Source organism: Micromonospora sp. BQ11, assembly GCF_052068135.1.
Taxonomy (GTDB): Bacteria; Actinomycetota; Actinomycetes; order Mycobacteriales; family Micromonosporaceae; genus Micromonospora.
In genome coordinates, this window is record NZ_JBQHDB010000005.1 from 1 (window position 1) to 226022 (window position 226022).

Consider the following 226022-nt stretch of genomic DNA (forward strand, 5'->3'; position numbering starts at 1 on the left):
GGCGACACAAGGGTGCGCGGCACCATCAGGCGCTCAGAAGACTTTCGGGGGATCGGCACACGCTGCACCGAGCAGGGAGTTGCTCCTCTGCGGTGCCAGGGGGATGTAACGACCGGCTACCCGCCGTCATTCCGGGACCCGGGGGCCCGCGTGTCGGCGGTCCTGTGTTCGTCGTGGGATTCAACGACCGGCCGGCCACCATCATTCCGGGGCCACGACCCGCGCCGGGGGCTGCGTGTCCTACTCGATCGTCCACCTGATGTAACGACCCCCGGCCAGCCACGATTCCGCCCCCAGGATGCCCCCGGTCACAGCCCCAACCCGGACATCCAAGCCTGAGAGGGACAGGTCCCCCAGACAGATGGGCATACGCGTGTTCGCCCTGATGTCAGGGAGACATATTTATGTCTGTGTGACATCAGGGCGCGCTGTCTGTCGCCTCCGTGGACGCACGGAGGGTGCGAGCGGCCGTGACCCCGGCGGCCCGGCAGAACCCCCATACCGGTCAAACGGAACCGGCCGTCAAGTGACGGCGGAACACGGTGCGGCCCGACTGTGGCGGCACCGGCGGCGGCCGGCGTTACCCTGACAGCATGCAGGCGCTCTCCCCCACCGCGCTCCCGACGCCCACACGGGCCACCGGGGGGGTCCGGGCGTGCGCCACTGGGCACACCCACCTGGCGCGTCCGGGCCGGCCCGCGGTGGTGACGCGGACCCTCGCCGAGCTCACCGGACCGACCCGCGGCGTGGTGGAGCTCCCGGTACGGCTCATGTGGGCCACCGAGCGCACGTTCGACCTCGCGGACCCGGACGACCTGCTGTGGATGTACGAGAACGTGCTGCGGGAATCCACCCGGACCGACGACCTCCGGCGGCTCGTCAACGGCCGGACGCTGCGCCGGGTGTGGCCGCTGCTGAACCTGCCCCGCGGCGTACGCCAGGCGTGGGAGAGCCGCCACCGCGGTCTGCGTACGGCGTGACCACGCCCCACCCGCACGAGTTCTACCGGGAGGTCGCCCGCGTCGCCCTGTCCGCCGCCGGACGGCACCGCTTCGTGCTCGGCGGCGGGGTGGCGTGGGCGGCCCACGGCATGGTGACCCGGCCGACCGAGGACGTCGACCTGTTCGCCGACGTCGAGGGCGCCGCCGCGGCGGCGGCCGACGAGGTGCGGGCCGTCCTCGAGGCGGCCGGCTACACGGTGCTCGACGCCGATCCGGACAGCGGGCTGGCCGGGCTGTTCGACGGCTTCGACCGGGACCTCAAGGACTTCGTGGTGAGCCGGGACGGCCGGCGGATCCGCCTCAGCCTCGCGCGCCTGGACCGGCGGCGCAGCCCCGTGGTGATGGACCTGGGGCCGGTGATGGACGTCCGGGACCTGGTGGCGAACAAGACCGCCGCCCTGGTCAACCGGCGGGAGGTCCGTGACTACGTCGACGTCGCCGCCGCCCGGGACCACTACGACGTACCGGAGTTGCTGGACCTCGCCCGCCAGCTCGACCCGGCGCTGGACCCGGAGGACGTCCGGGCCGCCGGCCGGTACCTGGACCGGTTGCCCGACCGGCGTTTCGCCCGCTACGGCCTGGACGCCGCCGCGGTGGCCGAGGTCCGCGCGCGCCTCGCCGACTGGCCGCGCTGACGCCCACCACGAGCGCCGCGCGGCCCGCCGGCGGTCACGTGGTCGGGCGGCCCCCGGTCACGCCGAGGACCTCGCCGGTGACGTAGCTGGACTCCTGGGAGGCGAAGAAGACGTACGCGGGCGCCAGCTCGGCCGGCGGCCCGGGCCGCCCCCTCCGGCGTGTCCTGGCCGAACTTCTCTTGGCGGTGGCGTAGTCCAGCAGCTGGGGGACGGGTCGAACGCCTGGATGAACGTGGTGTTGAGGATCGTCGAGTGCCCAGGTACGCGCGTACCTGATTACTCGGCGAAGTACTTCCAGACTCTCTCCCACCGACACCCCGGTCGCGGACGACGCGCGGTTCGTGGTGGCGGTGAACAACTACCGGCGCAGCGGCGGCGGCAACTTCCGGAAAAGGCGACCACCCAGGTCTACGACGAGGGGCAGGAGATCCGGCAGCTGCTCATCGACTGGGCGCAGGCCCGGGGCGTCATCGACCCGTCCGACTTCTTCCAGCCGAACTGGAAGCTGGTACGCGAAGGCACGCCCGTCCTCTGATCCGGCACCCTGCGACGGGCCGTGGGCGTGGACGCCCCCGGCCCGTCGGCGTCCTCAGTGCCGCAGGTCCCACTGCTCCGGTCCGTCGGCCGGCTCGGGCCGATCGCGGCGGGGGTCGGTCTCGGTCAGCTCCACCCGCTCCTCCGGGCGGGCCGCCGAGGGCAGCTCCCCGAAGCGGACGTGTCGGAGGAACGCGTACTCGTCGTCCGTGAACGGCTGTCCGACCTCGGCCATGGCCCTCCCCCTTCTCAGCCACCCCATTGTCGGCTCGTCCGGCTCCCCGAGCCAGTACCTGTGTCATCTGTCCGCCCCGCCACCACCTCTAAAGCGTCCTAGGATCCTGAATCGCTGATCCGGGGAGCGCCCGGTGTTAACAGGGGGCCCTTCCTCTACCGGAGGCGTTAAGCGGGGGCCCTTCCTTTCGCCGGGAGGCGGTCGAGGAGGGCGAGGGCGGCCCGGACCGGGGCGCGGGTCAGCGTCTCGTCGAAGCTCGCCGTTCCCTGGCAGAAACGCACGAACATGCGCCAGCCCGGCGGGGTGGCGAGCACCCCGTGGAACACCTCCGGGCGGCGGGCGAACACGTCCAGCAGCCGGTGCCCGGCGCGCATCGACGGCAGCAGCTCGGCGGTCACCGCCCGCTCGTAGCCGGCCAGGTCGCCGTCGGCGACTGCCCTCCCGGCGAGGGCACCCGAGCGCAGGGCGTAGCTGATGCCCTCCCGGCTCCACGGCTCCAGCAGGCCGGCGGCGTCCCCGGCGACCAGCACCCGGTCCCGGCGCAGGGGCGAGTCCGCCGTACGGCAGCGGGTCAGGTGCCCCGAGTCGTGCGCCGGCTCGATCCCGGCCAGGCCCAACCGGTCGACGAACGCCCGGAGGTAGGCGCGGGTCCGCTCCCCCGCCCCCCGCGCCGCGATCACGCCGACCGTCAGCAGGTCGGCCTTGGGAAACACCCAGGCGTACGACCCGGGCAGCGGCCCCCAGTCCAGCAGCACCCGGTGCCGCCAGCGGTCCCGCTCCCCCGGAGGCACCGGCAGTTCCAGCTCCAGGCCGAGGTCCACCTGCCGGTGCCGGACCCCCACGTGCCGGGCCGTCACACCCGACGAGCCGTCCGCGCCGATCACCGCCCGCGCGGACACCGCCGACCCGTCGGCCAGCCGCAGGCGTACGCCCTCGGGCTCCTGTTCCACCGCGCGCACCGCGACGCGCTCGCGGACCTCGACTCCGGCGGCGACGGCGGCGGCGCGGAGCCGGTCGTCGAACTCCTCGCGGCGCACCATCGTCACCAGCGGTCCCGGGTGGTGGCGGGTGAACCCGCGTCGCCCGTCCCGGGTGAACGTCACCCGGTCGACCCGGTCGTGCGCGGGCACCTCGATCCGGTCCCCCACCGCGGCGAGGGAGGTGCCGATCAGGCCCCCGCCGCACGTCTTGTAGCGCGGGTGGACGGCCCGTTCGAGGACCACGGTGCGCACCCCGGCGCGGGCGGCGGCGTACGCGGCGGAGAGCCCTGCGGGGCCGGCGCCCACCACGGCGAGATCCCAGACGACCACCGGTGCAGCCTAGGGCAGACCGGGGGCACGGGCCCGTCGGACACTATCGGGTCCCACCACCACGACCGCCCGATCGGGTGGGCATCTTCGGTCGGCCGCCGGGTAACCGACGCCCGGCAGGTCACCCGCGCCCTCCGCGCGGGTGCCCTCCGGCCCCGGTGCGGGTGGCCCGCGCCGGCGGCGGACTCCCGAGGAGGAAACCATGCAGCAGGTGCAACTGTCCGACGTCGAGGCCCAGGTGTACGACGCGGTCGCGGTCCTGGAGTCGCGCGGTCAGGTGCCGTACCCGGACCTCATCGCCGAGGAGACGGGACTGACCGAGGACCAGCTCCGCGAACCCCTGCACCAGCTCACCGAGAAGAACCTGCTGCACCGGGAGGACTCGCCGATGGCCGGCCTGGACTTCGGGCCCCGGTTCTGCGCGCGCCAGATGGCGTGACGGTTCGGCCCCCACAGTCGGGGTAGCGGTCAGCCATGCATGATCGACACCCACCGGGGGCCGACGCCACCGTCTCCCCGGACCGGCGACGCTGGTCGGCCCTCGCGGTCGGCCTGGTCGCCGCGTTCATGACGCTGCTCGACGTGAGCATCGTGAACGTCGCGGTGCCGTCGATGGAACGTGCCCTGGACGCCTCCCCCAGCGATCTGCAGTGGGTGCTCTCCGGGTACGCCCTCACGTTCGGCCTGGTGCTGGTGCCCGCCGGCCGGTACGGCGACGCCCGGGGCCGGCGTACCGCGTTCGTCGTCGGCATCGCCCTGTTCACGATCACCAGCGCGCTCGCCGGCCTGGCACCCTCCCCGCAGTGGCTGGTCGTCGCCCGGCTGCTCCAGGGAGCTGCCGCCGGCATCGTCAATCCGCAGGTCACCGGCCTGATCCAGGAGCTGTTCCGGGGGACGGAGCGGGCCCGCCCCTTCGGGCTGCTCGGCGCCACCATCGGCATCTCCACCGCCATCGGGCCGCTGCTCGGCGGCCTGCTCATCGCGCTCGGCGGCGCCGAGCACGGCTGGCGGTGGGTCTTCTTCGTCAACGTCCCGGTCGGCGTCCTCGCCGTGGTGCTCGGCTGGCGGCTGCTGCCCGCCGGCCCCGCCGGACGGCCCGACCACCGGCGGCTGGACCCGATGGGGGTGGTGCTGCTCGGGCTCGGGGTGGTGCTCGTGCTGCTTCCGCTGGTCCAGGAGCAGTGGCGGAACCCCGCGAAGTGGCTGCTCGTCCCGGCCGGGCTGGGCACGCTCGTGGCCTTCGGCCTCTGGGAGCGGTGGTACGGCCGACGTCAGGAGCCATTGTTCGACCTGCGGTTGTTCGGGCTGCGGTCGTACCTGCTGGGAGCCGTCATCGCGCTGGTCTACTTCGGCGGGTTCACCGCCATCTTTTTCATCTTCACGCTCTACCTGCAGAACGGGCTCGGTTACAGCGCTCTCGCCGCCGGCCTGGCGATCACCCCGTTCGCACTCGGGTCGGCCGCCGCGTCGGCGATCGGCGGCCGGATCGTCAACCGGTACGGGCGGCCCCTCGTCGCGGTCGGCCTGCTCACCGTCGTGGTCGGACTGGTCGCGGTGGTGCTGGTGCTGGCCGTGGTACCCGACGATGCGCCGGTGGGGTGGTGGACGGCCGCGCCGCTGCTGGTCGCCGGTCTGGGCAGCGGACTGGTCATCGCGCCCAACCAGACCCTCACGCTCGCCGACGTGCCGGTCCCGCAGGCCGGCAGCGGAGCGGGCATGCTCCAGACCGGTCAGCGCATCGGCTCGGCCGCCGGCATCGCCGCCGTCGGCTCGGTCTTCTTCTCCTCGCTGGCGGCCGAGGACGGCGACTGGTCGGCCGCCTTCCGGCACTCGCTGCTGCTCGCCGCCGGCATCATCGCCCTGGCGCTGGTGGCTGCGCTGGTCGATGTCCTGCACCACCGCCGCCGGTGACCGCGTGCGGAGACGCCGCTGGCCGGCACCCGGGGTTCGGGTGCCGGCCGGCGAAGGTCTGTGGTGTGCGCGGGTCAGCTGTTCCAGTGCTCGGCGACCAGATCGGCGGCCTGCTGCTCCCACTGCGCGTAGTGGAAGGGGTAGGCCGAGACCTGGACGGTCTGGGCGGCCTTGGTCAGCGGCATGTCCTGCCAGCCGTCGACCTGCTTGAGGCCCTTCAGGAACGCCATCGTGGAGTACTCCGGGTCGGTGATCTGCTCGACCGTGCCCCAACCCGAGCTGGGGCGCTGCTGGAACAGGCCCTGCGAGTCGTGGTCGTTGCGCTCACCGAGGTGACCCAGGTTCTCCAGCTTCGACTCCTGCAGTGCGGTGGCGATGGCGACCACGGCGGCGCGCTCGTCCATGTCGGCCTTCTTCGTCGCCGCGATGATGGCCTTCACGTTCTTGGTCTGCTCGTCGGACAGGTCGATGCGGGACTGCTCGCCCTGCACACCGTGCGGGACCAGCGTGCCCATGTCCGGCTTGTCGGCCCGCACCGCCACGGCGGTCGTCGTCGACTCCGCCGGACCGGCGGCCATCGTGCCGACCGGGCCGGCGAACATCCCACCGGCGACGATCAGACCAGCGACACCCAGAACGCTCTTACGCATGATCGTGTTCATCAGGAAGCTCCTCGGGGGTCAACGCCCCACCAGCCGAGAAAGGGGGAAGGCCACGGCAGGGCGCAAGCACCGTCCGGCGCTCGAAGGGAAGTCCAGGAAGGCACGCTCACCGAGCACGGGGTTGCTCGTCCGCGGTGCCAGGGGGATGTAACGACCGGCCACCCCCCGCCATTCCGGGCCGGGGGATCCGACCGTCAGCCTCGTCGGGCGGGGGGTCCTGCTCGATCGTCCACCTGTGTAACGACCCCCGACCGGCCCCGATTCCGCCGCAGGGATGACCGCCGTCACGCCACCAAACGGACAAAACACCTAGCCGCGTGCCGACAGTGCCCGCTCGCGCAGCGTTAAGAAGGGGCCCTTCCTCTACGCGAGGCGTTAACAGGGGGCCCTTCCTTGCGAAGCGACCGGCCGGCCCCTGTTGTGGGGACCGGCCGGTCGGGACGTGCTGGTGTCACCAGAGCTGGGAGACGATGTCCGCCGCCTGCTCCTCCCACTGCGCGTACGCGTACGGGTAGGCCGAGACCTGCACCGTCTGCGCGGCCGCGGTCAGCGGCAGGTCCTCCCAGCCGTCGACGTTCTTCAGGGCGGTGAAGAACGCCGTCGCCGAGTACTCCGGGTCGGTGATCTGCTCGACGGTGCCCCAACCCGACGACGGGCGCTGCTGGAACAGGCCCTGCGAGTCGTGGTCGTTGTACGCGCCGAGGTGGCCCAGGTTGTAGAGCTTCGACTCCTGCAGTGACGTGGCGATGCCGATCACCGCGCCCCGCTCGCCGACGCCGGTCTTCTTGGCCACCTCGATGATGGCCTTGGCGTTGTCGCGCTGCGCGTCGTCCAGCGGGATCCGGGACTGGGCGCCTTCGACCCCGTGGGGGATCAGTTCGTCCCGGGTGGGCTTGCCCGCTTCCGGCTTGTCGGTGGTGCCGCCGGTGGTGAGGCCCGACTCGACGGTCGTCGCCTCGTCGCCGTCGCGGCCGGTGGCCTTGTCGATCGCGGCCACGGCACCCTCGTGGGGGCCGCTGATCACCGGGGCGGCCACGGCGGTCGGCCCGAAAGCCAGTGCGCCGAGGGCGGCCACGCCGGCCACGCTGAACGTGAGCTTGCGGTTCGAGTCCTTCGCGATGGCCGCGAGCCATCGAGTGAAGTCGTCCTTCACGATGTGCCCTTTCGGTCAGGCGAAGCGCTCCGGTATGAGCACTCCTCGGGGGAACTGCAGCGCCGGAGGGGGTTTGGATTCCGGCGGTACGGGGGACACAACCAGCTTGCACCCGGGGAACATTCCGGAGTGCGGGACGGTCGCGTGGAGTGCGGTCCAGGTCACGCCGGAGATGCGGACGCACCACCCCAGCCCGAGACACGCTGATCGGAAACAGACTCGGGGGACGTTCGACGCGGCTGCGGGCTGCCGAGGTCAGCGGACGCGCGGCGTCCCGTACCGGACGAGGACGTGCCAGAGCTGCTTGAGGTGCTGGAGGGTGACGGCGACCGGGCCCCGGTCGGCCCACCGCTCCGGATGGGTGACAAGCGAGGCGGCGGCACGGCCGACCAGCGCCGCGTCCACCGGGTCGCCGGGGCGGGCGAACTCGGCGTGCACCCGGGCGGCGAAGGGCGGGATGTCCGGTCCCCGGAACTGCGGGTCGATCCCGTCCACCGGCAGCTCGAAGCCGGCGTGCCGGCGCAGCGCGACACCGTGGTGGCGGGCGATCCGCTCCAGGACCGCGCCGACGTCGGTGCCCTCGAAGGACGGGTCCACCACCAGCGCCTCGACGTCCCGGGCGAGGTTCACCTCACCGTGGACCTGCGCCTCGACGTAGTCGTCGAGGGCGCGACCGGCGGGCCGTACCTCGGCGGGCCGCTCCGCCGCCGCGCGGGCCGCGACCTCGGCGGCGTCCTCGTGACGCCGCAGCACCGCACGGACCAGGCTGACCAGGTCGGTGGGTACGCCGAGGGCCGTGCCGGTGCCGGCCGTCGTGGTGAGCAGTGCGGCGAGCACCGCCTCGAACACGTCGACCGTGCCGAGGTCCCGGGGCCCCAGGTGACTGTCGCCGAAGCAGAACGTGGTGCGGGCCAGCACCTCGGGGCGCAGCAGCAGGTGGCAGGACCCGAACCGGGGGCAGGCACCGTCGGGGTGGTCCAGCAGGTTCAGGCCGCCGTACACCGGCCGGTCGGCGGGCAGTACGCCGGAGGACTGGTACGCGCCGCCGAACAGGGTCTCCTCCCAGCGGTCGCGGTCGCCGCCCGGGTACGCGGTGAGCCCGCCACCGGAGATGCCGGTGACGAACTGGCTGCGGTAGACGCCCTCGGCGAGCAGCGCGTCGGCGACCGTCCGACCGTCGGCGAGCAGCCGGTCGGGGTGGAAGTTCACGGTGAGGCGGCCGTGCCGGCCGATCGCCGCGATCAAATCCTCGGGTCGGTGCGGGACGCCCGAACCGGCGAGCGCCGGCGCGATCGCGGCGAGGGCGGCCGGCCGGTCCCGCAGGGCGGTGGCGCGGACGTGGTCCAGAGCGGCCCGCTGGGCGGCGGTCAGCACGGCGTCGACGGCGGGGTGCACGCGCACCACCCTGGCGCGACGACACACGCCGCGCATCCTCTTTTCGGCGGCGCCTCAGGCCGGCCGGTCGCCCTCGGTGCCGAATCCGTCCGGGGTGGACCGCTCGTCGACGGTCATGGCGACGGATCGTAGCGCTGTCGCGGGCGCGTTCCGTCGGGAGCCGGCGGGACGGTCAGTGGCCCCGGGTGATCCACTCGTCGAGGTGCGGCGCCTCGGCGCCGACGGTCGTGCTGTCACCGTGCCCGGTATGGACCACGGTCTGCGGCGGCAGCGTCAGCAGGCGCTCGCGGATCGAGGTGACGATGGTGCCGAAGTCGCTGTACGACCGGCCGGTGGCACCCGGACCACCGGCGAACAGCGTGTCCCCGGTGAACACGACGCCCAGGTCCGGGGCGTGGAAGCTGCACGCCCCGGGGCTGTGGCCGGGGGTGTGCAGGACCGTCAGCGTGGTACCGGCCACCTCGACGGACTGCCCGTCGCGCAGCTCGCCGCCCGGCGCCTCGTCCGGGTGCACCAGGTCCCACAGCACCCGGTCGGCGGGGTGCAGCAGCACCGGCGCGCCGGTCACCCGGGCCAGTGCCGGGGCGAGGAGTACGTGGTCGTCGTGCGCGTGGGTGGCGAGGATCGCCCGGACCCGGCGACCGGCGACGGCGGCGAGGATCGCCTCGACGTCGTGCGGGGCGTCGACCACCACGCACTCGGTGTCGTCGCCGACGACCCACACGTTGTTGTCGACGTCGAAGGTCTGCCCGTCGAGCGAGAACGTGCCGGAGGTGACCGCGTGGTCGACCCGGGCGGTCATCAGAAGACCACCACCGAGCGGAGCACGTCGCCGTGGTGCATGCGGGCGAACGCCTCCTCCACCTGGTCCAGCGCGATCTCCTCGGTGACGAAGGCGTCCAGGTCGAGGCGGCCCTGCCGGTACAGCTCGGTGAGCATCGGGAAGTCCCGGCTGGGCAGGCAGTCGCCGTACCAGCTGGACTTCAGCGCCCCGCCCCGGCCGAACACGTCCAGCAGCGGCAGGTCGACGGTCATGTCCGGGGTGGGTACGCCCACCAGCACGACGGTGCCGGCCAGGTCGCGGGCGTAGAAGGCCTGCTTCCAGGTCTCCGGGCGGCCGACCGCGTCGATGACCACGTCGGCGCCGAAGCCGCCGGTGGCCGCGCGGATCGCCTCGACCGGGTCCTCGGCGGAGGCGTCCACCGTGTGAGTGGCGCCGAACCTCCGCGCCCAGTCGAGCTTGCGGGCGTCGGTGTCCACCGCCACGATCGTCGTCGCCCCGGCGAGGGCGGCACCGGCCACGGCCGCGTCGCCCACCCCGCCGCAGCCGATCACGGCGACCGAGTCGCCCCGGGTGACGCCGCCGGTGTTCATCGCCGCGCCCAGGCCGGCCATCACGCCGCAGCCGAGCAGGCCGACGGCGGCGGGCCGCGCGGACGGGTCGACCTTCGTGCACTGGCCGGCGTGGACCAGGGTCTTCTCCGCGAAGGCGCCGATGCCCAGGGCGGGGCTCAGCTCGGTGCCGTCGGTGAGGGTCATCTTCTGCGCCGCGTTGTGGGTGTCGAAGCAGTACCAGGGGCGGCCCCGCCGGCAGGCCCGGCACACGCCGCACACGGCCCGCCAGTTCAGCACCACGAAGTCGCCGGGCGCGACGGAGTCCACCCCCGCGCCGACCTGCTCCACGACGCCGGCCGCCTCGTGACCGAGCAGGAACGGGTACTCGTCGTTGATCCCACCCTCGCGGTAGTGCAGGTCGGTGTGGCAGACCCCGCAGGAGAGCACGCGGACGACCGCCTCACCGGGGCCGGGGTCGGGCACCACGATCGTGGTGACCTCGACCGGCGCGCCCTTGCTGCGGGAGATGACTCCCCGGACCTGCTGGCTCACGATCTCCTCCTGCTCCCGCCGACACCCCCGCCGTCGACAGCGGTGGCAGCGTCGATCCCGCCTTCCGGGCGAACCTACCGCCCGTCGGCGCATCCGGCACAGTGCGCCGTCGAAGGGTTATTCCGCTCGGTGTGGGGTAGGCGGCGCGCACGGTTCGGCTGTCGGACGGGAGTGTCGTCATGAAACTCACGCATCTGCCGCTGCGGGTCAGCATCGGCGCGTTCTTCCTCAACTCGGGCCTGAGCAAACGGACCCTCGAGGGTGAGGCGGCGCAGGGTCTGCACGGAATGGCCGTGGGGGCGGTGCCGCAGCTCAGCGCACTGGACCCGGACCGATTCGCCAAGCTGCTCTCCCGGAGCGAGATCGCCGTGGGCGTCGCGCTGATCGTGCCGTTCGTCCCGGCGGCGGTGGCCGGGCTGGGGCTGGCCGGGTTCGGCGCCGGCCTGGTGCAGCTCTACCTCAAGACGCCGGGGATGCGCGAGCCGGGCAGCCTCCGGCCGACCCAACAGGGCATCGGCCTGGCCAAGGACGTCTGGCTGCTGGGCGCCGGCCTGACGCTGCTCCTGGACGGCCTCACCCACCGCCGCCGGAGCGCGCTCGTTCTCTGACCGGCGCCGGGGTGGATCGGCTACGGCGTCGCCGGTAGGGGTACCGGCGCGGGGAGCGCCTGCTCGGCGGCGTGGCGGCGGCGGGCGGCGTTGCGCCAGCGCAGCACCTGGACCGCACCGAGGGCCCAGAGCACGTACTGCACCGCGAAGGCCCACCGGAACGCGGCCAGGTCCGGCGCGCCGCGCCCGGCCGGCGTGGTCAGGTCGAGCACGATCCCGACGGCGAGGATCAGCACAATCGAGGCGACGAAGCCTCCCACGTTGACGATGCCGGTGGCGCTGCCCATGCGGGTGACCGGGTTGAAGGTGCGGGCGTAGTCGAAGCCGATGACCGAGCCGGGGCCGTTGACCGCGAGGACCAGGACCAACGTGAGCAGCAGCCAGCCCGGGGACCGGCCGGGCCAGGCCAGCACGGCCGCCCACACCGCCGCGGTGGCGGCGGTGATGGTGAAGACCAGGACCGAGCGGCGGTACGGGTGCCGCGCGCACAGGTGCGCGATCATCGGCCCGGACAGCAGGGTGGCGACGGTCATCACGGTGAGCAGGGACGCCGCGGCGGTCGGGCTCAGCCCCTGGCCCTGCACGAGGAACGGGTAGCCCCAGAGCAGGGCGAACACCGCGCCGGAGAACTGGGTCACGAAGTGGGTCCAGAGGCCCAGCCGGGTGCCGGGCGTGGTCCAGGCGACGGCGAGCTCCCGACGGACCGAGGCGAGGGTGGGTGTCGGGCCGGTCGCGGTGTCCCGGTACGGGGTGTCCCGGACGGCGGCGACCACCACGAGCAGCACGGTCGCGCCGACGGCGGCGGCCACCGTGAACGCGGTGGTCCAGCCCGCCGCGTGCAGCAACGCCACCAGCGGTACGGCGCCGAGGATCGCCCCGAGCTGGCCGAGCGTGCCGGTCAGCTGGGTCAGCAGCGGGTTGCGCCGGCCCGGGAACCAGAACGCCACGATCCGCAGGACGCTGATGAACGTCATGGCGTCGCCCAGCCCGACCAGCACCCGGGCGGCCACGGCCAGGGGCACGTCGGTGGCGACGGCGAAGCAGAGCTGCCCGGCGACCATCAGCGCCCCGCCGGCGATCAGCATCCGGCGGGAACCGAACCGGTCCAGCAGGACACCGACCGGTACCTGCATCGCCGCGTACACGGCGAGCTGTGCGATCGAGAAGGTCGCCAACGCGGCGGCGTTGACGTCGAAGCGGTCGGCGGCGTCGACCCCGGTGACGCCGAGCGAGCTGCGGTGGAAGACCGCGGCGACGTACGCGCTGAGGGCCACGCCCCAGACCAGCGCGGCGGCGCGACGCGGCACGACCGGCGCGGCGCCGTCGCTCACCGCAGCGTCCGCAGCACGGTCGCGGCGTTGTCGATGTGCGCGGCGACCGCGGTGAGCCACGGCTGCGGATCGTCGGCGTCGAGGGCGGCGAGCTGCGCGGCGTGCTCGGTGAGCGCGACCTCGGCCCAGCCGGGCGAGAGCCGGAAGGTCGCCTCCCCCATCCGCACCTGCCGGTCGCGCAGGCGGTGGTACAGCTCGGCCAGGATCTCGTTGCCGGCCGTCTCCACGACGGTGGCGTGGAAGGCGCGGTCGGCGGCCATCAGGGCGGTGACGTCACCGGCGGCATGGGCGGCCCGCATCTCGGCGAGCCGGGCGGCCAGGGCGGTCCGCAGGGCGGCGCGGTGCGGCCAGACCCGCTCGGCGGCGTGCAGCTCGACCAGCCGGCGCGCCTCGATCACGTCGGTGATCTCGCGCGCGGAGACGGGCCGGATCAGGGCGCCGCGCTTGGGATACAGCGTGACGAGTCCCTCCGCCTCCAGCCGCAGCAGCGCCTCCCGCACCGGGGTCCGGGACACCCCGGTCGCCTCGGCGATCTCCCCCTCGCTCACCAGCGACCCGCCGGGATGGACCTGTTCCAGGATGGTCCGCTTGAGGTGCCGGTACGCGCGCTCGGCCGCGGAGGGTGCGGTCGTGCGGGAGGCCGCAGACGGGCGCCCGGGCGCCGAGGGATGCGTCATGTATCTATGATGCGGCCGACCGCTCTGCCGAAGTGGACCGCGCCCCCGGACAGTGGTGCCGCCCACTCACCGCCAGCGCAGCAGGCCGTCGGCGCTCGGGCGGAAGCCGGTGGCGAAGGGCGGACCGAAGCCGTCGAGCAGCCCCGCGAGCCAGTCCGACCCGTCCGGGGCCGCCCGCTCCAGGCGCATGCGGCGGATCCGCAGCGGGGCGGCCCGCAGGGCGCGCAGGCAACCGGTCGCCGCGTCCAGGGTGGGCAGCCAGAGCAGCCGCAGCTCCGGCCGGTACGCCTCGTAGCCGCCGATCCCCTCGTAGTCGTCGAGCACGTCGCCGCAGCCGTAGAGGATCAGCCGCTCCCGGTACACCTCCACCGGCCGGGGGTGGTGCGACGAGTGCCCGTGCACCACGTCCACCCCACCGTCGACGAGGCGCCGCGCGAACGCCACATGCTCGTCCGGCACCTCGTACCCCCAGTTGGAGCCCCAGTGCACCGAGACCACGACACGGTCACCCGGCCGGACCTCGGCGGCGATGCGGTCCCGCACGAGGTCCGCCGACGCGGCCGACACCTCCGGCAGGTACGCGACCCCGGGCCCCGCCGGGGTGGCCGCCCAGTGCGGCGGCACCCCGCTGGACGGAGCGGCCACCGACCAGACCAGCAGACGGCGCCCGGGGGCCAGCGGCACCTCGGCGGGCCGCCAGGCGGCGTCGGCGTCCGGGCCCGCGCCGGCGGTGGCGATGCCCGCGCCGGCCAGCGCGTCGAGGGTGTCGGCCAGGCCGACCGGCCCGAAGTCGAGGCTGTGGTTGTTGCCCAGCGCGCAGACGTCCAACCGGGCCGCGCCGAGACAGGGCAGGTTCCCCGGGTGCATCCGGTAGTGGATCGCCTTGGCCGGCTCGTGCGTGCCCCGCCCGGTCACCGCCGTCTCCAGGTTGACGATCCGCACGTCGGGGGCGACGGCGTCGAGCAGCGCCAGGGCGTCGCCCCACGGCCAGGTCGGCGGCACCGGACGCGGCAGCGGCCCGCTGGCCGCCTCCACCAGTCGGACGTACTCCCGGGCGTCGCGGACCGCCTCCTCGCGCAGGTCCGGCGGGCCCGGCCGGGGGAGGACCGCGTCCACTCCCCGGCCGGTCATCACGTCACCACCGAGGAGGAGGGTCAGGTCGGCCATCACGGTGCGCTTTCCCCGCCTGCCGCGCTGTTAACAGGGGGCCCTTCCTCTACCTGAGGCGTTAAGAAGGGGCCCTTCCTTTCAGGCGTGAGTGGGGCGGGTGCGGGTAGCAGGGCCGCCATGACCGACGTGACCGTCGTGGTGGCCACCCGGAACCGCCGCCGCCAACTGCTCGAGACCCTCGGCCGGCACACCGCCGACGTGATCGTCGTGGACAACGGCTCCGACGACGGCTCCCCGGAGGCGGTACGGCGGGCCTTCCCGCACGTGCGTGTGGTGCGGCTGGGCTGCAACGCCGGCGCGGGGGCGGCCCGCAACGTCGGTGTCGCGCTGGCCGCGACCCCGTTCGTGGCGTTCGCCGACGACGACTCGTACTGGGCGCCCGGCGCGTTGGAGCGGGCGGTGCGGCTGCTGCGCGCGTACCCGCGTACGGGCCTGCTGACCGGGCGCGTGCTCGTCGGCCCGCAGGCACGGCTCGACCCCGTGTCGGCCGACATGGCGCGGGCGCCCCTGGGCACCCCGCCGGACGCGCCGGGCCCGTCGGTGCTGGGCTTCCTCGCCTGCGCGGTGGTGCTGCGCCGCGCCGCGTTCCGGCAGGTCGGTGGCTTCACCGAGAAGCTGGGCACGTACGGCGAGGAGGCGCTGCTGGCGATGGACCTGGCCGCCGCGGGCTGGCGCCTGTCGTACGTCGACGAGGTCGTCGCCCACCACCTGCCGCTGCCCTCGGGGCGGGACCGGGGCGCCCGGCACCGGGTCGAGGCACGCAACCGGCTGATCACCGCGGCGCTGCGCCGCCCGGCGCGGGTGGTCCTGCGCACCGCCGCCGACGCGCTGCGGGACGCGGCCGGACGGCGGGGCCTGCTCGACGCCGGCCGGCAGGCGGGGTGGGCGCTGCGGCACCGGCGTCCGCTGCCGGCGCCGGTGGAGGCGGGTCTGCGCGTGCTGGAGCGGGGCGACTCCTTCGTGGCGGTGCCTGGGTCCGCCGACCCGGCGGTACCCGCGGCGTACTGACCCCGCCAACGTGACCGGGGACACACCGACGGTCAGCGCGGATACGCGCGCCCGGCGGGCGGATCATGCCGACGGGCGGCAGAATCGATCCATGTCGCGCCGCCGATGGTTGCTCGCCGACCAGCTCGGCCCGCACTTCCTCGACGACCCGGACCAACCGGTGCTGCTCGTGGAGGCCCACGAGCTGTTCCGGCGCCGGCCGCTGCACCGGCAGAAGGCCCACCTCATCCTGTCCGCGTTACGGCACCGGGCCGCCGAGCTGGGCGACCGGGCACTGCTGCTGCGCACCGGCACCTTCCGCGAGGCGCTGGAGAAGCTCGGCGAACCGGTCGAGCTGATCCACCCGCCGTCCCGGTCGGCGCTCGCCTTCGCGCGTACCGTCGACGGGCTGACGATCCTGCCACCGCGCGGTTTCCTGACCGACCGCGCCGACTTCGCCACCTGGGCCGACCGCGTCCGACGTGGGCCCCTGCGGATGACCGACTTCTACCGGTGGGCACTGCGCCACCACCGGGTGCTGGCCGACCCGCCGCCCGCGGAGACCGCGTCGCGCCGCCGCTCCCCCGCAGCCGACACCCCGGACGTGCCCCCGCCGCCGGCGATCGTCGAGGACGACATCGACGCCGAGGTCCGCCGCGACCTCGACCGGTGGGCGGCCGAGGGGGTGCGGTTCGTCGGCCGGGACGGTCCCCGGCGGTACCCGGCGACGCACGCCGAGGCCGACGCCCGGCTGCGGCACTTCGTCCGGCACCGGCTGCCCGAGTACGGCCGCTACGCCGACGCGATGAGCATCGAGGACCCGGTGCTCGCGCACAGCGTGCTGTCGTCCTCGTTCAACCTCGGGCTGCTGCACCCCGAGCCGGCGATCCGCGCGGCCGAGCGGGCGTGGCGGGACGGGTCGGCATCCCGGGCGGCGGTGGAGCCGTTCATCCGGCAGCTGCTCGGCTGGCGGGAGTTCCTGTGGCAGCTCTACTGGTACTTCGAGCCCCGGTTTCGCGGCGTCGGCTGGCTGGCCGCCACCGAGCCGCTGCCGGAGTGGTTCGACCAGCTCGACGCGGACGCGGTAGAGGCGCGGTGCCTCGCCGACGTGCTCTCCGGTGTGCGCGACCGGGCCTGGGCCCACCACACGCAGCGGCTGCTCGTGCTCGGCAACTACGGGTTGCAGCGCGGCTGGCGCCCGGCCGAGCTGGTGGACTGGTTCCAGCGGTCGTTCGTCGACGGTACCGACTGGGTGATGAACGCGACCGTCATCGGCATGAGCCAGTACGCCGACCTCGCCCGGGTGGACACGCGGGCGTACGCGGTGGACGGCCGGCACATCGACGAGATCAGTGACTACTGCGCCGGCTGCCGGTACGACCCGACCCGGGTCCTCGGCGACCTGGCCTGCCCGTACACCGGCGGGTTCGAGGCACTGCTGCACCGCAACGGTGAGCGGCTCATCGGTGATCCCCGGCTCGCCGCCGAGCTGGCCGACCGGGACGACCCGGAGCGCCGGGAGGCGGTGCTGGCCCAGGAGGAGAAGCGGGGCAGCACCGCACCCTGACGTCTCAGCCGGCCTCCGCCATCCGCTCCCGCCCGTCGGCGCCGCCGGCCGGGCCGTCGCCGGCGGCCCCCGGACTGTCGTCGGCGGACCCTGAACCGTCGTCGGCGGCCGTGCCGTCGCAGTCGGTGGTCCAGAAGTCCCGCAGCAGGTCGTGGAACTCCTCGGCGCACTCGATCTGCGGCATGTGCCCACACCTGGTGAACAGGTGCGTACGGGCCCGGGGCAGTCTCGCGCGGGCGGCCTCGAGGTGGGTCGCCGGCAGGATCAGGTCCCGGTCGCCCCACACCACCAGCGTGGGCACGTCGAGCTGCTCCACCCGGGCCAGCAGCTCCTCCCGCCAGTGCGGGCTGACCCCGCGGAAGGTGCCGAGGCTGCGGGCGGTCTCCAGCATCACCCGGGCGGCGTGCGGCTGGCGGGCTACCTCCAGGGCGTACGCGATCCGCTCGGCGGTGGCGTGGGCCGGGTCGTGGAACAGCGACTGCTCGGCGCGGCGGGCCGCGTACCGGGTGGGCCGCAGCAGCAGCCGGCCCAGCGGGCGCAGGGCGAGCAGCCGGAGCGCGATCGTCACCTCCCGGCCGAAGCCGGCGGGGTTGACCAGCGCGAGGCTGGCCACCCGGTCGGGCTCGGTGGCCGCGAACCGCATGGCGATCGCCCCACCGAGGGAGTTGCCGACCAGACGTACGGGCTGATCGACGCCGACCGCGTCCAGGTAGTGCCCGACGAAGCTCGCCAGGTTCGGCAGGGTGTACGGGGCCGTCATCGGCAGTGAGTTGCCGTACCCGGGCAGGTCGACGCTGTGCACGCGGAAGCTGCCCGCGAGCCGTTCGTGCAGGTCGTCGAAGTCGCGCAGCGTACGGCCGATGCCGTGCAGCAGGAGCACCGGGGGGCCGTCGCCGTCGACGCGGTGGCAGACCCGCCGGCCCTCGACGGTCACGTGCCGGGGGCGCCGGCCGGTCGGGGCGGTCACGCCGGGCCTCCCGTCGGGTCGGTCACCGGCGTCGGCTCGGGCTGTCGGGCCGCCGGTACGGCGGTGGCGCGGCGGGCCGGGTCACCGGCCGCACGGTTGAGGCCGGTGACCAGCAGCTTCCCGTAGGAGGCGGGAGCGATGCGGGCCAGCAGGTCGGGCAGCTTCGCCGACCAGCCGATCAGGACGCGTCCGCGTCGTCGCCGGACACCGCGCAGGATCACCTCGGCGGCCTTCTCCGGCGGGATGGACAGCAGCTTCTCGAACTGGCGCAGACCCGTCTCGTACTCCTCCGGGGCGACGCCGCTGCCGATCCGCGCGTTCTGCGCGATCCGGGTGTTGATGCCCCCGGGGTGCACCGAGGTCACGCCGATGCCGTCGTCCACCAGCTCGTGGCGCAGCGCCTCGGTGAAGCCGCGGACGGCGAACTTGCTCGCCGAGTAGGCGGCCTGGCCGGGCGGGGCGATCAGTCCGAAGAGGCTGGAGATGTTGACCAGGTGGGCGCCGGGCTCCGCCTTCAGCGCGGGCAGCAACGCGTGGGTCAACTGCACCACGGCCCGGAAGTTGATGTCGATCACCCAGCTGAACTCGTCCAGCGTGACCTGGTCGAACCGGCCGCCGAGGGCGACGCCGGCGTTGTTGACCAGCAGCCGGATGCGGGGATGCCGCTGCCGGACCTCCTCCGCCACGAGGGCGGTGGCGGCGGCGTCCGCGAGGTCGACGACGTACGTGGACAGCTGCCGCTCGGGATGCGCGGCGCGGATCGCGGCGACCACGGTGTCGAGGCGGTCGGCGTCGCGGTCGAGCAGGACCAGGTCGGCACCGCGCCGGGCCAGGCCCCGGGCGAGGGCCTCCCCGATCCCGCTGGCCGCCCCGGTGACGACGGCCGTGCCGCCGGGGAAGACGAAGTCACGCACGGACGGTGCTCCTCTCCGGAGCGCCGGCCCGGGAGAACCGGACGCCCTCGTCGGTCAGTCGGCCGTGCCGCATCAGCAGCACGTCGCGGGTGTAGTTCTGGTGGAGTCGCCACGGCGCGCGGGCGCCCTGCTTGGGCAGGGCGTCGAGGCTGCGCAGCACGTACCCGGCGCTCAGGTCGATGATGGGGTGCAGCTCGCCGCCCGGCGGGGGCAGCGGCGTGACGATCTGCTGGCCGGCCCGGTCGAGGTGGCGCAGCAGCCGGCAGACGTACGTGGCGACGAGGTCGGCCTTCAGCGTCCAGGACGCGTTGGTGTAGCCGATGGTCATCGCGAAGTTCGGCACGCCGGACAGCATCATGCCCTTGTAGGCGACCGTGTCGGCGAGGTCGACCTCGGTACCGTCGACGTGCAGCGTCATGCCGCCGAACGCCAGCAGGTTGAGGCCGGTGGCGGTCACGACGACGTCGGCCTCCAGCTCGGCCCCGGAGCGCAGCCGGATGCCGGTCTCGGTGAACGTGTCGATGGTGTCGGTGACGATCGACGCCCGGCCCCGCGTGATCGCGGTGAACAGGTCGCCGTCGGGCACCACGCAGAGCCGCTGGTCCCACGGGTCGTAGCGGGGTGAGAAGTGCCGGTCCACGTCGTACCCGACCGGCAGCCGCCCCCGGGCGGCCCGGCGCAGCAGCCTCTTCACCACTGCGGGGGCGCGGCGACTGAGCTGGAAGTTGGCGGTGGCGAGCAGGACGTTCTTCCACCGCACGACCGGATACACGGCCTTCTCCGGCAGCACGCGCCGCAGGGCGTCGGCGACCACGTCGCGCGAGGGCAGCGCCATCACGTACGTGGGTGAGCGCTGGAGCATCGTGACGTGGTCGGCCTGCTCGGCCATCGCCGGCACCAGCGTCACGGCGGTGGCGCCGCTGCCGATGACCACGACCCGCGCTCCGCTGTGGTCGAGGTCCTCCGGCCAGTGCTGCGGGTGCACGATCCGCCCGGCGAAACGCTCGACGCCGGGCAGCGGCGGCGTGTATCCCTCGTCGTAGCGGTAGTAGCCCGAGCAGGTGAAGAGGAAGTCGCAGGTGAGCGTGACGTCCTCGCCGCTGTCGGCGCGGTGCGCGGTCACCGTCCAGCGGGCGGTGGCGCTGTCCCAGTCGGCGCGGACCACCCGGTGGTGGAAGCGGATGTGGTCGGTGACGCCGTACTCGCGGGCGGTCTCGCGCACGTAGGACCGGATGGCGTCGCCGTCGGCGATGGCCTTCGGGTTGGTCCAGGGCTTGAACGAGTAGCCGAGGGTGAACATGTCCGAGTCGGACCGGACGCCGGGGTAGCGGAACAGGTCCCAGGTGCCGCCGATCGTGCCCCGCGCCTCCAGCACCGCGTACGTCTTCTCCGGACAGTTGCGGATCAGGTGGCAGGCGGCGCCGACGCCGGAGAGGCCGGCACCGACGATGAGCACGTCGACGTGGTCGGTGGTGGCCATGGCGTCTCCCGAGTCGAGGCAGTGATGTCGGACACTATCCACGCCACTCGACATGCGTCAACACCCTGTCGAACAACTTCGACACCCTGTCGACCGCGTGTAGAGTCAGCGGGCATGACACCCGCCCGTACGGCCGCCGGGACACGGGTGCCGCGCGGGCGCCGCGCGGCCCGGTCCTCGGGCGACGAGCGCGAGCAGGACATCCTGGCCACCGCCGAGCGGCTGCTGGAGCAGCGGGCCTTCGCCGACATCTCCATCGACGACCTGGCCCGGGGCGCCGGCATCTCCCGGCCCACGTTCTACTTCTACTTCCCGTCCAAGGACGCGGTGCTGCTGACCCTGCTCGACCGGGTCATCGAGGAGGCCGGCGCCTCCGCCGGGGACGTGCTGGACCGACTGGCCGAGGATCCCCGGGCCCGGTGGCGCGAGCTGATCGACCGGTTCCACCGCACGTTCGGCGCGCACCGGGCGGTCGTGCTCGCCTGCGCACAGGTGCGGGGCACCAACGCCGAGGTGCGGCAGCTCTGGGCGACGGTCATGGAGCGATGGGTGCAGGCCATCGAGACGGCGATCACGGCCGAGCGGCGGCGCGGTGCGGCACCGGCCGGGCTGCCCGCGCGGGACCTCGCCATCGCGCTGAACTCGATGAACGAGCGCGTCTGGTACGCGACCTTCGCCGGCGACGGCCCGTCGGTGGCCGAGTCGGACGTGGTCGACGTGCTGCTCGACGTCTGGCTCGCCGCCATCTACCGGTAAGGAAGGGCCCCCTCTTAACGCCTCCGGTAGAGGAAGGGCCCCTTCTTAACGCCTCCCCTGGAGGGAGGCCCCGGTCGATGCCGGCCCGGTGACGCCTGGCACCACCTGCCGACACGTCCATCGTGGACACCCCTCGCGCATCGACTGTCGCCGTCGTGTGCCACCCTGGGTGCGACGACACCGGTCACCGGAGGTGATGGCCACGTTACGCCTGTGCGCACTCGTCGCCCTCCCGGACACGGCGGCGATCACCCTGGAGGTCCCCGCCGGCGTGACGGCCGCCCTGCGGGCACCCGCGCCGCTGGGCACCACCCTCGCCCGGGTCGTGGTCGGGCTGGCCCCGTCCGTCGACGGGAAGATCCTGGTCTCCGACCGCGACGTCACCTCCCTGCCGCCGAGCCGACGCCGCATCGGGTACGTCCCGGCCGGCGGCGCGCTGCTGCCCCACCTGACGGTGCGCCGCAACATCGCGTACGGCTGGCGGCGGCGGGAGCGGGTGCGGGACGTCGTCGACCACTGGACCGCGACCGTGGTGGACCGGCTGGAGCTGGCGCCCACCCTGGACCTGCGGCCGCACCTGCTCTCCGAGGCGCAGCGTTTCCGGGTGGCCCTGGCCCGGGCCGCCGCCTGCCTGCCCGAGGTGCTCGTGGTCGACCTGCCCTCGGCCGTCACCGGCGGGGGCCGGCTCGCCGACCTGATTGACCGGTTGAACCCACCGGACACGCCCGGTGCGGCGGTACTGGTCTGCACGGCCGACGCTGCCGTCGCGGCGGACGCGTCGACGGCCGTGGAGGTGGCGGCGTGAGGCACGACGGGCGGGTGAGCCGCCGTACGCTGCTGCGGGCCGGGGCGGCGGGGGCCGTGACCGCCGCCGCCGGCTGCGGAGGCCGGGAGCGGGCCGTCCAGGTCGCGGTGGTGTGGAGCACCGGGGAACTGGCCCAGTTCCGGAGGGTGGTCGCCGGGTACGGCGACGTGCGGGTAGTGAGTGCGGGCAACGACATCGACGCGTTCCTGCGCGCCCGCCAGCTCGCCGGCACCAGCCCGGACGTGGCGATCCTGCCCCGCCCGGGCCTGGTCGTCGAGTACGCGCGGCGCGGCTGGCTGCGGGAGGTGACGCCGTCGGGCGGCTACGCCGTGCCGGTCGGGATGGCGGACCTGCTCACCACCGGCGGACGGCGTTACGGGGTGTGGGTGAAGGCGGCCCACAAGTCGCTGTTCTGGCACCTGCCCTCCCTGCTCCCCGATCCGCCGCGTAGCTGGGACGACCTGGTCCGGGTCACCCGGCGGCTGGGCGGGCCGGCCCGCCGGGGCACGGGTCCCGCCCCGCTGGCGGTCGGCGCGGCCGACGGTTGGGTGCTCACCGACTGGTTCGAGAACGTCCTGGCCGACGTGACGACACCCGGGTTCTACTCGGCACTGGCCCGGGGCGAGGCCGACTGGGGAAGCCGGGCGGTGCGCGCCGCCCTGGACCGGCTCGCGGAGCTGTGGAGCGTCGAGGGCGCGTTCCCCGGCGGCGGCCGGCGTGCGCTGCTCACCCAGTACGAGGACTCGGTCATCGACGTCGTGCACCGCCGCCGGGCCGTCATGGTGTTCGAGGGTGACTTCGTCGACGACCTGGTCCCGGCCTTCTCCTCCGGCGAGACGCCGCGGACGTTCCGGTTCCCCGGCGCCCGCATGGCCGACCGCCCGCTGATCGTGGGGGGCGACGCGGCGGTCGTCTTCGCCGGTTCGGACCGCGGCGCGGACCTGGTGCGCTGGCTCAGCGACTCCTCGGCCTTCGGCCCGTGGCTCGACGCCGGCGGCTACCTGTCCCCCAACGTCTCCGTGCCGCTGGCCAGCTACCGCGACCCGGTCCGGCGGGATCTCGCCGCGGACCTGCGGGCCGCCGGCACGGTCCGCTTCGACCTGTCTGACCAGCTTCCCGGGCCGTTCACCGGCTCCGACGGGGTGGGCATCTGGCGGATCATGCAGGACTTCTTCGCCGACGTGACCGGCGGGGTGTCGGCGGGTGAGGCGGTCCGGCGGGCCACCGGCCAGCTGACGGCGGCGGCCCGGTCGGCGGGTGGGGGCCGATGACACGGGTGCTCGGCGAGACGGCCGTCCTCGACGACGTGGGCCCGGCCCGGCGGGGGCGCGCGTACCCGGCGGCCGGGGCAACCTCGGCGCTGCTGGTGCCCGCGGTGCTGCTGCTCGGCGGGCTGCTGGCCTGGCCGGTGCTGCGGACCGTGCACGCCAGCGTCACCACCGACGGCCGCTGGGTGGGCGCGGAGCACTTCCGCGCCGCGCTCGCCGCGCCCGGCACCGGCGCGGTGGTCGCCCGCACCGTGCTCTGGGCGCTGGTGGTCCCGGCGGTGGTGACCGTGCTGGGCTACCTGCTCGCCGCCGCGTCGCGCCGCTCGCAGGAGGGCGGCCTCGTCCGGCTCATCCTGGTCGTTCCGATCGCGGTGCCGCTGGTGGTCACCGGGATCACCTTCCGGCTGCTGTACGACCCCGACCCGGAGCGGGGGCTGGCCACCCTGCTGGCGGCGCGACTCACCGGCCGGTCCCTCGCCGACGCACCGCAGATGCTCGGCCCCGGCCTGGTGACGGTGGCCCTCATGTCGGCGTTCGTGTGGGCCTGGGTCGGGCTGGCCGTGCTGGTGTTCCGGGCCGCCCTGGACGCGGTGCCGCCCAGCCTCGCCGACGCCGTGCGCGCCTTCGGCGGCAACCGCCGCGACGTGCTGTGGGACGCCCAGTGGCGACCGCTGCTGCTGCGTACCGCCGCCGTGGTCTTCGCCCTGGTGGCGGTGGGCACGAGCCGGACCTTCGACCTGATCCTCGTGATGGCGCCCGGCTCGGTGCGCGACGAGGCGGCGGTGCTGGCGGTACGGGTGTGGCAGACGTCCAACGGCGTCACCACCGGCGAGGGCGCCGCACTCGGGGTGGTGTGGTTGGTGGCCGTGGTGGCCGGGGTGCTGCTCGCGGCGCTGTTCGTCCGGCAGGCGTGGCCCCCGCCGCCCGGGCCGGCACCGGCGTCCCCGAGTCCGGCACCCCCGCCGCCGCGCCGCGTGGTCCGGCTGCTCGCGGCGGCCGCCGCCGTCGCCTGGCTGGTGCCGCTCGGGGTGCTGGTCGCCACGTCGTTGCACGCCCCGGTGGCCGCCGCGACGCGGGGGTGGTGGTCGGCCCCGCCCGGCCTGGCGTCCTACCGTGAGCTGATCGCCGGCACCGAGCTGTGGCGCACCCTCGGTGTCACGACGGTCCTGACCGTGGTGGTCACGGCGGCGGTCCTGGCGGTGGCGCTGCTCGCCGCGTACCCGCTGGCGTGGCTGACCGGGCCGGCGGCGCAGGCGACCGGGTTGTTCCTGATGGCCGCCTGCGTCGTACCGGTGCAGGTGATCGCCGGCCCGGTCAACGAGGTGCTGGGCGTGGTGCTGTCGTCGGGCACCACGCGGGGCCTGGCGCTGGTGCACATGGCGCTGGGGGTGCCGTTCGCCGTCCTCGTGCTGCGCAACGCCTTCGCCGACCTGCCCGCCGAGCAGGTGCGGGCCGCGCGGGTCGGCGGACGGCACTGGTGGGGAACGCTGCGGCTGCTGGCGCGGCACAACCGCCCGGCGGTGATCGCGGTCGCGGTGCTGGAGTTCGTGCAGGTCTGGAACGACCTCGCGGTGGGCCTGCTGTTCAGCGGGCCGGGCGCGGCTCCGCTGGGGCTCTTCCTGGCCGGCCAGACCCGCGGATTCGTGGCCAACAGCGGCGGGCTCGCGGCCGCCTCGGTCATCGCCTCGGTCCTGCCGGTGCTGCTGGTGGTTCTGGCACGCCGACACCTGGTCGCCGGCCTGGTCGCCGGGGGTGTCCGATGACCGAGCCCCAGCCGCCGGCCCGCCGGCCGCGCCGGCCGGGACGGCTGAGCCTGCTGCTCGCCGCCGGTGGTGTGCTGGGCGGTACGGCCAGCGCGGTCCTCGGCAACGTCACCGGGAACCTGCTCACCGACCTGTCCAAGACGCAGCTCGGCTCCGCCAGCGCCGCGGTGATCGTGCTCGGCCTCGCGGCGGGCATGTTCGTCGAGTGGCGGCGGCAGCGGCAGGGCCCCGCGGAGGGGGACGACACGGCGGCCACGTCCACCGTGGCGGTGCCGACTCTGCCCTGGCCGGCCGGGTTCACCGGGCGGTCCGCGGATGTCGCGGCCGTCGTCGACGCGTTGGGACCGAAACACGCCGTGGCGGTGGTGGGCCGCCGTGCCGTCGGCACCTCCTCGTGCGCGATCCAGGCCGCCAACCTGTGCCGGGACGACTTCCCCGACGGGCAGTACTACCTGGACCTGCGGCGGGACGGCCGGGCGCGGTCGGCGCGCCAGGTGCTGACCGCCCTCGCCCGCATCCTCGGCACGCGGCCACCGGCCTCCGGGCGCACCGACGACCTGACCGAGGCCGCCCACGAGATCCGCGGGCAGATCGACGGTCGCGCCATCCTGCTCGTGCTGGACAACGTGGACGATCCGGACCAGGTCCGGCCGCTGCTGCCGCCGACGGCCCGGACCTGCCGGCTGCTGCTGGCCGGCACCGCAGCGCTGGCCGCCCTCGACCGGGCGGTGACCGCGTACGGGCTGGAGGAACCGGACACCGACGACGCGGTGGAGCTCTTCGCCGACGCCGGTGCCGCCGCGCCGGCCGCCCGCCGGCACCGGCCGGACCCGCGGACCGATCCGGCCGTACGCGCCATCGTGGAGCTGTGCGGACGGCAGCCCCGGACGATCGCGGAGCTGGGGCGGCGTACGGCGCAGCACGGCTGGCGCCACGGCGACGTGCTCGACGCGCTCCGCCGGGCGGTCGACACTCCTCCCCACCAGCAGATCGCCGTCTCCCCCGCGACGCTGCTGGTGACCGCGCGGGACACCGCGTACCAGGCGTTGGGCGCGGAGGCCCGCCGGCTGTGGCGGCTGATGTCACTGAGTCCGGTGCCGCTGGACCGCCCGACGATCGCCGCCCTGTCCGACCGGTCCGTGCACCGGGTCGGCAGGTTGCTGCACGAGCTGGCCGCCGGCGGGTTCGTCGACGGGGCGGCCGGGGACCGCTACGAGGTGCGCGGCCTGCTGGCCCCGTACGCGCGGATGCACCTGCGCGACGCGGAGCCGGTGCGGCGGCGCGTCGCCGCGCAGGCCCGCCTCACCCGGCACCTGGCCCGCCGCGCGGAACGGCACGCCGCGGCGCTGGCCGTGGCCGGCACACCGCCGGACCGGGAACCGGCGCTGGCCCTGGACGACGACCCGTACAGCTGGTTCGACCTGCACCAGGAGCTGCTGCTCGCGGTGGTGCGGGTGCCGGCGGGCGCGGTGGAGACGCTGCCCCGGCGGGTACGCCGGTGGTGGTTCCGGCTGGCGGTGGCGCTGTGCGGGTGGCTCGCCCACGCCGAACGCCTCGACGAGTGGGAGAACGTGTGCCGGACGGTGCTCGCCACCCCCACCGCCGACGACCGCCCGGAGATCGCCGGTTGGGCCCACAACGAGCTGGGCGTGCTCCGCCGCCGCCGGGGCGACCCGCAGGGGGCGGCGACCGCGTTGAGCCTCGCGGTGGCGGAGCGGGGGCGGCGGGGCACCGCGCAGGCCCGGATGAACCTCGGGCTGGTGCTGCTGGACCTGGGCCAGCTCGACGACGCGGTGGAGCATCTGGAGCTGTCCCGGCGACACCGGTCCGGCGCGGACCGCGCCGGACTCGCGCTGACCGACCTGGGGCTCGGGGCCGCCCGCCTGCGTCGGGGCGAACTGGAGACCGCCCACCACCACCTGGTACGGGCGGCGAACACGTTCCGGGCCTCCGGCGACGCGCGCGGGTACGCGGCGGCACTGGCCAACCTGGTCCTGGTGCACAGCGCGATGGGTGAGCACCTCGACGCGGCGCAGGCGTGGCGGGCGGCGCTGCGCGAGTACGAGTCGGTGGCCGATCCGACCAACCACGCCGTCGCCCTGCTCAACGCGGGCGCGACACTGCTGGCCTCGGCGCCGGGTCAGGCACGTCAGGCGTACCTGATGCTGGCCGAGAGCCAGCGGCTGCGCGGCGACCGGCCCACCGCCGGGCTGGGCCGCACGCTGCTCTATCTGGGGGACGCCGCGGCGGCACTCGGGGACGACGCCGAGGCCCGCCAGCGCTGGGTGGACGCGGCGACGGTGTGCGAGGAGGCGAACGACGCCGAGGGCCAGGCGGCGGCCGACAGCCGCCTGGTGGGACGGACGTCCGACGTCTCCTAGGGTCCGTGCCGAGTCGATCATGCGCCGGAAGGTCGACTCGATCACCCGGGGGCTTCGGCCGCCAAAAATTCGGCAGGACATTCCGCAGAACCTGTCGAGGACCGGTGCCGGCCGTTCGTCACACGCACGAGGCATCCCTTCCCACCACGAGGAGCAACGATGAAGTACGCGATGCTGATCTTCGGCGACGACCGCGAGTGGACCGCGCTGTCCCCGGCCGACGAGCAGGACGTGATGAAGCAGGTCTACGAGTGGTTCGAGCGGTGGCAGCCGACCGGCAAGATCGCCGACGGCGGCGCCGAGCTGCAACCCCGGGACACGGCAAGGGCAGTGCGCGCCGACGTGAACGGCCAGCCGGTGATCACCGACGGGCCGTACCTGGAGTTGAAGGAGGTCATCGGCGGGATCGTCATGCTGGAGTGCGACGACATCGACGAGGCCGCGCGGATCGCGGCCACCTGGCCACTCGCCGCCGGGATGAGCGCGCTGGAGGTTCGTCCGGTGATGAGCCGCGAATAGCGGTGACGCTTGGGGCGCCGGTCTCACGACCGGCGCCTCAACTCACCCACCCGACGCGACATCAGCTCCCGTTCCGCCGGGTTCGTGGCCAGCTCCAGCGCCCGCTCCGCCGCCGTCAGCGCCTCGGCCGAACGGTCGAGCGCGGCCAGAAGGTCGGCCCGGGCGGCGTGCCACAGGTGGTAACCAGCAAGCCGGTCCCCGAGCGCGTCGACCTCATCCAGCGCCGGAGCCCAACCCAGCGCGAACCGCGTGGCCACTGCCCGGTTCAGCAGCACCACCGGCGACGGGTCCAACGCGTACAGCCGGTCGTACAGCGCCCGCACCTCGGCCCAACCGGTAGCCTCGTACGAGGGGGCCAGGGCGTGTAGCGCGGCGATGCCGGCCTGCAGTTGGTACGGCCCGGGCCGGCCTTGGCGCACCGCCGCCCGGAGCCGCAGTGCTGCCCGTTCGATCGCCGCCTCGTCCCACAGCCGCCGGTCCTGCTTCTCGAGCAGCACGATGCGGCCCCACGAGTCGAACCGCGCGGCGGCGCGGGCGTGGTGCAGCTCCAGCAACGCGGCCAGGCCGGCGACATCCGGCTCACGGGGCAGCAGCGCGGCGAGTTGGCACGCCAGGTCGACCCCCTCGCGGGCCAGCTCGCGCCGCTGGGCGGAACGGCCACTGGACAGATACCCCTCGTTGAACACCAGGTAGATCACCGTGAGCACGGCCGGGAGCCGGTCGGCGTACTCATGAGGCTGTGGCACCTCGAACCGGATGCCGCGCTCCCGTAACTGGCGCTTGGCTCGGGAAAGCCGCTGCGCCATCGTCGGCACCGGTACCAGGAACGCGGCGGCGATCTCGGCCGTGCTGAGGCCGCTGGCGGCGTACAGCGTCAGCGCGACCCGGGCCGGCACGGCGAGGTCGGGGTGGCAGCACGCGAAAACCAGGGCCAGCCGATCGTCCGCAGCCGGTTCCGGCGGCGGTTCCGCAGCCACCCGTGCCACCTTCTCTCGGCCGACGGCGTCGCGGCGCAACCGGTCCAGCGCCTTGCGCCAGCCCGTGGTGACCAACCAACCCGTCGGGCTCTCCGGCACACCCTCGTCGGGCCAGCGCTTGAGCGCCTCGGCCAGCGCGTCCGACAGCGCCTCCTCGGCCCGGTCGAGGTCGCCGAGTCGCCGGCTGAGCGCACCGAGCATGCCGGCGGCATCCGTCCGCCAGATCCGGTCCACCAGTTCTGCAACGTCGTCCACCGCACCAGATTGCAACACGGCACGGCGGTGATTCTCGCCCGGGCGGTGGTCACGGGCAGCGGCGGGCCTCCGTTGTCATGCCCCGCCCGGTTGCCGGTGGTGGCCACCGGCAGACGTGCGCACGTCGCGGAGCGCGTCGGCGATGGTCGCGACGCCCTCGGCGATGACCGACGCGGCGGTGGCCGCGTACCCGAGGACCAGGCCCGGCGCGTACGGCCGCTGGCAGTGCCAGGACAGCGGCTGCACCTTCACCCCGCGCGCCAGGGCGGCCGTCGCCAGGTCGGTGTCGGCCACGTCGGCGTCGAGGGTGACCATCAGGTGCAGGCCGGCCGCCGCACCGTGCACCCTCGCGCCCGGCAGGTGCCGCGCCACCGCCGCGACCATCGCGTCGCGCCGGAGGACGTGCCGGCGGCGCAGCAGCCGCAGCTGCCGCTCCAGGGCACCGGAGGTCATCAGCTCGGCGAGGACGAGTTGCGGCAGGACCGCGTTGCCGAGGTCGGCGTTGCGCTTGGCCGCCACGACCGCGTCCCGATGCCGGGCCGGTACGAGCAGCCAGCCGACGCGCAGCGCCGGGGCGAGCAGCTTCGACACGCTGCCGGCGTAGCAGACCTGCTCGGGCGCCTGGGCGCGCAGCGCGGGCACCGGCGGCCGGTCGTAGCGGTGCTCGGCGTCGTAGTCGTCCTCGATCACCAGGCCGCCGGTGCGGGCCCAGGCGACGAGCTGGCGGCGGCGCTCACCGTCGAGCACCACGCCGGTCGGGAACTGGTGCGCGGGAGTGAGCATCACCGCGGGCAGCCCGCTGGCGATCAGTTCGTCGACCCGTAGACCGGCCGCGTCCACGGCGACCGGCGGGGTGTCGACGTGCCAGTTGTTGAGGTGCTGGCGTACGCCGAGCGAGCCCGGGTCCTCCACCGCGACCCGGGTGATCCCGGCGGGTCGCAGCGCCTGGGCGAGCAGCCCGAGGGCCTGCGAGACGCCGGTCGTGACGATCACCTCGGCGGGGTCCACGGCGATGCCCCGGCTGCGCGCGAGCCACGCGGCCACGGCCCGGCGCAGCGCGGGCGCCCCGCACGGGTCGCCGTAGCCGAAGTCGGACGCGGCCAGGTGCCGCAGCACGGTCCGTTCGGCGCGCAGCCAGTCCGCGCGGGGGAAGGCGGCCAGGTCGGGTACGCCGGGTGTCAGGTCGATCCGCGCGGGCGCCGTGCGTACCGCGTCGAAGACGTCGGTGCCCGGTGCCGGCGGGAACGTCGTGGCCGGCGGGGGCGGGGCGGCCGGGGTGGCCGGCGGCGCGGGTGGCGCGGCGACCACGACGGTGCCGGCACGCCCGCGCCCGGCGATGTGGCCCTCCTCCGTCATCCGCTGGTACGCCTCGACGACCACGCCCCGGGAGACGCCGAGGTCGGCGGCGAGCACCCGGGTGGCGGGGAGCCGGCTGCCGACGGGGATCCGGCCGTCGGCGACGGCGGCCCGCAGCTGGCCGGCGAGCCAGTCGGCCCGCCCACCGACCGGGGCGTACGCGATGTCCAGGTGCAGGAAGTCGGATCCGGTGGCTATGGACCGGTCGGGAGACGCCGGTTTGGCCCTGCTCATCGGACCATCCTGCCAGGAGGGTGGGAGGTGACACATCCCCCGTGAAGGAGAACTTTCGTGACCGTCGCCTTCCTGGTGACCACGCTCGTCGTGGTCCTCACCCCGGGTGCCGGGGTGCTCTTCACCCTCTCCGCCGGGCTGACCGGCGGACCGCGGGCCGCCCTGGTCGCCGCGTTCGGCTGCACCGTCGGCATCGTTCCGCACCTGGCCGCGGCGGTGACCGGGCTGGCCGCCCTGCTGCATTCCAGCGCGCTGGCCTTCGGCCTGCTGAAGTACCTCGGCGTCGCGTACCTGCTCTGGCTGGCGGTGGCGACGCTGCGCGACCGGGGGTCCCTCACGGTGACCGACGGCCCGCCGTCGGCGTCGGCGGCCCGGGTGATCGGCTCGGCGGTGCTGATGAACCTGCTCAACCCGAAGCTGACCATCTTCTTCTTCGCGTTCCTGCCGCAGTTCGTCGGCTCGGGCGAACCCGGAGCGGTTCCCGCCATGATCGGGCTCGGCGCGGTGTTCATGCTGGTCAGTCTGGTGGTCTTCGCGGTGTACGGGCTCTGCGCGGCGGCCGTACGCCGGCACGTGCTGGACCGGCCGCGGGTCACCGACTGGCTGCGCCGGGGCTTCGCCGGCTCCTTCGTCGCCCTCGGCCTGCTGCTCGCCCGGGCCGAGGCGTGACCACCGGAAGGACGCCGACCGTGCACCTCGAGCACTCCGCCGGCGTCCGCGCCGCGCACCCGACCCTCGTGGCCGGCGTCCTGTACGCCGAGGGCGTCGCGGGCGCGCCCCGCGCCGACCTGCCCTTGGCCGACCTGCACGGGCTCGCCCGAAAACGGCTGGCCGTCGGCACCGAGGCGGGTCTTCCGCAGATCCAGGCGTGGCGGCGCGCCTTCACCCGGATGGGCCTCGCACCGACCCGCTACCGCTGCGCCGCCGAGTCCCTGCTGCGCCGGCTGCGCACCACCGGTGACCTGCCGGAGGTGCATCCCCTGGTAGACCTCGGCAACGCCCTGTCCGTGGCGTACGCGATCCCGGTCGCGGTCCTCGACGCCGCGCGGATCGATGACGGCCTGGAGGTGCGGCAGGCCCGGGGCGACGAGCGGTACCTCACCTTCGGCGGCGAGCAGGAGCATCCCGACCCGGACGAGGTGATCTTCGCCGACGAGCGTGGGCGGGCGCACGCGCGCCGTTGGACGAACCGGCAGAGCGGCTGGTCGGCGGTCCGCGACGACACCGCACGGATCCTGGTCGTCGTGGAGGCGCTGCACGCCGGTGCCGACCGGGACGTGCCGGCCCTGCTCGACGACCTGGCCACGGAACTGAGGCGCGGCTGGGGTGCCGCGTCCCGGACGGCGGTGCTGACCGCCTCCCGCCCACGGTTCGAGGTCTGAGCGTCAGGCCGTCTCGTCCACGGCGAGGAACCGGTAGCCGGGCACGGTCTCACCGAACCAGCCGTTGACGCTGGCCATGCCCCGCTCGTTGAGCTGCGCGTCGTGGATGGGGAACGTCCGGCGCGCGCCGACGGCCGTGGCGAAGTCGATCGCCTCGGTGAGCTTGAGCCAGGACGCCTGCGCGGGCACCAGCAGGGTGTCCACCGGGTGGGCGGGCCGGTACAGCGAGTCGCCCGGGTGGTAGACGGCGTCCGCCACGAGGTAGCCGAGGTTCGCGCAGTCGGGCAGGCCCCCGTGGATGGTGGCGTGCCGGCCCCCGACGGCCGTCACCGTCATCCCGGCGGCGGTGAACGTCTGCCCGGCCCGCACCTCGGTCACCGGCAGCGGCACCGGGCCGGGCAGCGTCGCGCCCTCCGGCACGAACACCGGGACGCCCAGGCCGGCCAGCCGCAGCACGTCCACGTGGTCGGTGTGCTCGTGGGTGACCAGCACGGCGTCCGCGCCGGTCAGGGCCCGTGGCTCGCTCCAGGTGCCGGGGTCGATGACGAGCACGCCGCCGTCGTGCTCCAGGCGGACGCAGGAGTGGGTGAACTTGGTGATCAACACCCGCCGACCGTACGCCCCGGCCGTCCGTTCCCGCTGCCCCGCGCCGTCAGTCGTGGCCCGCGTGCCCGGTGGGCGGACGGCCCGGCGCCTGGCCCGGCTCCACCACCACGAACTGGCCCATCATCCCGTTGTCCTCGTGCCACAGCAGATGGCAGTGGTACATGTACGGCACGTTCGGGTCACTGTGGTCGGTGAACCGCAGGGCGATCCGCACCGGCCGCTGCGGCGCCAGGTACACGGTGTCCTTCCAGCCGGCCAGTTCCGGCGGCGGGGCCGCGCCGTCGACCGACAGCACCTGGAACTGCACGTCGTGGACGTGGAAGTTGTGCGGGGTGCCGTCGGTGTTCTCCACCTCCCACACCTCGGTGGTGTCCCGGGTGGCGGCGAAGTCGATCCGGTCCATCCGCATCGAGCGGCCGTTGACGCCGCGACCCTGGAACTCCAGCCGGCGGGTCACCGCGGCGGTGGCCGGGGCGAGCCGATCGGAGGGCACCAGGTCCGCGGGCACCTCCGGTGCCGGTGCGAGGGTGCCGGCGGCGCGCAGTTGCAGCACGTCGAAGCGGTCCCGCCCGCCGGCGAAGCGGTCGGCCAGCGCGCCCGCCTCCAGGTCGGGGTCGATGCTGCGCAGGGTGACCCGCTCTCCCGGCCGGACGGTCACCACGATCTCGGCGCGCTCGCCGGGCGAGAGCCGCACCGTGTCCAGCCGGGCGGTACGCGGCAGCAGCCCGCCGTCGCTGGCGATCATGTCGAAGGGCCGGCCATCGGAGAGCCCGAAGTCGTAGATGCGGGCCGTTGAGGCGTTGAGCAACCGCAGCCGGATCCGCTCCGTACGCACGTCCAGGTACGGCCCGACGGTGCCGTTGACCAGCAGCGTGTCGCCCAGCACCCCGATGCTGGAGATCGAGTTGCGGGTCTTGGTGAACTGGCCGCTGCGGGAGAACGACCGGTCCTGCACGATCACCGGCACGTCGTCGACGCCGTAGTCGCGGGGCAGCGGCAGGGCCGCCTCCCGCTCGTCGTCGAGGAGGAACATGCCGGCCAGGCCGCGGTAGACGTGCTCCTCGGTCTTCCCGTGCACGTGCGGGTGGTACCAGAGCGTCGCCGCCGGCTGATTCACCGTCCAGGTCGGCGACCACGTCGCGCCGGGTCGGACCATCTGGTGCGGGCCGCCGTCCATCCGGGCCGGCAGGTGCATGCCGTGCCAGTGCACGCTGGTCTCCTCGCCCACGCGGTTCACCACGTTCACCGCCACCTGCTCGCCGCGCTTGGCCCGCAGCGTCGGCCCGAGGTAGTCACCGTCGAACCCGGCGGTCCGGGTCGTCCGGCCGTCGCCGCGGAAGTCGCGGCGTCCGTCCCGGGCCAGCAGGTCGAACACCCGCCGGCCCTGCTTGTCGATCCGGGACGGCGCCAACGGGGGTACGGCCAGCGGGCGGACGAAGTCCACCTGGCCGACGGTGTCGGTGCCCGAGCGCGTGAACGCCCAGGCCCCGGCGGCGACCCCGCCGCAGCAGAGCACGAGGGCGACGGCGAGTACGCCGAGGAGCAGGCGGACGAGGGGGCGGCGTCGGGTCGCCACGGTGGCACCTCCGGTGGGTCGGTACCTGTAGCCTCTCTTCCTATCCATCCCGTCTGCCAGGCCGACGGGCCGGTTTCCGGGGACGCTCCGGGATCACCCCGAGCCGCTCCCCCGGGACGCTCTCCGACCGTCTCGGGGGCACACCGCCCCGCCGGACGACCTCGTGCCGGATGATCGGGACATGGCAGGACGAACCGAGCGCGGCCACCGCTGCGTCCCCCACACCGCCGACGTCCGGATCGAGGCGTGGGCGCCCAGCCGGGAGGAGTGCGTGGCCGAGGCGGTCACCGCCCTGGTCGACACCTTCGCCGACACCTCCGGCGCACGCACGCTGGCCGACCGGGAGTACCGCCCGCCGGCCGGCGAGGACGACGAGGACCTGCTGGTCGGCGTCCTCGACGAGGTGATCTTTCGGATGGACACGGCGGGCGAACTGCCCGTACGCACCGAGGTGGCCGACGAGGGCGGGCCGGTGGTGCGCTGGCGGACGGCGACCACCGACGACGTGGAGCTGGTCGGGGCGGTGCCGAAGGCGGTCGCGCTGCACGAGCTGCGCTTCGGCCCCGACGGACCGGGCTGGTCGTGCGCGGTGACCTTCGACGTGTGAGCCGTGATGTAAGGAAGGCTCAGCCCTTGACGACGCCGAGCGGCACCAGCCGGGCGACCTTCCGGCACAGGCCGGCGCCCTCGGCCGCCTCGACCACCGCCGACACGTCCTTGTACGCCGCCGGCATCTCCTCGGCCAGGCCACGCCGGGACGCACCCCGTACCGCGATGTCCTGCGCCTCCAGCTGGCCGCGCGGGTCCTGGCCGCGCTCGGCCTTCACCGCCTGCTTGCGGCTCTGCACCCGGCCCGCCCCGTGGCAGGTGGACGCGAAGGCGGGTGAGTCGGGAACGCCGGTGAGGACGTACGAGGAGGTGCCCATCGAGCCGGGGATCAGGACCGGCTGCCCGGCGCCGCGCAGGTCCTCGGGCAGCTCCGGGTGGCCGGGCGGCAGCGCCCGGGTGGCACCCTTGCGGTGCACGCACAGGTCGCGCCGGTCCCCATCCGTGCCGTGGGTCTCGATCTTCGCCAGGTTGTGCGAGATGTCGTAGACCAGGTCGAGGTGGCTGCCGGTCTCCCGCGTGAAGGCGGTCCGGGCGGCGTGCGCGAGCAGTTGCCGATTGGCGCGGGCGTAGTTGGCGGCGGCGGCCATCGCGCCGAGGTACGCGCGGCCCTCGTGGGAGTCGACCGGCGCGCAGGCGAGCTGGCGGTCCGGCACCTCGATGCCGTACCGGCGCATCACCTTCTCCATCGTCCGCACGTGGTCGGTGCAGATCTGGTGACCCAGCCCCCGGGAACCGGAGTGGACCATCACGCAGACCTGGCCGGCGCGCAGCCCGAACGCGGCGGCCACGGGCTCGTCGTACACCTCCGCGACGGCCTGAACCTCCAGGAAGTGGTTGCCGGAGCCGAGGCTGCCGACCTGACCCGCCCCGCGTTCGATCGCCCGCGCGCTGACCTCGGCCGGGTTGGCGTCGTCGACCGCGCCGTAGTCCTCGCAGCGGTGCAGGTCCCGCTCCACCCCGAAGCCGCGCTCGACGGCGTAGCGCGAGCCGCCGCGCAGCACCCGGTCCAGCTCGGTGGATCCCTTGAGGTGCCACACCGCGCCGCGACCCATGCCCCGCGGGATCGCCGCGCCGAGCGCGTCCATCAGAGCGTCCAGCCGGGTCCCGAGGTCGGCGCGGTCGAGGTCGGCGGCGAGCAACCGCACGCCGCAGGAGATGTCGAAGCCCACCCCGCCCGGGGACACCACACCGCCGTGCGCCACGTCGGTGGCGGCCACGCCGCCGATCGGGAAGCCGTAACCCCAGTGCACGTCCGGCATGGCGTACGACGCGTCGACGATGCCGGGCAGGGTCGCGACGTTCGCGACCTGTTCCAGCGACTTGTCGGCCCCGGCGTCGGGCAGCAGCGACTCCGACGCGAAGACCACCCCCGGTACGCGCATCGGGTCGTGCCGATCGATCCGGAACCGGTACGGCGACTCCTCGACCAGCTCCATCCGCCCGGCCTACCCGGCCAGGTACGCGTTACACCAGCCCCGATGCCCGTCAGGCCGGTTCGACGCGGGCAACGGCGACGGTCTGGGCCAGGTCCCGGTCGGCGCAGGCGGGCGGCATCGGCGCCACGGCACCCCGCACGGTGACCCGGCTGCCGGGGCGCAGGCTGGTCGCCGCGTCACCGGTCAGCGCCCACCGCCGCTCCCCGACCAGCAGCATCGTGCAGTCCCCGGCCCGCTCCACGATGCCGGTGAGGGTGCGCTCCCCGAACGGCAGCGGCCCCGGCACCTCGCCCCCTCCGGGCGGGGACGGGACCGCCGAGCCGGCCGGCGGCGAGGCCGGGACGGACGCCGGACCCGTAGCGGCCGGCGGCGACGGCACGGCGGACCCGGGAACGGCGGTCGGCGACGGCACGGCCGACCCGGTTCCGGCGGGCGGTGGCGAGCCGCCGGGCTGCGCCCGCTGGTCGTCACCCCCGGTGGTGCAGGCGGTCAGCCAGCAGAGCAGGCCGAGGGCGGTCAGCAGGACTGGTATGCGACGCATGGAACGACACCTCCGTCATCCTCCGACGGGCCGACGGCACGGCCGGTTCCCTCAGAGGCGGTAGAACGAACGGTAGCGGCGGAACAGCCGCCACTGCACGACCACGGCCGCCGCGGTCAACAGGATCATCACGAGTGTCGCCGCCGCCGCGTAGCCGTAGCGCAGGTACTCGAACCCGGTCTGGTAGACGAACAGCGACAGGTAGGTGGTGGAGTACGGCGGCGGCCCACCGTCGGTCACCACGAACGCCGGCACGAACGTGAAGTGCAGGCTCGCCACGACGTCGCGGACGGCGAGCAGGGCCAGCACCGGCGCCATCAGGGGCAGGGTGACCCGCCGGAACACGTCCCAGCCGGTGGCGTCCTCCAGGGCGGCCATCTCGTACACGTCGCGGGGCAGCGACCGCCGGGCCGCGAGCAGCACCACGAAGGTCTCCCCCATGGTGAACAGGCTCATCGCGATGATGGCGGCGCGCGCGTCGGTCGGGTCGGTGAGCCACTGCGGCGGAGTGCGCCCCAGCGCGGTGAGGCCGTTCTCGCCGCCGGTGCGCAGCACCTGGTTGATCGGCCCGTACAGGGGGTTGAACAGCCAGAGCCACAGCAGGCCGTACGCGATCTCCGGGACCGCCGTGGGCAGCAGCGCCGCGCTGCGCGCGCTGCCGACCCCGACGGCGCGGCGGTGCAGCAGCAGGGCCAGACCGAGCGCGAGGAGCACCCGCAACGGTACGGCGATCAGCGCGAAGACCAGCGAGTTGAGCAGGGCGACCCGGAAGATCGGGTCGTCGGCGAGCGCGATGAGGTTGTCCAGTCCCACCCAGGTCGGCGGGCGCAGCAGGTCGTACTCGGTGAACGCCAGCGCGAGCGTGACCAGCGCGGGCAGCAGCACCAACCCGACCAGACCCAGCAGGTACGGCGCCAGCATCAGCGCCAACTGCCGGCGCGAACGCGTGTCCGGCCGTGCCCTCACGGGTCGTACCGGAGGCCGGAGTCGGCGTGGAAGACGTGCGTGTCCGCCCAGCGCACGGTCACCCGTACCGCCGTCGCCCGGTCCGGGCGCCGGGCGGCCGGCACCCGGGCGACCACCGGGTGCCCACCGGCGAGGGTGAGGTACGCGTAGGCGTCCTCGCCGACCACCTCCACCCGGTCGACGGTGGCCGCCGCTCCCTCGGCGGCGTCCAGGGTGACGGCCTCCGGCCGGAACCCGATCTCCCACCGGCCGGAGTCGGTGGCGAGCGCGCCGGGCGGCCCGTCGCCGGTGGGGCGCACCGGGCCGTCGGCGGGCAGCAGGTTCATCGCCGGGGACCCGACGAAGCGGGCGACGAAGCGGGTCGCCGGGGTACGCCAGATCTCGTCCGGGGTGCCGACCTGCTCGACGCGCCCGTCGCGGAGCACCGCGATCCGGTCGGCGAGCACCAGCGCCTCGGTCTGGTCGTGGGTGACGTGCACCATCGTGGCGTCCAGCCGGTCGTGCAGGGCGCGCAGTTCGGCGCGCATCTCCACCCGGAGCGCGAGGTCCAGGTTGGACAGCGGCTCGTCGAGGAGGAAGACGTCCGGCTCGCGGACCAGCGCCCGGGCCAGCGCCACCCGCTGCCGCTCGCCGCCGGAGAGTTGCCCCGGCCGGCGGTCGAGCAGGGCGGCACACCCGACGGACTCGGCGGCCGTCCGCGCCCGCTCCCGGGCGACCGCGCGCCGAACGTCGCGCACCTCCAGGCCGAAGGCGATGTTCTCCGCCACGGTCAGGTGCGGGAACAGGGCGTACGACTGGAAGACCATCGACACGTTGCGCAGGCCGGGTCTCCGGTCGGTCACGTCCCGGCCGGCGATGTGGACGCGACCGGCGGTGACCGGCTCCAGACCGGCCACCACCCGCAGCACCGTCGACTTGCCCGCGCCGGAGGGGCCGAGCACGACCAGCAGCTCCCCCCGGCCGACGGTCAGGTCCACCTCGTGCAGCACCGTGGTGCCGCGGTACGCGGCGGAGACACCGTCGAGGATCAGGCCGGCTCCGCTCACCCGTGCTCGCCGCGGGCGAACAGTGGCCGGGTCTGCTGGTCGAGGTCCCGGATGACGTCGTCGAGCTTGTCGCCGCGGTGCATCGCGTTCTCCAGGATGCCGTAGGCGACGTCCTCGATCTCCGGCCAGGTGGAGACGGTCGGCAGCGCCCGCACGGTGGGGATCGCGTCGAGGAACACCTTCGCGCTGCGCGGCGGCTGCGACGGACCGAGGAACGCCGACGACTGCGAGACGGCGATGTGCGACGGCACCGTACGACCCGTCGCCGCGATGATCTTCTGCCCCTCCTCGCCGATGGCGTACTCCAGGAAGCGCCACGCGGCGTCCTTGTTCTTCGAACCGCGCGTCATGCAGTACGCGTCGGAGTGCAGCACGCCCACCGACTTCTGGTACACCGGCAGCGGCGCGACGTCCCACTCGAAGGAGGTGATGGTGCGGAAGTTGGTGGTGGCCCGCCGCGAGGTCATCAGCATGGCGAGACGACCGTTGGCGAACCGGGACTCGTCGTCCTCCGCCTCCACCTCCTCGTCGGTCGGCACCACCCCGTACGCCTGCCGCAGGTCCACCAGGTTCTTCAGCGCCTCGCGGGCCGCCGGGGTGTCCAGGGTCAGCCGGGTCGGCTTGTCGGGGTCGTCCACGATGTCGGCGCCGCTGGACCAGACGAACGGGGCGAGCCGGATGATCGACGGCTCGACGCCGAGACCGTGCACGGCCGGGCGCTGGGCGGCGCCCTCGCTCTCGGTGCCCCGGACGACCAGACCGCGGGAGTCGCGGGTCATCGCGGTGGCCGTTCCGACCAGGTCGTTCCAGGTCCAGCCGGCCTTCGGCTCCGGCACGCCGTGCTGCTGGAAGAGGCTGCGGTTGTAGTAGACGGCGAGGCTGGACACGTTCTGCGGCAGGCAGAGCTGCTTGTCGCCCCACCGGAAGGCCTCCATCGCCACCGGGTAGTACGCGGCCGGCTCGACCACGTCCGAGGCGGCGATCCGCTCGTCCAGCGGCTCGACGACGCCCTTCGCCGCGAACTGGCCGTAGAACCGGTAGTTCATCAGGAACAGGTCCGGCGGGGCGCCACCGGCGACCGAGGTGGCCAGCCGGGCCAGCAGGTCCTTGCGGTCGCTCGCCTCGATGAGCTGCACGTCGGACCCGGGGCGCGCCTTGGCGTACGCGTCGAGCAGCGTGCGGTACGCGGCCAGTTCCTCCGGCGCGCCGAAGACCAGCAGCTTGACCGGACCGCCCCGGTCGGAGGAGGCGTCACCGGAGCCGCAGCCAGTCAGGACCAGCAGGGCAGACAGCAGCAGGGCGAGCAGCGCCTTGGGTTTCACGGTCGTCCCCTCGGATCGTCGTCGTGGTGCAGGAAGCGCCGCTGGGCGAGCACGAACACGAGCAGCGCCGGCACCGTCGCGACGACCGCGCCGGCCAGGAAGACCGGGAAGTTCGTCGGGTCCAGCACCGACAGCGAGCGCAGCGCCAGCGGAAGGGTGAACAGGTCGCGGTCGTAGACGTAGATCAGCGGGTCGAGGAAGTTCGACCAGGTCAGCACGAAGGTGAGCGCCGTGAGGGCGGCGGTGACCGGACGGACCAGCGGGAGCGCGACCCGCCACCACGTACGCATCGGCGACAGGTCCTCCACCAGGCAGGCGTCGTAGAGATCCGCCGGTAACGCCCGGAAGGCCAGGTAGTAGACCAGGACGTAGAGCGGCGAGGTGCCCAGCAACGCCGGGGCGATCAAGGGCACCAGCGTATCGGTCAGCCCGAGCGCGCGGAAGATCGCGAAACGGGGCACCAGCAGCGCGGTGGCCGGCACCATCAGGGCGACCAGGGTCGCGGCGACCACGGCCACGGTGGTGCGCGGGGCGACCCGGGCCAGCGCGAAGCCGGCGAGCGAGGCCACCAGCACGCTCAGCGGCACCGCGACGACCGCCACCAGCACCGAGTTGAGCGAGGCGCGCAGCAGCCCACCCAGCTCCACGGCCTCCGTGTAGCCGGTGGTCGACACCGGGTCGGGCACGAGTTGCGGCGTCGGCGACGGCGGCAGGCCGGGCTCGGTGAACGAGCCGGACACCAGCAGCAGCAGCGGTGGGACGAAGACGAGGAGGACGAAGGCCGCGCCGAGCGTACGCCAGATCCGGCCGGCCGCCCCGGGCAGCGGTGAGGGGCCGCTCGCGCGGCCCCTCACCTGGTTGGTGCCGATCGTGTTCCGCCTAGCTCAGCTTCAGCTGCCAGGCGCCGAGACCGTGCGAGGCGGCGTACAGGACCCGCTTGCCCGGCACGATGGTCAGCCCGGCGACCTCGACGTTCGGCATGCCGCCGGCCGCCTTGGCCCAGTTCGTCGAGCCCTTGGCCAACCGCAGCACACCGAAGTCGGTGGACGCGTACAGGTCACCGGTGACGTCGTCGCGGACCAGGTCCGTGATCGGCTGGTCGCCGAAGTCGTACGACCGGTCGGTCCACGTCGCCGCCGCGCCGTCCACCTTCACCTCGAACGCGTGGCCCAGGGTGGCCGGGGTGTTCGAGTTGAAGCCGCTGTACGACACCCACGCCCGGCTCGGGTCGGCCGGGTCGACGTGGATGCTGGTGACGAAGCGGTTCGGGGTGGCGGCGTTGTCGATCCGCGTCCAGGTCACGTCCGCGGCCGACGGGGCGTCGACGTTGCGGGTGACGAAGACCCGGCCGGTGCTGGTGGCCGCGTACGCGGTGGACGAGTCGCTCTCGACCCGCTGGACCACCGAGACCGCGCCGCCGGCCCGGTCACCCCACACCGCGTCGGTGAGCCGCTTGGTGCCCAGCTCCGCCCAGTCACCGCACTGCGCCTCGAAGGTGCCGGTCCAGCTGTTGCAGATCTTGTTGGCCTCCTCCAGGCTGCGGTCGCCCAGGCCGAAGGTCTTCGTGCGGTAGACCGTCCGCGCGGTGCCGGCGAACATCGTGCCGCTGACCTTCGGGTCGCTGATCACCGGGGCGTAGAACAGGGTGCCCGGCTGACCGAAGATGCCGTCGTAGACCGAGATCCAGCTGCCGATGTCACCGTTGTTGAAGTTGACCTCGGGGGTGGCGTCGAAGAACGTGTGGAACCGGAACTCCGGCTTGGCCACGTCGAACCCGGAGGCACCGCCGTCACCGATCATCGTGTTGACCCAGCGCTTGCGCTGGCCCTTGTTCTCCCAGGTGCCGTTGTCCTGCGTGCCGCCCTGGAGCAGGTTCACGTCGTGCGGGCTGACCGACAGGCTGATGAACTGCAGCGTCGTCATGCCCTTGTTGACGCCCTCCAGCTTGGAGGGGATCTTCGAGAGCATCTGCTGGCAGCGCTCCTTCTGCGCCGCGGCGGTCGGCCCGGTGAAGTTGCGGTCCGGGTTGTCGCACCAGGCGGAGCGGTTCACGAACTCGCCGCTGGAGCGCATGATGCCGCCGTCGTTGGCCTCGAAGAACTGGAACGGGTTGCGCGGGTTGGTGACCAGGGCGTGCTGGTCGGGGTGCAGACCGTTCGGGTGCAGCTCGTCGGTGCCGTCGTAGGTCATGTCGGTGCCGCTGACGCCCGCGTCGGTGGAGAGGACGACCGCCCGCTTGTGGGCCACGGTCTCGCCGTACACGTACGAGCCACCGGTGTAGACGACGTCCGGGTGCCCGGGCGGGGTGTGGACGAACACGTCGTACCAGCACTGGCCGGTGCACTGGTTGTAGGTCGCGAAGCCGGTGTCGGCCGGGTTGGAGCTGGTCAGGTCGGCGAACGCCGGGGTGCCGGCAGCCACGTCGTCGCTGCGGAACAGCCGCGAGTACGGGTTGCCGATGTTGCCCTCGTAGACGTACATCCGGGTCTTGCCGTTCGGCAGCGCGGTCACGTCGATCGCGGCCCGGGTCTGGAACACGGCCGGGTTGAGCGACGGCTTGATCTGCGTCCAGGTGGCGCCGGCGTCCGCCGAGCGCCAGACGCCCCGGGCGTACGAGGAGGCGTAGACGATGTTCGAGTCCTTCGGGTCGAGCTTCACGTAGCGCACGCCCCGCGGGGAGCAGGCGGCGGTGTTGGTGTTGGCGTACTCGGCGGCGCTGCCGGTGCAGTCCGCGGCGTTGGCCGAACCGTTGTGGATGAACGTCCAGTTCTTTCCACCGTCGGTGGTCTTGTACAGACCCCACTTCGCCGCGTCCGGGACGGGCCGGGTGACGCCGGTGCAGCAGGAGCTGGACATGCCGCGCAGGGCGGTGGTGGTGGCGACGTAGATCGTCTTCGGGTCGCCCGGCTTGATGGTGATCTCGCCGAGGCCCTTGCCCGACAGGACGTCCTTGCCCAGCGGGGCGGACCAGGTCAGGCCACCGTTGGTGGACTTGTAGAGGCCCACACCGGCGACGCAGCCGGAGGCGCAGGTGTTGGCCTCACCGGTGCCGACGTAGATGGTCAGGCCGGTCTTGTCGTTGCGGTCGATCTTCACCGAGCCGGCGGCGTTGATGCCGAGCGGGCCGCCGAGGTAGAACCACCGGGGCTCGGGAGCCAGGATGTTCAGGGTGCCCCAGACGCCACCGCCGGCCGGCGTGGCGTACGCCCGGCACAGCAGCTTGGAGCAGTCGGGGCTGATGTCCAGCGAGGTGACCCGGCCGCCCGCGACGTACTCGTTGGGCACGTAGTTGAAGGCGTTGCGGTACTCGGTGAACGGGTAGAGCGCCTCGCTCGGACCGATGTTGGTCCAGCGGTTGGCGCCCCGGAACCGCTTCTCGGCGGACGCGTACGCCGCCTTCGACCGGTCGACCTGGGCGACGCTGATCGTGTCGGCGGGGTAGGCCCGCTCCAGGAACTCCTGCTGGGCGGCACTGCCGGGACCGTCCGGCGCCATGCCGTCGCTGCCCGGTACCGCCTGGCGCAACCGTTCGAGGTGCGCTGCGGTGGCATTGGGCAGCTCGCCGTCACCGACGGCGGCGGCGGCCGGCACCTCGGTGCCGGTGAAGTGGATGCCGGCGGCACCCGTGGTCGCCACGAGGGCGGCGACCGCTAGTCCTGCGAGTAGATGGCGACTTCTGCGCTTCACGAGGGTCCTCCCGGGAACGCGTCACCACAGCGCGGTGTCCCGGATTGGCGACCGTCGCTGGCTGCGTCCACGCTGGAGGATGTCAGAGGGCAATCAACTAGCACAATCCTCTGCGTCGATTTCTGTCGTCACATGGTTGCAATCGCATATGACGGGTAGTGGCTGGCCATGCCAGCGCATTTCGAGGACTACCTGCGTATCGCGATCGTCACCGGCGCGGACTCCGGCATCGGCAAGGCCTGTGCCGTGGCCCTCGCCGAAGCCGGCTTCGACATCGGCATCACCTGGTACGGCGACCCGGACGGTGCGCAACGGACCGCCGCCGAGGTCCGCAGGACCGGCCGGCGGTGCGAGGTCGCCGAACTGGACCTGACCCGGCTGCCGGAGGCCGCCGCCGTGGTCGACGAGCTCGCCGACCGCCTCGGCGGCGTCGGGGTGCTGGTCAACAACGCCGGCACCGGCGCCTCGGCGCCGTTCGTCGACACCTCCTGGGAGCAGTGGCGGGAGGTACTCGCCGTCGACCTGGACGGGCCGTTCCTCTGCGCGCAGCGGATCGCCCGCCGGATGCGGACGGCCGGTCGGGGCGGGCGGATCGTCAACATCACCAGCGTGCACGAGCACGCCCCACGGGTGGGCTCGGCCGCGTACTGCGCCGCCAAGGGCGGCCTGGGACTGCTGACGAAGGTGATGGCGCAGGAGCTGGCCGCCGACGGGATCACCGTCAACGCGGTCGCCCCCGGGGAGATCTCCACCCCGATGACGGGGCAGGAGGACGTCGACCCGTTCACGCAGGCACGGCCGGGCGTACCGGTCGGTCGTCCCGGCGACGCGCGGGAGGTCGCCGCGGTGGTCGCCCTGCTCGCCTCCCCCGCCGCGGCCTACGTCACCGGCGCCTCCTGGCCGGTCGACGGCGGCATGCTGCTGATGGGCCCCCAGGCCGCGGCGCTGCCCGACGACTCGTGGCGGCAGGTCGAGTCGACGTAACAGTCGGTCACGAAATGGGTTCACAGTGTCCACCTAGGGTGGTCGTCGGCCCGGCCGCACGAACGGCCGCGCCGACGATCGGCCCCCACCCGGGGCCCCGACGGAAGGACACACCATGCCCTTCGCCCAGCGGATCGCCGCGCTCTCGACGGCTTCCCTCCTCGCCACCGGCGTGCTGACCGGCGCGGTCGCTCCCCCGGCCGCACACGCCGCCTCCACCGCCGCCACCACCGTTCTGGTGCTCACCGTCGAACCGCACGTCGACGGCGCCACCCGCATCGCCACGCTGCGCTGTGAGCCGGCCGGCGGCCGGCACCCGGACGCCGCCACGGCGTGCCGGAACGTGGCTGCCGTCGACGGGGACCTCACGGCGCTGGAGGTCGACCAGGGGCCGTGCACCCTGGAGTACGCCCCGGTCACCGTCCGGGCCCTGGGCTGGTGGCGGGACCGCCCGGTGTCGTACGTCGAAACCTTCGGCAACCGCTGCCACCTGCTCCGCGAAACCGGCACGCTGTTCGCCTTCTGATCCGCGTCGCGCGGCGCCCGCTCACCCGGGCGCCGCGCGACGAGCAGGCCCGGACCGTCAACCGCGGTACGGCCACGCGCCGTGGTGAACCGCACGAATGCCGCCCCCGACGACCACACCCGCCGGACACGGGCCGGAGAATGGGACGGTCGACGACCCGCGACGACGGGTCCGGAGGTCAGGAGAAACGGTCAACGTGTCGGAAAGCGCCGCGCCCTCGCCCGGTGAGCTGCGAGCCGACTGCTCCCGGTGCTTCGGGCTCTGCTGCGTCGCGCCGGCCTTCTCCGCCTCGGCGGACTTCGCCCTCGACAAGCCCGCCGGGCAGCCCTGCCCGAACCTGCGACCGGACTCCCGCTGCGGCATCCACCCACAGCTGCGTGAGCGGGGCTTTGCCGGCTGCACCGTCTTCGACTGCTTCGGCGCCGGACAGCGGGTCGCCCAGGTGACCTTCGGCGGACGGGACTGGCGCGGCGCGCCGGAGACCGCTCGCCAGATGTTCGACACGTTCGCCGTGGTCCGGCCCCTGCACGAACTGCTCTGGTACCTCACCGAGGCGCTGTCCCTGCGCCCGCCGCCCGAGCTGCGCGCCGCGTTGACCGCCGCGCTCGCCGAGACCGAGCGGCTGGCCGGCGGCAGCCCGGAGGCGCTGCTCACCCTCGACGTCGACGCCTACCGGGGGCGGGTGAACCCGCTGCTGGCGCGGGCCGGCGACCTCGCGCGGGAACGCGGCGGCCGACCGGGGGTGGACCGACGCGGCGCCGCGCTCCTCGGTGCCGATCTGCGACGGGTGGACCTGCGCGGGGCGAACCTGCGGGGCGCGCTGCTGATCGGGGCGGACCTGCGCGGTGTCGACCTGGGCCGGGCCGACCTCACCGGCACCGACCTGCGGGGCGCGGACCTGCGCGGGGCGAACCTGTCGGCCGCGCTGTTCCTGCACCAGTCGCAGCTCGACGCGGCCCGGGGCGACCGGCACACCGTGCTGCCGCGCACGCTCACCCGCCCGGCGCACTGGACGGCCCTGCCGCTGACGCCGGCCCGGCGCACCTCCGCCGCCCGTGGCAGTGGCGGCGGCAGTGGCGGCGGCCGTGGCGGCGGCGGCCGTGGCGGTGGCCCGCGGCGCCGACCGGGCCCGTGATCCACTCACCTTCCATGATGCCGGTGTTTCCGAGCCGCGGCACACCGCGACTTCACTGATGTCGTGTGGATCTCGATCGACCTGACCGGGTGGGCGGCCGGCGGCGCACTGGTCACGTTTCGTCAGCGGGACGTCGGGTAGGCGGCGCGGAGCAAGGGGCACTGTCGCCGACGGGAGGCACGGGCGTGGGATACCGAGCACGCGACGGTGAGCTACCGGTCGATCCGGAGCACGCCGAGGACGAGGCCGGCCAGGCCCGACTGGTCCAGGTCGAGGCGGACACCGAGGTACCCGCGCCGGAGGGCGCCCCCGGTCGACCCGACGTGGTCACCGAGGACGACGGATCCGGGGTCGCCGGCGGGTCGTCGGGCGGCAGCGGTGGTGGTTCCACCATGCCGGGGCACCCGGACGCGACCCGCTGACCTCGTTTGCGATCACCCGAGCGGGGCAGGAGTGCGTCATGACCGATGAGAAGCGTTTCGACCTGGCCGACACCGACGAACCGGACGGCGCGACCGCCATGGAGGCGTCGCTGCGACCACCGGGCGAGTCGATGCACACCACCGACGACACCGGCGACGACTTCGCCGACGAGCCCGCCGAGGACCGGCGGTCCGCCCGTGAGGTCAGCCGCGCCGGGTACGACGTGGACGAGGTGTCCGGCACGGTCGACCCCAACCGCTGACGAGCCGGGCAGGTGGGCCTCCGACGCCGTCGGACGGCCCCCGCGCAGGGCGGCAATGCGGTTGTCATCCGTCCGGCCGTTTCCCCATCGATACCCGCCGTGGCGGCGGGCGCGACCGGCTCAGCGGCCGGCGGGCAGCGCCGCCGCGGCGCGGGCCTCGGTCATCCCGCGGTTCGCGAGCGCGTCGGCGCGCTCGTTCTCCGGGTGGCCGTTGTGCCCCTTGACCCACAGCCAGGTCACCTCGTGACGGGCGCACGCCGCCTCGAGCCGCTGCCACAGGTCGGCGTTCTTGACCGGCTGCTTCGCCGCCGTCCGCCAGCCGTTGCGCTTCCACGAGGTGAGCCAACCGGTGATGCCGTTGCGCACGTAGGTGCTGTCGGTGTGCAGCTCCACGGTCACCGGGCGGGTCAGGCTCTCCAGCGCGCGGATGGCGGCCATCAGCTCCATCCGGTTGTTGGTGGTGGGCGTCGCCTCTCCCCCGCACAGCTCGCGCTCGTGGCCGCCGTAGCGCAGCACCACGCCCCATCCGCCGGGCCCGGGGTTGCCGCTGCACGCGCCGTCGGTCCAGATCTGCACGACCCGTCCGGCCGCCGCGTCCACCATGTCGGCAACCTACCGAATGTCCGCGCGCACCCCGGAGCCGGCACCTCCGTCGGCCGTCGGCGGGGTCCGGTCGCCGACCACCGCCGGTGGGACGGTCCACGTCGCCCCGCGCCGGGTCGGGTCGACCCGGTCCCGCAGCCGTCCGGTGGCGTCGCCCACGGTGGCCGCGAGCATCGGCACCAGCCGGGTCGTGCTCATCAGCGCCACCTCCTCGGCCGGGGTGGTCGTGCCGTCGAGGAAGCGCAGCACCCGGGACGCGGGATTGCGGTCGAAGAGCCGGTCGAAGAACGCCGGGCCGCCGACGCCGCCGCGGTCCAGCGCCCGCAGCGCGACCGCGTCCATCCAGCGGTGCCGCCGGGGGTACGCGGGCGCGGGCACCGGGGGCCGACCGGCGGCCAGCGCGCGGGCCACCTGATCGGCCTGGCGGTGCATCGCGGAGAAGGTGAAGCCGGTGGAGGGCCGGGTGGCACCGCCCGCCGTGCCGAGGCGAATCACCCGGGGCGAGGGCCGAGGGTCGAAGGGCGCGTCGGTCATCGGGATGACGCCGTTCTCCACCTCCCGCACCCGCAGCCGGGACGGGTCCAGCCCCAGCAGGTCGCGATAGCCGGCGAGCGCCGCGTCGTACCCGGCGTCGGTGAGCAGGGACGGGGTGAACTCGGTGTACTCGACCAGGGCGTACCGGTCGCTCACCGGCAGCACGTAGCCGAACGACACGCCCCGGGCCGGCTGCGGCGTGCGGAAGTCCATGAGGATCGCCCGGCTCGGGTCGAACAGCGGGCCGTCCGCCTCCAGCCACCAGCCCCGGAAGTGCTGCAGCCAGTTGGTCCGGCCGGCCCGCCGGGGTGGCCGGGGGCGGGAGTCCAGCACCCAGGAGGCCCGCACCACCGGCCCGCCGTCGGAGGTCCGCACGGTCACCCGGTCGCCGTCGTCGTCGAGCACGTCGGCCGGGGCGCCGACGCGGATCACGCCGAGGCGGCGTTCGGCCTCGGCAGCCCGGTCGTAGACCGGGCCGGAGCGCAGCATCGCGTACCGCAGCGGGGTGAGGTCGAGGACGCGGCGCCGCTCGGGCGTCGCCACCTCGACCCGCTGCCAGCTCGCCGCCAGCACCGGGTCGAGGTCGTTGCCCGGGTGGTCCCAGAACGCCCACGTGCGGTCCTGGCCGCGCCGGTGGACCGGGTCGACCACGGCGATCCGCAGCCCCGGGACGCCGTGCCGGTCGAGGGCCGCCAGGACCAGGGACGCGGCGCCGCCGCCACCGACCAGGGCGAGGTCCACGTCGACCGGAGCGGAGCTGTTCACGCCACCACGCTGTCACACCGGCCGGCTCAGGTGACGGCCGGCTCCTCGGCGCGCTCCGGCGCCGGGTCGGCGTAGGCGCGGGCGACGGTGGCCCGGTCGAACACGGGCCAGGTGGCGGCGGCGACAACGACCGCCACGACGAACCCCACCCAGTACGGCGCGGTGAGCCCGTAGGCGTTCGCGACGACCCCGCCGAGCAGCGCTCCGACGCAGTTCCCGCCGGCGGCGAGGAACAGGGTGGTGCTGCCCACCCTGCCGAGCAGGGCCGGCGGGGTGAGCCGCTGGCGCAGCGAGTTGAACACGATCACCCACAGGGCGGCGTGCACGCCGAAGATGAACAGCGCCGCCCCGATGACGACCGCGCTGGTGGACGCGGCCAGCGCCAGGTGCAGGACGCCCTCGGTCAGCAGGCCGATCCGGATGGTCCAGGTGGCGGTGACGGCGGCGATCATGCGGTCGCCGAGCAGGGAGCCGAGCAGGCCGCCGACGGCCATGCAGGTGAACAGCAGGCCGTACCCGACGGAGCCGAGCCCGAGCCGCTCCTGGGCGAGCAGCACCAGTATCGCCATGGCGGCGGTCAGGGTGACGTTGAGCAGCCCGATCAGGACGGTCATGGTGCGCAGCAGTCGCTGCCCGGCCAGCCAGCGGAACCCCTCGGCGATGTCGGCCCGCACCGACCGACGGGGGCGCGGCCCGGCCGCGTCGGGCGGGGTCGCGCGGTAGGTGCCGGCGACGAGGGCGACGAGGACCGCGCTGAGGGCGTACGTCCCGGCGTTGACCGCGAACGGGGCGCTTCCCGCGAGCACGAACAGGAACCCGCCGAGCGGCCCGGCGAGCATGCCGTGCGTCAGGGTGTGCCCGCCGCCGAGCCAGCCGTTCGCCCGTTCCAGCAGCTCGCGGGGCACCACGGCGGGGAGCACGGCCTGGCTCGCCGCGCGGAAGACCACCTCACCGGCGTTGGCGAGGAACAGCACCGCGTAGAGCAGGACGATGCCGGCTCGCCCGGTCATGATCTCCACGGCGAGGACGGTCAACGCGACCACCCGGACGACGTCGATGACGATCATCAGGCGTCGGCGGTCGACCCGGTCGACGAGGACACCACCCGGGAGGGCGAACAGCAGCCACGGCAGCCAGGCCACCGCGGCGGCGGCCGACACGACCAGCGGGTCGTCGGTGCGGGTGGCCACGAACAGTGGCGCGGCGACGGTGGCCATGCCGCTGCCGAGCGCCGAGAGGGTGCTCGCCGCCCAGAGCCGGCCGAACCGTCCGCCGAGCCGTTCCCCCGTTCTCCGTGTCTCCCCCGTCACGGCAGGTCAACCTACCAGCGGGGCCGGCCGGCGGCTGCCCATTTATCGCTTGGCAGAAGCCGGCCGGTGTGCGAGCGTCGCGCCGTGGAGAAGCACCTGGATGTCAACCGGGCGAACTGGGACGACCGGGCCGCCGCCCACGCGGCGTCGCCCGGGTACGCGGTGGAGCGGTTCGTCGCCGACCCGGCGTACCTCAGCGAGGTGGTCCGGTTCGACCTGCCCCGGCTCGGGGACGTCGCCGGCCTGCGCGGGGTGCACCTGCAGTGCCACATCGGCACGGACACGATCTCCCTGCACCGCCTCGGTGCGCGGATGACCGGTCTGGACTTCTCCCCCGCCTCCCTGGCCCAGGCCCGTCGCCTGGCCGAACGTACGGACTCGGCCGTCGACTTCGTACAGTCCGACGTGTACGACGCGCCGGCCGCGCTGGGCCGAGCGGAGTTCGACCTGGTCTACACGGGTGTCGGGGCGCTGTGCTGGCTGCCGGACATCCGTCGCTGGGCACAGGTGGTGGCCGCCCTGCTGCGGCCGGGCGGCCGGCTGTTCCTGCGCGAGGGGCACCCGATGCTGTGGGCGTTGGACGACGCCAACGCAGACGGTGTGCTCGCGGTCGAGCACCCCTACTTCGAGCGACCCGAGCCGACCGAGTGGGACGAGCCGGGCACCTACGTCGAGACCGACGCGACCTTCACCCACAACCGCACGTACGAGTGGAACCACGGGCTGGGCGAGGTGGTCACCGCCCTGCTCGACGTGGGCTTCACGCTGACCATGCTGGTCGAGCACGACAGCGCGCCGTGGGACGCCCTGCCCGGCCGGACCATCGCGGACGAGCACGGGGAGCACAGGTTGCGGGAGCGACCGTGGCGGCTGCCTCAGACGTACACCCTCCAGGCGGTACGCACCGCCTGACACCGCCGCGCGTCAGGTCGCCGGCCGGTCGTCGGCGCGGAGGCGGTAGATCACGTGCCGGCGCAGCCGCTCGTCGGCGACCCTCGGGTGGTCGAAGTCCTCCGCCGGGTCGGTGGTCATGCCGAGCCGGTGCGCCAATGCGCGCGAGCGCAGATTCGGCACGGCGACGACGGCGAGGATCTCCGGAAGGCCGACGGAGTCGAACCCGTACGCCAGGGCGGCGCGAGCCGCCTCGGCGGCATACCCGTGGCCCCACGCGGAGCGGGCGAGTCGCCAGCCGACCTCGACGCCGCTGAACGGCATTCCCTCGTCCATCCGATCGAGGCCGGTGACGCCGACGAACTCGCCGGTGTCGCGGACCTCGACCGCCCAGAAGCCGTAGCCGCGCCGGTCGAGGACCTCCTGCCAGCGACGCGCGGCGGTGGTGGACCGCTCCGGGGCGAGCGGCGGGCCGAGGAACCTCAGCACCTCGGGGTCGGCGTTCAGGTCGGCCCAGGGGGCGAGGTCGGGCTCCCGCCAGTGCCGCAGCACCAGCCGCTCGGTGTGGATCTCGGTCACCGCACGACCCTAACCACTGTGGAGGGCTCGGTGGGACCCGGTCAGTCGCGCGGTATCGCCTCGATGGTCGACATGTGCCGCTCGCCCCACTCCCCGAGCGGGATCAGCGCCTCGTTGAGCGACTGACCGAAGGCGGTGAGCGAGTACTCCACCTTGGGCGGTACCTGCCGGTAGACCTCCCGGTGGACCAGACCGTACGTTTCCATCTCGCGTAGCTGCTGGATGAGCATCTTCTCGCTGACCCCGTCGATCGCCCGCCGCAGCTCGGCGAACCGCCGTGGGCCGTCGTGCAGCTCCCACAGGATGAGGGCCTTCCACTTGCCACCCACCACGTCGACGGCGGCGTCGAGCCCGCAGGAGTAGGTCCGCTTCTTCATCTCGACCGCCTTTGCACTCACCAAAAGGTCAGTACCTGAGGAAAATGTCGGTACTTGCCCGTTCGAAACGTACCGGCTCAGGATGAAGCTGTTCCGGCGGTGGCGCAACGGCCGTCCGAACCGCTCTCGACCAGCGTCCTGAAGGAGCAGTTTCATGTCCGACGACCGCCGTACACCCGTGTCGGTCCTCGGCCTCGGGCCGATGGGCCGGGCGCTCGCGCGTGCCCTCCTGGCCGCGGGCCATCCCGTCACCGTCTGGAACCGCACACCGGCCCGGGCCGACCCGCTCGTGGCCGAGGGCGCACGCCGCGGGGCCACCGTGGCCGAGACGGTACGGGCCAGCCCGCTGGCGATCGTCTGTGTCATCGACTACGCCGCGGCCCGACAGACGGTGGAACCGGCCGTCGAAGCCCTGCGCGGCCGCGCCCTCGTCAACCTGACGGCCGACACCCCGCAGCGGGCTCGCGCGATGGCGCGGTGGACCACGGACCACGGGATCGACTACCTCGACGGGGCGATCATGACGCCCGCGCCCACCATCGGCGGTCGGGACGCGCTGGTGCTCTACAGCGGACCGGAGCCCGTCTGGCAGGCTCAGCGCCGCACCCTCGCCACCCTCGGCGGCACCGCCACCTGGCTCGGTCCGGATCCGGGACGGGCCGCCGCCCACGACGTGGCCCTGCTCGACGTCTTCTGGACGGCGATGAGCGGGGTAGCCCATGCCTTCGCCCTCGCCCAAGCCATGGGGGTCGCTCCCGCGGACCTGGCCCCGTACGCGCGGGGGGTCGTCGGCCTCGTGCCCGACCTCGTCGACGACGTCGCCCGCCGGATCACCGCCGACGACCATGTCGCCGACGTGTCCACGGTGCGGTCCGCCGTCGCCGGCATGTCCCACGTCATCGAGACGACCGAGACACTCGGGCTCGACGCCGCCCTGCTGCGCGCCGCACACGCGAGGGCGCTGCGGGTCGTCCGGGCCGGGCACGGCGACGACGACTTCTCCCGCCTGACGCAGGCGTACGCGGCCGACGACTGACCCGGCCCTCAGCCTCGCGGCGGCGACCCAGCGGTCCCACCCGCACGCTGTCGCCCCTCCCGTGACCGACGAAGGCCGCCAGACGGCGCGTTGCGCGCGGACCTCGCGTCCCACGCGGCCGGCACCTGCGGCGCATCCGGTGCCGGTGGGTGGACACGTGACGGCAAAGAAGAATTCTCATTTTCACCGGATCGAGGGGCCAACCCTCCTAGGGTTGGTCACACCGGTGCTAGTCACGGAGTTGGCCACCCGAACGACGTCCCACGCAGTCAGCGGACGAAATGTGAGGGAAGACGCGTATGAAGGCACAGACAGTTCTCGCTACAGCGGTGCTCGGCGTGGGCCTCGGCACGCTGCTGCTCCCCGGTGCCGCGCTGGCCGACACCACGGTGTCACCGGCCACCACACCGGTCGGCGGCACGGTCGTGCTGACCGCCACCACGTGCGACCCGCAGTCCGGCGACGCGATCTTCCGCGTGACCGGACCGAACCGGGACCAGAACGTCCGCTCGACCACCGCCGCGGCGGGCGGTGGGCTGAGCGCCGAACTCTTCACCGCCGGATTCACCCTCGGCACGTACACAGTGACCGCCACGTGCGGCGACGGCAGCCCGGCGGGCAGCGCTACGTTCACCGTCACGCCGATCGGCGGGGCCCAGGCCGGCAGTGGCACCACCACCGACCCGACCGGGTCGGTCGCCGCCGGGGCCGCACTGCTCGGCTCCGCCACCGCGGGCGCCCTCATCCTGGCCCGCCGCCGACGGCACGCCGCCACGGCGGCCACCGCCTGACGCCACGAACCGCACGTCTCCATCCCTGAGACGGGTGCCCGCACCGGTGCAGACCGGGGCGGGCACCCGGGCGACCGCGTACGAGAGGTGGGCCGGTGCTCCGCAGCAGGATCGGATGGGTGCTCGTCTCGGTGCTCGGCGCCACCGGACTCGGGTTGGTCACCACCGGGCTGGCGGCCGGTCCACCCTCTCCGCCCCAACCACCCGCCGACGGGATACCGGCCGCCCCGCGGCCCGTCCCGGCGGTGCCGCCACTGCCCCGCGCCGATCCGGTGGGCGTGTCCATCCCCGCGATCGGCGTGGACGCGCCGCTGGTCGCGGTGGGCGCCGACGCGCAGGGCGCGCTGGAGGTGCCGCCGCTGGACCGCCCCACCGTCGCCGGGTGGTACCGGCACGGCGTCACCCCCGGTGAGACCGGCAACGCGGTCCTCGTCGGGCACGTCGACTCGGCCGCCGGACCGGCTGTCTTCTTCGACCTGGGCCGTCTGCGCCCCGGCGACACGGTGCGCGTCACCCGGGTCGACGGCCGCGTCGCCCGGTTCGCCGTCGACGCCGTCGGCTCCTACCCGAAGGACCGTTTCCCGACCGACGAGGTCTACGGCACCGGCGCCGTGGCGGGCCTGCGCCTCATCACCTGCGGCGGTCGGTTCGACCGGTTCAGCGGCAACTACGTCGACAACGTCGTGGTGTTCGCCACGCGGGTCCCCTGACGCGCCACGCGCGCCACCTGCGTACGGTGTCGGACGCGGGATGGTCGGCGCGGTGGAGGTGCACGGGTGGATCAGCGGGTGCGGGAACGGTTGCGGCTGCCGGCGATGGTGACCCGGTTGCTGGGCATGACGGTTCCGGAGCAGGCGGCCCGGGAGCCTCGACGGCCCAATCCCGACGCGGTGGTCGACTGCGCGGTCTACGTGGACGGTCGGCGCGAGCCGGGCCGACCGCACTACGCCGACGCCTACGCCCGGAGCCGGCGGGGTCGCAACGCCTTCGTCTGGCTCGGCCTGCACGATCCCGGCGCTGCCGTGATGGCCGCGGTCGGCCGGACCTTCGGCCTCGACGAACTCACCGTGGAGCACGCTCTCACCGACGGGCACCGCCCGACGATGCGGCGCGACGGCAACGTGACCCTGCTGGTGCTGCGCACGGCCGGGTACGTCGAGCACGCCGAACTGACCGACACCTCCGAGGTCGTCGACACCGGTGACGTGCTGGTGCTGCTCGGCGACCGGTTCGTCATCACCGTCCGGCACGGTGCCGCCGGGGCCCTCGCGGCGGTCCGGGACGAGATCCAGGGCCACCCGTCGGTGCTGGCCGAGGGGCCGTGGGCGGTCGCGTACGCGGTCTGCTCCCGCATGGTCGACCTCTACCTGGAGGTCGCCGGCCACGTCGAGCGGGACCTGGAACGGGCCGAGGAGTCGGTGTTCGCGCGGGACCGCTCGGCCGACATCCAACTCCTGTACCAGCTCAAACGGGAGGTCGTGGAGTTCAAGCGGGCGGTGCTGCCGTTGCAGGCGCCGCTGCGCACGGTGCTCGACGGCCGGGAGGACGGCCCACCGCCCGGCCTGCGCCGCCGGTTCGGCGACGTCGACGCCCGGCTGGCTCGCGCCGTGGACCGGGTCGCCGCCTACGACGATCTGCTCACCTCCATCCTCCAGTCGCGGCTGGCGCAGCTCGCCGTCGACCAGAACAACGACATGCGCAAGATCGCCGCGTGGGCGGCCATCGCCGCCACCCAGACCGCCATCGCCGGTGTGTACGGCATGAACTTCACCCACATGCCCGAGCTGGGTTGGCGGTACGGCTACTGGGGCGCCCTCGGCCTGATGGCCCTGGCCGCCCTCACCCTGCACCGCCTGTTCCGCCGCTCCGGCTGGCTCTGACCCCTCCTCCGCGCCCCCGTCCCCTCCCCCCCGCCGCACCCACACCCCGCCCGCGCACCTCGCCCCGCCGCGATCTTGCACCTTGTGTCGCCGATATGCCTGCTTGACGTCGTTATGTCGCGACAGAAACTGCAAGATCGCGGGCGGGGCTAGGGCGGGGGCGGAGCGGGCGGGGCCGAGGCGGGGGCAGGGTGGGTATTGCTGATTGTCTCTGTGCCTGGGGCGTCAAGGGGGCACCTCGGGGTACGAGGGCCGTCGAGGGTCGCACCGGACCCGAGGCGAGGAGGGACGCATGGCCGCCAAGGAGCCCGCCGAGATCGCCCAGGCCGCCGTGGCGACCGGCGTGAAGAAGGCCCAGCTGCGCTGGGACAAGACACTGGTCGGCTCGTTCCTGGCCGGCGCGTACATCGCCTTCGGGGCGCTGGTCGCCATCGTCGTGTCGGCCGGCCTGGACCCGGCGACGTGGGGCACCCTGCCGACGCTGTTCACCGGCGCGGCGTTCACCCTGGGGCTGGTGCTGGTCGTCATCGCCGGTTCGCACCTGGTCACCGGCAACATGCTGCTGGTGCCGATCGGGGCGATGAACGGCCGCCTGTCGATCGGCGACGTCGCCCGCAACCTCACCCTCACGCTGCTGGGCAACCTGCTGGGCGCGATGTTCGTGGCGTACTTCCTGGCCGTCTCCACGGGAGTGATCGGGGACACCGGCAGCGACGCCGGCGCGCCGGCCGGGATGGCGTACGAGCGGCTGGCCGGGATCGCCGAGAGCAAGGCGCTGCACGAGAGCGAGTGGCAGATCTTCCTGCGCGGGGTGGGGTGCAACTGGCTGGTCTGCCTCGGGGTGTGGCTGGCGCTCGCGGCCGACAACGTCTCCGGGAAGGTCCTCGGCATCTTCTTCCCGATCATGGCGTTCGTGGCGATGGGCTTCGACCACGTGGTGGCGAACATGTTCTTCCTGCCCGCCGCGATCTGGGCGGGCGTGCCCGGCATCGGCTGGCCCGACGTGCTGAACAACTGGCTGTTCGCGTTCCTCGGCAACCTGGTCGGCGCGGTGGTCTTCGTGGCGACCTCCTACTGGTACCTGTTCCTCAAGGACGAGGACGTGACCGGGGTCCCCCGGCAGCGGGCCCACGAGGAGGCGTGATCCCCGCGCCACTACCCTCGCGGGCATGTGGCAGCGATACGTGGCGATCGGTGACAGCACCAGCGAAGGGCTCGACGACCCGGACGGCGCCGGCGGGTATCGGGGCTGGGCGGACCGGTTCGCGTACGCGGTGGCGCGGTCGCAGGACGGCGGGCTGGAGTACGCGAACCTCGCCATCCGGGGTCGTACCACCGCCCGCATCCGCGCCGAGCAGCTGCAACCGGCGCTGGACCTGGCACCGGACCTGGCGACCGTGGTCGCCGGGATGAACGACGTGCTGCGCCCCTCCTTCGACGCGGCACGCATCGCCGAGGACGTCGGGGCGATGCAGGAGGCCCTGGTCGCGCAGGGTGCCACCGTCCTGACGTTCACGCTGCCCGACCCGGTGCCGGTGATGCCGCTGGCCCGCCCGCTGCGCGGCCGGATCGTGACGCTCAACGCGGCGCTGCGCGCGGTCACCGCGCAGACCGGCGCCACCCTGCTGGACTTCGCGGCGCACCCCGTCGCCTCCGACCCTCGCCTGTGGAGCGACGACCGGCTGCACGCCAACAGCGCCGGACACGAGCGGATCGCCGCCGCCCTCGCGTACACCGTCGGTCTTCCGGGCACCGACGACGCGTGGACCCGGCCGCTGGACACGCCGCCGCGCCGGCGCGGGCACGAGGTTCTCCGCGCCGAGGTGGGGTGGGCCCGGCGGCACCTGCTGCCGTGGGCGGCCCGGCACGCCCGCGGCCGGTCGTCCGGCGACGACCGCGCCTGCAAGCGCCCCGTCCCGCTCCCGGTCGACCTCGCCGGCCACGGCGTTTGACCGCCGGGGCCCGGGGAAGCCACTGCCCCCAGGGCCGATTCGCGAAGGAGCGACGATGGCGGACGCAGGGCGGGCCAGGAAGGCCACCGGGGCGCGCAAGGCCCCGATGAAGCGGACGGCGGCGGCCAAGAAGGTGGCGACGGCGACGAAGCGGGCCGCCGGGGCGACCGCGGCCAAGAGCCCGGGCGAGAAGCCCACGGAGACGACGGCCCGGGTCGCCCGGAAGAAGGCCACGTCCGCCACGGCGGCGCCGACCCGCGCCCGCAAGGCGCCGGCCACCAACCCACCGGCCAAGAAGGCACCCGCGACGAAGGCGGTGGAGAAGAAGGCGCCGGCTCGCCGCGCGACGACCATGGAGTCGTTCGGCAGCCGACGGACACCGCGCACCTCCCGCTGACGCTTCCACGTCCCGACCGCCCTACCGGGGGCCGTTCGGCGTCGCGATCGTCCGGTGCGACAGGATGAGCCGGTGGAGACGCGACCGGGAGCCTGTCCGTGTGGAAGCGGCCTGCCGTACGACGAGTGCTGCGGCCGGCTACACCGGGGCGAGGCGGACGCGCCGACCGCCGAGGCGTTGATGCGCTCCCGCTACAGCGCCTTCGCCGTCGGCGACGCCGCGTACCTGCTGCGCAGCTGGCACTCCTCGACCCGCCCGGCACGGTTGCGCCTGGACCCGGGTGACCGGTGGACCGGCCTGGAGGTCGTCGACACCGCACGCGGCGGCCTGTTCGACGCCACCGGCACCGTGGAGTTCCGCGCCCGGTACCGCGAGCGGGGCCGGGCCGCCACGATGACCGAGCGCAGCCGTTTCGTGCGCGAGGACGGGCGCTGGGTCTACCTGGACGCCGAACCGACCTGACCGGCGAGGGCGTGCACGCCGGGGAACCACGGGGTTACGATGGCTCCGGCGCCGTCCTGCGCCTCACCTCCCTCCCGGTGCTCACGCCGCCGGCCTCGCGGAGGCAAAGGGGGCCTGAGCCCTCGGGACGCGGTGCCACATGCCCCACTCCGGCGGGGTCGACGGGAGCGTGAGTCCTGCGACCGTGCCGTGGACAGGGAGCATGTGATGACCAGTCACCGCGCGTTCAAGGCCCGGGTACGGGCCCGGATGACCAAGACCGGCGAGAGCTACACCACCGCCCGCCGGCACCTGTCGGTCCGCACCACCGGCGGCACGTCCGACCGGTCCGGACCGGTGCCGGCCGAGCCGACCGCCGACCAGCCGACCACCGCGGAGCTGCCGCCGGCCGGGACGCGGCCGACCGAGCCGCCGGCGGGCTCGGGCGGCACCGCCGGGCAGCTGGCCCGCACACCGGACCCGCTGCTGCGGGAGCGCACCGGCCGCGGCTGGGACGAGTGGTTCGCCCTCCTCGACGGCTGGGGCGGCACGGAGCACACCCACACCGCGATCGCCGCCTGGCTGGTGACGACGCACGAGGTGCCCGGTTGGTGGGCGCAGACGATCACCGTCGGGTACGAGCAGGCCCGCGGCCTGCGCGCGCCCGGTCAGCGCCGCGGCGGCGGGTTCGAGGCCACCGGCAGCCGTACCGTGGCGGTGCCCGTCGGGCGGCTGTTCGACGCCTTCGCCGACGAGACGCTGCGCCGACGCTGGCTCCCCGACGTCGAGGTGCGGGTGCGTACCGCCACGGCGCCGAGGACGTTCCGGGCCGACTGGGCCGGCGGGCCCACCCGGCTGGTCGTGGGGTTCGCCCCGCTCGGCGACACGAAGTCCCGGGTCGCCGTACAGCACGAGAAGCTCACCGGGCCGGAGCAGGCGGCCGAGCTGAAGGCGTACTGGCGGGACCGGCTCACCGCGCTCAAGCAGCTCCTGGAGGGGGAAGCCTGAGCAACGGCCCGGCGGCGGTCGCGTCGACCGCCGCCGGGCCGTCCGTCACCCCACGTGCCCGGCCGTCTGCCGGGTCGTCCTCCGCGCGACCGTACCGGCACCGGTCAGCAGGAGCAGCGCGACCAGGAGGTACGGCGCGGCCGCCACCGCGAAGGCGATCCCGTTGCCGGCCCCGGTGGCGAGCAGACCGTACGCGGCGTACACGGCGATGACGGTGACGTCGGTGGCCATGCCGGCCAGCGAGGTGACCGTGGCCCGGCTGGCGCCGGTGATCCGGGCCTGCAGACGGGCGTCGGCGAGCACGGTGGCGAGTTGGAGGCCGCAGAACGCCACCCCGATCAGGGCGAAGCCGGCTGGGTGGTCGAGCAGCGCACCGGCGGCCAGGACCGCGGCGGAGAGCGCCAGCAGCAGGGCGTACCCGGGACGACCCCACCGCTCCCCCGCCGGTGCGAGCAGCCCGCCGACGCTGACCCCGACCCAGGTGAGCAGGAGCAGCAGCGGCACGGTCGCCTCGGTGACGCCGGTGTCGCGGGCGAGCAACGGCGTGTACTCGTCCAGGGCGCCCCAGATCCCGCTGACGGCGGCGACCAGCAGCACCGCCGCCCGGACGGCCCGGTCCGTGTGGGCCTCGGCGAGCCCGGCGCGCAGGCTCGCCCACCACCCGAGGTCGTCACCGTCGTCGGTGTCGCCGTCGCCGGCGCCCCGGGCAGGCGTCGTGCCGGGGTGGCGGTGTTCGGGAAAGCGGGTCGCGACGGCGGCGGCGGCCAGACAGGTGAGGACGCTGGCCGCCCCCACCGCGAGGTAGTCGCCGACGGCCAGCACGGGGCTGGCCAGCAGGATCGAGAGCAGCACACCGACGGTGCCGGCGGTCTTCGCCCGGCCGATGGTGCGCGCGTACCGACCGGCGGCACCCAGGCGGTCGAGTTCGTCGAACACCAGCGCCTCCAGGGCGCCGGAGGCCAACGCCCCACCGGCGCCCCAGAGGAGGAAGCCGAGGGCGAACGCCGGGTACGACGGGGCGAGCACCCAGAGGGCGAACCCGGCACCGGTGACCAGTGGCGCCAGGCAGAGCAGCAGCCGCCGCGACAGCGCGTCGGCGAGCGCGCCGGAGGGCACCTCCAGCAGGATGCTGCTGGTCGACCAGATCACGAACAGCGTGGAGATCTGCCACACCGTGAGGCCGGTGTCGCTGAACAGCAGGGCGTACACCGGGTAGAGCAGGACGAGTTCGCTGAGGAACGCGTACCCGTAGAGGGTCGCCGCCAGCCGGTGGACCGGGCGGTCGGGCGGGCGTACGGAGATGAGGGTCATGAGGCCTTCCCGTGGGATCGGAGCGGACGCCGGACGGACGGCGGCCGGGGCGGCCCACGGGAACGGCCCCTAGTTGTGGATCAACATCGCCAGGTCATGCCCGCGATCGTAGACGGCGGTCGACGTCCGGGCCACGGGTTTCGCTCCGGACACACGACGGGGTGGGACCCCTGCGGGTCCCACCCCGGTACGCGGTGACCGACCGGTCAGCGGCGGTACTTCTCCCCGTCCGGCGACGGGATGACCATCGTCGCCTCGGCGTCCTCGGCGGTCGGCTGCGCCGGGATGGTCCCGGCGCGTGAGGTGACCTGGGTGGTGTCGGCGTCGTACGCCCGCACCGCTGGAGTGGCGTCGGTGCCGCCCGGCACCGGCTGGGTGACGTCGGCGTCGCCGGTGGCCGGGACGACCTGCGTGGTGTCGGCGTCGGTGGTCGAGCCGGCGAGGTGGGCGGCGGTGTCCCGGCGACCGGCCTGGTAGGCGCGGGCGTGGGTGGCGATGAGCTGCGACTCCTGCTCGGCGCGGGCCAGCCAGGACTCCCAGCGGCTCTGCATCGGACGGACCAGGCCGCCGCCGACCCCGACGACGAGGATGCCGCCGATCGTGGCCAGCACGGCGATCAGCACCGGGGTGGTGACGGCGGTGGCGACGCCGATCTGGTTCAGCGCGGCGATCACGCCCAGGCCGAGGATGAAGACGTACGCGATGGTGGCGAGGATCCGGCCGTAGGAGAGGCCACCCAGCGCACCGCTGACGATGTCGCGCACCGCGTTGGCGATCGCGGCGGCGACCACGACGATGACGATCGCGACGAAGGCGCGCGGCAGCCAGGCGATGACGCCGGCGATCAGGTCGGAGATGGGGTTCGGGCCCCAGATGCCGAAGGCGAGCTGGAGGGTGACCAGCAGGACCGCGTAGTACGCGAGCTTGGCGACGATGTCGCTGGCGTCGTAGCGGGAACGGGCCAGCGCCCGACGGATCCCGCCGCGCTCCACGGCCCGGTCGAAGCCGATCCGCTCCAGCACCTTGTCCACGACCTTGAGCACGGCCTTGGCGATGAGCCAGCCGACCACCAGGATCAGCACGAAGGCGACGGCCTTCGGCAGGAAGAGCATCACCGCGCGGAGGGCGTCGCCCACCGCGTCACCGAATCTGTCCGACATCTCTATGCCTCCACCACGCGTGTCCGCTTCCGTCGGGTCGGCACCTACCCGGACGGGCCACGCGGGAAACAACCGAGCGTGGTGGGGGCGGGTCAGCGCCGGCAGTCGTACACGACCGGGGCCTGCGCCTGGAGCGGCGACGGGGAGACGATGTTGACCGTGGCGGTCTCCGTTGTGGAGCCGACACCGGTGAACGCCCAGCGCAGCGTCAGCGTCGCCGTCCGCTGGCCGCGGCCGACCCGCTCGGTGAGCAGGGTGCCGGGCGTGCTGCCGGAGCGCAGCCACTGGTAGCGGATCTCTCCCGCCCGCCCGTTGGTGGTCACCGTCGCCACCACGTCCACGGTCGCGTCGCACCCCGCCGGTGCCGGCGCCGCCACGGTCACCCCGCCGACGTCCAGGGGGCGCAGCCGCTGCCAGAGGTAGAGCCCGACGACGACCACCAGGGCGACCGTGAGCAGGCCGGACAGCACCGACGTCGCGGTCCGCCACAGCGGTCGGCGGCGGGCGGGCGGCGCCGGGGTCGGCCACGCGGGCGCCGCCGGCGGGGTGGTCGGCACGCCGGGCCCGAACCGCACCTCACCGCCCACGTTCCCGACCGCAGCCGATCCGGTACGCCCCGGCGCGATCGGCGCGGCCCCGGTGGTCCGGCCCGGATGGGCGGCGGTCGACTCCGCCGAGGTGGGGTACCGGGTCGGGTGCGTGCCGGTGCGGTAGGTCGCGCCGTCGGTCCGGTGGCGTGTCGTCGGTGCCTCCGTCCGCAGGCGCGCCGTCGGCTCGTCGGTGCCGGTGTCGACCGGCGGGACACCGCGACGCAGGTCCACGGTCTCGTCGCCGACGTGGACGGTCGCCGCGTCGGCCGCGAAGCGGGTGGTCGCCTGCTCGCCCGCCAGGTGGACGGTGGCCTCCTCCACCGGCGGGTGGACGGTCGGACCGCCCGCCGGTAGGTGGACGGTCGACTCACCGGCTGGCAGGTGGACCGTGACCTCGTCCGGTGGCGGGGCCGGACGGTGCGGACCCAGCCGCATCGTGGCGCCGTCGGCGGGGACGCGATCGGTGGGGACGCGGTCGGTGGGCAGCGCCTCGGTGGGGTCGTTCGGCTGGCTCATGGCGGCCCGCTCTCCGTCCTCGTGGTCGACGTGGTCGCCCCGGTCAGCCCGGGGTGCAGAAGGAGTAGAGGCTCACGTACGCCGGCGCGCTCGCCGCCGAGGTGTTGCCCGCCGCGTCGACGGCGACCACCCGGACCTCGATCCGGGCGGTGTTGCCCGGTCGGGGAAGGTCGCCGAGGACGCCGGTGAAGACCGAGCGCCCGGCGGACGTCATCGCCACCGTCGCCGTACGGCCCTCCAGCGTGTACCGGAAGCTGACCCGCAGCTTGCCGGCCGTGGTGCGGTCGTCGGTGACGGACGCGGTGACCGTGCTGGCCGTCGGGCCGTACGGGCAGCCGGCCGGGTCGAGCGTGCCGGGACTCGCGGCGACCTTTCCGACTATCGGCGCGACCCGGTCCGGCGGAGGCGGCGGACTGGTGGTGGGTGTCACGCGGGGCGGCGCGGTCGTCGGTGGGGCCGTCGTGGTCGGTACGTCCGGCGGGGCGGACGTGGTCGGCGCGGGATCACCGGTCGGTGTGGCGGGAGCGGTCGGCACGGCCGACGCCGACGCCGACGCCGTGACCGTCGGGGTGGCGGTCGGTGTCGCCGGGTCGGTCGCGGTGGCCGACGGCGGGCCGACGGTGGTGGCGGCGGCGGGCTCGGGACCGCCCCCGGCGGTGGTCAGTGGCTCGTCGCGGGAGGCGTAGCTCAGGCCGGCGCCGCCGAGCACCAGCGCGACCACCACGGCACCGGCGAGCACCGCCGTCCGCGCCCGGCCGGTACGCAGGCGGCTCCACCGGCCGGAGCCCTCCCCCAGCGTGGTGCTGGCAACGCTGGTGGCGCCGCCGGTGCCGTCGGGGAACGGGAACAGCGCGGCGAGCAGGGCCGCCCGTCGGGCCAGGCCGCCCAGCCCCCGCTCCTCCCACTCCGGTCCGTACGCGTCGGCCGCGACCTGCTCCAGCACCGCCAGGAACACCTGGGCGGGTTGCGGTCGCTCGTCGGGCCGTTTGGCCATGCCGAGCCGCAACAGGTCGTGCAGCGGCTCGGGCGCCGCTTCGGTGGGGATCGGCGCCTCGGCGTGCTGGCGGCGCAGCGTGAACAGGTCCCGGCCGTCGTAGGGTGGGCGGCCGGTCACACACTCGTAGAAGGTCGCGGTGGCGGCGTAAATGTCGCAGGCCGGGCTGGCCGGGGCTCCGGTCCACTGCTCGGGGGCCATGTAGCGGGGCGTGCCGGTGACGCTGACGCCGGAGCTCTCGCCCACCGGCATGGCGATGCCGAAGTCCGCGAGTTTGCTGGCGCCCCCGGAGGTGACCAGCACGTTCTCCGGCTTGTAGTCGCGGTGCACGACGCCACGCTCGTGGGCCGCGCCCAGCCCGGCCAGCGAACCCTTGAGTACGCACAGCGCCGACTCCGGTGTGGTGGCACCGTGCGCGCGCAGCATCTGCCGCAGTGAGACGCCGTTGACCAGTTCCATCACGATCGCCGCGCCGGCGGGCGACTCGACGTACTCGTAGAGCCGGGACACGTGGGGGTCGTCGATGTCGGCGAGCAGCCGCGCCTCGGTCCGGAACGCCTCGCGGAAGGAGGGGTCGTCGCCGATGTCGGCGGTCAGGTACTTGATGGCCACCGGCGTGCCGGTGACCTCGTGGACGGCGAGGTCCACCCGGCCGGACGCGCCGGCGCCGAGCTGGCGGACCGTGCGATAGCCCGAGAGCCGCCAACCGGTCACGTGGTCACCCCCTCCGTCCGGGGTGGACGGACCACCCCGGTGGTCATTCTGGTCGCGCCGCCACGGCCGGCCATCGGCGCAACGGGTGCTTCCGGCCCCCCGGTCGTCGCCAACGGGGCGGGCGTCGTGGCGGCATGGTCGATCACGGGCACACGGCCACTGGTAGCACCCCGGGGCAAGCCCTCCGTCGTACCCTGCGCCGGCACCGGCCGGCTGGTCTAAGGTGCAGGCCGTGAGTAGTGGCACCACTTCACCGGACGCGAGCGGCGGGCGCCTGACGACCCGCCGCTGGCTCAGTGTCATGTTGCTGACGATGACGGCTCTGGTGCTGGCCGGCGGGGGCTTCGGCGCGGTCGCGCTGCGCCACACCGCCGCCGTGTCGGACCGGCTCGCCGACCGGATCGCTCCGGCCCGGACCGGCGTCGGGCGGCTGGAGGTGCACCTGCTCCACCAGGTGGCGGCGGTACGGGGGTACGCCGTCACCGGCGACGAGGGCCTCCTCGACCCGTACCGGGAGGGCGTCGACGCCGAGCGGGAGACGGTGGCCCACCTGCGGAGGCTGCTGGCGGACGAGCCGGACGCGCTGGGCGACCTGGACCGGGTCGAGACCCGCGTCGCGGCCTGGCGGTCCGACTTCGCCGAGCGGCTCGTCGCCGCGCGACGGGGCGGCTCCACACCGCAGCAGCTGACTCCGGAGGTGGTCCGGGCGACGGCGGCCTCCGAGGAGGCTCGTGCGGAGCTGGACGGGCTGGCCGCACGGCTGGACGGCCTCCGCGCGGCCGGCCGGGACGACCTGGACCGGGCGCGCGGGCTCCGCGACCTCACCTTCGTGGCGATCCTCGCCGCGCTGCTGGCGACGAGCATCGTCGCCGCGGTGCTGGTCCGCACCGCCGTGCTGCGGCCCCTGGAGCGGCTGGGCGCCTCGGTGCGCCAGGTGGCCGGCGGCGACTTCCGGCACCGGCTGCGTCCGGAGGGGCCGGCGGACATCGCCCGACTCACCGCCGACGTGGAGTCGATGCGGCAGGTGGTGGTCGACGCGCTGGAGCGCAGCCAGCACGACCGGGACGCCCTGGAGCAGCAGGCGGCGGAGCTGCGCCGCTCCAACGAGGACCTGGAGCAGTTCGCGTACGTGGCCTCGCACGACCTCCAGGAGCCGCTGCGCAAGGTGGCGTCGTTCTGCCAGATGCTCCAGCGCCGGTACGACGACCAGCTCGACGACCGGGCCCGGCAGTACATCGGGTTCGCCGTCGACGGCGCGAGCCGGATGCAGGAGCTGATCAACGACCTGCTGACCTTCTCCCGGATCGGGCGGGTCTACGCCGAGCTGCGCGAGGTCGAGCTGGCTGCGGCGTTCGCGCAGGCCGAGGCGAACCTGTCCCGCGCGGTCGAGGAGGCGGGGGCGGGCATCACGTGCGACCCGCTGCCGGTCGTGCACGGCGACCCGACGCTGCTCACGATGCTGTGGCAGAACCTGCTCGGCAACGCGGTCAAGTTCCGCCACCCCGACCGGGCCCCGGCGGTCAGCGTGACGGTGGACGACGCCGACGGGTTCTGGTCGTTCGCGGTGGCGGACAACGGCATCGGCATCGACCCCCGGTACGCGGACAAGATCTTCGTCATCTTCCAGCGGCTGCACCCGCGCGGCACGTACCCGGGGACCGGCATCGGGCTGGCGGTCTGCAAGAAGATCGTCGAGTACCACGGCGGCACGCTCAGCCTGGACGAGACGTACACGGGTGGGGCGCGGTTCGTGTTCACCCTGCCGAAGGTGCCCGCGGTGGTCGTACCCGGACAGGCGGGGGAACCGGCGGCGGAGTCGGCGGCGGCGGTCTGAGACCGGCCGGCGCGGCCGCCCGCGCGGACCCCGCCGGGCGTACGGGGTGCCTGGACCACCGGACTACTCCGTGCCGTTCGCCGGCAGGCGCTCCGGCAGCCCGAGCCGCGGGAACCGGTCGCCGTGGAAGGTGACGATCTCGGTGATCGCTCCGCCGGTGACGCGCAGGACGTCGATCGTCAACGGCAGGTACGCGCCCTCCTGTTCCCGCCAGAGGTAGAAGGCGACGGCGGGCTGCCGGTTCACGGAGGTGGGCACCCCGCGCAGACCCTTCAGGCCCTCGAAGCCGTCCTCGACCCAGTTGTCGACGACCGTGTCGCGGCCGACATACAGGCCCGGCGTGGGCGGCATCGAGCAGCGGACGTCCTCCCGCAGCATCGAGGTGAGCGCCGGAATGTCCGTGGCCACGCTGGCGGCGGTGAAGCGGCGCACCAGCTCGCGGGTGCCGGCGTCCTCCTCGCCGCCGGTCCAGTCCTGCCGCTCGGCGGGCAGGTGCTCCCGCATGCCGGCGCGGGCCCGCTGCAGCGCGCTGTTCACCGAGTTGACGGAGTCCCCGAGGAGCTCCGCGACGTCCTTCGCCGGCCAGCCGAGCACGTCCCGCAGGATCAGCACGGCCCGCGGGCGCGGCGCGAGGTGCTGGACCGCGACCAGGTACGCCAGCTCGATCGTCTCCCGCGCGACGGCGACGGTCTCCGGCTCGTCGGCATGGCCCGCGGGCAACTCGTCGAGCAGCCGGTCCGGGTAGGGCTGCAGCCACCGCACCTCGCCGCCGGTCGCGGGCTCCGGGCGGCACTTGGCGAGCAGGTCCAGGCAGGCGTTGGTGGCGATCCGGTACAGCCAGGCCCGGAACGTCGACCGTCCCTCGAAGGTCTCCCGCCGCCGCCAGGCCCGGAGGAACGTCTCCTGCACGGTGTCCTCGGCGTCCTCGAACGACCCGAGCATCCGGTAGCAGTGCACGTGCAGCTCCCGCCGGTGCCGCTCCGCCAGCCCCGAGAACGCCCGCTCGTCCACCTCCCCCAGACCGCTCACGCCCGTGTCCTCCAGCCGTGTGTCCGCACTCATCACGCCATCCTCGCGTCTCGTCGTGTCCCGTCCTAGGTGTGACGGGTGCGGGCGCGAGAACTCATCACCACGGTCGGTGGGCATGGGCGGGCGCGGACGCACGGGCGCGCGAAGTTCCTGAGGACGTGTGCGGAGGCGACGCCGTCCGGGGGCGGTGGTCCGATGGGGGCGGGCGGCAGTCGGCCCCTACCGCTGGAGGCCGTCGCGCTGGTGCCCGTCACCGCTGACCGACGCCGGCGGCTGCGCCGTCTCGCCGGCCGTCTGCACCTGGCCGTCCGGGCCCGGCGCCGCGGCGGCCTCGGTGACGGACTGCGAGAACCGGTCGAAGAAGCGCAGCAGCTCGACCGGGAAGGGCATCACCAGGGTGCTGTTCTTCTCCGCCGCCACGTCCACCACGGTCTGCAGCAGCCGCAGCTGGTACGCGCCCGGAGTGGCCGCCATCGCCCGGGAGGCGTCGGCGAGCCGCCGGGACGCCTGGAACTCGCCGTCGGCCGCGATGACCCGCGCCCGGCGCTCCCGCTCCGCCTCGGCCTGGCGCGACATCGAGCGCTTCATGCCCTCCGGCAGCGCCACGTCCTTGACCTCGACCCGTTCGATGCTCAGGCCCCACGGGCCCTCCGTCGGGGCGTCGATGACGTTCTTGAGGTCCTCGTTGACCTTGTCCCGGTCGCCGAGGAGGGTGTCCAGGTCGACCTTGCCGATCACCGACCGCAGCGCGGTCTGCGAGATCTGGAGGACGGCCGCCGGGTACTCCCGCACGTTGACGAGGGCCTTGACCGGGTCGACCACCCGGTAGTAGACGACCGCGTCGACGGTCAGGGTGACGTTGTCGCGGGTGATGGCGCCCTGCGCCGGCACGGCGATCACCGTGGTCTGCATGCTGACCCGCACCATGCGGTCGACGACCGGAATGATCAGGCGCAGGCCGGGCTCCCGGACGGGCGACACGACGCGGCCGAAACGGAAGACGACGCCGCGCTGGTACTGCTGGACGATCCGGACACCGAGGGCGACCACCAGCGCCAGGAGCGCGACGACGATCACCACGCCGACGATCGTGGCTTCCATGGCACCTCCACATCCCCTCGACGGCGCCCGCCGCCCGGCGGCGGCTACCCGCTGTGCCGGGAAGTAGTCCTGCCGGCCTCCTTCGGAGGTGGCCGCCGATCGGGAACTGGATCTGGCCGCCGGAGGTCCCGCCGTGTTCGGTGGAACGAGGTGGCGAGCCGGCCACGCCGCACCTGTCGGGAGGAACCTCGTGATCGAACGCTTCGCCGACCTGTCCACGCCGACCGTCGCCGACGCCTGCGTACGCCTCGGGGTGCCGCTGCGGGCGGCGCCGGCCGGCGTCCGGGCCGTCGTGGCCGGCCACCGGCTCGCCGGCCGGGTGCTGCCGGTACGACACCACGGCAGCGTGGACGTGTTCCTGGAGGCGTACGCCCACGCGGCGCCGGGTGACGTCCTGGTGGTCGACAACGGCGGGCGGACCGACGAGGCCTGCGTGGGTGACCTGACCGCGCTGGAGGCGGGCACGGCCGGGGTCGCGGGGCTGGTCGTGTGGGGTCTGCACCGGGACACCCCGGAGCTGATCGAGATCGGTCTGCCGGTGTTCAGCTACGGCAGCCTGCCGCTCGGCCCGACGCGCCTGGACGAGCGGGAGCCGGCCACCCTGACCAGCGCCCGGTTCGGGGCGCACCTGGTGACCGCCGACGACCTCGTCGTCGCCGACGACGACGGCGTGCTGTTCCTGCCCGCCGCCCGCGCCGGTGAGGTACTGACCACCGCGGAGGGGATCCGGCGGACCGAACGGGTGCAGGCACACCGGATCCGGTCCGGGGAGACGCTGCGCGCCCAGACCGCCTTCGCCGACTACCTGGAGCGTCGCGCCGCCGATCCCGCGTACACGTTCCGCGCCCACCTGCGCCGGGTCGGCGGCGCGATCGAGGAGTGACGGGGCAGGACCGGACCTGGGTCAGGCTGAACCGGCCGTTCCGGCGGGAGCGAACATGGCCGTCTGTACGTGTTCGATGAGGGTGATGAGGACGCGCTTGCTGGATTCGCGGTCGCGGGCATCACACAGCAGCACGGGTGTGCCTTCGTCGAGGTCCAGGGCTTGCCGTACCTGTTCGACCGTGTATCGGCGGGCGTCGTCGAAGCAGTTGACCGCCACCAGGAAGGGGGTGCCGCGGCTCTCGAAGTAGTCCAGCGAGGGAAAGCAGTCGGCGAGGCGGCGGGTGTCGGCGAGAACGACGGCTCCGAGCGCACCGAGTGCGAGTTCGTCCCAGAGGAAGGCGAAGCGGTTCTGGCCGGGAGTGCCGAACAGGTACAGGGCGAGATCGTCGCTGATGGTGATGCGGCCGAAGTCCATGACGACGGTTGTCGTGGTCTTCTCACCGACGCCAGAGGTGTCATCGATGCCGATGCCGCGTTCGGTAAGGTCTTCCTCGGTGGTCAGTGCGCGGGTCTCGCTCACCGACCCCACGAAGGTCGTCTTGCCGACGCCGAAGCCGCCAGCGATGAGGATCTTGACGGCCGTGGGCGTGCGCCGGTCACGGTCGTCAGAGCGCTCGGAGCCCATTGAGGACATCCTCCAGGGTGCGGTGGTCGTGGGTGATCAGTCGGGGTGCAGGTTCCCATACCTCGACGAGCTCGCGGACGAGGAGGTCTCCCAGGAGCACTCGAACGGTTCCGAGAGGCAGGTCGAGGTAGGCGGAGACCTCGGCGACGGACATGGCCCCGCGGCACAGTGTGAGGATGCTGAGGTGCTCGGGCGCGAGGCCGTGTCGCTGATCGTCAGGTCGCTGGATGGTCCTGATGAGAGAGACGAGATCGAAGCGGCCCGTGACCGGCCGTGCGCGGCCACGGGTGACGGCGTAGGGACGAACGACGGGTCCGGGGTCGTCCTCGACCGGTGCGGGATCGGCGTTGTGCCCTGCGGCCATGCTCGCTTACGCCCCTGCGCCGGTGCCGTCGGAGCGCGCGGGTGCGGCGAGGTGACGTCCGGCCTGTTTCACGAGCTTCGCCATCTCGAAGGCGATGAGACCGAGGTCGGCGTTCTCGGTGGCGAGGACGCTCATCGAGGCGCCGGAGCCGGCAGCGGTCACGAACAGGTACGTCGACTCCATCTCGATGATGGTCTGCTGGACCGGTCCCCCACCGAAGCGGCTGCTGGCACCTCGGGCGAGACTTTGGACGCCGGAGGCGAGCGCGGCGAGGTGCTCGGCGTCATCGCGGCCCATGCTGGTGGAGAAGGCCAGGAGCAGCCCGTCGTTGGACAGCACGATCGCCATGTCGACTTCTCGGACCCGGGCGACCAGGTCGTTGAGCAGCCAGGCCAGATCGGTTCTCACCGCGTTCGTCATGTGCGTGTCTCTTTCGAGGGGTTGGGATCAGTTGCCGGAAGCGGTCAGCGTGCCGTCACCATGGTGATCGTCGTCCGCGCCGGCGGCCCGGCCTCTGCGGGTGCCGTCCTGGTAGGCGGTCATCTTCCGGCGTACCACCTCAGGGTCGCGCTCGGCGGCCGGCGCCGGGTGTGGTGCCTCGGCGGCGACGGCCTGAGCCGCGCGGCGGACCCGCCGCGGCAGGCCGGCGTCGGTGACGCCGCCGGCCGCTGCGGGAGGCCTGCCCGGGGTCCGCTCAGGGGTGACCGGCGCCGGGCGCCGCTGGGTAGGAACGACGGCGGTGGACGGCTGAGCCGGGCCCTGCCCGGTGCGGGTCTGCTGTGCGCCCACGACGGCAAGGGGCTGCGTGTCCACCTGCGAACCGCTCAGGGCTGCGTCGCCGGTAGCCGCGTGCGGATCGGTGATGAGGTCGCTGGGAATGAGGACCACCGCGGTGGTGCCGCCGTACGCCGATTCCCTGAGGTTCACGCGCACGCCGAGCCGCGCGGCGAGGCGCGCCACCACGAACAGCCCGAGTTGGGGGCTGTCGGACAGGCGGAAGCCGCCCGCCGAGCCCAGCCGGGCGTTCGCCGCGGCGAGATCGTCGGGGTCCATGCCGAGACCGCGGTCCTCGACCTCGATGGCGTAGCCGGTCGCCACGAGTTGGCCGGTGACGGTGACGGGTGTGGTCGGCGGGGAGAACGACAGCGCGTTCTCGATGAGTTCAGCGAGCAGGTGGGTGGCGTCGGCGACGGCGCGTCCGACCAGCCCCCCGTCGGCCATGGGAAGGACGGAGACGCGGGTGTAGTCCTCGACCTCGGCGACGGCTCCACGTACGACGTCGAGGATCGGGATGTCGTGTTTCCAGATTCGCGGCGAGATGGCACCGGTGAGAACGATGAGGTTCTCGGCGTTGCGGCGCATCCGGGTGGCCAGGTGGTCCAGGTCGAACAGACGCTCCAGCGTGGCGGCGTCGTCCTCCTTGCGCTGCATCTCGGTCAGCAGGGTGAGCTGCCGGTGCACGAGGCCCTGGGTCCGGCGGGAGATGTTGAGGAACGTCGCACTGACGTCGCGGCGCAACTCGGCCTGCTCCACAGCGGACCGGATGGCGGTGTGCTGCACTTCGTTGAACGCGCCGCCGACCTGACCGAGCTCGTCGCTGCCGTAGTCGAGGTCGGGGGTCTCGGCGTGTACGTCGACGCGTTCGCCTCGGCTGAGCCGCTCGACCACCGTGGGTAGCCTGCTCGTGGCCAGGTCACGTGCGTCACGGCGGAGGCGGTCCATCCGCCGGACGAGTTGCCCGGAGGCCAGCACCGACGCCCAGACCATCAGTGCGCCGAGACCGGTGGCGAACAGCAGGCGCAGCACGACGCCCGCGACCACGGGGATGGCGGCGGCGACCAGGGCGTCGCCCCGAGCGAGGATCAGATCGTTGACGGCGTCACGAGCCGACTGCGAGGTACTCTGCCAGTCCCCGAGGGTCAGACGGGCGGCGCTGGTCGGCCCGGCGGCGATGACCTGGTCCTCGAAGCGTTGCAGACGCCCGAAGGTGTCTCCGGTGGTGAGTTGCCGCAGGGCGACCTGGTCGTCGGCGGGCAGCCTCGGAGCGGTGTCCTGGATGACGAACCGGTAGATGCCCACCAGTCTGGTGAACTCGGCGTGCTCGGCGGCACTGAGCTGCCCGGCGCTGAGCGCGCCCGTCACCAGGGCGTCCTGCCGGGACATCACCTCCCACGCGCGCTTGAGGTCGATCAGGTTCGCGGTGGTGTTGCCGATCTGCTCGTCGTCGAGCTTGCCGAGGGAGCGCCACACCCGGAAGATGCTGTCGATCACGCTGGTGTAGCCCGCCATCGCGGTGGCGCGGTCCACGGTCACGCCGTCGATGGGCTTGCGGGTGTCGCCCAACTGCTCCAGCTGCGCCACGGTGTCCCGGATGAGCCTGTCGGTCTCTTCGCTGCCCGCCAGTCGCGCCTGCCACCGTTGCGACTGCGCGATGAAGGTGGCCACCGCGGCGTCGGTCGCCTCGCGCGTCTCCTCGAGGGCAGCCCGGTCACGTACGGCGCTGCCGAGGTAGACGACACTGGCCCGCCGCTCCTGTTGCAGGGTGGCGATCAGCGGTTCGCTGGGCTCGTAGACCTTGGCGTTGAGTTCGTTGACGCCGAGCATGTTCGCCCCGTCCCGCAGGGTCATCCACGCGGCGAACGCCCACAGCAACACCAGGGCGGTGACCAGGAAGGCGACCTGCCTGCGCAAGGTGATCGTGCGGGAGCTCATCACACCGTCCCCGTGGAGAGAGTTTGCGGGATCGCTCGCTTGGTCGGCCTCACGCTGCTGAGAGTGGCTGCCCGTAAGCGCGCAGAAACGGTAGCAGTGCCCGTTGCGTCCCTCAAGGTCGTCACATCGACGGCTGTCCCACCTGCGACTTGATGGGGCGTGGGCGGCAGGCGAACCGTCGAGGGCGCCGCCGCGGTCCGCTTTCCGGGTGCCGGCCGGGCCGGCATCCGTGGGAACGATCAGGGGCGTGGGGCGAGATGGACCAGGACATCGCCCTTCGGACGCAGCGACACCGATACCGTCGGTCGGATCGGTCGAGCGGTGGCCACCCGAACGGTGAACCGGCTCATGATCGCGGCGGCCGCCAGCGCCGCCTCGATGAAGAAGAAGGCTTGTCCCAGGCAGCGGTGCACGCCGCCGGCGAAGGGGAAGTACGCGTAGGGGTGGCGGCCACGGCGGGCGCCGGGCGCGAAGCGCTCCGGGTCGAAACGGGTCGGGTCCGGCCACAGGTCCGGCAGCCGGTGGGTCAGGTACGGGCTGAGCACCACGGTCGCGCCGGCCGGCAGGGCAACACCGCCGAGGGTGTCCGGGGACCGCAGGGTGCGCGGGATCATCCACGCGGGCGGGAACAGCCGTAGGGACTCCTCCAGCACCATCCGGGTGTAGCGGAGGCTGCCGACGTGCTCCGGGGCGACTGGTCCGTCGCCGAGGACGCCGTCGACTTCGGCGCCGATCCGCGCGGCGATGTCGGGGTGCGCGTCGAGCTGGACGAAGGTCCAGGTGAGAGCGAGGGCGGTGGTTTCGGTCCCGCCAGTGAACAGGCCGACGACGTCGTTGCGGACCTGTTGGATGTCCAACGGCCGCCCGTCCGGGCCGGTGGCGTGGGCGAGCATCGACACGACGCCGGGCTGCGGCTCGGTCCTGCGGGCCTGCGCGATGTGCGGCAGGAGGATCGAATCCACGGTACGGACGGCCCGACCGAAGCGGCGGTCTCCGGGAAGCGGGATGCGGTGTGAGACGAACGGCATGGCCAGGCGCGCCCGCATGGACCCGAACGCGGTGGCGATCTCGTGGCCCACGGTGTCAGCTTCGTGGCTGGGAATCTGCTCGCCGAGGAGCACCCGCCCGAGGACGCGGTGGGTGAGGCGCATCATCTCCCGCGCCAGTTCAACCGTCTGCCCGCCCGCGGTGCGCTCGGCGAGGTCGTCGACAGCACCGTTGACGGCCTCGACCATGCCGGGTACCAACGCGCCGACGGCCTTCGCGGTGAACAGCGGCTCGATGAGGCTGCGGCTGCGTTCCCAACCGGGCCCCTCGGCACCGATCCCGTCGCTGCCCTGCAGCCGCTGCATGGCCTCCCACATCATTCCCTCACGCAGGTACGTCTCCCGGGAGTTACGCCAGACGTGCTGCACCTGCTCGGGGTTGGTGACGAGGTAAGGCTTGAACAGGCCAAGGTGGAGCTGGACCATCTGGTCGCCGTAGGCGTCGCGGATGCCGTCGAGCTCGCCGAGAGGGTCCTTGCCAAGCGCACCGAGGCGGGTGTAGAGGCGGTGACGGGGTACGGAGTGGATGGGGATGTCGGTGCCAGCCGTCATGACAGCGCTCCTCGAGGTCAATCGGTGCGGAGGTGACGTCCACCTAGACCATCCGGTAGGTCACGCCGGTCAGTTCCTGCGAGCGGCTCCACAGCGTTCGCTGCAACTCCTCGTCGCGAGCACGCGGGCCCAGGTCCACGCGCACGGGGCGCCCGGTCAGACCCTGCCAGCCGGCCGGCCCGTACACGTCACCGCCGCGGACCTCCGGGTCGGTGGCGGCTCGCACCGCGGGCAGGGCCGCCGAGGGAATGTCGTGGGTGAGCCAGTTGGTGCACCACTGCGTCTCCGGGCGGGCGAGCAGCCTCATCCACCGGGGTCCATCGCGGGTGATGTCGGTGCGTGCTCCCCCGGGGTGCGCGGCGACGGACATCATCGGGGCGTGCGCGGCGTCCAACTGCCCCTGCATGTGGTACATCGTCAGCAGGTTCGCCAGCTTGCTGTCGCTGTACGCCTGGAAGGCGCGGTAGCGGCGCGTCCGCCAGTGCAGGTCATCGAAGTCGATCGAACCCTTGCGCTGGGACAGGCTGCTCACCCACACCACCCGGGCAGACGGCGCCGCCAGCAGCAGCGGCATCAGGTGGCCGGTCAGCGCGAAGTGTCCAAGGTGGTTGATGCCGATGTGCTGTTCGAAGTCGTCTGCGGTCCGGCGCGGCGGACCGACCAGGGTCATCACGCCGGCGTTGTTGATCAAAACGTCTAGGCGGTCATGGTGGCGTGCGACGGCGTCGGCGGCGGCGCTGACGGACGCGAGTGACGCCAGGTCGACGGTCAGGACGCTCACCGTTCCGGCCGGTGCCGCAGCGGTGATGGCGGCGACTGCTGCTTCGGCTCTGACCTGGTCCCGGCACGCCAGCACGACGGAGGCGCCTCGATGAGCGAGAGCGGTGGCCGTGGCATGGCCGATACCAGTGTTCGCGCCGGTGATCAGTACCGTCTTGCCGCTGAGGTCCGGGATCTGGTCGATACCCCAACTCAGCGTGGTGAGGTCGCTTCGCACCGGAACAGCCTATGGCGTTGGCGCGCTCTGCGGGACACCCCCGATCTCCGGTGGATCAGCCAGAGGCCGACCTACGGGTGACGCCGGCGGCTGGGGTGGTCTTCGTCGGCCATCATGTCTCGGCCGACCATGCGTCCAGTCGGCGAGCTCCTACGAGCGGTCCCACGGCCTACGTCGCGCTTCTCTCGCGGACCGACCGCGCGGACTGGCCGTAGGTTGCACGGAACAGGCGGCTGAAGTGCGCTTTGTCGGGGAATCCCCACCTCGCGGCGATGGCGTAGATCGGTTGAGATCTCAGCAGTGGATTCACCAGGTCCCGCCGGCATCGCTCCAGTCGCCGCCGACGGATCACCTGGGCGACAGAGGCCTCCTCCCCGGCGAACATCCGATGCAGCGTGCGCAGCGAGATGTGGTGCGCACTGGCAACGGCCTGCGGGTCCAGGCCGGGATCGCCCAGGTGACGGTCGATGAAGGCGTCGATCTGGAGCCGAAGCGCATGCTGACGCGTCTCTGTGGGGAGCTTGTCCTCGGCGTCGACCTGCTGAGCGAGCGTGGCAGAGATCAGGTCCAGGGCGATGGTGCTCAGCCGGCCACCGTCTGCCGCGGTGTACTGCTCCGGGTGCAGAGCGATCTGCCGGAGGAACTGCGCCAGCAGGGCGCCCATACCGGTTGACGCGGAGACGTTGCCGGCCAGCAGCCGAGTCACCTTGTCGTGCGGCAGCGGCAGCGCGGTGTGCGGGATGTTGACGGTGATGGTGTTCAGCAGCTCTCCCGGCGAGGCCGCCTCGTGGCGCGCCTCGAAGGGGCGCGAGTTGTCCAGCAGTGTGAACTCGGCGGGTCGGACGAGCGTTCCGCGTCGATCCTGGGTGAGCAGACCCTGGCCCGTCCGCGTCAACGCCAGCTGATACAGCTCCGGATCGGCCTGCCGGATCAGCCTGGGTGTCCGGTTCATCGTCAGCGACGGATACGTGAAGTCAGTGATTCGCAGGGCGTCGAGTTCGATGGAACGCGCGTGTGCGTCGAAGCAGGCCACGTGCGGGCTCGCGATGAGGGCCGGAGCGGTGCTCTCTACCACCTCCAACCACATCGGATACCGGTCGGCCGCCGCAACGTGACGCGTGTCGAAGACGTGATGCGGAAGCATGCAGGTCGCCCCGCGCGCCATGCCCACCCCCCAGCCTTGCTACGTACGCACGTGCAAGTGCGAAATTCTACCCCGGTCGCGCGGGCGGACGGCGCCGCGGTCGAGCCGGCCGCCGCCGTGTGCCGGTGCTCGCCGCCGAACGACGACCGGGTCGGCACGAACACCTCCGACCCGCTTACGTCGCAGGGAGTGTGGCCGCCGACGCCCACTGAGGACTGACCTTGAACTCAGCATCCCCTGATAGGAGGATGGAGTTGTGGATCTTTGTGCGGATACGATCGATGAGACCGGCGGGAGGCGCAGTGAATTGAGACAGCACGCATCTGCTGGTCGTCGCATCGCTGCCATGCCGGGCCCACGTTCGCACACTCCTCGGTCGGGGCCGTGAGTGGCCACGAGTGCCGGTCGGCACCGGCACTCGCGACGCTGCCGCAGCCGGTTCGGCCACCGGATCCGATCGTCCCCGCAGCCTGCAGCCCGACGGAGCCCGAATCGTCCGTCGAACCGCTGCCGCACCAGCGGTGAAGCCCGGACGCGCGCGACGGCGACCAGAACCTTCGTGGCCTGGCCGGACACCCCCGAAACACCCCAGGCCGGTAAACGACTCACGAGGAGATCCGCATGGAGAGCTACTTCACCACGAAACGTCACGAGCGACTACGGGAAGAAGTGCGAGCGTTCGCGGAGGCCGAGGTCCGCCCTCGGATTCCGGAGATGGAGGCGTCTCGCTCGGTACAGCACGAACTGTCGCGGCTGATCGCCCGTCAGGGCTGGATCGGTGTCACGATCAGTCCCGACTACGGGGGGATGGGCCTGGGACACCTCGCAAAGACGATCATCATCGAGGAACTCTCCCGGGTCAGCGGCGCCATGGGCGCCATGGTGCAGGCCAGCCAGCTGGGCGTGGCCAAGATCGTGCATTTCGGCAACGAGAGTCAGAAGAGGCAGTGGCTACCGGCCATCGCCGACGGAACGTGCCTGCCCACCATCGCGGTCACCGAGCCACAGTCCGGCGGTCATGTTCTCGGCATGGAGGCCACCGCCGTACGTGACGGCGACGACTACATCCTGAACGGCCGGAAGGTGTTCGTCGGCAACAGTCACGTCGGCGACCTGCACGGCGTGGTGGTCCGCACCGGCCCGGGTTCTCAGGGCCTGTCGGCCTTCCTGGTCGAGTCGGACCGTTCGGGCTTCTCGCTCGGCCCGCATCGTGCCGCGCTGGGCCTGCACGGGTTCAGTTTCGGCGAACTCGTGTTCGACGACTGTCGCATCCCCGCGACGAACCGGCTCGGCGTCGAAGGGGACGGCCTGGCCGTCGCCTACTCCTCCAGCATCCTGTACGGCCGGCCCAACCTGACTGCCGTCTCCCTGGGCATCCACCAGGCTCTCCTCGAGGAGACCTCGGGCTACGTCGCCGAGCAGCACCGCTACGGCAAGCCGCTGCACGACCTTCTCCCGATCAAACTGAAGGTCGGGCAGATGCAGTCCCGACTGATGACCGCCCGGCTGGCTGCCTATCACGCGGTGCACCTGCTGGATCAGGGTCTGCCGTGTGATGCGGAGCTGATGAACGCCAAGTTCGTCAACGTGGAGTACGCCCTCGACTCTGCGCGTAACGCAATGGAGGTGCACGCCGCCTGCGGGCTCTATCCCGACCGCCCGGTAGAGCGCTATGTCCGCGACGCCTACCACATCTTCGCGCCGGCCGGCACCTCCGACGTCCAACTGCTCCGTCTCGGCGAGGTGGCACTGGGCATGTCGAAGGGACAGTGGTCGGAGCGGCTCGCCGCCTCGTCGCGAGAAGCGGCGGCCACTGCCTGACCTCGACCTACCGCCCGGTGCGCTGGCTGATCCGGGTCGTCAGCTCGGCGGCCAGGGACTTGATCGTCTCCAGTCCCCTCCGCCCCCACGGGCGCGGCTCGGTGTCCACCACACAGATCGTGCCCAGTGCCATGTCCGTGTGGTCGATCAACGGCGCACCCAGGTAGGAGCGGATGCCGATCTCGTCGACCACGGGGTTGCCGGCGAACCGCGGGTAGTCGCACACGTCGTCGAGTACCAGCGCCTTGCGTCGGACCACGACATGCGGGCAGTAGCCGTGGTCCCGAGGCATCACCCGGCCCGGTTGCCCGGCGGCCGCGACCTCAGGGGTGCTGGTTCGCGCGGCCGGAGGGGTGTAGAGCCCGGCGAAGTACTGGCGGTCCTCGCTGATGAAGTTGACCATCGCGTACGGGGCGCCGGTGATCTGTGCGAGTTTCTGGGCGAACTCGTCGAACTCGGGGTCCGGGCTCTCGCCCAGACCGAGATCGCGCAGCCGCCGCATGCGGTGCGGCGCTTCTCGGTCAGCCGGCGTCAGCGACTGGTAGGCCGGGTATTCGTAGTTCATTGCTGGCTCCATATCTGGCAGGTCTGACGCGCCGCGCTGTTACGCCGCATAGGATCGGGAAGTGCCGAGCAGGTGCTGGAGCAGCGCGATCAGCACGGCCGTCGCGGAGCGGCTCTGGCGGGCGTCGCACATGACGATCGGCACATGCGGTTTGAGTTCGAGAGCAGCCCGTACTTCTTCAGGCTCGTAATGGAACGAGCCGTCGAATTCGTTCACCGCGACGAGGAAATTGACGCCACGGGCCTCGAAGTAGTCGACGGCCGCGAAGCAGTCCTGTAGGCGGCGGGTGTCGGCGAGGACGACAGCCCCGATGGCCCCGGTCGACAACTCGTCCCACATGAACCAGAAGCGTTCCTGCCCCGGCGTGCCGAACACGTACAGGACGTGGCGGGCGTCGACGGTGATGCGGCCGAAATCGAGCGCCACCGTGGTGGTGGACTTGTCCTCCACGCCGGTCAGGCTGTCGGTCTCGACCCCGGCGGCGGTCAGGATCTCCTCCGTACGCAACGGCCGGATCTCGCTCACGGCCCCGACGAAGGTGGTCTTACCGACGCCGAATCCGCCCGCGACGAGGATCTTGAGAGCGGTAGGGAACACCGGAGACAGTTCAAAGTCGTCTCTGTAGGCCATCGAGAACCGCCTCCAAAACGGATCGTTCAGTAGGGTCGGCCATGGGGCTGGGGGCTCGCGTGCTCACCGCTCCACAATCCACCAGATCGGAGAGCACGACCTTCGTGATGGCAGCCGGCAGTTTCATGTGTGCGGCGACCTCGGCAACCGTGATGGGACCGCCGCAGAGGCGAAGGGCTCGGGCATGGTCCGGCTCAAGGTGCCCGCGAGGCAGCCGACCGGTGGCCATCACCCAGGACAGCAACTCCATGTGGGTACTGGGTCGGGTCCGTCCGTTGCTGACCGTGTAGGGGCGCACCAGCCGCCCCGCGTCATCGTCGAGAAAGGGTTCGTCCTCGGAAGCCACCATGTCACCGGATCATGTCGCCAGAACCGACGATGGCTCCGCGTGTCGGCGTGGCCAGGAACGGGCGCACACTCTTGACCATCTGCGACATCTCGTACCCGAGCACGCCAACGTCCGCGTCACGGCCCGCGAGCACCGCGAGGACGGCATTGGCGCCCGCCGCCGTGACGAACAGCAGGGTGTCATCGAGCTCGGCCACCACCTGACGGACACCGTTGCTGCCACCGAAACTACCTCCGGCGCTGCGGGCGAGGGAGAACAGCCCGGAGGCGATTGCCGCCAGGTGGTCCGCGCCGTCCGCGTCCAGTCCGTGAGCGGCCTTCGGCAGGCCGTCCGAGGACAGCAGAAGCGCGCTACGGGTGTGGGGAACCCGCTCGGCCAGCCCGGACAACAGCCATACGAGATCCTGCGATTGCCCGACGGGCGGATTGCTCAGCATAATTGGTAACCCTCCTGAACGGTGACGCGTGATCAGCTGGTGCCGCCAAAGCGGGCTTCGGAGCCGTCATTCTCAGCTCCGGCGTTGCCTTGGGTAAAGGCCCGCGTGAACGTCGCCATCAAAGTGGGATCGGGTTCACCCACGCCCTGCTCTGTGACAGAGGCCCGGGGAGTGCCCTGCAGTTGAGGGGCCAGGTGTGTCTGTCGCTGCCGGTGCGGTAGTGGCGGACGGTCGTTGCCGCCCCCGGCGACCGGCGCCGCGGCCGGATCGCTGGCCGGGGCGGCTTGCGCCGATCCCGTCGGACCGTGTCCGTTGGTCTCAGGGACGGAGGGGTGCGCGGTAGCGTTCCATGCCGCCGGCCACGCCGTCTGCTCCGAGAAGGTCTGCTGGTGGGCCGTCGCGACCCGGTCGGTGGGCCGGGACGGGACAGCGGCCGCCGAGTACGTCGGCGGGGCGCTCGACGACGCAGCCACCGCCGGTGACGGCTCGCGGCGAGGCGGTTGGACGATGGGCTGCGGCTGCGTCTCATGCCAGGATTCACGCCTCTGTGGCGGTGCGCCGAGCAGCCCCGGGGGCAGGATGAGCACCGCCTGGATCCCGCCGTAGATATTGGTCTGCAACCGCACCGCGATGCCGTGTCGACGGGCGATCGCGCCGACGACGAACAGCCCGATGCGACCGTCGCGCAGCAATTTGTTGACATCAATCACAGTGGGGTCGACCAGGAGGCGGTTCACCCGCTCCTGATCGGCGACCGGCATACCCAGGCCTCGGTCCTCCACCTCCACGGCGATACCAGAGGTGACGGTCTGGGCACGTAACAGCACCTGTGTGTGCGGAGCGGAGAAGTTGGTGGCGTTCTCGACGAGCTCGGCGACCAGATGGATGACGTCGGCTACGGCGTGGCCGCCCAGAGTGCCCTCGATCGGGGGCACCAGCTTCACCCGCGAGTAGTGCTGGACCTCGGCGATGGCCGACCGCAGAACCTCGGTCAGAGCCACCGGCCTGCTCCACTGCCGCCGCGAGACAGCTCCGCCGAGCACCGCGAGGTTCTCCGCGTGGCGGCGGATGCGGGTGGCGAGGTGGTCCACCTGGAAGAGGCCCTTGAGGAGGTCCGGATCCTCTACCTGGTTCTCGAGGTCGTCGAGCAACTGGATCTCCCGATGCACCAGGGACTGCAGTCGCCGAGCCAGGTTGACGAAGACCTCCACCTGGTGACCGGTGTGGGGAACGGGCGCCGCGGACGCCACGGCCGATGCCTCTACGACGGCGACCTGCGCGACGTGCAGGACCTCGTCCAGTTCGCGTTGCAGGAGCGCGAATCCGTCACGTCCCGTGCCGGGCACGAGCTCCGCAGGGGCCTCGAGACGGTCGCCGCTGCGCAACCGCTCGGTGAGGTGCTGGACCTCGGCTCCGCGCTGAACGACCGAGGAGCGCAGGGCGGCGATCCTCGCGACGACCAGACGGTCGATCGCATTGGCGCGGTGAGCGGCTACGGCGACGACCGCCACGGACATGACCCACGCCGCGACCAGGGACCAGCCCACGGTAGCGGTGACCGTTTCCCCGGACGCGGCGAGCACGTAGACGACCGCGACGGCCCCGAGCAGCGTCACCACGCTCGCGGGGAGCACAGCCAGCCACATCAGGTGAGATTTCACGCCGCTGGCCGGGCGTCCGTCACGAGCAGGCGATTCACCGTGCGGATCGCGTGCCCGATGGGCGGCGCGCGTGTCAGAAGGGGAAAACTCAGGCATCAGCATCCTCGGACCTGGAGGGTGGCCGCTCACAAATGCGGGTCGTCTCCCTCGACGTGCATCCCGCGGGGACGGGTGCGTTCTCGGGTACGGGCAGTGTAGAGCGCCGGCCTCTCCCCGCCGCTAGCGGACAACTACGGTGATCCTATAAGGACTGGCTCTCGGCTCAGTTCGACGGCCGCACGACGGTAGGGCGTCGCGGCGATCGTCTGCGTTACATCGACGTGCGGGGCCTCGCCGGCATGCCGGCCGGGCCCCTGGAGGCTCGGCGAGGTGGCCGCGCCCCGCCTGCGCCGGTTGCTCTCCCGATCCTTCCGGCGCGTACGTGGCGATCGGCGGAGACCTCTAGCGCCACCCGCCCGCTTGGCAATATCCTCCACAGCACGCACGGCCACTGGAGCTGATTTTCACGGTGGCTCCACCCCCATCGCCGGACGCCGAGGAGATACGCCATGCCCGTCGACCGTTCCGAACTGGACCGCCGGACCCTGCTACGGGCCGGCCTCGGCGCCGCCACCGTCGCGGTCGTCGGCACCGAACTCGCCCTTCCGTCCGCCGCCCGGGCCGATGACGGCACCGACCTGGACTGGATCCTGAGCTGCGACGAGTGGGGCGCCCGTCCGCCCAAGGACCCGCTGTCGGTCAGCACGATCCCCACCAACAAGATCATCGTGCACCACATGGCGTTCCCGAACGTCACCGACTACTCCGAGGCGCAGGCGGTCAAGCTGGCCCGCGACTGCCAGAACCTGCACATCGACGGCAACGGCTGGTCCGACACCGGCCAGCACTTCACCATCAGCCGGGGCGGCTACGTCCTGGAGGGACGGCGCGGCAGCCTGGAACGGCTGGCCGCCGGCGACCGGCAGATGGTGTCCGCGCACTGCCCGGGCGAGAACACCCGGTCCATCGGCATCGAGAACGAGGGCACGTACGTCACCGAGACGCCCCCGGACGCGCTCCTGGACTCGCTGGTGAAGCTCTGCGTGACGATCTGCCAGCGGTACGGGCTGCACGCCCACGACATCTTCGGCCACTGGGACTTCCGCACCACCCAGTGCCCCGGTGCCGCCTTCTACCGCCAGTTCCCCGACCTCCGCCGCCGCGTGTTCGCCGCGCTCGGCACCGACCTGGCCGACGTGCCGGCCCGCCGCTGGCCGGACGTGTGGCGGTTCGTCAGCGCCCCGACCGTCCGCGCCGCGCAGTACCTCCTGCTTTACCGGGGCTACGCCGTGCCGACCACCGGCGTGTTCGACGCCGCGACCGTCGCCGCCGTGCAGGACTGGCAGGCGCGCAACGGCATCCCGGTCGACGTCGACGCCACCCTGACCGGGCCCACCTGGGAGACCCTGGCCCCGGTGCTGTACAAGGAGGCCGCCGGCCTGCCGGTGAGCGCCATCCAGTACCTGCTCAACTTCCGCGGCTACACCGACGTCGCGGTCACCGGCGAGTACGACTACGCCACCAAGAAGGCCGTCAAGGAGTTGCAGGTCCTGCACGGGCTCCCGCAGGACGGCTCCCTCACCACCGACACGTGGTGCGTGCTCGTCGGCGGCGTGATCCGCCGGTCCTTCCGCCGCTGACCGAACGGGTACGGCCGCCGCACACCTGGTCGGTGTGCGGCGGCACCGTCCGTACCGCATGGCGTGTATTCCCGCGGTGACGTCCGCACGGTGCGAGGATGACGGCGGCCGTCGACCTCGAGGGGGATGTCATGGCGTCGCAGCTCAACCCATACCTGAACTTCGCCGGCAACGCGCGGGAGGCGATGGAGTTCTACCACCGGGTGTTCGGTGGGGACCTCTCGCTGACCACGTTCCGGGAGTTCGGCACCGAGGATCCGGCGTACGCCGACCAGATCATGCACGGCCTGCTGCGGACCACCGCGGGCCACGTGCTGATGGCCTCGGACCTGCCACCCGGCATGGAGATCCGGCGCGGCAACGCCAACACCATCTCCCTGAGCGGCGACGACGCCGGCGAGCTTCGCGGCTGGTGGGAGCAGCTGTCCACGGGCGGGGCGGTCGGCGTGCCGCTGGAGAAGCAGATGTGGGGCGACGAGTTCGGGCAGTGCGAGGACCGCTTCGGCACGCCGTGGATGGTCAACATCACCACCGCGCCGATGTGAGTCCCGCCGCCCGTTTGACCGGCCCCGCGGGCGGAGAAACAACCCTGGCATGAAGTGGATCGGTCGAGCCGTACCCGTCGCCGCCGCCGCCCTCGCGGGCCTCGCCGCCCGCGACGTCCTCCAGCGCGACCACGCCCTGCTGCGCAACTTCCCGGTGATCGGGCGGGCCCGGTACCTGCTCGAGGCGATCGGGCCGGAGCTGCGGCAGTACATCGTGGCGGGCAACAACGAGGAGCGGCCGTTCACCCGTGACCAGCGGCGCTGGATCTACGCGTCGGCGAAGCAGCAGAACAACTACTTCGGCTTCGGCACGGACAACGACATCGAGTACACCCCGGGCTATCCGATCATCAAGCACCGGACCTTCGGCCGGGCGGTGCCGCCGTCGTCCCCGACGGCGGGTCACGACGTACGCCTGCCGGCGGCGAAGATCCTCGGCGGCGCGCGCGGCCGGGCCAAGGCGTTCCGGCCAGAGTCCGTCGTCAACATCTCCGGGATGAGCTTCGGCTCGCTGTCGGGCAATGCGATCACCGCGCTGAACAAGGGGGCGGCGCTGGCCGGCTGTCTGCAGAACACCGGCGAGGGCGGGCTGTCGCCGTACCACCGCCAGGGCGGTGACCTCGTGTTCCAGTTGGGCACGGCGTACTTCGGCTGCCGGGACTCCCGCGGGCGTTTCGACCTGGCCCGGCTCCGGGACCTGGTCGCCGGTGCTCCGGTACGCGCCCTGGAGGTCAAGCTGAGCCAGGGCGCGAAGCCCAGCCTGGGTGGTCTGCTGCCGGGGGCCAAGGTGTCGGCCGAGATCGCCGCCACCCGGGGCATCCCGGAGGGCAGGGACTGCGTCAGCCCGTCGCGGCACGCGGAGTTCTCCGACTGCGACAGCCTGCTCGACTGGGTGGAACTGCTCGCCGCCGAGACCGGCCTGCCGGTCGGCATCAAGTCCGCCGTCGGCGACCTCGGCTTCTGGGAGGAGCTGACCATGCTGATGCGGGACACCGGCCGGGGCGTGGACTTCGTGACCATCGACGGCGGCGAGGGTGGCACCGGCGCGGCGCCGCTGATCTTCACCGACTCGGTGTCGCTGCCGTTCCAGCAGGGCTTCGCCCGGGTCTACAAGATCTTCGCCGAGCAGGACCTCCACGAGCAGGTGGTCTTCGTCGGTGCCGGCAAGCTGGGCCTGCCGGACAACGCGGTGGTGGCGTTCGCGCTGGGCTGCGACATGGTCAACGTCGGCCGGGAGGCGATGCTCGCGATCGGCTGCATCCAGGCCCAGAAGTGCCACACCGACACCTGCCCGACCGGCGTCGCCACCCAGAACCCCTGGCTGGCCCGGGGCCTGGACCCGACGCTGAAGTCGGTGCGCGCCGCCAACTACGTGAAGACGCTGCGGCGGGACCTGGTCAAGGTCGCCGAGGCGTGCGGCGTGGAACACCCCGGCCTGATCGACACGGACGCCGTCGAGGTCCTCGACGGCCGCACCTCCTCCAGGCCCCTGCACGAGGTGTACGGCTACCGCCCCGAGTGGGGCCTGCCGTCGGCCACCGACCGCAGCGAGATCATCCGCCTGATGACCCCGGAGGCCCCCCGGGGCGACAGCGCCCCACCCTCCCCCACCGCAGTCGGCTGACCCCCGCCCGAGCGGCGTTCGGGCAGGTCGGTGGGCTGCGAGCCACCGGCGTGCGAACATGTGTTCGTGTCGACGGCCGCTTCCATCCTGCATGCCGACCTGGACGCGTTCTACGCGTCGGTCGAGCAGCGGGACGATCCGCGCCTGCGCGGCCGGCCGGTGATCGTGGGCGGCGGCGTGGTGCTGGCGTGCAGCTACGAGGCGAAGGCGCGGGGCGTGCGCAGCGCGATGAGCGGGCACCTGGCCCGCCGGCTGTGTCCGGACGCGGTGGTGGTGCCGCCGCGGATGTCGGCGTACACGGCGGCCAGCCGAGCGGTGTTCGACATCTTCCGGCACACCACGCCGCTGGTCGAGGGGCTCTCCGTCGACGAGGCGTTCCTCGACGTCGGCGGTCTGCGTCGGCTGGTCGGCCCACCGGCCGACGTGGCGGCGCGGCTCCGGCGGGAGGTCCGCGAGCGGGTCGGCCTGCCGATCACCGTCGGCGTGGCCCGCACGAAGTTCCTCGCGAAGGTGGCCAGCGGCGTGGCCAAACCGGACGGCCTGCTCGTCGTCGAGCCGGCCGATGAGCGGGCGTTCCTGCACCCGCTGCCGGTCGAGCGGCTGTGGGGTGTCGGTCCGGTGAGCGCCGCCAGGCTGCGCGAGCGGGGCGTGCGTACGGTCGGCCAGGTCGCACGCCTCGGCGAGGCGACCCTGGTGTCACTGCTCGGCGGCGGGGCGGGCCGGCACCTGCACGCGCTGGCGCACAACCGCGATCCGCGCGCGGTACAGGTGGGCCGCCGCCGCTCGTCGATGGGCGCCCAGCACGCCTTGGGGCGTACGCCGCACTCCCCCGCCGAGCTGGACGCGATCCTGGCAGGGCTGGTCGACCGGGTGACCCGCCGGATGCGGGCGGCCTCCCGCTCGGGCCGGACCGTGGTGCTGCGGCTGCGGTTCGCCGACTACACCCGGGCGACCCGGTCGCACACCGTGACCAAGGCGACGGCGGACACGACGCCGCTGCTGGGTGCCGCGCGGACGCTCCTGCGCGCGGCGCTGCCGGAGATCGACCGGCGCGGCATCACGCTCATCGGGGTGTCGGTGGGCAACCTGGACGACGCGCCGGTCCAGCCGCCGCTGCCCTTCGAGCGGGATCCGGGAGCGGACCTGGACGCGGCCGTGGACGCGGTCCGGGACCGGTTCGGGTCGGCGGCGCTGACCCGGGCGGTGCTGCTCGGCCGCGACCCCGGCGTCGAGATGCCACTCCTGCCGGACTGACGCCGTCCGTCGGAGGGTCCACCGCCCCGTTGCCGAACCGTGATGTTTCATGATCGTCGGGAGCGGGGAACAGGGACCGGCCGTATGCGAGAAGGGAACACCGTGTCCGAGGTCCTCACACACCCGTCCAGCCTGGAGTCCGACCGTCCCGCCGAGGTGACCGATCCACTGCTGTGGAACCTGGCCCTCGCCGTGGCGGACACTCACGAACCGGACGGGAACGGCGGGTGCCGGATCCTTCTCTGCGCCGACCAGCCCTGGCCGTGCGCCGCGTGGAACAGCGCCCAGCGGGCGTTGCAGGCCGCCCGCGCCACCGCACCGGCTGCGAGCCGGCGGCGGCCCACGACTCTCCGGCCGGTCCGGGCGGCCAGCGCGGCGGCCTGAGCCCCCGCAGCGACCTCCGGAAGCCTCCTCGACGACCCTCAGCCCCGCCCGCGGGGCACCGGCGTGCCCGGGCCCGGTGCGGGGCGGTCCGCGGTGATCATCATGTCGGACGGACCTGTTACCGTCTCGCCGCCGTTGCCGCAGTCGGACCGGAGGTTCGCGTGATCCAGTCGCACGTGTCGTCGTTCGCCGGGTTGCCGGTGGTGCCGTTCACACCGGGCATGACCCCGCCGGAGGATCCGTCGGCCGTGGCGTGGCGGCTGGAGGTCGAGGAGTTCGACGCCGACCCCGCGGAGTTCGTCGACCTGGTGCGGGCCATGGTGGACGAGATCCCACCGGCGGCCGTCCGGGCCGTCGTGGTCGGCGAGTGGGGCGCGGCGTACGAGCGGGCGCTGCCGGTCGAGGTACTGGTGGACGCCGTGCGGCGGTGGCCGGGGCTGCGGGCGGTCTTCCTGGCCGACCTGACCAGCGAGCAGTGCGAGATCTCTTGGTTGGCGCACGGGGACGTCACCCCGCTGCTGTCGGCGTGCCCGGGTCTGGAGACGCTGTGGATCCGCGGCGCCCAGGGCCTGTCGCTGGAGCCGCTGCGGCACACCGGCCTGCGCGAGCTGCGCATCGAGTCCGGCGGGCTCCCGGGCCCGGTCGTACGGGCCGTCGGGGCGAGCGACCTGCCGGCGTTGCGGCGGCTGGACCTGTGGCTCGGCCGCTCGGATTACGGCGGTGACGCCACCGTGGAGGACCTGGCACCCGTGCTGGCCGGCGACCACCTGCCGGCCCTGCGGCACCTGGCGCCCTGCAACGCGGAGATCGCCGACGCCGTCGCGTCCGCGGTCGCCACCGCCCCGGTCGTCGGCCGGTTGGAGGTCCTGGACCTGTCGATGGGTGTGCTCACCGACGACGGGGCGGCGGCGTTGCTGGCCGGTCAGCCCCTGACCCACCTGCGCCGGCTGGACCTGCACCACCACTACCTGTCCGACGAGACGCGGGACCGGCTCGTCGCGGCTCTGCCGGGCGTCGAGGTCGACCTGTCGGACCCGCAGTCCCCGGAGGTGTACGACGGCACCACCTACCGCTACACCCAGGTCGGGGAGTGAGGCGGCGATGACGTTCGGATGCCACGCGCGTGCCTTCGCCGGCCGCCCGGTCGTCACCGTCTGGGCCAACACGCCGGTGCCGGAGGTCGACGGACCGGTGTCGTGGCGCATGTCCTACTGGGACTTCGACGACTCGTCCGACTATCGCCTCTCCGCGGGGTTCGCGGCGGCGTTCGACGCGTTCCTGACCCGCATGGGGCCATCGATCGAGTCCCTGGTGATCGGCTCCTGGGGCTACGCGGCGTTCAACCCCGCCCCGATCGCGCAGCTCTGCGCGGCCGCCCCGCGCCTGCCCCGGCTGCGCGCCCTGTTCCTCGGCGACATGACCAGCGAGGAGTGTGAGGTCTCCTGGATGCGGGTCGGTGACGTCAGCCCGCTGCTGACGGCGTACCCGGCCCTGGAGGTGCTGCGGGTGCGCGGCGGCGAGGACTTCTCCTTCTCCCCCGTCCGGCACGACGCGCTGCGCGAGCTGGCGGTGGAGAGCGGTGGCCTGTCCAGGGAGTTCGTCGCGGCGGTGCTCGGGTCCGAGCTGCCCGCGCTGACCGACCTGGAGCTGTGGCTGGGTACTCCGGACTACGGCGGCGACACGACGGTGGCGGACCTGGCGCCGCTGCTGTCCGGGGTGCCGTTCCCCCGTCTGCGCCGGCTCGGGCTGCGCAACGCGCAGATCGCCGACGACGTCGCGGAGGCGCTGGCGTCCGCGCCGGTGGTACGCCGGCTGGAGCGTCTCGACCTGTCGCTGGGCACGCTCGGTGACCAGGGCGTGGCCGCGCTGCTCGCCGGTCAGCCGCTCGGCCACCTGTCCGAGCTGGACCTGCACCACCACTACCTGTCCGACGAGGTGGCCGCCTCGGTGACCGCCGCCCTGCCCGGCGTGCGGGTGGACGTGTCCGAGCCGGAGGAGCCCGACGAGTACGACGACGAGAGCCACCGCTACACGGCGGTGTCGGAGTGACATGCGCCTGACCGTGGTCGGCAATCCCGGCAACCGCCGGGTCGACCTGTTCGCCGCGGCGGTCCGGGCCGCCGGCCTGCCCCCGCCCGACGTGCTGCCCTGGGCCGACGTGCTCACCGGCGCGGCGCCGCCACCGGCCGACGCTCTGGTCCGGGTGGACTCGCCCGGGGAGGACCCGGAGGTGGACCGGCTGCTGCGCCGGTCCGCCGTCCCGGCCCGGCACGGCGAACTGGTCGGCCTCGCCGACGCGTACGCCGGCCTGGTGGACGGCATGGCCCGGGTGGCCGGCGGCGGCGCCACGTTGCTCAATCCCCCGGCGGACGTCGCGGTGCTCTGCGACAAGCGGCGCTGCCACGCGGCGCTGTCGGCGGCCGGCGTGCCGGTGCCGGCCGCGCTCGGCGCGGTCGACGGGTACGCGCGGCTGCGGGAGGCGATGGCGGCGGCCGGGTGGAGCCGGGTGTTCGTCAAGCCCGCGCACGGCTCGTCCGCCGCCGGGGTCATCGCCCTGGCGGTCGGCCCCGGACGGGTGCAGGCGGTCACCACCGTCGAGCGGACGCCCGACGGGCTGTTCAACTCGCTGCGGCTGCGTCGGTACGCCGACGAGGCCGACGTGGCCGCGCTCGTCGACCGGCTCGCGCCGGAGGGTCTGCACGTGGAGCGCTGGCTGCCCAAGGCCGGCCTCGGCGACCGGGTGGTCGACGTGCGGGTGGTGGTGGTCGCCGGGCGGCCCACCCACGCGGTGGTCCGCGCCGCCCGGGGGCCACTGACGAACCTGCACCTGGGCAACGCGCGCGGTGACCTGGCCGCGCTGCGGTCGGCGGCCGGCCCGGCGGCGTGGTCGGCGGCGATGGAGACGTGCGAGCGGGTCGCGGCGTGCTTTCCGGGGTCGTTGCAGGTCGGCGTGGACCTGATGTTCCTCGTCGGGTGGCGGCGCCACGCGGTGGCGGAGGTCAACGCGTTCGGTGACCTGCTGCCCGGTGTACTGGTCGCCGGCCGGGACACGTACGCCGAGCAGGTGCACGCCCTGACCGGCGGTCGCTGGGACGCGTGGCGGGCCGCGACCCGGGAGGTGGTCGCGTGCGGAGCCTGATCGGCACCCACGACGTCCTCCTGGTCACCCTGGACACGCTCCGGTACGACGTGGCCGCCGACCTGGCCGCCACGGGTCGCACCCCGCACCTGGCGCGGGCGCTGCCGGGCGGCCGGTGGGAACGGCGCCACTCCCCCGCCAGCTTCACCTACGCCGCCCACCACGCCTTCTTCGCGGGCTTCCTGCCCACGCCGGTCGAGCCGGGTCGGCACGAGCGGCTGTACGCGGCGGCGTTCCCCGGCAGCGAGACCTCCGGCGCGGACACCTGGGTCTTCGACGCCCCGGACCTGCCGACCGCCCTGGCCGACGCCGGCTACCACACCGTGTGCCTGGGCGGGGTCGGCTTCTTCAACCGGCGCAGCCCGCTCGGTGGGGTGCTGCCCGGCCTGTTCACCGAGGCGCACTGGGAGCCCGGGTTCGGCGTCACCGCGCCGGGCTGCGTCGACGCGCAGCTCGACCGGCTGGCCGCCGTCCTGCCGACGGTCCCCGCCGACCGGCCGCTGTTCACGTTCCTCAACGTGGCGGCGCTGCACCAGCCCAACCGGCACTACCTGCCCGGCGCCGAGGTCGACGACCTGGCCAGCCACGCCGCCGCCCTGGAGTACGTGGACTCCCGCATCGACCGGCTGTTCCGACTGGTCAGCGGGCGTGGCCGGCCGGTACTCACGATCATCTGCTCCGACCACGGCACCGCGTACGGCGAGGACGGCCACACCGGCCACCGGATCGGCCACGACGTGGTCTGGACCGTCCCGTACGCCCATCTCGTCCTGCACCCGGGAGACTGGTGACCAGCATCGACACGGCCCTCGACGGCTCCCCGTACCAGCAGTACCTGTACGCGTACCCGCACAAGACGTCGTACCGGGCGTTGCGGCCCCGGCCGCTGCTCGCCGACGTCTGGCGGGCCGAGCCGTCCGACGCGCTCTTCCTCTACCTGCACGTGCCGTTCTGCGAGATGCGCTGCGGCTTCTGCAACCTGTTCACCCGCGCGAACGCGCCGGAGGAGCAGGTCACCGCGTACCTGCGGCAGGTGCGCCGGCAGGCCGAGCGGGTCGCGGACGCGCTCGGCGACTCCGCCGGGTACGCCCGCGCGGCGTTCGGCGGCGGCACCCCCACCTACCTCACCGCCGGCGAGTTGACCGAGCTGTTCGACATCGCCACCGGCACCCTGGGCGCGCGGCTGCCCGGCGTACCGCTGTCGGTGGAGACGTCGCCGGCCACCGCGACGCCGGACCGGCTCGCGGTCCTCGCCGCGCACGGCGCCACCCGGGTGAGCATCGGCGTGCAGAGCTTCCTCGACGTCGAGGCCCGCGCCGCCGGGCGCCCGCAGCGCCGCACCGAGGTGGAGGCCGCGCTCGCCGCGATCCGCGACGCCCGGATCCCGATCCTCAACATCGACCTGATCTACGGCATCGACGGGCAGACGGCCGGGACCTGGCGGACGAGCCTCGACGCGGCGCTGGCCTGGCGGCCGGAGGAGCTGTACCTGTACCCGCTCTACGTCCGGCCGCTGACCGGCCTCGGCCGGCGGGCCCACGCCCGCGCGGACTGGGACGCCCAGCGACTCGCCCTCTACGAGCAGGCGGTCCAGACGCTCGGCGCGGCCGGCTACCGGCCGGAGTCGATGCGGCAGTTCCGCCGCGCCGACGCCCCGGTCCCGGACGGCCCGAACTACTGCTGCCAGGACGACGGCATGGTGGGCCTGGGGTGTGGCGCCCGCTCGTACACGACCACCCTGCACTACTCCTTCGACTACGCGGTGGGTGTCTCCCAGGTCCGTGCGGTGCTCGACGACTATCTGACCCGGCCGCCCGACGACTTCCGGTACGCCGAGTTCGGCTACCACCTCGACGACACCGAGCAACGCCGGCGCTGGCTGCTGAAGTCGCTGCTGCGCGCCGACGGGGTGGACCCGGCCGCCTACCGGGCCCGCTTCGGCACGTCACCCACCGAGGACTTCCCGCAGCTCGGTCACCTGGTCGACCGGGGCTGGGCCACCGCGGGCGGACTGCGGCTCACGCCGGCCGGCCTGGCCCGCTCCGACGCCGTTGGCCCCTGGTTGACCTCCGCCGAGGTCCACGCCGCGATGACCGGGTACGTGCCACGGTGAACCTGGCGATCCTCTACCGCGGGCCGCTGGCGAGCTGCAACTACGACTGCCCGTACTGCCCCTTCGCCAAGCGGCACGACCCACCGGAGCTGCTGCGCGAGGATCGGGCCGCGCTGGCGCGGTTCACCGACTGGGTCACCGCGACCACCGACGTACGGCTGTCGGTGCTGTTCACGCCGTGGGGCGAGGGTCTGACCCGCAGTTGGTACCGGGACGCCATGGTGTCGCTGTCGCACCTCCCGCACGTCGACCGGGTGGTCATCCAGACCAACCTCGCCACCCGCGTCGGCTGGCTGGCCGACGCGGACCGGGCGGCGGCGGCACTCTGGACGACGTACCACCCGGGTCAGGTCACCCGGGAGCGGTTCCTGGACCGCTGCGCCCGCCTGTCGGAGTTGGGCATCCGGTACTCGGTCGGGGTGGTCGGGCTGCCCGAGCACCTGGCCGAGGCGCGGCGCCTGCGCGCGGCCCTGCCCGACGACGTCTACCTGTGGGTGAACGCCGCCGAGGGCCGACGTTACGACGCCGTCGAGGAGGCGACCTGGACCGAACTGGACCCGCACTTCGGCTACAGCGTCCGCCCGCACCTGTCCCTCGGCGAGCCCTGCCACGCCGGGGAGACGGCGATCTCCGTCGTCGGGGACGGCACCGTCCGTCGCTGCCACTTCATCCCCGCGCCGATCGGCAACCTCTACGACGGGTCGTGGCGGGCCGCGCTGCGACCGCGGGCGTGCGGCAACGCGGTCTGCGACTGCCACATCGGGTACGTCCACCTCAAGCCGCTCGGCCTGCGCGACGTCTTCGCCGGCGGGGTGCTCGAACGCATCCCCGCCGCCTGGTCCCGTCCAGGCTGAGGCAGCGTGGTGCGGGTCAGGACAGTGGACGGCGATCGAGACCGGGACCGGATTCGATCCGGCGCACCAGGAAGCCCGGTCTGGATCAAGCAACCGAGTGGCCCTATCCTGCCGCAATGCGGCAGAGCTGGCGGGTTTCTATGGTGGGGCGGGCTTTCGGCATCCTCGGTCTGGTTCTGGCCGGCGTCGCTGCCTCGGCCATCGTCGTCAGCGGGTTCGATCTTGCCGCGAAGATCGTCATTCTGGTGCCGATCGGGGGCTACGCGGCTCTTGCATACCTGAGCGCATTGCGCCCATCGATCACGTTGACCGACTCAGAGCTGGTGATCCGGAACAAGCTCAGGACGCACCGGATCGGTCTCCACACGATCGTGCGCGTGGACGCCGGCTATCACGGCATAGGCGTCCAGACAAGGCACGGCCAGGTGGTCCACGGTTGGGCTGTCCAGAAGTCGAACCTCGCCCGATGGCTCGGCCGACAGACTCGCGCGGACCTTGTCGTCGAAACGATCGAGAATGAGGTCAAGGCAAAGGGGTGAGTGCGGCGAAAATGAGCCCAGGGCACGGCGGTCGGACCGACCGTCCTGCAAGGTCATCCGGCCTGCTGAGGCTCGTCTCAGCCGGTTCGGCTGGCATGGTTGCTGCCTCGCGCTGTACGGTCTCGGCGGCGCGGACGACGTCGCGGGCTGCGGTCCTCAGTGAGCATTCCGGCGTCCGACCGATCCGGCAACGGCCGTCGGGTCCGTGCTGGTGATCGCGCAGGACGGCTCGGGCGGTAAGGGTGAGCCGGTTGCGGATCTGGGCCAGGGACAGGAACGGCAGCCAGCGGCAATGGCACGGTCGCGTACTTCGCCAACGACCTGCCGCAGCAGCAGGCCGCCGGCGAGAAAGACATGTGCGCTTCCCATGCACCGGTGACCAGGACGTACGCGGATGTCCTCCCGGCAGCAACCATGGTCACTCCGCGGATGTTCCGGATCGCCCCATGTAGCTATCAGCGGTCCGGTGTCCCGAGTATGACGGTGAGGCCTTCTTCGGCCGCCAGCACAACGCCGTCGAACTCCACCTGCGCGGCAGCCACTGCAGCAGCCCGGTCATTACCTGGCCAGAAGTGGGTGAGCATCAGCCGGCGGGCGCCGGCCCGACGAGCCCATAGACCGGCCTCGGTGGAGGTCATGAGGTTCCGTGTGAGCCGGCCGGACTCGCCGTCACGGTCGGTGGCCTCGATGATGAACAGGTCGGCGTCGCGACCGAGTTCAGCCAGCACCGGGGTCGGGCCCGTGTCCCCGGAGTAGGCCAAGGCGAACCCGTCGGCCTGAACCCGGATGCCCGCGTTCGGCACGTAGTGCGGTAGCAACATCCCGGTTAGCTCGAACGGCCCCAGCCGGTAACTGCCGGGCAGCAGGCGCACGTCGAAGACTTCGCGCAAGTCGACGTCGGGCTCCAGGCCACCGATCCGGTCGAGCACGCCCGCGGGGCAGAACAACGGCAGCCGTGACCGACCAGCACCACCGTAGAACCGCATCCGGAACAGCCCATGCAGGTCGATGCAGTGATCGGGATGCTCGTGGGTGATGACGACTCCGTCCACTGCACCATCAGGCCAGTGCGCGAGCAGCCGCGGCAGCGTGGCGTAGCCGAGGTCAAGCACTAGGCGATAGCCGTCCCAGTCCAAGGCGAAACCGCTACAGGCACGCCCTGGCTCAGGGAAGGCCCCACAACTACCGAGCACGGTGACTTGTTGCATTCGTACAGGATCTCAACCCGCCAGCGATCCGCCCGGCTCACCCTTGGAGCGTGGAGGCGACAACGAAAATCGAACCCCGCACCGTCAGCTTGGGAAGCGCCTTGAACCTTCCCACCTCCCTGGCCTGAGCTGGGGTTTCGCGCCAGAGTGCATCCCGTGGACACCGATGTTGTCTTTCGGTGGCCGGTCGGTGGGGCATGCAACGGGCACGTGGACCGCTTCGCCCCCCCAACGGATGACCATCAAGGGTTGACTGGCGGCATAAGCACCTGCTCGTAGGCCTAGGCGTGGAGCCCGATACGGTCGGTAGCCGCTGTCGCACTCCGCTCGATGCGTTACACGGGTGACTCCGGTTGACGGGTTACGCGGGCCTTGAGCATGACGGATACGGACGGGTGACGCCCACGGACCGCGAACACTGGTGTGCCAGTCATCCGGCTTCTGCTGAGAACGGTTCACTCGGTCGTGTGATGGACCTCCGATGCTTGGGAAGCAGCCCGCGAACGCATGGGTCTCACATGCGGCGGAGGGGTGGGCGGGCGCTCGTCACGCAGGCCGCAGCGCCCAGATCAGGGTGGTGACCCTGGTTAGTGGCCGAGAGTGCGGTAACGAAGGTGAACGACGCCGTTTCGGAATCGGCGCTCGTCAAGGAGCGCGAAGTCGGTGCGCACGCCGGTCGGCAGCCCCGGCTTGCCGCCTCCGACGGCCGTGGGCCAGACGAACAACTGGCACTCGTCAACCAGTTCAGCCCGCATGGCTTGCGCCGCCAGGTTGGCACCTCCAATGGTGATATCACTGTCGGCCGTGGCCTTCAGCTCGTGTACGACGGCGGGGTCGAAACGGCGCTCCAAGCTGGTGAGGGCCGTTGACACCGCGGTGAGAGTCGTGGAGTAGACGACCTTGTTCGCCGCTTGCCAGGCGCTCGCGAAATCAGCCGTGAGGTCGGACTGCGCGGCTAGAGCAGCGTCGGTTTCCCAGACAGCCATCATCTCGTACAGGCGCCGCCCGTACAGGAAAGTACCCACCGACCGCAGGAGGTCGGTGGTGAACGTGAATACCTCGTCGTCGCGCGGGAACCAGTCGAAGGCTCCGCTTTCGTCCTCGATATAGCCGTCGATCGACACATTGGTCACGCAGATCAGCTTTGCCATGCCTCTACCTTCCGGTGCACGTAGGACCCGATTGAGCATCACGGGTCGGGCAGACGTCTGCCGCCTCTCGCCCGTACTACGAACGACTCGGCCCGGATCCGACACCATCCCGAGAGAAAGTTCCACAGGATCGTTAGCGGGGTCGGCGCACGCCAGCGGTGTCCGCTTCTGCCGCTGACCGGGCGTCTTGACCGGCATCGGGGATGACATGCCCAGCCACAGACGGCATGCAAGTCACGCACGGGAACAGCGTTGACGTGGTCACGCAGGTCTTGCGACGGCATGGCATCGAGCAGGGCTCTGTGACCGTTGTCGGAGTAGATCTGGGCGCGTTGTCCGGCGGGGTCCGTCCACGTCTGCACTCCAATAGCCTGTCCGGATGATCGATCCAATCGGGCTTGTCATCTTCGACTGCGACGGGGTGCTGGTCGACAGCGAGCGCATCGCGGTCCGCGTCAACGTTGCACTGGGTGCGGAACTGGGCTGGCCGCTGACCGAGGCAGAGGTCATCGAGCGCTTCATCGGCCGGTCCAGCGCGTCCATCGGTGAACAGATCGCGGCCCGCCTCGGACAGGGCGTGGCTGCCACCTGGGCCGACCGGTTCGACCTGGTACACCGTCAAGCGGTGGACGCCGGACTGACCGCCGTCGACGGGATCCACGACGCCCTCGACGCGATCACGCTGCTGACGTGCGTGGCTTCCAGCGGTACGCACGAGAAGATGCGCCACACCCTGGGGCACACCGGCCTGTACCCACGCTTCGAGGGCCGCATCTTCAGCGCCACCGAGGTCGCCCACGGCAAGCCCGCCCCCGACCTGTTCCTGCACGCGGCGGCGACGATGGGTGTGCCGCCTACGGCGTGTGTCGTGGTCGAGGACAGCCAGTACGGGGTTCAGGCGGCCCGCGCCGCGGGGATGCGCTGCTTCGGCTTTGCGGGCGGACTGACCCCCGCGCACCGGCTGGAGGGCTTGGACACGGTGGTCTTCGACGACATGCGCAAACTCCCGGCGCTGCTGGATCTGGCCTGACCACGGGCGCAAACCTCTGGGCTCCGAACACCAGCACCGTCTACGGCAGGGTCAGACACCAGATCGTGGCGCGCTTCCATCCGTGAGGCCATCGAGAGGTGTCGCCGTCCTCCAGCGAAACTGGTGATCGGGCTCGTCGCGGTACTCCAGAACGCCGGCCTCCACCAGAGCGTGCAGCATGTCCCACAGCGCCTGGCCGAGTGGATCGTTCGACCAGAACACCCACTTGACCTGCTGGAACGATCGATCCGAGAACAGACCCAGCGATCGGCCCAACACGTACTGAGCGCCGTCCACGTCCGTCCATTCAGCGAGATCATCGGCCAGAGCCATGACACACAGCCTCACATCCGAGACCGGGGCCGGAATCGAACCGGCGTACTCCGCTTTGCAGGCGGCTTCCTCACCACTCGGACACCCGGTCAGTCCGCCCCCACCCGGACGGGTGGGGACAGCGGAGCCCCCTCGGGACGAATCGAACGTCCGGCCTCTTGATTCGTAGTCAAGCGCTCTGTCCGCTGAGCTACGGGGGCATGTGGTGCACGTACGTACCCGACCGCGGATTCGAACCGCGAACCTTCCCGCCCTGAACGGGACGCCTCTGCCAGTTGGGCCAGTCGGGCCTGGTGGTGTACTGCTGGTGCCGGCACCCCTGTCGATGGGGAACGCCGCAACGAGAAAGCCGCCCGATCCCCGGAAAGGGTGGGCGGCTTCGCGCTTCGCGCGGACGCTATCCGCGTCGCCACCCCGGCTTCCCGCTGCGCCGGCCGGCACATCGGACGAGGACTCGCCCGGCCGAGGGCAGCACGACACCGCCGCGCGACAGGAGCCGCGGGGTTTCGGCGTACGCAGACTGCTTCACGGGGAACTCCTCGGTGGTGCGGAATGGCCTTGCCCGTTCACGGTAGGCGTATCCCCGCGCAACGGCCAGCAATATTCGCTCCTGACCCGACGACGGGGACCTTCCTCGGACGAAGGAAGGACCCCGTGGCGGTCACGAACGTGGAGGCAGTTCCGATCCTCTAGGCCGCCGTCCCCATCGGGAGGATCACGAATCAGGACCGGCGCTACGGTAGCTGTATGAAACGTGGGAGACACCACGGCGTTCATGTCATGTCAATGAACCCGCTTCGGTTCAGAGCCATGGCGAGTAACCGAGGTCAACTGGGCCGGCATCTCCTACCGCCTGCGCCGACTGGTAGCCAATGGTCCGTCCGAAACACACCCACCACGAGTTTGCCGCGATTCCCGCGGACGAGCATGTCCAGCTACCGTAGTAGTAGGTGTACTCCTTCAGGGCTACGAATGCGCTGGAACTGAAGGAGGCGGATCTGTTGTTGCGCACGATCACCGCCCCTTGCATGCCTGTTCCGCTTGCCGACTTGATCGCGCAGACCTGCGCGACCACATTGGTGGCGAGCGTTTTCGTGCTGCCGCAACGCCAGGTGCTCGAGCTGGACGTGACCGGGTTCGTGTTGCCGTAAGCGATCCAGGTGCCGTCGTCCGCGGCTGCAGCGGGGGCACCGGTCCCCAGGTTCAGCCCCATCGCGGCAGTGATGACGACTGTCAGCCCTGCGGCCAACCGTGCAACTCGCATGTCGATCCCTTCCAGACCTGGTCCGGACGAGCCTGGGTTCCAGCGAGGCTCGTCGATTCACGATAGCTGACCTCGATTGACTTTCTGTGCCATCCCGTTGTGGTGGCAAGGCTCTGCCTACCGGCAGTAGTCACTGGTGCGACGGCGCCGGTTCATTATGCGGACGCGCAACGTTGGCCGAGGGTTGGTCGTCTCGATTCGACACCGGGCCGCACCGAAGCCGGACGCTACTCCGCCACCGTCCCCTCGGCTCGCTCCTGTTCCCTCAGGTGCGGTACCAAACCGGACAGGTCGGTGAGCACGAACGCCGCGAGGGCTCCGTCGGTGGCCGGCCGCCCGAGGCGGTTGACCCATCCGGCGCGGATGCCCGCCGCGTGCGCACCGGCCACGTCGGACCGGAGGGAGTCGCCGACGTGGACCACCTCGTGCGGCGCCAGCCCGAGCAGGTCGAGGGCCGCGTCGAACATCGCCCGGTCGGGCTTGTACGCGCCGACGTCCTCGCTGCACACGACGGCGTCGAAGGCCAACCCGTGGTGGGCCATCGCCGCGGCCAGGTCGTCGCGGTCGGCGTCGGAGACCACGCAGACCGGAACCGGGACCGAGGCGAGGAACGCGCGGCTGCCCGGCCGCAGGGGCGGGGACCGCCAGTACGCGAACTGCGCCGCGCACAGCCTGGCCGGATCGTCGCCGCAGCCGACCTCGGTCATCACCGCCGACAGACTGGTCAGGGCACTGTTCCGCAGGGGCCGGAAGGGTGGCCCCTCGGCGACCAGGTCGAACTCGCGCTGCCACGCCTCGACCACGTCCGGGGCGCGGGTCGGGGTCGACGCTCCCCGGGCGACCTGCCGGGCGATGTCGGCGACGACAGCGTCGTCGTCCTCGACCACCGTGCCGTAGAAGTCGAGCAGCAGCCCCTTGACCACCGTGGGCAGTGTAGGGGTCAGGCGTCGGTGCGGGGCAGGTCGAGGTAGTCGGCGAGCCGGCCGGCGGCCACCAGCATGGCGCGGCCCCGGGCGGTCAACCGCTGCCGCCACGCGTCCAGCGACGCGGCCAGGGGTGCCGCGCCCTCGGCGGCGCGTACCTGCCGCAGGACGGTCGCGATGTGGTCCAGCCGGTAGCCGCCCCGGCGCAGGAGGTGGGCCAGGTCGGCGTCGCGGACGTCGTCGGGCCGGTACAGGCGTTGCCGGCTGACCGGATCGCGGGACGGCACCAGGACACCGGCCCGTTCCCACTTGCGCAGGGTCGCCGGTGTCACGCCGAGCCGGTGGGCGAGGGCACCGACGGGCAGCGATCGGTCGGGCCGGCCCGCGACCGGTGCCGTGGTCAGCGCCTCGACCGTCGCGGCGACGGCGTCGAGCACCTCCCGGTCGCGCAGCAACTGCGCGTGGCTGTGGTCGATGGCGCGCAGGGCGCCGTCCACCTCGCCCCGGACGGCGGCGCGCATGATCTCGGCACTCGCCGCGTACCCGTGCGCGGGGACGAGGGCGAGATAGGCGCGCAGCGCGACGGCGTGCGCCTCGGTGTAGACGCGGTAACCGCTGGGTGTGCGCCGGGCGGCGGGGAGGACGCCGTCGTGCTCGTAGTTGCGGATCGCCTGGGTGGAGAGGCCGTGCTCGCGAGCGAGGTCCACCGGCCGGTACGCCTGTCGCGCGGTTTGAGCCTTCAGGGGAACTCCCGGAGCTGGCAGGCGATCGAAGTATCAACTGCTCGTTCAACGATACGGTGAAGGCCATGGCTTCCTCACCCGTACCCCCGGCATGGTCTTCCGACGACATCGCCGCGCGCATCCTCGCCCTGCCGCAGGTGGAGGTGCTGCGAGCGGACGAGGCCTCGGGGGCGCCTCCGGCGGCCTGGGGCGACCGCTTCTTCTACGTCGGCCCGGACCGCCGCCGGCCGTTCGCCACCATCGTCGAGCACGACTACGCGGGCTCCGACGAGGAATCCCGGCTCGACCGGCCCGGCGTCTTCCGGCTCAGCATCGAGCTTGGGCGCGAGGAGTTCACCCGCCGCTTCGGCTACCCGCCGGCCGAGTTCGACGGCCACCGCGCGTCGGTCGACTTCACGGCCCTCGACCGGGTCGTCCCCCACCCGGTGTACGGCGGGTACGCGTGGGCGTGCGTGCTCAACCCGGCCGTCGGGAGCCGGGACGAGGTGGACCGCCTGCTCGGCCGCGCCCACGAGCGGGCGCTGCGGCGGCACCAGCGCTCGCAGGATCGGGATCGGCACCGCGCGGACTGACGGGCGCCCCTGGAGTCAGCCGCCGCTGCCCTCGGCCGCCCCGTCCGGGGCGGTGCCGAGGAAGACGTGCTGGTGGCCGTACCCCGCATCGATGTTGATCTGGTCGAGTTGCGTGGCCGCGACCGCCCAGACGGTCGCGGCGCCCTCGGCCTGGCGTTTCGCCAGGTCGGTCAGCGCCGCGCGCTGGGCTGCGGGGGCGCCGACGGCGACGGCGTAGGTGTCGACGGCGAGGGACGCCTGGTCCACGGCGCTGCGCAGCCCGCCCCGGGCGACGTTGGTCGCGGTGGTGCCCGACGGCGGGTTGGCGAACGGCTCGGTCGCGCGGCGCACGGCCTGCTGCCACTCGCGGACCCTCGCGGCGTCCGCCGCTCCGGTGGCGATAGCGGTGAGGATCGGGGCGATCTCGTCGCGGACACGGCGGGCCGTGGCGGTGAGCTCGGTGATCTGCTCGGCGTCCCGGCGGGCCTCGGCCGCGCGGAGGTCGGCGATCGCGGCCTCGGTACCGTCCGGTCGCGCGAGGCTCCAGCCGCTCACCCCGCCGAGCAGGGCCACCGCAAGACCGACCGCGACGGCGACGACGACCAAGCGCGACCGGCCGGGTCCGCGACCGGCCGGGGCGTTGAGCAGGTACGACGGCTTGCCGGTGCGACGCGACACCCGCATCACCTCCTGTCGATGAGCGACGAGGGGCAGCCTAGCCGCCTTTCGTGGGTCACGTCGATACTTCCGGTCGTACGCGCGGGTACTTCTGTCGATGAGCGACGGAAGTCGGCGCCCGTACCCGGGTGGGTGGTGTGCGGGCGTCCGCGCCCCGACGACGGCTCCTCGTGTCTACGTTGCGATCTGAGGGTCGTGGGTGAGCGGGGAGGCCGGCATGCGGGGGTACGCACCGATCGAGGACCACGGCCTCATCGGTGACCTCCAGACCGCCGCGCTGATCACCCGCAACGGCACCGTCGACTGGTTCTGCGTGCCGCGCTTCGACTCGCCCAGCGTCTTCGGCGCGCTGCTGGACTCCGAGCGCGGCGGTTACTTCGGGATCGCCCCGGACGGCGTGCGCTACGTCAGCAAACAGCTCTACCTGCCCGACACCCCCATCCTGATCACCCGCTTCATCAGCGCCGACGGCGTCGCGGAGATCACCGACTTCATGCCCGTCACCGGTGAACGGCCGACCGACCGGCACCGACTGGTGCGGATGGTGCGGATGATCCGGGGCAGCATGCGCTTCAAGGTCGAGTGCCGCCCCCGGTTCGACTACGGCCGCCAGCGCCACGACCTGGAGGTCCGGTACGAGGGGTACGTCTTCCGCAACCCCTCGTGGGAGTTGACGCTGAACCCGGTCGGCAAGGTCCGGCGGATGCTGCGGGAACGGGAGGGCGGCGACGCCGCCGGAGACCTCGTCGGCTTCGTCACGCTCCAGGAGGGGGACACCGGCGGCGCGGTGTTGGAGTCGGCCGCCGCGCGTGGACCGCGCGTCATCCCGGTCGACGAGGTCGAGGTGATGTTCGAGCAGACCCGCGACTACTGGCGGCACTGGCTCGACCGGTCGCGGTACACGGGCCGCTGGCGGGAGATGGTGGAGCGGTCCGCGATCACGCTGAAGCTGATGACGTACGCGCCCACCGGCGCCATGATCGCCGCGCCGACCGCCGCGCTGCCGGAGGAGATCGGGGGCACCCGCAACTGGGACTACCGCTACACGTGGATCCGGGACACGTCCTTCTCGGTGCGCGCGCTGCTGGGGCTCGGCTTCACCGACGAGGTGAGCCGGTACATGAACTGGCTCGACCAACGCATCCGGGAAGCCGGCGACAATGCCATACCCCTGAAGATCATGTACCGGGTGGACGGATCGTCGGACCTGGAGGAGGAGGTCCTCGACCACTTCGAGGGGTACCGCGGGTCGGGCCCGGTGCGGATCGGCAACGGCGCGGCCGATCAGCTCCAGCTCGACATCCACGGCGAGGCCCTGGACGCGATGCACCTCGCGGACGAACAGGGCATCCGCGCGTCGCACCAGGTGTGGCGCAGCACCGTACGGATGGTCGACTGGGTCTGCGAGAACTGGGACCAGCCGGACGCGGGCATCTGGGAGAGCCGCAGCCACCCGCGCGACTACACCTACGGGCGGCTGATGTCGTGGGTGGCGTTGGACCGGGCCATCCGCCTGTCCAACCGCCACGGGCGCCCCGGCGACCTCCCCCAGTGGCTGCGGCATCGCGACGCCATCTACAACCAGATCATGCAGCGGGGCTACCACCGGGGCCGCCGTACCTTCGTGCAGAGCTACGACAGCGACGTCCTGGACGCCTCGCTGCTCATCATGCCGTCGGTCGGCTTCGTGACCCCCACCGACCCGATGTGGCAGTCCACCCTGCGCGCCATCGACCAGGACCTGGTGTCGGACAGCCTGGTCCACCGGTACAAGCCCTCCGCCGCGCCCGACGGGCTCCCCGGCGACGAGGGCACCTTCAACATGTGCACCTTCTGGTACGTGGCCGCGCTCGCCTGCTCCGGACGGCTGGAGGACGCCCGCCTCACGTTCGAGAAGATGTTCACCTTCAGCAGCCACCTACGCCTGTACGCCGAGGAGATCGCCCTCACCGGTGAGCAGATCGGCAACTTCCCGCAGGCGTTCAGCCACCTGTCCCTCATCACCACCGCCGTGGCGCTCAACGAGCTTCTCGACGCCGAGGGGCGGCGCCGGTAGCGGAGGCGGGCCGGCGCAGCGTGACCGGTGGGCCGAACCGGACCGGCACCCCGGGCGAGAAGAGCACGCTGGCCGGTGGTCCGACCGGTGCCGGCAGGCCGGCCGCGGCGATCAGCTCGTCGTCCAGGTGCAGCAGCTCGGCCCGGTGCAGGGGCCAGCGGGGATGCCAGTTCGGCAGGTGCAGCGTGCGCCCGTACGCCCGGGTGTGCAGCCCCCAGCGGGCCGTGACGAAGTGCTCCAGCGGGGTCGGCTCGGCGATCGGCGCGCCCACCCGGACCACCATCCGGCTCGTCGCACCCACCGGCCCCGGCCAGCGACGCCGGCACCGGTAGGTGTACCGGTCACCGTCGCGGTCCAGACCCATCGCCGACCACATGTACGGCAGCCCCAGCGTCACCCGGGCGACCAGCACCGGAACCAGCCGGGACGCGTCCAGCGACCGGAACACCACCGCGCGGCGGCCCGTGCCGTCGACCGAGTAGAGCCGGACGTTGGTCTCCCAGAACGTGCCGAAGTACGGCACCCCCGGCCCACGTCCGAGGCCCAACCCGATCATCCGGAAGCCGATCAGGCCGACGTGGGTGACCCCGTCGAGGGTGTCCGGGCGGGTGCCGGCGGGCAGCAGCGGCGCGACTACCTCCGGCGCGACCGCCCAGTGCAGGAAGGTCAGCGCCTCCCAGCGCTGGCGCAGGACCGCCCACCCGAACGCCTGCTCGGGTGCCACGTCGACCGGCTCGCTGTCCACGTACCCATCCTGCATCGCCGACGGGCGGTGCCGCCGCCATCGGGCCGACGGTGACGGTCAGCGGGCGGCGCCCCGGTAGAGGCGGCTGACCGCCTCCGCCACACAGACCGGCTTGCCGCCCGCGTCGCTCTCCACGGTCACCGCGGTGACCACCTGGACACCGCCGTCCACCGGGGACACCTCGCCGATCGTGGCGCTGGCCCGCACGGCGCTGCCGACCCGGACGGGAGCCGGGAACCGTACCCGGTTGAGGCCGTAGTTGACGCCCATGCCGACTCCCTCGACCCGGTACAGCCCGCCGACCAGCGACGGCAGCAGGGAGAGGGTGAGGTAGCCGTGCGCGACGGTGCCGCCGAACGGGCCCATCGCGGCCCGCTCCGGGTCGACGTGGATCCACTGGTGGTCGTCGGTGGCGTCGGCGAACAGGTCGACCCGGGCCTGGTCGATCCGGAGCCAGGGGCCCGGACCGACGGTCTCGCCCACCGAGGCGGCCAGGTCGTCGATGGAGAGGAAGGTCTTCATGCCAGGTGTCCTCCGATCTTCGTGTAGCCACGCAGCAGGTCGCGCGAGATGATCAGCCGCTGCATCTCGTCGGTGCCCTCGAAGATCCGGTAGAGGCGGACCTGCCGGTACCAGCGTTCGATGGGCAACTCCCGGGTGTAGCCCATGCCGCCGTGGATCTGGAGCACCCGGTCCACCACCCGGTTGACCATCCCGGCGGCGTAGAGCTTGCACATCGAGGAGGCGTGCCGGGGATCCATGCCCTGGTCCACCGTCCACGCGGCCCGCAGCACCAGCCAGCGGGCCGCCTCCAGCTCGGTCTCCGAGTCGGCGATCATCCACTGGATCGCCTGGTTCTCGCCGATCGGCCGGCCGAACGTCTCGCGGGTGTTGGCCTGGTCGATCGCCATCCGCAGGGCCCGCTCGGCGATGCCGATCGCGTGCGAGGGAATGGTGTAGCGGCCCTTGCCGATCCACTCCATGCCGAGGGCGAAGCCCTGCCCGATCTCGCCGAGGATGTTGCGCTCGGGCACCCGCACGTCGTCGAAGACGAGCGCGGCCGGGCCGCCCTCCCCCATCGTCTGGATGAACTCCGACCGCCAGCCCATCGCCCGGTCCACCAGGAACGCGGTGGCGCCACCCCGGCGGGCACCCAACTCCTGGTCGGTCACCGCGATGACGATGGCGAAGTCGGCGTCGTGCCCGCCGGTGATGAAGGTCTTCTCCCCGTTGAGCACCCAGTCGCCGCCGTCGCGGCGGGCACTGAGCCTGATGTTGGCCGCGTCCGACCCGGCGCCCGGCTCGGTGATCGCGAAGCAGCTCAGCCGCTCGCCCTCGATGGTGGGCAGCAGGAACTCCCGCTTCTGCTCCTCGTTGGCCTTGAACAGGATGTTGTCGGCCTCCCCGCCGAAGCGGAACGGCACGTACGAGCGGCCGAGCTCGGTCCAGATCAGCGACTGCGTGATCGCCGGCAGGTCCATGCCGCCGTACTCCTCGGGCGTGGCGAGGCCCCAGAAGCCGAACGTCCGGGCCTTGAGCTGAAGGTCGCGCAGCTCGCCGCGCTCCAGGCCGGGTCGGTGCGCCCGTTCCCGCCGCAGCAGCTCCTGCTCCAGCGGCATCACCTCCCGGGCGATGAAGTCACGGGCCGTGTCACGGATGGCCCGCTGCTCGTCGGACAACGCGAAGTCCATGTGTTCCTCCGGGGGTCGGAAGGAGCTGCGGAATCTGACTGGCACGGATCGATGGCCCATAAACTAGCGGCGTAAGTTTGATACCGTCCAGACCCCCGGTGGCAGAGTTTCCGCACCGGCCAGTCACGACCCCGAGCGCGGGAGGAGGACGCGATGCCCCGACCGCGGCAGGCGCTGCTCAGCCGGCAGCGGATCGTCGAGGCCGCCGCCGCGCTCATCGACGCCCAGGGCCTCGCGGGTTTCTCCACCCGGCGGCTCGCCGCCGAGCTGGGCGTCCGCGGACCGTCGCTGTACAACCACTTCGCCACCAAGGACGAGATCCTCGACGCGGTCGCCGACAGCGTCACCGCACGGGTGGACGTGTCGTTCTTCGGCCACGTCGACTGGCGGGAGGCGCTGCGCCGGTGGGGGCACTCCTACCGCGCGGCGCTGGCGGCGCACCCGCACATCGTGCCGTACCTGGCCCGGGGCCCCGGACGTCGGCCGGCGGCGCTGGCCATGGCCGACGCGGTCTACGGAGGACTGGTCGAGGCCGGCTGGCCACCGGCGCGGGCCACCCACATCGGCGCGCTCATGCGGTACTTCGTGGCCGGTTCCGCGCTGGGCTCCTTCGCCCGCGGCTTCGTCGAGGACCCCGGGCTCTACGCCGAGCAGTATCCGCACCTCACCCAGGCACACCGGCTCGCCGAGCACCAGCACCAGGTGGACGAGGGGGCCTTCGCGCTGGGCCTCGACGCGCTCATCGACGGGCTCTCCCGCACCTACGAGCAGCACGTCGGGCCGCTCCCGCCCCTGCCGACGGCCACGTCTGCGTACCAGGGTCCGTACTTGCACTGCTAGTTTGCGGCGACCGACGTGAGGAACGCGATGGATCTCGCACGGACCGACCTCTACCTCGACGGCCGCTGGGTCGCCACGTCCGACGGGGCGACACTGCCGGTGCACAATCCGGCGACCGAGGAGGTCGTCGCGACCGTACCCGCCGGTACCCCGGCCGACGTCGACCGGGCGGTGGCCGCCGCGCGGGCCGCCTTCGACGGGTGGGCCGCGACCGCGCCGGCCGAGCGCGCCGCACACCTGGACCGGCTGCACGCCGCGCTCACCGCCCGGGCCGACGAGATCGGCCGCACCATCGCCCTGGAGCTGGGCGCCCCGTTGAAGCTCGCCACCCGGGTGCAGGCCGGCCTGCCGCTGACCGTGCTGCGCAGCTACGTGGACCTGGCCGCCGGGCCACCGGCCGAGGAGACCGTCGGCAACTCGCTGGTGGTCCGGGAGCCCGTCGGCGTGGTCGGTGCGATCACCCCCTGGAACTACCCCCTGCAGCAGGTGATGGCGAAGCTCGCCCCGGCGCTCGCCGCCGGGTGCACGGTGGTGCTCAAGCCGAGCGAGCTGACCCCGCTGGTGTCGTACCTGCTGTTCGACGCGATCGACGAGGCCGGGTTCCCGCCGGGCGTGGTCAACCTCGTCACCGGCACCGGTCCGGTGGTCGGCGAGGCCATCGCCGCGCACCCCGACGTGGACCTGGTCTCCTTCACCGGTTCCACCGCGACCGGCCGGCGCATCTCGCACCTGGCGGCGGACCGGATCGCCCGGGTCGCACTCGAACTCGGCGGCAAGTCCGCCAACGTGGTCCTCGACGACGCCGACCTGGTCGCCGCGGTCAAGGTGGGTGTCGGCAACGCCTTCCTCAACTCGGGCCAGACCTGTACCGCGTGGACCCGGATGCTGGTGCACCGGTCCCGCTACGACGAGGCGCTGACGCTGGCCGCCAAGGCCGCGCAGGCGTACCGGCTCGGCGACCCGTTCGACCCGGACACCCGGATGGGTCCGCTGGTCTCGGCCACCCAGCGGGAGCGGGTCCTCGGGCACGTCGCCCGGGGGCTGGCCGACGGCGGCCGGCTGGTGGCCGGCGGGCCCGACGCCCCGGTGCCCGACCGCGGGTGGTTCGTCGCGCCCACCGTGATCGCCGACGTCGACCCGGACAGTGCGCTGGCCCAGGAGGAGGTGTTCGGTCCGGTGCTCGCGGTGATCCCGGTGGACGACGACGACCACGCCGTGACGGTCGCCAACAACTCCCGGTACGGGCTGGCCGGCGCGGTCTGGTCGGCCGACGAGGAGCGGGCGGTGCGGGTGGCCCGGCGGATGCGGACCGGCGCGGTGGACGTCAACGGCGCGCCGTTCAACCCGCTCGCCCCGTTCGGTGGCTACAAGCAGTCCGGCTTCGGCCGGGAGCTGGGCCGGTACGGGCTGGACGAGTTCCTCCAGACCAAGGCGATCCAGCGATGAGGGCGCTGCTCGCACGGGGTGTCGGCGCCCCGTTGGGCGTCGAGGAGATCGAGCTGCCCGCCACCGGTCCCGGCGAGGTCCGCGTCGCCATCCGGGCCGCCGGGGTCTGCCACTCCGACCTGTCCATGGTGGATGGCACCCTCGCCGCGCCGTACCCGCTGGCGCTCGGCCACGAGGCGGCTGGCGTCGTCGTCGAGGTCGGCCCGGACGTGACCCGGGTGGCTGCCGGAGCGCACGTGGTGCTGAACTGGGCGCCGCCGTGCCGGAGCTGCTGGTTCTGCGGGCACGGCGAGCCGTGGCTCTGCGCACGCCTCGGTTCGCCCGCCGCCGCGCGGGGCCGCACGGCGGCGGGCGAACCACTGCACGTCACGCTCGGCCTCGGCGCCCTCGCCGAGCAGGTGGTCGTGGGCGAGGAGGCGGTGATCGAAGTCCCCGCCGAGCTGCCCTTCGAGGCGGCGGCGCTGCTCGGTTGTGCCGTGCTCACCGGCGTCGGCGCGGTCCGGCGTACCGCGCGGGTCGCCCCGGGCGAGTCGGTCGCGGTGATCGGCCTGGGCGGGGTGGGGTTGTCCGTGGTGGGTGCGGCCCGCGCGGCCGGCGCCGCCCCGGTGTTGGCCGTGGACGTGGCACCGGCGAAGGCGGAGCTGGCTCTCGCGGTCGGCGCCACCGACTTCCTGGTCGCCGACGACACCATCAGCCGCGCGGTCCGGGAGCGCACCGACGGCCGGGGCGTGGACCACGCCTTCGAGTGCGTGGGGCGGGGCAGCACCATCCGTACCGCCTGGCGGGCGGCCCGGCGCGGTGGGCAGGTGACCGTGGTGGGCATGGGGGCCAGGGACGACGTTGTCCCGCTCAGCGCGCTGGAGATCTTCCACTCGGCCCGGACGCTGCGCTCGTCGGTCTACGGCTCGTCGGACCCGGACCGTGACCTGCCCGAGCTGGCCCGGGCGGTCCTCGACGGCAGTCTCGACCTCGGCCCGCTGGTCACCGACCGCACCTCCCTGGACGGTGCGCCGGCGGCGTTCGCGCGGATGGCCCATGGGGAGGGCGCCCGCACCATCGTCGTTCCCTGAGGCCGCCGTCGGAGTCTGGCACACTGCCTGCGTGACGAGCGACCACCTCACCGCCGCCGTGCGGGCGTTCGCCGAGGAGCGGGACTGGCAGCAGTTCCACACGCCGAAGAACCTCGCGATGGCCCTGGCCGGTGAGGTCGGCGAACTGCTGGCCGAGTTCCAGTGGCTCACGCCCGAGCAGGCAGGTCGGGTCATGGCGGACCCGGACGCCGGCGCCCGCGTCCGGGCCGAGATCGGCGACGTCATGATCTACCTGACCCGCCTCGCCGACGTCCTCGGCATCGACCTGGTCGACGCGGCGCTGACCAAACTGGACGAGGCGGCCACGCGCTATCCGGTCGAGCAGGCGAAGGGTTCGGCGGCCAAGCGTTGACCTCAGGCCCGGCCGGTCTCCCACGCCGCCCGGACGAGCGCGGGCAGGACCTCGGCCGCCCGACCGCGCAGGTTGACGGCGGCCACCGCGTCCAACGGTGTGCGCTGCGGGTTGACCTGGATCACCGCGGCGCCGAACCGCGCGGCCACCTGCGGGATCTCGGCGGCCGGGTACACCAGGCCGGAGGTGCCGACGGTCAGCAGGACGTCGCAGGAGGCCGCCGCCTCGACGGCCGTCTCCAGCGTCTCCCCCGGCAGCGCCTCGCCGAACCACACCACACCGGGCCGGATCGGCGCCGAACAGTGCCCGCAGGACGGCGGCGCCACACGCCGGCCGTCCGCGGGCTCGTCCACCACCGGGTCCGACACGGGCGCGGGGCGGGCACAGGCGGAGCAGCGCGGCGCGAACAGGCTGCCGTGCAGGTGCAACGGGTCGACCGACCCGGCCCGCTCGTGCAGGTCGTCGACGTTCTGCGTGACGACGACGGTGTGCGGGACGCGGGCCTCGATCGCGGCCACGGCCACGTGCCCCGCGTTCGGTAGTGCCCGCGCGACGGCGGTGCGCCGCCACTCGTACCAGCCCCACACGAGGGCGGGGTCGTCGTGGAACGCCTCCGGCGTGGCGAGCGCCTGCGCGTCGAACCGCTGCCACAGGCCGGTGAGGGCGTCGCGGAAGGTCGGCACACCACTTTCGGCCGACATTCCGGCCCCGGTGAAGACCACCGCCCGGCGGGCCTGCCGAAGCAGGTCGGCGGCCTCCCGTACGCCCGGGTCCGTCATCTGCCGTGCTCCTTCTCATCGCGGCCTCGGTGCGGTGAGAACTGACGGTATCGCGGCGCCCGCCGCTCGCAGGAGCCACGCGTGGGTTGCCGCGCCCCGGACGCGATACGCTTCGCGCCAGCCCATCCCGAGGCGGGTGCATGGTGAAGTCTCCGTACCGCGGTCTGCGACGAGCGGCGGCCGTCCTGCTCCTGACCGCCGCCGTCGCGGTGCCGGCGGGGTCGACGACGGCGGGCACCGAAGGGTCGACGTCGCTGCGGGTGCTCCAGCTGAACCTGTGCAACAGCGGCCGGGCCGGCTGCTACACGGGTCGGTCGGCAACCCGGGCCGTCGAGGTGCTGCGCGCCGAGGAACCGGACGTGGTCACCCTGAACGAGATCTGCCAGGACGACGTGGCGCCCCTGAAGCGCGCGCTGGCCGACGTCCGCGACGGCGGCACCGTCGTGTCGGCCTTCCAGGCCGCCGGGGACCGGCCGAGCGGCGGCCCGACCCGGTGCCGCAACGGGCAGCCGTACGGCATCGGACTGCTGGTGGTCACACCACGTGGAGGGCACGTGGTGCATGCCGGCATCCACCCGACGCAGGACCTCGCGGACCCGGAGGAACGGGCCTGGCTCTGCGTCTCGGTCACCGGCCTCCACGCCTGCACCACCCACCTGGCGGCGTTCGACACGACGGCGGCGCTCGGCCAGTGCCGCCACCTGTTCGACACCATCATGCCGACCGTTCGGTCGACCGAGCCCGGCCGACCCCTCGTCCTGGGCGGCGACTTCAATCTCCGACAGGGCGGCTCACCCGACGTACGGTCCTGCCTGCCGCCCGACCACCCCCGTGCGGACGACGGCGCCGTGCAGCAGGTCACCGCCACCACCGACCTCACCGTCCAGTCGAGCAGGTCGATCGACATGGGCGGGAGCACCGATCACCCCGGCATCCTGGTCACCCTGACGTCGGCCCTCTGACCGGGATCGGGGCTCAGCTACCCCGGAAAACGTCCTGCTATGCCGCCACCAGGAAGTCGCCGCGCGCCGTGGCGGAGGAACGTCGTCGGGGCGGCGTTCAGCCGCTGACCTCGCGGCCGTTCTCGTCCACCATGTGCTCGGCCCAGTACCGGTCCCACTCGTCGCCGACGTGCTGCGGAACCTTGCCCTCGGGGAACCGCACGAAGCCGGCGGGCGGTGCCTGGCCGTCCTCGACGCAGGCCCGGCCGGTGGTGCTCCGCACGGCGGCCACCGGATACTCGCCCGAGGAGCAGATCGACTCGCGGAACGCGCAGCCGCCCGCAAGGACGATTCCCGCCACGCCCGCCACCGTCAGTACGGCCACCGTTCGTCGACCCATGACCTGTCGCCTCCCTCGTCGCTTCGGACAGTCTCCCCGCCCGGACCACCGGGGGCCTCGGTACGCGTACTCAGAGGAGCCGGCCGAGACAGTACCTGGCCGTCCGGACGCGGACGGGAAGCGGTCAACGCAGGGGGATGACGATCGGCTCGTCGGTCACCGTCCCGTCGATCCGCCGCCGGGCGACGGGGACCGGTGCGGCTCCCGGCGGCGTCGGCCCGTACGGGATGACGACCAGCCGGTCCGGCGTCACCTGCACGAGCAGGCAGTGCGGCACGGCGGCCCAGGACAGTGTCCCGGCCTCGGCGAGACGGGTCGGCGTCCCCTCGTCCAGCTTCCCGCCCGCGCCGGACACCACGTACTGCAGCTCGTCGACCTGCCCGTGCTGGAAGTTGTGCTCGTGGCCGTGCAGGGACAGCCGGACGCCGCTGCGCCGGTAGAGCGGCACCAGCCGTTCCAACTGCTCCGGCATGGACTCGTGGTGGGGTCCGGCGCAGTAGGCAGGGTGGTGCGAGAACGGCACCTGCCACACCGTCTCTCTGCTGGCGAGGGTCCGCTCCAGCCACCCGCGCTGCCCGGGCTCGTCGAACCAGTGCAGGCCCCGCGTGGCTCCCCAGGTGGTGTCGACGCAGACCAGTTCCAGGAGCGCGCCGACCCGCAGCCGGTAGAACAGCCCGGGGTCGATCGACGCCCGCCCGGACTCCTCCCGCGGCCCGAACCGGCTGCGCAGGTAGAGGTTGTCCTCCAACTGCTCCCGGTCGTCGCTGGCCTCGGTGTCCGAGCTGTCGTGGTTGCCGGCGGTCGGGTAGAACGGGAGGTGGTCCCACAGGTACCGGTACGGCTGGAAGAAGGTGAGCCACCAGTCCTCGTCGAAGGCGCCGGTGGCGTCCTGCGGGCCGCCCGGCCCGTGGTAGATCGAGTCGCCGAGACCGACGACGAACCGGACATCCATCGCGTCTGCCAACCGCTGCATCGTGCGGGCGACGGCGAGCTGCCGTACCCCGTCGGCACCGGCGGCGATGCCGACGCCGAAGTCACCGACGGCGAGAAAGGTCACCGGGTCCGGCTCCGAGGCCGCGGCGTGGGTCCGTAGCCGCTGGTCGAGCGGCCGCCATGCGGCGCCCAGCGTCCCCGGCGCCCAGTCGAAGCGCTCCCCCGCGCCCCACGGCTCGCCGTCGACGAGCACCCGGTACCGGTACGTCGTCGCGGGACGCAGGCCCTCCACCCAGGCGTGGTTGGCGTCGTCGGTGACGGCCCTGCCGACGATCGCCCCGTCGCCGTCGATTACTTCCACCACCGCCCGGCCGCGCGGCTCGGAACGGACGCCGAACGTCTCCCCGGTCCGCTCCGCCCGCCATCCGCCCTTGTGCTTCCCCAGTTGGAAGCCGCCCCAGGCGATCAGCGCCGCATCGTCGGTGACGTCGACCAGCTGGACGTACGGCTCGAAGTGTGTGCCCACCACCGTGCGGTACCCGCGGCGGCGGCCGAGGGAAACCCGATCACGCGGTGGGCGGCGCATCGGGGTGCTGCGGCAGGCCGGTCACGGTCGCCGGTCGCCATCCCGGCAGGGTCCGGTTCCCGCACGGGAGGGAGCGTCTCCCCCCTCGGAAGGGATGGATTGCGTTCCGGTATCGCCGACCGTTGAGGTCACACAGGGCTGCGGCACCGCGGCCGGATCGGGAGGACGACCATGCGCAGAACAGTTGGATGGGGCATCGCTGCGGCGATGGTATTCACGGCGGCACCGGCGGCGGCTTCGGCCGGGGCAGCGGACCGCGGACCGGCGCGGGTGAAGGGATCGGCGGAATTCGTTCTGCCGTACGGACACGACGGTGACGTGCGCTCGTTCGCCTTCGACGCCCGGTCGGCGCCGTACAGCCGTCCGATCCCGCTGCCCGGAGGGGAGCAGGGTTCCCCTGCGGACGCGACCGGCACGGTGCGGGTCGCGCACTGGCTGGCCACGGACAACATCACCGTGCGGTTCGAAGCGGCGGTCGACTGCATGATCACCAGCCCCGGCCATGCGACCCTGACCGCCATCGTCACCCGCGCCGACGAGAAAGCCGGCGACTTTCTCGGCAAGCGAGTCGGTTTCAGCGTGCAGGACGGCGGCCGGGGCCGCGACCGGGTCGGCTTCACCTGGTCGGCCAGCGCCGACCAGAACGAGGCGGGCCAGTGGGGCCCGGCCCGAGTGGGCACCTGCCTGGCGCCGGCTGCGTTCGCCACGGTGACTCGCGGGGACTACACGGTGCGGCACGCCGAACTGACGGCGCCGCCTGCCGGGCGCTGACCTGGGCCCCGCCGTAACCGGTCACGGCGGGGCGGGAAGACCGCTCCGCCGTCGACCCCGCTCGGGTGGATGGGCGGACCGGGGCTGCCGCTGCTGGCGAACCACCCTCCGACCCACCGGCTGCGGCTGATCAGCTGAGCCGGCCTCCCGCCGCCTCGCCGCCCACACACGCGTCAGGCGGCCATGATCGAGACGCGGCGGTCGCCTCCGGGCTCGGGCTGGAACATGGTCAGCAGACTCTCGCCTTCGGCGACGACGGCATCGCGTTCGCCCGTCGTGAGCACCCGCAGTGGCGTGATCCGCAGCGTCGCCGCGCCGTCGTCGACGGTGACCGCCCAGGTGCCGCAGACCCGGCCGTCGACCAGCAGGAACCGAGCACCCGTGACGCTGAGCCCGCGATGCTCGGTGTCGATGACCCGGCTGCGGTCGTCGTAGCCGAGCACCGCGTTGTCGAACGCCGGCAGGAAGCGCGGTGGCGCCGGGGTCTCCGGGTCGGGCAGCGCTCCGTCGGGCACATCGAGCAGCTCGCGGCCGCGCTCGTCGCGGAACGTCCGCAACGACGGTCGCAACCGCTGGACGGACTCCCGCAGCCCGCTCAGCCCCGACCAGGCCCGGATGTCAGCGCTGGCCGCCGGGCCGTAGGCGGCGAGGTAGCGCAGGACCAGCGCGTCGACGGTGGCCGGCGACTCCGGCTCCAGCGGCTGGCCCAGCCACGCCTCGACGGTGGTGTTGTACGCGGCCCCGCGCTCGCCCCAGACACCGCGGGGTGGCACCTGCACGAGCGGCAGGAGCGTGCTGAGCGCGTCACCCAGCCAGCGCGGCTCCACTCCCGGCCAGCGGTCGGCGATCGCGCGGGCCGCCTCGGCCAGCATGCGCGGCCGCTCCTCGAACAGCGGCCGGCCCGACCTCGCCAGCTCGTCGAGGTCGACCCCGGGCAGCACCCGGCGCAGCGTCGACCACATGCGTGAGACCAGCATCGCTTGATGCACCGGCCGCAGCGCGAGGCAGTCGCGCGCGGTCACCAGGTGCAGGGTGCGGCGCATCAGCAGCGTACGGACCGCCCGGCGGTCCAGCAGCAGCTCGGCCAGCGCCCGCGGCTGGAAGCCGGCCAGCCGGCTCCACAACCCGACGTACGGCTCCAGCGGCTCCTGCGCCTGCAACCCCACCAGGTGCTCAAGCGCGTCGGCGACCGGCATGCCGTGCCGACGCAGCAGGAGCTGGCGGGCCAGGAGTGCCCGGTTCAGCGCACGGCGGTCGAGCACGCTCATGGCGCTGACGCTATCGCCCACCTCAGACACCTTTCCGCAGTAGGCAGCCCGGTGGGTCCTGGTGCCCGGCCACCACGGTCGCGCCCGCGACCCGCGTATTCCTCTGCTACCAGGCCTTTCCGCGGATCGGGGGCACGTCGAGGTCGCGCTCGCCGCCGCGGTGCTCGGCGAGCAACTGCCGACGGATCGCACGCCAGGCGACGCGCTCCTGCCGGCGGCCGAGCCTGCGGTGCGACTGGAAGGTGCAGAGCTGACAGCCGCAGAGGTTCGGAGCCTGGGCCGACGGCTGCCGGTAGCAGCGAGTGCGGCCCCAATCGGGCGAGGCGAGGAAATCGTCAAGGTCGCAGGGGCCACAGCCGTGGTCGTGGATGTCGGTGAACCACCGACGGATCTGCGGGTCGCGCTGCTGAACCCGCTCGGGTCGGTGAACGTCGGTACGGGACACGTGACGACCGCCTTCCGGCCGCCCGCACACGGTGCGCGGGACTAACGCCTGGCTGACATGTCGATCACCTCCGTGGGCTGGGCTGCACGCCGGTACGCCAAGTGGAACCTCCGGCGTGGTGGAGAGCCACCATCGCGTTGCGCCATGCATGCTAGGCCCGGCCTCCGACAGACCCACACGCGCCGTCCGCAGGCCCATCGGGCAGCGCTACTCACCGGGTCGGCACTGGCCCGAGCCCGTTGTGGCGGCGGGTGATGGAGGACGATCCGGCGGCGCGGGTGGCGCTGGCGTCGGGTGAGGGTGGACCCGGCTACCGCCGAAGCAGTGCCAGGCGACCCTGCCGTGCACGCTGATCCGTTCTGGCGGTGCGCCGGCGCCCTGCCCCGGTCGGGAGGGCGCCGGCGCTCGTACGTCACGTCAGGCGGTGGCGCGCTGCCACTGCTGGTTGGTGGCACCTGTGGTGCTGCAGGTGTACTGGATGAGGCCGATGCCGTTCTCCAGCGACGCTCCCGGCACATCGAGGCACTTGCCGCTGTGCCGGGCGATGATGTGCAGGTAGCCGCCGCCCACATCGGTCAGCGACCATTGCTGATTCGTCGCGGCGCCACACGCGGACTGCGTGATGGTGGCGCCGTTGCTCACTGACGCACCGGTGACGGTGGCGCACTGACCGGTTGCGCGGTTGACCAGGTTGAAGAAGCCGCTGGCGCCGGTCGGGCGGACCTCCCACTGCTGGTTGAGGCCGGTGGTCGGGGCGTTCTGCGCGACGGTGTTCGTCCCGCTGAGGACCTCCACGCGCTTGAGGCTCCGACGGGAGGTGAGCGTGGAGTACGTGGTGCTGCTGGCGGTCGGAGTCACCGCCGCCGAGGCGGCCGACGCGGGCCCCGTGCCGACCGCGTTGGTCGCCGTGACCCGGAACGTGTACGCCGTGCCGTTGGTCAGCCCGGTCACCGTGCAACTGGTCGCGCCGGTCGTCGTGCAGGTCCCGGCGGGGGTGCCGGTCACCCGGTAGCCGGTGATCGCCGAGCCACCGTTGGACGACGGTGCCGTCCAGCTCACCGACACCTGTGCGTTGCCGGCGACACCGGTCACCCCCGTGGGCGCACCGGGCAGGGTCGGAGCCGATCCGGACTCCAGGATCAGCAGCCAGTCGTTCATGCCCTGGCCGTTGTCGCCGGGGCTGGTGAAGACCCGTGAGCCGGAGTTCGCGAACGTTCCGATGGTGGCGTAGGTGCCGTTCGCCGGGTTGAACCACTTCGCCGACACCGAGCTGGTGCTCAGCCTGGCCATGTTGACCGTCAGGGAGCGGGCGCTGGTGCCGGTCGATGGGATGTAGGCCATCACGAGGGTGCCGTCGGCGGTGCGCGCCGCGGTCACGTAATCGGCGCCCCCGATGCTGGTGCCGTTGTTGAAGGTGCCGAACCCTGCCGTGACGGTCGTGTGGGTGAAGTCGGGGACGAGGTTCCACCAGGGCCTGTCGATCATCACCCTCGCGGCGTGGCCGGCGCTGACAGCTCCCCGGTCGTTGAGATGGTTCTGCCAGGTCTGACCGCTGCGGGCGAACACGGAGTCGTTCACGGGCCAGATGTCACGGTTGCCGTAGGCGAACCCGGCGGCGCCGCTGAGCGTGGGCCAGTACTGCTCGGCCCGCACGTACGCCGGCGACGCGCCGTCTCCCTCGTAGCCGCTCTCGATCATCACGAACGGCATGGCGGGGCTGCGCAGGTAGGCGTCCTTCGACACGGCGTAGACGTACCGGGAGCCGCTGCCCTTCTCCGGGTAGTACGTGTAGACGGTGCTGAGGTTCAGCCATGGTGCGTTGCTGCTGTAGACGACCCGGCCTTCACCACCCGGGGCGGTGTGCGCCGTTATCGGGACCGTCGCGTTGACGCTGCGGATGCCGTTCGCGATCGCGTTGATCCGGTCCCGGGTGGTGGCGTCCGGGTTGGCGTCGCCACCCATCTGGAATATGACGTTCGTGCGGGTGCCGGTGGCGTAGCGCCGGGCGATGAACTGCCCGAAGCCGGTGGCGGCGGAGATGCTGTTGCTGGCGAGCTGCCCGGCGCCCCACTCCTCGTTCCGGTAGCCCAGCCAGACCAGGCCCATGTTGACCGCCAGGCCGCGGGCGGCGGCCTTGTCCACGAAGGCGTCCATGTGTGCCCACCACGCTTCGTTCGGGGTGGAGAGGTTGCCGGCGGAGGTGAACGGCAGGTGCCCGGCGCGGTTGCGCTCGGTCCAGTGGTGCGGCGCCATCACCATGACGGCGGTGAAGCCCTTGGCCCTGCGGTTGTCGAGGTAGAGGTCGAACTCCGCAGCGGTGGCGTTCTCGAGCATGAACCAGCCGGTGTCGGCGGCGAGGTAGTAGGGGTTGTTGTTGGCGTCGACGAGGTAGCGCGCGGTGGGGCCGACCTTGAGCGGGAACACGGTGGCCGGCGCTGCGGCGGCGGTGCCGGCCGACGCCACGGCGAGGATACCGGCGGTCACCGCCAGCACGATGGCGGTGAGGACCGCCACCATCCGATGCGACAGGCGGGTGATGAGAGGCATGGTTTCTCCGGGGGTGCGGGGCGAGCGGTGGGGGTTCGTGCGGCGTGCGCGGCGGCATCCGTAGTCCGAAGGTCGCGGTATGCCGCCACGTGGACTGCAGGTCGGTGGCGGTGTGTGTGGTTGCGGGAGCTGGGCCGGCCCGGCGGCTTCCCCGACGCATCGAGGCAGTTGCCGCTGTGCCGGCGATGACGTCCAAGGGCGGCTCCATGGTGGTCTGACGACGTGACACCGGCCTGCTACCGGCTGCGAGCAGGCAGACCGTCGCGGTCGGACGCACTCCGGCGCGCTGCACGCCGGGCCACCCGGAACGCCACGCCGACTGTTGACAAGCCTGTTATCCGGCGTTCACAGTATGGCATGTCTTGCATGTTCAGTCGTGACTGAATGGATATTCGAGTGAAGGGTCACCAACGGCCGCCCTGGGCGCTCGTTCTCCTGCTCGTCGCCGTCTCGCTGTCAAGCTGCACCGACGTTCCGGGCGTCTACGTCTACGAGACGTCGCGTGACCGGCAGTCCGGGGCCACGGCAACGTTCGACCCGAAGGTCTACGTCGAGGGCATCTGGTCCTCCCGGATCGTCCCCACGGTGCATGACCAGGCCGTCGATGTCGTCACCGTCTCGGCCGCCGTCGCCGACGATCCTGCCGCTGCGGGTGCGCGGTTCGGGCACCAGTCCGGCACCGGAAGCCCGTACGCCTACCTCGTCAAGGGCACCGGCACGGTTACGAAGGCGGATCCGACGGCGGCGACCGGTCCCGTGACCGTCGAGGTGCCCGCCCCCGGCGGCAAGCCGGTGACCGTGACCGTGGTGACCGGCCCGGTGATCGCCGGAACCGCCCTGCGGGACGCTGTCGGCTTCATCGCCTTCGGCGACTTCACCAACCAGATCGCCTACGCCGAGGTCGCGAACCAGATCAACGCCAAGGTACGGGCCGACGTGGCGGCCACGGTCGACGCCGAGGACCTGCTCGGCAAGACGCTGACCTTCTACGGCGCCTACAGCGACCTGGTGCCGGACCAGATCACCGTCGTGCCGACCGAGCTGCGGGTCGGCTCGTGACCAGCCCGGCGACAGCTCTGCAGGGGCGTCGCATCAGCAAGTCCTACGGCGGCGTCCAGGCGCTGCGCGATGTCGCCTTCAGCGCGTACCGGGGCAAGGTCAACGTCCTGGTCGGCGAGAACGGCGCCGGCAAGTCGACCCTGATGAAGATCCTGTCCGGCGCGGAACAGCCGACGAGCGGCGACGTCGTGCTGGACGGCCGGCCGGTGAGGCTGGCCGGCCCCCGGGACGCGATCGCGGCCGGCATCGGCATCATCCATCAGGAACTCGCCCTGTTTCCCAACCTGTCCATCACCGAGAACATGTTCGCCGGGCGCGAACTGCGCCGGGCACGTCACTTCGTCGACCGAGCCGGCCAGCGTCGCCGGACCCGCGAGGTCCTGCGGCGGCTCGGCCTGGACGTGGACCCGTCCACGGCCGTCGAGGAACTGCCGATCGGACAGCGACAACTCGTCGAGATCGGCCGGGCGCTGCTCGAGGACGCACGCATCCTCATCATGGACGAGCCCACGTCGGCGCTGTCGAACCACGAGGTCGACGTCCTCTTCGACGTCATGGCGGACCTCCGCGACCACGACGTGACCGTCATCTACATCTCACACAAGCTCGACGAGTTCCGCCGCATCGGCGACTACGTGACCGTGCTGCGCGACGGACGTCTGGTGGCCCACGAGCCCATGACGAACACGGACACGGAGTGGATCGTACGCCAGATGGTCGGACGCGATCCCGAGCTGCTGTTTCCCCACAACAGCTCCGATCCGGGCGACGTCCTGCTCGACGTCCGCAACCTGTCCACCCGCGGCGCGTCAGGGCCGGTGGTGCACGACGTCTCGTTCCAGGTCCGCGCCGGCGAGGTCGTCGGCATCTACGGCCTGATGGGCGCCGGCCGAACGGAACTCGTCGAGTGCCTGATGGGCCTGCGCCCCGCCGTTCAGGGGCACGTCGTCGTCCGCGGCAGGCCCGCGGCCGACCCGACAGTGCGCGGCCGCCTGGCCGCCGGCCTCGCGTTGGTGCCCGAGGACCGCCAGCGCGACGGGCTCATCCAGACCATGTCCGTCCGGGACAACATCCTGCTGTCCATTTTCGACCGCCTGTCACGCGCGGGTCTGCTGCGTCGGGCATCGGAACGGTCCGTCGCCACCGGAAAGATCTCCGAGCTGGCGATCAAGACTCCCGCCCTCACCACCCCGGTCACGTCGTTGAGCGGCGGCAACCAACAGAAGGTGGTGCTGGCCCGCGCACTGCTCACCGAGCCGACGGTGCTGTTGCTCGACGAACCCACCCGCGGCATAGACGTCGGGGCGAAGTCCCAGATCGCCGCTCTGATGTCCGAACTCACCACTGCCGGGTTCGGCGTGCTCTTCACCTCGTCGGAACTCGCCGAGGTGATCGCGATGGCGGACCGGGTGCTCGTCATGGCCCGCGGGCGCATCACCGCGGAACTCACGGCCGACACCGTCACCGAAGCAGCACTCATCACCGCTTCCGCATCCGACAGCGCCCGGGAGACACAGCGATGACCAGCACCGACGTCGCGAGCAAGGCGCCCGCGCCGACACAGCGCGGGCGGGCCCCCCGGAGCCGGCCCCTGGCCCGGACCGCGTTGCTCCTGCTCCGCGGGCGGACACTCGTCGTCCTCGTCGTGCTCGTGCTGTTCTTCAGCGCGGCCTCGTCGGAGTACCTGACGCAGAGCAACCTCATCCTGATGACCAAGCACGTGGCCATCAACGCCATCCTGGCCATCGGCGTCACCTTCGTGATCCTGACCGGTGGCATAGACCTGTCCGTGGGTTCCATCGCCGGCCTGTCCAGCATGGTGGCGGGCGGTCTGTTGTTCACCGGCCTGCATGTGCCCGGTGGCACCGTCTTCTTCTCGGTGGCCGTCGTCGTCGTGCTCGGCATCGTCGTGGGAGCCCTGACGGGCGCCCTCAACGGGTTGCTGGTCACGCGATTCTCGGTGGCGCCGTTCATCGCCACGCTCGGCATGCTGTACGTCGCCCGGGGCGCGGCGCAACTGTTGAGTGACGGCGGCACCTTCCCCGACCTGGCGGGTACACCGCAGCGGGGCAACCAGGGCTTCCGAGTCATCGGCGTGGACAGCTTCCTCGGCATACCGGTCGCCGTATGGATCATGGTGCTCGTCGCCGCCGCGGCGGTCGTCGTCACCACCAGGACCCCCTTCGGCAGGCGCGTCTACGCGGTCGGGGGCAACGAGCGCGCGGCGGTGCTCTCCGGCATCCGGGTACGCCGCATCAAGGTCGCCGTGTACGTCATCTCCGGGTCGTGCGCCGCCCTGGCCGGCCTGCTGCTCACCTCCGAGCTGGGTGCCGCCTATCCCGACACGGCGACCACGTACGAGCTCAACGCGATCGCGGCGGCGGTGCTGGGCGGAACAGCGCTCAGCGGTGGACGCGGAACCATCGTCGGCACCGTGATGGGCGCCTTCGTCATCGGGTTCCTCAGCGACGGGCTCGTCCTCGTCGGCGTCTCCACGTTCTGGCAGTCGGTGGTGAAAGGCGCGGTGATCATCTTCGCCGTCATCGCCGAGCAGGCACAGCAGCGGCTGCAGGCCGGACTCACCGACCGGACTGCCTGACGTTTCCCCTCCTCCCTCGCGCGCCGACAGCGCCCCACCTACCGAGAGGCATCCTCATGAACAGAACGTCCCTGATCCGCCGGCTTCTGCTGCCCGTCGGCACGGCGGCGATGCTGGTCCTCGCCGCGTGCGGTGGCGACACCGCCGCTGACGGCCCGGCCGCGTCGGCACCCGTGGGCGCCGCCAAGCTGATGGTGATCATCACTCCGTCGCCGGACAACGTCTTCTTCAAGGCGGAGCAGGACGCGGCCGCCACCCACGCCGAGAAGCTCGGCTACGAGACGCTGGTGCTCAGTCACGACGACGATCCGACCAAGCAGAGCCAGGAGATCGACACCGCGATCTCCCGCAGGGCCGCGGCGATCATCCTCGACAACGCCGGCGCCGACTCCTCGGTGACGGCGATCCAGCGCGCGAAGGACGCCGGCATCCCCACGTTCCTCATCGACCGGGAGATCAACAAGACCGGCGTCGCGGTCGCCCAGATCGTTTCCAACAACGCCCAGGGCGCCGGGCTGGGCGCCCAGGAGTTCGCCAGGCTGATGGGCGGCAAGGGCGAATACGCGGAACTGACCGGCAAGGCGACCGACACCAACGCGGGAGTCCGCTCCCAGGGCTACCACGGCGTCCTCGACCAGTACGCCGACATGAAGATGGTCGCGCAGCAGAGCGCCAACTGGGATCAGGCAGAGGCACTGACCAAGACCCAGACCATCCTGCAGGCGCACCCGAACATCAAGGGCATCATCGCCGGCAACGACACCATGGCACTGGGCGCGTACGCGGCTGTCCAGGCGTCGAATCGCAAGGACATCATCGTCACGGGCTTCGACGGCAGCCCGGACGTCGTGAGTTCCATCCTCAAGGACGGGATCAAGGCCACCGTGCTGCAACCCGCCAGCCAGATCGCGCAGATGGCCGTCGAACAGGCCGACGCGTACATCAGGACCGGCACGACGAGTCAGCCGGAGAAGCAGTCGGTGGACTGCGTGCTGGTCAACGCCGCGAACGCCGCAGAGGTGCGCGACTTCGCGCTCGCGGGCTCCTGAAAGCGTTCCTGCTGGACCGTCTCCGGGTCGCATGCCCCGGGTACGGTCCAGCAGGAACGGGACCGGTGCCGTCCGGTAACCGGCCGGGCACCCGGGTCGGCCCGCACGAAGCGTCGCCCCTGAATGGGTATTCTGGGGCGCGCGTCGTTGCCGGTTCCGACGCGCAGACGGCGGAGCAGAGGCGCGAAGGAGTGGGAATGGCGGAACGGTCGGTGACGGTCGCCAGCGCGGCCGTGGGAGACGTCCCGCCGGATCAGATCCGCCTGTTGACCAAGGTCGCCCGCATGTACCACGAGCGGGGGATGCGACAGCCCCAGATCGCCGAGCAGCTGCACATCTCCCAACCGAGGGTGTCGCGGCTGCTGCGACGCGCCGCGGATCTCGGCATCGTCCGCACCACCGTCGTGAGCCCACGCGGCGTACACGCCGAGCTCGAGGAGCAGATCGAGCAGGCGTACGGCATCAGCGAGGTCGTCATCGCCGACACCGACGAGCAGGCGGACGAGCTGCAGATCCAGCGCGCCCTCGGCTCCGCGGCCGCGATCTACCTGGAGACGACGCTGATGGGCAAGGAACGCATCGGCGTGTCCTCGTGGAGCTCCGCGCTGCTCGCGACGGTCGATGCGATGCACCCGCGGCCCACCCCGGTCGCCGATCAGGTCGTGCAGATGCTCGGCGGCCTCGGCAATCTGACGGCGCAGACGCAGGCCACCCGGATCACCGGCGGGCTGGCCCGGCTGACCGGCGCCGCCGCCGTGTTCCTGCCGGCGCCGGGCGTACTGGCTTCCGGGGACATGCGGGAGATGTTCCTGACCGATCCGAACATCGGACCGGTACTCCAGGCGTGCGAGCAACTCACCATGGCCCTGGTCGGTATCGGCAGCATCGACCCGTCGCCGCTGCTACGGGAGAGCGGCAACGCCTTCGCCGAGACCGAACTGCCGGCACTGTCGAGGGCGGGGGCGGTCGGCGACGTGTGCCTGCGGTTCTTCGATGAGAGCGGCGCTCCGGTCGCATCCGGGCTCGACCAGCGCGTACTGGGTATCTCAGCGGACGCGCTGCGCCAGGTGCCACGTCGGGTCGGCGTCGCCGGAGGCGCGCGAAAGTACACCGCCATCCGGGCGGCGCTGCGCGGCGGATGGGTGAACGTCCTCGTCACGGACCTGCAGGTGGCGCGCCGTCTGGCAGCGCCCGAGCCCCGGTAGGGGACGGCCCGTCCGGGCCTGACGGGTCAGCGCCCCCGGTCCTGACCTCGCGACCGCCCGTCCGTATCGGCGGCGGTACCGCCACCCACGTTGCCCCTGCTCGACCGTGGGCCGACCCTGTCGGCGACGGCGCGTCGAGAGGGCATTCATGCTGACGCGAAACAGGATTGACACACTTCTCACACCCGCTTACCGTATCTCTAGTCGCCCATGAATAAATAACGCCGCTGGAGGATCGATGAGAATACGGACGCTGGCCGCAGTGGCTCTGACCGCCCTGCTAGCCCTCACGGGGTGCACCGGCAAGGCCATCGGCGGTGACGACGATGCCGCCGCGGGCGGCGACGTCACGCTGGACTGGTGGATCGTCACGCAGACCTCCGACACCGGAACCGCGACCCTCAAGTCGATCATCGCGGACTTCCAGCGGGCCAATCCGACGATCAAGATCAACGTGCAGTTCCGCGGAGTCGACGCGCACAAGGACGCTCTGCGCACCACGGCCGGGAGCAGTTCCGGACCGGACATCTACTACAACTGGGCGGGGCCGGGCCTCGGTGGCGAGATGGTCGACGCCGGCGTCAGCCTCGACCTCACGAAGTACTACGAGCAGTACAAGTGGACCGAACGCTTCAACGAGTCGACGCTGAAGGCGTACAAGCAGTACGGCGGCTACCACGGCGTTCCGTGGACCCAACGCACCGAGGTCGTCTACTACCACAAGGACCAGTTCGCCAAAGCCGGCGTCACCGCACCCCCGACCACCTACGGCGAATGGACGGCGGCCGCGCAGAAGCTGAAGTCGGCCGGCCTGACCCCCATCGCGATGGGCGGCAAGGACAACTGGCACGTGATGCGCCTGCTCGACACCTTCATCGAGACCAACTGCGGCGCCGAGAAGGGCGACCAGCTCAACACCCGCAAGGCCAGCTGGGCCGGCGAGCCCTGCGTCGACGAGTCCTTCGCACAGCTGAAGACCTGGTCGGACAACTACTTCAACAAGGGCTTCGCCGGGCTGGCGCAGACCCAGGCCGCCGCCCTGTTCACCTCGGGCAAGGCCGCCATGGCGCTCGAAGGGGACTGGTTCACCCCGCAGGCCATCGAGGCCGGCGCCGACCCCGAGAACATCGGAGTCTTCCCGCTGCCGACCGGCACCGGGCGGTTGTACGGCTTCTCCGAGGGCCAGTACCTCGCCAAGGCCGGTCAGCACCCGGACCAGGCCGCCAAGTTCCTCGACTACCTGTCGTCGGCGGAAGTGGAGAGCAAGAACCTCGGCGTCTTCGCGGCCATCCCCGTCAACAAGGACACGAAGCCCGCCACCGCCCAGCAGCCGTTGAACATCCAGATCGCGGAGCTCACCAAGAGCGCCAAGGGCTTCTTCCTCAACAACGACCAGAACTTCCCGACCGACGTGACGACCGAGTACTGGCGTATCCAGAACGCCGTCACCGCCGGATCGATCAAGCCAGACGACGCCGGCGAGCAGCTGCAGAAGTTCATTGACTCGCACCGATAAGTCGCGGGCTCACCACGGCAGCGCACACGACGACGAGCGCGGCGCGGGACCGGCACCACCCGCGCCCAGCCGCTCCCACCGGACCCGATCGAACGACGCAGAAGGGCCTGCTATGGCGTCCACAGCCACTGCGACCACTCCGCTGCCGCCCGCCCCCGTCGCTCCTCGACCACGACGACAACGACGCAGCCCGACCTCGTTGCTTGGGGCACTCCCGTTCCTGGCGCCGGCGGTGGTGCTGTACGCAGTCTTCCTCCTCTTCCCCATCGTCTCGGCCATCTACCTCAGCTTCCTGAAGTGGAACGGCTTCCCCACCACCCCCCAGGTGTGGGTGGGCTTCGACAACTACGTCGACATCCTCAGCAACGACCCCGTGTTCTACACGGCGCTGCGGAACAGCCTGATCTGGGCGGTCCTGTCGCTGATCATTCCGACGGTCCTCGGGCTCGTGCTCGCACTGGCCCTCGATCGCCGGCTCCTGGGCCGCAACCTGATGCGCTCGGCCTTCTACATTCCGGCCATCCTCGCCTCGATCGCCGTCGCCACGATGTGGAGCTGGATCTACAACCCCGACGCGGGTCTGGTGAACGGCAGCCTCACCGGGTTGGGGTTGGAGTCGTGGATCCGCGACTGGCTCGGCGACCCCACCATCGCGATCTACTCGGTGTTCGTCGCGTTCGTGTGGCAGACCACCGGATTCTCGATGGTGCTGTTCCTGGCCGGTCTGCAATCGGTGCCGCGGGACCTCGTCGAAGCCGCACATCTCGACGGCGCCGGTCCGCGGCAGGTCTTCACGCACGTCATCCTGCCCGCCCTACGGCCGACGATGACGGTGGTTCTGGTCCTCACCGTCATCAGCTCGTTGAAGGTGTTCGACCTCATCGTGGGCATGACCGGCGGCGGCCCGGCCCAGTCGAGCCAGGTCCTGGCGCTGTGGTCGTACAGCCAGTCGTTCATCAACCACAACTTCGGCGGCGGCAACGCGCTCGCCGTGATCCTGCTCGCCATCACTCTCGCGCTGGTCCTGCCCTACCTGATGTGGACCCTCAAGGAGGACGATCGGTGACCGCCCTCGCCCCCGCACGCGCCCCCAGCGCCCGCGCCACCGCCGGGCCGCCCCGGCGGCCGGACTACCTCCTGATCGGTCTCTGGATCGGCCTGGTCGTCAGTTGCCTCATCTGGCTGGCGCCGTTCGTCTTCATGGTGCTGACGTCACTCAAGTCGACGGCCGACATCAACAACTCCGCCATCTGGTCCCTGCCCCGGCAATGGCAGTGGCACAACTACGCCGACGCGGCCGAACGCGGGGATCTGTGGACCGTGGTGAAGAACAGCGCCTACATCGCGCTGATCAAGGTGCCACTCGGACTGTTCCTCTCCGCGGCTGCCGCTTTCGCGATCGCCCGCCTGCGGTTCAGGTGGCACCGGGGTCTGCTGATCGTCCTCACCCTGGGCGCCATGGTCCCCGTACAGGTCGCCCTCGCGCCGATCTTCACGATGATGTCCAGCCTCAGCCTGCTCGACTCCACCAACGGCATCATCCTGCCGTACCTGGCCTTCGGTCTGCCCTATCAGATCTTCTTCCTGCACGGGTTCTTCCGTTCCATCCCGGCCGATCTCGACGAGGCCGCGCGCATCGACGGGGCCGGCAACCTGCGACTCTTCCTGACGGTCATCCTGCCCCTGGCCAAGCCGGCACTGGCGGCGTTGTTCATCCTCGACTTCGTCGCCACCTGGAACGAGTACGGGATAGCCCTCGTCCTGCTGCAGGACCAGACCCAGGCGACGGTGCCACTGGCACTGCAGGCCTTCCAGTCCCAGTTCGGCTCGAACTACGCGCAGCTCAACGCCTTCATCGTCATGTCGATCCTGCCGGTCCTCATCGTCTATCTGATGTTCCAGCGCTTCTTCACCCAGGGCGCGATCGCCGGGGCGGTGAAGGGCTGAGCATCCACTCCCGGGCGGCTCTGCCACCCGATCCAGCAGTTCTGTCCGATCCACCGCCCCGAACCCGGAGTCGAGGAACAATCATGCTCACCGCAGACCGCACGCAGGCCGACCGCTACCGCGAGCTCCGTACGAAGGTGGCCAGCGCCGACGCCGCGGACAGAGCGGCAATGCTGGTCGAATTCAGTCGGGAGATCCGGCGGCAGGACCTGTCGATGATCCAACGGGCCGGGCTCGGCCACATCGGCAGCGACTTCTCCGTGATCGACATCCTCGTCACCCTCTACGGCGCGGTCCTGTCCGTGGATCCGGTCAACCCCCGCGACGCGGGCCGTGACCGGCTCATCCTCAGCAAGGGCCACTCCGCCGGGGCGCTCTACGCCGTCCTCGCGGAGTGCGGCTTCTTCCCCAAGGCCGAACTGCAGACGTTCGCCGCACCCCTGTCGGCGCTCAACGGCCATCCGAACCGCACCAAGGTCCCTGGCGTGGAGACCAACACCGGCCCTCTCGGCCACGGCTTCCCCGTCGCGGTCGGGATCGCCCTCGCCGCGAAGCTGCGGGGATCACCGAGCCGGACATTCGTCGTGCTCGGCGACGGAGAACTGCAGGAAGGCAGCAACTGGGAGGCCGCCATGACGGCCAGCCACCACGACCTGTCCGGCCTGACCGCGATCGTCGACCGCAACCGGCTGCAGCAGGGCGCCTCCACCGAGGAGACCAAGCGACTGGAACCCCTGGCCGACAAGTGGAGCAGCTTCGGCTGGGAGGTGCGCCAGTCCGACGGGCACGACCACACCGCCCTGCTGGCCTCCTTCACTGCTTCCACGACCGGCCGGCCGGTCTGCGTCATCGCCAACACCACGAAAGGCAAGGGTGTGTCATTCATGGAGGACCGCGTCGAGTGGCACCACAAGGTGCCGAGCGCCGACCAGACCGCCGCGGCCTTCGAGGAGCTGACCCGATGACCGACACCATCGTCGACCGGGCCGCTACCTACGACTGCCGCCAGGCGTTCGCCGACGAACTCATCGCGTTGGCGCACCAGGACGACCGCATCGTGGCGGTCTGCAACGACTCCGTCGGCTCCAGCAACCTGGTGAGGTTCCGCGAGCAGTTCCCGGACCGGCTCATCAACGTCGGCATCGCCGAGCAGGACCTGGTCGGCGTCGGCGCCGGTCTGGCCAACGGCGGGTTCATCCCGGTCGTCAGCGCCGCGGCACCGTTCCTGACGGGTCGGGCCCTCGAACAGATCAAGGCCGACGTCGCCTACAGCAACACCCATGTCGTCCTCTGCGGGCAGAGCCCCGGCCTCGCGTACGGCGAGCTCGGCCCCACCCACCACTCCGTCGAGGATCTCTCCTGGATGCGAGCCATCGCCGGTCTGCCGGTCGTCGTACCGGCCGATCCCGCCGAGACACGATCGGCGCTACGGTGGGCCATCGAGAACGACGGACCGAGCTACCTGCGCATCGGCCGCTTCCCCGTGCCGGCCGTCAACCCCGACGACATCACCTTCACGCCGGGGCGATCGACGCAGCTCGCCGACGGCGACGACGTCACGGTGATCGCCGCCGGAACCATGGTGTCACGGGCGGTCACGGCCGCCGCCCAGCTCCGCGCCGAGGGCATCCACCTGCGTGTCATCAACATGGCCACGATCGAGCCGCTCGACAGCCAGGCAATCCTCCGCGCCGCACGGGAGACACGCGGCGTGATCACCGCGGAGGAGGCCACCATCACCGGCGGGTTGGGCGCCGCCGTCGCGGGTCTGCTCATCCAGCACGAGCCGGTCCCGATGCGCATCCTCGGGGTGCCACACGTGTTCGCGCCGACCGGCAACACCGCGTTCCTGCTGGAACATTTCGGCCTGACCGCCGACGGCATCATGACCGCCGCCCGTGAGCTGGTCGGCCGTGGCCGACGGTGAGCTCGTCCTCGCCATCGACCAGGGCACCAGCGGCTCCAAGGCGATCCTCGTCCGGGGCGACGGCACCGTGGTCGCCCGCGGCTCACACGCGATCAGGCGGACCCACCCGGCGCCGGGGTGGGTCGAGCAGTCCGCCGACGAGGTGTGGGCGAGCGTGGTCAAGGCGGTCGACGCCTGTCTCACCGGCCTGAACCCCCGGGTGGTCGCCGCGGTGGGCGTCAGCAACCAACGAGAATCCCTGCTCCTGTGGGACCGGGCGACCGGCGACGCCGCCTCCCCCATCCTGAGCTGGCAGGACCAGCGCACCGCCGCCCGGTGCGCGGAGCTGACCGCCCAGGGACACGGCGACCTCGTCCGGGACCGCACCGGCCTGCCTCTGGACCCGATGTTCTCCGCCGCCAAGGGTGAATGGCTGCTCGACCATGTCGACCCCGATCGCCGGCGGGCACGCGCCGGCGAGCTCTGTCTCGGCACCATCGACTCGTGGCTGCTCAGCCGATTCGGCGGTGACCACCTCGTCGAGGTCGGCAACGCCGCACGTACGCAGTTGTGCAACATCCATACCACCGACTGGGATCCGGACCTGCTGACCCTGTTCCGGATCCCGGAGCAGGTCATGCCGCGAGTCGTGCCGTCGACGGGACCTTTTCCCGCCGTCACCGGTCTGGCGCCGCTACCGTCCGGCGTACCCGTCACCGCCGTCCTCGCCGATTCGCACGCCGCCCTCTTCGCCTACGGCGGGACCGGCACGGGCCACGTCAAGGCCACCTACGGGACCGGCTCCTCCGTCATGGGCCTGTGCACGCCGGACGACCCGGTCGGCACCACGTTGTGCCGCACCGTGGCCTGGGCCACCGACCGCGTGCACTACGCCGTCGAGGGCAACATCCGCTCCAGCGGAAGCACCCTGAGCTGGCTCGCCGACCTCGTCGGACGAACACCGCAGGAGCTCGCCGACCTCGCCGCCACCGCGGACAGCGCCGGTGTCCACCTGGTTCCGGCGTTCAGCGGACTGGGCGCGCCCTGGTGGGACGCCCAGGCCAGAGCCTCCATCACCGGGCTGACCTTCGGCGCCGCGCTCCCCCAGCTCGCCCGCGCGGCCCTGGAGTCGGTGGCCTTCCAGATCGAGGACGTCGTCGCCGAGGTCGACGCCGCGGCCGGCCACGTCGAGACGGTGCTCGCCGACGGCGGCGCTTCACGAAACGCCGGTCTGATGCAGCTGCAGGCCGACATCAGCGGCCGCCGGGTCCGCCGCTCCGGTGTGCCCGACCTGTCGGCGCTCGGAGTGGCTCTGCTCGCGGGCTCGGCGGTCGGCCACCCCGCCGTCGGTGACGCGACCGCGGACGCCGGCGAGGACTTCCACCCCACCACCACCCGCGCCGAGCGCCACGCCCGTACGACGGCCTGGCACGCGGCCGTGGCCGCCGTCCGGACATCTCCGACCGTCCCCCCGCACAGGAGGTAACGACCATGCCCGACGAACCGCTGTACGGCGCCGGACTCTGGCACTTCGGACAGTTCCGCGACCGGTACGCCACCGACGGCTACGGCCCGCCGGTCACCACCCTGGAGGCCATCGATCGGGCCGGCCAGGTCGGCGACCTGTCCGTGGTCGACATCAACTACCCGTTCAATCCGGCCGACACCGACGTCGACGCGCTGCAACAGCGGCTTCGCGCCAACGGCCTCCGGGCCATCGCCCTCACCCCGGAGATCTACACCCGCACCTTCTGCCGCGGCGGTTTCACCAACCCTGACCCGGGCATCCGGCGGCAGGCCATCGAGCTGGTCAGCGACGCCGCCGACCTGGCGCGGCGGCTCGGCTGCGACTACGTCAAGCTGTGGCCCGGCCAGGACGGCTGGGACTACCCGTTCCAGGCCGACTACCGCGAGATCTGGAAGCTGTCGATCGACGCCGTCCGCGAGCTGGCCCAGCGCCACCCCGACCTGCGCTTCGCCATCGAGTACAAACCGCGCGAGCCGCGCAACCGGATGACGTTCTCCTCGGCGGCACGGACGCTGCTGGCCATCGACGAGATGGAGGTGCCCAACGTCGGGATCCTGCTCGACTTCGGCCACTCCCTGTACGGACTCGAGTCGCCGGCCGAGGCGGCCGGGATGATCCTGGCCCGCGACAAGCTGTACGCCATCGACGTCAACGACAACTTCCGCGGTTGGGACGACGACATGGTGGTCGGTTCCGTCCACCTGGTCGAGACGTTCGAGTTCTTCCACACGCTCCAGCAGGCCGGCTGGAACGGCGTGTGGCAGCTCGACCAGTTCCCGTTCCGCGAGGACCACGTCGAGGCCGCCCGTGCCGGCATCGACGTCATGCGCACCATCTGGCGGGCCCTGCAGATCCTCGACGTCAAGGCGCTCGCGGAGGCGCAGTCGCGTCAGGACGCCCTGGCCGCGCAACGGATCGCCCGGAGCGCGCTGCTCGGCGCCGAGCGCGGAGAGACGCGGTGACGGCCGGCCCCTGGCGGGAGGTGGAGATCGTCCTGACCGCCGGGCACGACGTCGGGGACCCGTACACCGGCGTGGAGGTGTGGGCCGACTTCACCCACGACGACGGCGTCACGCTGCGGCGCCCGGCCTTCTACGACGGCGGCCGGACGTGGCGTGTCCGGTTCGCCTCACCCCTGGACCGGGGGCGGTGGCGGTGGCGCACGACGTCGGCCGTCGCCGGACTCGATGACGTCACCGGCACGTTGGACGTCGCGCCCACGCCGACGACGAACCCGTTCCACCGGCACGGGTTCTGGCGGATGTCGCCCGGGCGGCGCAGCCTCCAGCACGCCGACGGCACGCCCGCCGTCCTCGTCGCGGACACCGCCTGGGCCCTGCCCTGGCGGGCCACCGAGGAAGAGGTCCGTGTGTACGCGCAGGACCGCCGGGACAAGGGATTCAACGCCGTGCTGCTGATGTCGGTGCAGCCCGACATGCGCGCGGTCGGTCCCCGCGACCGGAGCGCCGACGAGGGCTTCGACGTCGGCTTCGAGGACCTGCCCGCCGGGCACATCAACGACCTCAACCCCGCGTACTTCCAGTACCTTGACCGGCTCATCGACATCCTGGTGGAGCACGGCATCGTCCCGGTCCTGCAGCCGGTGTTCCAGGGCTTCGGGTGGAAGGGCCTCGACGTCGCGGGCACGGTCGTGCCACCGCAGGAGTACGCGCGCTACTGCCGCTACCTCGTCGCCCGCTACGGTGCCCGCCCCGCCATCTACCTGGTGGGCGCGGACGGCTCGGGCGAGGAACCGCAGATCGGGGCCGGCGGCCGCGAGGTCCACGCCTGGGACTGCTACGCCCAGCCGACCGGCATCCACTACCGGCCGCACGCACACGCCCACGCGCACCAGGACGCGGACTGGCTCGACTTCCAGTGGTGCCAGACCGGACACGGCGGCGAACACGTTCCCGAACGGGTCGCCGACATGTGGCGCAACACCCCGGTCAAGGCGGTGGCCAACGGCGAGCCCACCTATGAGCAGACCCGCCACGCCGATGTCGCCTCGGGCTGGTGGCAGGGACACGAGGCGTGGAGCAACCTCTGCGCCGGCTCCACCATGGGGGTCGTGTACGGCGCCGCCAACATCTGGCAATGGGTGCACCGCGACGGGGAACCCGGACACGCGCCGTACTTCCTCGGCCCGGCCGGAAGCTGGCGGGACGCACTGTCCCACGAGGGATCGACGTACGTCGGACTGGTCGGCCGGATCCTGCAGGGCCTGCCGACCACGGACATGGAGCCCGACTGGGAGACGTTCCTCAACCCGCACGGCCTGCGAGTTCCCGGAAGGCTGCAGATCCTCTACCAACCGCACGGCGGCGCCCTGCGCATGATGCACGACCATGACACGCCGCGCCATTACAGGGTCATCGACCCCCGCACCGGGAAGTCGACCGCCTCCGGACAGCTGTCCGCCGGTGAGGTGATCGACGAGGACGTCTCGCGCGAGCCACGACTGGTGATCTTCCAACATCCCGCAGGGAGCTGACCCGGGGGTCCGAGGCCCCGGCCATCACGGTGTTCCGCCACCGATGACCACCACGCATCGGCGGCGGGACCAACCGTGGTGCCTGGCGGCCCACCCTTGAGTCGACCGTGCGGTGATACGAATCGCTGAGGCGGCCGACCCGATCAGTGAGGCGCCTGCTGCCCACATCGCTGCGCTGTCAGCCGGGTCGGCCCCGATGCACTGAGGAGCAAAGACGTTCATCGATCTCCTTTTCCGCATCGTTCGGCGCAAATCCTTGACACCCATATCGACGGGCGTTTACCGTCTGGAAACGTTCGAATATCTAGACAGCTGCGAATATTTATTCCGAGCGATGGTCGTTCACGCCAAGCCGGCGGGTGCACCGACCAACGCTCTGATGCAGGCACACACGCACGGTCACCATGCGATCCGCCGACCATTCGGCTCCCCCATCCTCAGGCAGGAGGCCCAACCATGGGTTTCGGCAACCGTCCCTCTCATCGTTGGCGGGCGGTGATCACAGCGAAAATCCACAGGTCCTTGACGATCGGTCTCGGCGCACTCCTGGTCGGCGCTTCCGCAGCGGTCGGCGTGACAGCCGCCGCGCCCGCCTCGGCGGAGATCCCGGGCAGCACACTGCAGCCGTCGGCCAACGGCCGGTACGTGCAGTGGAGCGACGGGACCCCGGTCTTCCTCCTCTCGGACACCGCCTGGCTGATGCCCGGCCGGTACTCCGACAGTGAGGTGATCAACCACGCCACCACCCGCGCCGCGCAGGGCTTCACCTCGATACAGATGACCGCCGCGTTTCCGGAGTTGCAGCGCGGCAGCACGGCGCCGCTGCAGGACATCAACGACATCTTCACCAACGGCGACATGGCTCGACCGATCGACAGCTACTTCGACCGCGTCGAGTGGGTGGTGAACACGGTGACCAGCAGGGGACTGGTCGTGATCCTGAACCCGTTCTGGAAGAAGACCATGGACACCTACCTGGACGGCCAGGGGGAGACGAAGAACCGCACCTACGGCCGGTACCTGGCCGGCCGTTTCGTGAACAACCCGCGGGTCGCGTACTTCATCGGTGGCGACGCCGCCCCCCTCGCCGTCCGCCCCGAACTCGACGCGCAGGGCCTGGGCGTGCTCGACGCCTACGCCGCGGCGGGGAAGCCCAAGCCACTTGTCGCGTACCACAGCAAGCCCGGTGAGAGCAGCCGCGAGGCGTTCAGCACCGGCGCCGGCTGGCTGAACCTCGACTGGACGTACGAGTACGCCCCGCCGTTCACGGGCGCCGAGGGCACGGGCGGCAGCCCGTACGTGGAGAACTGGCAGGACTGGGCGAAGACGCCGGCCATGCCGATCATGTTCGGCGAGGGTTTCTACGATCGCGACAACGGCGCGTCGGCCAGCTCCCGCTGGAGCGACCGGCACGGGCTGCGCCGTCAGGCCTGGTGGTCCACCGTCAGCGGCGGCATCGGCGGGTACGCGTACGGAGCCGAGCCGATCTGGCTGCACCGCTACAACGGAATCACCCCCACAACGGCCCTCACCTGGGAGAGCGGCAGGGACGCGGCGCGCATGACGTCGTTCCTGACCGGCACCCAGTGGACGCGCCTGCAGCCGGACATCAACCACACGTTCCTGACCGGTGGCTACGGCCGATTCAAGTACCTGGACCACGCCGTCGCCGCGGTGGCCGACGACAAGTCGTTCGCCGTCGTCTACACCCCGACGGCCCACAACCTGAACCTGCGGATGCCGGCGAGCGGGCGGACGTACACGCTGCGGTGGTTCGACCCGAGCAACGGCACGTACCGGTCCGGCAGCACCACCGCCGCCTCGGGCGCGGCCATCACCATGACCACGCCCGGCAACAACGCCAGCGGCAAGCCGGACTGGACCATCCACGTGACCAGCGGCGTCGTCAACCCCACCGCCCCGGGTGCGCCGACGGGCGTCGCCGCGACGCCCGGGAACGCCTCCGCCACGGTGAGCTGGGCGGCGCCGTCCGACGGTGGCTCACCGATCACCCGCTACACCGTGACCGGCACCCCGGGCGGTTCGTGCACCACGACCGGAGCGACCAGCTGCACCGTGACCGGACTGACCAACGGCACGTCGTACACGTTCCGCGTCACCGCCACCAACGCGATCGGCACCGGACCCGCCTCGGCCGCCTCGGCAGCGGTGACTCCGACCGCCAGTAGCACCGCGTACTCGACCTTCACATCCGTCAGCAGCACACTGCGGCTCGCCGTCGCCAGCGGCACCAACACCGTCGTGCAGAGCACCCCCGCCGTCTCCAGCCTCCAGCAGTGGGAGTTCCGCACCAACGGCTCGTACGTGAACCTGGTGAACCGGTCCACGGGCCAGTGCGCCATGGTCAACGAATCGTCGTTGACGAACAGCGCCCTGATCGTGCAGGCCGCCTGCACCACGGCCACCACCAGCCAACAGTGGACGCTCACGCCGGCCAACCAGATCATCAACCGCAACAGCGGCAAATGCCTCGACGTACCGGCGCGCTCGACGACCCCGGGCACACAGCTCATCCAGTACACCTGCAGCACCACCGGCGCCACCAACCAGCAATGGACCCGCGCTGCCGTCTAGCACGCGTCATTCGGCTCCCGAACGCTACACAGGAGAAGGTCATGAGTTTTGGTCAACGGTTGACGCGGCGCTGGGGCGCGGCGCTCTCCGCCGTCGTTCTCGCCGTCACCGGCGGGCTGCTCGCCACGACAGGTGAGCCGGCAGCCGCCGCGACGGCCTTCCCACTGAAGGTCAGTAGCAACGCCCGTCACCTCGTGGACGCGAACAACCAGCCGTTCCTCCTCGCGGCGGACACGGCGTGGTTCGCGCTGGAGAACCTGACGGACGCCGAAGTCGACACCTACCTCGACAACCGCGTGGCCAAGGGCTTCAACACGGTGATGGTCATGGCGCCGCACCACTGGACGGAGCGCAACCGATACAACCAACTACCGTTCAGCACGGCGGGCAACCTCTCCACGCCGGACGCGGGGTGGTGGGGTCACATGGACTCGTTCGTCGACAAGGCGCGAGCCCGTGGTCTGGCGGTCAACATGGCGCTCACCTGGCTGGGCTACCGAAACGAGGAGTGGGGCGCCGGGCAGCTCGCCAGCAACAGCATCTCCGCGGCCACCGGTTTCGGGCAGTTCATCGGCCGGCGCTACGCGACCGGCGCACGCACCAACGTGTTCTTCCAGATGGGCGGCGACGGCAATCCCGACACCGCCACCCGCGACCGCATCAACGCGATCGCCAACGGTATTCGCAGCATCAACGCCACTGTTCCGATCACGGCGCACGGTCAGCCGTCGACCGAGGCTCGCGTCGTGTACAGCAGCAACGCTCCGTGGCTCACGCTGAACAGCGTCTACACCTACTACCCCGGGAAGAACAGCTCGCGGTACGTCTACGCGATGTCGAAGGACGCGTACCTGCGCAGCCGGGCATCGCCGTTCGTGATGCTCGAGAGCGGCTACGAGAACGACGGCGCCACTCCGGCGCTCGTCCGGGCGGCCATGTACTGGCCGGTGCTGAGCGGATCGAGCGGATTCGGGTACGGCAACCGCGACATCTGGCCGTTCAGCGACTCCGTCTACGGTCGCTCTGGTCAGACCTGGCAGGCGCACCTCAACGACCCGCTCAGCACCAGCGCGGGTCGCGCAGCCGCGGTCTTCGCCTCACGGGCGTGGTACAACCTGGTACCGGACTTCGACCACACCACCGTCACCGCCGGCTACGGCACCTTCAACAACACCAACTCCACCTCGGGTGGCGGCGGCGACTACGTGACGGCAGCCCGCACCGCGGACGGCACGCTGGTCATGGCCTACCTGCCCTCGACCGGCACGGGCACCCGCACGCTGACGGTCAACATGACGCGACTGACGAGCCCGTCCGTCGCTGCCAAGTGGTTCAACCCGGCCTCGGGTGCCTACACGACCATCGGCACGTTCGCGAACACGGGCTCGCGGACGTTCACGACGCCGGGCAACAACGGCGCCAACATGAACGACTGGCTGCTCATCCTCGAGGCCGGTGGCGCCGCCACCGTCCCGGGTGCTCCCAGCGGCGTGACGGCGACGGCGGGCAACGCGTCGGCAAGCGTGAGCTGGGCGGCGCCGTCGAACGGTGGCTCGCCGATCACCCGCTACACCGTGACGGGCACCCCGGGCGGTTCGTGCACCACGACCGGAGCGACCAGTTGCACCGTGACCGGACTGACCAACGGCACGTCGTACACGTTCCGCGTCACCGCCACCAACGCGATCGGCACCGGACCCGCCTCGACGGCATCCGCAGCGGTAACTCCGACATCGACGCCGACCGTGCCCTACTCGACGTTCACGTCCGTCAGCAGCACACTGCGGCTCGCCGTCGCCAGCGGCACCAACACCATCGTGCAGAGCACCCCCGCCGCCTCCAGCCTCCAACAGTGGGAAGTCCGCACCAACGGCTCGTACGTCAACCTGGTGAACCGGTCCACCGGCCAGTGCGCCACCGTCAACGAATCATCACTGTCCAACAACGCCCTCATCGTGCAGACCACCTGCACGACCGCCGCCACCAGCCAACAGTGGACGCTCACGCCGGCCAACCAGATCATCAACCGCAACAGCGGCAAATGCCTGGACGTACCAGCACGCTCCACCACCTCCGGCACCCAACTCATCCAGTACACCTGCAGCACCGGCGCCACCAACCAGCAATGGACCCGCAGCGCCGTCTGACGGCATCGACCAGGCACCTCGACCCGGCGCCGTCCTCCGTATGGAGGAGGGCGCCGGGCCGGTGCGGCAGGTGGGCCGCGTCCGACCCGAGGTCGGGAGCGCGGCGGGGCGGACGAACCCGCTGATCCGAGCGTCGACAGAGCTACGGCAGCCGTACCTCACCAACGGTGCTGGACGCTGGTCCACCCGGAGCGGCGAGCAGCTTCATCCTTGCTGGAGCAGGCCGCGTTCGGCCATGAAGGCTCGCAGCCTCTCGTCGTCCTCGGTGGACATCAAGCGGCGTGGGATCACGGTCGCCGGCATCCGGCCGACGTACACGATCCAGAATTCGGCGGTGTCCCCTACCCGGGCCACGCCGTCCCAGGCGATGCCGCCAGACTCCGAGCCGCTGCGCATCATGATGTTGTCGTCGGTGATGTCGTAGGCACCCTCGACCGCGTAGCGACTGGAGCGACGCCGGGCCCGCCACTGCACCCACGGTGAATACAGCATCGACAGCAGGCCACCCACCATGAGCGCCATACTCACCGGCGAGATCCGGTCGCCCCACGTGAACCCTCGCGCAACGACGAACCCGATCACCCCGACCGCCGCCAGCACCGCGCCGACATAGCCGTACCTGCGCAGCCGAACACGGCTGAGCGCTGCGGCCACGCGGCCCGGGTACGCGGGATCGGCGGGGACGTCGAAACGGATGTGCACGCCAGAACGATAGTCAGTGACAGCGCAGGACGCGCTTAGCCTGGTGGGCATGGAACGCATCGAGTTCCGCACCGTCGAGCAGGAGTTCGGCATCGGTGGGGTGATCCCGACCCTCGTGCCGTACCTCAATGGTGTGCCTCTGCCCGACCTGGTACGCAGGATCGAGCTGCCGTTCGCACGCCGCGAGGGAAGACCCGACATCGCGGGCAGCTACGCGGGCCTGCCGAAGAACGAGGTGCGGTGGCCGAGCCGGCACTACCTCGACGATCCCGTCCTCAGCTGGTTCGGCGACGGCGACACCGTCCTGGTCGGATGCGCCTGCGGCGACTGGGGCTGCTGGCCGCTGACCGCGATCGTCACGGTGGCAGAGGACACGGTCACCTGGTCCGGCTACCGCACCGGGCATCGCGACTGGGACTACCGCGAGCTGCGGGAGATCACCTTCGATCGTGTCCAGTACGAACAGGCGTTGCAGGCGACAGCCCACTGAGCGATCGGAGGCGGCGCGGGCCCGGTCAGGGCTTCCGGGGCACCGGCTCGGCCAGGGCCTGGATCTCCTTCGGCAGTTGCGCCATCGCGTCCTCGAACTCGTGATGCCCGACCGGGCGGTGCAGGGTCTGCAGGACTGCCCGCACGCCGCGCTCGGCGACGTCGTCCTCCACGGCCGCACGCTCCCCCACCCGCCGCAGGAACTCGTCGTACCCGAACGCCTCCGGCTCGTCCGCGCCCGCGAGCACGGAGTCGCGCAGTTCGTACGCGAGGTGGTCGGCCAGGGCCGCCGCCTCGGCGCCGCTGATCCGCTCGGAGAGCGTACGCAGGGTGGCCTCGGTCAGAGCTTGCGCCGTATCCGGAGCGACACCCGCCCGCGCGGCCACCTTGTCGAAGAACGCCAGCTCAGTCATGCCCTGCCCCTTCCGTTTCCCGGACAGGCGTGGCTACCCATGACTGCCCGCCACAAACGGGTGCCGCGTTCAGGCGGTGGCGGTTCGGCCCATCTCGGCGAGGATGCTGCCGGCCTGACCGAGCTCGATCAGGTAGCCGTCCGGGTCCCGCAGGTAGCACCGGGTCTCGACGCCGTGATCCTTCGGCTCGGTCAGGAACTCCCCGCCCCGCGACCGCCACTGCTCGTAGACCGCGTGGATGTCGGTGACGCGGATGTTCATCGCGCTGCTCAGCGTGGTCGAGTCGGGCGGCGCCTGCGCGCGGACGTCCGGCTTGTCGTCGGTGGGACCGCCCTCGTCGTTGATCACGATGTAGCTGTTGTGGAACCGCAGGATCGCCGGCAGGCGGTCCCGCACCACCGTCGCCCCCAGCACCCGCTGGTAGAACTCCCGTGAACGGTCCACGTCCCGCACGATCAGCAGGGTGGTGAGCACCATCCCGTTCTCGGGCTGGAAGTAGTCCGGCGCCTCGCTCGCCATGCACGCCTCCCCCATTCGACCGGTCGGGCGTACCCGTTCGCGGCGCCGGCACACCCGGCCCCGGCCCTATGCGGCGGGCACCGCTTCGATGATGCGCAGGTCGCGTTCGGCTCCGTCGCCGAGCGCCCGCAGCGCCTCCTGGTAGGCGGGGCTGTGGTAGGCCGCGACAGCGGCGTCGACGCTGTCGAACTCGATCAGCGTCGTGCGCTCCACGATCCCCGACTCGAACGCGTACGCCGGCAGCCCGCGCGCCAGGAACGTGCCGCCCGCGGCGCGCATGGCCGGCCCGGCGAGCTCGATGTACGCGGCCAGCTTCTCCTCGTCCGTGATCGACCGGAAGGTGTTGATCCAGTACGCCTTGGGCACGTGGGGTCTCCTGTTCTCGGGTGTCGTCAGCAGCGGGTGTCGTCAGCCGAGGGTGAGGTGGCCCTCCGCGTCGTGGCGGAGGCGGCCGCTGGTGACGGCGACGTGCAGCCCGTACCGGAGCAGCTTGTCGATCTTGTCGGTGCGTCGCCGGTAGCCGAGGCGCTCCAGTCCGGCGCGCAGCAGCCGCTCCTCCGGCAGGTGGGGCACGCCCTGCAGGACGTGGACGAAGGCGTTCGCCACCTCCTCCGGTGACACCTCCTCGAACGCCCGCTCGTTGCTGGCCTGGGTGACCCGGTACGCGTGGTACGTGCGTGGGTCGGCGCCGTCGGGCCAGGCGTACCGGCCCACGGTGGGGTGTGCGTACCACCGGCGGGAGTCGACGAGCGCGAGCACGGCGGCGCGGCGGTCCTCGCGGGTGCGGAGGAAGCCGAACCGGGCGAGGGCCAGGCGGGCGAGGCGGTGCTGCTCGACGGGCCCCTCGGCCTCGATGATCTCGCGGAGCGCCGTGCGCATGAGCCCGCGGACCCGCTGGTCGGTGGCGAAGAGGTCGAGGTCGGCCTGGTCGCCCAGCGGTGTCGGGACGTACGGAACGAACGGGCTCACCGTGATGGTGCCGGGCGCGGTCGCCGGCGCGACCGCCACCGGACGCGACGCCGGCGGAGCGGCGATTCCGGTCACGGGTGCCGGCGTCGTGCCAGGAGGTGGCTCTGCGGGGCGCTCCTGCGACACCTCGGCATCCGGACCGGGACGCTGCTGCGGCAGGTCGACGTCCGCCGCGGGCCGGGGCTGCGGCGGCGCGACGTCGTCGGGGGGCGCGAGCGCCTCCGCCTGCGCGGGCTCCGGTTCGACGATCTCGGGCGCCTCGGCCCGGGTGATCGCCTCGTCGACCCGGTCGAGCAGCGCCGACCGGTCGTGGATCCACGCCGGGAGCCAGAACCGCACGACCTGCGGCCAGCCCATGATCGTACGGAGCAGCGCGGGCGCCGAGTCGCGGTCGGCCACCGTGGGCCGGGCGCTCCAGTCGGGACCGTCCAGCATGACGGCCACCTGCCACCGCGGCGAACCCGGCCGGCGTACCGCGATGTCGACGGTGAAGTCGGACAGGCCGTGCGAGGTGCGGACCTCGTGGCCGCGGTCGCGCAGCGCCGCGGCGACCTCGTCGCGGATCCGGCTGCGTCGCTCCGTGCGGTCGGTGGCGAGGTCGCCCAGGCGGTCCGCGCCGGCGGCCGCCATCTCGCAGTACGCCCGCAGGTGCTGGGTGCCGACGGCAGAGGTACGGGACAGGTCGATGTCCGACGGGTCGAAGGAGGAGAACAGCACGACCTGCCGGCGGGCCCGGGTGATCGCCACGTTCAGCCGCCGCTCTCCCCCGGCCTGGCTGAGCGGGCCGAAGTTCAGCGGGAGCTGACCGGTCTCCGGGTTGGTGGAGAACGCCAGCGAGAACAGGACGACGTCCCGCTCGTCGCCCTGCACGTTCTCCAGGTTCTTGACGAAGATCGGCTCGGCGACCGCACCGGAGAGGTGTTCCCGGATGATCGCATCGGTGCTGTCCTCCAGCAGGTTGAGGATGAGGTCGCGCTGCTGGATGTTGAACGTGACCACACCGATGGACTGGGATGCGGTCACCGGGTCGTGCAGGCGGCGGGTGATGTCCGCGAGGATCGCCCGCGCCTCCACCTCGTTGGTGCGCGAGCCGCCGCGGTCGTACTGGCCGTCGACCCGTCGCCAGGAGATGCCGGCGGTGCTGCTGGCGCCGGGTGACGGGAGGCTGGAGAGCTTGTTGTCGTAGTAGTAGCGGTTGGAGAAGGCGATGAGCGACTCGTCGTGGCTGCGGTAGTGCCACGACAGCCACCGCTGGGGAAGCCCCGACTCGACGCCTTCGCTGAGGATGCTCTCCAGGTCCTCCAGCACCGGGCCGTCGCCCTCGTCGACATCGTCCACCGTGTGGCTGGCCTGCATGATGGTGGACGGGGGCATCTGCCGGGAGTCGCCGACGACCACCACGGCACTGCCCCGACCCATCGCGCCGATCGCCTCGGCGACGCGGATCTGGGACGCCTCGTCGAAGATGACCAGGTCGAACCGCTGGCTTCCGGGAGCCAGGAAGTTCGCCGCCGAGGCGGGACTGACCAGGACGCACGGCGTCAACGCCAGTACCGCGTCCGGGTACTGCTCGAACAGATCCCGGAAGGACCGGCCGCCGCGCTTGCGGCGCAGTTCCGCGGCAAAGTCGGCGAAGCGGCCGCGCCGGTCGGTCGGGCTGAACGGGCGGCGGCGGACCAGCACCGACGGCAGGCGCTCGGGCAGGGCGGACCGCAGCTCACCGGCGGCCGTCTCGAACTGGGCGATCTCGTCGTCGTGCAGCTCCGGATCGAAATACTGCAGGCCCCCGGCCCGGACCCGCTCGGCGAGGGACGCCGCCGCGACTCCCCGGCGGTAGGCCTCCTCGGCGAGCTGCGCGTTCACCTCGGCGCGGAGCAGCTGGTCCCGGTAGTCGGTCAGACCGGCGGAGGCGAGCACGTCGGCGTGGGTGAGGACGGTCGCCCAGCGGCGCAGCGGGAACAGCTCCTCGGTACGCAGGTCGTGCAGCCAGGTCGCGCCGTCGCGCTGCCAGGCGTCGACCCAGGTGGCGCCACCGGACCAGAGGGCGAGTTCGGCCGCGGCCGAGCGGAGCACCCCGCGCCAGGCCCGCCACCGGGAGGCGACCCGGTCCAGGAGGGCGGCGTCGACCTCGGTGGCTCCACGGTGGAACAGGTCCCAGGCCTGCGGATGTCGGGCCAGCAGGGTGCGGCCGGCCCGGGTCGCCTCGACCGCCTCGGCCAGCCGCTGCGGGGCGTCCGGGTCGGTGGGCTGCCACGCCGGCAACCGCAGTCCGCCCACCGCGGCCACGTGCTGGTGGAGCGTGGCGGCCTGCGCCTGGGCGGCGACCAGACGTCCGGTGGTCACCTCCACCCGCTCGGCGTCGACCGTCGCGCCGGCGACCAGGTGCACGGCCAGCTTGTCGACGACGGCCTGCCGGCGCTTGCGCTTGCCGAACAGCTTCTTCGCCGCCTCCTGCGCCTCGGCGTGCCAGGCGGCCAGCTCGGGGCGGGCGAAGACGTCCGGCCGGAAGGTGGCGAGCTCACCGGCGAACCCCTGGTGGAAGGCGGCCAGGTCGGCCTGGAGCCGGGCCACCGCCTCGTCCCACCGCCGGTCGTCGGCGCGCAGGGTCGTCTCCCGGTCCGGGAGCAGTCCGCGTACGGCGAGCCAGGCGCCGGCCTGCAGCTCGGTGACCGTCTCCGGGGCGGGAAGCGTGCGCAGCAGGTCGACCAGGTGGGGGTGGGAGGCGAGGTCGGCGCGGAGGCGTTCGAGGTCGGCGGCGATCTCGGTGACGGCCGCCCCGTGCAGCCCGTCGAGGGTGCGGCATCCGCTGAGCGCCCAGGGGTGCTCGGGCCGGATCCGCGCCGAGCGTGCGGCGGCCGGGAACTCCCGCAACGTCGTCTCCACCTGCGCGCGTGCCTCGGCGGACGCGTGCAGGTAGCTCACCGGGATCGGGGCGACCGGGCCGTCGCCGTACGCGAGGACCTGCTCGTAGGCCGACCAGAGCGACATCCCGACTCCGTTGGCGGTGTGGACCTGCGCCGGGTAGTCGACCAGCGGCGCGAGCCGCGTCCGGTAGGCCGTCTCGACGGCCGTCCAGTCGCCGTCGCCGCCCGGGTCGTACTGGTCGAGGGCGTCGCGGAGCTGCTGGCGAATCGCGTTGAGGGACTGCTTGCGACCGTGCAGGTCGAGGGCGAACGGTCCGAGACCGATCTGCTTGAGGCGGCGCTTCACGACCTCCAGCGCCGCCTGCTTCTCGGCCACGAACAGCACCGACCGGCCGGCGGTGACCGCCCGGGCGATCATGTTGGTGATGGTCTGCGACTTGCCGGTGCCGGGCGGGCCCTCCAGGACGAAGGAATGGCCGCGCTCGGCCATCACGATCGCCTGCATCTGGGAGCCGTCGGCGGGGATCGGCAGGTGCAGCTCCGCCTCCTCGACCGCCACCTCCGCCTGGTGGTCGGGGCGGGCCGGGTCGTCGAAGGTGGCGCCGGAGGATTCCACCAGGTGCCGGACGACGGGGTTCTCCAGGAACCGGGGCCAGTGGTCGCCGAGGTCCCGCCACATCTGGAAGGTGGAGAACTGCAGCAGCCGCAGGCTGGCGGTCTCGTCGATGCGGTAGTTGAGCCGGTTGTCGACGAGCCCGGTGTTGATGGCGGCGAGCGTCTTCGCCACGTCGATCCCGGCGTCGTCGAGGACCGGTCGCTCCAGCTCGGGGATCCGCACCGCGTGCTTCACCCGCAGCCACTCGATCAGGCAGTGGTTGGGGCTGGCGACCTCGGTGCCGTCGATGACCATCGCGTACCGGCGGCGGCCGGTGCCACCCTCGATCCGCACCGGCAGGAGGAACAGCGGCGCGTACGCCTCTCCCCCGGTCGTCCTGGTGTGCACCAGCGTGCCGATGGTCAGGTAGAGGTAGTTGCTGCCGGTCTCCTGCTCCATCGTGCGCGCCTCGCGCTGCAGCGCCCGCATCACCGTCTTGTAGCGGGCGTCGGTGACGGCGCCGTAGACCCGGCGGTCGGTGCGCAGCTCCCGGGTCAGGATCTCGGCGTCGAGGTCCTGCGCCCGACGCGCGCCGGCCAGCTCGTGGACGTGGCTGATGTCGTCCTGCGGAATGACCTGCACCTGACGGCCGTCGTGGATGAGGTCGTCGAGCAGGGCCAGCGCACCGGCCGGCACGTGCAGGTCCAGGCCGCGACCCCGCTTGGGCAGGTTGAGCAGCGGGTTGCGCAGACTCAGGTCGAGCAGGGACTTCTTCCACTGCTGGATGCGCGCCGGCGAGCCGTCGGACTGGTGCGGCACCTCGTCACCCTCGTCGGCGAGCTGGCGCAACTTGGCCGCCGCGACACCGGGCGGAAGGTCGAGGGACGCGGCGGCGGTGTCGGTGGTCGTCTCGGCGTCGACCGGCACAGCCAGCTCGTCATGCGACGGCAGCGGCCGGATGCCGGAGCGGTGGGCCAGGTGGACGTCGACGACGCCCTGCAGGCGCTGGCCCTCGCCGCGGAAGTGGCCGAGACCGACCCGTACCGCCTCGGTGAAGGTCGCGGTCTGGGCTCCCGGCCCGATCCGGGTCAGCTCGACCGGCACCGCCCGGCCCGAGTCGACCATCGAGATCAGCAGGTTGGTCTCGGTCACGGCGGCGGAGCCGAGCCGCTCCTCCTCGAGCAGGAAGCCGCCGAAGGCGTGCCCCTCGCTGATGAAGACGAGCGGGTGCAGCCCCGCGGCCTCCAGGCACGCGGCGTACGTGACGGACAGGTCGAGACAGTTGCCGAGCCGCCCGTCCAGCACGGCGGCGGTCGTCCGTACCTTCTGGCCGGTGTTCTCGAACGACGCCGGCAGGGTCTGGTAGGTGATCTCCAGTTGGCGCAGCGCCTCGTACACGGCGCCGGCGATCAGCGCCGCCCGGTCCGAGCCCTCCTGGTAGCCCTGCAGCGAGCCGGAGCCGGTCCGGGCGAGCAGGATCTGCGCCGCCGATCGCAGCACCGCCTCCACCGCGCGGGTGTTCGGCTGCACGAACGCGGCCAGGCTGTCGTAGAGGGCCGGGCTGTTGAACCACTCGTTGTGGGCCAGCACTCGCGACGGGGCGACCAGCGTCAGCGGCTTGCCACCCGCCTCGACCGTCAGGCGGTAGTCGACCGGGAACGCCTCGTCGGTGCGGTACAGCAGCGCGCGGTCGGGCGTGACGTCCCGGAAGTCGTCCCAGCCGGTGCTCGCGCCGGGCCGCAGCGGCGCGGTGAGCGTACGCGTCCACGGCTCGGTGAGCGCGCCGTCCGGCCCTCGCAGTTCGAGCGTCAGCGCCACGCCCACCAGCGGTTCCGTGCCCCGGTTGACCAGCGTGAGGTGGCGGACCAGCGGCACCCGGTTGTGCACCAGGGCGGCGTTGATCGCCGGCTGCACGAGCAACGCGACGGCGAGCTGGTCGTCGTCGGCGGTGAACTGCGCGAAGACGCTGTCGGACATGGGCGTTTCTCCAGGTGGGCAGGTCAGGAGGGCCAGCCTAGCGGTCACCCGACCGGTGGACGGGGCCCCGGCCGTATGCGGATCTTGGACGTCGTACGCCTGAGGCAGGACGTGCGGTGGGGCGGGACCGCTGAACGCGGCCCCGCCCCCTCCCCTCCCGTGACGCTCAGCGCAGGCCGAAGGCCCGCGTGATCGTCTGCGAGACGGTGTTGTCGGCGCTGTCCCGGGCGGTCGTGCGCAGCGTGACGAAGGCGGCGGCCTTCGGCGCCTTCAGGCTCGTCCGCCACCCGCCACCGTCCCGCGTCAGCTCCGTACGCTGCCAGGTCGCCCCGTCGTCGTACGACACCTCGACGGTGACCGCGCCGATCTCGCCCTGCACACCGGGCAGGTGCGAGGCGGTGACCGTCAGCCTGCCGTTGCGGGCCGCCCGGCCCGCCGTGTCGGTCTCCACCCCGTAGTCGAGCTGGATCAGCGGCAGGATCTCGGCGGACTCGACGCCGGTCGCCGCCGAGCTGAAGATCCACTCGGTCAGCGTCCGCCGCGAGTACGGGTTCGCCCACTCGGCCCGGTCGTTGTCGACCACCAGCCGGTACGGCAGCCGCTCGGCGGCGAGCCCGGTGACCGGCAGGAACTCGGCGTTGCCCCAGCGCAGCTCCCGATCACCCTGGTAGAGCGTCGCCCGGTTCTTCACGTCCCAGTTGCCGCGGGTGTCGCCGACGTGGCCGGCGCCGGAGTCACCCCAGCCGGGCACCGGGATGTAGACCCCGTCCAGGTAGCGCACCGGCAGGCCGTCGATGGCTCCCATCCGGGGCCGGTGGATCGGCCCGAACCAGCTCACCCGGCTGGTCTTCCTCGCCGGGTAGCGGAGCACGTCGATCGAGGCCTGCCCCATCTCGCCGGTGATGCCGGCGGTCTCGTACCAGTCGGCGCCCGTGGTGACCCAGTCGGTCCGCTCCCCCTGCGCGGGTACGGGGAGTTCGTTGGCGAGGATCCAGCCGTGCCAGACGTCGGCGCGGAACTCCCGCGCCTTGCCGGGCCGGTGGTTGCGGAACGAGACGTCCACCCGGGCCAGGTCGCGCTGCTCCAGGCGCCAGGTCGGGTCGGTGGGGACCGCACCATTCCAGTGCCGCACCACGTCGTACAGGTACTCGGCGGTGGGATTCGAGCCGACCGTCAGCTCGACCGGACCCCGGCCGAGGGCCTCGACCAGCGTCGACCCCTGGTCGGCGTTGAGGGTCGCCACCGTCAGCGGAGCCGGGCTCTCCGGGCTCCACGGTGTTTCGTCCCACGGCTGCGGCCGACCGAGGCCGTCGCCGGCCACCAGGAGCAGCAGCGCACCGGCCGCCGCGGCGGCCTCGGCCTGCTGGCGGATCTCCACGTCGTCGATGCGACGCACGACCACGGCCTTACCGCGTACGTCGCGGCCGGCCAGCTCCCCGGCCGAGCCGTCGCCGGCGAAGACCGCGGTCAGCGTGCGGATCCCCTTGGGCAGCGGCGTGGCGCCGCGCTTGACCAGCAGGTCGTCGAAGGTCTGCGACCCGGTGCGTACGGTCAGCGCCGGCTGTTCCAGCCGGAAGCGGGCGCCGAACTCGAAACTGCCGTTGGTCACCGCACGGCCGGTCGGCAGGGCCCACATGCTGTCGTACGACTCGTTCGGCAGCACCGAGCTCTCCACGAGGCTGTCGCCGAACGACCGGTGGACGTCCACACGCATCCCGAAGGGGCTGCCCGGCTGCGGCACGTACGCCTTGATCTGCCGGGCCTGCCGCCCGTCCAGCGTGACGGTACGGTCCTGGTCCAGGTTGACGTCGGTGAAGCTGAGCAGCGCCATGCCGAGGGAACGCGGACCGTTGGCGCCCTGCACGTCGGTGGCGAGCCAGCCGCTGTAGCTGCCGGCGGGCAGCCGCATGGTGGCGGTGCCGGCCTCGTCGAGGTCGATCGCGGCGAATAGCCTCCGCGCGGTGACGATGACCTTGCCGGAGGCGGGTTTCCCGGAGCGGTCCTTGGCGACGATTGTCAGGTTCTGCCGCTGGCCCTCCTTGCCGGCGCCGATCAGCGTCCGGGCCCGGACCGCGCCCGCGCCGTCGGTGGCGATGATCATGCCGCTGAGCTCCTGCTCGGCGGCGAGCCGGTCCATCTCCGCCGTGAGCGTCACCGTCGTGGTGCCGCCCGCGGGTACGGTCACCCGGTCGGCGGAGAGGGTGAAGAGCCCCGCCGGAGCGTTGGCGACGTCGACCTTCAGGGCCAGGTCCACCGGGGCGTCCCCGACGTTGGTGTACGTCACCTTCCGGGTGTCGACCGTGCCGGGCTTGTGCGGCCAGGACTGGAAACCGGAGTACGCGCTGACGGTCGCGAAGACCGTCGCGCGCACCGCCGCGGCGGCGTCGAGCCGTCCGCCGCCCGCCTGGTAGGGGGTGTAGGCGGGCGTGGCCTTGGCACTGCTGACCAGCGCCTCCTTGAGCCGCGGGCCGGTCCAGTCCGGATGCGCGGCGGCGAGCAGAGCGGCGGCGCCCGCCACGTGCGGGGTCGCCATCGAGGTGCCGCTCATCGACCGGTAGAGGCCCGAGCCACGGACGAGCTGCGAGCGGGCGGCGAGGATGTCGACACCGGGCGCGCTGATCTCCGGCTTCAACCCGCCGTCGGTGCGCGGGCCCTGGCTGGAGAAGCCGGCGAGCGTGTCGGTGCCGTCGACCGCGCCGACCGTCAGGGCGGAGTCCGCCGTGCCCGGCGTACCGATGGTGCGCGGGCCGTCGTTGCCGGCGGCGACGACGAACAACGCGCCGGTCTCGGCGCTGAGCGTGTCGACCGCCACGCTCATCGGGTCGGTGCCGTCCGTGCCGCCACCGCCCAGGCTCATGTTGATGATCCGGGCCTTCTCCTGGCGGGCGGCCCACTCCATGCCGGCGAGGATGAAGGACTCCTGTCCCCGACCGTCGGAGTCGAGCACCTTGGCGATGTGCAGCCGGGCGCCGGGGGCGACGCCCCGCTCCTTGCCGTCGGAGGCGGCGCCGGTTCCGGCGATCGTCGAGGCGACGTGCGTACCGTGGCCGTTGTAGTCGTCGACGTACTCCTCCCACGGCACGAAACTGGCGGTAGCGTCGATCTGCTCGGCGAGGTCCGGGTGCCCGGGGTCCACGCCGCTGTCCAGGACCGCGACCTTCACCCCGGTGGCGGTGTTCCCCTGCGCCCAGACCTCCGGCGCACCGATCTGCGCCGTCGAGTCCGCCAGGCTGGCGGTCACCTTCCCGTCGAGCCAGATCTTCGCGATGCCGCCGGCGAAGGCCGGGCCTCCGGAGCGCCGGGCCGCGGGCGTCGCGGTCAGCGCCGACCAGAAGGCCGGCGCCTCGTCACGATCCTGCGTGACGGCCGCGCCCCGCACGCTCTCCAGCGGGCGTACGACCGTCGAGCCAGCCACCGGCGCGGTGCGACGGGACCGGGCGGCGGCCTCGGTGTACTGGACGATCAGCGGCAGCCGCTCGCTGCGCGTGTCGTCGTAGCCGTCGGCCAGGAGGCGGGTCACGTTGAACAGGCGCCGGTCGAGGATGCCGGCGTCGACGTACGACAGCGCGGCCTCGGGGTAGACGTAGGTCGAGCCGTCGACGACCACGCGGTGGAAGGCGGCGCTGGTGCCCTTCGGGTTGATGACCGAGTGGACGGTGTTCCCGTCGCTGTTGGCGATCGTCACCTTGTCCCCCGTGATCAAGGTGACGCTGCGCGTTCCGCCCTGCGACGGAGGCGGGACGGCGGTGCCGGCGGGCGGCACCGGACCGGCCGGGCCGGTCGGCGCGGCACCGGTGGCCGGCGCGCCGGACAGGGTCAGGGCGGTGACCACGCCGAGCGCGATCAGCCCCGATCTGCGTTTCGGTAGAGGACGCAAGGAGGTCCCTTCCTGGGCGGATGGAGTGTGGCGAGTGCCCAGGATCTTCCGAGCGATCTTCGTGTCGCGGCAACGCGTGGAGGCTGGCGCAGTTGGGCCATGGCCCAGACGCGACAGCGCTGGCCTGCATGGCTGCGGGCCGGTCAGGGCTCTTGTGTCACCGGCGCCGCCGTCGCGCGCCGACTACCCGGGGCTCTTCGTCACCAGTCGCGGGCCCAGTCCGGTGGTGGCACCACGGCGAGCTGCGGCTCACCGCTGATGGGCTCCAGCGCGTGCACGATGCGGAGGTTGCCGTCCGCCGCCGCGTCCTCGTCGATGGTGACGCGTCCACTACTTCCGTCCGTGCTGACCAGCAGCCACCGGTCGGGGTGGATGCTGCCGTCGTCGACCAGGGCCCGTACGCCGAAGGTGCGGGCCAGCGTGACGGCGAGATCTCGCTCGTTCTGGCCCGTGGCGTCCGCGAGTTCCGTGTCACCGGTGAGAATCCAGCCGAAGCCCTCGTCCTCGTCCGGCGGGGTGAGCATGGCGACCGGGCGGGGGTCGTCCACCGCCCGGTCCTGGATCCGCCCGACGTAGAGGGCCTCCGGAGCGATGCCGTACTCCTGATGCAGGAAGCGGCGCAGAGGCTCCGCTGGTAGCTCGTTCTCGAAGTGGAGTTCGTACCGCAACCCCTACCCCCGTCAGCTTTCCGGCTCGTCGTACGGGGGCTCCTCGTAGCCCTCGATGATCTCGGGGGCGTAGTCAGGGCCCCAGTCGGAGAACCTGCTTCGTTCGCGCCGTGGCGACGCATGCTTCTCCGTGGCCGGATCGTCGTCGGGACGCGGTCGCTCAGTGGTCACGAGCGCAGGCTAATCGGAACCGGCTCACGTCGGTGTGCCCGGCCTGGACATCCGCCGGGCAGCCACCGGGCTCCGTCGGCTCCATGAGGCATCAGGGACGTCCCCAGGTCAGTGCCTCTCCGACACATCGCGGCTCTGCCTGCTCTTTGTGCTGTCGCACTGCATGCAGCCGTAACCGACGGTCGGCAGGCCACGCCGGCCCACCTCGAACCGGACCAAGGTACGGGAGCAGCGACCACAGTCATCGCCCAGTTGCCCGCTGCCGGGTGCGATGCCGGGCCGTCGCCGTTGCGCCCGCCGCACCGCGTCGGCGAATGCCGTGTGCCGGGTCCGCAGGACCACACCGGGGTCGGGGCCGAGCAGCGACCCGGTCGACGTCCACACCACGTCGTCGATGACGACGCTGGATTCGAGGATCGGTACACAGGGGCGGATGTTCACGCCACCGCGCGTGGCCTCCATCGCCTCGGCCGAGAGGTAGCCGTCCGGGTCGGGCTCGACCCAGATCGTCACTGGTTCGTTCGCCACGTCCTGCTCAGCGAGCAGCTTGAGCGACGGGATCAGCGCCCGCAGCCCGACCAGGGGCGCCCGGGGCAGCCACATCTCCACGGTCCCGGCGCCAGCGAGGTCGTCGCGGAGAGGCTCCGTGACGGGCCCGGTCACCCGTCGGGTCGCCGGCGAGTAGTCGAGTGCCGTCTCCCACGGAACCACCTGGCCGCGCTCGAGGAGCTTCGCGAAGAACTGCCGCACCGCATCCTGAGTGGTACGGCTGCGGTGCAGTTGGTCCAGAGCCGCCACGACGACAAGGTGGTCGCGGGCGCGGCTGGCGGCAACGTTCAGCAGCCGGGCCCCGTCACCGCCGGACTCTCCCTCGGTGAACCAGCGGTGCAGCGGACGTACGCCGGTGCCGCTGTCGACGGTGTCGTAGACGACGATGTCCCGCTCACCTCCCTGGAATCGGTGCACGGTCGAGGCGGCCCAATCCTCGAGGTCCGATGCCGGAAGGAGCGATTCCAGCAGGCGGGCCTGTGCGGCGAAGGGCGAGATGACACCGAGGCTGGACACGTCACCGCCGGAGTCGGCGAGGAGCCCGGCGACGAGTTGCGCGTGCATGAGGTTGTACCGAGAGGACATGCCCTGTTTCCGAGCGGTCCTCGCACCGATCCTGGACGTGTCGAGAAGAACAAGTTCTCCGCCGGCCCAGTCCGCTCTGCTGTTGCGCGACCTGGTGGATACCTGTCGCGCGGTGACCAGCGGACTCTCCGGATAGAACGCCTCGCTCACCACGTGGTTGATGTCGCGACGCATGCGGTACTGCTCGGTGAGCGCCGCGAGCCGACCAGGTGCCATTCCCCTGCTCACCGCGACATCCACGGCGGCCTTCTCGAACGGGCTGTTCAGCAGCCACTCCCGTGCCGACGGGGTGTCGGCGACGACGACTGGCGGCAGTTGCCGGAAATCGCCCGCGACGATGGTGTGGCCGCTGCCGGCGCCCGCGACCAGCATCGCAAGCGCCGTCGTGGTCATGCTCGCCTCGTCGAGGATCACCACGTCGAAGGTGAGTTCGCGCAGCGTCCGCAGCACCACCTGGTGCGAGGTAGCGGCGACCACCTCCGCCTCGCGGCAGACCTGTCGGCGTACGTAATGCAGGGACTCGTCGAGTTCCCGGATCCGGGCGCTGGCGTCGGCCAATCCCCGCTCCAGGGTCAGCCGCTGTCCCTGTTCCTCGTCGGTCAGGCTCGCGTGCCGGCGTTCCAGGGGCTTGAGCTGCTCCCGCAGGCTGCGGACCCGTTGTCCCTCGCGGACCCGCAGCTCCGCCAGGGCCTCGCCGCGCTTTGCAGCGATCTCGTCGATCAGGACGTGCCCGTCGGGACGCCCGATGAGGGAGGCGTCAGAGGGCTGGCCGAGTCGGACCAAGCCGCCACCGGCGAGCTCGGGTATCTGCTTCAGAACCGCCTTGACCGCGACGTCGACGGCGGCGTTCGTGGGGGCGGTGAGCAGCACCCGCAGTCCGCGTACGCAGAGTTCCGCCACGAGGGTGCCGATGGTGGTGGTCTTCCCCGTTCCCGGCGGGCCCCAGAGCCAGGTGACTCCAGGGGTGAGCGCGAGTTCGACGGCGTACCGCTGCCCGTGGTTGAGGTGCTCGACCGCGACGGCCGGCAGCTCCTGCGGCGCGGCACCGCGACCGGCGGTCAGCAGGGCCGCTGCGGCCTCGGCGTTGAAGCCCGGCCCGCCGTTGACCAACTCGCGCAGGCGCTTGCTCTGTGCGGAGAGCAGCCAGGAGAGGTCACAGCGCAGCACGGCCTCCGCCGGCACTGTCGCCGCTGGCGGCACCGACAGCGTGACCACGTTGCCGAAGACCGACACCACCTCGACATCGATCGGCACGCCGTCGACGACCAGCGTCGCCTGGGCGCCTTCGGACACGCCGAGATCGCCCTCGGCCTCGAACCGCATCAGCTTCCGGGACGTCGTCTCGGCGACCACGAAGCCGCTGCTGACCGGTACGTCCTGCAGGGTGCGCCTGTCGGTAACGGCCCGGAGCTCCTCGTGCAGCGCCCGGGCGGCCTGCTCCGCAATCGGGGGCCAGGAGGCGGGCACCGGTCCGATCGGTGGGCTCGGCTCGTCCATCGGGATGCCGATCGAGGAGGCGAGCTGCCGTACCTCCACGGCTGCTCGCCGAGCGGCGGGCGGCTCCGGAGGGCGCCGGCTGGAAGGAGCCGGCGGCGTCTCGGTCACCGGGGCGGCCCAGCCTCGCGGTACCCAGTTGTCGCCCTGCAGGTCGGCGAGACCATGGGTTGCGCAGGCGATGTAAACCTCGCTGCTGTCGGCCCGCACACCGGCTTGCCGGAGTGCCGCGAGCAGCGCCTCCTGCGACAGTGGCCCGCGCGACAGCGCCTGTTGCACGACCTTGATGAGCTTGCGCTCAGCTCCAGCACCCACACTGACCCCCGTCATCCGCGAGGCTGGCGACAGCCCCGCGTGGTGGCAACACCGCCGGTCGCCTACGCCTGACCTGCGCAGGTACGGGCCGGTGCTGTGCGGATCAGGCTAGGGGCGGTGGCGCCGCGGGTAGCTGGCCCGAGCGGACAAGATCATTCGCCCGGATCGCAGGTCAGCCTCATCCCTTCGTGATCATCACGACCCGTCCGGAGGATGGAACAGCCATCCCGGCTCAGGTCGCCACATCAACACCTGATCTTGGTTGTCGTACGCCTCAGGCAGGATGTGCGCCATGACGACGCACCACCCGAACACCCAGCGCCTGGTCTACGGCCACGCCACCAATTACGACTGCCTTGCCTTCATCGACGCCGACACCGCCGTCGGAGAGGCCGCGGAGATCAGGGCGCTCGCCGCTGCCCGTACGTGGGGCGAGGCCCGGCAGGTCCAGATGACCCACCTCTCGAACCCCGCCGGCCCCGACTGCTACGAGCCGGAGGACTACGCCGACGACAAGCCCTTCGACATCACCGAGGTGGGCGCGGTCGTGGAAGGATACTGGCCCGCCATGGTCACGACGCGGGCGCTCGACATGCTGCCGCAGGACCTGCAGGACCGGTACGGCAAAATCGTGCTCACGACTCACAACGGTGAGTACCTCGAGGTTCCGCTCGACCGCGAGGCGGAGGTGGTGGCGGAGTTGCGCCGGCGTGGCTACGAGGTGACCCGCGACGACGACCTGATCAACCTTCTCGACGGCGTCAGCCTGGGCTCGCTGGCCGCCTGAGGAACGACGGAGACGCCGGGATCGCTTCGAGGACCGGCTCCGCCAACCATGCGCGGCCGGCGTCTCCGCCGCTCAGGCTCACCGGCGTCGCCTGTTCAGGCTCGCAAAGCCGCCAGACGCGGTCCGGGCGATACCGTCCACATTGCTCCTGCGCGGCTTCGGCAAAGCCTCGATGACCCGTCGCCCAGCCTGACCAGCCGCTGCTACGCAGCAGCGCGGTGACTACCTGGCAACTCGCCGGGACAGCACGCAGCGCCACCGATTGATAACGTGGCGGCGACATCGGCGACCGCCTACGTCGGTGTGCCGGAGGGTCACGCATGTGGGCAGACGAGGCCGCGCTCGACGCGACGGCGCGCCGTATCGACGACTGGGAGTCCTCCATCGCCGAACGGGCGACCCAGGCACGGACGCTGTCCGCGCAGATCGAGGTGCTTACCGGCAACGGCCGCAGCCCGGATCGGCTGGTCGAGGTCACCGTCGACTCGGCCGGTCTGCTGGCCGATCTTCGGCTCGACGAACGCACCCGGCAGCAGTCCGCGACACTCACCGCACGGCAGATCCTGCAGACCACCCTGGCCGCCCGTCACGATCTGCTGCGGCAGGTCACCGAGATCACCACGCAGGCCCTCGGTACCGGCGATCCGACGGCGGCGGCGCTCGTCGCCTCGTACCGACGTCGCCTGGACCCTGACCAGGGCCCATCGGATGCCGACCGGTGACGGCATCCAGGTCGACCCTGACGACCTGATCCGCCACGCCGCCCGCCTCGACCGCAGCGCCGACGACCTCGACACCGCCCGGCAGGCAGGTCAGCACGTCCGGCTCGGCACCGACGCGTACGGGCAGTTGTGCGCGATCATGCCGCTGCTGCTCGACGGCCTCCAGCGGACGCTCGTCGACGGCATCGGCACCGCCGCCGGGTCGGTCCGTGACACCGCCGGCCGACTACGGACCAGCGCGGCCAACTACCGGGCCTCCGACGCCCACGCCGAACAACTGCTCCGTCGCGCACGGGACGGCCGGTGACCGCCAACCCGCTGGTCGCCCCCGTCACCGACGCCCCACCGAGCGCCTGGGCCGGCGTCTGGATCCTCGAGGACATCGAACTCATCGCCCAAGGCGTACACACGGGCAGTTGGATCGACGGCAGCCTCGGCGTGGTCAGCGCCGGGCTCGACGCCCTCGCCTTCGTCTCCGACCCGGTCGGCGCCCTCCTCCAGTACGGCATCGCCTGGCTGATCGAGCACGTCAAGCCGCTCAGCGAGGCTCTGGACTGGCTCGCCGGCGATCCAGCCCAGATCACCGCCCACGCCCAGACCTGGCGCAACGTCGCCGCAAGCCTGCGCGACGAAGCCGCCCAGCTCGCCGCCGCCGTCCGCACCGACGTCGCCGGCTGGGGCGGCAGCGCCGGACCCGCCTACCGGAGCTGGTCCGCCGAGCAGCAGCAGGCCGTCACCGGCCTCGCCATGGGCGCCGACGCCATGGCCGCGATCACCGAAGGCACCGCCGGCCTGGTCGCCGCCGTCCGACTGCTCGTCCGCGACGCCATCGCCACCTGTGTGTCCCGCCTCATCGTGTACGCGGGCGAGCTGCTCATCACCGGGGGACTTGCCGCACCCCTGGTCGTGGAGCAGGTCACGACACTCGTGGCGTCCTGGGCGGCTCGTATCGCGAAGCTGCTCCGCGCACTCCTCAACAGCCTTCGTCGGCTTGTTCCGGAGGTGCGTCGCCTGGGCGACCTCATCGACAAGCTGAAGCAGGCACTGGGACGGCTCAGTCGGACAGACGTGGAGACGGAGGGCCTGAGCCGGGTACGCGGCAGGGGTGCCGGCCCGCGGATGCCGATGACGATGGCGTCGGTGCGGACCATCGCTGCCAAGTACGGCATCGAGGTCTCCGACATCCAGTTCAACATCAACAACCGCGTCTCCGGAGTGTGCGGGATGACCAGGCCCGACGGGTCGGTCACACTCTGCCGCGAGGCATTCCGGAGTGAAGAGGACCTCGCCCGTACTCTCGAGCACGAAAGGTTCCACGTGTCGGAACTTCGGGACGGCCGTCCCTACCCCACGACACGTGCGGAGGCCGACGCCTTCGAGGATCGGGCCTACGCGCACGAGGAGCAGTGGTGGAACGCCCAGCAGCCTCGGCCGGAAGGAGTTGACTGATGGCGACCTTCGAGCAGTGGCTCGACGCCTACGACGTCGCCTATCGTGCACAGCCCGGAGCCACGGACCTGCCGTGCCCGAACTGCGAGCACCGCACGCTACGGCTCGTCTTCACCGGGCCGCCAGAGTCGACGTACGGCTACGCCTCGTTCTGGTGTGACACCTGCCTTGAGGGCATCCACATCTCCCGGGTACCGATTCCGGAGGGAGTCGTGGCCCGGTCGTCCGACGACCCCGCCGAGAAACGGAGCTGCGGTATTCCGAACTATCGGTTGGCCACGTGATCGTGGCGTGAAAGGCGTCCTGGACCGCAGCCTCAGCTCACCGGTATTCGTCGTGGGGAAGTGATGGCCGGCATCATCGTTCTGAAGCCCGGAGTCGACTGGACCGCAACAGGCGGCCTGTTCGACTGGACGCTTGAATTCCTGATCTCCCGGGTGTCTGACAAGCAGGCGGCGCAGCACCTCCAGGAGATCGTCGACAACAACCTCGGCTCATTGTGGATAGATGAGATGCCGCATCCCGTCCAGCAGGAGATCGTCGCGCATTGGCGGCATGGCCTGGTTGCGACCGGAGAGCAGCAACTACCCGACACAGGCCAGAAGGCGGACATCATCCGTCACCTCCAGGAGTTGGTAGATGCGACCTACGCGGCGGGTTTCCCGGGCTCGCCGAGCCGGCCTGGTCAGAGCTGAGGTCGGATTGTGGGCATGCTGGTGGTCGCACGCCGGGTGGAAGCCTCTTCCAAGGAGGTCCGGTACAAGTTCGGCATGTGCGACAGGTTTGACCGCATCTTGACGATCCACCTGGGCACCCTTGAAGCGCGCGTCGACGACGCTCACTTCGACTCGGCCGCTGGTGCCATCACCTCCAAGATCGTCAACGCCTGGCGGCGCACCGGCCAATTCCCGGCACGGGCGATCTTCGCCAGCTAACACGCGTGACCCGACCGGTGCCCGATGCCGCTCAACGACGCAGGCGGCGGGTGCACTCGCCGTCGTGGCCGTCGCAGAGAATGCAGCGCCGTCCACCCGACAGCCGCAGGTCGCAAAAGACGCGGTGGTGGAGGCACTGCTCATCCTCCTCGGAGACGGTCATCTCCCCCGGGTCCATCATCGGCAGCACGGTGATCCAGCGGCCGACGACCCGGGCCAGGCGCTGCGCGGCCGGCAGGTCGGCGGCGACCACAGGCAGGTGGATCACGTACCGCCCGCTCACCGGCCACCACCCTCGGCCCGCTCCGACTGCCAGCGGCGCAAGGCGTCCTTGACGGCGGCGGTCTCGCGCCGGCTCTGCGCGAGCGCGTCGTAGACAGCGGCCATGTCGACGGCGACCCGGTCGAGGAACGCGTACACCTCATCGGGGTTGAGGCCGCGACGTCCGAGGCGTGTCGGCGGGAAGCGGCCCTCGCGCACCTGCCACGGCAGCAGACTGGGGTACGCGCGGGAGCGGTAGGTCGTCCCGTCGCCCGCCGGGAACGGCCTCTGGTTACGGACGCTCACCTCTACCTGCCTTTCTGGTCGTAGATGGGTAGGCCCGCCCGCCCTTACCCGCACGGGCAAACCCACCACGCCCGGACACCGCAGCTTCGATCAGCGGTACGCCATCCGGGCTGCTCAGCGAGGGGTTCGGCCGGGAAGCGCGGCGACCGGTTCGGGGGAAGACCCGGCCGCCGCGCTGTGGTCATCCTGTGACACTCCGCTGTGGAAGCGCAACGTTTCAAACCGCAATTTCGCCGATGTGCATTGACTTTCTTTGCTGCAACCCGTAGAGGTTGCAAGAGCAGGTCACGCAGTGTTGCGTCATGGAATCAAGGAGTGTTCGGATGACCGAGGACCTGGGATCGACAGTGCCGCGCCGGCAGCTCGGACGGCTGCTGCGACAGTTCCGCAACGAGGCGGGTGTGACGCTCGACGCCGCGGCCGAGGCCCTCGAATACAGCCGACAGAAGATCTGGCGCCTGGAATGCGGCATGGGGGCGGTCCGGGTGCTCGACGTCAAGGCGATGTGCGAGCTGTACGGGGTGTCGCCGGAGATGACCGAGGCGATGCGCGGCTTGGCGGCGGAGACGAAGTCGAAGGGGTGGTGGCACGCGTACGGGGACGCGGTGCCGAGCTGGTTCGAGCTGTACGTGGGTCTGGAATCCGTCGCCGCGCACCTACGGGGCTACGACGAATCGATGATCCCCGGGATCCTTCAGACCAGGGAGTACGCCCACGCGCTCTATCGCCTCGGCGGGACGCTGAGCCAGGAGGAGCAGGAGCGGGCCGTACAGGTTCGACTCCAACGACAGGGGCTCCTCATCCGGCGGCTCCCTGCCGCACCCCGGTTGGATTCTGTGCTATCCGAGGCGGTACTCCGGCGCACGGTTGGCGGCCCGCCAGTCATGACCGCCCAGCTCGACCACCTTCTCAAGCTTTCGGACCTACCGAACGTCTCCGTCCGAGCGCTGCCGCTGGCAGTCGGTCCTCAGCCCGGTGCCGTCGCCGGGACCTTCATGATTCTCGACTTTCCGCCCACCAAGGGCGGCCGAGCCGCTCCCGAACCGTCGGTTGTCTACAGCGAGTCGTTGACGGGCGCGCTCTATTTGGACAAGCCCGATGAGCTGGCCGCCTACGAGCATGTGTGGGCGGGCCTGGATCGTCTGGCCCTCGGCGAGGCAGAATCGAAGGACATGATCAAGCAGATCATCGGGGAGATGCGGCATGACTGACCTGACCGGCGCCACCTGGCGCAAGAGCACCCGCAGCGGCGACAACGGCGGCGCCTGCATCGAGGTCGCCACCAACCTCCCCGGCGTCGTCGCCGTCCGCGACTCCAAGAACCCGAACGGTCCGGCGCTGACCTTCACGCCTGGAGTCTGGTCCGCCTTTACGACCACCACCAAGAATGGACTTCGAGCCGACCACGCCTCGTCGTGACCACTACGACGATCGTCGCGCTCGCCGGGTGATGGCGCTGGACCCCTGCCCCGGCGGACATGCTGTACGCCATGTGAGCAGCACCAACCGATGCGGGTACGTGCGAAGAGTTGATCTCTTCGCTACAGTCCAGGGAATTCAGAGCGCGTAACGACGGGCTTCCGGTCATGGCTGGACACGCCCCCCATGCGCACGATCACATCGTGCTGCCCGGGGGCAAGTGTTGTCAGCGTTCCGCTCCTCCGCCGAAGGTCTGCTCCGCCTCGCGACCAACGGCACCCTCGCCGACCGCATCGTCGAGCACATCGGCCATGCCGTGAGTCCCGGCGAACGCCGCTCCTGGGAGCGCAGCCTCGCGGTGCTCGGCCAGGACCTCGCCGACGCCGGGCTGGGTCAGGTCGAGGTGCTGGTCGAGTACCAGCTCCCGCTGACCAGCAAGCGCGTCGACGTGGTGCTGGCCGGTGTCCATCCAAAGACCGCTGACGACTCGTACCTGATCGTCGAACTCAAGCAGTGGTCCCAGGCCGAGGCGTACGAGGGTTCGGACCGGCTCGTCCTGGTCGAACACGCACGGGGGCCCCGGCTGCACCCCGGCGTCCAGGTTGGCGACTACTGCGAGTACCTCACCGACTTCCTCGGCATCCTCGATGGCCGGCGCGCCCCGGTGCAGGGGGTCGCGTACCTGCACAACGCGATGGACCGCGATGTCAACGACCTCTTCGCACGCCGCCCGAGCGAGCAGAGCCGAATCTTCACCAAGCAGCGGCGCGGGCAGTTCCTCGACCATTTGCGAACGCACCTCGCGCCGGCGTCCGGCGCGGCAGCCGCCGACCGGTTCCTCACCAGCTCCGTCCGGCCGAGCAAGCACCTGCTGACGTACGCCGCGCAGGAACTGAAGGAACGACACCACTTCACGCTGCTGGACGAGCAGCACCTGGCGTACGAGCTGGTGTTGCACGCGGTGGAGCGCGCCCGTGCCGCGGACCGCAAATCGGTCGTGGTGGTGGCCGGCGGACCGGGCAGCGGGAAGAGCGTGATCGCCCTGTCGGTGCTCGGCGAGTTGGCCCGCCAGAACCGGGCGGTCATGCACGCCACCGGCTCCCGCTCGTTCACTCAGACCCTGCGACGGTACGCGGGACGGGGTTCAACGCGGCTCAAGAGCCTGTTCGGATACTTCAACAGCTTCATGTCCGCCGAGCGCAACGGCTTCGACGTGCTCATCTGCGACGAGGCGCACCGGATTCGGGAGACGTCGGTCAACCGCTTTACCCCCAAGGCCCGACGGGACAAGGCACGGCCGCAGATCGACGAGTTGATCGCCGCCGCGCGGGTGCCGGTCTTCCTGCTCGACGAGCACCAGGTGGTCAAGCCGGGTGAACTGGGCAACGTCGAGGTGATCTCCGCGTACGCCCGCCAACTCGGGCTGGAGGTCGAGGTGGTGTCGCTGCACGACCAGTTCCGTTGCGGCGGCAGCGAAGCGTACGAGCAGTGGGTGCTGGACCTGCTCGGCCTCGACGGCGGGGAGCCGACGGTGTGGACCGGCGACGGTCGTTTCGACCTGCGGCTGGCCGGCACGCCCGAGGAGATGGAAACGTTCCTCGCCGCCAAGCAGGCTGTCGGCGAGACGGCCAGGATGTCGGCCGGCTACTGCTGGCCGTGGAGCGACCCGCGTCCGGACGACAGTCTGGTGCCCGACGTGCGAGTGGGTGGCTGGGCGCGGCCATGGAACGTCAAGAGCGACCGCAGCGTCGGCGAAGCGCCGGGCAGTGCCTTCTGGGCGACCGACCCGAACGGCTTCGGTCAGGTCGGGTGCGTCTACACCGCCCAGGGCTTCGAGTACGACTGGTCCGGCGTCATCATCGGCCCCGACCTGGTGGCCCGAAATGGGCGGCTGGTGACACGGCGGGACGAGTCGAAGGACCCGGCATTCCGCAGCCGGAAATCGGTGAGCGACGACGAGGCCGACCGCCTCATCCGCAACACCTACAAGGTCCTGCTGACTCGGGGCATGCGCGGGACAATCCTCTACTCCACCGACCCTGAGACCCGGGAATTCCTGGCCGACCTGATTCGGATCGAGCGCGGCCTCGAGACCGTGTACGAACCTGTCGCTCCCGGTGTCTTCGCACAGCGCTGACTTCAGGGGACACCCTGTCGTCGGCGACCATCGATGATCGACACGCGGTCGCCAGAACCTAACCCGGACCATGACGTGGCCGCCGCCGCTCAGGCGCGCCCGGCCAGACCGTGCACCCCCACCAGGCCCGGTACGGCGACACGGCCAAGCTCCGTACCACTAGCGGCATCGTGCCAGCTCACGGCTCCGCTCTGACCCACGTAGAGACGCTGGCCGTCCGGGCTGAACACGAGTCCGGTAACGGCCTCACCGACGGACCGGTCGGCGACGACGCCGAGGCCCGCGAGGTCCAGCGTACGAACCGTCGGACCGGCGGCGATGACCAGCCGGTCCCGGTCGGCGACCGCATGCGCGCCACCGGCGCCACCGGCCACCGCGACCGTCCGGCGTACGGACAGGTCCTCGGTGGAGATCTCCGCGACCGTGCCCGACGTGACGTCGGCGACGAACAGGCGACTCCCGTCGGGGGTGATCGCCATGGCATGGCCCCCGGCGGGCGCCTCCCCGAAGGGGTGCGGCAGGTCGATGCAGTACGCCCACCGCTCGGCGAGGTTCAGCGTGTGGACGAAGGCGTGCACGTTGCCGGGCCGGCCGCTGACCAGGTCGCGGGTGTGCTGGTGGCCGGGCTGGTGGGTGTAGAGCGTGTAGAGGACGCGGCGGTCCGGTGCGAGCACGGCCTGGCGTCCGTCGCCGCGCATCTCCTCCTCGGCGCCGGGCGGGACCGGTGCCTTGTTTCGGGTGGAGAGCGGGCCGGGCGTGCTGGTGGCCAGATCGACGACGCGGACCCGGTAGCGGTCCGGCGCGGTCGCCGGGAGCCACTCCAGGACGAACAGTCCGGCCAGGTCGTCGGTGAAGGTCTCCGGTACGAAGTTGCCGCGCAGCTCCAACCGGTGTCGCACCCCGGTCTCGTCGGCGATCAGCACCGGGGTCACCGCGCGTCCGTCCGGCCGTCCCGTGGTGACGTGCACCGCGGTCGACGTGAGCGCGACCGTCGTACCGCTGGTGGAGACGGTCTGCGGCACCCAGCGGCCGGGCAGGGTGACCCGGGTCGAGGTGCGGCCGGTGGCGGTGTCGACCCGCCAGAGGGCGGTGTCGGCGCCCTCGGGTGCGGTCGCGAAGACGGCGAGCCCGTCGGCGGTGGCGACGGCGTGCGGCATCGTCTGCCGATCGGTGCCGCGCAGGAGGCCGAGCCCGCCGTCGACCTCGACCAGGAGGGCGTCGGGGACCGGGGTGGCGGGGACGGCGGTGCGACGCCGTCCGGGATCGCAGCCGACCAGCGCGGCGGCGCCGCTGCCGGCGAGCACGGTCAGGAGGGTACGGCGCGAAATCGGGCTGTTGGCCATCATGTCCGGATGACACCGCCCGCCCCGGCCGGGTTCCGCTTCTCACCGATGGAACCCGGGCGGCGGGAGCGGTGTCATGAGGGTGGTCCCACCGGAGGTGTGCACTGGACGACGAGGAGTTCGTCACCCGCGCTCGGGCAGGTGACCTGGAGGCGTACGAACTCCTGGTCGCCCGGCACACCGCGTCCGCGTACCGGACGGCGGTGCTGCTCGGCGCGGGTTCCGACGCGGAGGACGTCATTCAGGAGGCGTTCGTGAAGGGATATCGGAAGCTGTCCCGCTATCGGGGAGAGTCGTCCTTCCGCGCCTGGCTGCTGGCGATCGTGGCCAACGAGACCCGCAACCTGCACCGGTCGCGCAGCCGGCGGGACGGGCTGGTGCTGCGGGCGGCGGCGGCGAACCCGGAGTCGGAGGTCGCCGAGGACGCGGCGGTCGGCTCGGTCCTCGCCGCCGAGCGTCGCGCCGCGCTGGTACGGGCCCTGCGTCTGCTGCCGGTGAAGGACCGTGAGGTGATCGTCTGCCGGTTCTTCCTCGACCTCAGCGAGGAGGAGACGGTGACGATGCTGGGGTGGCCCCGGGGCACGGTGAAGTCGCGGACGTCCCGGGCCCTGGCGAAGCTCCGCGGCCTGCTGGACCGCCAGGAGGTCCACCATGGATGACCTCGACCGGGAACTGCGGGAGCTGTCCACGTGGCTGGAGACGCCCGACGCGCCCGACGTCACCGCCCGGGTACGCGCGCGGCTGGGCGTACGCCGGCGACGTCGGTGGCGCTCCTACCTGGCGGCGGCGCTGGTCGCGCTGGTCGTCGCGGTGCTGCCGCCGGGGCGGGCCGCACTCGCCGATGCCGTGACGGGTCTGCTGCGCTTGGCCGGGATCGTCATCGCCACGTCGCCGGACTCGGCACCTCCTCCCGGCGTGCCGTCGCCCCTGCCGGGGCAGCGACCCGCCGCCCTCGACGAGGCGCAGCGGAAGGTGCGGTTCCCGATCCGCGTACCGGCGAAGCTGGGCCCGCCCGAGCAGGTGCAGGTCGCCGACCCCGACGGGACCGGGACCCACCGGGTCGTGACGCTGCTCTACCGCGGCGGCACGGTGCGCCTGGACGCCTTCGACGGTCGTCTGGACCCGGTCTTCCAGAAGCAGGTCAGCGGGCCGGGGGCCGAATGGGTGGAGGTCGACGGCACCGGCGCCATCTGGATCGGAAACCCGCACCCAGTCAGCTACGTGGATCGCACCGGCGCGGTACGCGTGGAGACCGCGCGGCTGGCCGCCTCGACGCTGATCTGGCAGGAGGCCGACGTGAGCTATCGACTGGAGGGCCAGGTCACCAAGCTGGAGGCGATCGAGATCGTCGGCTCGCTGTCCTGACGCCGACCGCCGGGCGGGCCGACCGCGACACTTTCGTCAGCATCGGCGGAAAGTCCGGCCGGCATCGATGGAAGCCATGGACATGTTGCTATGTCTTTTGTAGCGTCGGCCCGGTAACGATGTTGCGTCCGGTCCCCCACCGTGTAGGCCGACGGAAGGAAGCCACCATGTGTTACGGATTCGACGGGGCGGCCGCGCTGCGGCAGTCCGTTGACCGACGCAGCCTGCTGCGCGGTTCACTGGCGGCGCTCGCGGGCGTCGGGCTGGCATCCGGGCTCGGCGTGACGGACGCGGAGGCGCACCGGGGCCGCCGACACCGCGTGCCCCCGGGGCAGATCAGCATCCAGCTGTGGACGGTACGCGACGCCCTCTGGGGCTCCCCGGGCTACGACGCGACCCTCACCCACCTGGCCCGGATCGGGTATCCGCGCGTGGAGCTGGCGCTCGGCTACTTCGGCCGTACCGCCGCCCAGCTGCGGGAATTCCTCGACGGCATCTGCATCCGGCCCACCTCCAGCCACGACGGGATCAGCGCCGACGCCGCCGGCCTGGAGCAGAAGATCGAGAACGCGGTCACCCTGGGCCAGTCGTTCATGGTGGTGCCGTACCTGAACTCCGACAAGGAGGACGACTGGAAGCGCTGGGCGGAGCAGATGAACGTGGAGGCCGCCGCGGCGCGGGCGGCCGGCCTGCGCTACGGCTACCACAACCACGCCCACGAGTTCACCATCGACTTCGGCAACGGCCGGCGTCCCTGGGACGTGCTGACCGAGGAGCTCGACCCCCGGCTCGTCCACCTGGAGATCGACATCTACTGGGCCGTCACCGGCGGCATCAACTCCGGCGACGGAGTCGCCGATCCCGAGGGCTTCACGCTGGACGTCATCCGTTCGGCACCGCAGCGCGTCCTGCAGTACCACGTCAAGGACCGGCACGAGTCCACCGGCGACATGGCCGACCTGGGCACCGGGATGATCGACTTCGCCCGGATCTTCCGCGAGCACCGGGTGCTCGAGTACATCGTCGAGAACGACACTCCGGACGTGACACCGCAGCAGACGGCCGAGGTCGGCTACCGCTACCTGCGCAGGCTGCGGTTCTGACCGGTCCGGTCACTCGAAGCGGGACGTGTCGCCGGCTCCCCGGCGCAGGATCTCCGGCTCGGCCTCGGACAGGTCGATCACCGTCGTCGGCTCCTTCCCGCATTCGCCCGCGTCGACGACCGCGTCGAGAAGGTGGTCCAGCCGCTCCTTGATCTCCCACCCCTCGGTGAGCGGCTCGTCCTCGCCCGGCAGGAGCAGGGTGCTCGACACCAGCGGCTCGCCGAGTTCGGCCAGCAGCGCCTGGGCGACGGTGTGCGCGGGCACGCGGACGCCGACCGTGCGCTTGCGGGGGTGCAGCATGCGACGCGGCACCTCCTTGGTGGCCGGCAGGATGAACGTGTAGCTGCCCGGGGTGGACGCCTTCACCAGCCGGAACACCGAGTTGCTGACGTGCACGAACTGGCCGAGCTGCGCGAAGTCCCGACAGACCAGCGTGAAGTGGTGCCGTTCGTCGAGGCGCCGGATCTCGCGGATCCGGTCCAACCCGTCGCGGTTGCCCAGCCGGCAGCCGAACGCGAAGCACGAGTCCGTGGGGTAGGCGATCAGACCGTCGTCGCGGATCAGGTCGACGACCTGCCGGACGATCCGAGGTTGGGGATTGTCCGGGTGCACGTCGTAGTACCTCGCCATGCGCCCAAGACTAGGTGCTCCGCCGGAGTTCAGTGGCCGTGGTAGAGGACCTCGATGTCGTCGGCGTAGCGCTGCGCCACGACGTCCCGTTTGACCTTGAGGGTGGGGGTGAGCTCCCCGTCGGCCTCGGTGAAGTCGCCGGACAGGATCCGGAACGTCTTGACCTGCTCGGCGTGGGACACCGCCTCGTTGGCCCGGTCGACCGCGGTCTGGATTTCCTGGCGCAGCGCGGCGTCGTCCCGCATGTCGGCCACCGTCGCGTCCGGCCGCCCGTGCCGTGTCCGCCAGCGTTGCCACTGCTGCTCGTCGATGGTGATCAGCGCGGCCACGTACGGGCGGCCGTCGCCGACGAGCATGCACTGGCTGACCAGCGGATGCGCGCGGACGGCCTCCTCGATCGGCGGGGGCGCGACGTTCTTGCCGGCCGCCGTCACGATGATCTCCTTCGTGCGCCCGGTGACGCGCAGGAACCCGTCGGCGTCGAGACTGCCGAGATCACCGGTGCGCAACCACCCGTCCGAGGTGAACGTGGCCTGCGTCGCGTCCGGGTTGTTCCAGTATCCGGGGAACACCACGTCGCCGTGTGCCTGGATCTCGCCGTCGTCGGCGACGCGGATCTGCACCCCGGCAAACGGGCGGCCGACGGTACCGATCCGCTGCGCGTCGGGCCGGTTCGCCGTCAACGCCGGGGACGTCTCGGTCAGCCCGTACCCCTCCAGCACCGTGATCCCGGCGCCGCGGAAGAAATGCCCCAGCCGTTCACCCATCGGCGCGCCGCCGACGATCGCCATCCGGCACCGTCCGCCCAGCGCCGCGCGGAGCTTGCGATAGACCAGGAGGTCGAAGACCGGCCGCGCCAGCCGCAGCACGAGGTTCGGGCCCGCAGGGGTGTCCATGGCACGGCTGTGGCGCACCGCCACCGAGTCGGCGATGACGAACAGCCACCCGCGGTGGGCGTCGTCGGCCTTGTGCCGGGCCCGTGTGTAGATCTTTTCCAGGACCCGCGGCACCGCGAGCACGAACGTCGGCCGGTACCTGCGCAACTGCTTGATGACACCGCCGACTTCGGCGCTGTGCACCATCGTCGCCCGGGTCTGCACCATTCCTATCTGGATGAGGCGGGCGAACACGTGGGCGAGGGGAAGGAACAGCACCGTCATCGCGCCCGGATGCAGCAGCTGCGGCAATCCCGCCACCGCGCCGGTGACGTCGCAGTAGAGGTTGCGGTGGGTCAGGACACAGCCCTTGGGTCGGCCGGTGGTGCCGCTGGTGTAGACGATCGTGGCGACGTCTCCGCCGGTCACCCGCTTGCGGCGCGTCTCGACCTGCTCGTCGTCGACGCCGCGGCCCTGCCCGGCGAGACCGATCAGATCGCCGTCGTCGATCTGCCACACCTCACGTAGCGCCGGTAGGCCCGCCCGCGCGGCGGCGACGATCTCAGCGTGTCCCGCGTTCTCCACGACACAGCCCACGGCTCCGGTGTCGGTCAGCATCCACTCGAGCTGCTCCTGGCTGGCGGTGTCGTAGACCGGCACGGTCACCGCCCCGATCGCCCACAGGGCGTAGTCCACCAGGGTCCACTCGTACCGGGTGCGGCTCATCAGCGCGACCCGGTCACCGTGGCCGACGCCGGCGGCGAGAAAGCCGCGGGCCAGGGTCAGGACGTCGTCGCGGAACTGTTCGCAGGTGACCGGTACGTCACCGCCCTGCACGGGCGGCCGCCCCGGCCAGGCCCGGTGCACCGGCGCCGGGCGGACGAACTGCACCGCCTGCGGCGCCTCCCGCGCGTTGATCCACACGCGCTCGGCCAGGCCCGGCATCACCGACCCGACATCCAACGGCGCGACGACCACATCCTGCACGTCACACACCCCCGCTCACCGGTCCGCGACGAACCGGCGTCCGTGATGCCATGATGTCGCCGTCCGCGGCGGCCCCGACGGGGTTTCACGAAACCTGTTCTACGGGGCGTCAACCTCGGGTATCGCCCTCCCCCAGTCGCCCGTCCTCCAGCCGCAGCCACCGCCGCACCCCGATCTCCGCCAGGAACCGCTCGTCGTGGCTGACCACCACGAACGCCCCCCGGTACGCCTGCAACGCGTTCTCCAGCTGCCCCACGCTGACCAGGTCCAGGTTGTTGGTCGGCTCGTCGAGGAGCAGCAGGTGGGGCGCCGGTTCGGCGTACAGGACGCAGGCGAGGGTGGCGCGCAGCCGTTCCCCGCCGGACAGCGCCCTGATCGGCAGGTGCGCCCGCTGGCCCCGGAACAGGAACCGGGCCAGCAGGGTCATCCGCTCGGCCTGCGGCCGGTCCGGGGCGTACGCGGCGAAGTTCTCCGCCACCGTCCGATCCTCGTCGAGCAGGTCGAGCCGCTGCGACAGGTACGCCACCCGGCCCTCGGCCCGCCGCAGCGCACCGGAGTCCGGCAGCAGGGAGCCGTCCAGCAGCCGCAGCAGGGTGGACTTGCCGGCACCGTTCGGCCCGGTCAGCGCTATCCGCTCCGGCCCCCGGATCGTCAGGTCGAGGCCGTCGGTGCCGAAGAGCTCGCGCACGCGGAGGTGTGCACCGACGACGAGCGTCCGTCCGGCGGGAACGACCGTGTCCGGCAGGTCCAGGGTGATCGCGTGGTCGTCGCGCAGTGCGCGGCTGGCCTCGTCGAGCCGGGCGCGGGCGTCGTCGACGCGGGCGGCGTGCGTCTGGTCGGCCCGACCGGCCGACTCCTGCGCGCTGCGCTTGAGCTTGCCGGCGACGATCTTCGGCAGTCCGGCGCTCTTGATGGTGCGGGCGGCGTTGCCGGCACGCCGGTCGGCCCGTTCGCGAGCCTGCTGCATCTCGCGCCTCTCCCGCTTGACCTCCAGTTCGGCGGAGCGCACGTTGCGTTCCGCGAGTTCCTGGGCGGCGGCGGCCGCGTCGGCGTACGCGGTGTGGTTGCCGCCGAAGAAGGTCACCGCACCACGGTCGAGTTCGGCGATGCGTTCCATCCGGTCCAGCAGCGCCCGGTCGTGGCTGACCAGCAACAGGCAGCCGCGCCACTCCTCCAGCACCGCGTACAGCCGATGCCGGGCGTCGACGTCCAGGTTGTTGGTGGGCTCGTCCAGCAGAAGCACGTCGGGCCGCCGGAGCAGTTGCGCGGCCAGGCCGAGGGCGACGATCTGCCCGCCGCTGAGGGTGCCGAGACGGCGGTCGAGGGTGACGTCGTCCAGGCCGAGCCGGTCCAGTTCGGCGCGGGTGCGCTCCTCGACGTCCCAGTCGTCGCCGACGGTGGCGAAGTGCTCCTCCCGGGCGTCGCCGGCCTCGATCGCGCGCAGGGCGTCGACGGTGGCGGCGACGCCGAGCACCTCGGCGGCGGTCAGGTCACCGGCGAGCGGCAGGTCCTGCGGCAGATAGCCGAGCACCCCGTCGACCGTCACGCTGCCGGAGGTGGGCGCGAGGTCGCCGGCGATGAGCCGGAGCAGCGTGGTCTTGCCCGCGCCGTTGGGCGCGACCAGGCCGGTGCGGCCACCGCCGACGGCGAAGGAAAGATCCTCGAAGACGGGGGTGCCGTCCGGCCAGGAGAAGGACAGGTGGGTGCAGACGACGGACACGTCGGGCATGGCAGGGACCTCGCGGGTGAGGCGGGCGCGCGCCGGGGCGGCCCAGCGGACGGGAACAGGGAACGACGGCGCGGCCGCGGCGGCGCTGCTGTCGCGCGCCTGCTCGCCGGCCGGACACTCCGGGATCACCCGGAGATGTCGTCGTCACCTGCCACGTCTGCTCCTCGTCACACCGACCGTCACACCCCGCATGGATCGCGGTCCGGTCGGCGCCCACCCTAGCAGCGCCCGGGGGCGCCGCCGAGCGATTTCCGCCGCCGTCGGGCCGCACCCGCCACGCCCGGCCCGACAGGCGAAGCCGGCCCGGCCGGGTCCGGACGCGAAGCCGGCCCGGCCGGGCCCCACTCGGGGCCGGGTCGGGCCGGCGGCACGGCTCAGTGGCGGGTCGGGTCGGTGGGGTTCTCGTCGTAGACGTCCGGCACGCCGTCCTGGTCCTGGTCGGCGGTCTCCTCCTCGTGCACCCGCTGGTAGAGACGGCTGCGGGCGCGCAGGATGAACGTGGCGAGCACGGCCGAGAGCAGAGAGCCGGTGAGCACCGCGACCTTGACGATGTCGTCGCGGTCGCTGCCCAGGCCGAAGGCCAGCTCGCCGATCAGCAGGGACACGGTGAAGCCGATGCCGCCGAGCAGCGACAGGCCCAGCACGTCGATCCACCTGAGGCCGTGGCCGAGCTCCGCCCGGGTGAACCGGGAGACCAGCCAGGTGGCGGTGACGATCCCGATCGGCTTGCCGACGACGAGGCCGACGACGATGCCGATCGCCACCTTGTCGGTCAGTGAGGTGGCCAGACCGGTCAGGCCGCCGACGGTGACCCCGGCGGAGAAGAAGGCGAAGATCGGCACCGCCACGCCGGCCGAAATCGGCCGGATGCGGTGCTCGAAGTGCTCGGCCAGTCCGGGGCCGGCGTCCGGGCCGCCGGCGGCCTCGCTGCGGAGCACCGGGACGGTGAAGGCGAGCAGCACGCCGGCGACCGTGGCGTGCACACCTGACTCGTGCACCAGCACCCAGGTCGCGGCGGCCAGCGGCAGCAGCAGCCACCAGGACCGCACCCGCCGCTGCACGAGCAGGCCGAAGATCGCCAGCGGCACCAACGCGCCCAGCAGCGGCAGCACCGCCAGGTCGGCGGTGTAGAACACCGCGATGATCATGATGGCGAGCAGGTCGTCGACGACGGCGAGGGTGAGCAGGAAGGTGCGCAGCGCGGACGGGAGGAACCGGCCGATGACGGCGAGCACCGCGAGGGCGAAGGCGATGTCGGTGGCGGTCGGGATCGCCCAGCCCTGCGGCGCCTCGGCACCGGCGATCAGGACGTACAGCAGGGCCGGCATCACGACGCCGCCGACCGCGGCGGCCACCGGCACGGCCGCGCGCAGCGGGTCCCGCAGGTCGCCGGCGACGAACTCGCGCTTGAGCTCCAGACCGGCGACGAAGAAGAAGATCGCCAGCAGACCGTCGGCGGCCCACTTGCCCAGGCTCAGGTCCAGGTGCAGGGCCGCCGGTCCGACCTTGACCTCCCGCAGCGCCTGGTAGCTCTCCGACCAGGGGGAGTTCGACCAGATCAGGGCCAGCAGCGCTCCGATCAGCAGGAGCGCCCCGCCGACGGTCTCCTTCCGGAGGATGCCGGAGATGCGGCTCGTCTCGGGCCAGGAGCGGCGGGCGAACAGACTGGGGCGGCGCCGGTCGGCGTCGGTCACGAAAACTCCTCGTCGGCAGGGAACGCGTCATCCATCGCCGACCAGACTTCCCGGCACACCTGAGGCAACCCTAACCGCCACCGCCGGGACACACCCCTCGACGACGACGTGGTGATCGTCCTAGTACCCCACGGCCGCACGGCGAACCATCCGGCGGGCCTCGTCGCGTGGTATCCCGGTGGCCCGCAGCATGTCGTTGGCGACGGTTCGCAACTGGGACACGACAATCGTGCCGGAGAAGCCCATGTCCTGACGGCACGCCGCACCGGCTTCCCGCACCGACCGCAGCACCCGCTCGCGGGCGTCGACCGGCTCGCGAGCGGCCAGGAACTCGCCGCGATCAGGAGGTCGCCGACGGCGATGCCGACGACCACCCCGAGGATCAGCTCGACGGTGCGCCGGGTGCGCTTACGACCTCGCCCGCATCGATGCGCAGGCTGCCGGACCAGTTGACGAACGAGTGTCCCACCGTGCCCCCTTCCGACGACCGGGCGTCGGGCTTACCCAGGGCCACCTCGGGTAGTCACCCGCGTGGCTGACTGGTGGTCCCTTCTGCTCGTCGTCGCCGTGTGGGTGACCGTCGGCCTGGTCACCGCCGCCTGGTTCGTCATCCGCGCCGGCCACGCACACCTGCTCTGGTACGTCGTCGGCGCGCTGCTCGGGCCCCTGTTCATCCCGATCGCCGTCGAGCGGGGCCGCGCCACGACCCGCCCGGTCGACGTCCGTGCGGGCCGGCCGCGGTGGACCGGCGGCGCGCGGGTGCTGGTCGGGCTGGACGGCTCCCCCGACTCCGACCGGGCGTTGCGCGCCGTCGCACGGATCCTCGCCGGTACCGCCGGTGAGCTGGTGCTGGTCAGTGTGACCAGTCCGGACCGGGTCGGTCGGGATGCCGAGGACGAGCAGCGGGCGACCCGGCGGATGCTCGACGAGCGGGTCCGCGGCCTGCCCGCAGACCTGCCCGAGCCCACCACGGAGGTCGTCGTCGGCCACCCCGCGGACGCGCTGCTCGCGACGGCCGAGACGCACGACGTGGACCTGCTGGTGGTGGGCCGGCACGGGCACGGGCTCCGGGACCGCCTGCTGGGCAGCGTCGCCGAGGACCTGACCCGCCGATCCTCCCGGGCGGTTCTGCTCGGCAGCCTCACCACCCGCTGACCGTTTCCGCCGTCTCCGCGCGGGTAGACCCCGGCGCCCCGCCGGCCCGGTGCGGGGGCCGGTCACCCGGCGGCGCGACGGTGGGAGGAGCACGTGGTCGACGTCCCCGCCGATCGACGCGTACGCCTTCCGCCGGGACGCCGGTAGCGGGACCACGCGCGTGCCTCCGGACCTGACGTCGCTGCCCTGGCCCCCGGGCCTGAGCATCGCCGTGTTCGTCGCCGCCGGGGCGCTGACCGTGCTGGGCAGCATCCGCCTGGTCACCCTCGGGGACACCCTGGCCGACCGGACCGGTTGGGGCGAGGCGTTCTTCGGGGCGGTCTTCTTCGGCCTGGCCACCTCCCTGTCGGGCATCGTGATGACGGCGGTGTCCGCCGCCTCGGCCCAGCCGGAGCTGGGCTACAGCAACGCGGTCGGCGGGATCGCCGCCCAGACCACCGCGGTCGCCGTCGCCGACGCGTTCCACCGCCGGGTCAACCTCGAACACGCCGCCGCGTCACTGCCGAACATGCTGTTCGGAACGTTGCTCGTCGCCCTGCTCGCCCTCGCTCTGCTGGGCAGCTTCGCGCCGGGGGCGACCGTCCTCGGGCTGCACCCCGCCTCGCTGGCCATGGTCGGCTGCTACATCGGCGGCCTGCACCTCATCCGTCGCTCGGGAGCCAGTCCCCTGTGGGAGGCGGTGGCCACCACCGAGACCCTGCCGGACATCCCGCACGCCCACGGCGGCCTCGACCGGCGCAGCCCCGCCTGGCTGTGGAGCCGGTTCGTCGCCGTCGGCCTGATCGTGGCGGCCGGCGGTTGGCTGATCGCCCTGGCCGCCGAGAGCATCGTCGTCAGCACCGGCCTGAGCGCGGGTTTCGTCGGCGCCATCCTGATGGGGACGGTCAACGCACTCCCGGAGACCGTCACCGCCGTCGCCGCCGTCCGCCGGGGCGCCCCCACCCTGGCCATCGCCGCGGTCATCGGCGGGAACAGCCTGGACGCGCTCAACCTGGTGGTCGGCGACATCGCCTACCGGGGTGGCTCGATCTACCACGTCGCGGGGCGCGAGGAGCTGTTCGTCACGGCCAGCGCGCTGTTCATGACCACCGTCCTGCTCGGCGGCCTGCTGGTCCGACAGGCGTGCGGCTGGGGTCGGCTCGGCTTCGAGGGGGTGCTGCTGCTGGCCAGCTACGCGGCCATGACCCTCATCCTCGCCTTCTGACGCCGGCGGGCTCCCCCGGGCCGCATCGGCGGGTCAGAATGGGCGGATGGCCGCCCCCCGCTCCCGTGTGCCCCTCCTGATCCGTCCCGTCCGCGAGCCGGCCACGGTGCCGCCGCCCCTGGACGGGCCGTGGGCTCCCACCGACACCCGGCTCGACGACGTGGAGCTCCTGCCTCTGCCGGAGGGTTCCGCCGGCCCGGAGGACGTGGTGGTCGACCCGTCCGGGCGGGTGGTCAGCGGCGCCGAGGACGGGCGGATCTGGTGGTGGCCCGCCGACGCGCCGGCCGGCACCCGCCCGGAGTTGCTGGCCGAGACTGGCGGCCGCCCGCTGGGCGTGGAGGTCGACCCCCGCGACGGCAGCCTCGTGGTCTGTGACGCGTACCGGGGTCTGCTGCGGGTCACCGCGGACGGGACGGTGCGGGACCTGAGCGGCGACGGGGAGCGGCCGCACCTCGCCGACAACGCGACGATCGCCCGCGACGGCACGGTCTACTTCACCGACAGCTCGTACCGGTTCCCGGTCTCGCACTGGAAGCGGGACCTGCTGGAGCACCGGCCGAACGGGAGGGTGCTCGCGTACGACCCGGGCAGCGGGCGCACCGAGGTGGTCTGCGACGGGCTGTACTTCCCGAACGGGATCGCGCTCACCCCGGACGAGTCGGCGCTGATGCTGGTGGAGACCTCCGTGCACCGGCTGGTCCGCGTCGACCTGCCCGACGGCACGGTGACCGTGCTGGCCGACCTGCCGGCGTACCCGGACAACCTGACCCCGGTCGGGGACGGCACGTACTGGATCGCGCTGCCCAGCCCTCGGGTGCCGGTGGTCGAGCGGCTGCTGCCGTACCCCCGGCTGCGGCAGCTGGTCGCGGTGCTGCCGGCCGCCGTGCAACCGAAGCCGCTGCGCTACGGCCTGGTCGCGCTGGTCGACGGTGACGGGCGGGTGCTGCGCACCCTGCACGGCCCGTCGGGGGCGTACGACATGGTCACCGGGGTGCGCCAGGACGGCGACCGGCTCTGGTTGGGCAGCCTGACCGGGCCGGGCATCGCCCGGGTGCCGCTGACCTGACCCGGTCCCGACCGGCACCGACGCGGAACGGCCCGCCGTCGGGCGGGCCGTTCCGCGTGCGTACGGTCTCGTCAGCCGCCGCGGACCGACGGCGCGGGCGCCGGGGAACCACCGGCGACGGCGCCCGGGTGCGGCGCGTGCGACGGGCTGGGCGCCAGCCCGGCCGGCACCGGCAGCGCGCTGCCCTTGACGAACTGCCCCCAGGTGACGTTCCACGCGGTCCAGCCGTTGCCCTCGGTCAACTGGACCTCGGTGCCCTTGATGGTCACCAGGTCGCCGACCTGGGTGACGCCCATGAGCCAGTCCGCGGCGGCGGCGGACAGGTTGGTGCAGCCGTGCGAGACGTTGGTGTTGCCCTGGTCGCCCTCCGACCACGGTGCTCCGTGGATGAACTCGCCACCCCAGGTGAGGCGCTGGGCGTCCTCGACGTCGACCACGTAGGGGTCGGCCGATCCGCGGGTGTCGAAGGTGGTCTGCTGGTGCTTCTCCATGATCACCATGTTGCCGCTGGACGTGGGCGTACTCGGCTTGCCGAGGCTCACCGGGATCTTCCGCACCACCTTGCCGTCGCGGACGACGGACATCTGCTTGGTGGCGTTGTCGATCTCCAGTGCGACCTGGCGGCCGATCTTGGACGTGGCGGTCCGGTCCTCGTCGCCGACCTTGTCCTTGCCGATCAGCAGGCCGGCGAGGGCTGCCCGGACGCTGATGGTGGTGCCGGGTCGCCAGAAGTCGGGTGCGCGGTAGTACACCTGGCTACCGTCACCCACCCACGACCAGACGCCCGGCTGCGGCGGATCCGTCTTCACGAACAATCGTCGTTGGACGTCGTCGCGAGCCTCTTTCGGAATGGGCGGGTCGAATGCGACGGTCACCGGCATCGCGGTGCCGTACGTCCGTTTACCGGCGAAATAGAGCGTGCTGGTGATGGCCTGTCCGGTCGGTTTCGGCATCGTCGTGAACGTCGTCTTCCGCGTGGTCGTCCTACCGGAGTCGCCGGTCGCGGTCACCTCGGCCGTGTACGTGCGCTTCGGTTGCAGCGGCGCGGCGGGCACCCACCCCGACCCGTCCTCGCGCGGCTCCGCCCGAACCTGGCCGCCCTTGTCGTCGGTGATCCGCACGGCGGTGATCCGGCCTCGGCTGACCGTGGTGCCCACCTCGGCGGTGAGCGGCACGTCCCGGGCCCGGTCGGCGGGTGTGACGGTCAACTCGGGCGGGGCGGCCTGGCCCTGCGCCGGCCGGCTGGCCGACCTTCCCTCGGCGGTGCAGGCACCGAGGGCCAGAGGCGCGGCCGCGACGGTCACCGCGAACAGCGTGAATCGTCGCCTCAGTTCCATGATGCGTCCCCCCGTATTTGGTGTCCCTCCGACACATTCTCTCTACCTCGCGCAGTTATGCGTGCAATTTTCACGAAACCGGGGAGACAATGACGCGAACAATTTCCGGGTCCACCCCGAAATGGGTTCGTGTATGCCGGACCGCACGGGCTGCGTTGTTCGGCACGACGGCGCCCTCCCGGCCCGCTCGTCCCGCGCCGGCACCGTGCGGGTTGTCCGCCCGGTTCCCACGACCGTGACGCAGGACCGCCACCGGTCAGGACGGGTCGTCGCCGTGGTTGCGGTCCCACCGCCCGCCGATCGGCGGGGTGTCCAGCCGCACCGAGGAGCCGGCGTTGCCGGCGAAGTCGTTGTCCTCCACGCGGCAGTCCACGCAGCTGCCCCGATCGGTGATCCACAGGCCGTGGTCCTGGGCACTCGGGTCGCGGTTCTCCCACACCCGGTTGCCCCGGATCGTCGCCGAGTCGACCGCCGCGTCGATCGTGATCCCGGCCCGGACCGGCGGCGCCGACGGCAGCTCGTAGGCCGTACCGGGTGGCGGCACCGCGCCGCTCCAGCCGGTGGCGGCGCCCGGGCGGATCGGGGCCAGGGTCAGCGTGGTGTCGTCGTTCGCCGCGACCACCGCGATCCCCCGCCCGACCCGCACCACCTTGCCCCGGTGCCCGTCGTGCGGCCAGGTCGCCCGGCGGTCGGAGACGGTCTTCTCGCTGTAGCGGACCGAGTCCCCGTTCCCGGTCATCGCGGGCGCCCACTGGCGGCCGTTGTTGCGGATCCGGTTGCCGACCAGGAACAGGTCCCGCATCGGCCGGTCGATGCGGATCGCGTCGGCGCTGTTGCCGTAGAAGTCGTTCGACTCGACGACGACCTCCTCCGCGACCTCCCCCGCGCCGCCGAGGTCGCGCTGGTGGTAGCCGTACCGGCCGTTGCCGCTGATCCGGTTCCCGCGCACCGTGTACGGGCCGGGGGTGTTGCCGATGCTGACCCCGTCGCGGATGTTGCCGTCGATCACGCAGTCGCTGAGGATCCCGGCCCGTCCGGCGGTGTGCGTGGTGCCCTTGGCCGAGACGTGGAAGCCGGCCTCCAGGTTCCCGGTCATGGTGCAGGCGGACACGATCAGGCCGTTGGCACCCCAGTCGGAGATGCCGAACCGGTTGCCCTGGGCGTGGCAGCCGATGATGCGGATGCCGCGCGGGCGCAGCTCACCGGCCGTCTGCAGCTCCAGGAAGATGCCGTTGGTGGCGTTGCCCACCGCGCTGCAGTTGACGATGTTCAGCCGCTCGACGCTGCCCCAGCCGCCGATGCCGATCCCGATGCCCGCGCCGCCCATCTGGGTGCCGTTGTCCAGGCGACCGCAGCCCGCGACGAGCACCCCGTCGATGAGGCAGTCCTGGAGGAAGTCGCAGCCCAGACCCGTTGCAGCGGTGTGGTGGATGTACAGGTTCCGGAACATCCCACGGACCACGTACTGGAGGCCGAGGCCCTTGGCGAGCGGGTTGTAGTCGGTCGACGCGACGCCGGAGCCGTCGATCTCGAAGTCGGCGAACGTGCAGTCGGCCAGGTGCCGGTCGCGGTCGGCGCCGTGCAACTGAGCGGTGTAGAAGGCCAGGGGGGTGGGGTCGGCGCGGTTGCCGGCGTTGCTCAACACGAACCTCGTCGCGCCCGGCCCGGCACCGATCAGCGACACCCCGGTCCGCCAGACCGTGCCGGCGTCCCGGATCGAGTAGACCCCCGGCGGACAGTGGATGACACGTGCCCGCCCGTCGGCGGCGTGGGCGTCACCGAGCAGGTCGACCAGGGCGGCCAGCGCCGGCTGGTCGTTCGTCGTGCCGTCCCCGACCAGCCCGTGCTCCCGCGCGTCGCACAGCAGCGGCGCGCCGGCGACCGCGTGCGTGCGTACACCGGCGGTGGTGGGCATGTCCGGGTACCCCACGACTGACTCCTCGCATCGGTGACCGTGCGCGACGGATTCCCGTCCGGTGGAGGAGGAAACGCGGCGGGTCCCGACGCCCCTGAGGGCGGCCGGGACCCGGCGGGCGGGGTCAGACGTTGGCGATGAGCAGGGCGGGCTGCTCGACGCAGTCGGCGACGTGCCGCAGGAAGCCGCCGGCCACCCCACCGTCGCAGACCCGGTGGTCGAAGGTGAGGCTGAGCTGGGTCACCTTCCGCACCGCGAGCTGTCCGTCGACCACCCACGGCTTGTCCACGATCCGCCCGACCCCGAGCAGCGCCGCCTCGGGGTGGTTGATGATCGGGGTGGAGCCGTCGACACCGAACACGCCGTAGTTGTTCAGCGTGAACGTGCCGCCGGTCAGCCGGGCGGGCGGGAGGGTGCCGGCCCGCGCCGCCGCGGTGGTCTCCGCCAGGGCGACGGCCAGCTCGGCGGTGGTGAGCCGCTGGGCGTCCCGCAGCACCGGGACGAGCAGGCCCCGGTCGGTCTGCGCGGCGATCCCCAGGTGCACCCCGGTGGACTGGACGATCCGCTGCCCCTCGGTGTCGACCCGGGCGTTGAGCTGCGGATAGCGGCGCAACGCGGACAGGCAGACCCGGGCGAGCAGAGCGAGGACGCTGACCGGGGCGTCCGGGGTCGCGGCGTTGATCGCGGCCCGGGTCTCCAGCAGGGCGGTGGCGTCCACGTCGACCCAGACGGTGACCTCGGGGATCTCCCGACGGCTGCGGGACAGCTTGTCGGCGATCGCCTTCCGGATGCCGGTCAGCGGGATGACCAGGTCCTCCGTACCGGCCGGCAGGTCCGGCACGGCGGCCGGCGCTGCGGTGGCCGCCTGGGCGGCCGCCTCGACGTCGGCCCGCCGGACGACGCCGCCCGGGCCGGTACCGCGCAGGGTCGCCAGGTCCAGCCCGTGCTCGCGGGCCAGCCGTCGCACGATCGGGGAGATGACCAGCGCCGCGGCGGGTGCCGGTGCGGTCGGGGCCGCCGGCGCCGCGGGGGCCGGTGCGGGCTCGGGCGTACGCGGCTGCGGGGCCACCGCCAGCCGGGGCCGGCGTCGCCGCCGGGAGCCGCCGTGGCCGGTGCCGTAGCCGATGAGGACGTTGCCGGAGCCGGCCCGCTCCTCCTCGCGGTAGGTGGCGTGCCCGGCGGGCTCGGCGCCGTCGGCGGCGATGGTGATCAGCGGCTGGCCGACCGGGCGGGCCTCGCCCTCCGCGCCGTGCAGCGCGACGACCCGACCGGCGTACGGGCAGGGCACGTCGACGACCGCCTTGGCGGTCTCCACCTCGACGACGGTCTGGTCCACGGTCACCACGTCACCGACGGCGACCCGCCACTGCACGATCTCCGCCTCGCTGAGCCCCTCGCCCAGGTCGGGCAGGAGGAAGACCCGCTCGTTCGCCACGGTGGTCATGCGGCACTCCCCTGCGGAAGCCAGCGGGTGTCGGGCTGGTCGTCCCACTGAAGGCGGGCCACCGTGTCCAGGACGCGGTCCACCGACGGCAGGTGGGTGTGCTCCAGCATCGGCGCGGGGTACGGAATGTCCAGACCGGACACCCGCAGCACCGGGGCGTGCAGGGCGTGGAAGCAGCGCTCCTGCACCCGGGCGGCGATCTCCGCGCCGACGCCGGCGAAGCCCTGCGCCTCCTGGATGACCACGCACCGGCCGGTCTTGCGCACCGAAGCGGCGACGGTGCCGTCGTCGAACGGCACGATGGTCCGCACGTCGACGACCTCCAGGTCCCAGCCCTCGTCACGGGCGGCCTCGGCGGCCTCCAGTGCCACGGGCACCGCCGGCCCGTACGCGACCAGCGTGGCGTCGGTGCCCTCGCGCCGGACGACGGCCCGGCCGAACGGCTCGGTGCGGGCCGACAGCTCGGCCTCGCCGCTGGCGAAGTAGAGCTTCTTCGGCTCCATGAACACGACCGGGTCCGGGTCCTCGATGGCCTCGCGCAGCAGGGAGTACGCGTCCTGCACGGTCGCCGGGGTGACCACCTTCAGGCCGGGGGTGTGCGCGTAGTAGCCCTCGGAGGAGTCGCAGTGGTGCTCGACGCCGCCGATACCGCCCGCGTACGGCACGCGGATGACCATCGGCACGCTCAGCTTGCCCCGGGTGCGGTTGCGCAGCTTCGCCACGTGCGAGGCGATCTGCTCGAACGCCGGGTACGCGAACGCGTCGAACTGCATCTCCACGACCGGTCGCAGTCCGGACATGGCCATGCCGACGGCGAAGCCGACGATGCCGGCCTCGGCGAGCGGGGTGTCGAAGCAGCGCTTGTCGCCGAAGCGCGCCTGGAGACCGTCGGTGATCCGGAAGACGCCGCCGAGCTGGCCGACGTCCTCGCCGAAGACGACGACCCGCTCGTCGTCGAGCAGTGCGTCGGCGAGCGCGGCGTTGAGCGCCTTCGCCATGGTCATGGTGGCCATCAGGCGTCCCCCTCCTGCTCGGCCGCGGCGGCCAGTTCGGCGCGGACCTGCTCGCGCTGCTCGACCAGCTGCGGGGTCGGCTCGGCGTACACATGGTCGAACAGGCTCATCGGGTCGACCGTGGGCTGGGTGTTCATCCGGTCGCGCAGGTCGGCCGCGTACGCCTCGGCCTCCTCGGCGATCGCGGCCACCGCGGCGTCGTCGAGCACGCCCCGGGCTCGCAGGTACGTCTCCAGCCGGGCGACCGGGTCCCGGTCCCGCCACGCCTCGACCTCGTCGGCGTCCCGGTAGCGGGACGCGTCGTCGGCGTTGGTGTGTGCCTCCATCCGGTAGGTGTGCGCCTCCACCAGGTACGGGCCGTGGCCCGCCCGGGCGTGCGCCACCGCGCGGGTGAGCACCGCGAGCACGGCCACCGGGTCGTTGCCGTCGACCTGCTCGCTGGGTACGCCGTACCCGACGCCCTTGTACGCCAGGGAGGGCGCGGCGGTCTGCCGGGACAGCGGCACGCTGATGGCGTACCGGTTGTTCTGCACGAAGTAGACGACCGGGGCCTTGAACACGGCGGCGAAGTTGACGCCCTCGTGGAAGTCGCCCTCGCTGGTCGCGCCGTCGCCGATGTAGGCGAGCGCCACGCTGTCCCGGCCCTGGTACGCCTCGCCGTAGGCCACCCCGGCGGCGTGCACGCACTGGGTGGCGAGCGGGGTGCACTGCGGGGCGGTGCGACGCGCGGCGGGGTCGTACCCGCAGTGCCAGTCGCCGCGCAGCAGCGTGAGGACCTCCACCGGGTCGATGCCCCGGGAGACCAGCGCCATCGACTCGCGGTAGGTCGGGAACACCCAGTCGTCGTCACGCAACGCCAGGACGCCGCCGACCTGGCAGGCCTCCTGGCCCCGCGAGGACGGGTAGACGGCGAGGCGGCCCTGCTTGGTCAGGGCGGTGGCCTGCACGTCGAAGCGGCGGCCGACGACCATGCGCCGGTACATCTCGCGCAGCGCCTCGACGGGCGGCTCGGGGTAGTCGGCGCGGGGCGGCAGCGGGGCGCCGTCCGGGTTCAGCAGTCGGACCGGTTCGGGCTGCGGCAGCAGGCCGGCGGACGGGTCGGGCGGGGCCGGGGTGGCCGGCCGGCGCTTCCGCGGGGATTCCCTGCGGACCGCCTGGGGTGTGGTCGTCACGGCAAGGACCTCCTGGACGTGTGGTGGACCTATGCTCCTGCTGTCGGATGATTGACTCAATATCCGCCGCGAACGCGGGACGATTGACCTCCGGGAGGGAGTCGCATGAGCCAGGAGCCCACACCGGCACCGGGCGTGGCGGGGGGAACGGGACGTTCGGTCGGGCCGCTGGACGAGGTCGACCGGCGGATCCTGGACGAACTGGTCCGCGACGGGCGCATCTCCATCCGCACGCTGGCGGAACGGGTGCACGTCTCCCGCACCAACGCGTACGCGCGGGTCGAGCGACTGTTGCGGGACGGGGTGATCACCGGGTTCCGCGCCCAGGTGGCGCCGGAGCCGGCCGGGCTGGGCACGTCGGCGTACATCTCGCTGACCATCGAGCAGAACACCTGGCGGGAGGTGTCGGCGGAGCTGGCCCGGGTGCGCTACATCGAGCACGTCGCCCTGCTGAGCGGCGAGCACGACGTGCTGGCCATGGTCCGGGCGCCGGACAACGCCACACTGCGGGACGTGGTGCTCAACCGGGTGCAGAGCATCGCCGGTGTGCTGTCGACGCGGACCTGGCTGGTCTTCGAGGAGTTCGACGGCGAGCGCAGCCCCTGGGCGTGATGCCCGGGTTAACGGTTCCTGACCAGGAGATGCACGCTCGGCGGCCGGCCAATTCGGGCTTTCCCGGCGCGTTCGGTGCCGGATAGGGTCCGGAAAATGATCGGTCGGACCATCAGGTCAGCCAAGCAGCACACCCCCGACTCCGCCCGGGTGCTCGCGCGCCGGACGATGCTCGACGCGCACAACGCGCGACTCCGGCTCACCGTTCCGGTCCGGGCCCGCTGCGAGTACCAGAACCTCTACCACTTCACCGTGCACAAGACCGGCAGCCAGTGGATCAAGTCGCTGTTCAGCGACCCGGTCGTCTACCGCTATTCCGGACTGCTGCCCTACGTCCCGCGGCTGGCCCGGGGCAGACAGCGGTCGGTCCCACCACCCGGGCGCATCTCCCTGTCCGCGTTCCTGCCCTACGAGCGCTACCGGCGCATCCCGAAGCCGGACGCGCACCGCGCGTTCTTCGTGCTGCGCGACCCCCGCGACATCGTGGTGTCGAGCTACTTCTCGCTGCGCGGGTCGCACGCCCCCATGGGCGACATCCCACGGGTGCGCAAGGTCCTGCAGGAGAGCCCGGTACGCGACGGCCTGCTGCACGTCATCGACTACCTCGCCGACAAGGGCCTCTACCGCACGCTCCGATCGTGGGCGGCCGCGCCCGAGGCGGAGACCTTCCGGCTGTTCCGGTACGAGGACCTGACCGGGGAACGGCAGCAGGACGAGGTGGACCGGCTGATGCGACACTGCGGAATCGTCATCCCGCCGGCCGACCTGGCCGCCCTGCTCGCCCGCTACAGCTTCGCCAGGATGCGCCGTACGCCCGGCGACTCCGAGCCGGACCCGCACTACCGCTCGGGCCGGGCCGGCGACTGGCGCAACCACTTCGACGACGACGTCCACCGGGCCTTCGTCGCGGCCACGGGCGATCTCGTCGAGATCCTCGGCTACCCCGCACCCGACGCGAGCCCTTCGCGGTGACGCGCCGGTGCACCGCTCACCCTAGACCGGATCGCCCAGGAAGGCGGCGACGTCGGCGGCGATCCGGTCCGGGTACTCGCCGTTGATGGCGTGCGACGCCTCCGGGTAGGTCTCCACGGTGCCCCGGGTCAGGGTGCGCCGCGCCACCTCGGCGGCGTCGCCCGCGTCGTGCAGCCGGGACCGGCCGGCCATCAGGACCAGCACCGGAACACCGACCCCGGCGAGCTGGTCGTCCGACGGCCGTGTCGGCGCGGACAGCTTCACCACGTACGCCTGCAGGCCGGCCTCGATCATCCGCGCGACCGGCACATCCTCTACCGGTGCGCCGTTCGCCGTCCAGCTGGTGAAGTCGTCCCGCCACGACCGTGGCGCCCAGCGGACGCTCACCGGGATCGACCGGAGCACCACCTCCGGCGACAGGCCGGCGAACACCAGGACCGGGTCGAGCAGCACGACACCGGCGACCTTCTCCGGCCGGTGCACCGCCAGGTTCATCGCCGTCCAGCCGCCGAAGGACACGCCGAGCAGGTGCAGTTTCGGCTCGGGCAGCGCCCGGAGCACCTCGGACAGCCACTGCGCGTGGTCGGTGACGTCGTCGATCGGGCGTTGCTGGATGCTCATGCCCGGCTCGCCCAGCAGGTCGACCGTGTAGACGCTGCGCAGGCGGAGCAGCGACGGCAGGTTGTCCGCCCAGACCGGTGACGCCGACGCCCGGCCGGGCAGGAGCAGCAGGGGCGCCGCAGCCGGGTCGGTGCCGCCGCGGAAGTGGTAGAGCCGCACGACGCCGTACCCGGTCCGGACGTCCAGGGTGCGGTCGGGGGCCGGCAGGGCCGCCATCGCCTCCTGGTACGCGCGGGTGAAGCGGTCCTGCGCCTGGGCGGACGTGAAGTAGCCGACCGGGGCGGGATCCCGCACCGCGTACGCGACGGCCACGGTCGCGACCGTGACGACGGCGGCGACCCGGACGAGCCACCGGCGGTGCCTCCGCAACCAGTTTCCGATCTTTCCCGTCACCTCACCTACCATGCGGTCAGAATACTAACCGTGCGGTAGAAAATTCAACCGGTCGGTCAGGAGGCGCCTCGTCCGAGGCCCGGTACGGTGGGCGGGTGCCACCGAACGACGCCGCGTCCGCCCAGGTCCGACCCGCCAAACCGCTCTCCGTCACCGAGCAGGCGCGCCGGGCGCAACTCATCGGCGTGACCATCGATCTGGTGGCCCGTCACGGCTATCCGGGCACGTCGCTCGCCCGCATCGCCGAGGCGGCCGGCATCTCCAAGGCGGCCGTCCTGTACCACTTCCCGTCGAAGGACGCGGTCGTGCGGGCCGCCTACGACTCGGTCCTGGAGTCCCTCACCGCGTACGTCGGCGCCGAGGTGGCGGCGCGGACCGGCGCGGCGGCGGTGGCGGCCTACGTCCGGTCGCTGGTCGCGTACCTGCGCGGTCATCCGGCGCACACCCGGATGATCATCGAGGCGATGGTCCAGGAGGACGCGGGCGTCGAGGACACGCCGAACGCGGCCAGCCGGCGGGAGGCGGTGGCCGGCCTCGTCGAGGCGGCCCGGGCGGCCGGCGACTACCGGCCCGGCGTCGATCCCCAGGCCACCGCCGTGATCGTGAACGGGGCCGTGGACGCGATCGTCGCGGAGAGCCTCACCGATCCCGGATTCGACACCGCCCATGCCGCCGAGGAGCTGGTCACCATGCTCGACCGCGCTCTCGGGGCAGCGCCGCCGAAGCCGTGACCTCACCGCTCTGGCGGCGCCTCCAGACCCTCGCGGTCGGCCAGTTCCAGCAGCGGCTCCAGTGAGTACCGGCGGTCGTCCAGGCCGGCGTGCGGGTCACCCCGCTCGGCGAACCGCGCCGGCATCGTGGTGACGTCGAAGTCCTCCGGTCGGGCGTCGTCCAGCTCCGCCCACTCCAGCGGCGCCGAGACCAGCGCCGCGGGCGTCGGCCGGATCGAGTACGCCGAGGTCATGGTGTGGTCGCGGGCCATCTGGTTGTAGTCCACGAAGACGGGGCGGTCCCGCTGCTCCCGCCACCACGTCGTGGTGACCAGGTCCGGGCGGCGGCGCTGCATCTCGCGGCCCAGCGCCAGAACCGCCCGCCGGCACTCCCCGAAGCTCCACCGGGGCTCGATGCTCACATAGACGTGCACGCCCCGCCCGCCGGTCGTCTTCGGATAGCCGCTCAGGCCCAGCTCGTCGAGGAAGCCGTGGACCTCGTGCGCCACCCGCACGACCTGGTCGAAGTCGACGCCGGGCATCGGGTCCAGGTCGATGCGGAGCTGGTCCGGTCGCTCCACGTCCGCCTCGGTCACCGGCCAGGGATGGAAGCGCAGCGTGCCGAGGTTCGCCGCCCAGGCCACCACGGCGAGTTCGCTCGGCGCGACCTCGTCGGCCGTCCGCCCACTGGGGAAGGTGATGTGCGCCGTGCGTACCCAGTCGGGGGCTCCCGTCGGGAGCCGCTTCTGGTAGAACGCGTCGCCCCGGTTGTCCTGTCGGGTGCCGATCTTCGCGCCCTCGAACACGCCGCGCGGCCACCGCTCCAGCATGGTCGGACGGTCCCGCAGGGCGCGCAGGATGCCGTCGCCGACGGCGAGGAAGTACCGCACCACGTCGATCTTGGTCAGCCCGCGTTCCGGGAAGTACGGCTTGTCCGGGTTGGAGACACGGACCAGCCGCTCCCCCACCTGGATCTCCTCGGCCGGCGTCGCCACGTCTCACACGGTAGCGGCACCGGTCGGCGTCCGCGCCCGGCTCACCGGGGCGCGGCTCAGGGTGATCCGTCGTCCAGGGACGGCAACGGCACGACCGTGGTGTCGCCGGTGCCGTGCGAGGAGTGCGTGGGTGGCGGCCGGTGGCCCTCCGGCAGGCGGGTGTGCAGGCGACCGGCGGGCCCGTTGCGGCGGGCCACCTGGCAGGTCACCGGATGGATGGGCGGCGGCGGCGTGCCGAACCGGCCCGGCCCCCAGCGCACCCACACCGCGATCCGGCCGGCGGCGGCCTCCGCCGCCAACTTCTCCCAGGTGCGACGCCGGTCGGTGTGGTCGACCTCGACGACCACGGGCGGGCCGTCCGGCCGCGCACACGCCACGTCGAGCACGGACCGCCGATCGGACAGCGGCGGGGGCAACGGCAGCACGCTGGGCGCCCGCCGGTAGACCCGCCACCCCTGCGCAGCCGCCCAGGAGGACACCGATTCGATGATCAGCGCCGTCACCGCGTCGGCGTCCAGGTCGACGAAGGTGAGCCGGGCGAGGGCGCGCTCGAGCGCCGCCGCCACCTGGTCGCCGTCCTGCCCGCCGCTCATGGCCCGCAAGGGTATCGGTCCGGGCCGACGGCTCCGGTGCGGACGGCCACGCCGACGCGGCGGCCGGGCGGCCCACCCGGTCCGCCCGGACGCCGGCGATCACCTCAGCCGTTCTCCCGCTGCAAGCGGGACATGAGCATCTGCTTGCCCTGTTCACCCGCCTTGCGGTTGTTCTCCTGGATCTTCCGGAACCAGCCGGCGAGTTCCGTGTCGCCCTGGGCATCCGCGTCGGCGATGTAGGTCTCCAGCTGCCACACGTTGTGCAGCGACATCTGCAGTGCCTGGATGAGGTCGTAGTTCTTGTCCTTGACCGGACTCGTCGGCTCCCTGACCATCGTGGCCACGGCACACCTCCCCTGTCGTCGAACGGTGGACCCGGCGCTTACCCGGGGGAACCCCGTTCACGCCCCGCGCCGAGCCGTGCGACGGCGGGCGGTTACCCGTGGCGGCGTACGGGTAGCAGGTGGCCCATGGCGGAACTGGCGACGCTGTGGATCGTCCGACACGGCGAGAGCACGGCGAACGTGGCGGCCTCGGCGGCCGAGGAGTCCGGGTCGGAGCTGATCGACCTGACCCACCGGGACCCGGACGTACCCCTCAGCCCCACCGGGGAGGACCAGGCACGAGCCACCGGCCGGTGGCTCGCCGAGCTGCCCGAGGCACGGCGGCCGGACGTGGCGGTGGTGTCGCCGTACCTGCGCGCCGTCCACACCGCCGAGCTGGCCCTGGAGGGCACCGGCATCCCGGTCAGCCGCGACGAACGCCTGCGGGACCGGGAGCTGGGCATCCTGGACGGGCTCACCGCGCACGGCGTACGCGGGCGGTACCCGGAGGAGGCGGCACGGCGGGAGCGGCTCGGCAAGTTCTACTACCGACCGCCCGGCGGTGAGTCGTGGACCGACGTCGCGTTGCGGCTGCGCGCCCTCCTCGGTGACCTGCGCCGTGACCACGAGGACCGCCGGGTGCTGCTGTTCGGCCATGACGCCCTGGTGTTCCTGACTCGTTACCTGGTGGAGGGGCTCACCGAGGACGAGCTGATGGCGTTGACCCGCCGGTACGTCATCGCCAACTGCTCGGTGACCGGCTGGTCGGCCGACGGCGACGGCCGGCTGCGCCCCGACGTGTTCAACGACGTGAGCCACCTGCAGGCGCAGGGTGCGAAGCCCACCAGGGAGGACGAGGTCCATGCCGAACCGGTCTGATACGCGCGTCATCACGCCCGCACTGCTGCGGGACTGGGCGCTTCCCGTACCGACCGGGGGCAAGGAGTCCCGGGGCACGGTGCTGGTGGTCGGGGGTTCCCGGTTCGCCCCCGGCGCGGTGCTGCTGGCCGGCGTGGCGGCGCTGCGGGCCGGCGCGGGTGTGCTCCAGCTCGCCGCCGCCGAGTCCACCGCCGCCGCGCTCAGCATCCAGGTGCCGGAGGCGCTGGTGATCGGGCTGCCGGAGACGCCCGCAGGCGCGGTCGCCGGGGAGTCCGAAGGGCAGCTCAGCGAGCTGGTCGCGGAGGCCGACGTGGTGACGGTGGGGCCCGGCCTCCAGAGCATCGACGAGACCCGCGAGCTGCTGCGGCTGGTCCTCGACGCCGCCGGGCCGGAGACGGCGCTGGTGCTCGACGCGTACGCCCTGGGGGCGCTCAGCCACTCACCGGAGCTGCTGGCCGGCGCGGGCCGGCGGGCGGTCCTCACCCCCAACCTGGTCGAGGCGCGGCACCTGCTGGGCCGGGAGCCGGGCGACGACCTGGACGCCGAGGCGATCGGGCTGGCCGGCCGGTACGACGCCGTGGTGTCCCTCTACGGCCACGTCGCCACCCCGGACGGGCAGAGCTGGCGGGAGGAGAGCGGCGACGCGGGGCTCGGCACGTCGGGCAGCGGCGACGTGCGGGCCGGGCTGCTCGCCGGGCTGCTGTCCCGGGGCGCCGAACCGGCGCAGGCCGCCTGCTGGGCGGCGTTCGCCCACGCGGTGAGCGGCCAGCGGTTGGTTCCCCGGTACGGACGCATCGGTTTCCTCGCCCGCGAGCTGCTCGACGAGATTCCGCACACCCTCGCCACCGTATGACACCAATTGTCCCGCCAGGCAGGTGTGTGTAACGCCACACCGACCCACGGCGCTGTACCCACCGGAGGCGGGCGTCCCGCCCTCCTCCCGCCGGTCCGCTCCCCGCAAGGGCGGGCCGGGAGAAGACAGCCCCTGGGAGTCTGTGTGAAGAACCTCCGTCGCAAGACACTGGCGGCCGCGTCCGCCGTGTCGCTGGGTGTCGGCCTCGCCGTCACCGGCGGCCTGGTGCCGGCGGCCGCCGCCGCCGGACCGGACACCACCTACCTGGTGCTCGCCCCGCAGGGCGCCACGACCGACAGGGCGGCCGCCCGGGTCGCCGCCGCCGGCGGGACCGTCGTCGCCGGCTACCACCAGATCGGCGTGCTCGTCGTCCGCTCCAACAACCCCGACTTCACCAGTCGGGTGGCGGGCGCGGGCGTCGAGTCGGTCGCCTCCACCACCGGCCTGGGCAGCCAGCTCGACGAGGGCGAGACGGTGGAGGTGTCGGCCCCCGCGGCCGCCGCGGCCACCGCCGCCCCCACCGCCGAGCCGCTCTTCGGCCAGCAGTGGGACATGCCGATGATCGACGTCCCGCAGGCCCACGCGGTCAACGCCGGCAGCGCCGACGTGCTGGTGGGCGTACTGGACAGCGGCATCTCCTCCAGCCACCCGGACCTGGCGAGCCAGATCGCCAAGGACAAGAGCACCTCGTGCATCGGCGGTGTCACCGACACCACCGAGGCCGCCTGGAACCCGACGACCTCCGACCACGGCACCCACGTGGCCGGCACCATCGCCGCCGCCGTCAACGGCGTCGGCGTGACCGGCGTCGCGCCGGGCGTCAAGGTGGCCGCCGTCAAGGTGGTCAACGACGACGGCTACATCTTCCCGGAGGCCGCGGTCTGCGGGTTCATGTGGGCCGCCGAGCACGGCATGCAGCTGACCAACAACAGCTACTACATCGACCCGTGGGAGCTGAACTGCCGCAACGACGCGCGCCAGCGTCCGGTGTGGCAGGCGGTCCAGCGGGCCATCCGTTACTCGTCGAGCAAGGGCGTGCTGAACGTGGCGTCCGCGGGTAACTCGAACTACGACCTCGCGCACAAGATCACCGACGACGGCAGCCCGAACAACGGGACGCCCGAGGTGCGCGAGAACCTCACCAACGCCTGCCTGGACCTGCCGGCCGAGGCGCCGGGCGTGGTGACCGTGTCGGCGGTCGGCCCGACCGGGGAGAAGAGCTACTACTCCTCGTACGGCCAGGGCGTCATCGACGTGACGGCGCCGGGCGGCGACACCCGCTTCCGTACGCAGGGCGTCCGCTCCACCATCACCGACGGCATCCTGTCGACCACCTTCAACACGACGACGCGGACCAACGGCTGGGGCTACAAGCAGGGCACCTCGATGTCCGGTCCGCACGCGACCGGCGTGGCCGCCCTGGCCCTGTCGGCGCACCCGAACCTGTCCCCGGGCGCCCTGGCGGCCCTCCTGGAGCGCACCGCCGAGGCGAAGTCCTGCCCGACCGGCGTCTACAACCCGGTGCCGCTGATCCCGGCCGGCCCGAACGCCTACGACGCGACCTGCTCCGGCGGTGAGCGCAACGGCTTCTACGGCGCCGGCGTGGTCAACGCCTACAACGCGGTTAAGTAACCGCACCACCACGCGGAGGGGCCCGGCGGAATTCCGCCGGGCCCTTTCGTTTCCGCAGCTCACGCGAGGGTAGGGAATCCTGGGTCAGCCGAAAAGAGGAGGTCCCGCCGGTGTCCACCGATGCCATCGTCCTGTTGAAAGAGGACCACAAGGAGATGCGCCGTCTCTTCCGCGAGTTCCAGAAGGCGGAAGAGGGTCCCGCAGCGCGGCGTCAGGAGCTGGTGACCCAGATCCTGGAGGCCCTGACGGTGCACACCTACCTGGAGAACGAGGTCATGTACCCGGAGGTCCGCAAGCTCCTGCCGGACCTGGAGGACGACATCCTCGAGTCCTACGAGGAGCACCACGTGGTCGACGTGCTCTGCGCCGAGCTCGCCACCATGGACGCCTCCGACGAGCGCTTCAACGCCAAGACCACGGTGCTCATCGAGAACGTCGAGCACCACGTGGAGGAGGAGGAGCAGGAGTGGTTCCCCAAGGTCCGCGAGGCGCTCGGCCGTAACCAGCTCCAGGAGATCGGCCAGCGGATGATCGACATGCGCAAGGACGCCCCGCGCACCCCCACCGAACCCAAGGCGATCAAGAAGTCCGTGGACGCGATGACGGCCTGAGCGCGACCGCGCTGCGCGGGCCCGGCCGATGGCCGGGCCCGCACGCGTCTCACCAGGCCGTCGGCGGCACCCCGTCGGGAGCCGGCAGGATCCGCCGCAACCGCCCCGGCGGTACGCTCCGAGCCCGCCACTCCCGCGGGTAGCCCAACGAGACCTCCTCGAACCGCACCCCGTCGTACCAGGTTGTCCGGGGGATGTGCAGGTGGCCGTAGACCATGACGGCGGCGTCGAAGCGTCGGTGCCAGTCGGCTGTGGCCTCCGTGCCGCACCACTGGGCGAAGATCGGGTACCGCAGGATCCGGGTCGGCTCCCGCACCAGCGGCCAGTGGTTGACCAGCACGGTCGGCAGCGCCGGATCACGCTCGTCGAGCCGCCGGGCGGTCTCGGCGACCCGCGCCGCGCACCACGCCGACCGGCTCGGGTACGGATCCGGGTGCAGCAACTGCTCGTCGGTGCACACGACCCCGGTCCGGTACGCCTCGGCCAGCGCCGCCTCCGGCGTGTCGAACCCCTCCGGGCGCCAGCTGTGGTCGTACAGGAGGAACAGCGGCGCGACCGTCACCGGCCCGCCGCGGCCCTCCCACACCGCCCACGGGTCCTCGGGGGTGAGCACGCCGAGGCGGCGGCACATCTCGACCAGGTGGTGGTAGCGCTCGACACCGCGCAGCGCCACCGGATCGCGCGGCGGGGTCCACAGCTCGTGGTTGCCGGGCGACCAGACCACCCGTGCGAAGCGGTCGGCCAGCAGACCCAGCGCCCACTCCACGTCGGCGACCGTCTCGGCCACGTCACCCGCGACGAGGAGCCAGTCGTACGGCGTCTCCGGGCGCAGCGCCTCCACGATCGGCCGGTTGTCCCGGTGCCCCACGTGCAGGTCGCTGATGGCGAGCAGACTGCCCTCACCCGCGTACCCCGCCATGGCGTCGATCCTAGGCACGCCCGCCCACCCCCGCGACCCCCGCCGCGCCGCGCCGCGCCGCGAGCAACAGTTTCCGAGAAAGAGTGGCTATTCCGCGGAGAATGGCCACTCTTTCTCGGAAACTGCGCGACGGGCGCGGCGTGCGGGCGCGGGGCGCGATGGGCGCGTGCGGGCGCGGCGGGCGGGCGCGGCGGGCGGGGTCAGGAGGCGGAGCCGGGTTCGGCCATCTTGCGGTGCTGCTCGGCCTTCAGCTTGTCCGGGACGATCTTGCCGGCGGCGGTCTGGACCTTGTTCATCAGCGAGCCCGCGGTGACCGTCTGATCGCCCTTCATCAGGGCCTTGAAGCCCTGCTCGGCGACCGTACGTGGGTCGTCCTTGCGCCCGGCGCCGACGCGGGTGTCCTCCATGTCGGCCCGCGCGAAGAACTCCGTGTCCGTCGGCCCGGGCATCAGCGCGGTCACGGTGACGCCGGTCTCCTTCAGCTCGTTGCGCAGCGCCTCCGCGAAGGACTGGACGAACGACTTCGAGGCGTTGTAGACCGCCTGGAACGGGCCGGGCATCGTCGCGGCGATCGAGGAGGTGAACAGCACCCGTCCCGCACCGCGTTCCACCATCGCCGGCAGCAGCAGCTTCGCCAGGTGCACCGTCGAGCGCACGTTCAGGTCGACGACGGTCAGTTCGTCGGCCAGCTCCGTGCCGCCGACGAAGTCACCGCCGGCACCCCGCCCGGCGTTGAGCGCCAGGGCGTCGACGGGCCGGCCGGTCGCCCGTACGGTCGCCGCCAGCTCCTCGACCCCCTCGGGCCGGGCCAGGTCGACGCGGACCGGCTGGACCTGCGGGCCGCCGTCGCGGCGCAGCCGCTCCGCCGCCGAGGTGATGCCGTCGTCCTCGGCGGCGATCACCAGGTCGAAGCCGTGCGCGGCGAACTGCACCGCCAGCTCGTACCCGATCCCGCTGGACGCGCCGGTCACCACGGCCATCGGGCGGTCGGTGCTCGGTGTGGTCATCTTGTCGTCACTCCCCTCGTCTGCGCGGACCGGCCGCCGCACCGCGGCCGGCTCCGCTGGGAGCAGTGCCCCGGCGCCGGCTCCTCAACCCCCGGCGGCGCGGCGACCTCGGGCCGACCCGGTAGGATCACCGGCGGGCCGTGACTGGCGCATTGGAGATGGAGAACCATCGGGGAGCGGCCCCGTCATGAGGGACGCATGCCGAGCGCCTGGGCCTTCCGCACGTCACCAGGAGGTCGCATGTCGCCGAACGCCGAATCCACCGCCTTCCGCAGCGCCCTCGAGGTGATCCGCGCCGTCGAGCCGCGGGTGGCCGACGCCATCGGCGCGGAGCTGACCGACCAGCGCGAGTCGCTCAAGCTCATCGCCAGCGAGAACTACGCCTCCCCGGCCACCCTGCTGGCCATGGGCAACTGGTTCAGCGACAAGTACGCCGAGGGCACCGTCGGTCGCCGGTTCTACGCCGGCTGCCAGAACGTGGACACCGTCGAGGCGCTCGCCGCCGAGCACGCCCGGGAGCTGTTCGGCGCCGCGCACGCGTACGTGCAGCCGCACTCGGGCATCGACGCCAACCTGGTCGCCTTCTGGGCGATCCTGGCCGACCGGGTGGAGGCGCCGGCCCTGAAGCGGGCGGCGGCGAAGCACGTCAACGACCTGACCGAGGCGGACTGGTTCACGCTGCGCCGGGAGCTGGGCGACCAGCGGATGCTCGGCATGTCGCTGGACGCGGGTGGCCACCTCACGCACGGTTTCCGGCCGAACATCTCCGGCAAGATGTTCGACCAGCGCAGCTACGGCACCGACCCGGCGACCGGCCTGGTCGACTACGACAAGGTCGCCGCGGCGGCGCGGGAGTTCAAGCCGCTGATCCTGGTCGCCGGCTACTCGGCGTACCCGCGGAAGGTCAACTTCCGGATCATGCGGGAGATCGCCGACTCGGTCGGCGCGACCTTCATGGTCGACATGGCGCACTTCGCCGGCCTGGTCGCGGGCAGGGTCTTCACCGGCGACTTCGACCCGGTGCCGCACGCGCACATCGTCACCACGACCACCCACAAGTCGCTGCGCGGCCCGCGCGGCGGCATGGTGCTCTGCGGCCCGGAGCTGGCCGACCAGGTGGACCGGGGCTGCCCGATGGTGCTCGGCGGCCCGCTGCCGCACGTGATGGCCGCCAAGGCGGTCGCCCTGGCCGAGGCGCGTCGCCCCGACTTCGCCGACTACGCGCAGGCCATCGTCGCCAACGCCCAGGCCCTGGCCGAGGGGCTGACCCGCCGGGGCGCGAAGCTGGTCACCGGCGGCACCGACAACCACCTGGTGCTCATCGACGTCACCGGCTACGGACTGACCGGCCGGCAGGCCGAGCAGGCACTGCTCGACTCGGGCATCGTCACCAACCGCAACGCGGTCCCGCAGGACCCGAACGGCGCCTGGTACACGTCGGGCATCCGGATCGGCACCCCGGCGCTGACCACGCGCGGTCTGGGCACCGCGGAGATGGACGTCACCGCCGAGCTGATCCACACCGTGCTGAGCCAGACGAAGGCGGGCGCGAACGCCGACGGCACCCCGTCCAAGGCCAAGTACGCGCTGGACCCGGCGGTGGCCGACAAGGTGAGCCGGCAGGCCGGCGAGCTGCTGACCGGCTTCCCGCTGTACCCGGCCGTCGACCTGGGCTGACACCGTGCTCCCTCGGCGCCGGCACCGCCGGCGCCGAGGTCCCGCCGGCCCGTGACCCGGGCCGGCGGGAAGCGCTCAGGCGAGGGGGCGCTTCAGGTGGTAGCGGTGCACCTCCGTGCTGCCCTGGACGTTGTTGACGTCCTCGGAGGCGGCGACGAGCTCCCAGCCTTCCCGACCGGCGCGGTTGAGGTGCGCGATCGCGGTGTCGCCGTACGCGGTGATGTCCCGGCGGGACCCGTCCGGCGCGTACCAGACGAAACTGACGGTGAAGTTGCGGCCCTGCCCCTGATAGCGGCGGACCAGCAGCGCGTACTCCCAGGCGACCATGGGGTCCATTATGGGTGTCCATCGAGGACGTTGGTGAACGCGGTGTGTCAGCCCACCGGCGCCGCCGCCCCGCGACGGGCGAGTTCGTCGGTGACCAGGGCGGCGAGCCGGTCCAGGCCGACGTCGATCTGCTCCGGGGTGACCGCACTGACGGACAGGCGCAGCGCGTCGACCGGTGCCCCGTCGTCGTAGAAGTGCGCCATCGGCGTCCACAGCAGACCGTACTCCCGGCCCGAGCGGTGCAGCAGCGCGTCGTCGACGGCGAAGGGCACCGTGACCACGACGAAGAAGCCGCCGGCCGGGACGTTCCACCGCACGGGTGACCGGTCGCCGAAGCGCCGGGCCAGGCCGGCGACGAGGTGGCGCAGGTTCCGGGCGTACGCGGCCCGTTCCCGGACGGTCGCGGCGACCAGGCTGCACCCGTGCTCCAGCAGCGCGCCGCCGACCACCGCCTGGGCGAGCGCCGAGGTGTTCACCGTGACCATGCTCTTGATCTTGGCGAGCTGGTCGGCGAGCAGACCGACGCCGCCGTCGGACCCGGCGACCCGCTGGTCGGCCACCACGTAACCGACGCGGGCGCCGGGCAGCACCGTCTTGGCGAACGAGCCGAGGTAGACCACCCGACGAGCGGTGTCCAGCGCCTTGAGGGTGGGCGGCCGGTCGCCGTCACCGGCCGGGAAGAGGCCGTACGGGTTGTCCTCGATGAGCAGCAGGTCCTCCTCGGCGGCCAGGTCGAGCAGCCGCCGCCGGTCGGCCACGCCGATGCTCGCCCCGGACGGGTTGGCGAAGTCCGGCATCACGTAGCAGGCGCGTGGGCGTAGGCCCTCGGCCCGCGCCCGCCGGACCTGGGCGCGCAGGTCGGCCAGGTCCACCCCGGTCGGGCCGCCGGCCACCGGCCGTACCGGCAGGTCCAGCAGGCGGGCCGCGCCGGTGAGCCCGACGTACGTGGGTGCGACGGCGAGCAGCACGTCGCGCGGGGAGGACCGCAGCGCCCGCAGCACCAGGAACATGGCCTCCTGGCAGCCCACGGTCACCACGATCGCCTCCTCGTCGACCGTGATCCCCTCGTCGACGGCGAGGTTGCGGGCGACCAGGTGGTGCACGATGCCCTTGGTGCGGCCGTACTGGAACAGCGTCCGGTGCACCTGGGCCGGGCTCTGCCCGAGGTCGTCGGCGAGGTGCCGGCGGAACCGGTCCAGGTGTCGGTGCAACGCGGCGACGTCGAAGAACTCCTCGTACGGGCGGCCGGCGGCCAGCGACACCGCGTCCGGGTAGTGCTGGGCCACCTCGTTGAGGAAGTTCATCGAGTTCAGCGCCGGATCGTCCACCGCCGGGTGCAGGTCGGTCACGTGCAGGTCCGGGGTCACGGGTCAGTCCACCAGGATCGTGCGCAGCTCGCGGGCGGCGGCCGGGTCGACGCAACCGGCGAGGGTGAGCGCGTCGGTGAACTCGCCGGCGAGCAGGTCCAGCGCGGTCTGCGCACCGGCCCGGCCGCCGGCGGCCAGCGCCCACAGCATCGGCCGGCCGACCAGCACGCCGTGCGCGCCGAGGGCGAGCGCCCGCAGCACGTCCACCCCGCCACGGACACCGCTGTCCAGCAGCACCTCGCACCGGTCGCCGACCGCCTCCACCACCTCGGGCAGCACGGTGGCGGTGGCCGGGGCGCCGTCGAGCTGTCGCCCGCCGTGGTTGGAGACCACCACGGCGTCCGCGCCGGCGTCCGCCGCGAGGGCCGCGTCGCGGGGATCGAGAATGCCCTTCACCAGCAGGGGCAGGTCGGTACGCGCCCGCAGCCACTCCAGGTCCGCCCAGCTCACCGCCGGGGCGAACACCTCACCGGTGTGCGCGGCGACGGCGGACACGCCCGGGACGGCGGCGTGCGCGAGGTCGTCCCGGCCGGCCGGCAGGTTCGCGGCGACGACGTGCGGTGGGATGGCGAACGCGTTGCGCACGTCGCGCAGCCGCCGACCGAGCACGGGTACGTCCACCGTGACGGCGATGGCGGTGCAGCCGGCGGCGTGCGCCCGGTCCAGCAGGTCCGCGACGAGTCCCCGCTCGCGCAGCCAGTACAGCTGGAACCAGACCGCCCCGCCGGCCTCGGCGATCCGTTCGATCGGTTCGCTGCTGAGGGTGCTCGCCACGTACGGCACGCCCGCCGCGCCGGCCGCCGCGGCGAGCCCCGACTCGCCGTCGGGGTGCAGCAGCCGCTGGTACGCCATCGGCGCGACCGCCACCGGCAGGGCGTGGGTGGCGCCCAGCAGCCGGGCCCGCGTGCTCGGCGCGTGCACGCCGCGCAGCACCCGGGGCAGGACGGCCACCCGGTCCAGGGCCCGCCGGTTCGCCGCGAGGGTGGTCTCCGCGCCGCTGCCCCCGTCGACGAAGTCCCACACCTCGGGGGGCAGCACGGCACGGGCCAGGTCGGCGAAGTCGGCCAGGCCGGCGGGTGCGGGCGGGTCCGCCACGGGCACGTCCGGCCGGGACAGCACGCTCTCAGCCATCGACGGCCCCCGTGCCGAGCGCCGCGGCCACGGCGGTACCGGTGGCGGCGCCGCGCGACGGTGCGGGTGGCAGGCCGAAGCGTTCCCGCAGGAAGGCGGCCGCCTCGTCCTGGGCGCGCCGGCCGTCGTCGAAGGCGCCGGGCATGGCGAAGAAGCCGTGGATCATCCCGGCGTACCGGCTCAGGGTGGTCGGGACACCGGCGTCGCGGAGCCGGTGGGCGTACCGCTCCCCCTCGTCGCGCAGCGGGTCGTGCTCGGCGGTGACCACCAGCGCCGGGGGCAGACCACCCAGGTCCTCGGCGAGCAGCGGCGACGCGAGCGGGTTCCGGGCGTCGGCCGGGTCGGCGAGGTAGTGGCCGCGGTACCAGGCGACCGAGCGGCGGTTGAACAGCGACGGGTCGTCGTCGCCGGCCGGGTCGGCGGTCTGGTCGGTGTTCGGGTAGACGAGCAGCTGGGCGGCGAGCCGGGGCGCCCCGGCGTCGCGGGCCAGCAGGGTGACCGCGGCGGCGAGGTTGCCACCCGCGCTGTCCCCGCCGACCGCGATCCGCTCCGGGTCGGCGCCGAACTCGTCCGGGTGCTCGGCGATCCACCGGGCCGCGGCGTGGCAGTCGTGGACGGCGGCCGGGAACGGGTGCTCGGGGGCGAGCCGGTAGCCGACGGTCACGACCTGGCAGGGCACGGCGTTGGCCAGCCGCCGGCAGATCCCGTCGGCGGTGTCCACGCTGCCCAGCGTCCATCCGCCCCCGAAGAGGTACACGAGGGTGGGCAGGCGGCCCTCCCCCGCCGGGCGGTGGATCCGTACCGGCAGGTCACCGGCGGGACCGGGGACGTGCGTGTCGCGTACCTCGTGCACCGGCTCGACCGCGCCGCCGCCGGCGCGGATCGCGGCGAGGTCGGCGGCGCGGGCCTGCGCCAGGGTCTGGGTGTACAGCGGCGGGGTGCCGGCCGCCCGGCGGGCGGCCCGGTAGGCCGCCACCTGCGGATGCTCGGTCATGCTGTCCCCTCCCGTCCGGTGCTGACCAGCAGCTTGTCGACGCCCCGCAGGAAGAGGCTGCCGCTGTACGTCGGCGCCTCGGAGATCGCCAGTCCGGGGAAGCGGGCCAGCAGCCGGGGCAGCGCGAGGCGGCCCTCCAGGCGGGAGACCGCCGCCCCGATGCAGTAGTGGGGACCGGCGCCGAACGCCAGCGACGGCGGGCCGGTCCGGCGGGGGTCGAAGCGGTCCGGGTCACCGAACCGGGCCGGGTCGCGGTTCGCGCCGGCGATCATCAGCAGGACGTTCTCGTCCCGGCCGACGGGCACCCCGTCGAGGTCGGTGTCCCGGGGCGCGGCGCGGGCCAGGAAGTGGACCGGCGCCTCCAGCCGCAGGATCTCGTCGACGGCACCCCGGGTCAGCGCGTCGTCGCCGGCCAGCGCGGCGGCCACCTCGGGATGGTCCAGCAGCAGCGGCAGGCCGTTGCTGAACATGTAGACGGTGGTGACGAAGGCGGCGTTGAACAGCACGACGAGGTTGCTGACCAGCTCGTCCTCGGTCAGCTCGACGTCGCCCGCGTCGACCGCCTCGACCAGTGCGCTGATCAGGTCGTCGCCGGGGGTGCGGCGGCGGTGGGCCAGCAGGTCGCGGTAGAAGGCCCGCAGTTCGGCGGCGGCGGTGTTGGCGGCGGCGAGGCGCTCGGGGGTCTTGCCGGCGACGTCCAGGAACTCGTCGATCCGCTCCACCCGCTGCCGGTAGAAGTCCAGCTCACCGGCGGGGATACCGATGAACTCCGCCATCACCAGGGCGGGCATCGGGTACGCGAACTCGGCGACGAAGTCCACCTCGGTCTGCCCGGCGTCGGCCATCCGGTCCAGCAGGCCGTCGACCACGCGGTGCACGACCGGCTCCAGGGCGCCCATCCGGCGCGGGGTGAAGGTCTTCGCGAACACCCCGCGCATCCGGGTGTGGTCGGGCGGGTTGACGAACATCATCGAGGTCTGCAGGGTGCGCAGCACCTCCTGCTCCTGCCAGCCCGGCGGGGGCTGCTTGTACCACTCCGGGTCCCGCAGGATCCGGTCGACCAGGTCGTACCCGACGGCGACCGCGGCGACCGCGCGGTGCTCGGCGCGGGCGGGCACCGGGCTGACCGGCCCGAGCCGGTGCAGGTCGGCGTAGCAGGGATACGGGTTCTGCCGGCCCTCGTCGCTGTAGAGACGGGTCAGCACCTGTGCAACGTCGGTCATCGTCGGTCGGTCTCCCCAGGAATCGGTGGTGCGGGCGGCGGGGATCACCCGCCGCCCGCACCGGATGTCACAGACCGAGCAGGCGCAGCGGTACGGCGTTCGCCATCGCCTCGTTGCCGGCGTCGTTCGGGTGGATGTGGTCCCCCGAGTCGTACGCCGGCAGCAGGCGGCTGGGCTGCGCCGGGTCGCGCAGCACCGCGTCGAAGTCGAGCAGGCCGTCGAACTCGGTGCTGCCGCGCAGGAAGGCGTTGACCGCCTGCCGGGTGGCCTCCTTCTCCGGCGTCCACACGCCCGGCTTGCCGTGCCCCTCGTACGGGGTGAGGGTGGCGACCAGGCTGCGCAGGCCGCGCGCCTGGACCTGCTGGTTGATCTGCCGCAGGGACGCGATGATCGCGTCGGCGGAGTCGTTCGACATCCAGATGTCGTTGATCCCCAGGTGGGTGACCACGGTCCGGGCGTCGGTCTGGGAGAACACGTCCTCGTCGAGCCGGGCCAGGGCGTTCGGGCCGAGTTCGTAGTAGCCGGGGAAGTCGCCCGCGCCGGGCTCGGGGCCCTCGTGGTTGAGGCGGTTGCCGGCCAGGCTGGCGTTGAGCACACCCGGGGTGCGGACGTCCGGGCGGGCGTCGATGAGCCGGTCGGCCAGCAGGTCCGGCCAGCGCTTGTTGGCGTTGACGGTGCTGCCGTTGCCGTCGGCGATGGAGTCACCGAAGACGACCACCGAGCCGGGGCTGTGCCGACGCTGCACGTCGATCCCGGACAGGAAGAACCAGCAGCAGTTGGGGCGGATGGTGAACCCGGCGCCGTCGGCGGCGGAGGTGAGGTCCGTGGCACCGATGAAGTTGGTCTGCCGGGACTGGCCGTGGAAGGTCACCGGGCCCGTCGGCGTCGGGAAGTGCACGGTGAGCACCAGGTCGGACTGGTCGGCGACCGGGAAGTCCAGCGGGTCGCTGAGCAGTTCCGCGCCCCGGTTCATGGTGGCCGAGGCGGTGCCGCCGAACGTCAGCTCCCGCAGCGTCGCCGGATCGATGTCGGACAGGTCGTCGGCGGTCGCGGTGTTCGGGCGGGCGATGGTCGCGCGGCCCACCCGGACCGCCTGCTCGCCGTACATGTTGCTGAGTCGCACCCGCAGCACCGGGCCGCCGACCGTGGTGTGGACGACCATCCGGACGCTCTGGTTGTTCAGGCCGTTGTTGGTCAGGCCGGTCGCGTTGCCCCGGGTGACCGCGGTCGCCCAGGTGGCCGCCCAGGTTGCCCGGTCGCGCCGGTCGGTGTCTGAGGGGCCGGCGCTCGCCACCACGGCCGGGGTGCCCGCCACCAGCAGGATCGCCGCGGTGGCGACGACGTGCCATCTCTTCGGGGTCGACATTGAACCTCCATCGTGGGCAGCCCAGGGCCCCGTCCGCTGACGGCAACTCACCTGGGCGATGGACCGGAAACTAATCGCCGCCGATGACGGCCGTCAATCGACCTGATCGACGTGATCAAATGTCCTCCGGGCCGGCGCGGGCACCGTTCGGCCCTGTGCCGCGTCGACCCGTCCTGCCTACGCTCGCAGTCGGCGGCAGGGTCGCCGGGTACCGGGACCTGCCGTGCCGGTCCCCGGAGCCGCCCGGAGGCCGCCGTCGCCGATGGGGGGAGCCGCGCCGATGACCGACCGACCCGCAGACCGGACGAGCTACGTGCACCGGACGTTGGAGCTGTTCGCCGAGTTCGGCGACCGGGAGGCCCTGGTCGGCGGGGGACGCCGGTTCAGCTACGCCGACGTCCGCACCGAGGTGCGCGGCCTGGCCGCGATGTTGCGCCGCCACGGCGTACGGCCGGGCGACGGTGTGCTGGTCGTGCTCGGCAACCCGGTGGAGGCGTCCCTCGTGCAGCTCGCCCTGCACCTGCTGGGCTGCCGGACGATGTGGGTCGCCCCGGTCACCTCCCGACGGGAGGTCGACGAGTTCGTCCGGCTCGCCCGCCCTGACGCCCTGCTCTACGACGCGCGCGACCCGGCGAGCGTCGGGCCGGACCTGGCCGCCGGCCTGCCCGGCGTACCGGTGTTCTGCCTCGGCGCGGGCGGGGCCGGCCCGGACCTGACCGGGTGGGCCACCGAGCCGGACACCGACACCGCCGCCGACCCCTCCCTCGGGGCGCCGGCTCCGGAGGCGTTCCTCCAGACGTCCGGCACCACCGGCACGCCGAAGCTGGTGCACCACCGGGAGAGCTTCTACACCCAGGTCCTCGCGCTGGCCGCGAGCTTCCGGGACGCCGGGTACCCGCTGCTGCGGCACCTGTCGTACTCGCCGATGTGGCTGGCCAGTGGTCAGATCACCACCCTGTTCAACCTGTTCACCGGCGGCGTGCTGTTCCCGCGCGACGGCTGGGACCCGGAGACGTTCATCCGTACCGTCGACGCCGAGCGGATCACCTCCACGTTCGTCACCCCGCCGATGCTCTACGAGGTGCTGGACCACCCGGCGCTGGACGGTGCGGACCTCTCCGCGATGTTCATGTTCAACGTGGGCGCCGGGCCCGCCGCGCCGGCCCGGCTGCGTCAGGCGATCGCACGCTTCGGCCCGGTGCTGCGCATCGTGTACGGGTTGAGCGAGGCCGTCGTGATCACCGCCCTGCCGGGGCTCACCGAGGACCCGGAGCACCCGGAGCGGCTGCGCTCCTGCGGCAGGCCGTACGGCGACGTGCGCGTCGAGATCCGCGCCGAGGACGGCACCGTGCTGCCTCCGGGGGCCGACGGCGAGGTGTGGGTGCACACCGGCCTGCGCTTCGCCGGCTACCACGGCCAGCCCGAGCTGACCGCCGAGACGCTTGTCGACGGCTGGGTACGCACCCGCGACATCGGACACCTCGACGACGACGGCTACCTCTACCTCGTCGACCGTCTCCAGGACCGCATCCTCACCCGGCAGCGGAGCTGGCCGATCTACTCCCGCCCCATCGAGGACGTGCTGGCCGGGCACCCGCAGGTCCGCGCCGCCGCGGTGATCGGCGTACCCGACGAGGTGGCCGGCGAACTGCCGTACGCCTACGTCGTGCCGGCCCCCGGCGCGACGGTGACCGGCGCGGAGCTGATCGACCTGGTGACCGCCACCCTGAGCGACACCTGGGCCCCCGGCGGGGTGGAGTTCGTCGACCGGCTGCCGCTGAACCGCTCGAACAAGGTGGACAAGCGGGCGCTGCGCGCGCGGTACGCGGAGGACCACCCGTCGGCCGTCGAGCATCCGGCGGCCTCGATCGGCAGCCGGGCGTGACACCTCGCCGGCAACTGGTCGCCCTGGTCGGCGCCGACCTGCTGTCCAACCTGGGCAGCCGGATCTCGGTGGTGGCCATCCCGTGGCTGGTGCTGGAGTCGACCGGCAGCCCGGCGAAGATGGGCGTGGTGGCCGCCGCCGAGACGCTGCCCTACCTGCTGTCCAGCGCCCTGGGGACTCCCCTGGCCGACCGGATCGGGCTGCGTCGCACCTCGATCGTGGCGGACGTGGGCAGCGCCGGGCTCATGGTGGCGGTGGCGCTCACGCCCTGGCTCGGCTTCGGCGCCCTCGTGGCGCTGGTCGCGGTGGTGGGGGCGCTGCGTGGGGTCGGCGACCGGGTCAAGCACGTGCTGTTCCGGCCGGTGGCGCAGGCGGCGGACGTACCGCTGCTCCGGCTCACCTCGGTCTACGACGGGCTGGGCCGGGTGGTCACCCTCGTCGGCGCCGGCCTGGGTGGCCTGCTCATCTGGTGGTTCGGCGTGACCTGGGCGATCCTCATCGACGCGGGCACCTTCGCGGTGTGCGCGGCGCTGATCGGGCTGCTCGTCCGGTCCCCGGCGGCGGCCGGCGGGGGGCCCGCGCAGCCACCGGGCTACCTGCGGGCACTCGGTGACGGCTTCCGGTACCTGGGCCGGGACCGGACGCTGCTGACGATGCTGCTGGTCATCTCCGCGCTCAACATGGTGGTGAACGCCAGCATCGCCGTCTACATCCCGCTGTGGGTGGCCGACGTGCTGGGCACCCCCGCCGGACTGGGCCTGGTGCTCGGGGCGTTCTCGGCCGGGGCGCTGCTGGGCAACCTGCTCTTCACCGTGTACGGGGCGCGGTTGCGCCGCGACCTGACCTTCGCGGTCGGCGCGGCGGTCAGCGGCGCGCCCCGGCTGCTGGTGCTGGCCCTCAGCGAGGACCTGCCGGTGGTGCTCGTCGTGACGTTCCTGTCCGGCATCGGCATCGCGGTGGTGAACCCCCTGCTCGGCGTGGCGCTGTACGAGCGGGTGCCGGCCGAGTTGCAGACCCGCGTCATCGGCCTGTCCGGCTCCCTGGCCTTCGCCGGTCTGCCGGCCGGCGCGCTGCTCGGCGGCTGGACGGCGACGGCCTTCGGCCTCGTCCCCGCCCTCCTGGCGGCATCCCTCTTCGCCCTGCTGGTGACCACGATCCCTCTCCTGACCACCCTCCGCCCCCACCCCGCTCCCTCCCCGATCCCCCCGACCTGATCAGAGAAGTCGCGTCAGCCGAGGGACGATTCCCCGCACGCGCCGGTGCGGCCGTCCGGCGGAACCGGACGGCCGCACCGAGCGCGGTGGCTGTTACGGGGTGGCGCAGATGGCGTACGACGTGTTGTTCCAGGTGCCGGCGAACGCGTCCTCCTCGAACCCGCCCGCGGTGACGGACGTCGGGGCGGTGGCGGCACCGCTGCTCGGGCGGAAGTCGTCCACGACGACCTCACCGGTCGCCCCGTTCAGCTCGAAGCCGGCGCCGGTGAGCACCTTGCCCCCCGGGCAGGTCGTGGTGGCGCTGCGGAAGTCGTCCGAGCTGGTGGCGCTCACCGCGGAGGCCCGGACCAGGCCCGGCAGCGGGTTGGCGCAGATCGCGAACGCGGTGACGCCCCAGTTCAGGGTGGTGGCGTCCGTCTCGAAGGCACCGACGTTGACGGAGGTCGGCGCCGTGGCGGGGCCGCCGTTGGGCCGGAGGTCGTCCACGACGGCGTCACCGGTCGCCCCGTTCAACTCGAAGCCCGTACCGGTCAGCACCTTGCCGGCCGGGCAGGCCGCGGTGATGGTGCGGAAGTCGTTCGAACTGGTGGTGCTCACCGCCGCGACGCGGACCAGGCCGGCCACCGGGTTGGCGCAGATCGCGTGCACCCTCACCGACCAGTCGCCGGCGAAGGCGTCCACCTCGAACGCGCCCACGGTGACAGCCGTCGGCGCCGTGGCCGGGCCGCCGTTGGGGCGCAGGTCGTCAACGACGACCTCCCCGGCTGCCCCGTTCAGCTGGTACCCGGTGCCGGTCAGCACCTTGCCGGCCGGGCAGGTCGCGGTGACGGTGCGGAAGTCGTCGGAGTTGGAGGCGCTGAGCGCGGAGATCCGCTCCAGGCCGGGAACCGCGGCGGAGGCCGGGCTCGCCGGGACGACCACCGCGGCGGTCACGGCGAGGCCGAGCACGACGACGGACGCTCGCGCACCGATCCGCCGGGCTTCCTTCTGAAAACGCATGTGTTCTCCCGTCTGAGGCTCCGGAGGCGGTGCCTGTGGGCTGTGCGGTTCGGAGGAACCGCTGCCGACCCCGGGGCCGGTGGTGATGACGGGTTGACGGTAGGTAGTGACGTGCCGCGGCGTTATCCGCAACCTGACTACGTCGCGTAGTCGACCGAACCGTCCACGGGAACCAGTTGTCGGGGTTGGGCCGGGGCCGCAGGCTCTCCCGGATGGACATCGACGCCGCGCTCGTCCGCCGGCTCGTCGCCCGGCAGTTTCCCCGGTGGGCCCACCTACCGGTCCGGCCCGTGGCGTACGGCGGCTGGGACAACCGCACCTTCCACCTCGGCGCGGACATGTCCGTCCGACTGCCCAGCGCGGCCGGCTACGCCCTCCAGGTCGTCAAGGAGCGACGCTGGCTGCCGATCCTCGCGCCGCACCTGCCGCTGCCCGTACCGACCCCGCTGGCCGCCGGAGTGCCCGACGAGGACTACCCCTGGCCGTGGTCGGTCCACCGGTGGATCGACGGCGACACGGCCGCCGTCGGGCACGTCGGCGACCTGACCGCGTTCGCCGGCACGCTCGCCGGATTCCTCACCGCGCTGCGCACCGTCGACGCCACCGGTGGACCCGGGGCCGGCCCGCACAGCGCCGGGCGCGGTGGACCCCTGAGCACGTACGCCGACGACACCCGGCGGGCCGCGGACGCCCTCGGCGACCGGATCCCCACCGACCGGGTCCTCAGGATCTGGGACGCCGCCCTCGACGCGCGGTGGACCGGGGCGCCGGTGTGGTTCCACGGCGACGTCGCCCCCGGCAACCTGCTGGTCCGCGACGGGCGACTCGCCGCCGTCATCGACTTCGGCTGCTGCGGCGTGGGCGACCCGGCGTGCGACACGGTCATCGCCTGGACGTTCCTGGACCGGCCCGCGCGGGCCGCGTTCCGCGCGGCGCTCGACGTCGACGACGCCACCTGGGCGCGGGGTCGGGGCTGGGCACTGTGGAAGGCCCTCATCACGTACGACGATCCGGCCCCGGTCACCCGCGCCCTGGCGCGGCGCTCGCTGGACGCCCTGCTCGGCGAGGGGGCGGCGGGACGTGCCGGGTCGGCGTAGGGTCGGGTGGTGGCCACCTGGGACGACGTGCGGCGGATCGCATCGAGCCTGCCGGAGACGACGGAGAAGCCCTCCTACGACGGGCTGCCCGCGTGGAAGGTCCGGGACAAGGGCTTCGTCTGGGAACGACCGCTGCGCCGCGCCGACCTGGAAGCCCTCGGTGACGCCGCGCCCGACGGCCCGATCCTCGGGGCGCAGGTGCCCGACCTGGGTGCCCGGGAGGCCCTGCTCGCCGACGACCCGGCCGTCTACTTCACCACGCCGCACTTCGACGGCTACCCGGCCGTCCTGGTCCGGCTGGAGCGCATCGACGTCGACGAGCTCACCGAGCTGATCACCGAGGCCTGGTACGCCCGCGCGCCGAAGCGTCTCGCCGCCGCCCACCGCGCCGGGCAGCCGGCTGGTTAGCCTCGACTCCGTGGCACACTCGCGAACCCCGCTGACGGGGCTGGTCTTCGACATGGACGGCACGCTGATCGAGTCGCACGCCGCGGTGCCGGCCGCGTACCGGGCGACGGTCCTCGCCGCTGGCGGTCGGGAACACACCGACGAGGAGATCATCGCCGGCTACTCGATCGGCGCACCCGTGGACCTGCTCTCCGCGCTGCTGGACCGCCGGGCCACCGAGGAGGACATGGCCCGCTACCACCACGAGCTGGCCGCGACGGCCGACCGGGTGACCGTCTACCCGGGGATCGCGGATCTGCTCGCGGAGGCCGCCCGCCGGGTGCGGGTCGGGCTGTTCACCGGCGCCAGCGCGGAGGCCGCCCGGATCCTGCTCGGGCGGACCGGCCTGGCGGAGCACGTCGCGGTGATCGTCGGTGGCGACGAGGTGGACCGGCCCAAGCCGGACCCCGAGGGTGTCCTGCTGGCCTGCCGGCGACTCGACGTCGAGCCCGGGAAGATCGCGTACGTCGGCGACTCGCCCCTGGACCTGGGCGCGGCCCGCGGTGCCGGCGCCCTGTCGGTGGCGGCGGGCTGGGGTCACCTGTACGACCCGGAGGTCCCCGCCGACCTGACGGTCGCCCACCCGGGCGACCTGCTGGCGCTCCTCGGCTGATCAGCCGGCCGGTCGGGGACGCTCCCGCGGTGAGTCAGCCGGCCGGTCGCCACCGATCGTGGGTGCGGGCGACGCCGTCGGGGCCGGGCGTACGGCGGGTCGACCGGAACAGGCGGTGACGACGGTGACGAACAGCGGCGCGAGAAGCCTCCGCACCGGAATGGGCACCGGCGAAGGCTAGCGCGCGACCGGCGCCGCGGACTGCCCCGGCGGCAGCGCCAGGTGGACGGCCTCCTCGGGCGTGGCCACCGACACCGGGCCGGCCACGGGCCCGCCGTCGGCGTCGACGACCCGCCAGCCGCCGAGCACCACCACCGGTACGCCGCCGCGCCGCATCGCCAGCGCCACCTCGCTCAGGGTCCCCCAGGAGCCGCCGACGGCGATCACCGCGTCGGCGCTCCACACCAGGACCGCGTTGCGCGCCTGACCCAGGTTGGTGGCGACCGTGACCGTCACGTCGGCGGTGGGGCCGGGGGCGGTGCCGTCGTCGGGGCGTACGCCGATGACCAGACCGGCGCGCGAGCGGGCGCCGGCGGCGACCGCGGCCATCACCCCGCCCCCGCCACCGCACAGGACCGTGGCACCGCGCTCGGCGAGCAGCTCCCCGACCCGGCGGGCGTGGGCGATCTCGGTGTCCGTCGCGGTCGCCGGTCCACACACCGCCACCTGCGTCACGCGGTCCATCATGCCCGCCCCGTCGGTGTTAAGAAGGGGCCCTTCCTCTACCGGAGGCGTTAACAGGGGGCCCTTCCTTCGGTTAGCCTGCCGGGCATGCCATCGACGCTGACCGAAGCGACCGACCCGTGGTGTCTGCGCCCCGGGGAGAGCGCGGCGCTGCTGCGCGACCACCCGTGGCGGCGATTCGTGGTGCTGGGCGACAGCGTGGCCGAGGGGCTGTGCGAGCCGGTGCCGGGGTACCCGGACGTCCAGTGGGCCGACCGGATCGCCGCGGAGCTGCGGGCCGTACGCCCCGAGCTGGCGTACCTCAACCTCGGCCTGCGGGGGTTGCGGGCGCACCAGGTCCGCGCCACCCAACTGGTTCCGGCGCTGGAGTTCCGGCCCGACCTCGCGCTGGTGGTCTGCGGCGGCAACGACGCCTTCCGGCCGGCGTACGACGCCGACGCCGTCGACGCCGAGCTGGCCGCCATGGTCGAGGCGCTGCGGGCGGCCGGCGCCGACGTGATCACGGTCGGCATGTTCGACGTCTCGCACAGCCCCGCCGTGCCGGAGCCGCTGCGCGCCGGCATCGGCGAGCGCATGCGCCGCCTGGCGAAGCACACCCGCGCCCTGGCCGACCGCCTCGGCACCCTCCACGTGCACCTGACCGACCATCCGCTCACGGCCGACCCGTCCCTCTACAGCAGCGACGGCCGTCACGGCAGCGCCCGCAGCGACGCCGTCGCGGCAGCGGAGACCCTCAGGATCCTGGGCACCCACCTCGGTCAGCCGATTGATCAAGAAGTTCGCGTCACCGGTACCGGCGCGTCCTGACGCGAACCTCTTGATCAACCGCGGCGGCGGGGTCAGTCGACCACCAGGAGGCCGCTGAGGAGAACGCCGCGGGCCAGGTTGAGGACGGCGTCGCAGCCGGGGAAGCCGGTGCGGATGCAGGCGCCCGCCGGCTCACGACCGAACAGGTACGGCGCGATGCTGTACGGAACGTCCGCGGACACCGTCTCGCCGGTCTCGATGTGCACGAAGTCCAGCGGGACGTCGTCGGCCCGCACGTACTGCTGGAGGATGAACCCGCCCCGCTCGGCCGCCCGGCGCACCCCGGCGCGCCACGTGTCGGCATCGCACTCGCGGCCGATCAGCACGTCCACCCCGGCCGATCCGTCCGCCGGCTTCGACACCAGGTCACGCTGGTCGGCGACCGCCCGGTCGAGCAGGTCCGGGGTGAGCGTCCAGGTACGCGGCACATACCGGTGCACGAGGTCCCGGTCGACCGCGGGCAGGTCGTCGGCGTCGTCCCAGAGCCAGGCGAAGGCCGCCTTGTTGGCGATCAGCCACGCCGCGGCGGACACCCACATCGGCACGGTGCCGGCGGCCAGGGCCGTCTCCAGGGCGTCCACCCCCGCGCTCGGGGTGACCCGGTTCGGTACGAACAGCCGGAACACCCCGTCGACCGGGGCGCCGCGTGCGACCAGGCGGGACCGGTCGTCCACCGTCAACTGGGAGACCGGGGCGATGACCAGGTCCAGGCCGAAGGCGGCGGCCCGGTCGACCACCGGCACCAGCAGCCGGAAGAACCGCTCCGGGTCGTCGAGGCCCGGGTACTCGGCGTCGAAGTCGATCAGCATCGCGACCCGCGCCCCTTCGGCAAGGCCCAGCCCGGAGCGGATCGCCGCGAACCGGCGGTCCACCGCGGACGGTGCCGCCTCCAGGCGGATCCGGTCGGTGAGGCCGCGCCGCCGGTAGACCTCGACGAACCGCCGTACGGTGGTGTCCGCGTCGAAGGCGCCGCCGAGGCTGGAGTCGATGTTGTACTCCACGACGCGGGGCACGCCGTCGGAGAGCAGGACGTCCGGGCGGAACGCGTCGAGCAGCGCCTCGGTCAGCGGCTCGTCGTCGTCCAGCAGCCGGGTCTCCCCGTCCGGCACCCGAAGCAGCCGCCGCAGCTCCCCCGCCGTGCCGGCGCGCCGCCGGCACGCCTCGAAGATCAGCTGCGCCAGCCGGTCGCAGACGGCGTTGAGCACGCCGAGCGACGTCTCGTCCATCACCGGCGGCCGGGCCAGCCGCCACTGCTTGTTGTACGTGGCCCGCCCGTCGAAGATCTCCTGCCAGGACTGCGCCCCGGCGCTCACCATGTCGGCGCGGACGTCGGCGGGCAGGTCGAGCCAGGCCCGTGCGGCCGACGGCCAGCGGTAGTCGACGTCGAGCATGTCTCACCCGTCCTTCAAGACGTGTTGGATCGCGGATCGCAGCTGCTCGCGGCCCGGCTGCACGGCCCGGTCCAGCGCCGGAGCGAAGGGCAGCACCGCGCCGTCCGGGCGGGTCACCCGGCGCGGCGGCGCGACCAGCCGCACCCGCTCGACCACGGTGGCGATGACCTCCCCGGCGATGCCGCAGGACCGATTGGAGTCGTCGACCACCACGAGCCGCCCGGTACGCGACACCGACTCCAGCAGGCCGTCGGTGTCGAACGGGTACAGCGTGCGCGGGTCGAACACCTCCACCGACACCTGGTCGGCGAGGTCGTCGGCGACGGCGAGGGCGTCGTGGACCAGGTGGCCGACAGCCACCACGGTCACGTCGTCACCGGCGCGGTGCACCCGCCCCCGGCCCAGCGGTACCGGCGCCAGGGCGGCGAGGTCGGTGTCGGCACGGACCTCCATCACCCCGGCCGGCGCGAACACCACCACCGGGTCGTCGCAGCGCACCGCCGACACCAGCAGGCCGTACGCGTCGGCCGGGGTGGCCGGCACGACGGTGGTCACCCCGACGTGGGCGAAGAGGCTGTACGGGTGGTCGGAGTGCTGCCCCGCCCACCCGGTACGGGAACCGGAGCCGGGCACCAGGTAGGTCACCGGCACCGCGCACTGCCCGCCGGTCATCAGCGGGAACTTGTGCGCGTGGTTGACGATCTGCTCGAACACCAGGAACAGCAGCGACGGGATCTGGAACTCGATCACCGGCCGCATCCCGGCCAGCGCCGCGCCGGTGGCGAAGCTGGTGAACGCCTGCTCCGAGAGCGGGGTGTCGAGCACCCGGTCGGGCCCGAACCGTGTGAGCAGCCCGGCGGTGACGTGGGACGCGGCGACCCGGATGTCCTCGCCGAGCAGGAACACGTCCGGGTCCCGGGCCAGCTCGTCGGCGAGCGCCCGGGTCAGCGCCCGGCGGTACGACAGCTTCGGCACCTAGCCACCTCCCCGCGCGGTCAGGCCGCTGGCGTACAGGTACGCCAGCGCGTCGGCCGGGTCCGGCTCGGCGCTGGCCAGGGCGAACTCGACCGCCGCGTCGAGGGTGTCCTCGACCTCGGCGTCCACCGCCGCCCGCTCGGCGTCGGCCAGCCGCGCCCCGGCGATCTCCACCGGGTCCCGGGACCGACCGCGGGTCACCTCGTCCGGCGGGCGGTAGTCCAGCCGTACGGCGTGCTCGAAGGTGTGGTGGGCGTCGAAGCGGTAGGTGCGGGCCTCGATGAACTCGGGGCCGCCGCCGGCGCGCATCCGCGCGACGGCGGCGGCCGCGGCGGCGCGTACCTCCTCGGGGTCCTGGCCGTCCACGACGGACGCCGGCATGCCGAACGCCTCGGCCCGGCCGGTGATGGTGCCGGCCACCGCGCCGTCGACCGGCATGGTCGTGGCGTAACCGTTGTTCTCGCAGACGAACAGCACCGGTACCCGCCACAGCGCGGCCAGGTTGAACGCCTCCAGCAGCATCCCCTCGTTGACGGCGCCGTCGCCGAAGAAGCTCACCCCGACGACGTCGCCGCCCCGGCGACGGGCCGCCCACACCGCCCCCGTCATGATCGCCCCGGACGCGCCGACGATCGCGTTCGCACCCAGTACGCCGACGCCGAAGTCGGCGGCGTGCATCGAGCCACCCCGGCCCCGGTTCAGCCCGGTCTCCCGGCCGCACAGCTCGGCGAACATCCGGGCCGGGTCGGCGCCCTTGGCGAGCACGTGCCCGTGCCCGCGGTGGGTGCCGGCCACCACGTCGTCGGCGCGCAACGCGGCGCACACACCGGCGGCGATCCCCTCCTGACCGAGGTAGGGGTGGATGCCGCCGACGATGTGCCCGGAACGGACCAGACCGATCGCCCGCTCCTCGAAGCGGCGGATCAGCCGGACCGTCCGGTAGAGCCGGACCGGGTCGTACCGGGTCACCCGCGACCCTTGATCGCGGCCAGGATGTCGTCCCACAGCTTCGCCCGGGCGGCGAGCGCGGTGTTGACGGTGTCGGCGCACTCCTGCCACTTGACGTCGTCGTCGCCGCACAGGTCGGCGAGCATCTGCATCGCCATCGGCGTGTGCTGCTCGCCGTCGACCTCGATGTGCCGCTCCAGGTAGTCGACGAACTTGTGCAGCCGCCGGCTGCGCTCGTTGACCGCGACCACCTGGGTGAACATGTCGGGGATGAGGTCCTCCCGGCCGAAGGCGAACGCGGCGGCCTGGCAGTGCACCGGGGTGGTCTCGATGATCCGCCAGGTGGTCGCCGCGAACGCCGCCGACGGGCCGGGCACGCCGGCCTCGGCCAGCGAGGCGGTGACCGGCCGGCCGGCGCGCAGCAGGTCGATCAGCGCGTCCACGGCGGCGGTGTCCGCGCCGGCCTCCCGCATGCCCTGCACGTACAGCTCGAAGTGGCTGATGTAGCCGTCACCCAGCTCGTCGCTCTCCTCGACCATGACGATGTCGTTGATGAGGCGGCGGCTGCCGGTCGGGCCGGTGGGGATCCACGGCACGGTGACGCAGGTGAGCTGCCGCTGCAACGACTTCAGCAGGGACATGAAGTCCCACACCGCGAAGACGTGGTGCTCCATGAAGGTGACCAGCGCCTCGTGGGTGTCGAGGTTGGCGTAGAGCGGGTGCTGCACCACCACGTCGCGGCGGTCTGTCACCGCCTTCTCCAGGCGCTCGATTCCCGGGTGGGTCTTACCCCAGTCGTACCGTGACATGTCAGCCTCCCTGCTGGGCGCGGTGGCGCCAGATGACCGGGCAGTACTCGGGGTCCGCGTAGTCCGGCCGCCCGTCGTGGGTGCGGCGGACCAGGACGTCGTGGTTGTACGCGGCGACGGCGCCGTCGGAGAGCGGATACTCCCGCCAGGCGTTGTCACCGTCCTGCAGGTGCAGCGAGATCGCCTGGCGGGGTCGGCCGCTGACGTTCGCGCCGCTGCCGTGGTAGGTGCGGCAGTGGTGGAAGCTCATGTGCCCCTTGGGGATCACCATCGGCACCTTGCGGATCGTCGCGCCGTTGTGGGCGGCGTTCTCGGCCAGCATCTCCTCCAGCTGGTCGCGGTCCCGCTCGGCGAAGTGCCGCACCACGGTGTCGTCGGCACCGATCTCCTTCCAGCGGTGCGACCCGTCCACCATGGTGATGGTGCCCATCTCCTCGCCGCAGTCGTGGAAGGGGATGAAGGCGGTGAGCATGTTCTCCGACGACGACGACGCCCAGTAGTGCTTGTCGAAGTGCCAGGGCACGATGTTCGACGGCTCACCGTCGATCGGCGGTTTGAGGATCAGCGTGGACTGGAAGATCCGGATCTCGGTGGCCCGCGCGAGCCGCGCGGCGACCGCCCCGATCAGCGGCTTGCGCAGGATCGCGGCGAGGCCGTCGTGCTCGTGGTGGACGTAGTCGTTGTGCCGCTGCACGGGCCCCTTCGACGGCTCCCAGTAGGCGAGCTTCGGTGGGCGTACCGGCAGGCGGCGGTCCCGCTCCCCGGCGTAGTAACGGTCGGCGGCGGCGGCGAGGGCGTCGACCTCGGCGTCGGTCAGCAGCTTCTTCGACAGGTACCAGCCGTGCTCGGCGTAGAACGCCACCTCCTCGTCGGTGGGCAGCAGCGCCTGCTCCTCGGCGGTCAAGGTCGGCGAGAATTCCGTCGTGGTCATGCCCCCACCCCCTGCGGTACGACCGCCGCAGCGGCCAGTTCCCGTTCCTTGGCCTCGTAGAGCGCCTTAATGTTGCCGCTGCCGAAGGTCCGCGCCCCGCGCCGCTCGATCAGCTCCAGGAAGAGCGTCCGGCGCACGTGCATGGACTCGGTGAAGATCTGCAACAGCTGCCCGCCGTGGTCCCGGTCGACGAGGACGCCGAGGTCCCGCAGCCGGTCCAGCGGCGCGTCGACCCGGCCGACCCGCGCCTCCAGGGCGTCGTAGTAGCTGCCCGGGGTGCCCGCGAAGCGCACCCCACGCCGGGCCAGCGCCTCCACCGCGGTCACGATGTCGTCGGTGCGCAGCCCGAGGTGCTGCACCCCGGCTCCGGCGTGCTGGTCCAGGAACGCGTCGATCTGCCCCACCCGGCCGGTGGTGTCCGGCTCCAGCAGCACCAGGGTCACCCGCTCCGACGGGCTCTGCACGACCGTCGAGTTCATCGCCTGCCCGTCGACCTCGATGCGCTCGGTGAAGATCTCGGAGAAGCCGAAAACCTCCCGGTACTGCCGGACCGTGGCCTCCAGCTGCCCCGGCGGCACGCAGACCGCCAGGTGGTCGATCTCGGCGAGCAGCTTGTCGGCGTCACCGTCGACGGGGAGCGCCTCGATCACCCCGGGCAGGAAGTCGCGGCGGTCGCCGCGCCGCTGCACCAGCCGGTGCACCACGTCGCCGAAGCCCCCCACCTCGGCGGTGACCACCTCGGCGTCCGCACCGGTGACGGTGGTCGGCGGCGCCACCCCGGTCGCCCCCCGGTCCAGCAGCTCGGCGTACGCCCCGGCGGCGTCGTCGACCTCCAGGGCCACCACGGCGATGCCGTCGCCGTGCCGCTGCACGTACCGCGCCGCCGGATGGTCGGCGGTGAGCCCGGAGGTCAGCACCATCCGGATGTCGGCCTGCCCGAGCAGCAGCGACCGCTGCCCGGTCAGCCCCGTCTCCGGACCCCCCTGGCCGAGCAGACCGAAGCCGACCGCCCGGCAGAAGTAGAAGGCGGCCTGTCGGGCGTCCCCCACGTAGAGTTCGATGTGGTCTATCCCACGGATGTCCATGTCCCAGCCCTTTCCACGGTTCCTCCCGTGGTCGTCGTTGCCGGTGGTGTCGTCGTCACCCACGGGTCCGCGCGGCCCGCGCGAGCAGCAGGCTCACGTTCTGGCCGCCGAACCCGAAGGAGTTGGTCAGCGCGTACTCCGCCTCCGTGGCCCGGGGCTCGGCGCGGATGTGGTCCGCCGGACACGCCGGGTCCGGGTCGTCCAGGTTGTACGTCGGCGGCAGCAGCCCCCGGCCGAGCGCCAGCGCGGTGGCCGCCGTCTCCAGCACACCGGACGCGCCGAGCAGGTGCCCGGTCAGCGCCTTGGTCGAGCTGACCGGGACCCCGCCGACGCCGAAGACCTCCGCGAGGGCGGTCGTCTCGGCGATGTCCCCGAGCTTCGTGCCGGTGCCGTGCGCGTTGACGTAGCCGACCCGGGCGGCGGGCACGCCGCCGCCGGCCAGCGCGCGCCGCATGCACTCGGCCGCGCCGGCGCCGTCCGGGCGCGGCGCCGTCGGGTGGTACGCGTCGGTGGTCACCCCGTAACCGGCGACCTCGGCGTACGCGCCGACGCCCCGGGCCGCCGCGTGCTCGGCGCGTTCCAGGACCAGCAGCGCCGCGCCCTCGGCGAGCACGAACCCGTTGCGTCGGCGGTCGAACGGCCGGCTGGCCGCCGTGGGGTCGTCCCACCCCCGGGCGAGGGCCCGGGCGTTGCCGAAGGTGTCGGCGAAGGTCGGGAACAGCGGCGCCTCGCTGGCCCCGCAGAGCACCACGTCGGCCTCCCCGGCACGGATCAGCCGGACCCCGTCGGCGACCGCCTGGGCGCCGGAGGCGCAGGCCGTGCCGACCGACGAGCTGTAACCACGGATGCCGTGGCGGATGGCGATCCGCGCCGAGGGCATGTTCGGCAGGATCCCGGTGAGCAGGTACGGGCTGACCGCCGCCCGGCCCCGCTCGGCCCGCGCCAGCACCTGCTTCTCCAGGGTGGCCATCCCGCCCACCCCGCCGACGACGACCGCGACGCGGTCCGGGTCGACGTCCCGGCCGACCTCGATGCCCGCGTCGGCGAGCGCCTCGGCGGCGGTGAGCAGCGCGAGGACGACGATCCGGTCCAGCACCTTGGCCTCCGGGCCGGAGGCGACGGTGCGGACGTCGACGTCCGGCAACACCCCGGCGACCTCCAGGCTTCCGGCGACCGGATGCTCCTCCGGCGGCCGGCTCAGCCCGGACTTGCCGGCGCACAGGGCGTCGAACGTGGCGTCGACACCCCGTCCGGCCGGGGTGAACAGCCCCATCCCGGTGATGACGGTCATGACGGGGCCTCGCTGAGGTAGCGCTCGCGGAGCACGACCTTGCGGACCTTGCCGGTGACGGTGACCGGGATGTCGTCGGAGCGGACCGGCACCACCCGGCGCAGCGTCGCCCCCACGTCCGCGCCGAGCGCGGCACGGACCCGCTCGGTGCGGTCCTCGGTGGAGTCCGCGCCGGCGGCCAGTTCGAGCAGCACGTCGGTGACTACCGCGTCGCCCTCGCGCACGATGACCACCGTGCAGTCGGTGACGTCCGGGCAGGCGGCGAGGATCCGCTCCTCCGACAGCGCCGTGTAGAACCGCTTCCCGCCGCCGGCGTCGACCGCGTCGACCGCCCGGTCCACGTGGTAGTACCGGCCGTCCTCGTCGGCGTACACCAGGTCGCCGGTCAGGTACCAGCCACGCTGGCGGAACCGGTACGTGGTCACCGAGTCGTTCCAGTAGCCCCGGAACAGCGACGGCGAGTCGATGCCGAGCCAGCCCACCTCGCCGGTCGGCACCGGGTCGCCGTGCGCGTCGAGGACGGCCACCTTCGTGAACCGGTAGGGACGGCCGATGCAGCGGCCGTACCGGTCGGTGTCGCGGGTGTGGGTGACGTGGAACATCGAGTGCCCCATCTCGCTGGAGCCGAGTCCGTCGATGAAGACCGACCCGGGCACGCGGGTGACGCCCTCGCGGGTCATGACGTCCCGCGACCCGACCGCCACCAGCCGCCGGATGTGCGGCTCGTGCGAGCTGTCCCCGGTGTTGAACCACAGCCGCACCGAGTCCAGGTCGTACGCCGACAGGTCGAACCGGGCCAGTTCCGCCCACGTGACCGAGAATCCGAACACCCCGTCGGGCCGCCACCGCTGGATCGCGTCCAGCACCCGCTCGCCGCCCTGGTCGGACAGGAGGAACATCTCCGCGGAGTTGCCGAGGGCCTGGTTGACCATCAGCACGGTGGCGGTGTGCGGGGCGGGCAGCGCGTTGAGGATCCGGCGGGTGCCCTGTGCCTGCGGCATGGACAGCAGGTGCCGGGTCGCGGCGAAGAGGCTGGCGTGCGAGTGCAGCACCGCCTTCGGCACACCCGTGGTGCCGGACGTGTGGGTGATGACGACCGGGTCGTCCGGGTGGTGCCGGTGGTGCGGGGGCGCGGCGGCCGGGTCCCCGGTGCCCGCCTCGGCGGGCGTGCCGATGACCGGCACGCCGAGGTCGTACCGGGCGAGGAGGGCCACGTGGGCGTCGTCGGCGAGCACACCGACGCCCCGCAGGCGGCGGACGTACTCGGCGGCGATCTCCGGCCGCAGCCTGCCGTTCATCAGCGCCGGGATCGCGCCGAGCCGGGTCAGCGCGAGGTAGCTCAGCACCATGTCGGCGGCGGCGGTCGCCCACACCGCGACCGGGTCACGGGGCCGCACCCCGCGTTCGTGCAGCCACGCGGCCCGGGCGGTCACCCGCTCGTCCAGCTGTCCCCGCGTGAGCGGATGCTCGGCAGGGTGCCCGTCGACGGCGGTGTCGAAGGTGAGGCCCGCCCCGTCCGGGTCGGCGCCGTGCGCCAGCACCCGGCTCAGGACGTTGCCCGCGCCGATCAGCTCGTCGGCGGCGAGCGCGCCGCGCAGTCCCCTGGTCCTCATGGTGTGTCTCCTCCCCCCAGCAGCACCGCGACGGCCCGGCCCCGGTCGGGGTCCCCCGCACCGCCGTCGTCGGGTGCGTGTGCGATCAGGACCAGCAACGCCGCGTCGGCGTCGCCGTCGTACAGCAGCAGGTCGACCTCGGCGTACCCGTCGCGTCGTGGGTCGCCGGTCGGCGCGAGGCAGACCACCGGCCCGCCCAGCCCCCAGCGGGCGGCCACGTACCCGAGCACGCTGTTGGGCACCGACTGGAAGAAGAACAGCGGCCCCGGTCGCCCTCCGTCGGCCACCGTGGCGCGTACGTGCGCCGCACTGGCCCGGTCACCGTCGGCGCTGACCAGCACGACCGCGGTACGCGCGCCGTCCGGTGCCGGCCGCTGCCCGTACGCCCTGGTCAGGCACCGCTCGGCGACCGCCGCGACCAGCGGGTTGAAGTCCGAGTGCACGAACCCGGGCAGGGGCGGCGGCGGCCCGTCCCCCGGCTCCGGCCACGCCGCCTCCGCGAGCACCGCCCGTCCGGCGCTGCGCGCCGGCGCCACGCCTCGCTCGTTCACGCGGCACCCACCAGCAGGGCGGTGTTGGCGCCGCCGAAGGCGGCGTTGAGGGTGAGCGCGTGCCGCGTCGCGGCGGGCCGGGGCGCGTCGAGGATGACGTCCACCGGGCAGTCCGGGTCCGGACCCCGCCAGCCGGCGTTCACCGGAAGCTTCCCGTGCCGCAGCACCAACACGGTCACCACCAGTTCGAGCAGGCCGGACGCCTCCAGGGCGTGACCGTGCAACGCCTTGGTGGAGCTGACCGGCGGCGTCGCCGCGCCGAACACGGCGCGCAGCGCCGCCGCCTCGGACGCGTCGCTCCCGCCGGTGCCGGTGGCGTTGGCGTTGACGTACCCGATCGCCTCCGGCCTCAGCCCGGCCCGGTCCAGCGCGGCGTGGGTCGCGCGGGCCAGGCCACGCCCGGTCGGCTCGGGCTGGCAGGGGTGGAAGGCGTCGCCGGCCCGGCCCCAGCCGAGCAGGTCGGCCAGCGGACGGCGGGCCCGGTCGGCCCGTTCCAGCACCACCGCCGCCACGCCGTCGCCGAGCAGCAGGCCGGTGCGACCGGCGCTGAACGGGCGGACCGCGCCGTCGGTGGCCAGGGCCCGGCCGGTGTCGAAGAGCGCGTACTGGTCGGGCTCCACGAGGTAGCCGGCGGCGACCACCGCCCGCTCCAGGTCGCCGCGGCCGACCAGCGCCGCGGCGTCGGCGACCGCGCTGGTCGCCGAGACGCAGGCGGTGGTGTACGCGCGGGTGCCGCCCCCCAGGCCGCTCCGCTGCGCCAGCGCGGTGGCCAGTTCCGGCACCCCCACGCCGCCGTGCAACGCCAGCAGCAGGGCCGTGCCGGCCCGTCGGGTGGCGTCCAGACCGGCGTCGGCGCAGGCGGCGTCGACGGCCTCGGCGAGTTCGGCGGCCAGGTCGCCGACGTCGGGCAGGGTGGCGGCCGCGTCGACCCGGCGGAAACCGGTGTCGAAGCGGCCCACCGGTCCGAAGGCCGGCGACCCGGCGAGGACGCCCGCCAGCTGCGCCTCGGCTCCCCTGCCGAGGGCACTCGTCGCGTGGACACCGGTGAGCTGGACGGGCCCCCGCTCAGCCATCTGCGGAGTCGGTCAGGGAGGTCCGGAAGACCGCCAGGGCATCGTCGACCGTCCGAACGCCCGCGAGCTGGTCGTCGGTGAGGTCGAGCCGCCGGTCGTAACGCTGCTCGACCAGGTGCACCAGCCAGGCCAGCTCCATCGAGCCGATCCGGTCGGGCACCGTGGCGGCGGGTCGTGCGCTCAGTTCGGCGAGCATGGTCACCAGGTCAGCTCGCCCCAGGTCGGGCTGACCGGCCATCAGGAGTGGTCGCTCGTCGCCCCGGCGACCCGGTCGGCGACCATCGTGGTGAACTCGCCGACCGTCATCAGGGCCAGCTTCTCCGACTCGTCCTCGGCGAACGTGAGCCCGTACCGGTCCTCGACCCGGACGGAGAGGTCGGCGAGGGCGAGGGATTCCAGGTCCACCCCGGACGGGCCGAGGGTGGTGTCGTCGTCGATGTCCTCCACGTCGTAGTTCATGTCGGCGAGCTGCTCGATGACGAAGGCGCGGACCTCGGCTCTCATGGTTAACCTCTTTCCGTGAGCCAACTACCGGTGCCCGGTCGGGACACCGTGTACGTGTGCGTCGGTCGGTACGCCGGCGGTCGGCCGGCTCCGTCCGGGCCGCTGCTGCGGCGGCTGGGTGTCGCCCTGCTCGGCGCCCCGGCCGAGCGGTTGGTGCTGGGTCACCGACCCGGTGGAAGTCCCGTCGTCCGCGTCGGCGGACCGTCCGACGGTGACCCCACCGGGTCGGTCGTCCTGCCGGTCAGCGTCAGCCGGACCGACGGGTTCGTGGTGGCGGCCGCGCGGGCGCGCGGGCCGGTCGGCGTCGACGTGGAGCGCCTGCGTCCGCTGCCCGCGCCGGCCCTGGCCGAGCGCTGGTACGCCGCGGACGAGGCGGCCTGGGTCGCCGGCCGCCCGGAGGACACCCGGGCGGCGGACTTCCTGCGGCTGTGGACCGCGAAGGAGGCCGTCGGCAAGGCGCTCGGGGTCGGGCTGCGCGACGGCGGGCTGCGCCGGCGCGTGCCGGTCCCCGGCGGCGCGGGGCCGCTGCTGCGGCTGGTGCCGGCCCGGCCGGACGTACGGGTCGGGCATCCCCGGGTGGACGGGGAGCTGGTGCTCGCGGTGGCGGTGGTCGGTGCGGAGGACGGGGTCGACGTCGTCGTCGAGGTGGTGCAGGGGACCGGTCACCGGGTGACCGCCGTCCGCAGCGCGTCGACCGAGCGGACCAGCTTGCCGGTGGTGGTGCGGGGCAGCTGATCGAGCAGGTGCAGCGTGCGGGGACGCTTGTAGCCGGCCAGCCGCTCGGCGAGCAGCTTGTCCAGCACCTCCTCGGACAGCGGCCCGTCCGGCTGCACGTACGCGGTGATCCCGCCGTCCCAGACCACGACGGCGGTGGCCACCCCGGGCAGGTCGGCGACGGTCGTCTCGACCTCGGTCAGGTCGACCTTCAGGCCGCCCACCGACACCTGGGAGTCGAGCCGGCCGCGCACGGTGACCAGGCCGGTGGCCTCGTCGACGGTGCCGGCGTCGCGGGTGTGCAGCCAGCCGTCGGACCACCGGGTCGGGTCGGCCAGCCCCACGTACGGCGACGCGGGGCAGCTGACGTGCAGTTCGCCGTCGACCTCGCGCACCTCGATGCCGGGCGCCGGCGCGATCGACGGGCGGTGCCGCCCGTGCAGGTCGGTGCCGATGACCCCGACCTCGGTCATTCCGTACATGTTGCCCAGGGGCACGCCGAACCGGTCGGTGAAGGCACGGGCGACGGCCGCCGGGACCAGTTCCCCGCCGGTGGTCATCCGCCGGAACTGCGGCAGCGGCCCGGTTGGCCGGGTGGCGGTGACCAGTCCGATGTGGAACGGCACGCCGAGCACCGTCGCCGGGCTGTCGGCGGCAGCGATGGCCGCCAGCACCGCGTCGCCGCTGAGCCGCTCCGGCGGGACCAGCTCCACACCGGCGTGCAGGCCGTAGAGCAGGCCGCCGACCAGGCCCAGCACGTGCACCATCGAGGGCAGCAGGACGATCCGCTCGCCGGGCAGGGCCACCCCGTCGATGCGGGTGTAGCGGTGCACCTCGGCGACCAGGTCCTCCGCCGTCCGGCCGATCACCTTGGACGCGCCGGTCGAGCCCGAGCTGAGCTGGATCACCGCGTGTCCGCTGACGGCGGGACGGTCGGCGTACGGGGTGACGCCCTCGGTCACGTCGACGAACACCCGCAGGGCGCCGCCGCCGGTGCGGACCGGAGCGACGACCACCTGTGGGGTGAGGCGTTCCAGCGCGCGGTCCACCTCGTGGCCGGTGAGCCGGTGGTCGAGCAGGATCGCCTGCGCCCCGGTGCGCCACGTCGCGAGGAGGTTCACCACGTACGCCAGGGAGGGTGGCATGCGCAGCGCGGCGGCCCCGCCGGCGCGCAGTCCGGCGGCGGTCAGACGCTCCTGCGCGGCGCTCACCAACCGCCGCAGGGTCGCCCGGTCCACTGGCTCGGGCAGACTGAGACAAACATCGGTCGAACGGCCGGTGAACAACACTTCGTCAACCCACCCCGGGTCGGTCGCCTCAGGATCTTCGGTCGACGACTGCCTGACCACTACCGCTCACCGCCCAGCATGAATGAGGGCGAATCCGCCCATAAGAAGCTTCTTTCGGGGTGCTGCGGGAACCCTACGACAGCCGTCAGATCCATTGCTAGATGCAAATGGCTAGATCAGAAAGAGCGGCCGGCCGGATTGTCGCGGCTCGATCCGACGGGCAGGATCGGGCGCGTACGCCGGCTTCGCGACACCGCCGGATGCCCCCTCGTGCGTCCGGCACGACCCGGACGCCGACCGTCGCCGCGAGCCCGACCGATCGGGCGAGCGGCACCGTCCGTCAGCGACGGCGCACGGACCGTTAGGAGGATGGTCGGGCTCCGCACGCACGCGATCGGCGACGTGGGTGCCGGCCCGCGCCCGCCGACGCCGTCGAGGATGCGGTACGGGGTGGGCGCCGACGAAGGGCGTCCCCGGGTTCGTCGTGGCACTGTCGACCTGAGCCACGAATGCTCTCACCGCTGCGGCAGGTCGAGCGACGGGTCCACACCCGGTGAGGGGTCGGCTGATCCATCCCCGACATCAGTTCGACAGCGCTCGGCGTCACCACCCCCGGGGGGCGGTACGGGGGTACTCAGCGCAGGAGGTGGACGGCCCCCGGGACGGCGGTGATCGTCACCGGCAGGTCGAGGGCCCGCTCCCCGTCGGCGTACGTGGTGATGCCCTCGGCCGACAGCTCCACCGTCCGGGCGCGGAAGCTGCGCACCAGCGGGTGCTCGACGTGGGTGCCGGCGTAGATGCGTGGCTTGACCCGCAGCAGGGTACGCCGGTCGAACCGGCCGCCGACCACCACGTCGAGCAGCCCGTCGGTCAGGTCGGCGGCCGGGCAGATCCGCATCCTCCCGCCGTAGCAGGCGCCGTTGCCGACGGCCACCAGCACCGCGTCCAGCTCGTGGCTCACCCCGTCCAGGCGCAGCGTGTACCGCCGGGGCCGCAGCCGGGCCAACTCCACCAGGATCGCCAGGTCGTACCGGCGGGGACCGCGCGGCCACCGCATCCGGTTGGCGCGCTCGTTGACGATCGCGTCGAAGCCGGCGGCGAGCACCGCGCCGTACCAGCGGACCGTGCCGTCCGCGCCGGTCATCCGGCCCAGGTCGACCGGGCTGGTCCGCCCCTCGAGCAGAGCCGCCGCGATCACGTCCGCCGCGGCCAGCGGGTCCGCCGGGAAGCCGGTGTCGAGGGCGAAGTCGTTGCCGGTGCCCGCGGGCACCGGGCCGAAGGGAACAGTGGTGCCGGCGACCGCCTGGAGGGCACGGTGCACGGTGCCGTCACCACCGACCGAAACCAGCGCCCCGATCCCCTCGGTCACGGCCTCGTGGCAGACCGCCTCGGCCTCCTCCGCGGACCGTGCCTCCAACAGCCGCACCGGCCGGCCGGCGCTGCCGAGCCGGTCGAGCAGTCGGGGCAGCAGCCCCCGGTGCCGTCCCCGGCCGGCAGTGGGGTTGGCCAGGACGGCGACGGGCCCGTCCGGGACGGCCGGCGCGGCGGAGCGGTGATCGTCTGCGGTCACGGCGAGCACCGTACCGCTCGACGCAACTGACATTTGTCACGACCGGCCGTGTGGCACGCATCCGCCTGCATGACTGAACGCACTGGAACCGCCATACCCCGAACGGACAGACTCAGATCCGTCAGCAGGATCGCGAGGTCAGCCGAACAGCGGAGGGAGTGGTCACGGTGGACGAGCGCTACGACAGCTACTGTGCCGCCGACCGACTGTTCTACGACTCGCTCGGCAGCGCGGTCGAGCAGCCCACCTTCGCCGCGGCCCGCCGTCCGGTCCCCGAGGGCTGGCGCAGCGAACCGCTCGACGAC

216 protein-coding genes, 3 tRNA genes, 2 pseudogenes and 1 riboswitch (1 of these 222 running past the window's edge) are annotated in these 226022 nt (G+C 72.5%); of the genes and pseudogenes, 105 read left to right on the forward strand and 116 right to left on the reverse strand.

Translation table 11 applies throughout. The annotated features are described in order from the left end of the window. The first annotated feature begins 593 nt into the window (after positions 1-593). Together ACTMSW_RS12035 and ACTMSW_RS12040 are read left to right on the forward strand one after the other, a co-directional pair. The gene (locus ACTMSW_RS12035; RefSeq protein WP_441180650.1) at positions 594-980 is read left to right on the forward strand and encodes a hypothetical protein; all 387 of its coding nucleotides are present in this window, start codon (positions 594-596) and stop codon (positions 978-980) included. Continuing rightward, positions 977-1636 (forward strand): nucleotidyl transferase AbiEii/AbiGii toxin family protein, encoded by a 660-nt coding sequence (locus ACTMSW_RS12040; protein ID WP_441180651.1) that lies wholly within the window; start codon positions 977-979, stop codon positions 1634-1636. The genes ACTMSW_RS12035 and ACTMSW_RS12040 overlap by 4 nt, the downstream gene beginning before the upstream one ends. 34 nt (positions 1637-1670) lie before the next feature. Here the strand turns inward: ACTMSW_RS12040 and ACTMSW_RS12045 are convergent. Then, positions 1671-1787 (reverse strand): annotated as a pseudogene (locus tag ACTMSW_RS12045) (NAD(P)-dependent dehydrogenase); the annotation flags it as partial. Between the two features lie 75 nt (positions 1788-1862). On the opposite strand from ACTMSW_RS12045, the gene ACTMSW_RS12050 reads away from it, so the two are divergent. After that, positions 1863-2171: a hypothetical protein gene (locus ACTMSW_RS12050; RefSeq protein ID WP_441181069.1), complete on the forward strand. Its 309-nt coding sequence runs from the start codon at positions 1863-1865 to the stop codon at positions 2169-2171. Positions 2172-2225: 54 nt separating this feature from the next. On the opposite strand, the gene ACTMSW_RS12055 is transcribed toward ACTMSW_RS12050, so the two are convergent. Continuing rightward, positions 2226-2405, reverse strand: a complete 180-nt coding sequence (locus tag ACTMSW_RS12055) for a hypothetical protein (RefSeq protein WP_441180652.1) — start codon at positions 2403-2405, stop codon at positions 2226-2228. A gap of 167 nt (positions 2406-2572) precedes the next feature. Beyond that, the gene (locus ACTMSW_RS12060) at positions 2573-3715 is read right to left on the reverse strand and encodes a geranylgeranyl reductase family protein (RefSeq protein ID WP_441180653.1); all 1143 of its coding nucleotides are present in this window, start codon (positions 3713-3715) and stop codon (positions 2573-2575) included. A gap of 202 nt (positions 3716-3917) precedes the next feature. On the opposite strand from ACTMSW_RS12060, the gene ACTMSW_RS12065 reads away from it, so the two are divergent. Both ACTMSW_RS12065 and ACTMSW_RS12070 read left to right on the forward strand, forming a co-directional pair. Next, positions 3918-4154 (forward strand): hypothetical protein, encoded by a 237-nt coding sequence (locus tag ACTMSW_RS12065; protein WP_441180654.1) that lies wholly within the window; start codon positions 3918-3920, stop codon positions 4152-4154. A gap of 35 nt (positions 4155-4189) precedes the next feature. Further along, entirely contained in the window at positions 4190-5626 is a 1437-nt protein-coding gene (locus tag ACTMSW_RS12070) for an MFS transporter (protein ID WP_441180655.1), read from the forward strand. Between the two features lie 74 nt (positions 5627-5700). On the opposite strand, the gene ACTMSW_RS12075 is transcribed toward ACTMSW_RS12070, so the two are convergent. From ACTMSW_RS12075 to ACTMSW_RS12095, 5 genes are all read right to left on the reverse strand, one after another. Then, positions 5701-6288, reverse strand: a complete 588-nt coding sequence (locus tag ACTMSW_RS12075; RefSeq protein WP_441180656.1) for a hypothetical protein — start codon at positions 6286-6288, stop codon at positions 5701-5703. 451 nt (positions 6289-6739) lie between these two features. Next, on the reverse strand, positions 6740-7441 hold the full coding sequence (locus ACTMSW_RS12080; RefSeq protein ID WP_441180657.1) for a hypothetical protein: 702 nt from the start codon (positions 7439-7441) through the stop codon (positions 6740-6742). 255 nt (positions 7442-7696) lie between these two features. Then, positions 7697-8836: a DUF3626 domain-containing protein gene (locus ACTMSW_RS12085; RefSeq protein WP_441180658.1), complete on the reverse strand. Its 1140-nt coding sequence runs from the start codon at positions 8834-8836 to the stop codon at positions 7697-7699. A gap of 172 nt (positions 8837-9008) precedes the next feature. Then, complete coding sequence (locus ACTMSW_RS12090) at positions 9009-9638, reverse strand: MBL fold metallo-hydrolase (protein ID WP_441180659.1); 630 nt, start codon at positions 9636-9638, stop codon at positions 9009-9011. Further along, positions 9638-10723 carry an S-(hydroxymethyl)mycothiol dehydrogenase gene (locus tag ACTMSW_RS12095; RefSeq protein ID WP_441180660.1) on the reverse strand — a complete coding sequence of 362 codons (1086 nt, stop codon included), beginning with the start codon at positions 10721-10723 and terminating at the stop codon, positions 9638-9640. Before ACTMSW_RS12095 ends, ACTMSW_RS12090 begins: the two co-directional genes overlap by 1 nt. A gap of 179 nt (positions 10724-10902) precedes the next feature. On the opposite strand from ACTMSW_RS12095, the gene ACTMSW_RS12100 reads away from it, so the two are divergent. Beyond that, complete coding sequence (locus tag ACTMSW_RS12100) at positions 10903-11331, forward strand: hypothetical protein (protein ID WP_441180661.1); 429 nt, start codon at positions 10903-10905, stop codon at positions 11329-11331. Positions 11332-11351: 20 nt separating this feature from the next. Here ACTMSW_RS12100 and ACTMSW_RS12105 read toward each other — a convergent pair whose 3' ends face one another. The 3 genes from ACTMSW_RS12105 to ACTMSW_RS12115 all read right to left on the reverse strand — a co-directional run bounded on the left by ACTMSW_RS12105 (position 11352) and on the right by ACTMSW_RS12115 (position 14506). Continuing rightward, on the reverse strand, positions 11352-12662 hold the full coding sequence (locus ACTMSW_RS12105) for an MFS transporter (RefSeq protein ID WP_441180662.1): 1311 nt from the start codon (positions 12660-12662) through the stop codon (positions 11352-11354). Then, positions 12659-13339, reverse strand: coding sequence for a GntR family transcriptional regulator (locus tag ACTMSW_RS12110; RefSeq protein WP_441180663.1), 681 nt, complete (start codon positions 13337-13339; stop codon positions 12659-12661). The genes ACTMSW_RS12105 and ACTMSW_RS12110 overlap by 4 nt, the downstream gene beginning before the upstream one ends. Before the next feature lie 66 nt (positions 13340-13405). Continuing rightward, a complete protein-coding gene (locus ACTMSW_RS12115; protein WP_441180664.1) occupies positions 13406-14506 on the reverse strand; it encodes a CapA family protein in 1101 nt (366 codons plus the stop codon). Positions 14507-14626: 120 nt separating this feature from the next. Between ACTMSW_RS12115 and ACTMSW_RS12120 the strand changes: the two genes are divergently transcribed. Beyond that, the gene (locus tag ACTMSW_RS12120) at positions 14627-15517 is read left to right on the forward strand and encodes a glycosyltransferase family 2 protein (RefSeq protein ID WP_441180665.1); all 891 of its coding nucleotides are present in this window, start codon (positions 14627-14629) and stop codon (positions 15515-15517) included. 91 nt (positions 15518-15608) lie between these two features. Then, positions 15609-17063: a cryptochrome/photolyase family protein gene (locus ACTMSW_RS12125; protein ID WP_441180666.1), complete on the forward strand. Its 1455-nt coding sequence runs from the start codon at positions 15609-15611 to the stop codon at positions 17061-17063. Positions 17064-17067: 4 nt separating this feature from the next. Here ACTMSW_RS12125 and ACTMSW_RS12130 read toward each other — a convergent pair whose 3' ends face one another. Genes ACTMSW_RS12130 through ACTMSW_RS12140 form a run of 3 tightly spaced genes read right to left on the reverse strand, consistent with a single transcriptional unit; the run spans position 17068 to position 20424 of the window. Beyond that, on the reverse strand, positions 17068-18030 hold the full coding sequence (locus ACTMSW_RS12130; RefSeq protein ID WP_441180667.1) for an alpha/beta fold hydrolase: 963 nt from the start codon (positions 18028-18030) through the stop codon (positions 17068-17070). After that, a complete protein-coding gene (locus tag ACTMSW_RS12135; protein ID WP_441180668.1) occupies positions 18027-18944 on the reverse strand; it encodes an SDR family NAD(P)-dependent oxidoreductase in 918 nt (305 codons plus the stop codon). The genes ACTMSW_RS12130 and ACTMSW_RS12135 overlap by 4 nt, the downstream gene beginning before the upstream one ends. After that, positions 18937-20424 carry a flavin-containing monooxygenase gene (locus ACTMSW_RS12140; protein ID WP_441180669.1) on the reverse strand — a complete coding sequence of 496 codons (1488 nt, stop codon included), beginning with the start codon at positions 20422-20424 and terminating at the stop codon, positions 18937-18939. The genes ACTMSW_RS12135 and ACTMSW_RS12140 overlap by 8 nt, the downstream gene beginning before the upstream one ends. Positions 20425-20538: 114 nt before the next feature. Between ACTMSW_RS12140 and ACTMSW_RS12145 the strand changes: the two genes are divergently transcribed. The 6 genes from ACTMSW_RS12145 (at position 20539) to ACTMSW_RS12170 (ending at position 27916) form a co-directional block, all read left to right on the forward strand. Beyond that, a complete protein-coding gene (locus ACTMSW_RS12145) occupies positions 20539-21180 on the forward strand; it encodes a TetR/AcrR family transcriptional regulator (RefSeq protein ID WP_441180670.1) in 642 nt (213 codons plus the stop codon). A gap of 196 nt (positions 21181-21376) precedes the next feature. Then, entirely contained in the window at positions 21377-21985 is a 609-nt protein-coding gene (locus ACTMSW_RS12150) for an ATP-binding cassette domain-containing protein (protein WP_441180671.1), read from the forward strand. Then, a complete protein-coding gene (locus ACTMSW_RS12155) occupies positions 21982-23256 on the forward strand; it encodes an extracellular solute-binding protein (RefSeq protein ID WP_441180672.1) in 1275 nt (424 codons plus the stop codon). The genes ACTMSW_RS12150 and ACTMSW_RS12155 overlap by 4 nt, the downstream gene beginning before the upstream one ends. Further along, positions 23253-25016 carry an ABC transporter permease subunit gene (locus tag ACTMSW_RS12160; protein ID WP_441180673.1) on the forward strand — a complete coding sequence of 588 codons (1764 nt, stop codon included), beginning with the start codon at positions 23253-23255 and terminating at the stop codon, positions 25014-25016. Before ACTMSW_RS12155 ends, ACTMSW_RS12160 begins: the two co-directional genes overlap by 4 nt. Then, positions 25013-27397 (forward strand): hypothetical protein, encoded by a 2385-nt coding sequence (locus ACTMSW_RS12165; RefSeq protein WP_441180674.1) that lies wholly within the window; start codon positions 25013-25015, stop codon positions 27395-27397. The genes ACTMSW_RS12160 and ACTMSW_RS12165 overlap by 4 nt, the downstream gene beginning before the upstream one ends. A 159-nt stretch (positions 27398-27556) precedes the next feature. Beyond that, positions 27557-27916: a YciI family protein gene (locus tag ACTMSW_RS12170; protein WP_441180675.1), complete on the forward strand. Its 360-nt coding sequence runs from the start codon at positions 27557-27559 to the stop codon at positions 27914-27916. A 23-nt stretch (positions 27917-27939) separates the two neighbouring features. Here ACTMSW_RS12170 and ACTMSW_RS12175 read toward each other — a convergent pair whose 3' ends face one another. Continuing rightward, positions 27940-29148: an RNA polymerase sigma factor gene (locus tag ACTMSW_RS12175; RefSeq protein ID WP_441180676.1), complete on the reverse strand. Its 1209-nt coding sequence runs from the start codon at positions 29146-29148 to the stop codon at positions 27940-27942. 75 nt (positions 29149-29223) lie between these two features. Beyond that, positions 29224-30738: a MocR-like pyridoxine biosynthesis transcription factor PdxR gene (pdxR, locus tag ACTMSW_RS12180; protein WP_441180677.1), complete on the reverse strand. Its 1515-nt coding sequence runs from the start codon at positions 30736-30738 to the stop codon at positions 29224-29226. Positions 30739-30795: 57 nt separating this feature from the next. Here pdxR and ACTMSW_RS12185 point away from each other — a divergent pair, with 57 nt between their 5' ends. Together ACTMSW_RS12185 and ACTMSW_RS12190 are read left to right on the forward strand one after the other, a co-directional pair. After that, on the forward strand, positions 30796-31407 hold the full coding sequence (locus ACTMSW_RS12185; protein ID WP_441180678.1) for a LysE family translocator: 612 nt from the start codon (positions 30796-30798) through the stop codon (positions 31405-31407). A gap of 20 nt (positions 31408-31427) precedes the next feature. Continuing rightward, entirely contained in the window at positions 31428-32120 is a 693-nt protein-coding gene (locus ACTMSW_RS12190) for a B3/B4 domain-containing protein (RefSeq protein WP_441180679.1), read from the forward strand. Positions 32121-32123: 3 nt separating this feature from the next. On the opposite strand, the gene ACTMSW_RS12195 is transcribed toward ACTMSW_RS12190, so the two are convergent. Beyond that, positions 32124-32726: an MBL fold metallo-hydrolase gene (locus tag ACTMSW_RS12195; RefSeq protein ID WP_441180680.1), complete on the reverse strand. Its 603-nt coding sequence runs from the start codon at positions 32724-32726 to the stop codon at positions 32124-32126. A 46-nt stretch (positions 32727-32772) separates the two neighbouring features. Further along, positions 32773-34302, reverse strand: a complete 1530-nt coding sequence (locus ACTMSW_RS12200; protein WP_441180681.1) for a multicopper oxidase family protein — start codon at positions 34300-34302, stop codon at positions 32773-32775. A 181-nt stretch (positions 34303-34483) separates the two neighbouring features. On the opposite strand from ACTMSW_RS12200, the gene ACTMSW_RS12205 reads away from it, so the two are divergent. Then, positions 34484-34909, forward strand: a complete 426-nt coding sequence (locus ACTMSW_RS12205; protein ID WP_441180682.1) for an archease — start codon at positions 34484-34486, stop codon at positions 34907-34909. A 19-nt stretch (positions 34910-34928) separates the two neighbouring features. Here the strand turns inward: ACTMSW_RS12205 and ACTMSW_RS12210 are convergent, their stop codons facing one another. The 7 genes from ACTMSW_RS12210 to ACTMSW_RS12240 are packed head-to-tail and all read right to left on the reverse strand — an operon-like array spanning position 34929 to position 43909. Then, on the reverse strand, positions 34929-36347 hold the full coding sequence (locus ACTMSW_RS12210; protein WP_441180683.1) for an RtcB family protein: 1419 nt from the start codon (positions 36345-36347) through the stop codon (positions 34929-34931). Positions 36348-36396: 49 nt separating this feature from the next. After that, positions 36397-36888, reverse strand: coding sequence for a hypothetical protein (locus tag ACTMSW_RS12215; protein WP_441180684.1), 492 nt, complete (start codon positions 36886-36888; stop codon positions 36397-36399). A gap of 51 nt (positions 36889-36939) precedes the next feature. Then, positions 36940-37809 carry a carbohydrate ABC transporter permease gene (locus ACTMSW_RS12220; protein WP_441181053.1) on the reverse strand — a complete coding sequence of 290 codons (870 nt, stop codon included), beginning with the start codon at positions 37807-37809 and terminating at the stop codon, positions 36940-36942. 41 nt (positions 37810-37850) lie between these two features. Then, a complete protein-coding gene (locus tag ACTMSW_RS12225; protein WP_441180685.1) occupies positions 37851-38900 on the reverse strand; it encodes an ABC transporter ATP-binding protein in 1050 nt (349 codons plus the stop codon). Beyond that, positions 38897-40222: an ABC transporter substrate-binding protein gene (locus ACTMSW_RS12230; RefSeq protein ID WP_441180686.1), complete on the reverse strand. Its 1326-nt coding sequence runs from the start codon at positions 40220-40222 to the stop codon at positions 38897-38899. The genes ACTMSW_RS12225 and ACTMSW_RS12230 overlap by 4 nt, the downstream gene beginning before the upstream one ends. Then, positions 40219-41076, reverse strand: coding sequence for a carbohydrate ABC transporter permease (locus ACTMSW_RS12235; protein ID WP_441180687.1), 858 nt, complete (start codon positions 41074-41076; stop codon positions 40219-40221). The genes ACTMSW_RS12230 and ACTMSW_RS12235 overlap by 4 nt, the downstream gene beginning before the upstream one ends. A 25-nt stretch (positions 41077-41101) precedes the next feature. After that, positions 41102-43909 carry an exo-alpha-sialidase gene (locus ACTMSW_RS12240; RefSeq protein WP_441180688.1) on the reverse strand — a complete coding sequence of 936 codons (2808 nt, stop codon included), beginning with the start codon at positions 43907-43909 and terminating at the stop codon, positions 41102-41104. A 168-nt stretch (positions 43910-44077) separates the two neighbouring features. Between ACTMSW_RS12240 and ACTMSW_RS12245 the strand changes: the two genes are divergently transcribed. The 5 genes from ACTMSW_RS12245 to ACTMSW_RS12265 all read left to right on the forward strand — a co-directional run bounded on the left by ACTMSW_RS12245 (position 44078) and on the right by ACTMSW_RS12265 (position 47239). Further along, a complete protein-coding gene (locus ACTMSW_RS12245; protein WP_441180689.1) occupies positions 44078-44893 on the forward strand; it encodes an SDR family oxidoreductase in 816 nt (271 codons plus the stop codon). 115 nt (positions 44894-45008) lie between these two features. Continuing rightward, the gene (locus ACTMSW_RS12250) at positions 45009-45419 is read left to right on the forward strand and encodes an SSI family serine proteinase inhibitor (protein ID WP_441180690.1); all 411 of its coding nucleotides are present in this window, start codon (positions 45009-45011) and stop codon (positions 45417-45419) included. Positions 45420-45615: 196 nt separating this feature from the next. Next, positions 45616-46554, forward strand: coding sequence for a pentapeptide repeat-containing protein (locus ACTMSW_RS12255; protein WP_441180691.1), 939 nt, complete (start codon positions 45616-45618; stop codon positions 46552-46554). 185 nt (positions 46555-46739) lie between these two features. After that, on the forward strand, positions 46740-46976 hold the full coding sequence (locus tag ACTMSW_RS12260; protein WP_441180692.1) for a preprotein translocase YidC: 237 nt from the start codon (positions 46740-46742) through the stop codon (positions 46974-46976). Between the two features lie 38 nt (positions 46977-47014). Then, positions 47015-47239: a hypothetical protein gene (locus ACTMSW_RS12265; RefSeq protein WP_441180693.1), complete on the forward strand. Its 225-nt coding sequence runs from the start codon at positions 47015-47017 to the stop codon at positions 47237-47239. Between the two features lie 120 nt (positions 47240-47359). Here the strand turns inward: ACTMSW_RS12265 and rnhA are convergent, their stop codons facing one another. From rnhA to ACTMSW_RS12280, 3 genes are read right to left on the reverse strand one after another with little or no spacing between them, the layout of a single operon-like run. After that, on the reverse strand, positions 47360-47842 hold the full coding sequence (gene rnhA, locus ACTMSW_RS12270) for a ribonuclease HI (RefSeq protein WP_441180694.1): 483 nt from the start codon (positions 47840-47842) through the stop codon (positions 47360-47362). A 9-nt stretch (positions 47843-47851) separates the two neighbouring features. Then, a complete protein-coding gene (locus tag ACTMSW_RS12275) occupies positions 47852-49141 on the reverse strand; it encodes a lycopene cyclase family protein (RefSeq protein WP_441180695.1) in 1290 nt (429 codons plus the stop codon). Positions 49142-49167: 26 nt separating this feature from the next. Continuing rightward, entirely contained in the window at positions 49168-50451 is a 1284-nt protein-coding gene (locus tag ACTMSW_RS12280) for an MFS transporter (protein ID WP_441180696.1), read from the reverse strand. 84 nt (positions 50452-50535) lie between these two features. Here ACTMSW_RS12280 and ACTMSW_RS12285 point away from each other — a divergent pair, with 84 nt between their 5' ends. Then, the gene (locus ACTMSW_RS12285; RefSeq protein WP_441180697.1) at positions 50536-51363 is read left to right on the forward strand and encodes a class I SAM-dependent methyltransferase; all 828 of its coding nucleotides are present in this window, start codon (positions 50536-50538) and stop codon (positions 51361-51363) included. A 12-nt stretch (positions 51364-51375) separates the two neighbouring features. Here ACTMSW_RS12285 and ACTMSW_RS12290 read toward each other — a convergent pair whose 3' ends face one another. Both ACTMSW_RS12290 and ACTMSW_RS12295 read right to left on the reverse strand, forming a co-directional pair. Further along, a complete protein-coding gene (locus tag ACTMSW_RS12290; protein WP_441180698.1) occupies positions 51376-51921 on the reverse strand; it encodes a GNAT family N-acetyltransferase in 546 nt (181 codons plus the stop codon). A gap of 41 nt (positions 51922-51962) precedes the next feature. Next, positions 51963-52319: a winged helix-turn-helix transcriptional regulator gene (locus ACTMSW_RS12295; protein ID WP_441180699.1), complete on the reverse strand. Its 357-nt coding sequence runs from the start codon at positions 52317-52319 to the stop codon at positions 51963-51965. A 133-nt stretch (positions 52320-52452) separates the two neighbouring features. Between ACTMSW_RS12295 and ACTMSW_RS12300 the strand changes: the two genes are divergently transcribed. From ACTMSW_RS12300 to ACTMSW_RS12340, 9 genes are all read left to right on the forward strand, one after another. Continuing rightward, on the forward strand, positions 52453-53334 hold the full coding sequence (locus ACTMSW_RS12300; protein WP_441180700.1) for an NAD(P)-dependent oxidoreductase: 882 nt from the start codon (positions 52453-52455) through the stop codon (positions 53332-53334). A gap of 299 nt (positions 53335-53633) precedes the next feature. Further along, positions 53634-54125 carry a hypothetical protein gene (locus tag ACTMSW_RS12305; RefSeq protein ID WP_441180701.1) on the forward strand — a complete coding sequence of 164 codons (492 nt, stop codon included), beginning with the start codon at positions 53634-53636 and terminating at the stop codon, positions 54123-54125. A gap of 95 nt (positions 54126-54220) precedes the next feature. Then, entirely contained in the window at positions 54221-54835 is a 615-nt protein-coding gene (locus ACTMSW_RS12310; RefSeq protein ID WP_441180702.1) for a class F sortase, read from the forward strand. Positions 54836-54901: 66 nt separating this feature from the next. Then, positions 54902-56005, forward strand: a complete 1104-nt coding sequence (locus ACTMSW_RS12315) for a magnesium and cobalt transport protein CorA (RefSeq protein ID WP_441180703.1) — start codon at positions 54902-54904, stop codon at positions 56003-56005. 292 nt (positions 56006-56297) lie between these two features. Continuing rightward, positions 56298-57149: a formate/nitrite transporter family protein gene (locus ACTMSW_RS12320; RefSeq protein ID WP_441180704.1), complete on the forward strand. Its 852-nt coding sequence runs from the start codon at positions 56298-56300 to the stop codon at positions 57147-57149. A 25-nt stretch (positions 57150-57174) separates the two neighbouring features. After that, on the forward strand, positions 57175-57957 hold the full coding sequence (locus ACTMSW_RS12325) for an SGNH/GDSL hydrolase family protein (protein ID WP_441180705.1): 783 nt from the start codon (positions 57175-57177) through the stop codon (positions 57955-57957). A 55-nt stretch (positions 57958-58012) separates the two neighbouring features. Then, a complete protein-coding gene (locus ACTMSW_RS12330; RefSeq protein ID WP_441180706.1) occupies positions 58013-58354 on the forward strand; it encodes a hypothetical protein in 342 nt (113 codons plus the stop codon). 72 nt (positions 58355-58426) lie between these two features. Continuing rightward, positions 58427-58816: a YchJ family protein gene (locus ACTMSW_RS12335; protein WP_441180707.1), complete on the forward strand. Its 390-nt coding sequence runs from the start codon at positions 58427-58429 to the stop codon at positions 58814-58816. A gap of 207 nt (positions 58817-59023) precedes the next feature. Beyond that, positions 59024-59803, forward strand: a complete 780-nt coding sequence (locus ACTMSW_RS12340) for a hypothetical protein (protein WP_441180708.1) — start codon at positions 59024-59026, stop codon at positions 59801-59803. Positions 59804-59848: 45 nt separating this feature from the next. Here ACTMSW_RS12340 and ACTMSW_RS12345 read toward each other — a convergent pair whose 3' ends face one another. The 4 genes from ACTMSW_RS12345 to ACTMSW_RS12360 all read right to left on the reverse strand — a co-directional run bounded on the left by ACTMSW_RS12345 (position 59849) and on the right by ACTMSW_RS12360 (position 65088). Further along, positions 59849-61114 carry an MFS transporter gene (locus ACTMSW_RS12345; protein WP_441180709.1) on the reverse strand — a complete coding sequence of 422 codons (1266 nt, stop codon included), beginning with the start codon at positions 61112-61114 and terminating at the stop codon, positions 59849-59851. 206 nt (positions 61115-61320) lie between these two features. After that, complete coding sequence (locus ACTMSW_RS12350) at positions 61321-62274, reverse strand: mechanosensitive ion channel family protein (protein WP_441180710.1); 954 nt, start codon at positions 62272-62274, stop codon at positions 61321-61323. A gap of 92 nt (positions 62275-62366) precedes the next feature. Then, positions 62367-63380, reverse strand: coding sequence for a hypothetical protein (locus tag ACTMSW_RS12355; protein ID WP_441180711.1), 1014 nt, complete (start codon positions 63378-63380; stop codon positions 62367-62369). A gap of 43 nt (positions 63381-63423) precedes the next feature. Continuing rightward, positions 63424-65088, reverse strand: coding sequence for a protein kinase domain-containing protein (locus ACTMSW_RS12360; RefSeq protein ID WP_441180712.1), 1665 nt, complete (start codon positions 65086-65088; stop codon positions 63424-63426). A 313-nt stretch (positions 65089-65401) separates the two neighbouring features. Here ACTMSW_RS12360 and ACTMSW_RS12365 point away from each other — a divergent pair, with 313 nt between their 5' ends. After that, a complete protein-coding gene (locus ACTMSW_RS12365; protein WP_441180713.1) occupies positions 65402-66922 on the forward strand; it encodes a sensor histidine kinase in 1521 nt (506 codons plus the stop codon). A 63-nt stretch (positions 66923-66985) separates the two neighbouring features. Here ACTMSW_RS12365 and ACTMSW_RS12370 read toward each other — a convergent pair whose 3' ends face one another. Both ACTMSW_RS12370 and ACTMSW_RS12375 read right to left on the reverse strand, forming a co-directional pair. Beyond that, entirely contained in the window at positions 66986-67987 is a 1002-nt protein-coding gene (locus ACTMSW_RS12370; protein WP_441180714.1) for an RNA polymerase subunit sigma-70, read from the reverse strand. 183 nt (positions 67988-68170) lie between these two features. Continuing rightward, positions 68171-69052 carry an SPFH domain-containing protein gene (locus tag ACTMSW_RS12375; protein ID WP_441180715.1) on the reverse strand — a complete coding sequence of 294 codons (882 nt, stop codon included), beginning with the start codon at positions 69050-69052 and terminating at the stop codon, positions 68171-68173. 190 nt (positions 69053-69242) lie between these two features. Here ACTMSW_RS12375 and ACTMSW_RS12380 point away from each other — a divergent pair, with 190 nt between their 5' ends. Then, the gene (locus ACTMSW_RS12380) at positions 69243-69935 is read left to right on the forward strand and encodes an RraA family protein (protein WP_441180716.1); all 693 of its coding nucleotides are present in this window, start codon (positions 69243-69245) and stop codon (positions 69933-69935) included. A 21-nt stretch (positions 69936-69956) separates the two neighbouring features. Here the strand turns inward: ACTMSW_RS12380 and ACTMSW_RS12385 are convergent, their stop codons facing one another. The 7 genes from ACTMSW_RS12385 to ACTMSW_RS12415 form a co-directional block, all read right to left on the reverse strand. Further along, positions 69957-70562 carry a GTP-binding protein gene (locus tag ACTMSW_RS12385; protein ID WP_441180717.1) on the reverse strand — a complete coding sequence of 202 codons (606 nt, stop codon included), beginning with the start codon at positions 70560-70562 and terminating at the stop codon, positions 69957-69959. Next, a complete protein-coding gene (locus ACTMSW_RS12390) occupies positions 70543-70926 on the reverse strand; it encodes a DUF742 domain-containing protein (RefSeq protein WP_441180718.1) in 384 nt (127 codons plus the stop codon). Before ACTMSW_RS12390 ends, ACTMSW_RS12385 begins: the two co-directional genes overlap by 20 nt. A gap of 6 nt (positions 70927-70932) precedes the next feature. Continuing rightward, positions 70933-71346 carry a roadblock/LC7 domain-containing protein gene (locus ACTMSW_RS12395; RefSeq protein WP_441180719.1) on the reverse strand — a complete coding sequence of 138 codons (414 nt, stop codon included), beginning with the start codon at positions 71344-71346 and terminating at the stop codon, positions 70933-70935. A 27-nt stretch (positions 71347-71373) separates the two neighbouring features. After that, positions 71374-73638 carry a sensor histidine kinase gene (locus ACTMSW_RS12400; RefSeq protein WP_441180720.1) on the reverse strand — a complete coding sequence of 755 codons (2265 nt, stop codon included), beginning with the start codon at positions 73636-73638 and terminating at the stop codon, positions 71374-71376. A 239-nt stretch (positions 73639-73877) separates the two neighbouring features. Continuing rightward, a complete protein-coding gene (locus ACTMSW_RS12405) occupies positions 73878-75236 on the reverse strand; it encodes a cytochrome P450 (RefSeq protein ID WP_441180721.1) in 1359 nt (452 codons plus the stop codon). A gap of 43 nt (positions 75237-75279) precedes the next feature. After that, positions 75280-76233 (reverse strand): oxidoreductase, encoded by a 954-nt coding sequence (locus tag ACTMSW_RS12410; protein ID WP_441180722.1) that lies wholly within the window; start codon positions 76231-76233, stop codon positions 75280-75282. A 169-nt stretch (positions 76234-76402) separates the two neighbouring features. Next, positions 76403-77398, reverse strand: a complete 996-nt coding sequence (locus ACTMSW_RS12415) for a helix-turn-helix domain-containing protein (RefSeq protein WP_441181054.1) — start codon at positions 77396-77398, stop codon at positions 76403-76405. Between the two features lie 600 nt (positions 77399-77998). Here ACTMSW_RS12415 and ACTMSW_RS12420 point away from each other — a divergent pair. Further along, positions 77999-79198: an acyl-CoA dehydrogenase family protein gene (locus tag ACTMSW_RS12420; RefSeq protein WP_441180723.1), complete on the forward strand. Its 1200-nt coding sequence runs from the start codon at positions 77999-78001 to the stop codon at positions 79196-79198. Positions 79199-79205: 7 nt separating this feature from the next. Here the strand turns inward: ACTMSW_RS12420 and ACTMSW_RS12425 are convergent, their stop codons facing one another. From ACTMSW_RS12425 to ACTMSW_RS12445, 5 genes are read right to left on the reverse strand one after another with little or no spacing between them, the layout of a single operon-like run. After that, positions 79206-79763, reverse strand: coding sequence for a GAF domain-containing protein (locus ACTMSW_RS12425; protein ID WP_441180724.1), 558 nt, complete (start codon positions 79761-79763; stop codon positions 79206-79208). Between the two features lie 39 nt (positions 79764-79802). Next, complete coding sequence (locus ACTMSW_RS12430) at positions 79803-80393, reverse strand: GTP-binding protein (protein WP_441180725.1); 591 nt, start codon at positions 80391-80393, stop codon at positions 79803-79805. Next, positions 80371-80742, reverse strand: coding sequence for a DUF742 domain-containing protein (locus ACTMSW_RS12435; protein ID WP_441180726.1), 372 nt, complete (start codon positions 80740-80742; stop codon positions 80371-80373). Before ACTMSW_RS12435 ends, ACTMSW_RS12430 begins: the two co-directional genes overlap by 23 nt. 1 nt (position 80743) lies before the next feature. Further along, positions 80744-81178 (reverse strand): roadblock/LC7 domain-containing protein, encoded by a 435-nt coding sequence (locus ACTMSW_RS12440; protein ID WP_441180727.1) that lies wholly within the window; start codon positions 81176-81178, stop codon positions 80744-80746. A gap of 32 nt (positions 81179-81210) precedes the next feature. After that, on the reverse strand, positions 81211-82941 hold the full coding sequence (locus tag ACTMSW_RS12445; protein WP_441180728.1) for a sensor histidine kinase: 1731 nt from the start codon (positions 82939-82941) through the stop codon (positions 81211-81213). Positions 82942-83387: 446 nt separating this feature from the next. Between ACTMSW_RS12445 and ACTMSW_RS12450 the strand changes: the two genes are divergently transcribed. The 12 genes from ACTMSW_RS12450 to ACTMSW_RS12505 all read left to right on the forward strand — a co-directional run bounded on the left by ACTMSW_RS12450 (position 83388) and on the right by ACTMSW_RS12505 (position 94970). After that, the gene (locus tag ACTMSW_RS12450; protein WP_441180729.1) at positions 83388-84518 is read left to right on the forward strand and encodes a peptidoglycan recognition protein family protein; all 1131 of its coding nucleotides are present in this window, start codon (positions 83388-83390) and stop codon (positions 84516-84518) included. A gap of 98 nt (positions 84519-84616) precedes the next feature. Beyond that, positions 84617-85063 carry a VOC family protein gene (locus tag ACTMSW_RS12455; protein WP_441180730.1) on the forward strand — a complete coding sequence of 149 codons (447 nt, stop codon included), beginning with the start codon at positions 84617-84619 and terminating at the stop codon, positions 85061-85063. Between the two features lie 49 nt (positions 85064-85112). After that, positions 85113-86687, forward strand: a complete 1575-nt coding sequence (locus ACTMSW_RS12460) for an FMN-binding glutamate synthase family protein (RefSeq protein WP_441180731.1) — start codon at positions 85113-85115, stop codon at positions 86685-86687. 66 nt (positions 86688-86753) lie between these two features. Further along, positions 86754-87941, forward strand: coding sequence for a DNA polymerase IV (gene dinB / locus ACTMSW_RS12465; protein ID WP_441180732.1), 1188 nt, complete (start codon positions 86754-86756; stop codon positions 87939-87941). A gap of 102 nt (positions 87942-88043) precedes the next feature. Further along, complete coding sequence (locus ACTMSW_RS12470) at positions 88044-88325, forward strand: hypothetical protein (RefSeq protein ID WP_441180733.1); 282 nt, start codon at positions 88044-88046, stop codon at positions 88323-88325. Positions 88326-88486: 161 nt separating this feature from the next. Then, positions 88487-89419 (forward strand): STM4015 family protein, encoded by a 933-nt coding sequence (locus ACTMSW_RS12475; RefSeq protein WP_441180734.1) that lies wholly within the window; start codon positions 88487-88489, stop codon positions 89417-89419. A 7-nt stretch (positions 89420-89426) separates the two neighbouring features. Further along, positions 89427-90374, forward strand: coding sequence for an STM4015 family protein (locus ACTMSW_RS12480; protein WP_441180735.1), 948 nt, complete (start codon positions 89427-89429; stop codon positions 90372-90374). Position 90375: 1 nt separating this feature from the next. Further along, positions 90376-91464, forward strand: coding sequence for an STM4014 family protein (locus ACTMSW_RS12485; protein WP_441180736.1), 1089 nt, complete (start codon positions 90376-90378; stop codon positions 91462-91464). Further along, complete coding sequence (locus ACTMSW_RS12490) at positions 91452-92255, forward strand: STM4013/SEN3800 family hydrolase (RefSeq protein WP_441180737.1); 804 nt, start codon at positions 91452-91454, stop codon at positions 92253-92255. The genes ACTMSW_RS12485 and ACTMSW_RS12490 overlap by 13 nt, the downstream gene beginning before the upstream one ends. Further along, on the forward strand, positions 92252-93577 hold the full coding sequence (locus tag ACTMSW_RS12495) for an STM4012 family radical SAM protein (RefSeq protein WP_441180738.1): 1326 nt from the start codon (positions 92252-92254) through the stop codon (positions 93575-93577). Before ACTMSW_RS12490 ends, ACTMSW_RS12495 begins: the two co-directional genes overlap by 4 nt. Continuing rightward, on the forward strand, positions 93574-94431 hold the full coding sequence (locus ACTMSW_RS12500; RefSeq protein ID WP_441180739.1) for an STM4011 family radical SAM protein: 858 nt from the start codon (positions 93574-93576) through the stop codon (positions 94429-94431). The genes ACTMSW_RS12495 and ACTMSW_RS12500 overlap by 4 nt, the downstream gene beginning before the upstream one ends. 116 nt (positions 94432-94547) lie before the next feature. Further along, on the forward strand, positions 94548-94970 hold the full coding sequence (locus ACTMSW_RS12505) for a hypothetical protein (protein ID WP_441180740.1): 423 nt from the start codon (positions 94548-94550) through the stop codon (positions 94968-94970). A 455-nt stretch (positions 94971-95425) separates the two neighbouring features. Here ACTMSW_RS12505 and ACTMSW_RS12510 read toward each other — a convergent pair whose 3' ends face one another. Beyond that, the gene (locus ACTMSW_RS12510; protein ID WP_441180741.1) at positions 95426-96106 is read right to left on the reverse strand and encodes an MBL fold metallo-hydrolase; all 681 of its coding nucleotides are present in this window, start codon (positions 96104-96106) and stop codon (positions 95426-95428) included. Positions 96107-96765: 659 nt separating this feature from the next. Then, complete coding sequence (locus ACTMSW_RS12515; protein ID WP_441180742.1) at positions 96766-97329, reverse strand: dihydrofolate reductase family protein; 564 nt, start codon at positions 97327-97329, stop codon at positions 96766-96768. Positions 97330-97708: 379 nt separating this feature from the next. Here ACTMSW_RS12515 and ACTMSW_RS12520 point away from each other — a divergent pair, with 379 nt between their 5' ends. Beyond that, positions 97709-98359, forward strand: coding sequence for an HAD family hydrolase (locus tag ACTMSW_RS12520; protein WP_441180743.1), 651 nt, complete (start codon positions 97709-97711; stop codon positions 98357-98359). A gap of 51 nt (positions 98360-98410) precedes the next feature. Here the strand turns inward: ACTMSW_RS12520 and ACTMSW_RS12525 are convergent, their stop codons facing one another. The 4 genes from ACTMSW_RS12525 to ACTMSW_RS12540 form a co-directional block, all read right to left on the reverse strand. Then, positions 98411-98692: a hypothetical protein gene (locus tag ACTMSW_RS12525; protein WP_441180744.1), complete on the reverse strand. Its 282-nt coding sequence runs from the start codon at positions 98690-98692 to the stop codon at positions 98411-98413. 20 nt (positions 98693-98712) lie between these two features. After that, positions 98713-98783: transfer RNA gene (locus ACTMSW_RS12530), tRNA-Cys, on the reverse strand. A 34-nt stretch (positions 98784-98817) separates the two neighbouring features. Further along, a tRNA-Arg gene (locus ACTMSW_RS12535) sits at positions 98818-98892 on the reverse strand. 16 nt (positions 98893-98908) lie between these two features. After that, a tRNA-Leu gene (locus tag ACTMSW_RS12540) sits at positions 98909-98982 on the reverse strand. Between the two features lie 660 nt (positions 98983-99642). Here ACTMSW_RS12540 and ACTMSW_RS12545 point away from each other — a divergent pair. Then, positions 99643-99843 (forward strand): hypothetical protein, encoded by a 201-nt coding sequence (locus ACTMSW_RS12545; RefSeq protein ID WP_441180745.1) that lies wholly within the window; start codon positions 99643-99645, stop codon positions 99841-99843. A gap of 340 nt (positions 99844-100183) precedes the next feature. Here ACTMSW_RS12545 and ACTMSW_RS12550 read toward each other — a convergent pair whose 3' ends face one another. Beyond that, a complete protein-coding gene (locus tag ACTMSW_RS12550) occupies positions 100184-100879 on the reverse strand; it encodes an HAD family hydrolase (protein ID WP_441180746.1) in 696 nt (231 codons plus the stop codon). A gap of 17 nt (positions 100880-100896) precedes the next feature. Further along, positions 100897-101586, reverse strand: coding sequence for a MerR family transcriptional regulator (locus ACTMSW_RS12555; RefSeq protein WP_441180747.1), 690 nt, complete (start codon positions 101584-101586; stop codon positions 100897-100899). A gap of 101 nt (positions 101587-101687) precedes the next feature. On the opposite strand from ACTMSW_RS12555, the gene ACTMSW_RS12560 reads away from it, so the two are divergent. Next, positions 101688-102194 carry a DUF6194 family protein gene (locus tag ACTMSW_RS12560; RefSeq protein WP_441180748.1) on the forward strand — a complete coding sequence of 169 codons (507 nt, stop codon included), beginning with the start codon at positions 101688-101690 and terminating at the stop codon, positions 102192-102194. Positions 102195-102209: 15 nt separating this feature from the next. Here the strand turns inward: ACTMSW_RS12560 and ACTMSW_RS12565 are convergent, their stop codons facing one another. Continuing rightward, positions 102210-102851, reverse strand: coding sequence for a hypothetical protein (locus ACTMSW_RS12565; protein ID WP_441180749.1), 642 nt, complete (start codon positions 102849-102851; stop codon positions 102210-102212). A gap of 217 nt (positions 102852-103068) precedes the next feature. Between ACTMSW_RS12565 and ACTMSW_RS12570 the strand changes: the two genes are divergently transcribed. Further along, positions 103069-104907 (forward strand): glycoside hydrolase family 15 protein, encoded by a 1839-nt coding sequence (locus ACTMSW_RS12570; protein WP_441180750.1) that lies wholly within the window; start codon positions 103069-103071, stop codon positions 104905-104907. Here the strand turns inward: ACTMSW_RS12570 and ACTMSW_RS12575 are convergent. The 3 genes from ACTMSW_RS12575 to ACTMSW_RS12585 are packed head-to-tail and all read right to left on the reverse strand — an operon-like array spanning position 104870 to position 107343. Continuing rightward, the gene (locus ACTMSW_RS12575) at positions 104870-105652 is read right to left on the reverse strand and encodes a YqjF family protein (protein ID WP_441180751.1); all 783 of its coding nucleotides are present in this window, start codon (positions 105650-105652) and stop codon (positions 104870-104872) included. The genes ACTMSW_RS12570 and ACTMSW_RS12575 overlap by 38 nt on opposite strands. Before the next feature lie 57 nt (positions 105653-105709). Then, a complete protein-coding gene (locus tag ACTMSW_RS12580; protein ID WP_441180752.1) occupies positions 105710-106174 on the reverse strand; it encodes a MaoC family dehydratase in 465 nt (154 codons plus the stop codon). After that, entirely contained in the window at positions 106171-107343 is a 1173-nt protein-coding gene (locus ACTMSW_RS12585) for an acyl-CoA dehydrogenase family protein (RefSeq protein WP_441180753.1), read from the reverse strand. Before ACTMSW_RS12585 ends, ACTMSW_RS12580 begins: the two co-directional genes overlap by 4 nt. A gap of 153 nt (positions 107344-107496) precedes the next feature. Here ACTMSW_RS12585 and ACTMSW_RS12590 point away from each other — a divergent pair, with 153 nt between their 5' ends. The 4 genes from ACTMSW_RS12590 to ACTMSW_RS12605 are packed head-to-tail and all read left to right on the forward strand — an operon-like array spanning position 107497 to position 111072. Continuing rightward, complete coding sequence (locus ACTMSW_RS12590; protein ID WP_441180754.1) at positions 107497-108183, forward strand: TetR/AcrR family transcriptional regulator; 687 nt, start codon at positions 107497-107499, stop codon at positions 108181-108183. Between the two features lie 27 nt (positions 108184-108210). After that, positions 108211-109629: an aldehyde dehydrogenase family protein gene (locus ACTMSW_RS12595; RefSeq protein WP_441180755.1), complete on the forward strand. Its 1419-nt coding sequence runs from the start codon at positions 108211-108213 to the stop codon at positions 109627-109629. Further along, complete coding sequence (locus ACTMSW_RS12600; protein WP_441180756.1) at positions 109626-110699, forward strand: alcohol dehydrogenase catalytic domain-containing protein; 1074 nt, start codon at positions 109626-109628, stop codon at positions 110697-110699. The genes ACTMSW_RS12595 and ACTMSW_RS12600 overlap by 4 nt, the downstream gene beginning before the upstream one ends. A 31-nt stretch (positions 110700-110730) precedes the next feature. Beyond that, on the forward strand, positions 110731-111072 hold the full coding sequence (locus tag ACTMSW_RS12605) for a nucleotide pyrophosphohydrolase (protein WP_441180757.1): 342 nt from the start codon (positions 110731-110733) through the stop codon (positions 111070-111072). A 2-nt stretch (positions 111073-111074) separates the two neighbouring features. Here the strand turns inward: ACTMSW_RS12605 and ACTMSW_RS12610 are convergent, their stop codons facing one another. Next, the gene (locus ACTMSW_RS12610) at positions 111075-111851 is read right to left on the reverse strand and encodes an SIR2 family NAD-dependent protein deacylase (protein WP_441180758.1); all 777 of its coding nucleotides are present in this window, start codon (positions 111849-111851) and stop codon (positions 111075-111077) included. Positions 111852-111991: 140 nt separating this feature from the next. Between ACTMSW_RS12610 and ACTMSW_RS12615 the strand changes: the two genes are divergently transcribed. Next, on the forward strand, positions 111992-112813 hold the full coding sequence (locus tag ACTMSW_RS12615; RefSeq protein WP_441180759.1) for an endonuclease/exonuclease/phosphatase family protein: 822 nt from the start codon (positions 111992-111994) through the stop codon (positions 112811-112813). Positions 112814-112910: 97 nt separating this feature from the next. Here ACTMSW_RS12615 and ACTMSW_RS12620 read toward each other — a convergent pair whose 3' ends face one another. Together ACTMSW_RS12620 and ACTMSW_RS12625 are read right to left on the reverse strand one after the other, a co-directional pair. Then, entirely contained in the window at positions 112911-113192 is a 282-nt protein-coding gene (locus tag ACTMSW_RS12620) for an SCO0607 family lipoprotein (RefSeq protein ID WP_441180760.1), read from the reverse strand. Between the two features lie 124 nt (positions 113193-113316). After that, positions 113317-114651: a metallophosphoesterase gene (locus ACTMSW_RS12625; protein WP_441180761.1), complete on the reverse strand. Its 1335-nt coding sequence runs from the start codon at positions 114649-114651 to the stop codon at positions 113317-113319. 378 nt (positions 114652-115029) lie between these two features. On the opposite strand from ACTMSW_RS12625, the gene ACTMSW_RS12630 reads away from it, so the two are divergent. Then, a complete protein-coding gene (locus tag ACTMSW_RS12630; RefSeq protein WP_441180762.1) occupies positions 115030-115482 on the forward strand; it encodes a hypothetical protein in 453 nt (150 codons plus the stop codon). Between the two features lie 173 nt (positions 115483-115655). Here ACTMSW_RS12630 and ACTMSW_RS12635 read toward each other — a convergent pair whose 3' ends face one another. The 3 genes from ACTMSW_RS12635 to ACTMSW_RS12645 all read right to left on the reverse strand — a co-directional run bounded on the left by ACTMSW_RS12635 (position 115656) and on the right by ACTMSW_RS12645 (position 119742). Continuing rightward, positions 115656-116750 carry a winged helix DNA-binding domain-containing protein gene (locus ACTMSW_RS12635; RefSeq protein ID WP_441180764.1) on the reverse strand — a complete coding sequence of 365 codons (1095 nt, stop codon included), beginning with the start codon at positions 116748-116750 and terminating at the stop codon, positions 115656-115658. A 106-nt stretch (positions 116751-116856) separates the two neighbouring features. After that, positions 116857-117195, reverse strand: coding sequence for a hypothetical protein (locus ACTMSW_RS12640; protein WP_441180765.1), 339 nt, complete (start codon positions 117193-117195; stop codon positions 116857-116859). A 417-nt stretch (positions 117196-117612) separates the two neighbouring features. Continuing rightward, entirely contained in the window at positions 117613-119742 is a 2130-nt protein-coding gene (locus ACTMSW_RS12645) for an apiosidase-like domain-containing protein (protein WP_441180766.1), read from the reverse strand. A 396-nt stretch (positions 119743-120138) separates the two neighbouring features. Here ACTMSW_RS12645 and ACTMSW_RS12650 point away from each other — a divergent pair, with 396 nt between their 5' ends. The 15 genes from ACTMSW_RS12650 (at position 120139) to ACTMSW_RS12720 (ending at position 139787) form a co-directional block, all read left to right on the forward strand. Then, entirely contained in the window at positions 120139-120801 is a 663-nt protein-coding gene (locus ACTMSW_RS12650) for a DUF2291 domain-containing protein (protein ID WP_441180767.1), read from the forward strand. Next, positions 120798-122324 (forward strand): sugar ABC transporter ATP-binding protein, encoded by a 1527-nt coding sequence (locus ACTMSW_RS12655; protein WP_441180768.1) that lies wholly within the window; start codon positions 120798-120800, stop codon positions 122322-122324. Before ACTMSW_RS12650 ends, ACTMSW_RS12655 begins: the two co-directional genes overlap by 4 nt. After that, complete coding sequence (locus tag ACTMSW_RS12660) at positions 122321-123400, forward strand: ABC transporter permease (protein WP_441180769.1); 1080 nt, start codon at positions 122321-122323, stop codon at positions 123398-123400. Before ACTMSW_RS12655 ends, ACTMSW_RS12660 begins: the two co-directional genes overlap by 4 nt. Positions 123401-123456: 56 nt before the next feature. Further along, complete coding sequence (locus tag ACTMSW_RS12665; protein WP_441180770.1) at positions 123457-124449, forward strand: D-ribose ABC transporter substrate-binding protein; 993 nt, start codon at positions 123457-123459, stop codon at positions 124447-124449. Between the two features lie 197 nt (positions 124450-124646). Then, entirely contained in the window at positions 124647-125654 is a 1008-nt protein-coding gene (locus tag ACTMSW_RS12670; protein ID WP_441180771.1) for a sugar-binding transcriptional regulator, read from the forward strand. A gap of 238 nt (positions 125655-125892) precedes the next feature. Beyond that, positions 125893-127170, forward strand: a complete 1278-nt coding sequence (locus ACTMSW_RS12675) for an ABC transporter substrate-binding protein (protein ID WP_441180772.1) — start codon at positions 125893-125895, stop codon at positions 127168-127170. 199 nt (positions 127171-127369) lie between these two features. Further along, a complete protein-coding gene (locus ACTMSW_RS12680) occupies positions 127370-128236 on the forward strand; it encodes a carbohydrate ABC transporter permease (RefSeq protein ID WP_441180773.1) in 867 nt (288 codons plus the stop codon). Then, complete coding sequence (locus ACTMSW_RS12685) at positions 128233-129117, forward strand: carbohydrate ABC transporter permease (RefSeq protein WP_441180774.1); 885 nt, start codon at positions 128233-128235, stop codon at positions 129115-129117. Before ACTMSW_RS12680 ends, ACTMSW_RS12685 begins: the two co-directional genes overlap by 4 nt. A gap of 83 nt (positions 129118-129200) precedes the next feature. Continuing rightward, positions 129201-130082 carry a transketolase gene (locus tag ACTMSW_RS12690; RefSeq protein WP_441180775.1) on the forward strand — a complete coding sequence of 294 codons (882 nt, stop codon included), beginning with the start codon at positions 129201-129203 and terminating at the stop codon, positions 130080-130082. Continuing rightward, on the forward strand, positions 130079-131044 hold the full coding sequence (locus tag ACTMSW_RS12695) for a transketolase family protein (RefSeq protein WP_441180776.1): 966 nt from the start codon (positions 130079-130081) through the stop codon (positions 131042-131044). The genes ACTMSW_RS12690 and ACTMSW_RS12695 overlap by 4 nt, the downstream gene beginning before the upstream one ends. After that, a complete protein-coding gene (locus ACTMSW_RS12700) occupies positions 131031-132509 on the forward strand; it encodes an FGGY family carbohydrate kinase (RefSeq protein ID WP_441180777.1) in 1479 nt (492 codons plus the stop codon). Before ACTMSW_RS12695 ends, ACTMSW_RS12700 begins: the two co-directional genes overlap by 14 nt. A 5-nt stretch (positions 132510-132514) precedes the next feature. After that, on the forward strand, positions 132515-133513 hold the full coding sequence (locus tag ACTMSW_RS12705; protein WP_441180778.1) for a sugar phosphate isomerase/epimerase family protein: 999 nt from the start codon (positions 132515-132517) through the stop codon (positions 133511-133513). Then, positions 133510-135045 (forward strand): apiosidase-like domain-containing protein, encoded by a 1536-nt coding sequence (locus ACTMSW_RS12710; RefSeq protein WP_441180779.1) that lies wholly within the window; start codon positions 133510-133512, stop codon positions 135043-135045. Before ACTMSW_RS12705 ends, ACTMSW_RS12710 begins: the two co-directional genes overlap by 4 nt. A gap of 522 nt (positions 135046-135567) precedes the next feature. Continuing rightward, complete coding sequence (locus ACTMSW_RS12715; protein ID WP_441180780.1) at positions 135568-137640, forward strand: apiosidase-like domain-containing protein; 2073 nt, start codon at positions 135568-135570, stop codon at positions 137638-137640. A 41-nt stretch (positions 137641-137681) separates the two neighbouring features. Continuing rightward, the gene (locus ACTMSW_RS12720; RefSeq protein ID WP_441180781.1) at positions 137682-139787 is read left to right on the forward strand and encodes an apiosidase-like domain-containing protein; all 2106 of its coding nucleotides are present in this window, start codon (positions 137682-137684) and stop codon (positions 139785-139787) included. 204 nt (positions 139788-139991) lie between these two features. On the opposite strand, the gene ACTMSW_RS12725 is transcribed toward ACTMSW_RS12720, so the two are convergent. Beyond that, positions 139992-140489, reverse strand: coding sequence for a YcxB family protein (locus ACTMSW_RS12725; RefSeq protein WP_441180782.1), 498 nt, complete (start codon positions 140487-140489; stop codon positions 139992-139994). A 49-nt stretch (positions 140490-140538) separates the two neighbouring features. On the opposite strand from ACTMSW_RS12725, the gene ACTMSW_RS12730 reads away from it, so the two are divergent. After that, a complete protein-coding gene (locus ACTMSW_RS12730; protein WP_441180783.1) occupies positions 140539-140979 on the forward strand; it encodes a hypothetical protein in 441 nt (146 codons plus the stop codon). Positions 140980-141004: 25 nt separating this feature from the next. Here ACTMSW_RS12730 and ACTMSW_RS12735 read toward each other — a convergent pair whose 3' ends face one another. The 8 genes from ACTMSW_RS12735 to ACTMSW_RS12770 all read right to left on the reverse strand — a co-directional run bounded on the left by ACTMSW_RS12735 (position 141005) and on the right by ACTMSW_RS12770 (position 155974). After that, positions 141005-141391 carry a DUF2267 domain-containing protein gene (locus tag ACTMSW_RS12735; RefSeq protein ID WP_441180784.1) on the reverse strand — a complete coding sequence of 129 codons (387 nt, stop codon included), beginning with the start codon at positions 141389-141391 and terminating at the stop codon, positions 141005-141007. A 69-nt stretch (positions 141392-141460) separates the two neighbouring features. Continuing rightward, positions 141461-141910, reverse strand: coding sequence for a VOC family protein (locus tag ACTMSW_RS12740; RefSeq protein WP_441180785.1), 450 nt, complete (start codon positions 141908-141910; stop codon positions 141461-141463). A 66-nt stretch (positions 141911-141976) separates the two neighbouring features. Further along, positions 141977-142276, reverse strand: a complete 300-nt coding sequence (locus tag ACTMSW_RS12745; protein ID WP_441180786.1) for a DUF1330 domain-containing protein — start codon at positions 142274-142276, stop codon at positions 141977-141979. 42 nt (positions 142277-142318) lie between these two features. Then, a complete protein-coding gene (locus ACTMSW_RS12750; protein ID WP_441180787.1) occupies positions 142319-148315 on the reverse strand; it encodes a DUF4011 domain-containing protein in 5997 nt (1998 codons plus the stop codon). A gap of 166 nt (positions 148316-148481) precedes the next feature. Further along, positions 148482-152192, reverse strand: a complete 3711-nt coding sequence (locus tag ACTMSW_RS12755; protein ID WP_441180788.1) for a S8 family serine peptidase — start codon at positions 152190-152192, stop codon at positions 148482-148484. Between the two features lie 200 nt (positions 152193-152392). Beyond that, positions 152393-152860: a hypothetical protein gene (locus ACTMSW_RS12760; protein WP_441180789.1), complete on the reverse strand. Its 468-nt coding sequence runs from the start codon at positions 152858-152860 to the stop codon at positions 152393-152395. A 12-nt stretch (positions 152861-152872) separates the two neighbouring features. Continuing rightward, entirely contained in the window at positions 152873-153031 is a 159-nt protein-coding gene (locus ACTMSW_RS12765) for a hypothetical protein (RefSeq protein ID WP_441180790.1), read from the reverse strand. Between the two features lie 108 nt (positions 153032-153139). After that, positions 153140-155974 (reverse strand): DEAD/DEAH box helicase, encoded by a 2835-nt coding sequence (locus ACTMSW_RS12770; RefSeq protein WP_441180791.1) that lies wholly within the window; start codon positions 155972-155974, stop codon positions 153140-153142. 292 nt (positions 155975-156266) lie between these two features. On the opposite strand from ACTMSW_RS12770, the gene ACTMSW_RS12775 reads away from it, so the two are divergent. From ACTMSW_RS12775 to ACTMSW_RS12805, 7 genes are all read left to right on the forward strand, one after another. Beyond that, on the forward strand, positions 156267-156761 hold the full coding sequence (locus tag ACTMSW_RS12775) for a hypothetical protein (protein ID WP_441180792.1): 495 nt from the start codon (positions 156267-156269) through the stop codon (positions 156759-156761). A 320-nt stretch (positions 156762-157081) separates the two neighbouring features. Then, on the forward strand, positions 157082-157483 hold the full coding sequence (locus tag ACTMSW_RS12780) for a YbaB/EbfC family DNA-binding protein (RefSeq protein WP_441180793.1): 402 nt from the start codon (positions 157082-157084) through the stop codon (positions 157481-157483). Further along, positions 157470-157790, forward strand: a complete 321-nt coding sequence (locus tag ACTMSW_RS12785) for a type VII secretion target (protein ID WP_441180794.1) — start codon at positions 157470-157472, stop codon at positions 157788-157790. Before ACTMSW_RS12780 ends, ACTMSW_RS12785 begins: the two co-directional genes overlap by 14 nt. Beyond that, the gene (locus tag ACTMSW_RS12790) at positions 157787-158932 is read left to right on the forward strand and encodes a WXG100 family type VII secretion target (protein WP_441180795.1); all 1146 of its coding nucleotides are present in this window, start codon (positions 157787-157789) and stop codon (positions 158930-158932) included. The genes ACTMSW_RS12785 and ACTMSW_RS12790 overlap by 4 nt, the downstream gene beginning before the upstream one ends. Further along, positions 158932-159216: a hypothetical protein gene (locus ACTMSW_RS12795; RefSeq protein ID WP_441180796.1), complete on the forward strand. Its 285-nt coding sequence runs from the start codon at positions 158932-158934 to the stop codon at positions 159214-159216. The genes ACTMSW_RS12790 and ACTMSW_RS12795 overlap by 1 nt, the downstream gene beginning before the upstream one ends. 63 nt (positions 159217-159279) lie before the next feature. Next, positions 159280-159627: a hypothetical protein gene (locus ACTMSW_RS12800; protein WP_441180797.1), complete on the forward strand. Its 348-nt coding sequence runs from the start codon at positions 159280-159282 to the stop codon at positions 159625-159627. A 15-nt stretch (positions 159628-159642) separates the two neighbouring features. Continuing rightward, positions 159643-159867 carry a hypothetical protein gene (locus tag ACTMSW_RS12805; RefSeq protein ID WP_441181055.1) on the forward strand — a complete coding sequence of 75 codons (225 nt, stop codon included), beginning with the start codon at positions 159643-159645 and terminating at the stop codon, positions 159865-159867. Positions 159868-159898: 31 nt separating this feature from the next. Here the strand turns inward: ACTMSW_RS12805 and ACTMSW_RS12810 are convergent, their stop codons facing one another. After that, a complete protein-coding gene (locus tag ACTMSW_RS12810; protein ID WP_441180798.1) occupies positions 159899-160150 on the reverse strand; it encodes a hypothetical protein in 252 nt (83 codons plus the stop codon). Continuing rightward, the gene (locus ACTMSW_RS12815) at positions 160147-160434 is read right to left on the reverse strand and encodes a DivIVA domain-containing protein (protein WP_441180799.1); all 288 of its coding nucleotides are present in this window, start codon (positions 160432-160434) and stop codon (positions 160147-160149) included. The genes ACTMSW_RS12810 and ACTMSW_RS12815 overlap by 4 nt, the downstream gene beginning before the upstream one ends. Before the next feature lie 323 nt (positions 160435-160757). Here ACTMSW_RS12815 and ACTMSW_RS12820 point away from each other — a divergent pair, with 323 nt between their 5' ends. The 3 genes from ACTMSW_RS12820 to ACTMSW_RS12830 all read left to right on the forward strand — a co-directional run bounded on the left by ACTMSW_RS12820 (position 160758) and on the right by ACTMSW_RS12830 (position 163990). After that, positions 160758-161645 carry a helix-turn-helix domain-containing protein gene (locus tag ACTMSW_RS12820; RefSeq protein ID WP_441180800.1) on the forward strand — a complete coding sequence of 296 codons (888 nt, stop codon included), beginning with the start codon at positions 160758-160760 and terminating at the stop codon, positions 161643-161645. After that, positions 161638-161853, forward strand: a complete 216-nt coding sequence (locus ACTMSW_RS12825) for a DUF397 domain-containing protein (protein ID WP_441180801.1) — start codon at positions 161638-161640, stop codon at positions 161851-161853. The genes ACTMSW_RS12820 and ACTMSW_RS12825 overlap by 8 nt, the downstream gene beginning before the upstream one ends. 223 nt (positions 161854-162076) lie before the next feature. Then, on the forward strand, positions 162077-163990 hold the full coding sequence (locus tag ACTMSW_RS12830; protein WP_441180802.1) for a DNA/RNA helicase domain-containing protein: 1914 nt from the start codon (positions 162077-162079) through the stop codon (positions 163988-163990). An 89-nt stretch (positions 163991-164079) separates the two neighbouring features. Here ACTMSW_RS12830 and ACTMSW_RS12835 read toward each other — a convergent pair whose 3' ends face one another. Continuing rightward, complete coding sequence (locus ACTMSW_RS12835; protein ID WP_441180803.1) at positions 164080-165336, reverse strand: YncE family protein; 1257 nt, start codon at positions 165334-165336, stop codon at positions 164080-164082. Between the two features lie 200 nt (positions 165337-165536). On the opposite strand from ACTMSW_RS12835, the gene ACTMSW_RS12840 reads away from it, so the two are divergent. The 3 genes from ACTMSW_RS12840 to ACTMSW_RS12850 all read left to right on the forward strand — a co-directional run bounded on the left by ACTMSW_RS12840 (position 165537) and on the right by ACTMSW_RS12850 (position 167801). Next, positions 165537-165992 carry an RNA polymerase sigma factor gene (locus tag ACTMSW_RS12840; RefSeq protein WP_441180804.1) on the forward strand — a complete coding sequence of 152 codons (456 nt, stop codon included), beginning with the start codon at positions 165537-165539 and terminating at the stop codon, positions 165990-165992. Next, positions 165985-166698, forward strand: coding sequence for a hypothetical protein (locus ACTMSW_RS12845; protein ID WP_441180805.1), 714 nt, complete (start codon positions 165985-165987; stop codon positions 166696-166698). The genes ACTMSW_RS12840 and ACTMSW_RS12845 overlap by 8 nt, the downstream gene beginning before the upstream one ends. Positions 166699-166865: 167 nt before the next feature. Continuing rightward, positions 166866-167801: a sugar phosphate isomerase/epimerase family protein gene (locus ACTMSW_RS12850; RefSeq protein WP_441180806.1), complete on the forward strand. Its 936-nt coding sequence runs from the start codon at positions 166866-166868 to the stop codon at positions 167799-167801. 9 nt (positions 167802-167810) lie between these two features. On the opposite strand, the gene ACTMSW_RS12855 is transcribed toward ACTMSW_RS12850, so the two are convergent. From ACTMSW_RS12855 to nhaA, 4 genes are all read right to left on the reverse strand, one after another. After that, entirely contained in the window at positions 167811-168431 is a 621-nt protein-coding gene (locus ACTMSW_RS12855) for an L-threonylcarbamoyladenylate synthase (RefSeq protein ID WP_441180807.1), read from the reverse strand. A 29-nt stretch (positions 168432-168460) separates the two neighbouring features. After that, entirely contained in the window at positions 168461-170293 is a 1833-nt protein-coding gene (locus ACTMSW_RS12860; RefSeq protein WP_441180808.1) for an AMP-dependent synthetase/ligase, read from the reverse strand. Positions 170294-170402: 109 nt separating this feature from the next. Further along, positions 170403-172022, reverse strand: a complete 1620-nt coding sequence (locus ACTMSW_RS12865; RefSeq protein ID WP_441180809.1) for an ABC-F family ATP-binding cassette domain-containing protein — start codon at positions 172020-172022, stop codon at positions 170403-170405. 374 nt (positions 172023-172396) lie between these two features. Beyond that, a complete protein-coding gene (gene nhaA / locus ACTMSW_RS12870; RefSeq protein ID WP_441180810.1) occupies positions 172397-173716 on the reverse strand; it encodes a Na+/H+ antiporter NhaA in 1320 nt (439 codons plus the stop codon). Between the two features lie 531 nt (positions 173717-174247). Here nhaA and ACTMSW_RS12875 point away from each other — a divergent pair. The 3 genes from ACTMSW_RS12875 (at position 174248) to ACTMSW_RS12885 (ending at position 177141) form a co-directional block, all read left to right on the forward strand. Then, entirely contained in the window at positions 174248-174871 is a 624-nt protein-coding gene (locus ACTMSW_RS12875) for a universal stress protein (protein WP_441180811.1), read from the forward strand. A gap of 160 nt (positions 174872-175031) precedes the next feature. Then, positions 175032-176075 carry a sodium:calcium antiporter gene (locus ACTMSW_RS12880; RefSeq protein WP_441180812.1) on the forward strand — a complete coding sequence of 348 codons (1044 nt, stop codon included), beginning with the start codon at positions 175032-175034 and terminating at the stop codon, positions 176073-176075. Positions 176076-176121: 46 nt separating this feature from the next. After that, positions 176122-177141, forward strand: coding sequence for an SMP-30/gluconolactonase/LRE family protein (locus ACTMSW_RS12885; protein WP_441180813.1), 1020 nt, complete (start codon positions 176122-176124; stop codon positions 177139-177141). Positions 177142-177212: 71 nt separating this feature from the next. Here ACTMSW_RS12885 and ACTMSW_RS12890 read toward each other — a convergent pair whose 3' ends face one another. The 5 genes from ACTMSW_RS12890 to pdhA all read right to left on the reverse strand — a co-directional run bounded on the left by ACTMSW_RS12890 (position 177213) and on the right by pdhA (position 184055). Next, positions 177213-178478, reverse strand: a complete 1266-nt coding sequence (locus ACTMSW_RS12890) for an Ig-like domain-containing protein (protein WP_441180814.1) — start codon at positions 178476-178478, stop codon at positions 177213-177215. Between the two features lie 256 nt (positions 178479-178734). Next, entirely contained in the window at positions 178735-180393 is a 1659-nt protein-coding gene (locus tag ACTMSW_RS12895; RefSeq protein WP_441181056.1) for a right-handed parallel beta-helix repeat-containing protein, read from the reverse strand. A gap of 124 nt (positions 180394-180517) precedes the next feature. Continuing rightward, positions 180518-181837 (reverse strand): dihydrolipoamide acetyltransferase family protein, encoded by a 1320-nt coding sequence (locus tag ACTMSW_RS12900; protein WP_441180815.1) that lies wholly within the window; start codon positions 181835-181837, stop codon positions 180518-180520. Beyond that, positions 181834-182850, reverse strand: coding sequence for an alpha-ketoacid dehydrogenase subunit beta (locus ACTMSW_RS12905; protein WP_441180816.1), 1017 nt, complete (start codon positions 182848-182850; stop codon positions 181834-181836). The genes ACTMSW_RS12900 and ACTMSW_RS12905 overlap by 4 nt, the downstream gene beginning before the upstream one ends. Continuing rightward, complete coding sequence (pdhA, locus tag ACTMSW_RS12910) at positions 182850-184055, reverse strand: pyruvate dehydrogenase (acetyl-transferring) E1 component subunit alpha (protein WP_441181057.1); 1206 nt, start codon at positions 184053-184055, stop codon at positions 182850-182852. Before pdhA ends, ACTMSW_RS12905 begins: the two co-directional genes overlap by 1 nt. Before the next feature lie 72 nt (positions 184056-184127). Between pdhA and ACTMSW_RS12915 the strand changes: the two genes are divergently transcribed. Both ACTMSW_RS12915 and ACTMSW_RS12920 read left to right on the forward strand, forming a co-directional pair. Next, complete coding sequence (locus ACTMSW_RS12915) at positions 184128-184634, forward strand: Lrp/AsnC family transcriptional regulator (RefSeq protein ID WP_441180817.1); 507 nt, start codon at positions 184128-184130, stop codon at positions 184632-184634. 96 nt (positions 184635-184730) lie between these two features. Continuing rightward, a complete protein-coding gene (locus ACTMSW_RS12920) occupies positions 184731-185606 on the forward strand; it encodes a sulfotransferase domain-containing protein (protein WP_441180818.1) in 876 nt (291 codons plus the stop codon). Between the two features lie 21 nt (positions 185607-185627). Here ACTMSW_RS12920 and ACTMSW_RS12925 read toward each other — a convergent pair whose 3' ends face one another. Further along, entirely contained in the window at positions 185628-186620 is a 993-nt protein-coding gene (locus ACTMSW_RS12925) for an alpha/beta fold hydrolase (RefSeq protein WP_441180819.1), read from the reverse strand. A gap of 95 nt (positions 186621-186715) precedes the next feature. On the opposite strand from ACTMSW_RS12925, the gene ACTMSW_RS12930 reads away from it, so the two are divergent. Then, a complete protein-coding gene (locus ACTMSW_RS12930; protein WP_441180820.1) occupies positions 186716-187351 on the forward strand; it encodes a TetR/AcrR family transcriptional regulator in 636 nt (211 codons plus the stop codon). Between the two features lie 2 nt (positions 187352-187353). Here ACTMSW_RS12930 and ACTMSW_RS12935 read toward each other — a convergent pair whose 3' ends face one another. The 3 genes from ACTMSW_RS12935 to ACTMSW_RS12945 all read right to left on the reverse strand — a co-directional run bounded on the left by ACTMSW_RS12935 (position 187354) and on the right by ACTMSW_RS12945 (position 189253). Beyond that, entirely contained in the window at positions 187354-188325 is a 972-nt protein-coding gene (locus ACTMSW_RS12935) for a DNA polymerase domain-containing protein (RefSeq protein ID WP_441180821.1), read from the reverse strand. Positions 188326-188381: 56 nt separating this feature from the next. Beyond that, on the reverse strand, positions 188382-188918 hold the full coding sequence (locus tag ACTMSW_RS12940; RefSeq protein ID WP_441180822.1) for a hypothetical protein: 537 nt from the start codon (positions 188916-188918) through the stop codon (positions 188382-188384). Positions 188919-189022: 104 nt separating this feature from the next. Continuing rightward, positions 189023-189253 (reverse strand): hypothetical protein, encoded by a 231-nt coding sequence (locus tag ACTMSW_RS12945; RefSeq protein WP_441181058.1) that lies wholly within the window; start codon positions 189251-189253, stop codon positions 189023-189025. A 135-nt stretch (positions 189254-189388) separates the two neighbouring features. Between ACTMSW_RS12945 and ACTMSW_RS12950 the strand changes: the two genes are divergently transcribed. From ACTMSW_RS12950 to ACTMSW_RS12965, 4 genes are all read left to right on the forward strand, one after another. Beyond that, positions 189389-190120, forward strand: coding sequence for a histidine phosphatase family protein (locus ACTMSW_RS12950; protein WP_441180823.1), 732 nt, complete (start codon positions 189389-189391; stop codon positions 190118-190120). After that, positions 190104-190973 carry an NAD(P)H-hydrate dehydratase gene (locus tag ACTMSW_RS12955; protein ID WP_441180824.1) on the forward strand — a complete coding sequence of 290 codons (870 nt, stop codon included), beginning with the start codon at positions 190104-190106 and terminating at the stop codon, positions 190971-190973. The genes ACTMSW_RS12950 and ACTMSW_RS12955 overlap by 17 nt, the downstream gene beginning before the upstream one ends. A 144-nt stretch (positions 190974-191117) precedes the next feature. Then, a complete protein-coding gene (locus ACTMSW_RS12960) occupies positions 191118-192605 on the forward strand; it encodes a S8 family peptidase (protein ID WP_441180825.1) in 1488 nt (495 codons plus the stop codon). Positions 192606-192715: 110 nt separating this feature from the next. Beyond that, positions 192716-193216 (forward strand): hemerythrin domain-containing protein, encoded by a 501-nt coding sequence (locus tag ACTMSW_RS12965; RefSeq protein ID WP_441180826.1) that lies wholly within the window; start codon positions 192716-192718, stop codon positions 193214-193216. A 49-nt stretch (positions 193217-193265) separates the two neighbouring features. Here ACTMSW_RS12965 and ACTMSW_RS12970 read toward each other — a convergent pair whose 3' ends face one another. Both ACTMSW_RS12970 and ACTMSW_RS12975 read right to left on the reverse strand, forming a co-directional pair. Continuing rightward, positions 193266-194135, reverse strand: a complete 870-nt coding sequence (locus tag ACTMSW_RS12970) for a metallophosphoesterase family protein (protein ID WP_441180827.1) — start codon at positions 194133-194135, stop codon at positions 193266-193268. 200 nt (positions 194136-194335) lie between these two features. After that, positions 194336-195142: an SDR family NAD(P)-dependent oxidoreductase gene (locus ACTMSW_RS12975; RefSeq protein ID WP_441180828.1), complete on the reverse strand. Its 807-nt coding sequence runs from the start codon at positions 195140-195142 to the stop codon at positions 194336-194338. Between the two features lie 130 nt (positions 195143-195272). Continuing rightward, positions 195273-195364, forward strand: a riboswitch (ZMP/ZTP riboswitch). Positions 195365-195382: 18 nt separating this feature from the next. Here ACTMSW_RS12975 and ACTMSW_RS12980 point away from each other — a divergent pair. Next, complete coding sequence (locus tag ACTMSW_RS12980; RefSeq protein ID WP_441180829.1) at positions 195383-196819, forward strand: glycine hydroxymethyltransferase; 1437 nt, start codon at positions 195383-195385, stop codon at positions 196817-196819. Positions 196820-196894: 75 nt separating this feature from the next. Here ACTMSW_RS12980 and ACTMSW_RS12985 read toward each other — a convergent pair whose 3' ends face one another. The 6 genes and pseudogenes from ACTMSW_RS12985 to ACTMSW_RS13010 form a co-directional block, all read right to left on the reverse strand. Beyond that, positions 196895-197155, reverse strand: a complete 261-nt coding sequence (locus ACTMSW_RS12985; protein ID WP_441180830.1) for a hypothetical protein — start codon at positions 197153-197155, stop codon at positions 196895-196897. 38 nt (positions 197156-197193) lie between these two features. Beyond that, positions 197194-198513, reverse strand: coding sequence for a PLP-dependent aminotransferase family protein (locus ACTMSW_RS12990; RefSeq protein ID WP_441180831.1), 1320 nt, complete (start codon positions 198511-198513; stop codon positions 197194-197196). A gap of 3 nt (positions 198514-198516) precedes the next feature. Then, positions 198517-199644, reverse strand: coding sequence for an alpha-hydroxy acid oxidase (locus tag ACTMSW_RS12995; protein ID WP_441180832.1), 1128 nt, complete (start codon positions 199642-199644; stop codon positions 198517-198519). A 76-nt stretch (positions 199645-199720) separates the two neighbouring features. Further along, positions 199721-200638 (reverse strand): annotated as a pseudogene (locus tag ACTMSW_RS13000) (alpha/beta hydrolase); the annotation flags it as partial. Further along, positions 200635-201861: a cytochrome P450 gene (locus ACTMSW_RS13005; RefSeq protein WP_441180833.1), complete on the reverse strand. Its 1227-nt coding sequence runs from the start codon at positions 201859-201861 to the stop codon at positions 200635-200637. The pseudogene ACTMSW_RS13000 and the gene ACTMSW_RS13005, both read right to left, overlap by 4 nt. A gap of 67 nt (positions 201862-201928) precedes the next feature. Beyond that, complete coding sequence (locus ACTMSW_RS13010; RefSeq protein WP_441180835.1) at positions 201929-203227, reverse strand: GDSL-type esterase/lipase family protein; 1299 nt, start codon at positions 203225-203227, stop codon at positions 201929-201931. A 280-nt stretch (positions 203228-203507) separates the two neighbouring features. Here ACTMSW_RS13010 and ACTMSW_RS13015 point away from each other — a divergent pair, with 280 nt between their 5' ends. Both ACTMSW_RS13015 and ACTMSW_RS13020 read left to right on the forward strand, forming a co-directional pair. Further along, positions 203508-205112, forward strand: a complete 1605-nt coding sequence (locus ACTMSW_RS13015) for a class I adenylate-forming enzyme family protein (protein ID WP_441180836.1) — start codon at positions 203508-203510, stop codon at positions 205110-205112. Further along, entirely contained in the window at positions 205109-206326 is a 1218-nt protein-coding gene (locus ACTMSW_RS13020) for an MFS transporter (protein ID WP_441180837.1), read from the forward strand. Before ACTMSW_RS13015 ends, ACTMSW_RS13020 begins: the two co-directional genes overlap by 4 nt. 93 nt (positions 206327-206419) lie before the next feature. Here ACTMSW_RS13020 and ACTMSW_RS13025 read toward each other — a convergent pair whose 3' ends face one another. After that, positions 206420-207325 (reverse strand): hypothetical protein, encoded by a 906-nt coding sequence (locus ACTMSW_RS13025; protein ID WP_441180838.1) that lies wholly within the window; start codon positions 207323-207325, stop codon positions 206420-206422. A gap of 212 nt (positions 207326-207537) precedes the next feature. Between ACTMSW_RS13025 and ACTMSW_RS13030 the strand changes: the two genes are divergently transcribed. Genes ACTMSW_RS13030 through ACTMSW_RS13040 form a run of 3 tightly spaced genes read left to right on the forward strand, consistent with a single transcriptional unit; the run spans position 207538 to position 209482 of the window. Beyond that, positions 207538-208422: an aminoglycoside phosphotransferase family protein gene (locus ACTMSW_RS13030; protein ID WP_441180839.1), complete on the forward strand. Its 885-nt coding sequence runs from the start codon at positions 207538-207540 to the stop codon at positions 208420-208422. A 9-nt stretch (positions 208423-208431) separates the two neighbouring features. Then, positions 208432-208830: an MmcQ/YjbR family DNA-binding protein gene (locus tag ACTMSW_RS13035; RefSeq protein ID WP_441180840.1), complete on the forward strand. Its 399-nt coding sequence runs from the start codon at positions 208432-208434 to the stop codon at positions 208828-208830. Between the two features lie 10 nt (positions 208831-208840). Next, positions 208841-209482: an HAD family hydrolase gene (locus tag ACTMSW_RS13040; RefSeq protein ID WP_441180841.1), complete on the forward strand. Its 642-nt coding sequence runs from the start codon at positions 208841-208843 to the stop codon at positions 209480-209482. Here the strand turns inward: ACTMSW_RS13040 and ACTMSW_RS13045 are convergent, their stop codons facing one another. Beyond that, entirely contained in the window at positions 209483-209650 is a 168-nt protein-coding gene (locus ACTMSW_RS13045) for a hypothetical protein (protein WP_441180842.1), read from the reverse strand. 9 nt (positions 209651-209659) lie between these two features. Continuing rightward, on the reverse strand, positions 209660-210157 hold the full coding sequence (locus ACTMSW_RS13050; protein WP_441180843.1) for a dethiobiotin synthetase: 498 nt from the start codon (positions 210155-210157) through the stop codon (positions 209660-209662). 96 nt (positions 210158-210253) lie between these two features. On the opposite strand from ACTMSW_RS13050, the gene ACTMSW_RS13055 reads away from it, so the two are divergent. After that, positions 210254-210973: an SGNH/GDSL hydrolase family protein gene (locus ACTMSW_RS13055; protein WP_441180844.1), complete on the forward strand. Its 720-nt coding sequence runs from the start codon at positions 210254-210256 to the stop codon at positions 210971-210973. 32 nt (positions 210974-211005) lie between these two features. Here the strand turns inward: ACTMSW_RS13055 and ACTMSW_RS13060 are convergent, their stop codons facing one another. Genes ACTMSW_RS13060 through ACTMSW_RS13115 form a run of 12 tightly spaced genes read right to left on the reverse strand, consistent with a single transcriptional unit; the run spans position 211006 to position 222144 of the window. Continuing rightward, the gene (locus ACTMSW_RS13060) at positions 211006-212364 is read right to left on the reverse strand and encodes a hypothetical protein (protein WP_441180845.1); all 1359 of its coding nucleotides are present in this window, start codon (positions 212362-212364) and stop codon (positions 211006-211008) included. A gap of 3 nt (positions 212365-212367) precedes the next feature. After that, positions 212368-213339: an alpha-ketoacid dehydrogenase subunit beta gene (locus ACTMSW_RS13065; RefSeq protein WP_441180846.1), complete on the reverse strand. Its 972-nt coding sequence runs from the start codon at positions 213337-213339 to the stop codon at positions 212368-212370. Then, on the reverse strand, positions 213340-214308 hold the full coding sequence (locus tag ACTMSW_RS13070; protein WP_441180847.1) for a thiamine pyrophosphate-dependent dehydrogenase E1 component subunit alpha: 969 nt from the start codon (positions 214306-214308) through the stop codon (positions 213340-213342). Then, on the reverse strand, positions 214305-215096 hold the full coding sequence (locus tag ACTMSW_RS13075) for a DUF3050 domain-containing protein (RefSeq protein ID WP_441180848.1): 792 nt from the start codon (positions 215094-215096) through the stop codon (positions 214305-214307). The genes ACTMSW_RS13070 and ACTMSW_RS13075 overlap by 4 nt, the downstream gene beginning before the upstream one ends. A gap of 1 nt (position 215097) precedes the next feature. After that, the gene (locus tag ACTMSW_RS13080) at positions 215098-216027 is read right to left on the reverse strand and encodes a phytanoyl-CoA dioxygenase family protein (RefSeq protein WP_441180849.1); all 930 of its coding nucleotides are present in this window, start codon (positions 216025-216027) and stop codon (positions 215098-215100) included. Continuing rightward, on the reverse strand, positions 216024-217112 hold the full coding sequence (hppD, locus tag ACTMSW_RS13085; RefSeq protein WP_441180850.1) for a 4-hydroxyphenylpyruvate dioxygenase: 1089 nt from the start codon (positions 217110-217112) through the stop codon (positions 216024-216026). Before hppD ends, ACTMSW_RS13080 begins: the two co-directional genes overlap by 4 nt. Before the next feature lie 55 nt (positions 217113-217167). After that, positions 217168-218403, reverse strand: a complete 1236-nt coding sequence (locus tag ACTMSW_RS13090) for a beta-ketoacyl-[acyl-carrier-protein] synthase family protein (RefSeq protein ID WP_441180852.1) — start codon at positions 218401-218403, stop codon at positions 217168-217170. Then, complete coding sequence (locus ACTMSW_RS13095) at positions 218400-220016, reverse strand: class I adenylate-forming enzyme family protein (protein ID WP_441180853.1); 1617 nt, start codon at positions 220014-220016, stop codon at positions 218400-218402. The genes ACTMSW_RS13090 and ACTMSW_RS13095 overlap by 4 nt, the downstream gene beginning before the upstream one ends. Next, the gene (locus tag ACTMSW_RS13100) at positions 220013-220567 is read right to left on the reverse strand and encodes a beta-ketoacyl synthase chain length factor (protein ID WP_441180854.1); all 555 of its coding nucleotides are present in this window, start codon (positions 220565-220567) and stop codon (positions 220013-220015) included. The genes ACTMSW_RS13095 and ACTMSW_RS13100 overlap by 4 nt, the downstream gene beginning before the upstream one ends. Continuing rightward, positions 220564-221640, reverse strand: coding sequence for a beta-ketoacyl synthase N-terminal-like domain-containing protein (locus tag ACTMSW_RS13105; RefSeq protein WP_441180855.1), 1077 nt, complete (start codon positions 221638-221640; stop codon positions 220564-220566). The genes ACTMSW_RS13100 and ACTMSW_RS13105 overlap by 4 nt, the downstream gene beginning before the upstream one ends. Further along, positions 221633-221878, reverse strand: coding sequence for an acyl carrier protein (locus tag ACTMSW_RS13110; RefSeq protein WP_441180856.1), 246 nt, complete (start codon positions 221876-221878; stop codon positions 221633-221635). The genes ACTMSW_RS13105 and ACTMSW_RS13110 overlap by 8 nt, the downstream gene beginning before the upstream one ends. Continuing rightward, positions 221878-222144 (reverse strand): acyl carrier protein, encoded by a 267-nt coding sequence (locus ACTMSW_RS13115; RefSeq protein ID WP_441180857.1) that lies wholly within the window; start codon positions 222142-222144, stop codon positions 221878-221880. Before ACTMSW_RS13115 ends, ACTMSW_RS13110 begins: the two co-directional genes overlap by 1 nt. A 15-nt stretch (positions 222145-222159) precedes the next feature. Here ACTMSW_RS13115 and ACTMSW_RS13120 point away from each other — a divergent pair, with 15 nt between their 5' ends. After that, entirely contained in the window at positions 222160-222879 is a 720-nt protein-coding gene (locus ACTMSW_RS13120; RefSeq protein WP_441180858.1) for a 4'-phosphopantetheinyl transferase family protein, read from the forward strand. On the opposite strand, the gene ACTMSW_RS13125 is transcribed toward ACTMSW_RS13120, so the two are convergent. Next, a complete protein-coding gene (locus ACTMSW_RS13125; protein WP_441180859.1) occupies positions 222807-224207 on the reverse strand; it encodes a class I adenylate-forming enzyme family protein in 1401 nt (466 codons plus the stop codon). The genes ACTMSW_RS13120 and ACTMSW_RS13125 overlap by 73 nt on opposite strands. A gap of 574 nt (positions 224208-224781) precedes the next feature. Next, positions 224782-225726 (reverse strand): diacylglycerol kinase, encoded by a 945-nt coding sequence (locus ACTMSW_RS13130; protein ID WP_441181059.1) that lies wholly within the window; start codon positions 225724-225726, stop codon positions 224782-224784. A 158-nt stretch (positions 225727-225884) separates the two neighbouring features. On the opposite strand from ACTMSW_RS13130, the gene lanKC reads away from it, so the two are divergent. Then, positions 225885-226022: the start of a class III lanthionine synthetase LanKC gene (gene lanKC, locus ACTMSW_RS13135; RefSeq protein ID WP_441180860.1), read on the forward strand. Its footprint extends 2457 nt past the window's final position; only the first 138 of its 2595 coding nucleotides appear in the window; it begins with the start codon at positions 225885-225887; its stop codon lies beyond the right edge, outside the window.

What these genes read in the sequence shown, in the direction of transcription:
- ACTMSW_RS12035 (WP_441180650.1), top strand. Translation starts at nt 594, where the DNA reads ATGCAGGCGCTCTCCCCCACCGCGCTCCCGACGCCCACACGGGCCACC.
- ACTMSW_RS12050 (WP_441181069.1), top strand. Translation starts at nt 1,863, where the DNA reads ATGAACGTGGTGTTGAGGATCGTCGAGTGCCCAGGTACGCGCGTACCT.
- ACTMSW_RS12055 (WP_441180652.1), bottom strand. Translation starts at nt 2,405, where the DNA reads ATGGCCGAGGTCGGACAGCCGTTCACGGACGACGAGTACGCGTTCCTC.
- ACTMSW_RS12065 (WP_441180654.1), top strand. Translation starts at nt 3,918, where the DNA reads ATGCAGCAGGTGCAACTGTCCGACGTCGAGGCCCAGGTGTACGACGCG.
- ACTMSW_RS12070 (WP_441180655.1), top strand. Translation starts at nt 4,190, where the DNA reads ATGCATGATCGACACCCACCGGGGGCCGACGCCACCGTCTCCCCGGAC.
- ACTMSW_RS12075 (WP_441180656.1), bottom strand. Translation starts at nt 6,288, where the DNA reads ATGAACACGATCATGCGTAAGAGCGTTCTGGGTGTCGCTGGTCTGATC.
- ACTMSW_RS12090 (WP_441180659.1), bottom strand. Translation starts at nt 9,638, where the DNA reads ATGACCGCCCGGGTCGACCACGCGGTCACCTCCGGCACGTTCTCGCTC.
- ACTMSW_RS12100 (WP_441180661.1), top strand. Translation starts at nt 10,903, where the DNA reads ATGAAACTCACGCATCTGCCGCTGCGGGTCAGCATCGGCGCGTTCTTC.
- ACTMSW_RS12110 (WP_441180663.1), bottom strand. Translation starts at nt 13,339, where the DNA reads ATGACGCATCCCTCGGCGCCCGGGCGCCCGTCTGCGGCCTCCCGCACG.
- ACTMSW_RS12115 (WP_441180664.1), bottom strand. Translation starts at nt 14,506, where the DNA reads ATGGCCGACCTGACCCTCCTCCTCGGTGGTGACGTGATGACCGGCCGG.
- ACTMSW_RS12120 (WP_441180665.1), top strand. Translation starts at nt 14,627, where the DNA reads ATGACCGACGTGACCGTCGTGGTGGCCACCCGGAACCGCCGCCGCCAA.
- ACTMSW_RS12125 (WP_441180666.1), top strand. Translation starts at nt 15,609, where the DNA reads ATGTCGCGCCGCCGATGGTTGCTCGCCGACCAGCTCGGCCCGCACTTC.
- ACTMSW_RS12140 (WP_441180669.1), bottom strand. Translation starts at nt 20,424, where the DNA reads ATGGCCACCACCGACCACGTCGACGTGCTCATCGTCGGTGCCGGCCTC.
- ACTMSW_RS12145 (WP_441180670.1), top strand. Translation starts at nt 20,539, where the DNA reads ATGACACCCGCCCGTACGGCCGCCGGGACACGGGTGCCGCGCGGGCGC.
- ACTMSW_RS12150 (WP_441180671.1), top strand. Translation starts at nt 21,377, where the DNA reads ATGGCCACGTTACGCCTGTGCGCACTCGTCGCCCTCCCGGACACGGCG.
- ACTMSW_RS12160 (WP_441180673.1), top strand. Translation starts at nt 23,253, where the DNA reads ATGACACGGGTGCTCGGCGAGACGGCCGTCCTCGACGACGTGGGCCCG.
- ACTMSW_RS12165 (WP_441180674.1), top strand. Translation starts at nt 25,013, where the DNA reads ATGACCGAGCCCCAGCCGCCGGCCCGCCGGCCGCGCCGGCCGGGACGG.
- ACTMSW_RS12170 (WP_441180675.1), top strand. Translation starts at nt 27,557, where the DNA reads ATGAAGTACGCGATGCTGATCTTCGGCGACGACCGCGAGTGGACCGCG.
- pdxR (WP_441180677.1), bottom strand. Translation starts at nt 30,738, where the DNA reads ATGAGCAGGGCCAAACCGGCGTCTCCCGACCGGTCCATAGCCACCGGA.
- ACTMSW_RS12205 (WP_441180682.1), top strand. Translation starts at nt 34,484, where the DNA reads ATGGCAGGACGAACCGAGCGCGGCCACCGCTGCGTCCCCCACACCGCC.
- ACTMSW_RS12210 (WP_441180683.1), bottom strand. Translation starts at nt 36,347, where the DNA reads ATGGAGCTGGTCGAGGAGTCGCCGTACCGGTTCCGGATCGATCGGCAC.
- ACTMSW_RS12215 (WP_441180684.1), bottom strand. Translation starts at nt 36,888, where the DNA reads ATGCGTCGCATACCAGTCCTGCTGACCGCCCTCGGCCTGCTCTGCTGG.
- ACTMSW_RS12220 (WP_441181053.1), bottom strand. Translation starts at nt 37,809, where the DNA reads ATGCTGGCGCCGTACCTGCTGGGTCTGGTCGGGTTGGTGCTGCTGCCC.
- ACTMSW_RS12245 (WP_441180689.1), top strand. Translation starts at nt 44,078, where the DNA reads ATGCCAGCGCATTTCGAGGACTACCTGCGTATCGCGATCGTCACCGGC.
- ACTMSW_RS12250 (WP_441180690.1), top strand. Translation starts at nt 45,009, where the DNA reads ATGCCCTTCGCCCAGCGGATCGCCGCGCTCTCGACGGCTTCCCTCCTC.
- ACTMSW_RS12265 (WP_441180693.1), top strand. Translation starts at nt 47,015, where the DNA reads ATGACCGATGAGAAGCGTTTCGACCTGGCCGACACCGACGAACCGGAC.
- rnhA (WP_441180694.1), bottom strand. Translation starts at nt 47,842, where the DNA reads ATGGTGGACGCGGCGGCCGGACGGGTCGTGCAGATCTGGACCGACGGC.
- ACTMSW_RS12300 (WP_441180700.1), top strand. Translation starts at nt 52,453, where the DNA reads ATGTCCGACGACCGCCGTACACCCGTGTCGGTCCTCGGCCTCGGGCCG.
- ACTMSW_RS12305 (WP_441180701.1), top strand. Translation starts at nt 53,634, where the DNA reads ATGAAGGCACAGACAGTTCTCGCTACAGCGGTGCTCGGCGTGGGCCTC.
- ACTMSW_RS12320 (WP_441180704.1), top strand. Translation starts at nt 56,298, where the DNA reads ATGGCCGCCAAGGAGCCCGCCGAGATCGCCCAGGCCGCCGTGGCGACC.
- ACTMSW_RS12325 (WP_441180705.1), top strand. Translation starts at nt 57,175, where the DNA reads ATGTGGCAGCGATACGTGGCGATCGGTGACAGCACCAGCGAAGGGCTC.
- ACTMSW_RS12330 (WP_441180706.1), top strand. Translation starts at nt 58,013, where the DNA reads ATGGCGGACGCAGGGCGGGCCAGGAAGGCCACCGGGGCGCGCAAGGCC.
- ACTMSW_RS12340 (WP_441180708.1), top strand. Translation starts at nt 59,024, where the DNA reads ATGACCAGTCACCGCGCGTTCAAGGCCCGGGTACGGGCCCGGATGACC.
- ACTMSW_RS12345 (WP_441180709.1), bottom strand. Translation starts at nt 61,114, where the DNA reads ATGACCCTCATCTCCGTACGCCCGCCCGACCGCCCGGTCCACCGGCTG.
- ACTMSW_RS12350 (WP_441180710.1), bottom strand. Translation starts at nt 62,274, where the DNA reads ATGTCGGACAGATTCGGTGACGCGGTGGGCGACGCCCTCCGCGCGGTG.
- ACTMSW_RS12355 (WP_441180711.1), bottom strand. Translation starts at nt 63,380, where the DNA reads ATGAGCCAGCCGAACGACCCCACCGAGGCGCTGCCCACCGACCGCGTC.
- ACTMSW_RS12365 (WP_441180713.1), top strand. Translation starts at nt 65,402, where the DNA reads ATGACGGCTCTGGTGCTGGCCGGCGGGGGCTTCGGCGCGGTCGCGCTG.
- ACTMSW_RS12375 (WP_441180715.1), bottom strand. Translation starts at nt 69,052, where the DNA reads ATGGAAGCCACGATCGTCGGCGTGGTGATCGTCGTCGCGCTCCTGGCG.
- ACTMSW_RS12385 (WP_441180717.1), bottom strand. Translation starts at nt 70,562, where the DNA reads ATGGGCTCCGAGCGCTCTGACGACCGTGACCGGCGCACGCCCACGGCC.
- ACTMSW_RS12390 (WP_441180718.1), bottom strand. Translation starts at nt 70,926, where the DNA reads ATGGCCGCAGGGCACAACGCCGATCCCGCACCGGTCGAGGACGACCCC.
- ACTMSW_RS12395 (WP_441180719.1), bottom strand. Translation starts at nt 71,346, where the DNA reads ATGACGAACGCGGTGAGAACCGATCTGGCCTGGCTGCTCAACGACCTG.
- ACTMSW_RS12400 (WP_441180720.1), bottom strand. Translation starts at nt 73,638, where the DNA reads ATGAGCTCCCGCACGATCACCTTGCGCAGGCAGGTCGCCTTCCTGGTC.
- ACTMSW_RS12405 (WP_441180721.1), bottom strand. Translation starts at nt 75,236, where the DNA reads ATGACGGCTGGCACCGACATCCCCATCCACTCCGTACCCCGTCACCGC.
- ACTMSW_RS12415 (WP_441181054.1), bottom strand. Translation starts at nt 77,398, where the DNA reads ATGGCGCGCGGGGCGACCTGCATGCTTCCGCATCACGTCTTCGACACG.
- ACTMSW_RS12420 (WP_441180723.1), top strand. Translation starts at nt 77,999, where the DNA reads ATGGAGAGCTACTTCACCACGAAACGTCACGAGCGACTACGGGAAGAA.
- ACTMSW_RS12425 (WP_441180724.1), bottom strand. Translation starts at nt 79,763, where the DNA reads ATGAACTACGAATACCCGGCCTACCAGTCGCTGACGCCGGCTGACCGA.
- ACTMSW_RS12430 (WP_441180725.1), bottom strand. Translation starts at nt 80,393, where the DNA reads ATGGCCTACAGAGACGACTTTGAACTGTCTCCGGTGTTCCCTACCGCT.
- ACTMSW_RS12435 (WP_441180726.1), bottom strand. Translation starts at nt 80,742, where the DNA reads ATGGTGGCTTCCGAGGACGAACCCTTTCTCGACGATGACGCGGGGCGG.
- ACTMSW_RS12440 (WP_441180727.1), bottom strand. Translation starts at nt 81,178, where the DNA reads ATGCTGAGCAATCCGCCCGTCGGGCAATCGCAGGATCTCGTATGGCTG.
- ACTMSW_RS12445 (WP_441180728.1), bottom strand. Translation starts at nt 82,941, where the DNA reads ATGCTGATGCCTGAGTTTTCCCCTTCTGACACGCGCGCCGCCCATCGG.
- ACTMSW_RS12450 (WP_441180729.1), top strand. Translation starts at nt 83,388, where the DNA reads ATGCCCGTCGACCGTTCCGAACTGGACCGCCGGACCCTGCTACGGGCC.
- ACTMSW_RS12455 (WP_441180730.1), top strand. Translation starts at nt 84,617, where the DNA reads ATGACGGCGGCCGTCGACCTCGAGGGGGATGTCATGGCGTCGCAGCTC.
- ACTMSW_RS12460 (WP_441180731.1), top strand. Translation starts at nt 85,113, where the DNA reads ATGAAGTGGATCGGTCGAGCCGTACCCGTCGCCGCCGCCGCCCTCGCG.
- ACTMSW_RS12480 (WP_441180735.1), top strand. Translation starts at nt 89,427, where the DNA reads ATGACGTTCGGATGCCACGCGCGTGCCTTCGCCGGCCGCCCGGTCGTC.
- ACTMSW_RS12485 (WP_441180736.1), top strand. Translation starts at nt 90,376, where the DNA reads ATGCGCCTGACCGTGGTCGGCAATCCCGGCAACCGCCGGGTCGACCTG.
- ACTMSW_RS12505 (WP_441180740.1), top strand. Translation starts at nt 94,548, where the DNA reads ATGCGGCAGAGCTGGCGGGTTTCTATGGTGGGGCGGGCTTTCGGCATC.
- ACTMSW_RS12515 (WP_441180742.1), bottom strand. Translation starts at nt 97,329, where the DNA reads ATGGCAAAGCTGATCTGCGTGACCAATGTGTCGATCGACGGCTATATC.
- ACTMSW_RS12520 (WP_441180743.1), top strand. Translation starts at nt 97,709, where the DNA reads ATGATCGATCCAATCGGGCTTGTCATCTTCGACTGCGACGGGGTGCTG.
- ACTMSW_RS12525 (WP_441180744.1), bottom strand. Translation starts at nt 98,692, where the DNA reads ATGGCTCTGGCCGATGATCTCGCTGAATGGACGGACGTGGACGGCGCT.
- ACTMSW_RS12560 (WP_441180748.1), top strand. Translation starts at nt 101,688, where the DNA reads ATGGCTTCCTCACCCGTACCCCCGGCATGGTCTTCCGACGACATCGCC.
- ACTMSW_RS12570 (WP_441180750.1), top strand. Translation starts at nt 103,069, where the DNA reads ATGCGGGGGTACGCACCGATCGAGGACCACGGCCTCATCGGTGACCTC.
- ACTMSW_RS12580 (WP_441180752.1), bottom strand. Translation starts at nt 106,174, where the DNA reads ATGAAGACCTTCCTCTCCATCGACGACCTGGCCGCCTCGGTGGGCGAG.
- ACTMSW_RS12585 (WP_441180753.1), bottom strand. Translation starts at nt 107,343, where the DNA reads ATGGACTTCGCGTTGTCCGACGAGCAGCGGGCCATCCGTGACACGGCC.
- ACTMSW_RS12590 (WP_441180754.1), top strand. Translation starts at nt 107,497, where the DNA reads ATGCCCCGACCGCGGCAGGCGCTGCTCAGCCGGCAGCGGATCGTCGAG.
- ACTMSW_RS12595 (WP_441180755.1), top strand. Translation starts at nt 108,211, where the DNA reads ATGGATCTCGCACGGACCGACCTCTACCTCGACGGCCGCTGGGTCGCC.
- ACTMSW_RS12600 (WP_441180756.1), top strand. Translation starts at nt 109,626, where the DNA reads ATGAGGGCGCTGCTCGCACGGGGTGTCGGCGCCCCGTTGGGCGTCGAG.
- ACTMSW_RS12610 (WP_441180758.1), bottom strand. Translation starts at nt 111,851, where the DNA reads ATGACGGACCCGGGCGTACGGGAGGCCGCCGACCTGCTTCGGCAGGCC.
- ACTMSW_RS12615 (WP_441180759.1), top strand. Translation starts at nt 111,992, where the DNA reads ATGGTGAAGTCTCCGTACCGCGGTCTGCGACGAGCGGCGGCCGTCCTG.
- ACTMSW_RS12620 (WP_441180760.1), bottom strand. Translation starts at nt 113,192, where the DNA reads ATGGGTCGACGAACGGTGGCCGTACTGACGGTGGCGGGCGTGGCGGGA.
- ACTMSW_RS12635 (WP_441180764.1), bottom strand. Translation starts at nt 116,750, where the DNA reads ATGAGCGTGCTCGACCGCCGTGCGCTGAACCGGGCACTCCTGGCCCGC.
- ACTMSW_RS12645 (WP_441180766.1), bottom strand. Translation starts at nt 119,742, where the DNA reads ATGCCTCTCATCACCCGCCTGTCGCATCGGATGGTGGCGGTCCTCACC.
- ACTMSW_RS12660 (WP_441180769.1), top strand. Translation starts at nt 122,321, where the DNA reads ATGACCAGCACCGACGTCGCGAGCAAGGCGCCCGCGCCGACACAGCGC.
- ACTMSW_RS12665 (WP_441180770.1), top strand. Translation starts at nt 123,457, where the DNA reads ATGAACAGAACGTCCCTGATCCGCCGGCTTCTGCTGCCCGTCGGCACG.
- ACTMSW_RS12670 (WP_441180771.1), top strand. Translation starts at nt 124,647, where the DNA reads ATGGCGGAACGGTCGGTGACGGTCGCCAGCGCGGCCGTGGGAGACGTC.
- ACTMSW_RS12675 (WP_441180772.1), top strand. Translation starts at nt 125,893, where the DNA reads ATGAGAATACGGACGCTGGCCGCAGTGGCTCTGACCGCCCTGCTAGCC.
- ACTMSW_RS12690 (WP_441180775.1), top strand. Translation starts at nt 129,201, where the DNA reads ATGCTCACCGCAGACCGCACGCAGGCCGACCGCTACCGCGAGCTCCGT.
- ACTMSW_RS12695 (WP_441180776.1), top strand. Translation starts at nt 130,079, where the DNA reads ATGACCGACACCATCGTCGACCGGGCCGCTACCTACGACTGCCGCCAG.
- ACTMSW_RS12705 (WP_441180778.1), top strand. Translation starts at nt 132,515, where the DNA reads ATGCCCGACGAACCGCTGTACGGCGCCGGACTCTGGCACTTCGGACAG.
- ACTMSW_RS12720 (WP_441180781.1), top strand. Translation starts at nt 137,682, where the DNA reads ATGAGTTTTGGTCAACGGTTGACGCGGCGCTGGGGCGCGGCGCTCTCC.
- ACTMSW_RS12730 (WP_441180783.1), top strand. Translation starts at nt 140,539, where the DNA reads ATGGAACGCATCGAGTTCCGCACCGTCGAGCAGGAGTTCGGCATCGGT.
- ACTMSW_RS12735 (WP_441180784.1), bottom strand. Translation starts at nt 141,391, where the DNA reads ATGACTGAGCTGGCGTTCTTCGACAAGGTGGCCGCGCGGGCGGGTGTC.
- ACTMSW_RS12740 (WP_441180785.1), bottom strand. Translation starts at nt 141,910, where the DNA reads ATGGCGAGCGAGGCGCCGGACTACTTCCAGCCCGAGAACGGGATGGTG.
- ACTMSW_RS12750 (WP_441180787.1), bottom strand. Translation starts at nt 148,315, where the DNA reads ATGTCCGACAGCGTCTTCGCGCAGTTCACCGCCGACGACGACCAGCTC.
- ACTMSW_RS12775 (WP_441180792.1), top strand. Translation starts at nt 156,267, where the DNA reads ATGACGACGCACCACCCGAACACCCAGCGCCTGGTCTACGGCCACGCC.
- ACTMSW_RS12780 (WP_441180793.1), top strand. Translation starts at nt 157,082, where the DNA reads ATGTGGGCAGACGAGGCCGCGCTCGACGCGACGGCGCGCCGTATCGAC.
- ACTMSW_RS12785 (WP_441180794.1), top strand. Translation starts at nt 157,470, where the DNA reads ATGCCGACCGGTGACGGCATCCAGGTCGACCCTGACGACCTGATCCGC.
- ACTMSW_RS12795 (WP_441180796.1), top strand. Translation starts at nt 158,932, where the DNA reads ATGGCGACCTTCGAGCAGTGGCTCGACGCCTACGACGTCGCCTATCGT.
- ACTMSW_RS12800 (WP_441180797.1), top strand. Translation starts at nt 159,280, where the DNA reads ATGGCCGGCATCATCGTTCTGAAGCCCGGAGTCGACTGGACCGCAACA.
- ACTMSW_RS12805 (WP_441181055.1), top strand. Translation starts at nt 159,643, where the DNA reads ATGCTGGTGGTCGCACGCCGGGTGGAAGCCTCTTCCAAGGAGGTCCGG.
- ACTMSW_RS12820 (WP_441180800.1), top strand. Translation starts at nt 160,758, where the DNA reads ATGACCGAGGACCTGGGATCGACAGTGCCGCGCCGGCAGCTCGGACGG.
- ACTMSW_RS12825 (WP_441180801.1), top strand. Translation starts at nt 161,638, where the DNA reads ATGACTGACCTGACCGGCGCCACCTGGCGCAAGAGCACCCGCAGCGGC.
- ACTMSW_RS12835 (WP_441180803.1), bottom strand. Translation starts at nt 165,336, where the DNA reads ATGATGGCCAACAGCCCGATTTCGCGCCGTACCCTCCTGACCGTGCTC.
- ACTMSW_RS12845 (WP_441180805.1), top strand. Translation starts at nt 165,985, where the DNA reads ATGGATGACCTCGACCGGGAACTGCGGGAGCTGTCCACGTGGCTGGAG.
- ACTMSW_RS12850 (WP_441180806.1), top strand. Translation starts at nt 166,866, where the DNA reads ATGTGTTACGGATTCGACGGGGCGGCCGCGCTGCGGCAGTCCGTTGAC.
- ACTMSW_RS12855 (WP_441180807.1), bottom strand. Translation starts at nt 168,431, where the DNA reads ATGGCGAGGTACTACGACGTGCACCCGGACAATCCCCAACCTCGGATC.
- ACTMSW_RS12865 (WP_441180809.1), bottom strand. Translation starts at nt 172,022, where the DNA reads ATGCCCGACGTGTCCGTCGTCTGCACCCACCTGTCCTTCTCCTGGCCG.
- ACTMSW_RS12885 (WP_441180813.1), top strand. Translation starts at nt 176,122, where the DNA reads ATGGCCGCCCCCCGCTCCCGTGTGCCCCTCCTGATCCGTCCCGTCCGC.
- ACTMSW_RS12890 (WP_441180814.1), bottom strand. Translation starts at nt 178,478, where the DNA reads ATGGAACTGAGGCGACGATTCACGCTGTTCGCGGTGACCGTCGCGGCC.
- ACTMSW_RS12895 (WP_441181056.1), bottom strand. Translation starts at nt 180,393, where the DNA reads ATGCCCACCACCGCCGGTGTACGCACGCACGCGGTCGCCGGCGCGCCG.
- ACTMSW_RS12900 (WP_441180815.1), bottom strand. Translation starts at nt 181,837, where the DNA reads ATGACCACCGTGGCGAACGAGCGGGTCTTCCTCCTGCCCGACCTGGGC.
- ACTMSW_RS12905 (WP_441180816.1), bottom strand. Translation starts at nt 182,850, where the DNA reads ATGGCCACCATGACCATGGCGAAGGCGCTCAACGCCGCGCTCGCCGAC.
- ACTMSW_RS12915 (WP_441180817.1), top strand. Translation starts at nt 184,128, where the DNA reads ATGAGCCAGGAGCCCACACCGGCACCGGGCGTGGCGGGGGGAACGGGA.
- ACTMSW_RS12920 (WP_441180818.1), top strand. Translation starts at nt 184,731, where the DNA reads ATGATCGGTCGGACCATCAGGTCAGCCAAGCAGCACACCCCCGACTCC.
- ACTMSW_RS12940 (WP_441180822.1), bottom strand. Translation starts at nt 188,918, where the DNA reads ATGAGCGGCGGGCAGGACGGCGACCAGGTGGCGGCGGCGCTCGAGCGC.
- ACTMSW_RS12945 (WP_441181058.1), bottom strand. Translation starts at nt 189,253, where the DNA reads ATGGTCAGGGAGCCGACGAGTCCGGTCAAGGACAAGAACTACGACCTC.
- ACTMSW_RS12950 (WP_441180823.1), top strand. Translation starts at nt 189,389, where the DNA reads ATGGCGGAACTGGCGACGCTGTGGATCGTCCGACACGGCGAGAGCACG.
- ACTMSW_RS12955 (WP_441180824.1), top strand. Translation starts at nt 190,104, where the DNA reads ATGCCGAACCGGTCTGATACGCGCGTCATCACGCCCGCACTGCTGCGG.
- ACTMSW_RS12970 (WP_441180827.1), bottom strand. Translation starts at nt 194,135, where the DNA reads ATGGCGGGGTACGCGGGTGAGGGCAGTCTGCTCGCCATCAGCGACCTG.
- ACTMSW_RS12975 (WP_441180828.1), bottom strand. Translation starts at nt 195,142, where the DNA reads ATGACCACACCGAGCACCGACCGCCCGATGGCCGTGGTGACCGGCGCG.
- ACTMSW_RS12980 (WP_441180829.1), top strand. Translation starts at nt 195,383, where the DNA reads ATGTCGCCGAACGCCGAATCCACCGCCTTCCGCAGCGCCCTCGAGGTG.
- ACTMSW_RS12985 (WP_441180830.1), bottom strand. Translation starts at nt 197,155, where the DNA reads ATGGACCCCATGGTCGCCTGGGAGTACGCGCTGCTGGTCCGCCGCTAT.
- ACTMSW_RS12995 (WP_441180832.1), bottom strand. Translation starts at nt 199,644, where the DNA reads ATGGCTGAGAGCGTGCTGTCCCGGCCGGACGTGCCCGTGGCGGACCCG.
- ACTMSW_RS13005 (WP_441180833.1), bottom strand. Translation starts at nt 201,861, where the DNA reads ATGACCGACGTTGCACAGGTGCTGACCCGTCTCTACAGCGACGAGGGC.
- ACTMSW_RS13010 (WP_441180835.1), bottom strand. Translation starts at nt 203,227, where the DNA reads ATGTCGACCCCGAAGAGATGGCACGTCGTCGCCACCGCGGCGATCCTG.
- ACTMSW_RS13015 (WP_441180836.1), top strand. Translation starts at nt 203,508, where the DNA reads ATGACCGACCGACCCGCAGACCGGACGAGCTACGTGCACCGGACGTTG.
- ACTMSW_RS13025 (WP_441180838.1), bottom strand. Translation starts at nt 207,325, where the DNA reads ATGCGTTTTCAGAAGGAAGCCCGGCGGATCGGTGCGCGAGCGTCCGTC.
- ACTMSW_RS13030 (WP_441180839.1), top strand. Translation starts at nt 207,538, where the DNA reads ATGGACATCGACGCCGCGCTCGTCCGCCGGCTCGTCGCCCGGCAGTTT.
- ACTMSW_RS13055 (WP_441180844.1), top strand. Translation starts at nt 210,254, where the DNA reads ATGCCATCGACGCTGACCGAAGCGACCGACCCGTGGTGTCTGCGCCCC.
- ACTMSW_RS13060 (WP_441180845.1), bottom strand. Translation starts at nt 212,364, where the DNA reads ATGCTCGACGTCGACTACCGCTGGCCGTCGGCCGCACGGGCCTGGCTC.
- ACTMSW_RS13075 (WP_441180848.1), bottom strand. Translation starts at nt 215,096, where the DNA reads ATGTCACGGTACGACTGGGGTAAGACCCACCCGGGAATCGAGCGCCTG.
- ACTMSW_RS13080 (WP_441180849.1), bottom strand. Translation starts at nt 216,027, where the DNA reads ATGACCACGACGGAATTCTCGCCGACCTTGACCGCCGAGGAGCAGGCG.
- hppD (WP_441180850.1), bottom strand. Translation starts at nt 217,112, where the DNA reads ATGGACATCCGTGGGATAGACCACATCGAACTCTACGTGGGGGACGCC.
- ACTMSW_RS13090 (WP_441180852.1), bottom strand. Translation starts at nt 218,403, where the DNA reads ATGACCGTCATCACCGGGATGGGGCTGTTCACCCCGGCCGGACGGGGT.
- ACTMSW_RS13095 (WP_441180853.1), bottom strand. Translation starts at nt 220,016, where the DNA reads ATGAGGACCAGGGGACTGCGCGGCGCGCTCGCCGCCGACGAGCTGATC.
- ACTMSW_RS13105 (WP_441180855.1), bottom strand. Translation starts at nt 221,640, where the DNA reads ATGGCTGAGCGGGGGCCCGTCCAGCTCACCGGTGTCCACGCGACGAGT.
- ACTMSW_RS13110 (WP_441180856.1), bottom strand. Translation starts at nt 221,878, where the DNA reads ATGGCCGGTCAGCCCGACCTGGGGCGAGCTGACCTGGTGACCATGCTC.
- ACTMSW_RS13115 (WP_441180857.1), bottom strand. Translation starts at nt 222,144, where the DNA reads ATGAGAGCCGAGGTCCGCGCCTTCGTCATCGAGCAGCTCGCCGACATG.